The organism is Kitasatospora sp. CM 4170 (genome assembly GCF_032110285.1).
GTDB lineage: Bacteria > Actinomycetota > Actinomycetes > Streptomycetales > Streptomycetaceae > Kitasatospora > Kitasatospora aburaviensis.
This window is the reverse complement of record NZ_CP134877.1, coordinates 2398031-2625316: the sequence shown is the minus strand read 5'-3', so window position 1 is coordinate 2625316 and position 227286 is coordinate 2398031. Positions and strand designations below refer to the sequence as shown.

Here is a 227286-nt window from a genome sequence, read left to right as displayed (position 1 = left end):
GAGGCCGGGCGCGAGGTCGGCGTCGATCCGCAGGCCGGTGCCGGCGAGCTGGCGCAGCAGGTCGTCGAGCCCGGCCAGGGTGGGTCCGGTGGGCCCGGCGTCGCTCCGGTCCTCCTCGCGCAGCAGGCCGAGGACGGCGTCGAGCTCGGCGACGGCGGCCCGCGCGGTCTCGCCGATCGCCCGCAGCGCCTCCTCGGCGAAGTCCGGGTCGGTGCGCAGCACCCGCGCGGCCGCCGAGGCCTGGATGCCGACGGCGCTGAGCGCGTGGCCGACCGAGTCGTGCAGCTCGCGCGCCAGCCGGTTGCGCTGGGCGAGCATCGCGGCCCGCCGCTCGGCGGCGGCCAGCCGCTCCTCCGGGGTCGGACCGAGCAGCACCGGCGCCCAGCGGGCCAGGAGCGCCCCGAGCCCCGCACTGGTCGCGGTGATCAGCAGCAGCAGGGCCAGACCGAGCGCCGGGCCGGGCAGGAGGAACGGGACGCCGCGGTCCTGCCAGTACGGCAGCGCCTCGTCGACCGGAGTCCCGCCCAGCGGCGACCAGATCAGCACCACGGCGAACGGCACCCCGGCCAGCGTCATCCCGCTGACCACCCCGCCGAACAGCACGTGGAGCACGTACCAGACGGAGGTGCGGCGCCGGGCCGCCCAGGACCGGGCCGGGCCGGTGGAGACCTCCTCGGCCCGCTCCGGGGCGCCGAGCGCCCGGGCGGCCGCGCCCTCCAGCGCCCGGACGGTGGGCACCAGCGCGGTGACGGCGGCCATCGGCAGGGAGAGGGCGAGCGAGGACAGCTGGAGGAGGACCTGGTGCAGCGGGCCGTTCTCCGGATCGAGCGCCCCGAGCAGGACGACCGAGAGCATCCAGTACGGCATCAGCAGCGCCCCGCCGAGCACCAGGTGCACCCAGCGCAGCCGGGCCCGCCGACCGAGCAGTGCGCTCCCCGCCCGCCGCAGCAGGCGGCGGAGGCCGTGCCGTCGCGAGCCCGGGCCGAGTCCCGTGCCCGGGCCGGCTCCTGTGTCCGCGTCGGCTCCTGTGCCGGGGTCGGCCTCCACCCCCGGGTCGGCCTCCACCCCCGGGTCGGTGCCCGCCGCCGCGGTGTCCGTCCCCGTCGTGCCCGTTCCCGCCGTCGTGCCCGTTCCCGCTGCGCCCGCCCCCGTGCTCACCGGGCCGACTCTACGTCAGCGACGGCCGCGGGGACGGCCGTCGGCCCGGCTGGCGCCACCGCCGTGCCCACCCCGGCCGGCGCCACCGCCGCTGCCCGCGCGGCGGCCCGCTCGACCAGGGCGATCGCACCCACCGCCAGCACCAGCAGCCCGGCGATCACCTGCGCCGCCTCCACCAGGGGGAGCAGCCCGGGCACCGTCTTCTGCGGATCGGACACGTCGGTGACGGTCCCGAACGCCACCAACTGCCAGGCGCCCCAACCGAACAGCGACCCGGCCGCGGTCCACACCACGGCCAGCGGCACCCGCAGCCGCCGCTCCGGCCGGATCCGGAACACCAGCACCAGCAGCGCCGCGGTGGCGGCCACCGCCATGAGGGCGGTCACCAGGTCCATCACCGCCACGCTCCGGCCGCGCTCCTGCACCCAGGCGGCGGGCAGCCCGACCGTCCCGCCGGCGGACCAGTAGAACCGGGCCGCGGCCACCCCGAGGGCGACCAGGCCGGCCACCCCGGCGAAGGCCCGCTGCAGGGTGAGCGTGGGCGAGTCGGGCAGGTCGCCGATCCGCTCGCGCAGCAGGCTGCCCCAGCGCTCCCGGGTGTAGAGCAGGAAGCCGACGATCAGTGCGACGCCCTGGACGGCGAACCCGCCGTACACCACCGTGAACACCCAGTCGCTGAGGCCACCGGGGCCGTCGTCGTCGGAGGACGCGTCGGGGCCGAGTACGAGCGTGCTCAGCAGGATCAGGGGCAGCGCCACCAGGATGGTCCCGAGCAGTCCGGTCGCGACCCACATCGGGAAGGCCAGCAGCCCGGCCGGGGCCCGCCGACCCCAGGGCCGGACGAAGGCGAGGGCGAGCAGCACGGCGACGGCGTCCATGCCGAAGGTCAGCAGGTTGACCAGCCAGAGGTCGTCCATCGAGGCGGTGTCGCCGGCCCCCACCGGGTGACCGGTCAGCCAGAGCAGCTTGAGCGTCAGATACGGCACCGTCGCGGCGACGGCCGCACCGGCCGCCACCGTGCGGACCCGGTGGAGGGGACTCTTCGTGGTCATGGGCCCACCCTCCCGTGCGGTGGCCCGCCCCGGCCTCCCCCCGGCTCGCGATCCGCGTCCCCCTGCCGGGGGATCCGCCGGGCCGGGCCTCCTCCCCGAGGCCCGGCCCGGCCGGCGGACCCCCGGCTACGAGAGGGCTCGCCCGCTACGGGACGAGACGGCTCGCCCGCTACGGGACGATCGGCTCGCAGCCGACGGCCTTGCCGCCGGCGGTCAGGAACTGGCGCCAGAGCTCGTTCCCGTCCGTGAAGACCCCGCGGTCACCGACACCGGTGCCGCCCCGCCAGTCCAGGTGGAAGTACGTCGGCCTGCCCTGGCAGTCGGCGACCACGTTGTGGCCGGACGCGCCGATCCACTGCGCGCGTCCGTAGGCCGCGGTGCGCGCGTCCTTCGGGTCGAGGCCGGTGACCCGCGGGTCGGTGGCGATCGCGAAGGAGACGAGCGGGCTGCCGCCGGTCGGATAGCCGATCTCGCAGGACCACACCGGGGCGAACGCGGCGGTGGCCTGCTGCCGGTACCCGCCGCCGTCGGCGCCGGGGGCCCGGGTGGGGGCCAGCCCCGGCAGGCCGCAGACCTTGCCGAAGTCGACCGGCTGTGGCGCGGCTGCCGCGGAGAGCACGGTCGGCGCCGGAAGCTTCCCGGTGCCGCACCCCTTGGCCTTGGCGGCGGTGTCGGCGTAGGCCACCGCCAGCTCGGCAAGCCCCTGGCCGCGGTCGCCGTCCGCGGTGTCCCCGCCGAGGCCGACCTCGGCGCGCATCCCCCGGGGGCAGCCCTCCGGGAGCACGGCCCAGGCCCGGGACGGCAGCGCGGCCCCGGCCGAACCCCCGGCGAACAGCCGGGCATCCGGAGCCGTCGGCGGTGCGATCTCGTCCGGGTTGACCTGGAGGGCGAACGACGCGGTCCGCTCCGACGCCCCGAACAGTCCGGACGAGACCTTCGCCACGCAGGTGGCCGCCCGGTCGTAGGCTCCGGGGGCGTAGCCGTCGCTCCTCTCCTCGCTGATCCGGCCCGGCCCCAGCGCCGCGTGCAGCTGGTCCGCGGTCGCGGCGCCGCCGCAGACCGTGTCCGGCCCGAGCACGTTGGTCAGCTTGTACAGCAGCACCCCCGAGACGCCGGCCGCGATCACCACGATCACGGCCGCCGCCCGGAGCCGCAGCCGCCGGGTGGTGAACCCGCGCCGGGTGAGGGCGTCGTCGGCCCGCCGCAGCGGGCCCGTGCCCGTCTGCCCGTTCGGCTCGTCCACGCGGTTCCGTTCCGAAGTCACGCTGTTCTCATCCCCTGCCGAGTGCGCCGTTGTACGTGCGGTCGATCGCGGTCGAGTAGTTCTGCGTGACGTCCTCCATGAGTTGCTGCGTCACGCCCCCGGTGGTGTCTATGTCCTTCTGGGAGAGGCCCGACACGGCTGCCTTGTACTCGATCATGGCCTTGAGCTGCTCCTCGCCCGCGGAGTAGTTCTTGCTGAGGTCGCCCTGGGCCTTGGTGTCGAGCTCGGCGTTGGCCTTGTTGGCGTAGTCGGCGGTGCCGACGTCGACCAGGCGCTGGGCGATGTCGCCGAACGGGGCGGGGAGGAAGTAGTTCACCGGTGTGCCGTAGATGTGGTAGTCGATCTTCGACTGCCAGTTGTTCTTGAACTTCTGGTCCTCGCGGTGGTCGATCAGGACGTCGCCGCGCACGCCGTCGAGGGCGCCGAGGGCCTGGCCGGCCTCCTGGGTGAAGCCGGCGAACTTCGGGTTCACCCGGCCGGTCGCGTCCGGCTTGAAGTCCTGCGGACCGTAGGTGTCCATCCGGCGGGCGATCTCCTGGCTCTCCGCGGTGTGGATGACCCGGAAGGCCTCCGGATCCTCGGCGGCACCGCGGATGGTGCGCAGCAGCTGCTCACGGCTGAAGGTGAGGCCGCTGGGTTCGGAGCCGCCGCGGATCTCCTTGCCGAGGATCTCGTGCACGTCCGGGGCGTAGTCGGCGATCATGTTGCCGAGCGGACGGCGCAGGCCGGCGGGCAGGCTGTTCTCGGCGCCGGCCTTGTCGCCGCCGAGGGTGGCGACGGTCTCGTTCATGATCCGGGACATCGCCGCGTCGTGCGGGCGGGGCGGCTGGTTGCCGTGCGGGTCGCGGCCGGTGGCGGCGGCCTCCAGGGCGTCGCCGAAGGCGCCGCGGGAGGTGTTGCGCGCGATGCTGTCGAACTGCTTGTCCTCGTAGCCCTGGTTGGGCCACTTCCGCTCCTTGAGCAGGTAGTCGAGGTTCTTGTTGGCGGCGGGGTCGAGGAACTCCTTGGAGGCCTCCGGGTTGCGGCTCATCGCCCGCATCAGGCCGCCCATCGGGTCGCCCTGCTTGTCCATCACACCGCTGTAGAGCGGGCCCCAGAGGTCCTCGCCCTTGCGCTTGCTGTTGTGCTCGTAGTCGACCAGGTCGTTGCCGACCTTCTCCAGGAACCCCTTGTCGTAGGTGCCCTTGGCGCCCATCAGCTCGGTCAGCGCCGGGTAGTTGTCGTTGAAGCCGGCGGCCGAACCGCCGGGCTTGCGGGCGGCCTTGAGCAGGTTGTCCTCCCACTCCTTGCCCATCCCGCCGTCCTTGGTGGCGGTGGCGAGCACCTGGGAGAGGTTGCCGTAGATGTCCTGGTAGTCCTTGGCGTTGCGGTCGCCGTGGGACAGGTCGCCGTAGACCTTGGCGTACACCAGCAGCGCGTCCGGGCCGGTCTTGTCGCCCGCCTTGAGGCCGTTGAGCAGCGTGGTGGAGAACTCCTTGGAGCCGGAGTTGGCGGCCATCAGGTCCTGCAGCCGCTTGCGCTCCTCGTCGGAGAGGCTGCCGCCCTTGCTCATCAGATCGGTGGCGCGCTTGGCGTCGGCCGCGTCGCCGCCACCGTACGGGCGCGAGTTGAAGGAGGTGGTGCTGGTGCCGACGTCGCCCTGCAGGGCGGTGGAGGCACGCTGGTCGGCTGCGGCGGCCTTCTCGACGGCCTTGGTCAGCCGGTTGGAGATGGTCTCGGCCTTGCCTTTCATGTCCTCCTGGTACTTGCGCTGGACCTCCTGGTAGTCGGGGTCGTTGCGACCTTCGGAGGACATCGGCGGCCAGCTGACCGCCCCGTCGGCGGCGACGGTGAGCTTCTGTTCGGCCGCGTCGTGGAGCGCCGTGTCGAGGTCCCGGCGGGCGGCGGTGAAGTCCTCGGCGGCGTCCTTGATGATCGCCGCGAGGGCCCGGGCGACACCCGCGGCCTGGGTGAAGTCCGTGTCGATGGTCTGGAGGGTCCGGCCCGCGTCGTCCGCCGCCCCTCCCTGCCAGCCGGCCCGCTGCGGGGTGTTGGTGAGGTCCCGGCCCACCCGGCCGTCGAGCCCGTCGAGGGCCTTGGCCATGTTGGCCCAGGCCTCGGCGGTCTCGGTGACGCCGGCGAAGTCGGCCTCGTGCAGTTCCTGGAAGGACACCATGTCCCTGGACTCCTCTCGCGGTTCGCTGGTCCTCGGTGCCGCGGCGCTCTCGGCGCCCGCGCGTTCAGTGGCCGAACTGGCCGGCTGTGGAGTGCTCGTTGGCCTGGTAGTTGCGCTGGGTGGCGTCCAGCTTGTCGGCGGTGCCGGTGAGCTTGTCGTGCAGAGACTTGCACTGCTGCAGCCAGCGCTCGGTGCAACTGGTGAGGGCGCCGCCGAAGGCGAAGCCGCGGATCTTCACGGCCGCGCCGCTCGCGTGCTCGGCGAGGTTGTTGCCGCCCTTGCCGTTGGCGTTGTCCAGGTCGGTGGCGATCTGCCGGGCGATCCCCGCCGAGGCGCCGAGCTCGTACGGGTGGTCCAGCCGGGTGGTGGGCAGCGTCGGGGCCGGGCCGGGGGAGGGGCTGGGCGTCGGGCCGGCCGCGAACGGGGAGGTGCCCGGGGCGGAGATCGGAACGACGGTGTCCGGCGCCGGGTTGCGCGGCGCGCCGGGCGGTGACGCCGGTGAGACCGGCCCGGTGGTGAAATCTGGGAAGACCATGTGTGTCCGCTCTCCTCATCCTCGACGAGGGGTCAGCACCCCCCCGGGCCGGACGGCCGAACGGTCCGCCCGTCGGTGTACTGACGCACCATCAGTAGCGGCGGTTCCGGTAGCCGCGTTATGTACTCGTCAAGATTTCGGCCGGCGGTCCGGCGGCCTCCCACATCCTCGCGCCCAGGCCGCGGCGCCGGCCTCGGCCCCCGCCGGTACCCCGCCTCGACCCCGCCCGGGCGCGGTCCCGGCGGCCGGCGCGGAGGTCTTGTTACCGGCGGGTCGCTTCCCTATCATCGCGAGTGTTACAGCTTTACTGTCAAACCCTGAGGGGCAGTGGCCAGTGCGCGACACGAGCAGTCCCGGCCCGCTGGCCGGCGTCCGGGTGGTCGAGCTCGCGGGGATCGGGCCCGGCCCGTTCGCCGCGATGCTGCTGGCCGACCTCGGCGCCGACGTGGTCCGCGTGGACCGGCCCAAACCCTCGCCGCTCGGCATCGACCCCGCCTACGACGTGGCCAACCGCAACAAGCGCTCCGTCCTGGTCGACCTCAAGGCCCCCGAGGGGCCCGGTCTGGTCCTGGACCTCGCCGAGCGGGCCCACCTGCTGATCGAGGGCTACCGCCCCGGCGTCGCCGAGCGCCTCGGCGTCGGCCCGCAGGCCTGCCTGGCCCGCAACCCCGCCCTGGTCTACGGCCGGATGACCGGCTGGGGCCAGCACGGACCGCGCGCCGACCGGGCCGGCCACGACATCGGGTACGCGGCCGCGGCCGGCGTGCTCGGCATGATCGGCGACCCGGACCGCCCGCCCGCGATCCCGGCCAACCTGCTCGGCGACTACGCCGGCGGCTCGCTCTACCTGGTCGTCGGCCTGCTCGCGGCCCTCCACCACGCCCGCGCGACCGGCACCGGCCAGGTGGTCGACGCCGCGATCGTGGACGGCGCCGCCCACCTCACCGGCGTGCTCTGGGGCCTGCTGGCGGCCGGGCAGTGGCAGGACCGGCGGGGCGCCAACCTGCTCGACGGCGGCACCCCCTGCTACGCCGTCTACCCGGCCAAGGACGGCGGCCACCTCGCCGTCGGCGCGCTGGAGCCGCAGTTCTACGCCGAGTTCGCCCGGCTGCTCGGGCTCGGTCCGGACGCGCCCGGCCAGTGGGACACCGCGCGCTGGCCCGAGCTGCGCGCACTGATCGCCGCCCGCTTCGCCACCCGCACCCGGGCCGAGTGGGAGGAGGTCTTCGCCGGCTCCGACGCCTGCGTCGAGCCGGTGCTCACCATGCGCGAGGCCGCCGCCTCCGCGCACCTGGCGGCCCGCGGCACGTACGTCGAGGCGGACGGCTACACCCAGCCCGCCCCGGCCCCCCGGTTCTCCGCCACCCCCGGCACGCTGCGCCGCCCGCCGTCCCGGCCGGGCGCCGACACCGCCGAGGTCGCCCGCGACTGGGGCCTGCCGGCCCTGTCCCGCCCGTCGGGCCCGCCCGCCGCCGCACCGGCCGCACCGGCCGCACCGGCCACATCGGCCGCCGCACCGGCCGCCGCCTCGCCGCCCGCCGCTGCACCCGTCCGGAACACCCGGCCCGTCCGGAACACCCCGCCCGCCCCGCCGTCCCCGGACGCCGCGGCCCGATAAGGAGAGCGCCGTGCAACGCGACATCTACACCGAGGAGCACGAGGACTTCCGGGCGACCGTCCGGGCCTTCCTCGCCAAGGAGGTGCTGCCGCACTACGACCGCTGGGAGCGGGCCGGCATCGTGGACCGCTCGGCCTGGCTCGCGGCCGGCCGGCAGGGCCTGCTCGGGATCGCCGTCCCGGAGGAGCACGGCGGCGGTGGCAGCGCCGACTTCCGCTACGCGGCCGTGCTGGCCGAGGAGTTCGCCCGGGCCGGTGCCTCCGGCCTGGCGCTCGGCCTGCACAACGACATCATCGGCCCGTACCTCACCTCGCTCGCCACCGAGGAGCAGAAGCGCCGCTGGCTGCCCGGCTTCTGCAGCGGGGAGCTGGTCACCGCCATCGCGATGACCGAGCCCGGCACCGGCTCCGACCTCCAGGGCATCCGCACCCACGCGGTCGACCGGGGCGACCACTACCTGCTCAACGGCGCCAAGACCTTCATCTCCAACGGCATCCTCTCCGACCTGGTGATCGTGGTCGCCCGTACCACCCCCGAGGGCGGCGCGCGCGGGCTCAGCCTGCTGGTGGTCGAGCGCGGCATGCCCGGCTTCGAGCGCGGCCGCAACCTCGACAAGATCGGGCAGAAGGCCCAGGACACCGCCGAGCTCTTCTTCGAGGACGTCCGCGTCCCCAAGGAGAACCTGCTCGGCGAGGAGCACCAGGGCTTCGTGTACCTGATGCAGAACCTCGCCCAGGAGCGGCTCACCATCGCCGCCTCCGCGATCGCCGGCGCGGAGTACCTGGTGGAGATCACCACCGAGTACGTCAAGCAGCGCGAGGCGTTCGGGCGGCCGCTCGCCAAGCTCCAGCACGTCCGCTTCGAGATCGCCGAGCTCGCCACCGAGTGCGCCGTCACCCGCGCCTTCGTCGACCGTTGCATCACCGAGCACAACCGCTACGCGCTCACCCCGGCGGACGCCTCGATGGCCAAGTGGTGGGCCACCGAACTGCAGAAGCGCACCGCCGACCGCTGCCTCCAGCTCCACGGCGGCTACGGGTACATGGCCGAGTACCCGGTCGCCCGGGCGTTCACCGACGGCCGCATCCAGACCATCTACGGCGGGACCACCGAGATCATGAAGGAGATCGTCGGCCGCTCCCTCCTCGACTGACCGCTCCCCGGCCGGCGCCGCCGGCGCTCCCCACCAGGCCGGCTCCCGAACCGCCAGGCGAGCCCTCGAACCGCCAGGCGAGACCTCGAACCGCCAGGCGAGACCTCGAACCACCAGGCCAGATCCCCGGACCACCAGGCCAGACCTCGAACCACCAGGCCAGACCCCCGAAAGGCTCTCCACCGTGACCACCGAAGCGTACGTCTACGACGCGATCCGCACCCCGCGCGGCCGGGGCAAGGCCAACGGCTCGCTGCACGGCACCAAGCCGATCGACCTGGTCGTCGGCCTGATCCACGAGCTGCGCCGCCGCTTCCCGGACCTCGACCCGGCCGCGGTGGACGACATCGTGCTCGGCGTGGTCAGCCCGATCGGCGACCAGGGCTCCGACATCGCCCGGGTCGCCGCCATCGCGGCCGGCCTGCCCGACACGGTGGCCGGCGTCCAGGAGAACAGGTTCTGCGCCTCCGGTCTGGAGGCCGTCAACCTGGCCGCAGCCAAGGTCCGTTCGGGCTGGGAGGACCTCATCCTGGCCGGCGGCGTGGAGTCGATGTCCCGGGTGAAGATGGGCTCGGACGGCGGCGCCTGGTTCGCCGACCCGATGACCGCCTACGAGACCCACTTCATCCCGCAGGGCGTCGGCGCCGACCTGATCGCCACCGTCGAGGGCTTCAGCCGCACCGACGTGGACGCCTTCGCCGCCGAGTCCCAGGCCCGCGCCGCCAAGGCCCAGGCCGACGGCCTCTTCGACCGCTCGGTCGTGCCGGTCCTCGACCGCAACGGCCTGGTCGTGCTGGACCGCGACGAGTTCATCCGCCCCGGCACCACCGTGGAGAGCCTGGCCGGCCTCAAGCCCTCCTTCGCCGCCATCGGCGACGCCGGCGGCTTCGACGCCGTCGCCCTGCAGAAGTACCACTGGGTCGAGGAGATCGACCACGTCCACCACGCCGGCAACTCCTCCGGGATCGTGGACGGCGCCGCGCTGGTCGCCATCGGCAACCGCGAGATCGGCGAGCGCTACGGCCTGCGCCCGCGCGCCCGGATCGTCTCCGCGGCGGTGTCCGGCTCCGAGCCCACCATCATGCTGACCGGCCCGGCCCCCGCCACCCGCAAGGCGCTCGCCAAGGCCGGGCTGACCGCCGCCGACATCGACCTGGTCGAGATCAACGAGGCCTTCGCCGCCGTCGTCCTCCGCTTCGTCCGCGAGATGGGCTTCCGGCCCGACCAGGTCAACGTCAACGGCGGTGCGATCGCCCTCGGCCACCCGCTCGGTGCGACCGGCGCGATGATCCTCGGCACCCTGATCGACGAGCTGGAGCGGCGCGACCTGCGGTACGGCCTGGCCACCCTCTGCGTCGGTGGCGGCATGGGCATCGCCACCATCGTCGAACGCATCTGATCCCGCCCCGGCACCTCCCTCCCCGGCCCCATCTGGAGACCCGAACCTCATGAGCGACACCACCACCATCCGCTGGGAGCAGGACCAGGACGGCGTGGTCACCCTCGTCCTCGACGACCCCACCCAGTCCGTCAACACCATGAACGAGGCCTTCACGGCCGACTTCGAGGCCGCGGTGGAGCGGCTGGCCGGCCTCGGCGACGAGCTGCGCGGCGTGGTCGTCACCTCGGCGAAGAAGACCTTCTTCGCCGGCGGCGACCTGCGGATGCTCTCGGCCGCCCGGCCCGAGGACGCCGCCGCCGTCTTCGAGAAGTCGATGCGGATCAAGCGCGCCCTGCGCACGCTGGAGACCCTCGGCAAGCCCGTCGTCGCCGCCCTCAACGGCAGCGCCCTCGGCGGCGGCCTGGAGATCGCGCTCGCCTGCCACCACCGGATCGCCCTGGACACCCCGGCCAGCCGGATCGGCCTGCCCGAGGTCACCCTCGGCCTGCTGCCGGGCGGCGGCGGCGTGGTCCGCACCGTCCGGCTCTTCGGCATCACCGACGCCCTGCTGAAGGTGCTCCTCCAGGGCCGCCAGTACCGGCCGGCCCAGGCGTTCGAGCACGGCCTGGTGCACGAGCTGGTCGACACCCCGGAGGAGCTGACCGCCCGGGCCCGCGCCTGGATCGGGGCCAACCCGACCGCCGTCCAGCCCTGGGACGTCAAGGGCTACCGGATCCCCGGCGGCACCCCGGCCACCCCGGCGTTCGCCGCCAACCTGCCCGCCTTCCCGGCCAACCTGCGCAAGCAGCTGGCCGGGGCCCCGTACCCGGCGCCGCGCAACGTGCTCGCGGCCGCGGTGGAGAGCGCCCAGGTCGACGTCGACACCGCGATGGTGATCGAGGCCCGCTACTTCACCGAGCTGGCCTGCGGACAGACCAGCAAGAACATGATCCAGGCGCTCTTCTTCGACATGCAGGCCGTCAACTCCGGTGCCGGCCGCCCGAAGGACGTCGAGAAGCGGACGGTCCGCCGGGTCGCCGTGCTCGGCGCCGGCATGATGGGCGCGGGCATCGCCTACACCTGCGCCAGGGCGGGCATCGAGGTGATGCTCAAGGACGTCACCGTCGAGGCCGCCGAGCGCGGCAAGGCCTACTCCGCCGGGCTGCTGGACAAGGCGGTGGCGCGCGGGCGCTCCACCGAGGCGCAGCGCGACGAGCTGCTGGCCCGGATCACCCCCACCGCCGAGGCCGCCGACCTGGCCGGCTGCGACGCGGTGATCGAGGCCGTCTTCGAGAACCCCGAGCTCAAGCAGAAGGTGTTCCAGGAGGTCCAGGGCGTGGTGGCGCCGGACGCGCTGCTCTGCTCCAACACCTCCACCCTGCCGATCGGGCTGCTCGCCGAGGGCGTCGAGCGCACCGCCGACTTCATCGGTCTGCACTTCTTCTCGCCGGTGGACAAGATGCGCCTGGTCGAGGTCATCCGCGGCCCGCAGACCGGTGACGAGGCGCTGGCCCGCGCCTTCGACCTGGTCCGCCAGATCGACCGCACCCCGATCGTGGTGAACGACTCCCGGGGCTTCTTCACCTCCCGGGTGATCGGCCAGTTCATCAACGAGGGCGTGGCGATGGTCGGCGAGGGCGTCGACCCGGCAAGCGTCGAGCAGGCCGCCGCCCAGGCCGGCTACCCGGCCAAGGTGCTCTCGCTGCTCGACGAGCTGACGCTCACCCTGCCGCGCAAGATCCGCAACGAGTACCGGCGCGCGGCCGAGTCGGCCGGCGAGACCTGGACCGCCCACCCGGCCGACGCGGTGGTGGACCGGATGGTCGAGGAGTTCGGCCGCCCCGGCCGCAGCGGCGGCGCCGGTTTCTACGAGTACGGCGAGGACGGCCGGCGCGGTCGGCTCTGGCCGGGCCTGCGCGAGCACTTCACGCGATCGGACGTCGAGGTCCCGTTCGAGGACCTCAAGGAGCGGATGCTGTTCAGCGAGGCGCTGGACTCGGTCCGCTGCCTGGAGGAGGGGGTGCTGACCTCGGTCGCCGACGGCAACGTCGGCTCCATCCTCGGCATCGGCTTCCCGGCCTGGACCGGCGGCGTCTTCCAGTACATCAACGGCTACCCGGGCGGCCCGGCCGGCTTCGCGGCCCGTGCCCGGGAGCTCGCCGCCGCCTACGGCGAGCGGTTCGCGCCGCCCGCGATGCTGGAGCGGATCGCCGCCGAGGGGCGGACCTTCGGGAGCTGACGGACAGTCAGTCCTCTTCGGTGCTGGGCGAGTCCGTGCCGCGCGCGGCCTCGCCCAGCTCCTCCCGGAGCGAGCGCTGGAACGCCGTCACCAGCGCCTGCGCCACCATCGGCTGGATGTGGCCGGCCAGGTCCTTCATCCGGGCCAGCTCGGCCGGCTCCGGCTCGCTCTCCCGGTAGGGCTTCCACACCGTCTCGCGGAACAGCCGGTGCAGCTCGTGCGCCGTCGCCCGGCTGTGCTCCAGCAGTACGGCCCGGGCCGCCAGCAGCGTCTCCAGCGGGATCGGCACGTCGAGGATCCGCGCCCCGAGCGGCAGCAGCCCCGGATCCACCCGGAACGCCTCCGGGTCCGCGGTGCGTTCCAGCGCGCCCATCGCGGCCAGCCGGTCCAGCTGCTCCTCGGACAGCGCCCGGCCGACCCGCCGCTCCAGCTGCGCGCGGCTCACCGCCTCCGGCGCCTCCGGCGTCCACGACGCCACCAGCGCCCGGTGGATCGCCAGGTCCATCGGGGTGCTGTCCTGCGGGAGGTTGGCCAGGTAGCGCTCGATGGCCGCCAGGGTGAGCCCCTGGCGCTGCAGCTCCTCGATCAGTCCGAGCCGGTCCAGGTGGGCGGCGCCGTAGAGGCCGACCCGGCGCGGGCCCAGCTCGGGCGGCGGCAGCAGCCCCTTCGTCCCGTAGAAGCGCACCGTCCGGACGGTCACCCCGGCCCGGGCGGCCAGCTCGTCCACGGTGAGCCGGACCTCCGCCGCCACTTCCGACATCCGTGCCGCCCTCCGCCTCCGTCGCACCCGTGCTGTGACAGCAGCAGTGTGACAGTGCCCGGGGACAGTGGTCCACCCGGTGCGGACGGCCGGCCCGGGGCTGCGGTACGGGGGGTGGTCGGGGCGTTGACGGGCGGCTCGTGTGACCTGCCCACGACAATTCATCCCGCACCGGGGGTCCGTGCCGGTACGACCGTCATCTAGGCTGGTGACGTGCTCATCCTTGTTCGCCGCCGCCACGTGGACCTGCTCCGCGTGACGAGCATGTCCTGTCGACGCTCTGGCTGAACCTCGCGCCCTCACCCTCACACGCGGCCGCAGGCCGCGTTCCCCCTCCCGACCCCGGGCACCCGCCGCACCAGGCACGGCCCCGGAGCCACCGGTCGACCACCGGAACCGGTCGGGACGAGACCCAGCGGATGTCACCCATGACGCAGCAGCAGTCCCCCTCCAGCACCCCGTCCGCCGCGCCGACCGCCTCCCCGGGCGCCCTGCCGGTGATCGACCTCTCGCTCGCCGACGGCAGCCCCGGCGACCGGCGCCGCCTGCACGACGACCTGCGGGCCGCGGCCACCGGCGTCGGCTTCTTCCAGCTCGTCGGCCACGGCGTCACCCCGGCCGAGACGACCGCGCTCACCGACGCGATGCGGGCCTTCTTCGCCCTCCCGGAGGCCGACCGGCTCGCCGTGAGCAACCTCAACTCCCCGCACTACCGCGGCTACACCCGCACCGGCGACGAGCGCACCGGCGGCAGCCGGGACTGGCGCGACCAGCTCGACATCGGCGCCGAGCTGCCCGCGCACGTCCCGGCCGGGGGCGAGCCGCCGTACTGGTGGCTGGAGGGCCCGAACCAGTGGCCCGCGGCGCTCCCGGAGCTGCGGACCGCCGCGCTCGGCTGGATCGACCGCCTCGGCGGCGTCGCCGCGCGGCTGCTGCACGAGCTCCTGACCGCGATCGGCGCCCGCCCCGACTTCTACGACTACGCCTTCGCCGGCCACCCGCACCTGCGGCTGAAGCTGGTCCGCTACCCGGGCACCGCCCCGGACGGCGCCGGGCAGGGCGTAGGCGCGCACAAGGACTACGGCTTCATCACGCTCCTGCTCCAGGACACCGTCGGCGGCCTCCAGGTGGAGCGCCCGGACGGCGGCTTCCTGGAGGTGCCGCCGATGGAGGGGGCCTTCGTGGTCAACCTCGGCGAGTTGCTGGAGGTCGCCACCGACGGCTACCTCAAGGCCACCAGCCACCGCGTGGTCAGCCCGCCCGGTGCCCGCGAGCGCTTCTCCGTCCCGTTCTTCTACAACCCGCGGCTCGACGCCCACATCGAGCCGCTGGACTTCCCCTCCGCCCACCACGCCCCCGGCGCCACCGAGGACCCGGCCAACCCGCTCTTCGCGGAGTTCGGCCTGAACGAGTGGAAGGGTTACACCCGGGCCCACCCCGAGGTCACCCGCCGTCACCACCCCGAGCTGGTCGACTCCGGCTCCCGCTGACGCCCGGCCCCCCTGGCGTCCCGCCGTCCACCGACACCGGCCCGGTGGACGGCGGGGCACTGCGCGGGCGGGTCGCGGACCGACCCCGGGGTGGCCGCCCGGCCGGCGGCTCAGGACAGCCGCGCCGCCGCGTACGCCTCCATGGCAGCCCGCTGGTACGCGGCCAGGCCCGGGGCGACGGACTCGTACACGGCACTCCACCGCTCGTTCTCCGCACAGGAGCGCGCGATCGCGAGGTACTCCTCGGTGGGGACCGGGCGGAGTGCGACGAGCGCGCGGTACTGCCGGTCGACCTCCTCCTGCACCGGCTCCCCGTCGGCAGGCGTGCCGGCGGCCATCAGCTCGGCCAGCCGGACCAGCTGCGCGGTGCGCTCGCGCTGCCCCGCCTCGACCTGCTCCGCGCTCATCGCGGCGGTCGCCCGGCGGGCCGCCTCGGCGTGCTCGGGGAAGTCGCGCAGGCTCTCCTCGACGTCGGCGGGCCGGACGCCCTCGAAGAGGTTCTCGGGTCGGTTGATGCTGGTCATCGATGTTCCGTCCTTCCTGGACCGTTCAAGATCGGCGATCGTGCGGGTGACGGTGGCGGCCAGGGCCGTGAGCCGGTCCCGCTCGGCCAGCAGCCGGCGGTGGTGGCCGCGCAGGGCCTCCAGCTCGTCCACCTGGGAGGCCAGGATCCGGGTGATCTCGGAGAGCCCGAGCCCGAGCGCCCGCAGTACGAGGATCTGCTGCAGACGCAGCAACTGCTGCTCCTCGTAGTAGCGGTGGCCGTTGGAGCCGATCCGCGCGGGGCGCAGCAGCTCGATCTCGTCGTAGTGCCGCAGCGTCCTCGCGGTCACTCCGGACATCCGTGCCACGTCCGCGATCGGCCACGCCATCGCCCGTTCCTCCCGTGCTCCGCACACTGTCGCCGGGCCGGTGGTCTCCGGCCCTGACCAGCACGGTAGAGGCTGCCGTTGCGGCAACTTCAACCCGCGGCCGCCAGGACGTCCGCCCGTCCGGCCGGGGTGTCAGTCCTCGGCGGGCGTCTCGGAGCGGGCCTCCGGCCGGGCCGCGGCGTGCGGGAAGGGGCAGCCGGACGGCTTCGGCGCGCCGCCCTCCTCGAAGGTGCCCAGCTCGCCGATCCGGTAGCCGTACGGGTATCCGGGGTAGCTGCGGACCTGCCGGCCGTCCCGGGCCAGGTGCGGCCGGCGGCGCGGCGGCAGCAGGCGGACGAGGCGCCCGCGCAGCCGCATGCCGGCGCGGACGGCGCGCCGGAGCGCGGCCGGGGGTGCCGGGTAGCCGAAGGCCTCGCGCAGCGGGTCGTCGAGGAGGCAGAGCGAGGAGGTGCGCATCGCCGGGCGCACCGGGGTGGGGTACCAGGAGGCCATCAGGCCGAGGGTGGCGTCCGAGACGTCGCGGCCGCCCTCGTCGAAGCCGAAGTGGGCGCGCTCGTAGTCGTCGAGCAGCCGCTCGAAGTCCTCGAAGGTCTCCGGGATGCCGCTCAGGCCCATGTGCCGGCCGAGCTCCCGGTAGTAGTTGGTGGTGGCGCGGACCTCGTGCGGCGAGTAGGGGCGCCAGCCGTAGTCGTCCAGCCAGCGCTTGGGGATCACGACGAAGGTGGCCAGCACGTACAGGAAGTCGTCGTTGGAGATGTCGTACCGGCGGTGCATCTGGTTCATCCGCCGGATCGCCTCCCGCCCCTGCTCGGAGGCGAAGCCGTGCTCGACCACGGCCTCCAGGATCAGCACCGTGTCGTCGTACCGCTTCTGCGTGCGCAGGGTGAACTCGCCGGTCCGCGCGAGCAGCCGGCCGATGCCGGGCACCGCGTAGGTGCGGTAGAGCGCGAAGCTGAGCGACTGGGTGGTGTCCCAGGGGAACTCGTACCAGCTGCTGATCCGGTAGATCTCGGTGAACTCGGTCTCCGGGTCCAGGCGCTGAATCCGCTTCAGCCAGTCGTATCGCTGCACAGGCCGACCCTAGGGGCAGGTCAGGGGCCGGTCAACGTGGTCCGGAGGGCGCGCCCGGGGCCGGCCGGGGGCGGTCGGGGCGGCCGGTCCGGGGCGTCGGTGCGCGGGCGCCGCCGGGATCCCGCTGGCGGCCGCGCGGCTCCCGCCGGAGGCCGCGCGGCACCACCCTGCGGAGGTCAGCCCCGCAGGGCGGCGATGGCCTTCTCGATACGGCGTTGGCGCGTCTCGGGCTTCTTCGCGCTCTCGATTGCGCGCACGTGCTCGCGCTTGTGGCTGTACGCGAGGTCGTCGTAGGCGGCGCGGGCGACCGGGTCGTCGTCCAGAGCCCGGGCGAAGTCCGCAGGCTCGACGACGACGCGCGGCTCGGTGTCGAGCTCCACCTCGACCTCGACCTCGTCGCCGGTCGCCACACCCGCGGCCCGCCGGTTGGCGTGGCTGAGGCCGAGCAGGTGGCGGCCGCGCAGGAGGGCGACCCGGCTCTTCCAGGAGTGCCCGTTCACCGTGATCGTCACCGGCGGCCGCGCGCCCCCGCCGAGCGCCGCCACCACCTCGGGCGGAACCTCCAGACCCCGCATGGGCTCGGGCGGCTCGACCTGGGCCTGAAACTTCATCGTCTTCTCCTGTTCGTCCTGCCGGTTCACCGCGGATCCCGCCCGCCCGGCTCCGATCGCCGCTCCAGCTTCCCGCACCCGGGTCACGGCCGTCCGGGACGGCAGGGGGCACGCGCCCCGCCGTCCCGGACGGCCGGACCGCGGCTACTCCGCGTAGGGCTGGTCGGTCCCCTGGGCGCTGTAGCCGAGGCTCCAGACGTAGCCGTCCGGGTCGGCGAAGGTGCCGCCGTACCCGCCCCACGGCAGAGCGCCGGCGGGCTTGAGGACCGTGGCGCCGGCCTGCTCTGCCTCCGCCATGATCTCGTCGACCCGCGTCTCGCTGCGGACGACGTAGGTCAGCACCAGTCCGCTGAAGCCGCTGCCCTCCTGGTCCGTGCCCACCTGGGCGGCCAGGCCCTCGCGGCTGTAGAAGCCGACGGGCGAGGCGCCGTCCGATTCGAAGAACACCGAGATGCCGAAGTCGCTCCGGATCTTCCAGCCGAGCCCCTCGGTGTAGAACTGCTTGGCCCGGTCCAGGTCCCGGACGCCGAGGAGGATCGAGCTGACGTGTGCCTTCATGTCTTACTCCTTGTGCATGGGTGGTGATGTGACGGACGGGTGGCTGTTCCGCTCCCTGCCGCAGCGCCGCGGTGGGGGCCGGCGCAGCCGCCGCCTGCGGATCGCCGGACTCGCCGTGACGGGCCCGCGCGGCCTCCTCCTCGCCCGGCCCGGCGACCTTCGTGGGAAGGATCTTGGAAGCCCGGGTTGATAGATTCGCGATGCGTTCGCGATGGGTGCGCTGTCGGGGGGAGTGCTGTGCGGTTCTCGATCCTGGGTCCGGTGGAGATGTCGGACGGTGGCCGTCCCCTGCCCGGGACCGCGCCCCGCCACCGTGCTGTCCTGGGGTACCTGCTGCTGCACGCCGGAACGGTCCTCAGCACCGCCCGGTTGATCGACGCGGTCTGGGGCCCGACGCCACCCGGCACGGCGCGGGCGCAGGTGCACGCCGCGGTGACGGCGATCCGCCGGGTCCTGCGCGGCACCGGGACGGCGGAGGTCCTGCAGACCCGGCCGTCCGGCTATGTGATCGTTCCGCGCCCCGGCCAGCTCGACTCGACGGAGTTCGACGCCGCCGTCGCCGCAGCCTCCGAGGAGGACCCCGAGAAGGCCGCCGTGCTGCTGCGCGAGGCGCTGACGATGTGGCGCGGTCAGCCGTTCGCCGACGTCAACGCCGACTACGTCGCCGATGCGCGGGCCCGGCTGCTGGAGCGCCGCCTGGCCGCGGTCGAGCGCCTGATGGAGCTTGAGCTGTCGCTCGGCCGCCACCGGGAGGTCCTCGACGACCTGTCGGCCGAAGCCGCCGCCCACCCCTTACGGGAGCGGCTCTGTCATCACCTGATGCTCGCCCTGCACCGTGCGGGACGGCAGGCCGACGCCCTGGCGGCGGGCCGCCTGTTCCGCCGCAGGCTCGCCGAGGACCAGGGGCTGGACCCGGGACGGGCCTTCGCCGTCCTGGAGCAGTCCATCCTCCACGACGATCCGGGCCTGCACCTCGCGCCGTCCCCACCCCCACCGGCACCCGCCACGGCGGGGCGCGCGAACTTCCTGCCCTTCGACATCCCGGACTTCGCCGGGCGCGACGAGGAGCTCGACCGGCTCGGCGCGGCGTCCGGCGTGGTGACCCTCGCGGCCATCGACGGGATGGCCGGCATCGGGAAGACCGCGCTGGCGGTCCGGGCCGCGCACCGGCTGGCCGGCGCCTATCCGGACGGGCAGCTGTTCGTCGACCTGCACGCGCACACCGCCGGGCAGGCGCCGCTGGAGCCCGGGGCGGCGCTGGAGGTCCTGCTGCTCCAGCTCGGCCTGCCCGCCGAGGCGATCCCGTCCGGCCTGGTCGCCCGCTCGGCGTTGTGGCGGTCGGAACTGGCGGGCCGCCGTGTCGTCGCCGTCCTCGACAACGCGGGCAGCGCCGACCACGTCCGGCCGCTGCTGCCGGGGGCGACGGAGAGCCTGGTCCTGATCACCAGCCGGCGGCGCCTGTCCGACCTGGACGGCATTCGGACGCTGACGGTGGATCTCCTGCCCGCCGGGGACGCCGTCGAGCTGTTCACCCGGATCATCGGGGAACGGGCGCACGCCGAGCCGCTCGCCGTCCTCGACGTGCTGCAGCTGTGCGGGTTCCTTCCGCTGGCCGTCCGGATCGCGGCGGCACGGCTGCACAACCGGCCGCGCTGGACCGTCCAGTACCTGGCGGGCCGGCTGCGCGACCAGAAGCGGCGGCTGACCGAGCTGTCGACCGCGGACCGCAGATTGGCCGCCGCCTTCGCCCTGTCCCACCAGCACCTCGACGAGGACCAGCAGCGGATGTTCCGCCTGCTCGGCCTCCACCCCGGGCACGACGTGGATCCGTACGCGGCGGCGGCGCTGGCGGACACGCCGTTGGACCGGGCCGAGGGTCTGCTGGAGGACCTGCTCGACGCGCACATGCTGCAGCAGCACGAACCGGGCCGGTACACCCTCCACGGACTGCTGCGGGAGCACGCCCTGGCCACCGCGACGGCGACGGAGTCCGAGCAGGCCCGGCACGACGCACTCACCAGGTTGTTCGACTACTACCGCTACACCGCGCGTACGGCCGTGGACCGGATCCACCCCTGCGGTGCCGACCGGCGGCCGGTGGTCCCGCGACCGGACACCCCGCTCGTCGACCTGGCGGATCCGGCCGCGGCGACCGTCTGGCTCGAAACGGAACGTGCCAACCTGATCGCCTCGGAAAGCCACACCACCGAGCACGGCTGGCCCGTCCACGCCGGGCACCTGGCATCGATCCTGCGGCCCTACCTCGGCCTCGCCCACCACGCCGACGCCCCGGCCGTGCCGGCCCAGGCCCTGCGGGCGGGCCGGAGCCGCGGCGACCGCGCCCGCGGCCACCTCGAAACCGCGCTCACGCCCTGCTGCGACAGCGGCGACCGGATCGGCGAGGCGCACGCCCCGGACGACCTCGCCGGCGTCTACGAGAGACAGGGCCTGCTCGACGCCGCGCACCGGCATCTGACCGACGAGCTGGCCCTGCACCGCCTGCGCGGCAACCGCAGCGGCGAGGCCTCCGTCCTGGACCGCCTCGGCGGCATGCACCGCCGGACGGGCTGTCACGAGGAGGCCCGCGCCTACTGCCGGCAGGCCGAGGACCTCTACCACGACCTCGGTCGGGCCGGTGACCGGGCCGGGGCGCTCGACGGACTCGGCGACGTGGCCCGGGCGGCCGGCGAGCCCGCGCGCGCCGTCACCGAACAGCGGGCCGCCCTCGGCCCGGCCCGCGACCACGGCGACCTTCCCGAACAGGCCCGCGCCCACGACGGCTGACCGGGTCGGTCCGTCCGCCCCGCCCGCCCCGGCTCAACCACCGGGACGGGCGGGACACCGGAGGGCCGGGGTGTGTCCTCGGCCGGACGGGGCCTAGCGGCCCCGGTGCCGCTCCCGGGCCTGACGGCGGGACAGCTCCCGCTGCCCGCGCGCGGTTTCGGCGGCACGGCGCTTGGCCGCCGCGCGGTTCAGGTGCCCGGCCTCCTCGTGCGCCCGCGCCAGCGCCTCCTCGGCCGCGCTGCTCAGCGGCCGGGCCGCCTGCTCCTTCGCGGCCTGCCGGGCGAGCCGCTTGGGGTTCACCGCCCGCTGGCGCGCCCGCCGCTCGACGGCCACCTCGGGTGCGGCGAGCGCGGCGTCCAGCAACCGGCCGAAATCCCGGCGTACGAACTCCAGCAACTCCGCGTTGCCGGGTTCGGCGCCGAAGACATGGCGTGCCGCGCGTACTCCGCCGGGTGCTGAGACCTCCAGCACCCCGACCCAGAACGGGTCGTCGAAGAACACGCTGAACGTGCTCGGCATGGTGCGTCCTCCCATGGTCGTGCCACGCCCCGCGCGCGGTCGCGCGCCGGGAGGAACACGCCGGACACCCTGGGAGGGAGGTTACTGACCGCCGGCTCGGGGCCGGCGGCGCCCGGACTACCGACCGGACCGTGTTTTCGCGCGCTCGCGCCCGATCGTACGGGCCCCCTCCGGCCGGCTCCATGCATTTCCCCGCCCCGCCGAGGGGCCGCACCTCGGACGACCAGCCCGCGCGGCACACGGAGCGTGACGGGTGGGGTGGAGGGATCGGACTTGAATCTTTGCGAACGGATGTTCGATCCTGGGGGTGTGCCCGTTTTCGAATCTGTTTTCGAATCCACCGTCGAGCGGCAGCCGCTCCGCCCGGTGGTGTCGGCGGCTGCGCTCGGAGGCGGGGAGGGGGCCGGAGGGCGCGGGCTGCTGCCGGTGCTGCCGGCACTGGGGGAGGTGCTGCCGGAGGGCGGGCTGCGGCGGGGGACGGCGGTGTCCGTCGGGGGCGGGGACCTCGGACTGCTGCTGGCGCTGGCCGCCGGGGTGCGGGAGTCGGAGGGCGGGTGGGCGGCGGCCGTCGGGCTGCCGGAGCTGGGGCTGGCCGCGGCCGCCGGGTACGGCCTGGACCTGCGGCGGCTGCTGGTGGCGGACGACCCCGGGCCGCACTGGGCCGAGGTGGTGTCGGTGCTGGCCGGGGCGGTCGAGCTGATCATGCTGCGCCCGGACGGGCCGGTGGCGCCGAAGCCGGCGGCCCGGCTGGCGGCCGTGCTGCGGCGCAGCGGCTGCGTGCTGCTGGTGGCCGGGCCGTGGCCGGGGGCGGGGCTGCGGTTGGGCGTGCGGTCCGCGCGGTGGTTCGGGCTGGGGGACGGGCACGGCCGGCTCACCGGACGGCAGGTGGAGGTGGTGGCCGAGGGGCGCGGGTCCGCGGTGCGCGGGCGGACCGCCCGGCTCTGGCTGCCGGACGAGCACGGGACGGTGCGGGCGGTGGCCGAACCGGCCGCGGCGGCCGGGCCGGCCGGCGGTGCGGGGACGGCCGGCGTGGCCGGCGTGACCGGCATGACCGGCGCGGTCGGCGTGGGGGAGACGGAGGAGAGCGTGGCGTCGGAGGCCGCCGGGGCGGTCCTCGAACGTATGGCGGTGGTGTGAGATGACCGACGGCGGAACGGCGCCCGGGGCCGGCGCGGCAGTGACCCCGCGGGTGCTGGTGGTCTGGTGCCCGGACTGGCCGGTGACGGCGGTCGGCGGGGATGCCGGTGCCGGCGGTGCCCCGGTGGCGGTGGTCGCCGGGGGCCGGATCCTGGCCTGCTCGGACGCGGCCCGGGCGGCCGGGGTGCGCCAGGGGCAGCGGCTGAAGCTGGCCCAGCGGCTCTGCCCGGCGCTGGAGCTGCGCGACCGGGACCCGGAGGCGGAGACCCGCCGGTTCGAGCCGGTGGTCGCCGCGGTGGAGGCGTTCACCCCCCGGGTGGAGGTGCTGCGCCCGGGGCTGTGCGCGATCCCGGTGAAGGGGCCGAGCCGGTACTTCGGCGGTGAGGAGGCGTTGGCAGCCAAGGTGCAGGAGGCGGTGGCGGCCGCGCTGGCCCGCCCGCCGGCCGAGCGGTCCGGGGGCGGCGCGGCCGGGGGAGCGGGTCCGGACGCGGGTCCGCAGACCCACCCCGCCGACGCCGGGGCGGGCGCGGGACACCCGGCCGGGCCCGACGTCGAGCCGGACGCCGGGCCGGACGCCGGGCCGCCCGCTACCGCCACCGCCCGCCGCGAGCACGGCGTCGCACCGGTCACCCCGCTGCACCCGGCGGACGCCGACCGGGCCGGGGCACGTCGCCGGGCGGCGGCCGTGGACGAGCTGTTCGCCGCCGCGCCGGCGGCCCGGGACGGCGCGCCCGGCGGGTTCGCCCGCCCCGCCGGGTACCCGCCCCAGGAGCGCCCCGCCGGGTACCCGCCGCAGGAGCGCCCCGCCGGGTACCCGCCCCCGGCCGCCGGACCGGCGGCACCCGGAGCGGAACCCCCGGCCACCCCGCCCCCCGCCCCGCACGGCCGGGTCGGCGTCGCCGACGGCCTGTTCGCCGCCGTGCTGGCCGCCCGCGCCGGGGTGCTGGTGCCGGCCGGGCGGACGGCGGAGTTCCTCGCGCCCTACCCGGTGGCCGCGCTCGGCGACGAGGTGCTGGCCGAGCTGCTGGACCGGCTCGGCCTGTCCACCGTCGGGGCGTTCGCCGCGCTGCCCGCCGAGGCGGTCGCGGACCGCTTCGGCCTGACCGGCACGGTCGCCCACCGGCTGGCCCGGGGGCTCCAGCCGCGCCCGCTGGTACCGCGCGCCGAGGGGCCGGACCTCTCCGTCGAGCAGCGCTTCGACCCGCCGGAGCCGCTCGCCGAGCCCCTGGTGTTCGTCGCCCGCACCCTGGCCGAGCAGCTGCACCGACGGCTCGCCGGCGCGGGCCTGACCTGCCAGCGGGTCGCTGTCGAGGTGTCCTGCGCCGACGGGCGGACCGTCTCGCGGCTCTGGCGGCACGAGGGCCGGCTGTCGGCGACGGCGCTCGCCGAACGCGTCCGCTGGCAGCTCCAGGCCTGGCAGGGCGCGGGCACGTTCGACGCCCCGGCCGGGGCGGAGGACGAGCACGGCGCGGACCCCGCCCCCCACGGCGCGGGCTTCACCGCCCTGCGCCTCGTCCCCGACGACCTCTCCCCCGACCAGGGGCGGCAGCTGGCGCTCTGGGGGCAGGCGGTCGCGGACGACCGGGTGGAGCGCGCGGTGGCCCGGGTCCAGGCGGTGCTCGGCCACGCCGGGCTGCGCCGGATCGAGCCGGCCGGCGGGCGGGGCCCGGCCGAGCAGGCCGTCCGGGTGCCGTGGGGCGAGCCGTACGACCCGGCGGCCCCGGCCGACGCGCCCTGGCCGGGCCGGCTCCCGGACGTCTGGCCGGCCGTGGTGCACCGCACCCCGGTGCCGGCCGCCGTGCTGGACGCGCAGGGGCGCCCGGTGGTGGTGGACGGCCGGGCGGGGGTGTCGGCCCGGCCGGACCGGGTCGCGCTGCGCGGGCGGGAGCTGGCGGTGGAGGGCTGGACCGGGCCCTGGCCGGCGGTCGAGTACTGGTGGGACCAGGCGCTCGCCCGCCGCCGGGCGCGCTTCCAGGTCACGGTGGCGGACGGCCGGGCGCTGCTGCTCACGGTGGAGGGCGGTGAGTGGTTCGTGGAGGCGGGCTACGACTGACCCGGCCGGGGGGCAGCGGCCGGAACCGGCGGCCGGGGGGCAACAGCGGTGGGGGAGTCAACAGCAGAGCACGACCGAAGGCACGACCCCGATGGGCTTCACCAGCCACCCCACACTCCCCTGGAGCGAACTGCACCGGCGTCTGACCGGCGGCCGGCCCGACCCGGCCGGAGGCGAGGTCGTCCCGCTCCGCCGCCGCGCGCAGGAACGCGCCCCCCGCCCCGCCGAGCCGAGCGGCGCCCCGGCCTGGGCCGAGCTGCACGTCCACTCCGCCTTCAGCTTCCTCGACGGCGCCAGCGACCCCGAGGAGCTGGTCGCGGAGGCCGCCAGGCTGGGCGTCGGGACGCTCGCCCTCACCGACCACGACGGCCTCTACGGCGCGGTGCGCTTCGCCGAGGCGGCCCGCGAGGCCGGCATCGACACGGTGTTCGGCGCCGAACTGACCCTCCGCCACGAGCCGGACCCCGCCCGGCGCCCCGGCCGGGAGACCGAGCACCTGCTCGTCCTGGCCCGCGACCCGGCCGGCTACCGCAGCCTCTCCGCGGCGATCAGCGCCGCCCAGCTCGCGGGCGGGGCCAAGGGCCGCCCGGCGTACGACTTCGCGGCGCTGGCGGCCGCGCACGGCGGCCACTGGGCGGTGCTCACCGGCTGCCGCCTCGGCCGGGTGCCGGCCGCCCTCGCCGAGGGCGGCCCCGACGGCCGGCGGACGGCCGAACACCGGCTGCAGACCCTCGTCGAGGCGTTCGGCCGGGACAACGTGTACGTCGAGCTGATCGACCAGTGGCTGCCCGACGACGACCTGCGCAACGACGCCCTCGCCGCCTCCGCCGGCCGGCTCGGCCTGCCCGTCGTCGCCTCCACCAACGCCCACCACGCCGGCCCGGCCCAGGGCCGGCTCGCCCAGAGCCTCGCCGCGCTGCACGAGCGCCGCACGCTCCAGGAGGCGGCGGGCTGGACGCACGCGGCCGGTACCGCGCACCTGCGCTCGGGGCGCGAGATGGCCGGCCGGCTGGCCCGCTTCCCCGGCGTGCGGGAGGCGACCGTCGACCTGGCCCGCGCCTGCGCCTTCGACTTCACCCGGCTGGACCCGGAGCTGCCGGGCTACCCCGTCCCGCCCGGGCACACCGAGATCAGCCACCTGCGCGCCCTGGTCGCCGAGCGCGGCCCGGCCCGCTTCGGTTCCGGCAACGGCCCCGCCCGCCGGCAGCTCGCCCGGGAGCTGGACGTCATCGAGGAGCTCGACCTGGCCGGCTACTTCCTGATCGTCCACGACATCGTCGACTTCTGCCGGCAGGAGGACATCTGGTGCCAGGGCCGCGGCTCGGCGGCCAACTCGGCGGTCTGCTACGCGCTCGGGATCACCGCCGTCGACCCGATCCACTACAAGCTGCTGTTCGAGCGCTTCCTCTCCACCGCCCGCGACGGACCGCCCGACATCGACCTGGACATCGAGAACCGCCGCCGCGAGGAGGTCATCCAGTACGTCTACCGCCGCTACGGGCGCGAGCACGCCGCCCAGGTCGCCAACGTGATCACCTACCGGCCCCGGCTGGCGCTGCGCGACGCGGCCCGGGTGCTCGGCTACCCGCAGGGACAGGTGGACGCGTTCAGCCGGCAGGCCGACTTCCGCTCCACGCCCGGTGCGGACGCCGTCATCCCCGCCGACGTCCTCGCCCTGGCCGGCCAACTCCACGGTCTGCCCCGCCACTTGGGTATCCACTCCGGCGGCATGGTGCTCACCCGGGAGCCGATCGGCGAGATGTGCCCGACCGAGTGGGCCCGGATGCCGGGCCGGTCCGTGCTGCAGTGGGACAAGGACTCGGTGGCCGGTGCCGGGCTGGTCAAGATCGACCTGCTCGGCCTCGGCATGCTCGCCGCACTCCACGACACCTGCGACCTGATCGCCGAACACCACGGCGTGCGGCACACCCTGGCCACCGTCCCGGACGACGACCCGGGCGTCTACGCGATGCTGCGGCGGGCCGACACGGTCGGCGTGTTCCAGGTCGAGTCGCGCGCCCAGATGGCCACCCTGCCGCGGCTCAAGCCGGACCACTTCTACGACCTGGTGGTGGAGGTCGCGCTGATCCGCCCGGGCCCGATCCAGGGCGGCTCGGTCCACCCGTACCTGCGGCGCCGGGCCGGGGTGGAGCCGGCCGGCTGCCCGCACCCGCTGATGGAGAACGCGCTCGGCAAGACCCTCGGGGTGCCGCTGTTCCAGGAACAGATGATGCAACTGGCCATCGACTGCGCCGGGTTCACACCCGCCGAGGCCGACCGGCTGCGCCAGGCGATGGGCTCCAAGCGCTCGCACGAGCGGGTCGCCCGGCTGCGCGACCGGCTGCTGGGCGGCATGGCCGAGCGCGGCATCCCGGAGGAGGTGGCCGAGGACGTCTACACCAAGATCGAGGCCTTCTCCAACTACGGCTTCCCGGAGAGCCACGCGATCAGCTTCGCCTACCTGGTGTACGCCAGCGCCTGGCTCAAGTACCACTACCCGGCGGCCTTCACCTGCGCCCTGCTGGCCAACCAGCCGATGGGCTTCTACTCGCCGCTGAGCCTGATCGCGGACGCCCGCCGGCACGGCGTCCGGGTGCGCGGGGTGGACGTCAACGCGAGCGGGCCGCGGCCCACCCTGGAGCCGTACCGGGGGCCGACCCCGAAGCCGCCGCTCACCGCGGGGAAGCCGCAGCCGGCCATCCGGCTCGGCCTGGACACCGTCCGGGGGGTCGGCGCCCCGCAGGCCGAGGCGATCGCGGCCGGGCAGCCGTACGCGGACCTGGAGGACTTCGCCCGCCGGACCGGTCTGCCCGCGCCGGTGCTGGAAGCCCTCGCCACGGCGGGCGCGTTCGGCTGCTTCGGGCTGGGCCGGCGGCAGGCGCTCTGGGCCGCAGGGGCGTACGCGGGCGTCTCGGCGGCGCTGCTGCCCGGCACCACGCCGGGCACCGAGGCCCCGGTGCTGCCCGGGATGACCCCGGTGGAGGAGACCATCGCCGACCTCTGGGCCACCGGCAGCTCCGCCACCAGCCACCCCGTCCAGCACCTGCGCCCGCACCTGGAGCGCGGTGGCGCGCTGACCGCGGCCCAGCTGCCGGACGTGGCGCCCGGCACCGCCGTGGTGGTCGGCGGACTGGTGACGCACCGCCAGCGGCCGCCGACGGCGGGCGGGGTGCTCTTCCTCAGCCTGGAGGACGAGACCGGTCTGATCAACGTGATCTGCAGCCGCCCGGTCTGGGAGTCCCAGCGCCGTACCGCGCTCGACCGGGCCGGCCTGCTGGTCCACGGTCACATCGAGCGCGACCGCGGTGCCACCAACCTGGTCGCCACCCGGCTCGGCCCGCTGCGACTGGGGATCTGAGGACCGCCCCGTCGTGGCCCGGCCCCGGCCCGGCCCCGTCGCGGCCCTCGCGGCACTTGCGGCCCGATGGCGCCGACGGCGGCGACGGGCGGCCGGGGCCGACGCGTGGCGGGGGCCGCCGAGGGGGGCCGGCGCGGTGCAGCCGTGGGGGTGCCTGCGCCGCGCCGGGCCTCCCGGGTATTGCATCATTCGGGCCCGGACCCTGCACATCGCCGGAAGGAGTGGTTTGGCGCACCGGCGTGCGGAAGTGACGAACAGCCGGTCGATCGGAGGAGTCGATCCGACCCCGGCGGGCGGGGGCCGGCGGCCCCCGCTCCGGTCACTGCCCGCCGCCCGCCTTCCGCCCCCGGCCGGGGGCGCCCGCGAAGGCCTGCGCGATCGGCAGCCAGGCTGCCGCCGTCCCGCCGGTGGCGGTCAGGGCGAGGTCGTCCCGGTGCCGGCGCTGTGTCACCAGCAGGCAGAAGTCCAGCGCCGGGCCGCTCACCCGGTCCGCGGCGTCCGCCGGCCCCCAGGTCCACAACTCGCCGTCCGGAGCGGTCAGTTCCACCCGGATCGGGTCGGTCGGGGCCGGCAGGCCGTGCAGCGAGAAGGCGAACCCCGCCGTCCGCACCCCCAGGTGCGCGACGTGCCGGAGCCGGGCGGTCGGCTCCCGGACCACGCCCAGCGCGTCCGCGACGTCCTGCCCGTGCGCCCAGGTCTCCATCAGGCGCGCGGTGGCCATCGACGGGGCCTTCATCGGCGGCCCGAACCAGGGCAGCCGGGCGTCGCCCGGGGCCGCGGCCAGCGCGGCGGCCAGCCGTTCCCGTCCGGCCCGCCACCGGTCCAGCAGCTTCGCCGGCTCCTCGGCCGCGCCGCGCGCCGCCCCGTCCTCCACCGGGTCGGTGCCCGCGGCCACCAGTTCCCCGAAGACGCGGCCGGACTCCGCCGTGAAGGCCTCGGGGTCGCGGGCGGAGAGCTCCGCCCAGTCGTCGGTCCAGGCCAGGTGGGCGATCTGGTGCGCGATCGTCCACCCGTGCGCGGGGGTGTCCGCGGCCCATCCCGCCGGCTCCAACCCCGCCACCAGGCCGTCCAGCACCGCGCTCTCGGCCCGCAGGTCGTCGAGCAGGCCGGCCAGGACGTCCCGGGCGCCGGGGCCCTTCGGGTCCGTCGTCATCGGGTCTCTCCTTCACGTCTGTCGTCCGTGTCCGTCGTGGTTCGTGCCCGTGGCGGGCCGCACCGGTGGTGGCCGGTGCGGTGGAACCCGCCGCGGCGTGATGTGACTCGCGGGTAACCCAAGCCCGCACCCTACGCCCCACCCGGCGCACCTGCCCGGAACTCGGCGGAAGACGCCCGTCACGACCCTCGCCACCGGCTGCACCGCGTGTGAGAATCGCGCGATGACCAGGGCTGCGGACACCCCCACCCGTACGGCCGACGCCCGTTCGGCCGACGGCCGCGACGCCGGTGGCCGTGCCACCGGCAGCCGCAGCGCCGATCGCCCCGCCGCCGATCGCCCCGCCGCCGACGACCTCGCCCGCCAGGCCGCCGACCTGGTCCGGGACGCGGTGCTCGGCGACCTCGCCCGCCGGGTGGTCGCCGACTGCGGCGCCGACGTCGGCCTGGTCGGGGTGCCCGAGCCGGGCCGCCGCACCCGGGCCCCCGAGGGCATGGTGCTGCGGCACTGGGCCGGCACCCGGGCCGACCTGCTGCACGACCTCGCCGTCCCCGCCGGGACCGGACTCGGCGGTCGCGCGCTGGCCGAGCACGCCCCCACCTGGGTGCCCGACTACCGGGCCGCCACCACGATCTCGCACCACTACGACGCCGCCGTCACCGCCGAGGACCTCTACGCGATGCTCACCGTTCCGCTGCTGCACGGCGGCACGGTGCACGGCGTGGTGTACGCCTCGCTGCGCGCGGTCGTCCCGTTCGGGGACGTCCGGATCGCCGCGGTCACCCGACTCGCCGCGGCCGCCACCCGGGCGCTGGCCGGGGCGGCGGCCTGGAGCGGCCCGCCGGACCCCGGCCCGCTGGACCCCGGCCCGCCGGAAGCCGCCGCCCCGGCGCCTCCGGACCGGCTCCCGCGGTCGGCCGCGCTCCCACCGTCGGCCGCGCTCCCGCCACCGGCCGGGCTCCCGGCGGCGGACCGGCTCCCGCGGTCGGACCGGCCGGCCGCGCTGACCAGGCGCGAGCACGAGGTGCTGCGCTGGGCGGCGACCGGCCGGACCAACCCGGAGATCGCCGCCCAGCTGGGCCTCACCTGCAACACGGTGACCGGCTACCTGAAGAACGCCATGCACAAGCTCGGCGTCCGCAACCGCACCGAACTCGCCCTGGTGGCCCGCGAGTCCGGCCTGTTGGCGCCGGGCGCCGGCGTCAGTTGACCTTCCGCTCCCGCCCCGCCCAGTAGGGCTCGCGGAGCCGGAACTTCTGCAGCTTGCCGGTGGTGGTGCGCGGCAGCGCGTCCCGGAACTCCACCGAGGTGGGCGACTTGTAACCGGCCAGCCGCTGCTTGCAGTGCGCGATGAGGTCCGCCTCGGAGACGCCGGCGGCCTCCGGGCCCGGCTTGAGCACCACCAGGGCCTTGACCGTCTCGCCCCACTTCTCGTCCGGGACGCCGATCACCGCGGCCTCGGCGACCGCCGGGTGGTCGTACAGGCAGTCCTCCACCTCGATCGAGGAGACGTTCTCCCCGCCGCTGATGATGACGTCCTTCTTCCGGTCCGAGATGGTCAGGTAGCCGTCGACCAGGGTGCCGCCGTCACCGGTGTGGAACCAGCCGTCCCGGATCGCCTCCGCGGTCTCCTGCGGCTGGTTCCAGTAGCCGGACAGCACGACGTTGGAGCGGACCAGCACCTCGCCCTGGCCGTCCACCGCCACCTGGTTGCCGATCGCCGGGGAGCCGGCCTGCACCAGCTTCTCGGCCCGCTCGCCGGGCTCCAGGGCGTCCCACTCGGAGCGGCCGCGGTTGACCGTCACCACCGGCGAGGTCTCGGTCAGGCCGTAGATCTGCATGAACTCCCAGCCGAGTTCGGCCTCGACGCGCTGCACCACCGAGGTCGGCGGCGGGGCACCGGCCACGATCATCCGCACCCGGTCCCGGCCGGGGACGGGCCCGTCCCAGTCGGCCGCCGCGTCCAGCACCATCTGGACCACCGCGGGGGCGCCGCACAGGAAGGTCACCCCGTGCCGCTCGACCCGGCGCAGGATCTCGGCGCCGTCCACCTTGCGCAGCACGACGTGCTGCGCGCCCAGCCCGGTGAGCACGAACGGCAGGCCCCAGCCGTTGGCGTGGAACATCGGCAGGGTGTGCAGGTAGACGTCCCGGTCGGTGGCGCCGAAGTGCAGGCCCATCAGCACGGCGTTCAGCCAGATGTTCCGGTGGGTGAGCTGGACGCCCTTGGGGCGCGCGGTGGTTCCACTGGTGTAGTTGATCGTCGCGGTGTCGTCCTCACCGCACTCGTACCGGCGCGGCGCGTGGTCGAAGTCGTACAGCAGCGCGTCGCTCTCGGCGCCGAGCACGAACTTGTGCTTGGCGGTCACGCCGTCCAGGGCGTCGGCGACCTCGGGGTCGACCAGCAGCACGGACGCGCCGCTCTGCTCGACGATGTACGCCACCTCCTCGGCCTTGAGCCGGAAGTTCACCGGCACCAGCACCCGGCCGTGCCCGCTCACGCCGTACAGCGAGGTCATCAGCCGGGCCGAGTTGTGCGAGACGATCGCGACCCGTTCGCCCGGCCCGACGCCCAGCCGGTCCAGTCCGGCGGCCTGGGCCCGGGCCAGCTCGGCTACCCGGCGGTAGGTCGGTTCGCCCCAGGACAGGGCGGGCTGGGCCGGCTCGTCGACGATGCCGACCCGGTCGCCGTAGACGAGCTCGGCCCGGTCGAGGAAGTCCATCACGGAGAGGGGAATCTGCATGCGCCCACTGTCCTCCGCCCGCGCCGCGCTGCACACCCCCGATCGGGGGTGTCACCCGTTCGCGCCGCCCGCGTCAACTCCCGGCGGCGGCCGGGCCCGTGCCGGCGCCGGCCCGGGCGGCCCCCGCGCCGGCCGCACCCGTCCCGGCGCCGGCCCGGGCCTTCTCCGCCGCCGCCAGGGCGGCGACCAGCCGGTCCCGGGCCGCGCTCTGCGCCTCGATCCGCCGCTCCAGGACGGCCAGCCGCTCCCGGGCGATCCGCAGCGCGGCGGCGGACGGCGGGGCGGCCAGGACGTCGTGGTCCAGGCAGCCCAGGAACGGCCGGACGTCCTCCAGGGTGAACCCGGCGGCCAGCAGCGCACGGATGTTGCGCACCCGCACCGCCGCCGACTCGTCGTACTCCCGGTAGCCGTTGGCGGCACGCGAGGAACCGATCAGCCCGGCCTGCTCGTAGTGGCGCAGCGCCCGGGCCGTGCTCCCCGTCACCCGCGCCAACTCGCCGATCAGCACCCCGCCCCGTCCTTCCGCCCCGTCACCCCACGACGGCGCCGCCGTCGACGGGCAACACTACTCCGGTGACGAACGAGGCCGACGGCGCGGCCAGCCGGGTGACGGCCCAGGCGACCTCGGCGGGCCGGCCGATCCGGCCGAGCGGGGTGTGGGCGATCTGCCACCGCCGGACGGCCGCCCGCTGCTCCGCGCCGAGGCCGGAGTGCTCGCCGATCGGCGTCTCGATCGCCCCGGGCGCCACCGCCACCACCCGGACGCCGCGCGGTGCGAGCTCCACCGCCCAGCTGCGGGTGGCCGACTCCAGGGCCGCCTTGCTCGCCGCGTAGACCGAGTTCCCCGGCCAACCGCGCTGGCCGACCGCGGTGGTGACGTTGACGATGACGCCCCGGCTCGCCTCCAGCGGCGCCAGCGCGGCCTGTCCGAGCAGCAGGGCGGCGGTCAGGTTGGTGGCGAGCTGGGCGTCGATCCCCGCCCGGTCCAGGCCGCCGACGGCGCCGCTGCGGACGATCCCGGCGTTGTTGACCAGGACGTCCAGCCGTCCGTACCGCTCCACCGCCGCCCGCACCACCGCCTCGGGGGCGCCGGGCGCGGTGATGTCCGCGGCCAGCGGGTGGATCCGGCCGGGGTGGGCGCCCGCCGTCTCCGCCAGCGGCTCGGCACGCCGGCCGACCGCCACCACCCGCACCTCCGGGCCCTGCGCGGCGAAGGCGTGCGCGGTGGCCCGGCCGATCCCGGTGCCGGCCCCGGTGACCAGGACGACCCGGGAGACCGCCTCGTGCTCTCTGCTCTCGTTCATGCCTGCAGCCTCCAACCCTGCCGCCAGCGTCAAGGTCAAGCGGCGGACGGGAAGGCCGACGGCCGGGCAGGGCCGAACGGAGCGCCGGCCCGGCCCGGAAGGCCCGGACGGGAAGGCCCGGCCCGGAAGGCCCGCACCGGGAGGGCCCGGACCGGGAATGCGCGCCTCCACTTGCTGAGCCCGCGGCGAACAGGGGCCCGCGGGGGGACCGGCTGCACCCGCGGCGCTGTTAGGTAGGTGTCGGACAGAAGGTGCCGACGCACCCACCACGGGGAGAGAACACTCATGAGCGACGAACGGTCCGGAAGCTTGTACGACGCCATCGGCGGCATCGAGGCGCTGCGCCGGCTGAGCAACACCTTCTACGAGGGCGTGCTGGCCGACCCGGTGCTGGCGCCCGTCTTCGCGAACTTCACCACCACCCACATCGAGCACGTCGCCGTCTGGCTGGGCGAGATCTTCGGCGGCCCGGCCCGCTTCACCGACGAGCTCGGCGGCCACCAGTCGCTGCTCCGCTCGCACCTGGGCCTCGCGATCACCGAGGAGCAGCGCGGCCGCTGGATGGAGCTGATGGGCGAGGCGGTCCGGAAGGAGCTGCCCGACGACGAACTGCTGCGCCGGCGGGTGCTGGAGTACTTCGACTGGGGCACGAAGATCGCCAAGGACGTCTCGGCGGCGCCGGCCGGCGCGGACCTCGGCGACCCGGGCCCGACCCCGCGCTGGGGCTGGGAAGGCCTCAAGTGACGTCCACCGCCGACCTGCCCACCGCCGACCTGCCCACCGCTGACCTGCCCCCGGCCGGGGCGGCCGCCCCGGGGGCGGCCCTCGACGCCGACCTGTCGCTGTCCGGTGGCGGCCTGCTGCTGCGCCCGTTCCGGGACGAGGACGCTCCGGCGCTGATCGGGATCCACCGCGACGAGACGCTGCGCCGCTTCACCCGGACCCCGGTCAACGACCCGGCCGAGGCCGCCCGCTGGCTCGAACTGCAGCGCCGCGGCTGGGCGGAGGGCCACCGGTACAGTTTCGCCGTCCTGGAGCCCCGGGACGGTGGGGGCGGAGGCCGGACCGACGGCCGGGACGACGTCCCGGCCGAGCTGGTCGCCAACGTGGTGCTCAAGCGCGCCGATCCCGGCGGCCCGGCGGCCGAGGTGGGGTACTGGACGGCCGCCCCCGCCCGCGGCCGGGGCGTGGCCCCGCGCGCGCTGGAGGTGCTCACCGGCTGGGCGTTCGCCGCCTTCGCCGCCGACGGGCTGGTCCGGCTCGACCTGCTGCACCAGGTGGACAACGCGGCGTCCTGCCGGGTCGCGGAGAAGGCCGGGTACGGCTTCCGGTCCGTGCTCCCGGCCCTGCCGCCGGAGTTCCCGCTGGACGGGCACCTCCACAGCCGCTCCGCGCTCTGCTCGTCGACATAACCGCTGGACCGGGAGGGAGGAGCCGGGCCAGAGTGGCCGACATGGCTTCTCTGGTACGACACATGACGATCGACTGCGCCGACCCCTACCGCCTGGCGCACTTCTGGGCCGAGGTGCTGGACGCCAAGGTGAGTGACGACGACAACCCGGGTGACCCGGAGGCGCTGGTGGAGACGGTCGGCGCCGGGCTGCTCTTCATCCGGGTGCCCGAGGGCAAGTCCGTGAAGAACCGCGTCCACCTGGACGTCCAGCCGCAGGACCGCACCCGGGACGAGGAGGTCGAACGCCTGCTGGCGCTCGGCGCCAAGATCCACGGCGACCACCGCACCCCGGACGGCAAGGGCTGGGTGACCCTGCTCGACATCGAGGGCAACGAGTTCTGCGTCGAGCGGAGCAAGGCCGAGCGGGACGCCACCGCCTGACCCGGCGCCGTCGTCGGCCGTCAGCCCTCGGTCACGGCCGTCCGCCAGGTCCACGAGGACCTGCGCGGGCGGCCGTTCAGCTCTCCGCGCCCGGTGTGCCAGAGCAGGACGTCGCCCGGATCGCCGGGTGGGGCGTCGACGGTGAGCCGGTCCAGCACCGCCGCGCTGAGCCCGGCCGGCGGCCGCCAGGGCAGGCCGAGACCGAGGGCGATGTCATGGGTGTGGAGCAGCAGTTCGGAGACCCCCATCGCGGCGAAGCCGGGTGGGTCGAACGGCCCGAAGTGCCAGGCCCGCAGGTCGGACGGCGCGGCGTCCAGGGCGGTGGCCAGCAGCCGGGCGCAGGCGGTCACGACCGTGAGCACCTCCGCGGGCCCGGCCGCCGGCGGCACGGTGAGGTCGAGCGGCAGGTAGCGGTCGGCGGGGCGGGCGGCGAGCTGGCCGGCGTAGGCGAGCAGGTCGTGCGCGATGTGGACGGCGGTCTCCCGACAGCTCCACTCCAGCGGTCCGGCCGGTGCCGACCAGTCGCGGTCGTGGGTGTGCGGCCCGAGGGTGCGCAGCACCTCGTCGAGCGCGGCCCGGACGTGGTCGCCGCCCATCGGTCCGCCGCCCGTCGTGGCCGCGACGGCCGTCGCGTCGGTGGTGGTCGTGCCGGACGGGTCCGGCCGCGGGGTGTCTTCCCGGGTGTCGGCGTTCATGGCGCCAGCCTGCCACCCGGCGGCAAGCGGACACCCGACCGCGTGTCAGTTCCGGCCGCCGGCGGGGCGGGTGCTAGAGGTGGGACGCACCCCAGCAGCGCACCGGAAGGCAGGTACCCCATGGCCGGCATCGCCGTGATCGGAGCCAACGGCAGGATCGGCGCCGCCGTCGTCGCGGAGGCCGTTGCGCGCGGGCACCGGGTGACGGCCGTGGTCCGCGACCCGGCCCGGCACCGGGGCACGGCGGCGGCGGTCCTCCCCGGCGACGTCCTGGAGCCCGGGGACGTGGCGCGCGTCGCCGCCGGCCAGGACGTGCTGGTGAGCGCCGTCGGCGGTGGTGACGGAACGGGCCACCGGGCACTGATCGAGCCGGCCGCCCGCTCGCTGGTCGAGGGCCTGCGGTCGCTCGGCGGTGAGGCGCCCCGGCTGATCGTGGTCGGCGGCGCGGGCAGCCTGGAGACGGCACCGGGCGTCCGGGTCTGGGACACGCCCGGCCTGCCCGAGCGGGTGCTGGAGATGATGCACGCGCACGGCGCCGCCCTGGCGTACCTGCGCACCGTCGTGGACGTCCGCTGGACGGTGCTCTCCCCGGCGGCCGAACTGGTGCCGGGGGAGCGGACCGGCCGCTACCGCACCGGGCTGGACCAGCTGCTCGGCGACGCGGCCGACCGTAGCTGGATCTCGGTGCCGGACTACGCGGCGGCGCTGGTCGACGAGATCGAGCAGCCCGAGCACATCGGCGAACGCTTCACCTGCTGCGCCGTCTGAGCCGGCGGGCCCGGGAGGGGTCCGGAGGCGGCGAGGTGGCGGGCGCGGGGCAGGGTCCGCGCGCGGGAGCCGGCGGCTCAGCCGAGCTGGATCGAGCGCTTGGCCAGCCCCATCCAGAAGCCGTCGATCACGCTGCGCTGGCTGCCCAGGTCGGCCTCGCCGGCGCCGAGGGTGACGAACAGCGGGGCGAAGTGCTCGGTGCGCGGGTGCGCGAGCCGTCCGGCCGGGGCCTTGCGCTCGAAGTCGAGCAGCGCGTCGAGGTCCTCGGCCTCCAGGGCGCGCCGGCCCCAGTCGTCGAACTCGGCCATCACCGAGCTGATCCGGCCGTCGGTGCTGAGCGCCCGCAGGTTGTGGGTGAAGAAACCGCTGCCGATGATCAGTACGCCCTCGTCGCGCAGCGGCGCGAGCCGGCGGCCGATCTCCAGCAGCCGCTGCGGGTCGAGCGTGGGCATGGAGACCTGGAGGACCGGGACGTCGGCCGCCGGGAACATCTCCACCAGCGGGACGTAGGCGCCGTGGTCGAGGCCGCGGTCCGGGACGTCCTGCACCGGGGTGCCGGGGGCGCGCAGCAGCTTCCGTACCCGCTCGGCGAGTTCGGGCGCGCCGGGGGCGGCGTACTGCACCCGGTAGTAGTGCTCGGGGAAGCCCCAGAAGTCGTAGACCAGCGGCACGGGGTTGACCGCGCCGAGGGCGAGCGGCGCCTCCTCCCAGTGCGCGGAGACCACCAGGATCGCCTTCGGCCGGGGCAGGTCGGCCGACCAGGCGGCCAGCTGTCCCGGCCAGACCGGGTCGTCGGCGAGCGGCGGCGCGCCGTGCGAGAGGTAGAGGGCGGGCATGCGCTCGGGGGCGGCGGTGCTCATGGCGGCTTCCTCGGCTTCCTTCCGCGGGCGTCCCGACCCCGGCCGGACCGGCCGCCCCGGGGCAGGTAGTTCAATTTTGAACCTCGACACGTCGACCGTACACCTTCGTTCGAATTTGAACAACAGGAGTAGGCTTCCCCCATGCCCTCCACGCCCCCCGGAAGCGAACCGCGCTGGCTCGACCACGACGAGATGGCCGCCTGGCGGGGCTTCGTCACCGCGAGCAACCTGCTGAACCGCCGGCTGGAGCGCCAGCTCAAGGAGGACTCCGGCCTCTCGCACACCCAGTACGAGATCCTGGTCCACCTCTCCGCCGCGCCGGCCGGCTCGCTCCGGATGACCGAACTGGCGGAGAAGCTGGTCACCTCCAAGAGCGGTCTCACCTACCAGGTCACCCAGCTGGAGCGGATGGGCCTGGTCGGCCGCCGCTCCTGTCCGAGCGACGTGCGCGGCGTGTTCGCCGAGCTCACCGACGAGGGGCGTGAGGCCCTGCGACAGGCTGCCCCGGGGCACGTCGCCCTGGTGCGTGAACTGCTGATCGACGTGCTCACCCGGGAGCAGCTGGCCGTCCTGGCGGCGGGGCTCGGCGAGGTCAGCGCCCGACTTCGGTTGGACGACGGGGCGTAGCCGGTCGCGTCGCGCGGCCCGGGTCACGGCGCGCGGTCCGGGTCACGGCGCGCCGCCCCGGCCGCCGGTGTCGTCCCGGCAGGTCCGTGGCGCCCCGGCCGCCCGCGTCGCCCCGGGTCGTCAGGCGGGCTCGCGGGGTGCGGGGCCGCCCGTCTCGTGCGCCCGGACCAGCAGCAGCTCCCGCTCCCGGACGTTGCGGGTCAGCGCCGCCGCCCGCTCGAACTCCGCCCGCGCCTCGTCGGTCCGTCCGAGCCGGGCCAGCAGGTCGCCGCGGACGCTCGGCAGCAGGTGGTACTCCTTCAGGGCCGGCTCCGCGGCCAGGGCGTCCACCAACTCCAGTGCGGCCGCCGGGCCCCGGGCCATCGAGACGGCCACCGCCCGGTTCAGCTCCACCACCGGGGACGGCGTCAGCGCCATCAGCCGCCCGTACAGCGCGGCGATCGTCGTCCAGTCGGTGTCCTCGTAGCGGACCGCCCGGGTGTGGCAGGCGGCGATCGCGGCCTGCACCGAGTACGGCCCGGTGCCCGCGCGCTGCAGCGCGGCGAACCCGCGCCGGATCAGCAACCGGTCCCAACGGGTGCGGTTCTGGTCGGCCAGCAGCACCGGCTGCCCCTCCGGGCCGGTCCGGGCGGCCGTCCGGGAGGCCTGGAACTCCAGCAGCGCCGCCAGCCCGTGCGCCTCGGGTTCCTGCGGCACCAGCCCGGCGAGCACCCGGGCCAGCCGCAGCGCGTCCTCGCAGAGGGCGGGCCGGAGCAGGTCGTCGCCGGCGGTGGCCGAGTAGCCCTCGTTGAAGATCAGGTAGACGACCTCCAGCACGGAGGAGAGCCGGGCCGCCCGGTCCTCCCCGTACGGGACCTCGAACGGGACGTTCGCCCGGGCGAGCGCCCGCTTCGCCCGGACGATCCGCTGGGCGACGGTCGGCTCGGCGACGAGGAAGGCGCGGGCGATCTCCTGGGTGGTCAGCCCGCCCAGCAGCCGCAGGGTCAGGGCGATCCGGGCGTCGGCGGCCAGCACCGGGTGGCAGGCGGTGAAGATCAGCCGCAGCAGGTCGTCGTCGATGTCGTCGGGCTCGGCCGGCTCCGGTGGCGGCACGTCCTCCAGCGACCGCCCGACCTCGGCGAGCTTGCGCGCGTACGTCTCGCGGCGGCGGACCAGGTCGATCGCGCGGTGCTTGGCCGTCGTCATCAGCCAGGCGCCCGGTCGGTCGGGGACGCCCTGCTCCGGCCACTGCTCCAGGGCGGCGACCAGGGCGTCCTGGGCCAGCTCTTCGGCGATGCCCACGTCCCGCACGATGCGGGTGACACCGGCGATGATCCGGGCGGACTCGATCCGGAACACCGTCTCGACCGCCGCGGCCGCATTGGTCTCGCTCACGGCCACTCATCAGAGCAGCTGTCCGGGAGCGGGGCAAACGCGGACGCGGCGGTCGGGGTGGGGGTGACGGGGATCAAACGGAATCAGACGGGTTCAGATGGATTCAAACGGTTCCGGACGGGGCCGGGCGGTGCGGCCCGTGCGGGGGCGTTCCGCGGGACGCTCAGGCCTCCGGCGGGGTGGCCGCCTCGTCGATCTGGCGCAGCTCGGCGCCGACCTTCCAGCTCTCCGGGTGGGTCTGCAGGAACCGCTTGGTCCACTCCACCGCCTCGGCCATGTCCTTGCACTGCATGATGGCGTAGCCCCCGACGACCTCCTTGGTCTCGGTGAACGGGCCGTCGGTGAAGCTCAGCTTCCCGCCCTCCCAGGTGATCCGGGTGCCCTCGGAGGTGGGCAGCAGGCCGGCGGTGTCCAGCATCACCCCCGCCTTGGTGATCTCCTCGAACAGCGCGCCCATCCGCTGCTCGAACCCCGGGTCCGCGGCCTGGAGGTCGGGGGCGTTCTGCTCGTCGATGCGGATCAGCGACATGAAGCGCGGCATGGTGACTCCTCGGTCCGGAGGCGGGGCCTCTCCCCGCCTCTCACCCCTGCGTCGAACGGGTGGCGGCCGGATCGACAGCCGCGCCGAAATTCTTCCGGGGGATCTCCGGGCCGGCCACCGGGGTGGGCCGGCCTGCGCGATTCCGCCCGGCCCGGCGGGGGTGCCGTCAGCCCGCCGGGGTGCAGAGCAGGGCGGTGCGCAGGTCGAGCCGGTCGTGCAGGCGGGCGAGGTTGCGGCCGGTGAGCTCCTCGATGCGGCGGACGCGGTAGTGGACGGTGTTGACGTGGACGTGGAGCACCTCGGCGGTGCGGGCCCACGAGCCGTCGTGGTCGAGGAAGGCCGCGAGGGTGCCCAGCAGGGAGACGCCGTTCTCGCAGTCGTGCGCGGCGAGCGGGGCCAGCAGCCGGGCGTGGTAGGCGGCGGTGACCTCCGGCGGGATGCCGCGCAGCAGGCCGGCCAGCGAGTCCAGCTCGGCGGCACTGCCGACCGGTCCGCCCGGCCCGTCCAGGACGTACCGGGCCTGGACCAGTGCCGACCGCAGCGCCGCGGCGGTGGGCGGCGCGGCCGGGCCGACGCCGAACCGCAGGGTACGCCGCCCGGTGAGGCGGGCCTGGAGCGCCGGCCGGGCCCGGCGCAGCCGTTCGGCGACCCGCTCGGCGGGCGCGGCGACCAGGGCGACGGCCCGCCCGGCCGGGTCGGTGCCGACGGCGCAACGGGCGCCCAGCGGTTCCAGCGCCTCGGCGAGCGCGTGCGCCGCCCAGGCGGGCGGGGCGTCGGCGGGGAGCGGGGCGTCCGGGCGGCCGCCGTCGATCCGCGCGGCGACGGCGACCAGCGGCCCGCCGGTCGGGCCCCCGGCCAGGCCGCAGGCGGCGAGCGGTTCGGCGAGGTCGGCGGGCCCTTCGGCGGCCAGCGCGGCGAGCAGGGGTCCGGCGGCCCGGCGGCGGGCGGCCGCCTCGGCGTGGGCGCGGGCGGCGAGCGGGGCGAGCAGCTCGGCGAGCCCGGCGAGGACGGGTTCGGCGGCCGCGTGTCGGACGTGCGGGCGCAGCCGCCAGCCGTCGAAGGGGGAGTCGTCCTGCGGTCCGACCGGCAGCCCGTCGTCCCGCTGGCCGTCCCGGTGGCCGTCCCGCCGGGCGTCCCGGCCGCCGTCCGCGGCGCGCCGGCCCGTACCCCGTCCGCCCGGGGCGTCGTCGGCCCCCGCCGTCCGGGCACCCCCGGCACGTGCGGCGCTGCCGCGCCCGGCGCCCGTTCCCGCGCCGCTCGCGCTGTCGGCGACCAGCCGCCCGCCGGCGGTGACCAGCGCGCAGTCCGGCACCCCGAGCCGTCCGACCACGTGCGCCAGCACCTCGCCGGGCCCGGTGCCCGCGTGCAGCAGCTCGGCCAGCTCGCGCCGGACGGTGTCCGGGATCGCGGCCGCGTCCTGGGCGCCCGCCCGCAGGTCGCCCCAGAGCCGCAGGTAGACGCGGTCGGTGACGGCGCGGAAGCTGACCCCGGCGGGGACGGCGAGCAGCGGGATGCCGTGCGTGCGACAGGCGTCGACCAGGCCGTCCGGGACGCTGCCGTGGGTGGCCTCGCCGGCCAGCAGTGCGGCGACGCCGGCGCTGCGCAGGGCGGTGGCGAAGCGCAGCGCGCCGGTGTCGTCGGCGGGCCGCCACCAGACCAGGCCGGTCAGCACCAGTTCGCCGGGAAGGAGGTAGCGGGCCGGGTCCTGGAGGTCGGTCGAGCTGATGCCGGCGACCTGGCGGGTGAGGAGCTCCGGCGTCCCCCAGGCCAGTCGGATGGGAAGGTCGTCCAGGTCCAGCAGGTCGCCGACGATCATCTCTCGCTCCTTGTGCTCCGCGCCGGGCAGTGCGTCGCAACTGCAAGTCGGATCAGCGCAGAAGCATCGTAGATGCAAGTGTTGACCTCGGAAATCCTCTTGGTGGATCGTCCAGGGCGGACCCCTGTGAATGGTGTCGGGAACCAGTCGTCCGCCCCATTGCCCGGTTGCTTCAATCGGTGCGGGGCGCGCCGACCGTCTCCTCCGGCGCGCCCCTCGTCCCCCGTGCGCACCTGCTGGCCGATGAGTACTCCATCCATCGCAGCTGCGACTGAATTCTTCCTTTCGCGGCCGCAGATGCGAATGGCCGGTTGGGCGCCCGGGTAGCACTCCTCCCGGACCGCACGGGCGCGGTCCGGGAGGAGCGTGGGGCATGGGAGCATCCGTGAGGGTCCGGCTGCACGGTGACCTCGACCGGCCTGCCGAGCTGACCGTCGAGCAGCTGCGCGCCCTTCCCGCCCACCGCGTCGCCGTCAGCTTCGACTGCCTGACCGAGGGGGAGCAGCACCACGGCTTCGAGGGGCCGGCCCTGCTGGACGTGCTCCGGGTGGCCGGCCCGCGGATCGACTTCACCGGCCGCAAGCAGCGGCTGCGCTTCCTGCTGTCGGTCAGCGGCGCCGACGGGCACCGCGCCGTCGTCTCCTGGGCCGAGATCGACCCGGACTTCGGTGGGCAGCGGATCCTGCTCGCCACCAGCATGGACGACGCGCCGCTGGACGACGCCGGACCGCAGCTCGTCGTCCCCGACGACCGCTGCGGGGCGCGCTACGTCAGCGGGGTGACGGCGGTCTGGCTCGGGCAGGTCGGCGAACCGGCCTGCTGAGCCGCCCCTGTCTGCCGCAGGGGCGGCTCGTGCGGGGCGCTCAGGCGGCCGCGAGCGAGACCTCGGTCGACTTGATCAGTGCGACCACCGGCGATCCGGCCGTCAGGCCGAGCTCGGCCGCCGCGTCGGCGGTGATCGCGGCGGTCAGCGCGCCGTCGGCGACCTCGACCTTCACCCCGGCCATCGCGCCGCCGGTGGCGACCTCGGCGACCGTGCCCGGGATCCGGTTGCGGATGCTCAGCCCGTCGACCGCGCCGGTGGCCAGCGCGACCTCGGTGGACTTCACCAGCGCCTGCACCGTGCTGCCTTCGGCGAGGCCGAGGTCCCGGACGGCGTCGACGGTGACCGCCGCGGTGAGCTCCTGGCCGGACGCCAGCCGGACCTTGACGGTGGCCATCACCTCGCCGGTCGTGACGGCGGTGACGGTGCCGGGGAGCTGGTTGCGGATGCTCAGGCTCATGGGTGCTGCCTCGTTCTTTCGATCATGGAATGCGGGTCCCCGATCGTGCCGTGATCAACCCTAGTGGCAGGGAAAGCCGCAGGTCAGGTCGGCAGTCGGGGTCATCGCAGCTGCCAGCCCGGGGGGTGGATCGGGCTCGCAACTGCCCTGGCCGATTGTTCAGCCTTCACTGAATTCAGTTTCAGCTGTACTGTTGACCCATGGAACCGACCGCCGGGAACGCCCGGAACCCGCACCTCCCCGCCGAGGCGCAGGAGGCGGCCATGGAGCGGGTCGGCAGGGCCCTCGCCGACACCAGCCGGCGCCGCATCCTGCTCGCCCTGCTCGACGCGCCGCACTACCCGGCCGACCTCGCCGACGAGCTCGGGCTGACCAGGGCGAACGTCTCCAACCACCTCGCCTGCCTGCGCGACTGCGGCTTGGTCCGCACCGAGCCCGAGGGGCGCCGGACGCGCTACCACCTGGCCGACGAGCGCCTCGCCCACGCCCTGCGGGGCCTCCTCGCGGCGGTGCCGCCCCTCGACCCGGCGGCCGCCCCCGCGCTCGACGCCCCCGCCCTTCATGCCGCTGCCCGGGAGGAGCACTGACATGGGTGCCGACCACGCCGCCCCGACGGCCGCCACCGTCAGCGGCGCCTACCGCCGCCGGATGCTGCTGACCATCGCCGTCACCGGCGGCGTCCTCGTCCTCCAGGTGATCGGCGGCCTGCTCTCCGGCAGCCTCGCGCTGCTCGCCGACTCCGGGCACGTGCTGACCGACCTCTCCGGCGTCACGCTCGCCCTGCTCGCCGTGCAGGTCGCGCAGCGCTCGCCCACCCTGCGGCGCACCTTCGGCCACTACCGGCTGGAGATCCTGGTCGCGCTGGTCAACGCGGCGCTGCTGATCGGCGTCTTCGCCTGGGTCGCCTCCCGGGCCGTCCAGCGCTTCGGCCGACCGGTCGAGGTGCAGGGCGGGCTGATGCTGACGGTCGCCCTCGTCGGCCTCGCCGCCAACCTCGTCGGCGTCGCCCTGCTGCGCGGCGGCAAGGACCACAGCCTCAACCTGCGCGGCGCCTACCTGGAGGTGCTCGGCGACGCCCTCGGCTCGGTCGCGGCGATCGCGGCCGCCGTCGTCATCCAGCTCACCGGCTGGCAGTACGCCGATCCGATCGCCTCGCTCCTGATCGGTGTGATGATCCTTCCCCGCGCCTACCTGCTGGGCCGGGACGCCCTGCGCGTCCTGCTGGAGGCCGTGCCCGAGGACGTCGACCTCGCCGAGCTGCGGAGCCACCTCCTCGCCGAGGGCGGCGTGCGCGAGGTCCACGACCTGCACGCCTGGACGATCACCTCCGGCATGCCCGTCCTCACCGCCCACGTGGTGACGGACGGCGCTCCGGCCGACCTCCTGGCCCGCCTCCGCGGCTGCGTCGCCGACCACTTCGGCATCGCCCACGCGACACTCCAGCTGGAGTCGGCGGCGGAACCCGGCCAGGAGTCCCACTCGGAGTCCGACTCGGAGTCCGGTCCGGAACCGGCCCGGGGTTCGGCCGGTCGGGTTCGCTGCGTGCGGCCGGTGCACGCCTGACGGACCGGCACCGTCCTACGGCCCCGGGGGCGGGTGGCTCCCGGGGCCGTGCGCTGCGCGGGCCGGTGGCCCTACCGCGCGAGCCGGCCGGCGAGCGCGACCGCCCCCGCCCGGATCCGCTCCTCGCCCAGCTCCGGCAGCAGGGCCGCCACGTGCTCGGCCGCGAGCGCCGCCAGCAGCGCGTGCGCGTCGTGCTCGGGGTCCGCCGCACCGGCGGCGGCGAGCAGGATCGCCGTGTGCCGGTGCCAGAACCGGTACGCGCCCACCCGGTAGCGCGCGCCCCGGCTGGCCGTCTCGGACATCCGCACCAGGTCCAGGTGCTCCAGCAGGTAGTCCAGGTAGGCGTCCACGAACGCGGCCAGCCGCTCGGTCGGCCGGGCCTGCGGCGTGCCCGCCGTCCCGCTCGTCGCCCCACCCGCCGGCCCGCTCGTCGCCGGCCCGCCCGGCCCGAGGGGGGCGGGACCGCGCAGGATCGCCTCCTGGAGCGTGCGCTCGCGGGCGTCGAGCAGCGCCACGCCCAGGCCCGCCTTGTCGCCGAAGCGGCGGAAGAGCGTGCCCTTGCCGACCCCGGCCGCGGCCGCCACCTGGTCCATCGAGACCGCCTCCACCCCGTGCTCGGCGAACAGCCGGGCGGCGGCCTCCAGGACGGCCGCCCGGTTGCGCGCGGCATCGGCCCGCTCGCTGGGCGGCGGGGTGCGCAGCAGTTCCAGCGGCACCGCCCCGCCGCCCGCCGTGGGGCCGCCCGCCGGGGGGATTGCAGAAGCGGACTGCGGTCCGTTATCGTTGTGAGCCATAACCGGACTATAGTCCGAATCGACTCCTCAGGAGGCAGCGTCATGACCGCGCTCATCACCCGGGACGAACTGGCGGCGGCGATCGAGGCGGGCTCCGTGACCGTCGTCGACGCACTCGGGGGCGAGTACTACGCCCAGCAGCACCTGCCCGGCGCCGTCGCGCTGGTCCGGGCGGACGTCGACCGGCTGGCGCCCGCCCTGCTCCCGGACCGCGACGCCGCGATCGTCACCTACTGCTCCAACCCGGCCTGCCCCAACAGCGGCCAGGTCGCCGAGCGGCTGGTCGCGCTCGGCTACACCGACGTCCGCAAGTACCGCGAGGGCATCGAGGACTGGACCGGCGCCGGCCTGCGCACCGAGACCGCCTGACCCGCTCCCGGCCGGGCGGGCGGGGGCGGCGGGACGGGGGTCCGCCGCCCTCCCCGCCCGGCCGGGGCCCGCCCGGCGGTGCGCCGGCCGCGCCGGCCGTCCGGGAGGGCCGTCGGCGTCGGTTGTCCGCGCAGGTCGGTCGCGAGGGCCTGCCCGGGGCCCGGCCGCCGGGCGTTCGGGGCGTGGAAAAGGGCTCGCCGGGCGTGCGCCACCGTGCCAACATGCCCCATATGGGGACGATTCTGCACGGCGCCCGCGTCACGCTCCGGCCTGCCACCGAGGACGACATCCCGTCCCTCGTGGCGATCCGCTCCACGCCCGAGGTCTACGCCCGCTGGCGGGGCGGCGACGACCTCGTCGACGCCGTCGCCACCGACCTCAAGGAGCCCGACACCGAGACCCTGGTGATCGTGGTGGCCGGCCGGATCGCCGGCGCGATCCAGTGGTACGCCAACAACGACGACGAGTACCGGCACGCGGGCATCGACATCTACCTCGACCCGGTCCACCACCGGCAGGGGCTCGGCACGGACGCCGTCCGCACCCTCGCCCGCCACCTCGTCGCGGACCACCACTACCACCGTCTGATCATCGACCCGGCGGCCGACAACGCGGCGGCGATCCGCTGCTACGAGAAGGTCGGCTTCCGTCCGGTCGGCACCATGCGCCAGTACGAGCGCGGCGCCGACGGCACCTGGCACGACAACCTCCTGATGGACCTCCTCGCCGACGAACTCCGCTGACCGGGCGGGGCCGGGCGCAGACGCCGTCGGGCCGTCGGCCGGTTCGGGAGTCGGGTCGGGAGTCAGGCCGGGCCGTCCTCGCCGAGGCGGGTGCGGATGGCGGGCAGGTTCTCCTTGACCCCGGCGTGGGCCGCCAGCCCGGCCGGGGTGATGTGGAGCCGGGCATCGGGGGTGCGGGCGACCAGGGCGCGGGCGAGGAGGGCGGCCGCGTCCGCCGCGAGGTCGTCCCCCGGCAGCAGATAGGGGCCGAGGGCGGCGTTCAGCTCGGCGAGCGTGCGGCCGGACGCGTCGGCGCCCAGGTCGTTCGGGGCGAGGTGGCGGAGGATCCAGTACTCGGGCTGGGAGAGGCCCAGCGCGGCGAGCTCGCGACGGATCCGGACGATGCGGTCGGTCGGTTCGGCGGTCATTGGGCCAGCATCCGACCTCAAGCCGACTTGACGTCAAGTCGCCCGCCCCGAACGGCTCGTGCCGGTCCGGGCGGGCGGTGCCGCGGCGGCGTCAGCCGCAGCCGCAGGAGCGGCGGACCACCAGGTGGGCGGGGAAGGTGCGCGCACCCGCCGGCACGAGGTCCTCGCCGTCCCTGGCCTTGAGGACCAGGTCGACGGCGGCCCGGGCCATCTCGACCTGCGCGGTCGCGACCGTGGTCAGCGGCGGTCCGGCGATGACGGCCTCGGCGATGTCGTCGAACGCGGCCACCGCGAGGTCCTCCGGAACGCGGATCCCGAGGTCGTCGGCGGCCCGGAGCAGGCCGATCGCCTGGTCGTCCGTCGCGCAGAACACGGCCGACGGCCGGTCGGGGCGGGCCAGCAGCCTGAGCGCCTCGGCGTGGGCGCGGACGCGGTCGAAGGGTGCGTGCGTCAGCCGGCCCTCGGTGGGGATGCCGGCATCGGCCAGGGCGGCGGCCCACCCCGCCGTACGGCCGGTCACCGGGTCGTTGGGGCTGAGCGCGGCGGTGCCGCCGAAGCAGTGCACCTCGGCGTGCCCGTGCTCCAGCAGGTGCCGCACCGCCTCGCGTGCCCCGCCCTCGTCGTCCGCGACGACGGCCACCCCGGACTCGGTCTCCGCCCGGTGGTGCAGCAGGACGACGGGCGTGCCGTCCGCGGCCTCGACGCCGGCCACCCCGGGGACGGCCGGGTCCTGGGTGACCAGGATCAGTCCGTCCACCTGCATGCCGAGGAACGCCCGGATGTAGTGCGCCTCCCGCTCGTCGGCGTAGTCGGAGTTGCCGATCAGCAGCAGCCGCCCGCGCTCGGCGGCCGCCTGCTCGACCATGTGCGCCAGGCCGGCGAAGAACGGCTGGCGCGCGTCCGGCACGACCATGCCGATCAGGTTGGTGCGGCGGCGCGCCATCGCCTGGGCCACCCGGTTCGGGCGGTAGCCGAGCTCCTCGACCGCTGCCAGGACGCGCGCCCGCGTGGCGGCCGCGACCGGCCGCGGCCCGTTGTTGATCACATAGCTCACCACGGCGGTCGACGTGCCCGCCGCCCGTGCCACGTCGTCCCGCGTCACCCTCACCATGCCAGCGAGCCTACACACCGGCTCTGACCAGCCGGTCCGCTTTCCGGGAAGGGGCCGCGGCGCGGGCCCGCGGCGCCGGCGCCGACCGCCCCGCCCCGACGCCTCCGCGCCGGCGCCCGGCGTCAGTACGCGTGGTCCGCCGTCACGTCGGCCGAGAGGTCGAGGGCCCGTTCCGCGGCCTCGCCCCGGTTCGCCAGCAGGATGGCCGTCAGGGCGTCGACCGCGGTCAGGTGGGCGATGCGGCTGGCGGTGGTCTCCAGGCCGAAGACGAGGTCCTGCCCGCCGGCGACGAGGGTGTGGGTGGCGGTCTCGGTGAGCGGGGAGCGCGCGTAGCCGGTGAGGGCGACGACCGCCGCCCCGGTGGCCCGGGCGCGGCGCGCGGCGTCCACGACCGTCTGCGTCGCACCGGTGTGGCTGACGGCCAGGCAGGCGCCCGTGGGCGGGAGCTGCGCCGCGGCGAGCTGGGCGGTCAGCGGATCGGCCGGGGCGTCGACCGGGATGCCCAGGGCGCGCAGGCGGTACGCCGCGTCGAGCACGACCGCACCGGAGAGGCCCGCGCCGACGACCACCACCCGGGTGGCGGCGCCCAGCACCTCGGCCGCTGCGCGCAGGTCGTCCGCGGACAGGGTGGTGGCCATCCCGTCCAGCGCCTCGCGGGCGGCGCGGACGGTGTCGGTGAGCGCCCGGGCGGCCGGGTCGCGCCGGTCGGCGGGGGAGGGCGCCGGTGGCGGGGCCTGCCGGACGGCGGCGATCTTCAGCTCCTGGTACCCGCGGAATCCGAGGCGCTGGCAGGCCCGCACCACGGACGAGGACGCGGTGCCGGCCAGCTCGGCGACATCGCTGACGCTCAGGTTCACCAGGTCGCCGCCGCGCTCCAGGACGACCTGGGCCACCCGCGCCTCGGTGCCGCGCAGCTCGCCGAGGCGGGACCGGATGTGCGCGGCCAGGTGGGATTCCAGCGGCGAGAATTCGGAACGGTCTTCCATGGATCTAGTTAGCGTGGAATTCGATTCCAGCCCTGTGGAGGGGAGCTTCGCCATGCCCGCATTCGTGCTGCCCGCCGCGGCACCGATCGCGCTGCCCACCGCGGTGCCGGTCGCCGCGTCGGCCGCATCGGCCGCGTCCACGCCGGCCGTGCCCGCGGTCGTGCTCGTCGCCGCCGTCCTGCACGCGATCTGGAACGGGCTGGCCCACCGGATCCGGGACAAGCTGGTCGGCTTCGCCCTGATCAACCTGGTGTACGCGGCCTGCGCGGTCGTCCTCGTCGTCCTCAACCCGGCACCGGCGGCGGGGGCCTGGCCGTTCCTGATCGCCTCGACGGTGGTGCAGGTGACGTCCCAGGTGCTGCTGCTCCGGGCCTACGAGCTGGGGGACTTCGGGCAGGTGTACCCGATCGCGCGCGGCTCGGCGCCGCTGCTGGTGGCGCTGCTGGCGGTCGCGCTGCTCGGTCAGGAGCTCGGCCCCGGGGAGCTGCTGGGCGTCCTGGTGATCTGCTGCGGTCTGCTCGGGCTGGCCCTGGCGAAGGGGATACCCGGGCGGGCGCAGCTGCCCGCACTCGCGGCGGCCGTCGGGACGGGCGTGATGATCGCCGGGTACACCGTGCTGGACGGCAGCGGTGTCCGGCACGCCGGGACGGTCGGCGGCTACCTCGCCTGGCTCTTCCTGTTGCAGGGGCTGAGCATGGCCCTCGTCGCCTGGCTCCGGCGCGGCCGGAGCCTGTTGGTCGGGGTCGGTCCGCTGGTGCCGGTCGGGATCGTCGGCGGGTTGCTCTCGCTGACCGCCTACGGGCTGGTGGTCTGGGCGCAGTCCCGGGGCAGCCTGGCCTCCGTCGCGGCCCTGCGCGAGACGAGCATCGTCTTCGCCGCGCTGATCGCCACGCTGGTCTTCCGGGAGCGGTTGGGCCGGTTGCGGATGGCCGCCAGTGCCACCGTCCTGGCCGGGATAGCGGTGCTGGAGCTGGCGCACCCGTAGCGCGCCCCGGCGCTGCGCCCCGTCCGGGTGGCGCGCGCGCCGCTCTTCGGCCCGGACGCCGGGTCACCGGGGCGCACCGGCGGCCGGACGGCCGGCAGGCGTCAGGGCGTCAGGGCGTCAGGGCACGACGACGGTCAACGACGACCGCGTCACCTGGAACCCCAGGTCCTCGTAGAGCCGGCGGGCCGGGTTGCCCTCGGTCACCGCCAGGCCGACCCGGGCGGCGCCGGTGGCGGCCGTGTCGGCCAGGGCACGGCGCAGCAGGTCGCGGCCGAGGCCCGGGTAGCCGAGGTCCGGGTGGCGGAAGACGTCCGAGAGCCAGGGGGTGCCGTCGTAGTCGGTCAGCACGGCGCCGGCCACCACCCGGTCGTCGCCGTCCACCGCCAGGGCGCTGGACGGCAGGACCGGCCCGACCGGCAGCTGTCCGGTCAGGAGGAGGTGCAGCCGCTCGTGGGCTTCGTCCTCGCGGCCGGGGCGGTGGTCCGGGTGGCCGGGGGCGTAGGCGGCGCGGCAGGACGCCAGCAGGTCGTCGGCCGGGCGGTCGCAGGGCACGGCCCGCAGCCCGTTCCGCAGCGGGGTGCCGGCCCACGCCGCCCAACCGGCGGCAGGAGGATCACCGGCCAGGTCCCGGTACATGGTGTGGCCGTGGCGGAGCGTCCTCGCACCGCGGTGGAGCAGCCGCCCGCCGAACTCGACCGGGCCCGAGACCACCCAGCCGGACAGCTCCGACAGCACGAACCCGACCGGGTCGGCGGTGCTCCCCCCGCGGTCGACGCCACCTGCGCCGGCCGCATCCGCCGTCGGCCCCTCGGGGACCAGTACCTCCAGGAGGTCGGCCCAGGGCCGTCCCTCCCGTTCACCGCGAACGTACCGCACCACGGGGAGGCCGTCGGGGGCGCGCCCGATCTCCCAGTTGGCATCCGCGTCAGCCACGCCGTCCGTCCGATCTCCGAGGGCAGTCGTCCGCCCGCCATCCTCGACGAGTACCCCTTCCGGGATCAACAGGATTGCCCGCACGGCCTGTTGGCCCGTAGCCCCGCACGGCTCGTAGCCCCGCACGGCCCGTCGGCCCGTCACGTCGGTCGGGCCGTCACGTCGGGTGGTCCGTCAGGCGATCACCGCGGCCCGGACGCAGAGCACGTCCGGCAGGTGGGAGATCAGCAGCGACCAGCTCTCGCCCTCGTCGGGGCTGCCGTAGACCTCGCCGTTGCGGTTGCCGAAGTAGATGCCGGCCGGGGCGGCGTCGTCGGTGCGCAGGGCGTCGCGCAGTACCACGCCGTAGTGGTCCTCGCCGGGGAGCCCCTCGGCGAGCGGGGTCCAGCTCTCGCCGCCGTCCTCGGTGCGGTAGACCCGGCAGCGGCGGTCCGGCGGGATGCGGTCGTCGGCGCCGCCGAGCGGGAAGAGGTAGGCGGTGTCGGCCTGCCGCGGGTGGGCGGCGACGGCGAACCCGAAGTCCGCGGGCAGGCCGTCGGTGACGAACTGCCAGCTCGCGCCGGCGTCGTCGCTGCGGTAGACGCCGCCGTGGTTCTGCAGGTAGAGCCGGTCGCGGTTGACGGCGTCACGGGCGATCTTGTGCACGCACTGGCCGAACTCGGGGTACTGGCTCTCCTCGGGCAGGAACTCCGCCCGCAGCCCCTGGTTGGACGGCTCCCAGCCGGCCCCGCCGTCCTTGCTGCGGTAGACGCCGCCGCTGGAGACCGCGACCAGCAGCCGTTCGGGGTCGCGGACGTCGGTGAGGATGGTGTGCAGGCCCTGACCGCCGTAGCCGGCGCCCCACTCCGGGCGCTGCGGGTGGTTCCAGAGCGATTCGACCAGCTCGAAGGTCTCGCCGCCGTCCGTCGAGCGGAAGAGCGCGGCGGGCTCGGTGCCCGCGTAGACCACTCCGGGTGCCTCGGGTCCGGCGGGCTGGAGCTGCCAGACCCGGGTGAGCGAGGCGCCGGTGTGCTCGGGGAAGCGGATGGCGGGCTCGGGCGGCTCGAACCAGGTCGCCCCGAGGTCGTCGGAGCGCCAGACCGACGGCCCCCAGTGGCTGCTGTCGGCGCCGACCAGCAGTCGGACCCCGCCTTCCCGGCGGTCGACGGAGACGGAGTAGATCGCGTTCATCGGGAAGTGCGGCCCGCTGAACTCCCAGCTCAGCCGGTCGCGACTGCGGCCGAGAAAGAGGCCCTTCTCGGTTCCGACGGCCAACAGCACCTCGGTCATGTGACACACCACCTGGTCGGCGAAGACGGCCCCCCCGGGGACACCCCCTCCACGGGCCAGTCTCCCGCCGTCCCCCTCGGGCCACATCTCGCCGCGCCGGTGTCCGCCGGCCGGGCCGCCGGGCCGCACCGGCGGAGGCTGCTCGCCCCCTACCCCGGCCCTCGGCCCCGGGCCGACCGCTCAGCCCCGGCAGCCCTCCAGCAGCCGCAGCCAGACCTCGCTGATCGTCGGGTAGGCGGGCACCGCGTGCCAGAGCCGGTCGATCGGCACCTCGCCGACCACCGCGACGGTGGCCGAGTGCAGCAGTTCGGCGACCCCGGGGCCGACGAACGAGGCTCCGACCAGCACCTGCCGGTCCAGGTCGAAGACCACCCGGGCCTTCCCCCGGTAGTCGTCGCCGTAGAGCGAGGCGCCGGCGACGGCGCCCAGGTCGTGGTCGACCGTCGTGACCCGCAGCCCGGCCCGCTCGGCGGCCTCCAGCGTCAGGCCGACGGCCGCCACCTCTGGCTCGGTGAAGACCACCTGCGGCGCCCCGGCGCTGTCGGCGGACGCGGCGTGCGCGCCCCAGCGAGCGGTGTCCAGCGGGCGCCGCTGGGCGCGCGCCACGATCGCGGCGCCGGTGATCCGGGCCTGGTACTTCCCCTGGTGGGTGAGCAGCGCCCGGTGGTTGACGTCCCCGGCGGCGTACAGCCAGTCGCCGTCGACGCCGAGCACGGTGCAGCTGTCGTCCACGTCCAGCCAGGCGCCGGGCTTCAGCCCGACCTGCTCCAGCCCGACGTCGGCGGTGCGCGGGGCCCGGCCGGTCGCGTACAGCACCTCGTCGGCGGCCAGCCGCTCGCCGTCCTCCAGTACCAGCGTGACCTCGCCGCCGCCGTCCACCCGCTCGACCGCCGTGACCGAGACCCCGAACCGCACGTCCACCCCGGCCGCCCGCAGCCCCTCGGCCACCAGCTCGCCCGCGAACGGCTCCATCCGGGGGAGCAGGCCTTCGCCGCGCACCAACAGCACGACCTCGCTGCCGAGCGCCCGCCAGGCGGTGGCCATCTCGACCCCGACCACCCCGCCGCCGACGACGGCCAGCCGGCCGGGGACGGCGGGCGAGCCGGTCGCCTCCCGATTGGTCCACGGACGGGCCTCGGCCAGGCCGGGCACGTCCGGCGGCAGCACCGGGCGGCTGCCGGTGCAGACCGCGACCGCGTACCGGGCGGTGAGCAGCCGCTCGCTGCCGTCCTCGCCCTCGACCGTGACCTTCCGCTCGCCCGCCAGCCGGCCGTGGCCGCGGACCAGTTCGATGCCGGTGTCGCGCAGCCACTTCACCTGGCCGTCGTCCCGCCAGTGCGAGGTGAAGGAGTCGCGCCGGGCCAGCACGGCGGCCGGGTCGAGGGCGCCGCCGACGGCCTCGCGGGCGCCGGCCACCCCGCGGGCACCGGCCAGTGCGGCCACCGGGCGGAGCAGCGCCTTGCTCGGCATGCAGGCCCAGTACGAGCACTCGCCGCCGACCAGTTCGCTCTCCACGACCACCGTCCGAAGCCCGGCGGCGGCGGTCCGGTCGGCCACGTTCTCCCCGGTGGGCCCGGCACCCACCACGATGACGTCGTACTCCTCGGGCGCGGTGGTCATGCGCGGTCCTCCGTGGTGTCGATGGCCACCCCGGCGTGCAGCGCGAGGGTGACGGGCGTGCGGTCGCAGATGTCGAGCAGCCGGGCACGCTGGTCGCCGTCGAGTGCACCGGTGAGGGCGACCCGGCGGGCGATCCGGCCGTTGCGTCCGTCCGTCTCGTAGCCGAGCCTGACCCGGACGGACTCCAACGGCCACTCCTTGCGCTCCGCGTACATCCGCAGGGTGATCGCCGTGCAGGAGCCGAGCGAGGCGAGCAGCAGCGCGAACGGCTCCGGTCCGCTGTCCGAACCGCCGCGCCGCACCGGCTCGTCGGAGGTCAGCGGGTGGGTGCCCGCCTTCACCTCCACGTGGTACGGGGCGTCGGCGGAACTGCCGGTCACGACAGCGGTGGTGACCCGCCGGAACGCCGGCGCGGCCGCGGCCTCGGTGGACGCCTGGTCGGCGTCCGGGCCGGTCGGGGTCTGGCTCATGGCGGGCTCGCCCTCGCTGTCGGTCGGGATCGGCAGGGGTCCGGCGCGCCGCCGGGGAGGCCGGCCGGCGCCGTGCCCATCCTGCGCCGTCCGTGCCCGTCCGCACAGCCGAACACGCGGGCGAGTGCACGGACGGTCAACCGCCGGGGCACGGACGGTCAACCGCCGGGGCACGGACGGAACGGCCCGACGCCGGCGGCGCACCCGGCCGCCGGCCGCCGAGCGCCGGCCCGGAGCCACCCAGGCCTAACCACTCGCGGCCCGCCGAGGTCCCGCGCGCCGCCCCGGGCGGCGGGCGCGCCCCGCCCGCGCGCGCCCGCCCGCGTGCCCGGGCCTCACCGCTGTGGCAGCTCCCCGATCTCCGCCAGCACCGCCGCCGTGTCGGCCGGGCGGGAGAACATCGGCCAGTGCCCGGTGGCCAGCTCGCGCAGCTCCCACTCCGGGCCGCCCAGCGCGGCGAAGTACGGGTGCCCGGCCGCGATCATGGCGCGTACCTGCTCCAGCGGGAAGGAGCACGAGACCAGGGCCTTCGGCAGCGTCTCCCCACCGCCGGTCAGCCGCAGCGGCTCGGTCACGGCCGCGAACGGGTGCGCGGTCGCCCGCTCGCGGAACCGGGCCAGTGCGGCCTCGTCCATACCGTCGATGCTGGTGCCGGCGGCGACGAAGTCCTCGAACGAGGGCAGCGGCAGCCGGTGGCCGTCCACCACCGAGGCCTCCATCTGCGCCCGGTATCCGGGCTCCCAGAGGTCGGCCAGCGCCGCGCCGTCGGGGATCGGGCCGCTGTCGACGTAGACGACGCGCCGGATCCGCTCGGGCATCCGGTCGGCGGCGCCGGTCACCGGGACGGCCGCGCCGCTGTGCGCGACCAGGACGACGTCCCAGAGGTCCTCGCGGGTCATCAGGTCGGTCAGATCGGTGACGTGCCGTTCCACGCCGACCTCGGGCCCGGCCTCGCCGGACCGCTCCGCGAGGCCGGTGAGGCTCACGGCGTGGACGGTGTGCCCGGCGGCGCGCAGCGGTCCGGCGACCTCGTCCCACGCCCAGGCGCCGAGCCAGAGTCCGGGGACCAGTACGAACGTGCTCATGGCGGATCACTCCTTATTCGGGCAGCCCTCACCCCGGGCCGCCCACCGGTGGCGGTGGCGCTGACGTCTCCGACCCTAGGATTGGATCCGGACAGATGTCGCCCGGATTAGCTGAGGGAAAACTTGGACCACCCGGTCAGCCGCGTCCTCGCCCTGCTGGAGCTGCTCCAGGCCCGGCCCGGCCTCACCGGCGCCGAGCTGGCCGAGCGGCTGGGGGTCGACGAGCGGACCGTCCGCCGCTACGTCGCCCGGCTGGTTGACCTGGGCATCCCGGTCCGGGCCGACCGCGGCCGCTACGGCGGGTACCGGCTGCTGCCCGGGTTCCGGCTGCCGCCGCTGATGCTCACCGGGGACGAGGCCGCGTCGGTCGTGCTCGGGCTGCTCGCCGGGCGGCGGTCGGGCCTGGCGGTGGGGGAGCAGGCCGCGGAGTCGGCGCTCGCCAAGATCCAGCGGGTGCTGCCCCCGCAGCTGCGCGAGCGGGTCGAGGCGGTGGAGCAGACCCTCGGGCTGACCTCGGCGCCGGCGCCCGGTCCGAACCCGGCGGCGGCCGCGCTCTTCACGCTCGCCGAGGCGGCCCGCCGCCGGCGCCGCGTCCGACTCGCCTACCGGGACCGCCACGGCGTGCCGACCGACCGCGAGTTCGACCCGTACGGGCTGGTCTTCCACTCGGGCCGCTGGTACACCACCGGGCTGGACCACCGCAGCGGCGAGCAGCGCACGTTCCGGCTGGACCGGATCGGGTCGGCCGAGCTGCGCGAGGCGGCGTTCGAGCCGCCCGAGGACTTCGACCCGGTCCAGCGGGTGATGGAGTCGTTGGCCTCGGTGCCGTGGACGCACGAGGTGGAGGTCCTGCTCACCACGACGCTCGCCGAGGCCCGCCGCCGCATCCCGCCCGCCGCGGGGACGCTCACCGAGAGCGGCGACGGCCGCGTCCGGCTGCGGGCCCGGGCACAGAACCTCGACGGGATGGCGATGATGCTGGCCGGCCTCGGCCATCCGTTCACCGTGCTCCGGCCGGACGCCCTGCGCGACGAGGTGCGCGCCCTCGCCGCCCGGCTCACCGAGTGGAGCGCGGAGCCGTAGCGATGCGGAGCCGCCGCAGTGCGGAGCCGTCGCAGTGCGGAGCCGGAGCAGGGGGCGCGGCGGTCGCCCGCTCCGACGACCCCGCCGCGCCGCGCCCCGCCCGCGTCAGAGCACCGCGGGAGCCGGCTCCTCCGGGCCGCCCGGCCGCTCGCGCTCGCCGAGGGCGTCGTCGCGCATCAGCCGCTGCGGCCGCCGGACCAGCAGGTAGCCGAGGCCCGCCAGGGTCACCAGCCCGGTGCCTAGCAGCGCGGCCCACACCTGGTACCAGGGCGCGCCGGGCGGCGCGAGGATGGTGCGCGGCCAGCAGATGTTGACCACCTCCAGCCCGGTCCACACCACCGCCAGGGCGTTGACCAGCGTCCCGACCCGCCCGTAGGAGACCGGGCCGCAGGGGCGCCAGCCGGTGCGCAGCCGGGCGAGCAGGGCGGCCAGGCAGAGCAGGAAGAACGGCAGGAAGGTGGCGGCGGTGCCGAAGGTGATCAGGCTGCCCATCGCGGTGGACTCCAGCCCGAGCGGCAGCGCGGCCGCGCTGACCAGGGTGGCCGCGACCAGCCCGCCGATCGGCGCCCGGTGCCGGTTGACCTTGCGGACCTTGGCGGCGAACGGGAAGACGCCGTCGCGGGCGAGCGAGTAGAGGCCGCGGGCGGCGCCGCCCTGCGAGGCCATCAGGCAGGCGGTGAACGAGATCAGGACGACCACCACGAACGGCTTGGCGGCCCAGTCGCCGAAGCCGGCGGTGACGGCGGTGGTGACCGGGTCGAGGTCCTCCCCGCGGACCACGGCGGCCGGGTCCGGGTGGGCCAGCTCGACGGAGACGGCGTTGAGCACGACCACCGCGCCCACGCTGAGCAGCGCCCACCACATCGCGCGCGGCACCTGGCGGCCGGCGTCCTTGGTCTCCTCGGCGGTGGAGACGCAGGCGTCGAAGCCGATGAAGGCCCAGCCGCCGACGGCGACCACGGCCAGGAAGGCGCCGCCGGTCGAGACCCCGGCGGTGGCGGGCGCGTCCAGCAGGTCGGTGAGCAGGCCGAAGCCGTGCGCCCGGAAGAAGAGCAGCAGCGCGAAGCCGACCAGGACCGAGGCGACCGCCTCGGCGGCGATGCCCAGCGAGACGAACCACCGCAGCAGGTTGATCCCGTAGGCGTTGACCAGCGCGCAGAACAGCATGAACGCCGCCGAGACCAGCACCAGCTGCGCCGGCGTGGGCGTCAGGCCGAACAGGGCGAAGAACCAGGGCGAGGCCAGATAGGCCACGGTGGTGTTGGCGAACATCACCGCGAACTGCCACAGCCAGCCGGTCAGCCAGGCGAAGGTCGGCCCGGCCAGGCGCCGGCTCCACTGGTAGGCGCCGCCGGCCAGCGGCCACTGGGAGGCGAGCTCCGAGTAGACGGCCACCACCAGCAGCTGGCCGAGCAGGCAGACCGGGAGTGCCCAGACCCAGGCGCCGCCCGCCACGCCGAGGCCGACCTGGCTCACGGCGTAGAGGCCGACCACGGGGGAGACGACGGCGAAACCCATCGAGATGTTGCCGAGGACGCCGAGGCTGCGGCGCAGCTCCTGGCGGTAGCCGAGAGCGGCCAGCCGGTCGGCGTCCGCGGCCGGCGCGGCGGCTGCGGGCGCCGCCGGGGAAGCGGCCGGGGTGGCCGGGGGAGCCGGGGAGGTCCGGGCTCTGGAGGGGTTCTCGGTCACGGGGCGTCCACCTTGCCGTCGTCCGGGGCGGGCCCGCACCGGGCCCGACATGAAAAACTAACTTTGTTAGTCCGGGACGGTAGCCTGCCGACCCGGGGCATCGGAAGAGCCGAAACCGGTCTGTAATAACGTGGGGCGACCGCAGCCGGCCGGGAGGGGCGAACACCGTGGGACGACCGAGCAGGCCGCTGCTGAGCAGGGAGAGCATCGCCCGGGCCGCTCTCGACGCGGTCGACGAGCAGGGTGCGGACGGCCTCACCATGCGGGCCGTCGCGGACCGGCTGGGGGTGAAGGCGGCCTCGCTCTACAACCACGTGAGCGGCAAGGACGAGCTGATCGACGCGCTGGCCGAGCTCGTCAACGCGGAGATCGACCTGGGCCCGCTCGCGCCCGCGACCGAAGCGGCCGATGCGACCGATGCGGGTGGTGCGGCCGGTTCCGGCGGCGGTGCCGACGGCGACTGGCGGGCCGGTGTCGCCGCCTACGCCCGCGGCTACCGCGCCGCGTTCCTGCGTCACCCCCACACCATCGCGCTGCTCGCCCGCCGCCGGGTCGGGGCCGAGCGCCAGCTGCTCGGTTACGACACCCTGCTCGCCGCGCTCGGCCGGGCCGGCCTCACCCCCGCCGACGCGGCCGAGGCGGCCGCCGCGCTCGACTACCTGGTGCTCGGCTCGGCGCTGGAGACCTTCACCGCCGGATTCGCCCGGCCCGCCGCCGAGTACCGCCCCGGCTACCCGGCCCTGGCCGGCGCCCTGGAGGCCTCCGCCGAGCGCAGCGGGGGGCCGGGCGGGGGCGCGCCCGGGCTGGACGAACGAGGCTTCGAGCTCGCCCTGCGGCTCCTCCTCGACGGTCTGGCCGCCCGCCCGGTGTGAGGGCCGACCAGCCCCGGCCTGAGGCCGACCGGTCCCGGCCCGAGGCCGACCGGTCCCGGGCACGCAGACGGACCCGGGCACGCCGGCGGCCCGGGCGCCTCATACGCCCGGGCCTACCGCCGTCACGAAGTGGTGTCAGGCCTGCGGGGCAGCCTTCTGCTCCGCCTCGACCTTGCGCTTCACCTCGGCCATGTCCAGCTTCCGCGCCTGGCCGATCAGGTCCTCGAAGGTGGCCTCCGGCAGGGCGCCCGGCTGCGAGAAGACGAGCACGCCCTCGCGGATGATCGCCAGCGTGGGGATCGACTGGATGCCGAACGCCGCGGCCAGCTCCTGCTGCGCCTCGGTGTCCACCTTGGCGAAGACGAGGTCGGGGTGGCGCTCCGCCGCCTTCTCGAACACCGGCGCGAACTGCCGGCACGGGCCGCACCACTCCGCCCAGAAGTCGATGAAGACGAAGTCCTTCCCCTCGGGGCCGGGGACGATCTCGTCGAAGTTCTCCTTGGTCAGCTCGACCGTGTTGCTCATCTCGCGATTCCTGCCCTTCCGGAGGCGGCGGTTCAGGCCATGTGCCCGCGACAACCGCCGCCGCCCGCGGGCTATTCCGAGGCTTTCCGGCGGCCGGTTGAGCACTTCGCCGATCCCGTCCGTACAAGTGGGTGTCCGTACCCCGCGCGGCCCGCCGGAAGGCGCGTCCCGCCGGGGGCCCTGTCCCACGGGGGAGCGCACCATGCACAGCACCAGCTCTACCAGCCGTACGCATCGCACCGCCCGGATCGGCCGGCCCGGCCGGATCGCCGTCGTCGCCGCGGCCGGGATCGCCGCGGGCGCCCTGGCCGCCGGCTGCGGGTCGTCCGGCTACTCGTCCTCGTCCGGCTCCGGTTCGGGGGCGGCCACCACCGCACCCGCCGCGCCGAGCAGCCCCGGCAACTCGGGCACCCAGGGCGGCGCCTCCGGCACCGTCGCCCTGCAGACCGCCACCGACCCCAAGCTCGGCGCCATCGTCACCGACGGTGCGGGCTTCACCGTCTACCGCTTCGACAAGGACACCGCCAACCCGTCGATGTCCGACTGCAACGGCACCTGTGCCGCGACCTGGCCGCCCGTCCCGGCCTCCGGCGGGGCCACGGTCAAGGGCATCGACTCCAAGCTGGTCGGCACCGTCACCCGGGCCGACGGCAGCAAGCAGCTCACCCTGAACGGCTGGCCGGTCTACCGCTACGCCCCGGACACCAAGCCCGGCGACACCAAGGGCCAGGGCGTCCAGGGCACCTGGTTCGCGCTGACCCCGACCGGCGCCAAGGCGGGCGCACCCGCGAGCTCCCCGTCGGGCGGCTCGATGTCCAGCACCCCGGGCGGCTACGGCGCCTACTGAGCCGTCCCGGCGGTGGTCCGGCCCGGACGTGGAAATCTCGACCCGGAGGTACGGGTGCGCGAAGATGGCGTGGTGACCGAGGAGCACCCGCACCGCGGTGCGGCCGCAGGAGGCGGCGGTGCCCCGGACGAGGACCTCATGCGCGCCCTCTACCGGGACCATGCAGGGCCGCTCTTCGGGTTCGTGCTGCACCTGGTCGCGGGGGACCGCCAGCGCGCCGAGGACGTCGTGCAGGAGACGCTGGTCCGGGCCTGGCGCAACATCCACCGGCTCGACCCGTCGGCCGGCTCGCTGCGGCCCTGGCTGGTGACGGTGGCCCGGCGGATCGTCATCGACGGCCACCGCAGCCGCCTGGCCCGGCCGGACGAGGTCGACCCGGCACCGCTGGAACTGCTGCCCGCCGAGGACGAACTCGACCGCGCGCTCAGGCTGATGACGATCTCCGAGGCGCTCGGCGACCTCTCGGAGGCGCATCGGCAGGTGATCGTCGAGACCTATCTGATGGGCCGCACGGCCAACGAGGCGGCGGCCGAACTCGGCATCCCGGCCGGTACCGTCCGGTCGCGGGTGTTCTACGCGTTGCGCTCGCTCAGGCTGGCGCTGGAGGAACGGGGAGTGACATCGTGACAGCGTCCGAGCCCGGTCCCGGCGGCCCCGAGCGGAAGCCCGCCGGCCCGGAGCGGGCCGAGGGCTCTGAGCCCCCCGTGCAGCCCGCCGGTCGTGGCGTCGACCACGTGGACGTCGGCGCCTACGTCCTCGGCCTGCTCGAACCGGAGGAGCGGGCCGCCTTCGCCGCACACCTGGAGACCTGCCCCGAGTGCACCGCCCAGGTCGCCGAACTCGGGCCCGTCGAGCCGCTGTTGGCCGAGTACGCGGCGTCCGCCGAGGCCGCCGGGCTGGACCTCGCCGACCCCGCGCCGCAGCCGGACCCGCTGCTGCTGGACCGGCTGGTCGCCGAGGTCACGGTCGTCCGCCGACGGGGCCGGGTCCGCCGGCTGGTGCTGGTCGCGGCGGCGGCGGTCATGGTGGCGGCCGGTCCGGCCGTCACCGCCGTCGTGGTCGGCGCGGACTCCACGCCCGGTGTGGTCGCCGTCGCCGAGCAGAAGTTCAGCGCCACCGACCCGACCACCGGAGCCAGCGCCACGGTCGGGCTCGACGGCGCGGCATGGGGGAGCCGGGTCAGTCTCGAACTCTCGCACGTACCAGGCCCGTTGAGCTGCGAACTGGTGGCCGTCTCGGGCACCGGCGCGCGCCAGACCGTCACCACCTGGAGCGTCCCGGCCGCCGGCTACGGCACCGCGGGCGCCCCGGGCGCGGTGCTGCACACCACCGGCGGCACCGGTCTGCAGCCCGGTGAGATCGACCGCTTCGAGGTCCGCACCCTGGACGGTGCCACCCTGCTGGTCACCGTCCCCGCACACCCGGCCTGACCGGTCGGCCTGACGCCGGACCCCGGCGGCTTCACCCGATCGGCCGCACCGACCGTACCGACCGGCCCGCCCGCCGGCGCGGGCCGACAAGGCCCACCGCGACCCACCGCGACCCGCCCGACCCGCCCGGATCGGGCCGGACCGGTGGCCGGTGCGGGCCGTCCCCCGGCCCGACGAGCTGTCCGGGCCGCCGCCCCGGAGGGCTCTGGCCTGGTGTTCCCGCGGGGTGCGGCGCACCCTGGAGGAGTAACCGCTGGAGGTGATCCGCCATGCAGACTCTTGTCGGTTGGCACATCGAGATGGAGTTCCGGGAGGAGGGGGCGCGGACGGCCGCCGCCGCTCTGCTCCGGCTGGGCGACGGGACGGAGCTGCGCGCCCACGGGTACACGAGCCGTCACCCGTCCGACCCGGAACAGCTGCGGGTCGGTGAGGAGATCGCGGCGGCCCGGGCGCTCAACGACCTCGCCTCGCAGTTGCTCACCAAGGCCCACGGCGAGATCCAGGAGGTCAGCCCGATTCCGACCCACCCGCTGACGTGACGGCGTCGGAACGCGGCGGCGCCACCCGGGCCGCGCCCGGTGGACCGCCCGACCCGCAGCCCCGGAGGTCTCGGGCGCCGCTGCTCTGTCCGCGCTGCGGGCACGAGCAGCGGGTGGTGCCGGGCGGCCCGGAGCGCGCGGTGCGGGTGGTGCACGTCGGCACCGGCCGGGAGGCGTGCGAGCCGGGTGATCTCGCCAGGGCACCGGAGGACGGAATCTGACACGGCGCGGGGCGCACCGGCCACCCCGGTCCGCCCCGCACCGGCGTGCGTCCACGTGCCCGCAGCCACGGCGCCGACGGCCGCCCGCGCAGGGCTCGGTTCGAGCAGGACGCAGGGCTCAGTTCGGGCAGTACGTCGTGGGCGGCGGCCACTCCGGCCCGATCAGCCGCGGCTCCAGCTCGTTGATCGTGATCCGGATACCGACGGTCCCCGCCAGACCGAGCCGGAGCCGGCTGCGGGCCAGCGCGATCAGCGCCGACATGCCGTACTTGTTGAGCAGCGAGATGCGGTAGCGCGCGGTCGCGTCCGCGTCGCAGACCGCCGCGCGGGCCGGGACCGGGCGACCGGTCGGGCGCCCGTGGGAGTCGCAGGGGCCGACCAGCACCCGGGGGTGGCGCCGGATGCGCTCGGCCTCGTCGGAGTGGGTCGTGGTCCAGATGCCGAGGGCGGTGCCGTCGGCGACCACCCAGCTCTGCGACTCCACCCGGCTGCCGTCGTCGCCGAAGGTGGTGAGCAGGAGGTACCTGCTGTCGGCGAGATCGTCGGTGCGGTCGTCGGTGCGGTGGTGCACGATGTCCTCCCGTTCCACGTCGGGGGCGGTCGGGGGCGGTCGGTGGCCGCGGTGCCGCCACCGGCTGCCGTCGCCGTGCGGCGCACGGGACGGACACGCCCGGGTGCGGGTGAGCGCACCGGCCGGGTGGGCCACTCCATTCTCGTCCACCGGGGCCGCCGGTTCGAGGGGGATGCGGCTGCCCGTGGGCGGTGGGGCCGGTCCCGCGCCGGAAACGGCGAGCGGCCCGCCCGGTGTCGGAACACCGGACGGGCCGCTTCGCACCCGAGTGGACCCCCGGCCGTCAGTGCACCAGCACCGGGATGTCGTTGCTCGCCGTCGCGCCGTCGCCCGACGAGGCGGCCACGGTGCTGCCCGGGCGACCGGCGTTGACCAGGACGAAGGCGATCGCCGCAGCCGTCACCAGGATGCCGAAGGACCACCAGATCGCGGTCGAGAAGCCGTGCACCATGCCCTGGAACTGCGCCGCCTTGGCGGCGGCGGGGCTGGTCGCGGCGCCCGCGTGGGCGGCCAGCCAGGTGGTGGTGGCGCTGGCGGCGATGGTGTTCAGCAGCGCGGTGCCGATGGCGCCGCCGACCTGCTGGGAGGTGTTGACCATGGCGGACGCCACGCCCGCGTCGCGCGGCTGGACGCCGTGCGTGGCCAGGCTCATCGCCGGCATGAACGCGGTACCCATGCCGAGGCCCATCAGGATCAGGCCGGGCAGGATCAGCGCCGGGTACGAGGTGTCCAGGCCGATCTGGGTGAGCAGCAGCATGCCGATCGAGGCGACCAGGAACCCGGGGGCCATCAGGAACCGCGCGGGAACGCGGGTCATCAGCCGGGCGCCGATCTGGGTGGAGCCGGTGATCATGCCCGCCACCATCGGCAGGAAGGCGACGCCGGTCAGCACCGGGCTGTAGCCGAGCACGATCTGCAGGTAGTAGGTCAGGAACAGGAAGAGGCCGAACATGCCGATCACGGCCAGGCCCAGCGACAGGTAGACCCCGCCGCGGTTGCGGTCCAGGACGACGCGCAGCGGCAGCAGCGGCGCCTTGACCTTCCGCTCGACCAGCACGAACGCGGCCAGCAGGACGGCGGCGGCGACGAACAGGCCGATGGTGATGCCGGAGGACCAGCCGTCGGACTCGGCGCGGGTGAAGCCGTAGACCAGGGCGACCAGACCGGTGGTGACCAGCAGCACGCCGGGGACGTCCAGGCGGTTGCGGTTGCGGCCCTCGGCGGGCTCGCGGATCACCAGCACGGCGCCGACCGCGGCGACGATGGCGAACGGGATGTTGACGAAGAAGGTCCAGCGCCAGTTCATGTACTCGGTCAGCAGACCGCCGAGGATCAGGCCGATCGCGCCGCCACCGCCGGCGATGGCGCCGTAGATGCCGAACGCCTTGGCGCGCTCCTTGGCCTCGGTGAACATCACGGCCAGCAGCGAGAGCGCGGCCGGCGCGAGCAGGGCGCCGAAGACGCCCTGGAGGGCGCGGGCACCGAGCAGCATGGCGGTGTTGGCGGCGGCGCCGCCCAGGGCGGAGGCCAGCGCGAAGCCGGTCAGGCCGACCACGAAGGTCCGCTTGCGGCCCCAGAGGTCCGCCACCCGGCCGCCGAACAGCAGCAGGCCGCCGAAGGCCAGGGCGTAGGCGGTGATCACCCACTGGCGGTTGCCGTCGGTGATGCCGAGGTCCTTCTGGGCCGAGGGCAGCGCGATGTTCACGATGGTGGCGTCGAGGACGACCATCAGCTGCGCGAGGCCGATGAATATCAGTGCCTTCCAGCGCCGCGGATCAGGCTGCGTGGCGGACAGGGCGTCGGTTTTTGGCATGGGGGTACTCACTTCACGGTGCGGTGCGTGCACGGTAGGGGCAGTCGGCGTGCGGAGGACCGGCCGCGCGGTGCGCGGCGGTCGGGTCATCGGGGCCGGCCGTCGGAGCGGCCGAAGGTCAGTGGTCGGAGTGGAAGTCCTCGAAGGTCGCGGCCCGGCCGGGCAGGACCGACGGTGCCGGTGCCCGCAGTCCGTCCAGGAACAGCTGCAGGTGGCGGTGGACGAACTCGTCCAGGAGCTGGCAGGAGGTGCCCGGGAGGGGGCGGGTGAGCTGGCTGATCGCGATGAACAGGTCGCCGTGGTCGACGTCCGGACGGAGCTCGCCGGCCGCCTTGGCGCGGTCCATCAGCTCCACCACCGCGGTCGTCATCCGCTCGCGGACGCCGACCAGGTCGGGATCGTGCACGTCGACCCGGTTGGTGAGGATCGGGCACAGGGCACCGACCTTCTCCTCGACCGTCGCGTGCACGAACCGCTGGAGGGCGTCGAACGGGCTGCCGCCCTCGGCCTGCGCCGCCTCGGCGCCGGCCAGCACGCGGTTCTTGACGAGCAGCGCCACCTCGCGGATCAGCGCCGTGCGGTCCGGGAAGTTCCGGTACAGCGTGGCGTTGCCGACCCCGGCCCGCTTGGCGATCTCGTCCAGCGGCGCGTCCGCGCCGTACTCGACGAGAGCGTCCCGCGCCGCCAGGATGATCCGCTCGCGGTTACGGGTCGCGTCCGCGCGCAGCTTGGGCGTGCGGGCGGGTTCCGCGGTGCGGACCGGTGTGGTGGCGGCGGCGGTGCTGCTCACTGCGTGCTCCTTCCAGCGTACCGGGGAAGTTCTCCCCGCTTTACCAGCGTACCGGGGACGGTGTCCCCGCTTATGCCTTCGAAAGAGCAAACGGGGAATCCGTCCCCGGAAATTTCGACCTTCGATGTGACCTGCGTCACATTCTACTGAGGGGATGCACCCGTCCGAGTGTCGGGTGCGGGGTGCCGTCCGCGCCGTCGGTGTTGGCCGGGTCGTCCGCGTCGGCCGGGCCGGTCGGGCGGTGGCTGGGGCGGTCGGGCGGCGATCCGGTCGGACGGGCGGCGGTCGGGCCGGTCAGACGGCGGCCGGGTGCCGCAGCGGGATCTCGAAGTGGACGGTCGCGACGCCGGGCCCGTGCTCGCCGGTCGGGCGGGCGTCGTAGACCTCCTCCGCGAGGCTGCGCCAGAACGCCTCGGCGCCCGGGATTGCGGTGTTGGTGTGCAGGTAGAGCCGCCGGTAGCCGCCCTCGGTGGCGGCGAACTCGCACGCCCGGCGCACCAGTTCGCGGGCCAGCCCGTTCCGCCGGTGGCCGGCCCGGACGTACACCCGGACCAGCTGGGCGGTGGTGCCGGACGGGTAGCGCTCGGCGAGTTCGCGCGGGTGCGGCGGATGGGTCGGCCCGGACGAGTGCAGCGCGGTGGTGGCGACCACCTCGCCGCCGTGCGCGGCGACGAACAGGGCGTGGCGGGGGTGGTCGAGGTAGTGGCCCTGGAGGTCGACCACGTCGGCGTGCCAGTCGGGGACGTATCCGTAGCCGAACTCGCGGTAGAACGTGTCCAGGATCAGCCGGCGTGCACCCGGCACATCGCCGGGCCTCGCCTGCCGGATCTCATAAGGGGATTGACGATGCATCAGTTCACTCCCGGGGGCTGGGTGCGGGCGACTGTTCGGGACTCTACATGAAAACGACTTTCATCTGACGCTTCGCCGGGTGAACGGCCGGGGCGTGTTGAAAATGAAAACGAATGCCGTTACCTTCTCCCTCGGCACGCCGGGCCGGGCTGCCGTAGCCGTCGAGAGGGAGAGCCGTGGCGCATCTGCTGGTGATCGAGAGCTGGGTCGGCTCCATGAGCAGGCTGCTGCCGAGAGCGCTGGGGGAGGGCGGCCACCGCTTCACGTTCCTCACCCGCGACCTGCACCACTACCTGCGGTCCGCCCCCGCCGGCGGCCCGCACCCGCTGCTCGCCGCGGAGAACGTCCTGACCGCCGACACCAACGACCCGGACGCGCTGCTCCCGTACGCCGAACGGATGCACGCGGCGCTCGGCTTCGACGGCGTGCTCTCCTCGTGCGACTACTACCTGCCGACCGTCGCCCGGGTGGCTCGCCGGCTCGGCCTGCCCGGTCCGGCGCCGGAGGCCGTCACGGCGGCCTGCCGCAAGGACCTCACCCGGCGGGCCCTCGACGGGGCCGGCGTCCCCGGCCCCGCGTACGCGCTCTGCACCGACCGCGAGCAGGCGGCCGCCGCCGCGCGGGCGATCGGGTTCCCGCTGGTGGTCAAGCCCGTCGACCTGTGCGCCGGGATGCTGGTGCGCGCCGTCGCCGACGAGCGCGAACTGGCCGCCGCGCTCCAGGCGTTGGAGGAGTTCCCGGTCAACGCCCGGGGTCAGCAGCGGTCGCCCGTGGCGCTGCTGGAGGAACTGCTGACCGGGCCGGAGGTCAGCGTGGAGACGGTCTCCGCCGGCGGTACCGCCCACGTCGTCGGGATCACCGACAAGAGCGTGGGGGGCGCGCCCGCCTTCATCGAGACCGGCCACATGTTCCCGGCCGCGCTCGATCCGGCCGAGGCGGCGTCGGCCGCCGACACCGCCGTGGCGGCACTCGCGGCGCTCGGCCTGGACCAGGTCGTCGCGCACACCGAGATCAAGCTGACCCCCGCCGGGCCCCGGGTGGTCGAGGTCAACCCGCGGCCGGCCGGCAACCGGATCACCGAACTGGTCCGCCGGGTGACCGGGGTCGACCTCGCCGCCGCCGCGGTCGACGTCGCCCTCGGCCGCCGGCCCGACCTCGTCGTCCGCCCCACCGGGGTCGCCAGTGCCGCGATCGCCTTCCTCGTCCCGGACGGCGAGGAGACCGGCCCGCTGGCGGGCTTCGACGGCGAGGCCGCCGTCCGGCGCGATCCCGCGGTGGTCGAGCTGGCGCTGGCCGAGCCGGGCCGCGAGGTGCGGCCCGCCACCAGCAACAACGAGTACCTCGGGCACGTGATGACGGCGGACACCGCCGGCGCCGGGGCCCGGCGGGCGGCCGAACAGCTGCTGGGCGGGCTGGCGCCGCGCTTCGAGGCCGCCGCGGCGGGAGCCGTGGGCATCGGCGGATCCGAGGCGGCGGCAACCGTCGGCCCCGCCGCCGGCCCCACCGCGGACCGTCCGGCCCGGGCCGCGGCGGTGCCCGCGTGACCGCGGCCGTTCCGGACGCCCCGGCGCCGTCCGGGGCCGTCGTCGACCCGTGGGCCTTGGGTGGGGCAGGGGCGCCGGGCGCAGCCGGGACCATCGGCACGGCCGGGACCGCGCTGGACCGGATCGTCGCCCAGGCCCGCGCCGGGGCGTACGGGCCCGATCCGGCCGGGCAGCGGATCGCCCTCGCCTTCGGCACCGCCCAGGCCGTCCGGCACCCCGGGCGCGCCTGCGGCTACCGCAACGAGGTGCTCAGTCTGCGTCTCGGCGAGGCGGTCGGCTCCTGCGCCGTCGAGCCCGGCGGCCTGCCCGCCGACACGCTCGCCGACTGCGTCGGTGCGAGCGTGGCCGAGCTGCTCGACCACCCGCTCACCCCCGTCCGGGTCGCCGCCCTGGACGCCTACCTGGCGCACTGCCTGCCGCACGGCTGGGCGCACGGAGCCCGCCGGGTCACCGTCCCGGCCGGAAGCTCGCTGGAGAAGTCCCGTGCCCGGGCCGGCGCCGTGGTCCGCCTGCTCCCGCTCGCCCGGGTCCGTCGCGTGCTGGTGGTCGGTGTGGTCAACTCGCTTCTGGAGCAGCTCCGTTCGCGCGGTGTCGGCTACCTGCCCTGCGACCTCAAGGGGGGCACCACGGAGTGGGGTGAGCCCGTCCACCCGGACGCACCGGGCCTGCTCGACGCCTGCGACGCGATCCTGGCCTCCGGCATGACGCTCGGCAACGGCACGCTCGACCCGCTGCTCGCCCACGCCCGCGCCACCGGCAAACCGCTGGTGCTGTTCGCCCAGACCGGCAGTGCCGTGCTGCCCCGGCTGCTCGGCCGGGGAGTGAGCGCCGTGAGCGCCGAGCCCTACCCCTTCTTCTGGCTCGACGGCGGCCCCAGCACGATCCACCTGTACGGCGGCGACGGGCACGGCCACACCCCCGGCCACACCCCCGACCACGGCCGCGCCCCTGCTCCCGCCCGCACTCCCGACTGCGGCGACGTCGCCCCGGTGGGCGGTGAGGGCCGGTGACCGCACTGCTCACCACGGCCGCGCTCGGCAACCCCGATCTGCTGCCGCTGCTCGGCCGCACCCCGCTGGCCCGGATCACCACCCCGCTGCCGCACCCGCACCCCGGCTTCTGGGCCAAGCTGGAGGGGCTCGGCGCCGGCGGCATGAAGGCCCGCTCCGCCGTCGCCATGCTCCGCGGCGCCCGCGCCCGCGGTGAACTGCGGCCCGGCGCCACGGTGGTGGAGTCCACCTCGGGAACGCTGGGCATCGGCCTGGCCTTCGCCGGACAGGCCCTCGGCCACCCGGTGGTGCTGATCGGTGACCAGGAACTGGAGCCGTCCATGCGGCAGTTGCTGCACGCCCACGGTGCCCGGCTGGAGCTGGTCGACCGGCCGGCCCGGCACGGTGGCTGGCAGGCCGCCCGGTTGGCCCGGCTGCGCGCGGTGCTCGACCGACTCCCGGACGCCTACTGGCCCGACCAGTACAACAACCCCGACAACGCGGCCGGCTACCTGGCGATGGCCCAGGAGATCGGCGCCGAACTCGACCACCTGGACGTGCTGGTGTGCAGCGTCGGCACCGGCGGCCACAGCGCCGGGCTCGCCGAGCCGCTGCGGCGGCGGTGGCCGGACCTGCGGGTCATCGGCGTCGACTCGGTCGGCTCCACCATCTTCGGCCAGCCGGCGCGGCCCCGGCTGATGCGCGGGCTCGGCAGCTCGATCCACCCGCGCAACGTCGCCCACCAGGCCTTCGACGAGATCCACTGGGTCGGCCCCGCCGAGGCGGTCGACGCCTGCCGGCGGCTGGCCCGCGGCGCCTTCGTCAGCGGTGGCTGGAGCACCGGCGCGGTCGCCCTGGTCGCGGCCTGGGCGGCCCGGGTCCGACCGGGCGCCGCCGTGGCCACCGTCTTCCCGGACGGCCCGCACCGCTACCTGGGCACCGTTTACGACGACGGGTTCTGCCGGCGGCACGGCCTGGAGCCGGACCGGGCCGCCCTGCGGCCGATCGAGATCCCGCACCCGGCCGCCGTCGAGGTCACCGGCTGGGCCCGCTGCCGCACCGGCCGCACGGTCCCGGCGCGCCCCGCGGGCTGCAGCGCCCGTGCGGACCGCACCGAGCGCACCGAGCACGTCGGGCGCACCGAGCACGCCGAACACGCCGAGCACGTCGGGCGCACCGACCGCACCGAGTGCGCCGGCCGGAGCGCCGACCGACCCGAGGGGGAGCGATGAGGCTCGACCTGCGCACCGTGCGGCTCCGGCTCGCCGAGCCGCTGCGGATCTCCCGCGCGGTGACCACCGAACGCGACGCCGTCCACTTCGCCGTCCACCACGGCGGGCTGACCGGTCACGGCGAGGCCGTCGCCAGCGCCTACCTTCGGCTGCCCGCCGACCGGATCCGGTGCGAGGCCGACGCGCTCCGCCCGGGCCTGGATCGCTTCCCGGACCCGGAGACCGCCCTGGTCGAACTCCAGCGCGGCGCCGTGCCGTTCAAGGAGCTGCCGGCCGGTGTGCTGGCGGCCGTGGAGGCCGCCCTGCTCGACCTGGTCGGCAAGCGGGCCGGCGCACCCGTCCACCAACTCCTCGGCCGACTCGCCCCGGTGGCGGCCGGCACCGCCCGCACCATCGGCATCGAGCCGCCCGACCGCGCCGCCGTCCTGGCCGCCCGGCTGGTCGCCGCCGGGTTCACCGTGCTCAAGGTCAAGGCCGGGTCGGCCGACCCCGCGGACGACCTCGCCCGGGTGCGGGCCGTCCGGGAGCACGCCCCCGGCGCCCGGCTGCTGCTCGACCCGAACGGCGCCTGGACCGCGAGCCAGGCCCAGCGGCTGATCCCCGCCTTCGCCGCCGCCGGCGTCGAGGCCGTCGAGCAGCCGATCCCGGCCGGCACCCCCGACGTGCTCGCCGCGGTCGCCGAGCGCTCCCCGGTCCCGGTGATCGCCGACGAGGACGCCGTCGACCACGAGGACGCCTGCCGGCTCGCCGGCCGGGTCCACGGCGTCAACCTCAAGCTGGCCAAGTGCGGTGGCGTGCACCAGGTGCTGCGCATCCACGCCGCCCTCGGGGGCAGCGGCACCGAGGTGATGCTCGGCTGCCTCGCCGCCAGCTCGCTCGGCATCGCCCCGGCCGTCCACCTGGCCGACCGGGCCCGCTGGATCGACCTGGACGGGCACCTGCTGCTCGCCCACGACCCGTGGCAGGGCATCGGCGGCGCCGACGGCACCGTCCGCACGCCCGACCGGGCCGGCCTGGGCGTCCTGCCGGTGCCCGACCCGGCCGCAGTGGCCCGCCCCGCCCCGGGCGGAGCGCCGGCGGCGGCCGGCCGGTGAGGATGCTGCCCGCCGTACGGAGCTTCCCGCTGTCCGTGCGGCTGCTGCTGGTCAACCAGCTCGGCGTCAGCACCGGCTTCTACCTGCTCGTCCCGTACCTGGCCGGCCACCTCACCCACGACCTCGGACTCTCCGCCCTCGCCGTCGGCGCCGTGCTCGGTCTGCGCAACCTCAGCCAGCAGGGCCTGTTCATCCTCGGCGGCTCGGCCGCCGACCGGCTCGGCGCCCGCCGGGTCATCATCGCCGGCTGCGCGCTGCGGACCGTCGGCTTCGGGCTGTTCGCGCTCGGCGACTCGCTCACCGTGCTGCTCGCCGCCTCGGCGCTCAGCGGGCTGGCCGGCGCCCTGTTCAACCCGGCAGTCCGCACCTACGTCGCGCACGAGGCCGCCGACCGCAAGGCGGACGCCTTCGCGCTGTTCGCGGTGTTCGCCACCACCGGGGCGCTGGCCGGCCCGCTGCTCGGCGCCCTCCTGCTGCTGGTCGACTTCCGCGCCGCCGCGCTCACCGCCGCCGGCGTCTTCGCCGTGCTGACCGCGGCCCAGGCGCTGGCCCTGCCCGAGCGGGCCGTCCCGCCGCCTCCGCGCGGTGTGCTGGCCGACTGGCGCGAGGCGGCCGCCGACCGCCGGTTCCTGGCCTTCGCGCTCGCCATGGTGGGCCAGTTCGGCATGGAGAGCCAGCTCTACCTGCTGCTGCCCGACGCGGCCCGGCGCGCCACCGGCTGGACCGGCGCGGTCGGCCTGGTCTTCCTCACCAGCACCCTGGCCAACCTCGCGCTCCAACTGCGCATCACCACCAGGCTCCAGCGGGAGGGCCCACCCGCCCGGTGGATCGCGCCCGGCCTCGCCGTGGCCGGGACCGGCTTCCTGCTGCCGCTCGCCGCCCCCGGCCTGCCGGGCGTCCTCGGCGGCGTGCTGCTGCTCCAACTCGGCCTGATGACCGCCCAGCCCTTCGTCCTGGCGCTGATCCCCGCCTTCGGCCGCGGCAGCCTCACCGGCACCTACTACGGCCTGTACTACGTGGTCTCCGGTGTCGCCGCCGCCCTCGGCAACACGGCGGTCGGCCGCGCCATGGACAGCACCGCCGCCGCGCCCTGGCTGCTCTGCGCGGCCCTCGGACTCGGCTCCGCCACCGCCGTCGCCCGGCTGCACCGCACCGGGCGGCTCCCCGCCCCTGCCGGCCCACTCCCCAGCGAGGCCCGATGAACGGCCGCAACCTGCTCACCGACACCCCCGAGCTGTACGAACTGCGCTTCCCCGACCCCGGGTTCACCGCCGCGCGGTGGGCCGAGTCCGTGCTCCGCGACCACCGCGCCGGGCCCGCCGTGCTCGACCTCGGCTGCGGCACCGGCCGGGACGCCGGCTGGCTGCACCGCGCCGCCGGCCGGACCGTCACCGGTCTGGACAGCTCCCCGGCGATGATCGCGTACGCCCGCGCCCACCACCCCGGGCCGGACTACCACGTCGGCGACATGCGGGACTTCCGCCTCCCCGGCCGCTTCGACGCGGCCCTCTGCCTGGACAGCGCGCTGCTCCACTGCCACACCAACGACGACCTGGACGCCGTGCTCGGCCGGCTCCGCCACCACCTGCGCCCCGGCGGTCTGCTGGTCGCCGAGATGCGCAACGGCGCCTTCTTCCTGGGCCGCACCGAACTCCTCGACGCCCCGCGCACCGACACCGTGACCCGCGGCGGCACCACCTTCACCTCGCACACCACCCTCCGGATCGACCACGCCGCCCAACTCCTGCGCCGCATCCGGATCTGGAGCACCGACGACGGCGCCCCGCCGGTCGAGCAGCACTCCGCCTGGCGGCTGCTCTTCCCGCAGGAGCTGCGCCACCTGCTCGCCGCCAACGGCTTCACCGTCCTCGCCCTCTACGACCGGCCCGGCCCGCGGACCGAGCCGCCGTGGACCGACGGCGCCGCGCCCGCCGACACCGCCGAGGACGACCGCCTCCACCTGGTCGCCCGGCTCGGCACCGCCGCCGTGCGCTGAGCACCCGCACCGGCCGGCCCCCGGCCCGCGTCACCGTGCGGCAGACCCTGGGGCCTGTCCGGTCGGACACCCGCCACCGTCCGCGGCGTCCCCCCTCCCGGCCGTCCGACGAGACGTGTACTCCGGAGGCGACACGCCGGTCCTCGGCCACGGCCGGCCGCCACCGGAAGCCCCCGGTGCCGGCCACGGCGCTTCGCACGGGCGCCGACACCCGGACGTCCCACGGGAGGCCCGCGTCCCGAGGCCCGCGGCCGGCGGCGAAGGACGACGCGGCGGCGGGGGAGTGCGGGCCCCGGCGGCGCGGCCCCGGGCCGTTCCCCGGGACAGGGCCTACGCTGAACTCGCCCGGGCGGCCGGTCGGCCGCGGGAGTCGGGAGGGGCCCGGCGGCCGGGTTCGAGGAGGTGCGCGATGGGCAGCGGCGAGGGTGCCACGGTGCGCTGTGTGGCGGCCGTTCCGTGCTGGGTGAGCCTGATGGCGCACGATCTCGACGCCGCGAAGGCGTTCTACGGCCCGCTGCTGGGCTGGGAGTTCGAGCCCGGGCCGGACCGGTTCGGCCCCTACGTGCACGCGGTGACCGGCGGCGAGGCCGTGGCCGGCCTGGGCGTGGCCGGCAGCGGCTGGGCCATGCCGGTCGCGTGGACCAGCTACTTCGGCACCGAGAGCGCCGACGCGGCCGCCGACGCCGTCCGCGAGCGCGGGGCGACCCTCGCGGTGGGCCCGCTCGCCTTCGACGCCGGCCGGGTGGCGTTCGCCGCGGACCCGGCGGGGGCGGTCTTCGGCATCTGGGAGGGCCCGCTGGGCCGGGCCCGGCGCCTCGACCTGCCCGGCGCACCGGTCTGGATCGAGCTGCGCACGCCGGACCCGTTCGCGGCGGCGCTCTTCTACGGCGAGGTGTTCCGCTGGGACGGCCGGGATCCGGAGCGGTTCGAGGTGCGCTGGGAGCACGACCGGGTGGTACTGCGCACCGAGGGCCACAGCGTGGCGGCCCTCGCCCGGGAGCAGTCGGCCGGCCCGGCCGGCATGCCGCCGCACTGGGAGGTGTCGTTCGCGGTGTCGGACACCGATGCGGCCCTGGCCCGGGCGGAGGCGCTCGGCGGATCGGCGCTGGGACCGGCCTTCGACTCCCCGTACGGCCGGGTGGCGCGCCTCCAGGACCCGGAGGGCGGGCGCTTCGCGGTGATCAGCCCCAAGGGCTGAGCGGCCGGGCCCACCAGGGAGCGTCCCCGCGGCGCGGCGCGGCGCGGCGCGGCCCGGTCCCGAGCCCGCCCCGACTCAGCCGGCGGCCTCCGTCCCGGCTTCCGCTCCGGCTTCCGCTCCGGCCTCCGTCCCGGCTTCCGCTCCCGCCGGCGGACCGGCTTCCGCGACGGCCTCCCGCTCGCTCCGCAGCCGCTCGCCGAGCGCCGCCCGGGAGCCGGCCGGCAGCGCCTTGCGCGCAGCGGGGAACAGCCCCTTCTCCTCCGCCGTCAGGTGCCGGCGGACGGTGTCGGCCAGGCCCTGCAGCAGGGTGCCGGACGCGGGTTCGTCGGCGCCGAGACTCTGCAGGTCGGAGAGGTACTGGCCGATCGTGAGGTGGTCGTGGATGCACGCGAACACCAGGGCCCCGCCGTCCGGCACGTCGTGCTGGACCACCGGGAAGAGGTGCTCCTCCTCGGCGGCGCAGTGGCTGAACAGCAGGTCGGTCAGCCGATCGACCAGCTCCTTGCGCTCCTGGCCGTCCGGGGGCGCGGCCTCGATCCGGGCGAGCAGCTCCGTCACCGCCCGGTGGTCGGCGGTGAACTCGCCGAGGATGTCCGGCCTGCGGCTCATGGCACGCCCGCCTCTCGTCCGGTGGCCCCCCGACACCTCCAGTATCCGGCGTCGCTGCTCCGAACCGTCCGGCCGCGGGGTGTCACCCCTGGTCAGACGCCATTCCGTGGCGCAGCGCAACCGCCCCCGGGCCCGGCCGGCACCGCGCCCGGGCCCGGGCCCGCTCCGAGCCACCCGCGTGCCCGCTCCGCGCCGGCCCGCGCCCGCCCGCTCCGTGCCTGCTCAGGCCCAGCTGCTCCGTGCCTGCTCAGGGCCGGTCGCGGCGCCCGGTGAGGGCGAGCAGCCGGGTCTGCGGGCCCGCGTCCTCCGGAACCGGGACGGGCGGGTCGAACAGGCCGCTGCCGGAGAGGTCCCCGTAGCCGGCGTACTCGCCGAGCGCGTACTCCACCAGGCCGGCCGGGAGCCGCGTGCGGTTGCCGATGCCCTCGGCGAGGTCCCAGGTGTGCACGACGGCGTCGGCGGTGAGCTGGTCCAGGTAGTACTGGCCGGAGACGTCGGCGAACGAGAGGTGGACGGTCAGCTCGGACGCGCCGGGGACCTCGAACGCCGTGCGTGCGGCCTCGGCGGCGGCGGTCCAGGCGCCGACCGGATCGGAGCCGAGCACGTCGCCGTCGAAGCGGCTGCCGACCTCGGAGATCGTCGAGCCCATGAGCAGTTCGGGCACCCAGAGCTGCTCGGACGTGAGGTGGTTGACCAGGTCGCGGACCGACCAGTCGACGCACGGTGTCGGCGCGTCCCACTGGTCGGGGGCGATCAGCCGGACGCGTTCGCCGAACTCGTGCAGCGCCTCGGCGTACGGCGTCCCGGGCTGTGCGGACGGTCGGTTTTCCCTGCGGTGAGCCATACCTCCACCCTGCCCCCGACTCCCCGCCCGCCGCGACCGCGGCCCCGGCCGGTGCCCCCGCACCCACCCCGGCACGCACCCGGAGGCAAGTTGTTCAAATTCGAACCTCCAGGTACGGTCGAGCTGCGGCCGTTCGCATTTGAACAACCCGCCCCGGGTGGCCCGCCGCGCCACCCTCATCCCCTCGACCGACCTCGACCGACCTCGACCGATGGAGACGCGCATGCCGAGCACCAGCCCGAGCACGACCGCCCCCACCGCCGCCGCCCTCCCGGGCCGGGCGGCCCCCGAGCCCGCCGCGACCTCGCCGCACGCCTACGACGCCGGCCTCCTCCTGCTGCGCCTCGCCCTCGGCCTCACCATGGCCGCGCACGGCAGTCAGAAGCTGTTCGGCTGGTTCGGTGGCGGAGGTATCGACGGCACCGGTCAGTTCTTCACCATGAGCGGTTACCCGGCCGGGGACGCGATGGCCGTGGTGGCCGGCCTCACCGAGACGTTCGGCGGGCTCGCCCTCGCCGTCGGCCTGCTGACCCCGCTGGCCGCCGCGGCCATCCTCGGCACCATGGTCAACGCCCTCGCCGTCACCTGGGGCGGCGGGTTCTTCGCGCCCAAGGGCAGTGAGTACGAGTGGCTGCTGACCGCCGGCGCCGCCGCGCTCGCGCTGACCGGGCCCGGCCGCTACGCGGTGGACCGCTACCTGCCCGTGCTGCGCGCGCACCGGCTCGCGTACGGCGCGGCCGCCGTCGCGGTCGGCCTGGTGACCGCGGGCGTCGTCCTGCTGCTGCGCAGGTAGCGGGCGGCCGTCCGGGTCAACCACTCTTCCCGTTGCGGAAGTTGGGAACAGGCCGCCTGTCGGAGTGCGCCGTGCGCCGTGCGCCGGCTGTGGCGGGGGAGTTCCCCCCTGTCGCGGCCGGCGCACGGCTGTCGCCCCGAGTGCAACGCCCTTTCACCGCACGCCTGAAGAGACCCCAGGCCTTCTGAAGACAACTCACGTCCGAGGGCTTCCCGGCGTCGTGTGATGTGTGTAATGGTACATGTCACACTCCCCACCGTGTGCTCGACGGGGCCGCCCCACGGCCTCGGTGCAACGGTCCTCACTCCCCGTACGGTCGCGCCCCCAACGCGGCCGCCAAGGTTCGGAGGCCCCCCACGTGAGAACCGCACGTCCCTTTCCGCAACTGGCAGGAATAGCCAGGTTGCTGACGATCGCCATGGCGATGCTGCTGGCGGTCGGCCTGTTCGCGCCCCGCAGTCAGGCCGCCCCCGCCCCGGCCTTGCCGCAGCCGGGTGGCGCGGCGTCCGCCACCCCCGCCGGCCCCGCGCCGCAGCCCGCCATCGGGGCCGCGCCCGAGGACGGCCGCAAGAACCGGCCGGTGCCGGCCAACGACCGCGCACCGCTCTCGGCCGACGCGCCGACCGAGGCCGACGGCCGCACCGCCGTCAAGTCCCCGGGCAGCAGCGCCGCACCGGCGGCCGGGGCGGCCGCCGCGACCTGCAACGTCGGTGACTTCACCAGCCGCACCGGCGCCGCCCTGGTCCAGCAGATCAAGTCCGCCGACGTGGGCTGCGTGAACGAGCTCTTCCCGCTCACCGGCACCGACGCGAACAAGGCCTTCCGCGAGGCCCAGATGGTCACCGTGGCAGACGCCCTGCGCGACACGGCCGCGAGTTACCCGGGCAACAACACCACCTCCACCGAGCAGTTGGTGCTCTACCTGCGCGCCGGCTACTTCGTGCAGTGGTACCACTCGGCCGACGTGGGCCAGTACGGCACCGTGCTGCAGACCTCGATCCGCGCAGCGCTGGACGCATTCTTCGCCAACTCGCACTCCCGTGACGTCAGTTCGGAGAACGCCGGCACGCTGGGCGAGGCCGTCACCCTGATCGACAGCGCCCAGGAGAACGCCCGCTACCTCTACGTCGTGAAGCGGATGCTGGCCGACTACAACGCCGCCACCCACAACCCGGCCGGCATGGGCAACGCGCTCAACGGCGTCTTCACCGTGCTGTGGCGCGGGCACCAGCTGCCCGCGTTCGTCAGCGCCGTGCAGGCCGACCCGAGCGTGCTCGACTCGCTGTACGGCTTCGCGACCGCCAACAACGCCCAACTCGGCGGCGACTACACCTTCCTGGTCTACAACGCCACCCGTGAGCTGGGCCGCTTCCTGCAGCACGCCCCGCTGCAGGCCAAGGCCCGCCCGCTGGTCAAGGGCCTGGCCGACCAGTCCTCGGTGGCCGGCCGCACCGCCTACCAGTGGGCTGCCGCCGCGGAGATGGTGACCGAGTACGACGGCGGCAACTGCTCCTACTACGGCACCTGTGACGCCGCCAACCGGCTCAAGGCGGCCAACCTGACCGTCAGTCACACCTGCAGCCCGAGTATCCGGATCATCGCCCAGGCCCTGGACGCCACCCAGCTGAACTCCGCCTGCACCAGCCTGAACGGCCAGGACGCGTACTTCCACACGGTGGCCCGGGACAACGGCCCGGTCGCCGACGACCGCAACACCACCATCGAGGTGGTGGTCTTCCACGGCCGCTTCGACTACGGCGTGTTCGCCGCGATGATCTACGGCATCGACACCAACAACGGCGGCATGTACCTGGAGGGCAACCCGGCCGCGGCCGGCAACCAGCCGCGCTTCCTCGCCTACGAGGCCGAGTGGGTGCGCCCGGACTTCCAGGTCTGGAACCTCAACCACGAGTACACCCACTACCTCGACGGCCGCTTCGACATGTACGGCGACTTCAACGCCGGCACGGCGACGCCGACCGTCTGGTGGGTCGAGGGCTTCGCCGAGTACGTCTCCTACTCGTACCGCAAGGTGCCGTACGACGCCGCGATGACCGCGGCCGGCCGCCACACCTACACCCTCCGGACCCTGTTCGACACCACCTACGACAACGCCGACTCCGAGCGGATCTACCGCTGGGGCTACCTCGCCGTGCGCTTCATGCTGGAGAAGCACCGCGCGGACATGGACGCGGTGCTCGCCAAGTACCGCGCCGGCGACTGGAACGGCGCCCGCAGCTACCTCACCCAGACCGTCGGCACCCGGTACGACGCCGAGTTCGACGCCTGGCTGACCACGTGCGCCACCGGCACCTGCTCCGGCACCAACCCGCCCGCCAACCAGGCGCCCACGGCGGCCTTCACCACCGCGGTCGGCGAGCTGGCCGTCACCTTCGTCGACCGGTCCACCGACCCGGACGGCAAGATCGCCTCCCGCGCCTGGGACTTCGGTGACGGCACCACCTCCACCGCCGCCAACCCGACCAAGTGGTACTCCGCGGCCGGCACCTACACCGTCACGCTCACGGTGACCGACGACAAGGGCGCCACCGCCCGCACCAGCAAGTCGGTCACGGTCGCCCGCCTGCCCGAGTGCTCCGGTGCCGACACCCGGCAGCTGGACCGCAACTGCCGGCGCAGCAACGCGGCGGCGGCCACCGGCAACTACGCCCACTTCTACCTGTACGTCCCGGCCGGGACGAAGCAGCTCAAGGTCAGCAGCACCGGCGGCACCGGCAACGCCGACCTCTACTACAACTCCGGCGGCTGGGCGTACACCAACGCCTACACCGCCAAGTCCACCAACCTGGCCAACAACACCGAGACCCTCACCGTCACCGACCCGCCCACCGGCTACGTGTACTTCAGCCTCTACGCCCAGCAGGGCTTCAGCGGGGTGAACATCACGGCCGAGTACTGATCCCGCGACCGTCCGCGCACACCCGCGGGCCCCGGCGGAGCGCACCCGCGCCCGCCGGGGCCCCGGCGCGACGGGCGAGCTCCCGTGGGCCCGGCGGTGGGCCGTCAGGCGCCGACCCGCACCAGCGCCAGCGTGATGTTGTCCGGTCCGCCCGCCTCGATCGCCGCCTTCCAGAGCTCGAACGCGGCCCGCCCGTCACCCCGTTCGACGTCCGCGCGGTGGCGGGCCAGCAGTTCGGCCAGCTCGTCCTCCGGCACCGGGTCGGTGAGGCCGTCGCTGCAGACCAGGTAGCGGTCGCCGGCCGCCAGTGGGGCGCTGCGCACGTGCGGTTCGACGAAGGTCAGGCCGAACGACCCGCCCAGGGTCTGGGTGACCATCGCGGTGGTGCGGCGACCGGGCGGCGGGGGCGGGCTGTCGTCCACGCTGACCCGGCGCAGCCCCTCGTCGGCGACCCGGTAGACGCGGCTGTCGCCGACGTTGAAGACCACCGCCTGCTCGGCGAGCAGCACCAGGCCGGCCACCGTCGTCCCCATCGCGGCCAGTCCCGGATCGCCGGCCGCCGCGGCGTACACGGCCCGGTTGCAGGACTGCAGGGTCTCCCGGACGGTCTCCTCGCCGTCCAGGGCCGGCCCGGCCGCGGCCAGCTCCCGTGCCACCAGCGCGCTCGCCACCTCGCCGCCGGGGTGCCCGCCGAGGCCGTCCGCCACCGCGACCACGCACGGCGGGCCGAGCGGGAAGAGCAGGGTCTGCGGATTGGTGGTCACGGTCGCACAGAGCGTCCACGGGCCGATCGTGAGGCTGTCCTCGTTCCGCTCCCGCACCAGGCCCTCGTGGCTCAGCGCGCTCACCGCGATGTAGGCCGCCATCCGCTCGCCGCCCTTCCGGAGGTCCGGTCCGGCCGTCCCTGTCCTCCCATTGTCGCCCCCGTACGCGCACCCTTCCGCCCGCGCACCGGCGGCCCGCGCCGGGCCGTGCACCCACGGAACAGCCGCCGTGCACGCTCCCGGAATAACCCCGCGCCACCCGGTGCTAATGTGGTTGAAACTTTGACGATCGGATCCTGAAGCCGGGATTCACCAGGAGTGTGGTGAGCAGCATGCAGTTCGGAATCTTCACCGTCGGCGACGTGACCCCCGACCCCACCACCGGCCGCACCCCGACCGAGCACGAGCGGATCAAGGCGATGGTGGCCATCGCCCGCAAGGCCGAGGAGGTCGGCCTGGACGTCTTCGCGACCGGCGAGCACCACAACCCGCCGTTCGTGCCGTCCTCGCCGACCACCATGCTCGGCTACATCGCCGCGCAGACCGAGCGCATCATCCTCTCCACCTCGACCACGCTGATCACCACCAACGACCCGGTGAAGATCGCCGAGGACTTCGCGATGCTCCAGCACCTCGCCGAGGGCCGGGTGGACGTCATGATGGGCCGCGGCAACACCGGCCCGGTCTACCCGTGGTTCGGCAAGGACATCCGCCAGGGCATCCCGCTCGCCGTCGAGAACTACGCGCTGCTGCACCAGCTGTGGCGCGAGGAGGTCGTCGACTGGTCGGGCCGCTTCCGCACGCCGCTGCAGTCCTTCACCTCCACCCCGCGTCCGCTGGACGGCGTCCCGCCGTTCGTCTGGCACGGCTCGATCCGCAGCCCGGAGATCGCCGAGCAGGCCGCCTACTACGGTGACGGCTTCTTCGCGAACAACATCTTCTGGCCCAAGGAGCACTTCCAGAAGCTGATCGAGCTCTACCGCGCGCGCTACGCCCACTACGGCCACGGCACGCCCGAGCAGGCGTACGTCGGCCTCGGCGGCCAGGTGTTCATGCGGAAGAACTCGCAGGACGCGGTGCGCGAGTTCCGGCCGTACTTCGACAACGCGCCGGTCTACGGGCACGGCCCGTCGCTGGAGGAGTTCACCGAGCAGACGCCGCTCACCGTCGGCAGCCCGCAGGAGGTCATCGAGAAGACGCTGACCTTCCGCGAGACCTTCGGCGACTACCAGCGCCAGCTGTTCCTGATGGACCACGCCGGCCTGCCGCTGAAGACCGTGCTGGAGCAGCTGGACCTGCTCGGCGAGGAGGTCGTGCCGGTGCTGCGCGAGGAGTTCGCCAAGGGGCGGCCGGCCGACGTCCCGGACGGGCCGACGCACGCGGCCCGGGTGGCCGCGGCCGAGGCGCAGGAGCTCGTGGAGGTGTCCGAATGAGCACGTTCAAGCTGGTCGTGGTCAGTGCCGGGCTGAGCAAGCCGTCGTCGACCCGCCTGCTGGCGGACCGGCTCGCCGACGCGACGGTGCGCCGGCTCGGCGGCGCGGCCGAGGTGACGGTGATCGAGCTGCGCGACCTCGCCACCGACATCGCGCACAACTTCGTGACCGGGTTCCCGGGCGCGGCGCTGCGCGGGGCGGTCGAGGCGGTGACGCACGCGGACGGCGTGATCGCCGTGACGCCGATCTTCACCGCCTCGTACAGCGGCCTGTTCAAGTCGTTCTTCGACGTGATCGACCACGATGCGCTCGCGGGCAAGCCGGTGCTGATCGCCGCCACCGGCGGGACCCCGCGCCACTCGCTCGCCCTGGAGCACGCCGTCCGGCCGCTCTTCGCCTACCTCCGGTCGGTCGTCGTCCCCACGGCGGTCTACGCCGCCACCGACGACTTCGGTGCGACGGGGGACCGGCACACTGGCGGTCTGGCGGGCCGGATCGACCGGGCGGCGGAGGAGCTCGCGGCGCTGCTGGCCGGGCGCGGCCCGGCCGCCGCGGAGCAGCCGGAGACCGTGGTGCCGTTCGCCGAGCAGCTGGCGGCCCTGCGGGTCTGAGGGCCTGGCGGCCGGCCACGGCGCGGCGGCGGCGGAACGACGGCGGCGGAACGACGGAAGAAGGGGCGGCCCGGGGCGGGCCCGCCCCTTCTTCCGTCTGCGCGCCCGGCGGCCCCGCGCGCCGTCCGCCGCCGGGGTCTCCCGCGACGGGAATCCGGACGGCCGTTCGGCGCGCCCGAATGTCCGCTCTGGGGTGTAATCGTACGGATGATCAGCTCTCTGCTGCTTCGCTGCGCCCTGCCCTCCCGGGAGTCCTGAGGTGGAGTCCGAGTCCGTCCCGCCGTCCGCGCCCCTCCTGCTGCCCGAGCCCGCCCCACCGCCCGCCGCGACCGGCGGGCCGGCCCCTGCGCCGCCCCCGCAGCCGCAGGACGTCCTCACCCCGCTCACCGGCGCCGCCGTCTTCCTGGTGCTGACCATCGACCCCGGCGGCGAACGGACCGTCCGCGACCTGCTCCCCGACCTGGCCGGCCTGCGCCGCTCGGTCGGCTTCCGGGCCCCGGACGGCGGACTGGCTTGCGTCGCCGGGATCGGCTCGGACGCCTGGGACCGGCTCTTCGCCGGCCCCCGGCCCGCCGGGCTGCACCCCTTCCGGGAGCTCGTCGGCCCCCGCCACCGGGCCCCCGCCACCCCCGGCGACCTGCTGTTCCACATCCGGGCCGCCCGGATGGACCTCTGCTTCGAACTGGCCGGCCTGCTCACCGGGCGGCTGGCCGGCGCCGCCACCGTGGTGGACTCGGCGGAGGGCTTCCGCTACTTCGACAACCGCGACCTGCTCGGCTTCGTCGACGGCACCGAGAACCCCGAGGGCCGGGCGGCCGCGGCGGCCGTGACCGTGGGCGCGGAGGATCCGGCCTTCGCCGGATGCAGCTACGTCATCGTGCAGAAGTACCTGCACGACCTGGACGCCTGGAACGCCCTCACGGTGGAGCAGCAGGAGCTGGCCGTCGGCCGCACCAAGCTCACCGACGTGGAGCTGCCCGACGCGGTGAAGCCGCCGGACTCGCACGTCGCGCTCACCGGCGTGACCGGCCCGGACGGCGAGGAGCTGCAGATCATGCGCTTCAACATGCCGTTCGGCTCCTTCGCCGGGGGCGGCGAGTTCGGGACGTACTTCATCGGCTACGCCGCCACCCCCGCGGTGACCGAGGAGATGCTGCGCAACATGTTCCTCGGCCGCCGGCCGGGCCGACACGACCGGCTGCTCGACTTCTCCACGGCCGTCACCGGCTCGCTGTTCCACGTGCCGACCGCCGACTTCCTGGACGACCCCCCGCCCGCGCCGCCCGTGCCGCCCGAGACCGGGGCCGCCGAGGTCGCCGAGGCCGCGCCCGCCCCCACCGAGAGCCCCGCCACCGCGACCGCCTCCGATGGCTCGCTCGCCATCGGCAGTCTGAAGAGGACCCCCGCACGATGAGCAACCTCCACCGCGACCTGGCCCCCGTCTCCGCCGCCGCCTGGGCGGAGATCGAGGAGGAGGCCCGGCAGACGTTCACCCTGCACGTCGCGGGCCGCCGGGTGGTCGACCTGGGCGGCCCCGAGGGCGCCACCCTCGCCGCCGTCGGCACCGGCCACCTGACCCGGATCGATCCGCCCGCCGAGGGCGTCCTCGCGCACGCCCGCGACGCCCGGCCGGTGGTCGAGCTGCGGGTGCCGTTCACGGTGGGTCGCGCGGCCGTCGACGACGTGGAGCGGGGCTCCCGCGACTCCGACTGGCAGCCGGTGAAGGACGCCGCCCGCACCCTCGCCCTCGCCGAGGACCGCGCGATCTTCGAGGGCTACCCGGCCGCCGCCATCGAGGGCATCCGGGCCGGCGCGAGCAACCCGCCGATCCCGCTGCCCGACGACGTCCGGGCCTACCCGACCACGGTCAGCCAGGCCCTCACCGCGCTGCGCCTGGCCGGCGTCGGCGGCCCGTACTCGCTGCTGCTCGGCGCCGACACCTTCACCGCGGTCAGCGAGACCAGCGACCACGGCTACCCCGTCGCCGCCCACATCGCCCGCCTCCTCGACGGCGAGATCATCTGGGCGCCGGCGATCGAGGGCGCCTACCTGCTCTCCGCCCGGGGCGGCGACTTCGAGCTCTTCCTGGGCCAGGACGTCTCGGTCGGCTACCTCTCGCACGACGCCGAGTCGGTCTCGCTCTACCTCCAGGAGTCGCTCACCTTCCGCCTCTACACCGCCGAGGCCGCCGTCGTGCTCGGTGATCGGTGAGCGAACGGCCGAAGGGTACTGAGTTCCTTTACGCGGGGTACTGAGTGCCGTATTGTCTTCGGTAAGCCTCTGACGCCAGTCGAAGAGAGCCGACACGGCATGCCGGTCCAGGTGGCGCCCCGGGCGCGCGGGCAGCGGCCGGACCGGGTTTGGCACTCAGTACCCTCGGCATGACCCGAGGCCCATGGACCAGCGCACCCGTATCAGGAGAACCGCTCATGAGCTTGAGGATCGTTGTCTGCGTGAAGTACGTGCCGGACGCGACGGGTGACCGTCGGTTCGCGGACGACCACACCACCGACCGGGAGGGCGTGGACGGCCTCCTGTCGGAGCTGGACGAGTACGGCGTGGAGCAGGCGCTGCGGATCGCGGAGGCGCACGGCGACGCCGAGGTGACGGTGCTGACGGTCGGGCCGGACGACGCGAAGGACGCGCTGCGCAAGGCGCTGTCGATGGGTGCGGACAAGGCCGTGCACGTGAACGACGACGACATCCACGGCACGGACGTGATCGGCACGTCGGCGATCGTGGCGAAGGCGCTGGAGAAGACCGGGTTCGACCTGGTGGTCGGCGGTATGGCGTCGACGGACGGGTCGATGGGTGTGCTGCCGGCGCTGCTGGCGGAGCGGCTGGGCGTGCCGCAGGTGACGCTGCTGTCGGAGGTGTCGGTCGAGGGCGGTGTGGTCAAGGGCCGTCGCGACGGTGACGCGGCGACGGAGCTGGTGGAGGCTCCGCTGCCGGCGGTGGTCTCGGTGACGGACCAGTCGGGCGAGGCCCGTTACCCGTCGTTCAAGGGGATCATGGCGGCGAAGAAGAAGCCGGTGCAGTCCCTGGACCTGGACGACCTGGGCATCGAGGCGGACGAGGTCGGTCTGGCGGGTGCGTGGACGGCGGTGGAGTCGGTCGCGGCGCGTCCGGCGCGCACCGCGGGCACGGTCGTCAAGGACGAGGGCGAGGGCGGCAAGCAGCTCGCCGCGTTCCTCGCCGACCAGAAGTTCATCTGAGCCGCTCGCCCCGAGCCCCCACCCCCAGCCCACAGCGAAGTACGGAGACATTGAGCAATGGCTGAGATTCTCGTCCTGGTGGACCACGCCGACGGCGCGGTCCGCAAGCCGGCCCTGGAGCTGCTGACCCTGGCCCGCCGGATCGGCGAGCCGTCGGCCGTCGTCCTGGGTGCTGGTGCGGCCGCCGCCGACATCGCCGCCAAGGCCGCCGAGTTCGGTGCGGCGAAGGTGTACGTCGCCGACGGCGCCGAGTTCGCCGACCAGCTGGTCGTCCCCAAGGTCGACGCGCTGGCCCAGATCGCCAAGGCCGCCGAGGCCGCGGCGGTGCTGGTCACCTCCTCCGGCGAGGGCAAGGAGGTCGCCGCCCGCGTCGCCCTGCGCCTCGGCTCCGGCATCATCACCGACGCCGTCGACGTCCGCGCCGGCGACCAGGGCCCCGTCGCCACCCAGTCGGTGTTCGCCGCCTCGTACACCGTCGACTCGCGCGTCAGCAACGGCGTGCCCGTCATCACGGTCAAGCCGAACGCCGTCGCCCCCGAGGCCGCCCCGGCGGCCGGCGCGGTCGAGAACGTCACCGTCGCGTTCACCGGCAACGCCGCCAAGGTCACCTCGCGCACCCCGCGCGTCTCCACCGGCCGCCCCGAGCTGACCGAGGCCGCCATCGTGGTCTCCGGCGGCCGCGGCGTCGGCGAGGCGGCCGGCTTCGGCGTGGTCGAGGAGCTCGCGGACGCGCTCGGCGCGGCCGTCGGTGCCTCCCGTGCCGCCGTCGACGCCGGCTGGTACCCGCACACCAACCAGGTCGGCCAGACCGGCAAGCAGGTCTCGCCCCAGCTGTACGTGGCCAACGGCATCTCCGGCGCCATCCAGCACCGGGCCGGCATGCAGACCTCGAAGACCATCGTGGCCGTCAACAAGGACCCCGAGGCCCCGATCTTCGAGCTGGCCGACTACGGCGTGGTCGGCGACCTGTTCGCCGTGCTGCCGCAGCTCACCACCGAGGTGAAGGCCCGCAAGGCCTGATCCCGCGCAGACCGTCCCGGCGGGGACGAACGCCGGAGGGCGTGGCACCGGGTACCCGGTGCCACGCCCTCCGGCGTTCCTGCGGCCCTACTCGGCGAAGGCCGCCAGGTGCTGGGTGAAGCCGCCCTGGTTCGGCGGCAGCGGGCGCGGCTCGGCCGGCTGGACCTGCTCCGGCTCGTCCTGCGGCAGCAGCGTCAGCTCGGGCTGGTCGGTGTCGGCGGAGGGCGTCAGCCGGACCCTGGTGCCCACCGGGACGGTGCTGCGCAGCCCGTTGACGATGCACCAGACGTCGAACCCCTCGGCCATCCGGATCAGCGACTTCTGCCGGGCCAGCGGCGTACGGGCCTGCTCCACGGCGCACCGGCGCACCACGCCGGTGCCCTCGCTGCGCTCCAGCCGCAGGTCGGTGGAGCCGCAGGTGGGGCAGAGCAGCCGCTGGAAGGTCGGGTTGCTGCACCAGGCGCAGCGCTGGAAGTACAGCGGAGTGCCCTCGGTGGCGGCGTCGATGGCTGAGTGGACCACGGTGTCATCTCCCTGCGCTCGGAGCGGCTTCGGCAGAAAGAGGATAGGGAACTCAGTACCGCCATGTGAAGGCACTGAGTTCCCTTTTTGCTGCGCCCATGCATAATGAAGGGTACTGAGTACCGTCGTGAAACAGGAGTGCCGATCATGAGCCAGGACTTCGATCTCTTCCGGATCTCCGAGGAGCACGAGATGCTCCGTGAGGCGGTGCGTTCGCTGGCCGAGGCGAAGATCGCTCCGTTCGCGGCGGAGGTGGACGAGCAGGGCCGGTTCCCGCAGGAGGCGTTGGACGCGTTGCAGGGCAATGATCTGCACGCGGTGCACGTGCCGGAGGAGTTCGGTGGTGCGGGGGCGGATGCGCTGGCGACGGTGATCGTGATCGAGGAGGTGGCGCGGGTGTGCGCCTCGTCGTCGTTGATCCCGGCGGTGAACAAGCTGGGGTCGCTGCCGGTGCAGTTGTCGGGGTCGGAGGAGTTGAAGGCGAAGTACCTGGGGGCGCTGGCCCGGGGTGAGGGGATGTTCTCGTACTGCCTGTCGGAGCCGGAGGCGGGTTCGGACGCGGCGGGGATGAAGACCCGGGCGGTGCGGGACGGGGACTTCTGGGTGCTGAACGGGGTGAAGCGCTGGATCACCAACGCCGGTGTGTCGGAGTTCTACACGGTGATGGCGGTGACGGATCCGGAGGCGCGGTCGAAGGGGATCTCGGCGTTCGTGGTGGAGAAGGGCGATGCGGGGGTGTCGTTCGGGGCTCCGGAGAAGAAGCTGGGGATCAAGGGGTCGCCGACGCGTGAGGTGTACTTCGACAATGTGCGGATTCCGGCGGACCGGATGATCGGTGCGGAGGGGACGGGGTTCGCGACGGCGATGCGGACGCTGGACCACACGCGGGTGACGATCGCGGCGCAGGCGTTGGGGATCGCGCAGGGGGCGTTGGACTACGCGAAGGGCTATGTGCGGGAGCGCAAGCAGTTCGGGAAGCCGATCGGGGACTTCCAGGGGGTGCAGTTCATGTTGGCGGACATGGCGATGAAGCTGGAGGCGGCGCGGCAGCTGACGTACGCGGCGGCGGCGAGGTCGCAGCGCGGGGACGGGGATCTGACGTTCTTCGGGGCGGCGGCGAAGTGCTTCGCGTCGGACGCGGCGATGGAGATCACGACGGACGCGGTGCAGCTGCTGGGCGGGTACGGGTACACCCGGGACTACCCGCTGGAGCGGATGATGCGGGACGCGAAGATCACGCAGATCTACGAGGGCACCAACCAGATCCAGCGCATCGTCATGGCCCGCAACCTGCCGTAAGGCGGCACCGCACGCCAGTCCGGCTGTTCGAGGCCGGTGCTATGTTCCGGGAATGAGCGAGAAGGAAGAGCAGGACCAGCCCATGAACGACGGGCCGCCGAAGCCGGCGATGCGTGAGGCGCTGGTCGCCGCCGCCTTCGAGCTCTTCCTGGAACGCGGCTTCGAACAGACCACCATCGACGACATCGTCTCCCTGGCCGGGGTCGGCCGGCGCTCCTTCTTCCGGTACTTCCCGGCCAAGGAGGACGTGGTCTTCCCCGACCACGAGCGCAGCCTGGCCGAGATGACGGAGTTCCTGGAGTCCGGCAGCGGCGAGGAGGACCCGGTGCGGCACGCCTGCGGTGCCGCCCGGCTCGTCCTGCGGATGTACGCCGAGCAGCCGTCCTTCTCGGTGCAGCGCTACCGCCTCACCCGCAAGGTGCCCGGCCTGCGCGCGTACGAGCTGTCGGTGGTCTGGCGCTACGAGCACACGCTCGCGCACTACCTGCGCGGCCGGTTCGCCGACCGGCCGGACGGCGCGCTGCGCGCCGACGTGATCGCGGCCGCGGTGGTCTCCGCGCACAACCACGCGCTGCGCACCTGGCTCCGCTCGGGCGGCGAGAGCGACTGGGTCGCCGAGGTGGACAGCGCGATGGCCTTCGTCACCGGCACCTGGAGTGACCGGCCCGCCGAGGCCGACCCGGAGGGCGGGGCGGCGGACGACGTCGTGGTGCTGGTCGCCAGCCGGCGGGCCCCGCTCTGGCGGATGGTCCAGGGCATCGAGAGCGCCCTGGGCGACACCCGCCGGGTGCCCGAGGACGCCCGGGACGCCCCGCAGGCACCGCAGGGCTGACGCCCCGTCCGCGGGCGGCGGACGGGCTCCCGTCCACCCTCGCCCGCCGCCGGAGCACCGGCGCGGCCGCCGCCGCTCCGCCGTCAGGGCCGGCGGCCCGGTGGGCCCGTTCGGCGGACGCCCGGTGAACATCCGTCGATTCGCGGGTGGCCGGGCCCGCCGGTACGGCATAACGGAGGGGCTCCCGCACCACGGAGGGGCTCCCGTCCACCGGGGCCCCGGACCGGCCGAAGGACTCACCCATGCCCCTGAGCAACTACGGCGTGCTCGCCGCCACCGCGATCGACCGTCGCCGCGAAGGCGCCACCGACACCCCGCACTACCAGATCCACCTGCGCGACGAGAACGGCACCGAGTACCGCGCGGCGCTCAACGTCCAGTCGCAGCTGGCCCCCTCGGACCTGCTCTACGTCGTCGTGGACGACTTCAGACACCCGCTCACCGCACAGCTCCCCGACGCCGGCAGCGGCTGGACCGACCTCTCCTCGAAGCCGGGCACGGCGAGCCTGGACTTCATCCGCGGCAACCTCTTCGACCCGGCCGCCCTGCGCACCCTGCCGCCCGACCTGCCCGGCGCCGACAACGACCTCGCCGACCTGCTCGACCACTACGTGCAGCGCGCCATCGCCGACCCGGCCGCCGCCGTCTACCTGATCGGCCAGCGCTTCGGCCCCGAGCCGACCGTCCGCGACAAGGTCTTCGGCTTCCTGCCCGGCAACGGCGTCCACGACATCCACATGAACCAGGGCAACAGCGGTCGCTTCCGCACCGACGACGGGGTCTTCCAGGACGGCGGCCTGCTGATCCACCTGCCCGCCGACGACCGCTGGGTCGCGGTCTTCCTCGCCTTCCAGTCCCAGGCGTGGCACACCGACGACGTCACCGGCCACGCACTGCCCGGCACCCCGCCCCGCCCGACCGACCCGACCGGCCAGGACGCCGCGCTGCGCATCGTCGCCGCCGTGGTCAACCCGGTCGGCCCGGCGCCCGAGGACGAGACCGTCACCCTGCTCAACACCTCGGCGGCCCCGGTCGACCTGACCGGCTGGCACCTCGCCGACCGGGCCAAGCACCGGCTCGCGCTGCCCGCCGGCCAGCTGGCGGCCGGTGCCACGCTCGTCGTGCACGGCGGCAACGGCTTCGAACTCGGCAACCACGGCGGGGCGATCACCCTGCTCGACCCCAGCGGCCTCAAGGTCCACGGTGTCGCGTACACCGCCCGCCAGGCCGCCGCCGAGGGGCGGACGATCACCTTCTGAGGCTCCCTCCCCGGCCCGCGGGCCGGGGAGCCCGGCCGCCGCGGGTGTCCCTCGTCCGGGTGACACCTGGATTCACCCGCCGCGGCCGGGGCAACCTCGCCCCGTGACCACCTCCGCCCCGCGCCGTCGTCGGCGCCGCCGCCCGCCCACCCCGGGCCAGGCCGCCGCCCCCCGCGCGGCCGCCGCGCCGCCCCTGCCCTCCCAGCAGCCGGCCGCCCCGCCGCCGCGCTGCTGCGACGCCGCCACCACCGAGCACCGCGCCTTCGGCGGCACCGTCATCCGCACCCGCCGCCACCGCCCGACCTGCCCGGTCTGGACCGCCCGCTGACGCCCCACCGCCTGCCGGCGGCGGCGGACCCGCCCCGCGCCGCAGGGCTCCGAGCAGCCGGCAAGGCCGCCAAGGACCGGGCAAGGCCGCGAAAACGAAGAATCCCCTCGGTGCTCTCGCGAGCCCCGAGGGGATGTCATCTGTGTCCGAGGGGGGACTTGAACCCCCACGCCCGATAAAGGGCACTAGCACCTCAAGCTAGCGCGTCTGCCATTCCGCCACCCGGACCGGGTGTTGTCTCTTCGGCCTCGTCGGCCGCGCTGACAGATGTAACTGTAGCAAAGATCGGCTTGTGGTCCCAAAACGCCTCCGGACGGGGGAGCGGCGGTGGTGGCCGGGGCAAGGGGCGATCCGTGGCGAGGGTGTGACCAGCGGGTTTCCCCGGGTTTCCGCAGCATGCGCGGGGTGGATCCGGCCCGGGGGCTGGGGGAGGATGGGCGGACGTGCTCGTACGGCCCGGGTGCAGGTCCCGGGGGTGGCGCGCTGGTGCGTCGGTGCGGGCCAGAGACGAGGAGTGACCGTGAGCGAGCGGAGCGAGTCGACGACGGGGCGGGCTGCGGCGCCGAAGGTGACGGCCGAGTCGGAGGTCGCCGAGATCTGCCGCGATCTGATCCGGATCGACACCAGCAACTACGGCGACGGCTCCGGTCCGGGCGAGCGGAAGGCCGCCGAGTACGTGGCCGAGCAGCTCGCGGAGTTCGGCCTCGAACCGCAGATCTTCGAGTCGGCCAAGGGGCGGGCCTCGACCGTGGTCCGGATCGAGGGCGAGGACCGGTCGCGTCCGGGCCTGCTGATCCACGGGCACACCGACGTGGTGCCGGCCAACGCGGCGGACTGGACGTACGACCCGTTCGCCGGGGAGATCGCCGACGGCTGCGTCTGGGGGCGCGGCGCGGTCGACATGAAGGACATGGACGCGATGACGCTGGCCGTCGTCCGCGACCGGCTGCGCACCGGGCGCAAGCCCCCGCGCGACCTGGTGCTCGCCTTCCTGGCGGACGAGGAGGCCGGCGGGACGTACGGCGCGCGCTTCCTGGTGGACAAGCACCCCGGGCTGTTCGAGGGCGTGACCGAGGCGATCGGCGAGGTCGGCGGCTTCTCCTTCACCGTGAACGACCGGGCCCGGCTCTACCTGATCGAGACGGCCGAGAAGGGCATGCACTGGATGCGGCTCACGGTCGAGGGCCGGGCCGGGCACGGCTCGATGGAGAACGACGACAACGCCATCACCGAGCTGTGCGAGGCGGTCGCCCGGCTCGGGCGCCACCAGTTCCCGCTGCGGATCACCAAGACGGTCCGGGCCTTCCTGGACGAGCTGTCCGACGCCCTCGGCGTGGAGCTCGACCCGGAGAACATGGACGAGACCCTGCGCGTCCTCGGCGGCATCGCCAAGATGATCGGCACCACGCTGCGCAACACCGCCCAGCCGACCATGCTCGGCGCCGGCTACAAGGTCAACGTGATCCCCGGCCAGGCGACCGCGCACGTGGACGGGCGCTTCCTGCCCGGCTACGAGGAGGAGTTCCTGGCCGAGCTGGACAGCGTGCTCGGCCCGCGGGTCAAGCGTGAGAGCGTGCACTCGGACAGGGCGATCGAGACCAGCTTCGACGGCGCCCTGGTCGAGGCGATGCAGACCGCGCTGCGGGCCGAGGACCCGATCGCGCGCGCGGTGCCGTACTGCCTCTCGGGCGGGACGGACGCCAAGTCCTTCCAGGACCTCGGCATCCGCTGCTTCGGGTTCGCGCCGCTTCAGCTGCCGCCGGAGCTGGACTTCGCCGGGATGTTCCACGGCGTGGACGAGCGGGTGCCGGTGGACGGGCTGAAGTTCGGGGTGCGGGTGCTGGACCGGTTCATCGACGCCTGCTGAGACGCCTGCTGGACGCCTGCTGAGGCGTCTGCCGGGGCGTCTGCCGAGACGTCTGCGGGGTCCCCGCCGAACGGGTGCCCCGGTGTGGGGCCGCGGCCCGCTCCCGGAGCGCCGGGGGCGGGCCGTCCGCATTGTCCGAGCTAATGATTTGGGACGGCGGAACGGAGATCGAGAGAAACGATTCTGCCCGGATCTCCGGGTCGAGCATCTGTGCGCACCTTCACCGTTGCGGGTGAATGGCGAATCCGGTCCGTACCCCGTTTGCCACACCCTCGTTCATTCCTGTGCAGCCCGCCGAACGGGTCGCGTTGTCCATACAGGAGGAATGATGAAGGTCAAGAAGATCGCCGCCGTTACCGCCGTCACCAGTGGTCTGGTGCTGGCCGCCGCCGGTGTCGCGTCCGCTCACGGCGGTGCCGCCGCCGAGGGTGTGGCCGCGGGCTCCCCGGGCGTCGTCGCGGGCAACCAGGTGCAGATCCCCGTGCACATCCCCGTCAACGTCTGCGGCAACACCGTCAGCGTGATCGGCGTGCTGAACCCGGCGTTCGGCAACCACTGCGCCAACTTCTGAGCCGCGTACGAGACGCGCCGCTCGCCGGGCGCCGACGCAGACCCGTCGGGTGCCGTTGAGCGCGGGGTTTACCTCCTGACCGGCTGACCGGCCGGTCTCCCGGGTCGACTCTCTTGGCCCCCGGGTGGCGGACGCGCCGCACCGGGGGCGCTTGTCTGTTCGGACCCGGCCGGTGACGTCGCTCGATCGGGTGAAGCTGGTTCGTTCGGCTCAACCCGGCCGCCGACGCTTCGTTAAATCTGTGCACTCAAAGGCCGGGCCAGTTATTCGGAAATTCCGACTTTCGGTAGGTCTTACCTCGTCTCGATACGTCAGGGGAATATATGAGGAATGTAGCCAAGAAGGGGCTCCTCACGGTCGTGGCCACCGGCAGCGTCCTGGCCTCGACCGCCGGCTACGCCCACGCGGGTGCCGAGGCGCAGGGCGGGGCGGCCGGGTCGCCGGGTGTGGCCTCCGGGAACTCGGTGCAGGTGCCGGTCGAGGTGCCGATCAACGCCTGCGGCAACACCGCCGACGTGATCGGGGTGCTCAACCCGGCCTACGGCAACCGCTGCGCCAACATCGACGGTCGGGCCGGTGGCGGGCACGGCGGCGGACACGGTGGCGGAAAGAGTTCCGCCTCCGGTTCCTCCGCCTCCGGGACGGCGGCCGGTTCGCCGGGTGTGGCCTCGGGCAACAGCGTCCAGGCGCCGGTCCACGTGCCGGTGAACGCCTGCGGCAACTCGGTGAACGTGGTGGGCGTCGGGAACCCGGCCTTCGGCAACGCCTGCGCGAACGAGGCCGCCCCGGCCCCGAACCCGCCCGGCAAGCCCGATGACGACTGCCCGGAGGAGCCCGGCACCCCCAGCCCGCCGCCGCCCACCCACTCGACGCCGACCACGCCGCCGTCGCATTCCCCCGGCGGCGAGACCACGCCGGGCAACCCGCGGACGGGCGGCCCGTCCACCGCGCCGACCACCCCGGTCAGCCCGAGCAGCCAGGCCGTCCCGGCCGCAGCCCACACCGCCAGCCCCGCGGCCGCCGCGCCGGAGGCCACCGGGAGCCAGCTGGCCTCGACCGGCGCGGGCGGCACCGAGCTGCTCGGTGCGGCCGGCGTCGCCCTGCTGGTCGGCGGCGGCGTCCTGTACCGGCGGGCTCGCGCCGGCGTGCGCTGAGCCGCTGACGCCGCCCGGGCCGGCTGGAGGAGCCGGCCCGGGAGGCGGTGAACGCCGCGCGCCCGCGGCCGTCGTCTGGTCCGACGGCCGCGGGCGCGCGCGTGTTCAGCGGGTGCTCGACGGATGCTCAGCGGCAGGGGCGCCCGGGTCGACCGCGGTGCCGGCGGCGCGCCACCCGGGCGGCGCGAGCGACGCCCGTCACCAGCTCCGCACCTGGCGGATGATCCGGCGGCGCAGCAGCACCGTCCGGCTGCCGTCCGGGAACAGTCTCAGCCGGTCCAGCTCCCAGTGCCCGTACTCGGCATGGTCGGTGAGCAGTTGGCGTGCCGCGCTGCGTGAGGTGCCGCGCGGCATGCGCAGCGACTGGTACTCGTACTCCGGCTGCCGGACCGGCTTCGCTGGGGTCAAGACGCTCCTCCTGAAGGACACCTGCGGGCAAGCCTACGGCCTGCCTCCGACAACGGGCCCGGGTATTTTCGGCCGGGCTCGCGCGCCGGTCGCGGCGCGGTCGCGTCCGCACCCCGGCCGGAGTACTGACACTGCATCAGGTCGGCTTCTGCTGCTGACGGAATACCCCGATCACGGTGCGCCAAGCGGCACCCGGCCGGCCCGACCGTGCGGTGCAGTGCGGTGCAGTGCGGTGCCGAAGGGTGTTGCGGGGCGTCGCGGGGTGCCGTGCGCGGGGCGTGCGCGGGCACAGAACCACCCGGATCGGACATCGGGGCGGAAGTTGCGGTGAAATCGCGGGTGTAGGTGACAACCGCTGTGCGTACCGACACCGCGGGGAGATAGCGTCTGCACCATGTCTGATGCCGCGCAGCCCACCATTGCCGAGGTACGCGCCGCCGCCGAGGCGGTCAAGGCCGCCATCGACCGTCATCTGGAAGCGGTGTCAAGCCCCAGCACGGCGGATGATCCCGCCGTGTTCGCCGCCTACGAGCAGCTCGCGACGGCGGCCATCGCGTACGACCAACTCCTCTACGAGGCCTACGACGAGGTCACCCCCTTCGAGGTGCCCGGCGACGAGGGCCCGGGCGGGTTCCACGGTCCCGAACAGCCCGAGGCGATCAGCGTGCTGATCCGTCGCGACTACCACGTGGTGGACCCGAAGCGGCTGCGCGCCCAGGCCGAGCGGCTGGACGACTCGCTGACCCCCGGCGGGGGCGAGACCGGCGGCGTGAACGCGGCGATCGGCGTGCTGTTCGGCGAGTACGAGCCGGACGAGATCGCCGCCCGCAGCGAGGAGTTCGGCCTGGAGGAGGCGGACTCGACGCTCTGGGTCGCCGCGGCCGAGCCGAGCGAGCCGGGGGAGTGGCTGCCGGAGCCGTTCGAGCACGCCGATCCGCGGCTGCTGATCTGCCGGTTCGACGTCAGCGAGGTCTACGACGACGAGGACCTCGACGACTGAACGCCGCCCGGGGCGGCGGTGGGACACCCGTCCCGCCGCCGCCCCGCGCTGTTCGCGGCCGCCGCCGAGGTGTTCGGCGGGCCGTGCGCCCGGCGGGCGCAGGGCGCGCACGGCTGCCGAACCGCTTCTGCAGGCGCATGGTTTCGGCCGTTCCGCGTCGGCCGTTCCGCTCCCTGCGAGCGGGGCGCACGCGGCGCCGCGGCGCGGGCGCCCAGAGCCCCCGCGCCGCGCCGCCGGCCGGGCGTACGACGCGCGGCGCCCGGCGGCGGAGGTCAGGACGCCGCGGCGAAGTCCACGCTCTTGGTCTCGGACGTCCCGGCGGTGCGCCCGGGCGCCCGCTGGGTGGACCAGTACATGTTGGTGTGCGCGATGACCTGCGCCGGCGCGGGAGCGCCCCATGCGGTCAGGTCCTCCGTGGTGTGGGCGTCACTGACCAGCAGCGCGTCGTAGCCCCGGGCGAGCGCGCCGTGGAGCGTCGAGCGGACGCAGAAGTCGGTCTGCGCGCCGCAGACGACGAGGCGCCCGACCGCGAGCTCCGCGAGCTCGGTCTCCAGCGTGGTGGCCTCGAAGGAGTCGCGGAAGAGCTTCTCCACGATCGCCTCGCCCTCGGCGGGCACCAGCTCGGGGACGATCTGCCAGCCCGCGCTGCCGAGGACCAGCTCGTCGTCGGAGTGCCGGACCCAGACGACCGGCACCTGCTCCTGCCGGGCCCGGTCCACCAGGTCGGCGATGTTGGCGACGACGGTGTCGCGCTCGTACGCCGCCGCGACGACGTCGTTCTGCACGTCGATGACGAGCAGGGCCGTGCGGGGCCGGTTCTCCAGAGTGGTCATGCTCTCCCCTTGCCTGGACTTCGCTGGTCTTGCCTGGACTTCGCTTCGGACAGCGGGCGAACCCGGCTCCGGGTGCCCGAGCCGCAGGGTAGCCCGGGGCCCCGGCAGCGGGGCGGTCACCCGCCCCGCCGTCGGTGCCCCGGGCCGGGGCCGTCAGTAGGCCTGGGCGGCGTTCTCGGCCAGGATGGCGCGCAGCCGGGTGGTGCGGGGCTGGGCCGGGCGCTCGGCGACGGCCTGGGGGAGGGCCGGCCCGGCGGCGTGGACCACCGAGAGGTGGCGCTCGCCGCGGCCGAGCGCGGTGTAGACCCACTGCCGGGTCAGCGCCGCGCCCGCGTCGCCCGGCACCACCACGACGGCGCCCGGCCAGCGGCGGCCGACCGCCTGGTGGACGGTCAGCGCCCAGCCGTGCCGCAGCCGGGCCGCCTCGGCCGGCGGGACGGTGCGGCGGGCGCCGTCCGCGTACTCCAGGTGCAGACCGGCGGCGTCGCCGTCGAGGACGCGGGCCGGGCGGACGGTGCCGGGGGCCGGCGAGTCCACCACCCGGTCGCCGGGGTCGAAGCCGCCGAAGCGGCCCGGGCCGGGGTTGAGCCGGGCCTTGGCGGCCGCGTTGAGCGCCCGGGTGCCGGCGGCACCGCCGTGGCCGGCGGTGAGCAGCACCACCTGCTCGGCGGGGATGCCGAGCGCGCGCGGGATCGAGTCGGTGAGCAACTGGATCGCCCGGTGGACGGCCTCGGCGCCGTCCTTGGCGGTCAGGATGACCACCTCCTTGTCCGGCGCCTCGACCGGCTGCAGCTCGCCGATGCCGACGCCCGAGACCAGCTCGCCGATCGGGCCGAAGTCCGGGGTCCGCGAGGCGACCGCGGGGCAGACCTTGGCGGTCAGCAGATCGGCGAAGAACCGGCCGGGGCCGGCGGACCACAGCTGGCCCGGGTCGCCGCTGAGGACCAGCCGGGTGCCGTCGGCGAGCGACTCCAGCAGGGTCGCGGCCAGCTCGACGTCCAGCAGCGGGGCGTCCAGGACGACCAGCAGGTCCAGCGCGAGCGTGCCGTCGGAGGAACGGCCGGGGCCGGCCGTGCCGGCCAGCAGCTCGGCCAGGGTGGCGACCTGCAGCGGGCCGTCGGCGAGCGCGGCGAGGCCGTCCCGGCCCTGGTCGGTCCAGGTGGCTGCCCAGGCGCGGAGCCCGAGCCCGGTGGCGGCGCGGACCAGCGCGGCCGGCTCGGCCCGGGCGGCCTCGCCGCCGGTGTGGGTGATCAGGGGGTGCTCGGCGGCGGCCCGGATCAGGGCGGTGGCGGAGGTGGAGGGCGCAGCGGCGGCAGCGGCTTCCCAGGCGGCCGGCCCGGGGTCGGCGGGCGCGGCGGCCTCGGCGGTGTCGGCGCCGGCGGCACCCTCGACGGCGCCGGTGTCCGCGTCGGCTCCGGTGCCGGCGTCGTCGCCGGCCGTCGCGCCCTCGGTCGCGCCCTCGGTCTCGGTCGCGCCCTCGGTCTCGTCCGCGTCCTCGGTCTCGTCCCGGTCCTCGCCGGGGACGAAGGTCGACATCAGCCGGACGAGGCCGTCCGCGAGGCTCTCCTCCGCCAGGGCGAGCCGCTCCAGCGCGAGCACGGTCCGGGTCGGCGGCTCGTCCTCGTCGCCGCCTGCCGCGTGGGCCTCGGGACCGGTGAGCTCCTCCTGGAACGGCATCGCCCGGCCGTCGAGCACGGCGGCCTGCAGGGCTGCGGCGGCGTCGGGCAGGCCGAGGCGGTCGAGTCCGGCCGTCACCTCGCCGATCTCGACGGCGGAGTGGCCGCGCAGGGCGGACTGCTCCAGCAGCCACGGCACCAGCGCCTGGGCCCGGCGCGGATCGCCCGGACCGGCGGCGGGCCCGAGCAGACCGCGCGCGAAGCCGTCCGCGTGCTCGGGGCGGACACCGGGCAGGGTCAGCACGGCCCACGGGTCCGCGCGCAGCTGCTCGGCGGCGCCGTCGCCGAACGCGGCCACGGCGGCGGGCGCGAGGTCCGCGGGTGCGCCGCCGGCGGTCAGCACCTCGGCGGTGTCCTTGAGGGCCTGCGCGCGCTGCTCGTCGGTCTCGGCCCGGACCGGGGCCGGCCGGGGAGCGGCGGGAGCCGGCACCGGCGCGCCCGCGTCCCCGGCCGGGGCGTCCCGGCCGTCGGCGTCCTGAGCCCCACGGCCGGTCTGCTCGTCCGGAGCCGCGGCCCCGGCCGGGCCCTCGTCCTCGGCGTCCGGCCGGGGGGCCTGCGGCTTCCGCGGGGTCCGCGGCGCCGGGCCGCCCTCCTGCTGTCCGATGGTCCGGATCCGCTCGGCCAGGGCCGCCACCGCGGCGGCCTTCTCGGCGCCGGAGAGAGCGCCGCCGGACCCGCCGCCGGACCCGCCGCCGGCGGTGTCGGCCGCGTCGGGGGCAGTCGAGGTCTCCTCCGAAGCGTTGTTCTCCGTGGCACTCATCGTTCGCTCCAAGAAAGGTCACTCCACTGCTGGGCGCCGGCCGGTGGCGGTCGCGGGGCAGCCGTCGGCTGCCGGCGCGCCGGGGTGCGGTCGGCACGGTCGGGTCGGTGCAGCCGCTGCGGGCGGCGGCGGGCACCGGTCGGTCGTTTCGGCTCGGCTCGTCGCCCCGGCTCCGGTCGGCCGGGTGCACCCGGGCCGGTCCGGTCGGTCGGGGTCGGGCGGTTCGGCCGGTCGGGCCGGGTCGGTCAGGTCGGTCGGGTCACGTCGAGTCCGGTCGTTCTACACAGGTCGGGCCGGGTCGGTCCAGGTCGGTACGGCTCGGTCGGGGCGGATCGGTCGCCCGCACCGGGGCCGGCGCGCGCCTACAGCTCGCTCCACCCCTGGTCCGGGTAGCGGTGGACCGGCGCCGAGATGTCGTCGAGCGCACCGCGGATCTCACCCGGAAGAGTAAGCGCCTCCACTGACAGCGCCGCCTGCAGCTGCCCGACCGTCCGCGCCCCGACCAGCGCCGAGGCGACCCCCGGCCGGTCCCGCACCCAGGCGAGAGCCACCGCCAGCGGGCTGCTGGCCAGGCCGTCGGCGGCGGTGGCGACCGCGTCCACGATCCGCCGCGAGCGCTCCCCGAGGTACGGCTGGACGAAGCCGGAGAGGTACGGCGTGGCGCCGCGCGAGTCCTGCGGGACGCCGTGCCGGTACTTCCCGGTGAGCACGCCGCGCCCGAGCGGCGAGGAGGCGAGCAGGCCGACGCCGGCGTCCCGGGCGGCCGGCAGGGCCTCGCGCTCGATGCCGCGCTGGAGCAGCGAGTACTCCAGCTGCGCGCCGGCCAGCGGCACCCGCCCGTGGTGGGCGCGCTGCCAGGTGGCGGCCTTGGCGAGCTGCCAGCCGCTGTAGTCGCAGACCCCGACGTACCGGGCGCGCCCGGAGGCGACGGCGATGTCCAGCGCGCTGAGGGTCTCCTCGGCCGGGGTGGCCGGGTCGAAGGCGTGCACCTGCCAGAGGTCGACGTAGTCGGTGCCGAGCCGGCGCAGCGAGGCGTCCAGCGCCGCGAGCAGGTGGCCGCGCGAGCCGTCGAAGCGGCGGCCGGACTCCGGGACGCTGCCCGCCTTGGTGGCGATCACCAGCTCGGAGCGGGGGATCAGGTCGTCGGTGAGCCGGGAGAGCAGGTACTCGGCGCCGCCGTCCGCGTACACGTCGGCGGTGTCGACCAGGTTGCCGCCGGCGTCGACGAACTCCTTGAGCTGCTCCGCGGCCTCGTGCTCGTCGGTGTCCCGGCCCCAGGTCATGGTGCCGAGGCCGAGCCGGGAGACCTGCAGCCCGGTACGGCCGAGGTGACGCTTTTCCATCGGACGGGCCCTTCACTGGCCGGGACGGCGGGCCGTCGGGGGGCCGACCCGCCCGGCGAACGCGCAGGTGGGGAGAGGCGTCCCCACGTCGGCTGAGCGTAGCGGCCGGTGCCCGGGCTGGTGTGCAGACCCGCAGGACGATCACTGCGCGCCGGGTCCGCCGCGATGTGGCCCAGACCACACCTACCGGCCAGTAGCATGACCGCCGAGAGCGCGGTTACCCTCGCGAGCAACCCGACTGGAAGGCATGGCAGATGCGACTCGGTATCAACCTCGGCTACTGGGGACTCGGCATGGACGCCGACAACATCGCCGTCGCGCAGGAGGCCGACCGGCTCGGCTACTCGGTCTGCTGGGCGGCCGAGGCCTACGGCTCGGACGCCGCCACCGTGCTCTCCTTCGTCGCCGCCCGGACCGAGCGGATCGACGTCGGCTCGGCGATCTTCCAGATCCCGGCCCGGACGCCGGCCATGACCGCGATGACCGCCGCCACCCTGGACACCCTCTCCGGCGGCCGGTTCCGGCTCGGCCTCGGCGTCTCCGGCCCGCAGGTCTCCGAGGGCTGGTACGGCGTGAAGTTCGACAAGCCGCTGGCCCGCACCCGCGAGTACGTGGAGATCATCCGCAAGGCGATGTCGCGCGAGCGGCTGGTCCACGAGGGCGAGCACTGGACGCTGCCGCTGCCGGGCGGCCCGGGCAAGCCGATCAAGCTGACCGTGCACCCGGTGCGCGAGCAGATCCCGCTGTACATCGCGGCGATCGGCCCGAAGAACCTGGAGCAGACCGGCGAGATCGCCGACGGCTGGCTGGGCATCTTCTTCTCGCCCGAGCACGCCGCGCTCTCGCTCGACCCGCTGAAGGCCGGCCGGGCCAGGGCCGGACAGAGCCTGGAGGGCTTCGACCTCTGCCCGACCGTGAACATCTCCGTCGGCGAGGACACCAAGGCCGGTGCCGACGCGCTGCGCTCCTACGCGGCGCTCTACATCGGCGGCATGGGCAGCCGGGAGAAGAACTTCTACAACCAGCTCACCCGGCGGATGGGCTACGAGCAGGCGGCGGACGAGATCCAGGAGAAGTACCTGGCCAGGGACTACGCGGGTGCCGCGGCCGCCGTCCCGCACGACCTGATCGACGCCACCTCGCTGCTCGGCGACACCGCCCGGATCGCCGACCGGATGCAGGCCTACGCCGACGCGGGCGTCACCACGCTCACCCTGGCACCGGCCGGCTTCACCCTGGAGGAGCGGGTGCTCGCGCTGCGCACCGGCGTCGAGGCCCTGGAGCGGGCCGGACTCGCCTGACCGGGCGCTCCGCCCGGCGGGGCCGGGCCGTGCGAACGGTCCGCCCCGCCGGCGCGCGGCTCGTGGCCGGCTCCGGCCCTACAGCCAGTCGTGCCGCTTGAACACCCGGTGCAGCGCCACGCAGACCAGCACCATCAGCGCCACCGCCGCCGGGTACCCCCAGGGCTGGTGCAGCTCCGGCATGTGCTCGAAGTTCATGCCGTACACGCCCGCGATCATGGTCGGCACCGCGGCCAGCGCCGCCCACGCCGAGATCTTCCGCATGTCGTTGTTCTGCTGGACGCTGACCTGCGCCAGGTTGGCGCTCAGGATGTCCGACAGCAGCCGGTCCATGGCGTCCACCTGGTCGTTGGCCCGCGCCAGGTGGCCGGCCACGGCCCGCAGGTAGGGCAGCGCCTCGGGGCGGACGTACGGCACGCCGCCGCGTTCCAGTCGCAGCATCGGCTCCAGCAGCGGGGCGGTCGCCCGGCGGACGGCCACCAGCTGGCGCTTGTAGCCGTAGATGCGGCCGGCCGTCTCGCGGCCGATCCGGCCGGGGGCGAACACGTCCGCCTCCAGCTCGTCCAGGTCCGCCTGGAGGGCGACCGCCACGTCCACGTACCCGTCCACCACGGCGTCGCAGACCGCGTGCAGGACGGCGCTCGGCCCGTACTTCAGCAGCTCCGGCTGCTGCTCCAGCTCGGTCCGCAGCTCGCCGAGCGGGCTGTCGGCGCCGTGGCGGACCGTCATCACGAAGTCCTCGCCGACGAAGACCATCACCTCGCCGCCGGTCACCGCGTGGCCGCCCGGGTGGTAGCCGAGCGTCTTCAGCGCCACGAACAGTGAGCCCTGGTAGGCCTCCACCTTCGGGCGCTGGTGCGCCCGGACCGCGTCCTCCACCGCCAGCGGGTGCAGGGCGAACTCCCGGCCGACCTGCTCCAGTTCCTCGGCGCTCGGCTCGAAGAGGCCTATCCACACGAAGGAGCCCCGGCCGGCCGCGCGCGCGGCGGCGAGGGCGCCGGCGTGGCCCTCGGGGCACTCGATCCGGCGGCCGTCGCGGTAGATTGCGCAATGGACGATCACGCGGGCCATTGTGGCCCCTCCGCGGCCGGGACGGCAGGACCTCGTCCCACCCCGGGGCCGGAAGCCGCCACGCGGGAGGCCGGCGCCGCCACGCCGGAGGCCGGGGACCGCCACCCCGGAGGCCGCAGCCGCGGCCCCGGAGGCCGGGGGCCGGACGCCGCCGCCCGGGAGGCCGTAGGCTGGGCCCCATGCCCACCCTGCTGCTCGTCCGCCACGGCCGCTCGACCGCGAACACCGCCGGAATCCTGGCCGGTTGGACACCCGGGGTGGACCTCGACGACACCGGCCGCGCCCAGGCCGCCGCGCTGGCCGGCCGGCTCGCCGGGATTCCGCTCGTGCAGGCCGTGAGCAGCCCGCTGGAGCGCTGTCGGCAGACCCTGGAGCCGCTGATCGCCGCCCGGCCCGAACTCGGCCCGCCCGCCGAGGACGAGCGGCTCGGCGAGTGCCACTACGGGGACTGGACCGGCCGGCCGCTGGCCGAGCTGGCCAACGAGCCGCTCTGGCGCACCGTCCAGGACCACGCGGCCGCGGCGGCCTTCCCCGGCGGCGAGTCGCTGCGCGAGCTGAGCCACCGTACGGTGGGCGCGGTCCGCGAGTGGAACGGGAAGATCGCCGCCGAGCACGGGGACGACGCGGTCTGGATCGCCTGCTCGCACGGCGACGTGATCAAGGCCGTGGTGGCCGATGCGCTGGGCCTGCACCTCGACCACTTCCAGCGGATCAGCGTCGAGCCCTGCTCGGTCACCGCGATCCGCTACACCCCGCAGCGGCCCTTCGTGCTGAGGATGGGCGACACCGGCGACCTCTCCCCGCTGGCCCCGAAGCCGGGCGGCCGGGCCGCCGGCGACGGCGGCACTCCGGCCGGGGACGCGGTGGTCGGCGGCGCGACCGGCACGGCCTGACCGGCCCGGCTCGCCCGCCCGGCTGCCCGACTCGGCTCCCCGGGCCGGGCCCGGAGGTCGTAGGGTGACTTACGAGCCCCACCGATGCCCGACCCGTCCGATTCCTACCCCGATCGACCACCACGATCGACACGATCCGGAGCGAGAAGCGTGCCCCGTCAGGTCTTCTTCTACGACCAGCCCGAACGGTTCGTGGCCGGCACCGTCGGCCAGCCCGGCGCCCGGGCGTTCTACCTGCAGGCCAGCGCCCGGGGGCGGATCACCAGCGTGCTGCTGGAGAAGACCCAGGTCGCCGCGCTCGCCGAACGGATCGAGGAGGTGCTGGACGAGGCGCTGCGGCGCAGCGGCGGCGACGTGTCCATCCCCGCCACCGCGCCGGCCGACCTGCTGGACACCGCGCCGCTGGACCTGCCGCTGGAGCAGGAGTTCCGGGTCGGCACCATGGCGCTGGCGTGGGACAGCATCGACGGCTGCCTGGTGGTCGAGGCCCAGGCGGTGATCGAGGACGAGGACGAGGAGGACGCCGAGTCCGTCTTCGAGGACACCGAGGACGGGCCCGACATGCTGCGGGTGCGGCTGACCGGCGCGATGGCCCGGGTGTTCGCCAAGCGGGCGCTGGACCTGGTCGCCGCGGGCCGCAAGCCCTGCCCGTTCTGCAACCTGCCGCTCGATCCGGAGGGCCACCTGTGCCCGCGCGCGAACGGCTACCGGCGCTGAACACCGAGACCCCGCCGCAGGCGGACCCGGCGGCGGGCGCCGCGCTGGCCGCCGACGCACCCGCCGCGCTGCACCTGCTGCGCGAGGGCGAGCTGACGGTGCACGGCCGGCTGGCCGACGCCTCCAACGCCGCCCTGTACTGCAGCGTCGCGCTGGACGGCCGGACCGCGCAGGCGGTCTACAAGCCGGTGGCGGGCGAGCGCCCGCTCTGGGACTTCCCGGACGGCACCCTGGCCGGCCGCGAGGTCGCCGCGTACGAGCTCGCCGCCGCCACCGGCTGGGCGCTGGTCCCGCCGACCGTGCTGCGGGACGGCCCGCACGGGCCCGGCATGGTCCAGCTCTGGGTCGAGCCGGATCCCGGTGCGGCTCCGCTGCTCGCCCTCCAGGACCCGCAGGGGCCGGAGGAGGGCTGGCTGCCGATCACCCACGCGGAGGTCGGCGGCGGACGCACCGCCCTGCTGGTGCACCCCGACGACCGGCGGCTGCGGCGGCTGGCCGTGCTGGACGCCGTCCTCAACAACGCCGACCGCAAGGGCGGCCACCTGATCTGCGCCGCCGACGGCCGGATCTACGGCATCGACCACGGGGTCACCTTCAACACCGAGGGCAAGCTGCGCACCCTGCTCTGGGGCTGGGCCGGGCAGCCGTTGCCGGCGGAGGCCATGGAGATGCTGGCCGGGCTGGCCGGGCGGCTGGCGGCCGACCTCGGCGAGCGGCTCGCCCCGCACCTGACCGCGGCCGAACTCGCGGCCGCCCGGGAGCGGGTGGCCGAGCTGCGCGGCACCGGGCGCCACCCGCTGCCCTCCGAGGACTGGCCGGCCATCCCCTGGCCGCCGATCTGACCCCGGCGGGAGTGCCGCCCACCGGACCGTAGTGCCGCCGCCGTGCGGCGGCTCGACCCGGCATTGGTCTGGACCTGCGCCGGGCTCCGGTCGCACACTGCTCCGATGGACGAGCGACGGACCACCCCCCACCTGGACCTGCCGCTGCACCGTCTGCAGGTCCCGCTGCCGCACCTGCTGCCCTTCGCGATCGGCAGCTTCGACACCATCGGCCCGCTCTCCCGCGCGGGCTTCCCCCACCGGCACTCCTTCTTCGAGATCGTCCACGTCACCGGCGGCCGCGGCGCCCACGTGCAGGACCTGGTCCACCGGCCGCTGCGCCCGCCGCAGTTGTGCGTCATCGCGCCCGGTCAGGTGCACTACTGGGCCGACGCCGAGGGGCTGACCGGCCGGGTGGTCCTCTTCAACGAGGACTTCCTGCTCGGGCACCCGCAGGACCTCGCCGCGCTGCGCTCGCTGGCCGCCCGCCCGGCGCTGCCGCTCGGCGACCGGTCCGGGCCGATCGCCGCGCTGCTGGCCGACATGGAGCACGAGTACCGGGCCTGCGAGCCCGGTTACCCGGGTGTGCTGCGGGCCGGCCTGCACATCCTGGTCGTCCGGGCGATGCGCGCCGCACTTCCCGGGGCGGGCGGCGCGGCGCCCGGCCGGTCGGCCGAACTGGCCTCCGCCTTCACCCGGTTGATAGCCGGGCCGGGCCCCGGGTGGCGCTCGGTGGCCTCCTGCGCCCAGGAGCTGGGCGTCTCGCCCGGGCACCTGCAGGCCCTGGTCAAGCAGGCGACCGGTCGCACGCCCGGCCGGCTGATCCGCCAGCAGCAGACCCTGGAGGCCAAACGGCTGCTCGCCTGCACCGACCTGACCGTCCGCCAGGTGGCCCGGGAGGCCGGCTTCGGGGACCCGGCGTACTTCTGCCGCTTCTTCCGCCGGGAGACCGGGATGACGCCGGGGGAGTTCCGGGCGGGGGTCGGAAGAAATCACCACGATCCCCGGATCGCGTCCATCGCGGCCGGTCCGGACGCCCCGTAGGTTGGCTGCTGGCCGCCGGCGAGGGGCCCGCCCGGTGCGGGCGCCCGCCGGCCCGGTCCTTGTCATGCCCCCACCATGACAAGGACCACCCCCGCGCACCGCACCAGCCGCGCGCCGCGCAGCCGCACCACCCCCGCACCGCGCACCACCCGTGCCGCGCGGCGTTTCCCACACCGTCCCCCCACACCCACACCGAAGGAGTCGGCGCATGCCCGCGTCCGAAGAGCCCGCCACCGGGCGGGAGGGCCTGATCGACCGCCGGATCAGCCGCAAGTCCGTCCTCAAGGCCGCCGCGGTGCTCGGCACCGCCCCGCTGCTGATCGGTGGCGGCGTCGCCCTGGCCCGCGACCGGGCCGGCACCGGCGAGGCGCCCGGCCTCACCCCCGCCTGCCACGACGGCGACGGCCCCACCGTCGAGCAGACCGAGGGCCCCTACTTCAAGCCCAACTCCCCGCTGCGGACCTCGCTGATCACCGACGGCACCCCGGGCACCCGGCTCACCGTCAGCGGCTACGTCTTCGGCCGCGCCTGCCTGCCGATCCCCGGTGTGCTGCTGGACTTCTGGCAGGCCGACGTGAACGGCGCGTACGACAACACCGGTTTCGCGTTCCGCGGGCACCAGTTCACCAACGCCCAGGGGGCCTTCAGCCTCACCACGATCGTCCCCGGCCTCTACCCGGGCCGCACCCGGCACATCCACGTCAAGCTCCAGGCGCCCGGCCGTCCGGTGCTCACCACCCAGCTGTACTTCCCCGGCGAGCCGCGCAACAGCACCGACACCATCTACGACGCGCGGCTGCTGATGAACGTCCGCCAGATCGGCTCGGGGAAGGAGGGCACGTACGACTTCGTGCTGAACGTGCCCCAGACCCCCGGCCCGACCGGCAGCCCCACCGCCACCCCGACCGCCACGCCCACCGCCACCCCGACCGGCCAGCCGGGCGGCACCTGGGCGGCGGGTGCGACCTACAACACGGGCGACCGCGTCACCTACGCCGGCGTCTCCTACCGGTGCCTCCAGGGGCACACCGCCGTCACCGGCTGGGAGCCGCCGAACGTGCCGGCCCTCTGGCAGCGGTCGTAGCGGCTCCAACCGCGCCCCCGGGGGCCGGGCGCCCGGTCGGCGGCAGGGCCGACCGGGCGCTCACCCGCGTATCTGGCACACCGTCGGGTTATTCCTGAGAGTCGGAAGAAATCCGTCAATGGCCGGTCCTTATCTGTCGGGAACCGTTCGGACAACGAATCCGGTCGATCTTGCGCACTGGTTAGGCTTTCAAATGTTCGCAAGGTTAAAGTCGGTTCCATGCATGCCTGGCCCGCCTCCGAGGTTCCCGCCCTGCCTGGTCAGGGGCTCCCCCTTCGTATCTTCGACACCGCAGCGGGCGGTGTCCGGGAGGTCGTGCCGCAGGACGGCACCGCCCGGATCTACGTCTGCGGCATCACCCCCTACGACGCGACCCACATGGGCCACGCCGCCACCTACAACGCCTTCGACCTGGTGCAGCGGGTGTGGAAGGACGCCGGCCACGACGTCCTGTACGTCCAGAACGTCACCGACGTGGACGACCCGCTGCTGGAGCGCGCCGTGGCCACCGGCCAGGACTGGACGGCGCTGGCCGAGCGGGAGACCGCGCTCTTCCGCGAGGACATGACCGCCCTGCGGCTGCTCCCGCCGGCCCACTACATCGGCGCCGTCGAGTCGATCCCGTGGATCGTGCCGCTGGTCCAGAAGCTGCTCGCCGCAGGGGCCGCCTACGAGCTGGACGGCGACATCTACTTCTCGGTCGACGCCGACCCGCAGTTCGGCGCGGTCTCCGGACTCACCCGCGAGGCCATGCGCCCGGTCTTCGCCGAGCGCGGCGGCGACCCGGACCGCCCCGGCAAGCGCCACCCGCTGGACGCCCTGCTCTGGCTCTCCGCCCGCCCGGGCGAGCCCGCCTGGGACACCGAGCTCGGCCACGGCCGGCCCGGCTGGCACATCGAGTGCGTCGCCATCGCGCTGAAGTACCTCGGGATGTCCTTCGACATCCAGGGCGGCGGCAGCGACCTCTCCTTCCCGCACCACGAGATGGGTGCCGCGCACGCCCAGGTGGCCACCGGCGGCCACCCGTACGCCAGGGCGTACGTGCACGCCGGCATGGTCGCGCTGGACGGCCACAAGATGTCCAAGTCCCGCGGCAACCTGGTCTTCGTCTCGGCGCTGCGCCGCGAGGGCGTCGACCCGGCGGCGATCCGCCTGGCCCTGCTCTCGCACCACTACCGCGAGGACTGGGAGTGGACCAAGGCCACCCTGGACGAGGCCGTCGAGCGGCTCGCCCGCTGGCGCGCCGCGGTCTCCCGCCCGGACGGCCCTGCGGCCGAGGCGCTGCTCGCCGAGGTCCGCGCCGCACTGGCCGAGGACCTGGACGCGCCCGCCGCACTGGCCGCGGTGGACGCCTGGGCCGCGCGGCAGGAGGCCGAGGGCGGCGAGGACGCCGGCGCGCCCGGCCTGGTCTCGCGCACGGTCGACGCGCTGCTCGGCATCGCGCTCTGACACCGGGTCGACACCCGCGAACACCTGCGAACACCCGCACACGACGCCGAAGGGGCGCCGGGACCAGTGGTCCTGACGCCCCTTCGGCGTACGTGCTCGGTGCACCGGGCGGAGGGGCTACTCCTCCTCGGCGCCCTCCTGGCTCTCCCGCGCGGTCGGCGGCTCCGGCTCGCTCGGCCGCTCGGCGGTGGCGTGCCCGGCGACCGGCTTCTCGCCGGTCGGGCCGACGTTCTCCCGCCGCCGCAGGTACCTCTCGAACTCCCGAGCGATCGCGTCACCCGAGGCCTCCGGCAGCTCCGCCGTGTCCTGCGCCTCCTCCAGCTGCTGGACGTACTCGGCCACCTCGCTGTCCTCGGCGGCCAGCTGGTCCACGCCCAGCTGCCAGGCGCGCGCGTCCTCGCCCAGCTCGCCCGGCGGGATCCGCAGGTCCAGCAGGTCCTCCAGCTTGTTGACCAGCGCCAGCGTCGCCTTCGGGTTCGGCGGCTGCGCGACGTAGTGCGGCACCGCGGCCCAGAGCGTCACGGCCGGCACCCCGGCGTGGGTGCAGGCCTCCTGCAGCACCCCGACGATCCCGGTCGGGCCCTCGTAGCGGCTCTCCTCCAGGTCCAGCCGCCGGGCGAGGTCCGGATCGGAGGTGACCCCGCTGACCGGCACCGGGCGGCTGTGCGGGGTGTCGCCGAGCAGCGCGCCCAGGATCACCACCAGCTCGACGCCCAGCTCGTGGGCGAAGCCGAGCAGCTCGTTGCAGAACGAGCGCCAGCGCATGCTCGGCTCGATGCCGCGGACCAGGACGACGTCCCGGGTCTTCGGCTCGGTCACCCGGATCACCGAGAGCCGGGTGGTCGGCCAGGTGATCCGGCGGACACCGCCGTCCAGCCACACCGTGGGTCGGTTGACCTGGAAGTCGTAGTAGTCCTCCGCGTCCAGGGCGGCGAACACCTTGCCGCCCCAGGTGTCGTCCAGATGCGCCAGGGCCGCGGAGGCGGCGTCGCCCGCGTCGTTCCAGCCTTCGAAGGCGCAGACCATGACCGGGTCGATCAACTCGGGAACATCTTCCAGCTCGATCACCCAGCGTCTCCCTCCGGTCGGCGGGCGGCCGCACCCCGCCCCGGCTGGCCTGCCGGGGCGCCGGCGGTCCGGCTGCCGACTGTCGAACCTCTCGTCTCCCATGGAACGGCTCGCCCCATGGTCCCTACCTGCCCAGCCTACGGGCTTTGAAGCGCCCGGCGGCCGGGCACCGGGACAGTCTGGGGGAGTGCGGCCCGGCGATCCAGCGGTTATCCGGACGCGCTGCGCGACGGCCGGGTGCTCGCCCGCCGGCCCCGGCCACGTGCCCGCCCGTCGGTCCCGGCCACATCGTGCCCGCCCGCCGGGGCGGCGTGATGATGGAGACGGGGCCGGGCGGCGGGCGTGAGGAGCCGGGCGGATGAACAGATGGCTGTGGATCGGCGCCGGCGCGGTCGCGACCGCCTTCGGCGCCGCGGTGCTGGCGGCCTCGGCGGCCGGGCGGCGCCTGCCGGTGGAGCACGTCACCGAGGGCGGCCTGGACCTGACCCAGCCGCCGGGCGCGGTCTGGGACGTGCTGACCGACATCGACCTCTACCCGGCCTGGCGCCCGGACCTGTCGCACGTCGAGCGGCTGCCCGCGACCGCCGCCGGCCGGTCCCGCTGGCGCGAGTACGACCGGCACGGCCACACCACCTACGAGGTGGTGGAGAGCGAGGCCCCGCACCGCCTGGTGACCGGCATCGCCGACCCGGACCTGCCCTACGGCGGCACCTGGACGTACGTGCTGACGCCGGCCGGCGAGGGGTGCACGCTCACCGTCACCGAGCGCGGCGAGGTCTACCGGCCGATCTACCGGGCGGTCGCCCACTACCTCACCGGCGAGGACGCCGGGATCCACCGCTACCTGGGTGCGCTCGCCCACCGCCTCGCCTGAGCCCTGTCCTGCAGCCCGCGCGCGCGGACGGCTCAGCGCACCCAGCCGCGCCGGTAGTCCTCCCAGTTCTGCTCGGTCGCGGCGAAGTCCACGTACAGGCCGACGCCGAAGCGCTGCCGCCCGAGGTCCTGCCGGCCCAGGCCGAGCCGGATGCCCCGGATCCCGTCCTCGACGGTCTCGGCGTGCCCCCAGTGGCCCCACTTGTCCTCCCAGTAGAACGGCAGGCCCATCAGCAGGTCGACGTCCTCGGGGGTGGCCTCCAGCGCCAGCTCGGTCTGGTAGGCGTTGTAGGCGCCGTAGAAGCCGGCCGTCGGCATGCTGGAGTCGTAGGTCATCAGCGCGATCTGGTCGACCCGGCGCGCGGTCTGCGCGAAGTAGGCCTGGTCCCACCACTTCCCGTGGTCGGTGAGCGCGATCGCGATGTCGTGCTGCCAGGGCAGCGGATCGATCTGGGGGGCGGCGACGGACAGCTGGGCGCCGCGCGCGGCCGTCACCGGGCGGACCTGGTCGAGCAGCGCGAGCCAGCCCTTCGAACCCGGCCGGATCGGCTCCATGTCGAAGTGCACGCCGTCGAACCCGAGGTCCAGCACCTGGCGGGCCGAGGCGGTGACCCGGTCCCGGGTGGGCGAGTCCTCCAGGTCCAGCGCGTCCTTCTCGGGCTTGACCTCGTCGCCCAGCCAGCCCTGCACCCGGATGCCGGGCAGCGCCCGGTGCGCGGCCTCGGTGAACCACCGGGCGCGGGGGTGGACGGTCGGCGGCAGAGAGCCGTCGTGCTCCAGCGGCCCGGTGTGGACGTAGAGGTCGCGGACGCCGGTGCCGGCGAGCCGTTGGGCGAGCGCGGCGACGTCGGCGTCACCCTTCCGGCCGTCCACCCAGGCATGACCCAGCCAGACCGCGTCGCGCCCCCGGGTGCGGGCCTCCGGCGAGGGCTCGCCGACGTACTGCAGCCGCAGTGCGAGCGCCGCCGCACCCACCGGCGTGACCAGCACGGCGACCGCCACCAGGGCCGCCACCAGGCACTTCCGCCATCGCGACCACCGTCGCCAGCGGCTGCGCACCGCCCGCAGCGGCCGACCCGCCGCCGTCGTGATCCGCCGTACGCGCGTCCCGAACTCCGCCATGCCCGTGGCTCCCCCCTCGTGGCCGAGCGCTCAGGATACGGAATGCCCCACCGGCCCCAGGCCCTGGCCGGATACCCTGGCCACGTGCGTCCCCGACTCAGCGGGTTCGCAAAGCCGACAGCCGTCGCACCCAGGGAGAAGCCCCATGGCCACTGCAGCCGATCCGTCCATCACCCAGCAGAGCCGCGCGAACGCGCTGCGTGAGGCACTCGCCACCCGCGTGGTGGTGGCAGACGGGGCGATGGGCACCATGCTCCAGGCACAGGACCCGACCCTGGAGGACTTCCAGAACCTGGAGGGCTGCAACGAGGTCCTCAACCTCACCCGGCCCGACATCGTCCGCTCCGTCCACGACGCGTACTTCGCGGTGGGCGTGGACTGCGTGGAGACCAACACCTTCGGCGCCAACTTCTCGGCGCTCGGCGAGTACGAGATCTCCGACCGCATCTTCGAGCTCTCCGAGGCCGGCGCCCGGATCGCCCGCGAGGCGGCCGACCGGCACGCCGCCGACGGCCGCATCCGGTGGGTGCTCGGCTCGATCGGCCCCGGCACCAAGCTGCCGACCCTCGGCCACGCCCCGTACGAGGTTCTGCGCGACGGCTTCCAGCAGAACGCGGCCGGCCTGATCGCGGGCGGCGCGGACGCGCTGCTGGTGGAGACCAGCCAGGACCTGCTGCAGACCAAGGCCGCGATCCTCGGCTGCAAGCGTGCGCTCGCCGAGGCCGGTCTGGACCTGCCGGTCCTGGTCCAGGTGACCGTGGAGACCACCGGCACCATGCTGCTCGGCTCCGAGATCGGCGCCGCGCTGACCGCGCTGGAGCCGCTCGGCGTCGACTACATCGGCCTGAACTGCGCCACCGGCCCGGCCGAGATGAGCGAGCACCTGCGCTACCTGGCCAAGAACGCCCGGATCGGCCTCTCCTGCATGCCGAACGCGGGCCTGCCGGTGCTGGGCAAGGACGGTGCGCACTACCCGCTGACCCCGGCCGAGCTGGCCGACGCGCACGACGTCTTCACCCGCGAGTACGGCCTCTCGCTGGTCGGCGGCTGCTGCGGCACCACCCCCGAGCACCTGCGCCACGTGGTCGAGCGGGTCCAGGGCCGTCCGATCGCCGCCCGCGACCCGCGCCCGGAGCCGGCCGCCGCCTCCCTCTACCAGGCGGTGCCGTTCCGCCAGGACACCTCCTACCTGGCGATCGGCGAGCGCACCAACGCCAACGGCTCGAAGAAGTTCCGCGAGTCGATGCTGGCCGGCGACTGGCAGGCCTGCGTGGAGATCGCCCGGGAGCAGATCCGGGACGGCTCCCACCTGCTGGACCTCTGCGTGGACTACGTCGGCCGCGACGGCGTCGCCGACATGAAGGAGGTCGCCGGCCGGCTGGCCACCGCCTCCACCCTGCCGATCGTGCTGGACTCCACCGAGCCGGACGTGCTGCGCGCCGGACTGGAGGCGCTCGGCGGCCGCGCGGTGCTCAACTCGGTCAACTACGAGGACGGAAACGCCCCCGACTCCCGTTTCGGGCGGATCGCCTCGCTGGCCCGCGAGCACGGCGCCGGCCTGATCGCGCTGACCATCGACGAGGAGGGCCAGGCCCGCACCGCCGACAAGAAGGTCGAGATCGCCGAGCGGCTGATCGAGGAGCTGACCGCGGACTACGGGATCGACGAGGGCTCGATCCTGGTGGACTGCCTCACCTTCACCCTGGCCACCGGCCAGGAGGAGTCCCGCCGGGACGGCATCGAGACCATCGGGGCGATCCGCGAGCTCAAGCGCCGCCACCCGGACGTGCAGACCACGCTCGGCCTCTCCAACATCTCCTTCGGCCTCAACCCGGCCGCCCGCGTGGTGCTGAACTCGGTGTTCCTGCACGAGTGCGTGGAGGCCGGCCTGGACTCGGCGATCGTGCACGCCTCGAAGATCCTGCCGATCTCGCGCATCCCCGAGGACCAGCGCGAGGCCGCGCTCGACCTGGTCTACGACCGCCGCCGGGACGGCTACGACCCGCTGCAGCACCTGCTGGAGCTGTTCGAGGGCGTCTCCTCGGCCTCGGTCAAGGCGTCCAAGGCGGAGGAGCTGGCCGCGTTGCCGCTGGAGGAGCGGCTGCAGCGCCGGATCATCGACGGCGAGCGGAACGGCCTGGAGGCCGACCTGGACGAGGCGCTCACCCTGCGCCCGGCGCTGGAGATCATCAACGACACCCTGCTGTCCGGCATGAAGGTGGTCGGCGAGCTGTTCGGCTCCGGCCAGATGCAGCTGCCGTTCGTGCTGCAGTCCGCCGAGGTGATGAAGACCGCGGTGGCCCACCTGGAGCCGCACATGGAGAAGTCCGACGCGGAGGGCAAGGGCACCATCGTGCTGGCCACCGTCAAGGGCGACGTCCACGACATCGGCAAGAACCTGGTCGACATCATCCTGTCCAACAACGGCTACAACGTCGTCAACCTGGGCATCAAGCAGCCGGTCTCGGCGATCCTGGACGCCGCGCAGGAGCACAACGCCGACGTGATCGGGATGTCCGGCCTGCTGGTGAAGTCCACGGTGATCATGAAGGAGAACCTGGAGGAGCTGAACCAGCGCAAGCTGGCGGCCGACTACCCGGTGATCCTCGGCGGCGCCGCGCTCACCCGGGCCTACGTCGAGCAGGACCTGCACGAGATCTACGAGGGCGAGGTCCGCTACGCCCGGGACGCCTTCGAGGGCCTGCGGCTGATGGACGCCCTGATCGCGGTCAAGCGCGGGGTGCCCGGCGCGGCCCTGCCGGAGCTCAAGCAGCGCCGGCACGCCCGGGTCGAGGTCGAGGAGACGGAGGAGGTCAACCTCGGCCAGATCCGCTCCGACGTGGCCGTCGACAACACCCTGCCGACCCCGCCGTTCTGGGGCGACCGGATCGTCAAGGGCGTGCCGTTCGCCGACTACGCCTCCTGGCTGGACGAGGACGCGCTGTTCAAGGGCCAGTGGGGGCTGAAGGCGGCCCGCAACGGCGACGGGCCGTCCTACGAGGAGCTGGTGGAGTCGGAGGGCCGGCCGCGGCTGCGGATGTGGCTGGACCGGCTGCAGACCGAGGGCTGGCTGGAGGCGGCCGTGGTCTACGGCTACTACCCGGCCAACTCCAAGGGCGACGACCTGATCGTCTTCCACGAGGACGGCACCGAGCGGACCCGCTTCACCTTCCCGCGCCAGCGCCGCGGGCGCCGGCTCTGCCTGGCGGACTTCTTCCGCCCGGAGGAGTCGGGCGTGCGGGACGTGGTCGGCCTGCAGGTGGTCACCATGGGCAACCGGATCTCCGAGGCGGCCAACGAGCTGTTCGCCAACAACTCCTACCGCGACTACCTGGAGCTGCACGGCCTCTCGGTGCAGCTGGCCGAGGCGCTGGCCGAGTTCTGGCACGCCCGGGTCCGCTACGAGCTGGGCTTCTCCGGCGAGGACCCGCAGGACGTCAAGGACATGTTCGCGCTGAAGTACCGGGGCGCCCGGTTCTCGCTCGGCTACGGGGCCTGCCCGGAGCTGGAGGACCGCGCCAAGATCGCCGAGCTGCTGCGGCCCGAGCGGATCGGCGTGGTGCTCTCCGAGGAGTTCCAGCTGCACCCGGAGCAGTCCACCGACGCGATCGTGATCCACCACCCGGAGGCCAAGTACTTCAACGCGCGGTAGCCCGCACGTCGCGTTCCGTTCGCTCTTTTCGGACGTACGGGGCGTATCCTGGATCATCCTGAACGGGCCGGTCCGCTCACCAGCGGGCCGGCCCGTGCCATCCCCGGGGGCGGGCCCGGCCGCGCCGCCCCGGGGGAACCGACGGAAGGATCCCGCCATGACCACCATCTCCACCGCCACCCGCGTCCTCGACCACGGCGACGGCCGGGGCCTGCAGGCGGTGCTGCTGGACATGGACGGGACCCTGGTGGACACCGAGGACTTCTGGTGGCAGGCCGAGGCCTCGCTCTTCGCGGAGCTGGGCTACGAGCTGGACGAGAACGACCGCGCCCAGGTGGTCGGCGGGCCGATGAGCCGGGTGATCGACTACCTGCTCGCCAGCACCGGGGTGGACCTCTCGCCGGCCGATCTCACCGTGCTGATCAACCAGCGCTTCGTGGACCTGCTGGCCGGCGGCGTACCGCTCATGCCGGGCGCCGAGCGGCTGCTCAACACCCTTGCGGCACACGGCGTCCCGGCCGCGCTGGTGTCGGCCTCGCACCGTCAGATCATCGACATCGTGCTGCAGTCGCTGGGTGCCCACCACTTCGCCTTCAGCGTCGCCGGGGACGAGGTCCCGCGGACCAAGCCGCACCCGGACCCGTACCTGGAGGCGGCGCGCCGGCTGGGCGCCGAGCCGGGCCGCTGCGTGGTGGTGGAGGACGCCCCGACCGGGGTCCGCTCGGCCGAGGCGGCCGGCTGCCCGGTGATCGCGGTGCCGTCGGTGGCGGTGATCGAGCCGGCGCCCGGGCGGCTGGTGCTGCCCTCGCTGGAGCAGGTGGATCTTGAACTGCTCCGCTCGCTGGTCGTCTCGCGAGTGTGATTGTCGTCTCATTGCAGGCGGGTGCTACCGACCGGTAAGTGGCCGCGGCCGTCCGTCGTGCCTGGACGCTCGGGGAGAAATCGGGCATTGCCTGACAACTCGTCGGATGGCCGGAATCAATTCGGCCTCCCGTGTCCCAACTGTCACCTGCGCGGGTGGCGGTGGTGCGTGTTCGATATGGCACGCTACTCCAGTTCGTTCCCCACCCCGAGCCCTGCCACCGCCGACGAACGGGCAACCCCGTCCTGCCCGCGGTCGCACGGCGACCGGTCCGCGCGCGCCCTCCGCACCCCGGAGGCACTTCCGTGTGCGGACCACCCGGCCCATGCCGGACCGCACCCAGAAGGACGCGCCCGTGAAGACTTCAGCTGGACGACTGGCAGCGCTCGGCTGCGCCGGCCTGGTGGCCGCCTCGGTGACGGGCTGCGGCTCGGTCACCGACGCCGTCAAGGGGGACGGCGCCAAGGCGATCACCATGGGCACCACCGCGACCACCGGTGTGCTCGACCCGGCCGGCGCCTACGACTCCGGTGCCTGGCTGGTGCTGCGCAACAGCTTCCAGTCCCTGCTGGCCTACCCGGCCGCCTCCAGCGCGCCCATCCCGGACGCCGCGCAGTCCTGTGAGTTCACCGGCGGCGAGGCCACGCTCTACCACTGCACGCTCAAGTCCGGCCTGAAGTTCTCCAACGGCCACCCGCTGACCGCCGCCGACGTGGTGTACTCGATCGAGCGCACGAAGAAGATCAAGGACGACAACGGCCCGGTCGGCCTGCTGGACACGATCAAGTCGGTCGAGGCGAAGGGCGACACCGAGGTGGTCTTCCACCTCGCCCAGCCCGACGCCACCCTCCCGGCCAAGCTGGCCACCCCGGCCGGCGCCATCGTCGACCACCAGGTGTTCCCGGCCGACAAGCTGCTCGCCAACGACAAGCTGGTCGGCTCCGGCCCGTACAAGATCGACTCGATCGAGAACATGGGCGACGGCAAGGTCCCCGGCAAGATCGTCCTGTCGGCCAACGGCAACTACACCGGCGACGCCAAGCTGCGGAACAAGAAGTTCAACGTCCGCTACTTCGACAAGGCAGACGCGCTGAAGGACGCGCTCGACAAGGGCGACGTCGACCTGACCGACAACAGCCTGGAGCCCAACACCGCGGCCCAGGTCCGCTCCGACCAGCAGGGCGGCAAGACCGACCTGCAGGTCGTCGAGGGCGACAGCAACGACACCCGCAGCCTGGTGTTCAACACCAAGGACGCGACCACCGGCAACGTCGCCGTGCGGCAGGCCGCCGCCCAGCTGATCGACCGCAAGACGCTCGCCCGCGACGTCTTCGCCCGTACCGTCCAGCCGGTGTACTCGATGGTCCCGGCCGGCGTCACCGGCCACAACACGTCCTTCTTCGACAAGTACGGCGACCAGGACGTCGCCAAGGCCAAGGCGATCCTGGCCGCGGCCAAGGTCCAGACCCCGGTCAAGCTGAGCCTGACCTGGTCCCGCTCGCGGGCCGAGGGCGCCGAGAGCGAGATGCTCAAGAAGCAGCTGGAGGCCGGCGGCCTCTTCCAGGTCACCGTCCAGCACGAGGCGGACTGGGAGGCCTTCAAGAAGGGCTGGACCGACGGCAAGTACCAGGCCTACGTCGTCGGCTGGTTCGCCGACTACCCGGACGCGGACAACTACGTCGCGCCGCTGATCGTCGAGGGCGGCGCCTACCACCACGGCTGGGACGACCCCCGGATCAGCCAGAAGCTGGTGCCGGAGGCCCTCAAGCAGGCCGACCGCGGCGCCGCCGCCCCGACGTACAACCAGATCCAGACCATCGTCGCCGAGAACGTGCCGCTGATCCCGCTGTTCCAGAACAAGGCGTTCTACGCGGCCAAGTCCTCCATCACCGGCGTCGAGTCGACCGTCGACACCACCGGCGTCTTCCGCTTCTGGGAGATCGCCCGCTCCGGCGGCAAGTAGTCGGGACCCCCGGCACGGTGGCCCGTCCGCTTCCCCCAGGGTGCAAGGGGAGCGGACGGGCCACCGTCATGTTCGGGGCCGGCCCGGAGGCCCGGCTGCCCGGGCAGCCGGTCAGAGCGTGCCGGGACGGACCAGGCCGCTCTCGTACGCGTAGACCGCGGCCTGCACCCGGTCGCGCAGCTGGAGCTTGGTCAGCACGTGCCCCACGTGCGTCTTGACCGTGGTCTCGCTGACGAACAGCTCCGCCGCGATCTCGGCGTTCGACAGCCCGCGCGCCACCAGCTTCAGCACCTCCAGCTCGCGCTCGGTCAGCGCGTTCAGCGCCTGCGGCGGCGCCTCCTCGCCCGAGGGCAGCTTGGTGGCGTACATGTCCAGCAGCCGGCGGGTGATGCTCGGCGCCAGCATCGCCGCGCCGTCGGCGACCACCCGGATCGCCTGCACCAGCTCCTCGGCCGGGACGTCCTTCAGCAGGAAGCCGCTGGCCCCCGCGCGCAGCGCCTCGACCACGTACTCGTCCAGGTCGAAGGTGGTCAGCACCAGCACCTTGGCCGGACCGTCGCGCCCGGGCCCGGCGATCCGGCGGGTCGCCTCGACCCCGTCCATCCTGGGCATCCGGATGTCCATCAGCACCACGTCGGGCTGCAGCGCCCGGACCTGGTCCAGCGCCTGCTGGCCGTCGCCGGCCTCGCCGACCACCACCAGGTCGGACTCGGCCTCCAGGATCATCCGGAAACCGGTGCGCAGCAGCGGCTGGTCGTCGACCAGCAGCACTCGGATCGTCACCTAGGACTCCTTGCTCATCGGATCCCCCGTGGGATCGTCCTCGTCAGACGTACGCGCCAGCGGCAGCGGGTACGGCGGGGGAGTGCCGCCGAACTCCGGGCAGCTGGCCCGGTGGTCGCACCAGTCGCAGAGCCGGTTGCGGGTCGCCGGGAAGTCGCCGGTGGCCACCGCCAGGGTGATCCGCTCCCAGAGCGCCTGCAGCTTGCGCTCCACCGCCAGCAGGTCGGCCTCGTCCGGGTCGTAGCTGACCACGTCGCCGCCGCCGCCGAGGTACACCAGCTGCAGCCGCTTCGGGATCACACCCTTCCACCGCCACACCACCAGCGCGTAGAACTTCATCTGGAACATCGCCTTGCCCTCGAAGTCCCGCGAGGGCGCCCGGCCGGTCTTGTAGTCCACCAGCCGGACCTCGCCGGTCGGGGCGACGTCGACCCGGTCGATGTAGCCGCGCAGCAGCAGGCCCGACCGCAGGGCCGTCTCCACGTAGAGCTCCCGCTCCACCGGGTGCAGCCGGCTCGGGTCCTCCAGCCGGAACCACTGGGCGACCAGCTTCTCGGCGTCGGCCAGCCAGCGGGTGAGCGCCGCGCCGTCCGGGTCCTCCGGGAAGAGCGAGCCCAGCTCCGGGCGCTCGCCCAGCAGCCGTTCCCACTGCGGGCGCAGCAGGCCCAGCGCCCGCTCCGGCGTCCGCTCCGCCGCCGGGCTGTCGAACAGCCGCTCCAGCACCGCGTGCACCAGGGTGCCCCGGGTCGCCGCCGCGCTCGGCGGCTCCGGCAGCCGGTCGATCACCCGCAGCCGGTACAGCAGCGGGCAGGTCAGGAAGTCCCCCGCGCGGGACGGGGACAGGCCGGTCGGGGGCGCCGGCGGCCGGGCCGGGGCCGCGGCGGCGCTGCTGGTGTCGGTCTGCTGCATACCCCGACCCTATTGCCCCCGGCGGTCATCCCGCTGACACGGTGCTGCCACACGTCCTTTCCAGTTGGGTATGAACCCTGCGAGAGGGGCGCGCGCCGCCGGACCGTCCCGATCACGTAGCGTGGGCGAACCGGGGCGCGACGGGGAACCGACGGAAGGGATCACGGTGAGCGACAGCAGGGGGCGGCAGACCTCCGACCAGCCGCCGCACGGGGGTGGCGCCAATCCCGGGCCCCGGCCGCCCGAGGAGCCGGAACGCCGCGGCGGCATCCTGATGGGCCGCCCGTTCGGCGTCCCGATCTACGTCACGCCCTCGTGGTTCGTCATCGCCGCGCTGATCACCTGGGTGTTCGGGGGCCAGCTCGACCGCGTCCTGCCCGAGCTCGGCGCCACCCGCTACCTGGTCGCCTTCTCCTTCGCGGTCGCCTTCTACGGCTCCGTGCTGGTGCACGAGCTCGCCCACACCCTGGTGGCCCTGCGCTACCGGCTCGGCGTGCGCCGCATCCAGCTGCAGTTCTTCGGGGGCGTCTCGGAGATCGAGAACGAGGCCGAGAGCCCCTGGCGCGAGTTCTGGCTGGCCTTCGTCGGCCCGCTGCTCTCCCTGGTGCTCGGCGGTGTCTTCTACCTCGCCGTCCAGGCCGTCGAGCTCTCCACCGTGCCCGGAGTGCTGCTGGCCGGCCTGATGGTCTCCAACTTCGTCGTCGCCGCCTTCAACCTGCTGCCCGGCCTGCCGCTGGACGGCGGCCGGATGCTGCGCGCCGTGGTCTGGGCCGTCACCGGGCGGCCGATGGCCGGCACGGTGGCCGCCGCCTGGGTGGGCCGGGCCCTGGCCATCGCCGTGCTGATCGGCCTGCCGCTGGTCGGCGCCGCCCGCGGGACCGAGCGCAGCAACACCGACACCCTGGTCGACGCGGTGCTCGCCGCCGTCCTCGCCGCGATCATCTGGAACGGTGCCGGCGCCAGCCTGCGCAACGCCCGGCTCAAGGAGGTGCTGCCCGGTCTGCGGCTGCGCGAGCTCGCCCGGCGCGCCGTCGAGGTCACCGGCGACACCCCGCTCGGCGAGGCCATGCGCCGGGCCCGCGAGGCCGAGGCCGGCGCCCTGGTCGTGGTCGACGGCCGGGGCGAGCCGATCGGCATCGTGCGCGAGTCCGCCGTCCGCGGCGTCCCCGAACACCGCCGCCCCTGGATCGCCGTCGGCGCCCTGGCCCGCGACCTCGAACCGGGCCTGCGGCTCCGGGCGGACCTCACCGGCGAGGACCTGCTGCGCGCCGTCCGGGCCACCCCGGCCGGCGAGTACCTGGTCGTCGAGGACGACGGGCGGGTCTACGGCGTCGCCGCGCTCACCGACATCGAGCAGCGGCTGACCGCCGCCGTCACCGGCCGGTGATCACCGTGGTCGGGCGGGGCGCACGCTTCCCTTAGGATTGTCCGCATGTCCGAACCGACCGGTGCCACCCGCCGACGCGGGCCCTTCCAGGTCGGGGACCAGGTCCAGCTGACCGACCCGAAGGGCCGCCACTACACGTTCACGCTCCAGGCCGGGAACCAGTTCCACACCCACAAGGGTGCGTTCCCGCACGACGAGCTGATCGGCGCCCCGGAGGGCACGGTCGTGCGCACCACGGGGAACGTCCCGTACCTCGCGCTGCGCCCCCTGCTCCCCGACTACGTCCTGTCCATGCCGCGCGGCGCCGCCGTGATCTACCCCAAGGACGCGGGGCAGATCCTGGCGATGGCCGACATCTTCGCGGGTGCCCGCGTCGTCGAGGCCGGCGTCGGCTCCGGCGCGCTCTCCAGCTACCTGCTGCGCGCCGTCGGCGACACCGGCATGCTGGCCTCCTACGAGCGCCGCCAGGACTTCGCCGACATCGCCAAGAGCAACGTCGAGCGCTACTTCGGCGGGCCCCACCCGGCGTGGAAGCTCACCGTCGGCGACCTCCAGGACAACCTGGTGGAGACCGACGTCGACCGCGTCATCCTCGACATGCTCGCCCCGTGGGAGTGCCTGGACGTCGCCTCCAAGGCGCTCGTCCCCGGCGGTCTGATCTGCTGCTACGTGGCCACCACGACGCAGATGTCGAAGACCGTCGAGGCGCTGCGCGAGCACGGCACCTTCACCGAGCCGCAGGCCTGGGAGACCATGGTCCGCACCTGGCACCTGGAGGGCCTGGCCGTCCGCCCGGACCACCGGATGATCGGCCACACCGGCTTCCTGCTCACCGCCCGCCGCCTCGCCGACGGCGTCGAGCCGCCGCTGCGCCGCCGCCGCCCGGCCAAGGGCGCGTACGGCGAGGACTACGACAACGGGGCGCCCGCGCCCTCGCTGCAGGAGCGCGCCGCGGCCCGGGCCGCCACCCGCTCCTCCGAGGAACCCGACCTCGGCTGACCGCACGCACGGACAGGGGTGGTACGAGGGCTTCCGGCCCCCGTGCCACCCCTTCGCGTTACCCGCGCACCCGCGCCACCCCGCGGCCGCCCCCGTGTGGGACGATGCTCGCTCACACCGACCCATGCGCACACCGACCCGCTGGAGGGGACGCCTGGTGGAGACCGCGGTCAAGGCGACGGCCGAGCAGCAGACACCGCAGGGGCGCAGCGGGCCCGGACACGTCCGCACCGCGCCGTGGCACTGGGTCCTCACGATCGCCGGCACCGCCGCCGTGGTCGCCACCGCAGTCGCCGCCGATCCGGCCACCGGCACCCCGGCGCCCGCCCGCCACACCGTCAAGGCCCTCCCGGCCGCCGCGGCCCCCGATCCGGCCGAGGCCGAACTCCCGCTGGACTGCGGCCCGTTCCCGGTGAAGATATCCGTCAGCTTTGCCGCCGACCTCGGCGACGGGCGCCCCGGCACCGTCGCCGCCGCGCACTGCGCGGCCGAGAACGGCACCCCGCCGGACGCCGTCTACCTGCTCGGCCCCGGCACCGCCGGCCGGCCCGTGGTGCTGGCCACCCTGCTCTCCGAGCGCGAGAACCTCACCGTCAGCCGGCTCGGCCTGCGCAGTGACGGCGTCATCACCGGCCACGCGCAGGGGTATTCCAGCGACGACGTGCCGCGGTTCAGCCCCGACATCTCACTGGACCTCACCTGGACGCGCAGGGGCGGCGGCTGGGACCGCTCCCAGACCGCCGCCCCGGTGACGCTCACCTGAGAGCCGCCCGCAGCGGGCGCCCGCCCGCCCCCGGGCGCTCCGGCGCGCCCCCCGACGGGGCGGCGCGCCCTACTCGGCGTCGGGCCCGTACACCTCGACCCGGTCCGTGACCCGGCGCACGTGGATGCAGTCGCCGGGGCACTCCTTCACGGAGTCCACCACGTCCTGAAGGATCGTCAGCGGCACCGGCGCGGTCTCGCCGGGCTGCTGGCGCAGCTCGTCGTCCGGCCCCTTCACGTAGGCCAGGCCGTCGATGTCGAGCTCGAAGACCTCGGGCGCGTACTGCACGCAGATGCCGTCACCGGTGCACAGATCCTGGTCGATCCACACCTCGAGCGGCTCGCCCGCCGCCGCTTCCTCGGTCACCGACATGGTCCCCTGCCGTTTCTGTCCCGGGTCGCCCCTTCTTGGGCGCAATCCCGCCATTCGTACAACGATCGGCTCCGGTGACCCGGTTCCGATCGGATATCGACTTGCTCGACGATACATCTGGTCCGCATTGGCCGGTGCGCGGTGGGTATCCCCCTAGCAGAGGGGAAGCACGCGAGGGCGAAGATCGGACACGCCCGTTCCATCTTTCTTGATCTAGGGGTTTACGGACCCCTGGTCCCAGGTAGGGTCTGGAAGCGTCCAGCTCCCCGGAGGAGGTGAGGACCGTGGCAGCCCACGATGACGACTACAACCGCAGCACCGGCAGGCCCGCTCGTGGTTCCGACGAGGCCGCTCAGGTCTCGTACCTTGAGCAGGAAATCGCCGTGCTGCGCCGCAAGCTCGCCGACTCGCCGCGCAATTCGAGAATCCTCGAAGAGCGGATCGTCGAGCTCCAGACCAACCTGGCCGGCGTGACCGCCCAGAACGAACGGCTCGCCTCCACCCTGCGCGAGGCCCGCGACCAGATCGTGGCCCTCAAGGAGGAAGTGGACCGGCTGGCACAGCCCCCGGCCGGTTTCGGCACCTTCCTCAACCAGAACGAGGACGGCACCGCCGACATCTTCACCGGGGGGCGCAAGCTCCGCGTGAACGTCAGCCCCAACGTCGACCTCGACGAGCTGCGGCGCGGCCAGGAGGTGATGCTCAACGAGGCCCTCAACATCGTGGACGCGATGGCCTTCGAGCGCATCGGCGACATCGTCACCCTCAAGGAGATCCTGGAGGACGGCGAGCGCGCCCTGGTCATCGGGCACACCGACGAGGAGCGGGTGGTCCGGCTCGCCGAACCGCTGCGCGAGGCCACGATCCGGGCGGGGGACGCCCTGCTGCTGGAGCCCCGCTCCGGCTACGTGTACGAGGTCGTGCCGAAGTCCGAGGTCGAGGAGCTGGTCCTCGAGGAGGTCCCGGACATCGACTACCGCCAGATCGGCGGCCTGAGCAACCAGATCGAGCAGATCCGCGACGCGGTCGAGCTGCCCTACCTGCACGCCGACCTCTTCAAGGAGTTCGAGCTGCGCCCGCCCAAGGGCGTGCTGCTCTACGGCCCGCCCGGCTGCGGCAAGACGCTGATCGCCAAGGCGGTGGCCAACTCGCTGGCCAAGAAGGTCGCCGAGGTCACCGGCCGCCCCCAGGGCAAGAGCTACTTCCTCAACATCAAGGGCCCCGAGCTGCTCAACAAGTACGTGGGCGAGACCGAGCGGCAGATCCGCCTGGTCTTCCAGCGGGCCCGGGAGAAGGCCGGCGAGGGCACCCCCGTCATCGTCTTCTTCGACGAGATGGAGTCGCTCTTCCGCACCCGCGGCTCGGGTGTCAGCTCGGACGTGGAGAACACCATCGTCCCGCAGCTGCTCGCCGAGATCGACGGCGTGGAGGGCCTGGAGAACGTCATCGTGATCGGCGCCTCGAACCGCGAGGACATGATCGACCCGGCGATCCTGCGGCCGGGCCGCCTGGACGTCAAGATCAAGATCGAGCGCCCGGACGCCGAGGCCGCGAAGGACATCTTCTCCAAGTACCTCAAGGGCACGCTGCCGTTCCACCCGGACGACCTCAAGGAGCACGACGGCTCCGTCGAGACCACGGTGGCGGCGATGATCCAGTCGGTCGTGGAGCGGATGTACTCCGAGACCGAGGAGAACCGCTTCCTGGAGGTCACCTACGCCAACGGTGACAAGGAGGTCCTGTACTTCAAGGACTTCAACTCCGGCGCGATGATCCAGAACATCGTCGACCGCGCCAAGAAGATGGCCATCAAGGACTTCCTCGACCACGGCCAGCGCGGTCTGCGCGTCTCCCACCTGCTCGCCGCCTGCGTGGACGAGTTCAAGGAGAACGAGGACCTGCCGAACACCACCAACCCGGACGACTGGGCCCGGATCTCCGGCAAGAAGGGCGAGCGGATCGTCTTCATCCGCACGCTGGTCACCGGGAAGCAGGGCGCCGAGTCCGGCCGCTCGATCGACACTGTCGCCAACACCGGGCAGTACCTGTAACGACGCGCTGCGCACGCCGCAGCGCCCCGGGCCGGCAGCGGTCCCCGGAGCAGCACGCACCCGTCCGGCTGTGGCGCCTCGCGGCCCCGCAGCCGGACGGCGCGTCTCGGGGCCCGCGTGTCGGTGCCGCGTTCTAGGCTCGACCCACCGTTCGCGGGCAGACCGCCGGCGTCGGTGTTGTTCAGCGGTACGTCAGCGTGTTCCGTCCGCGGGGGCGGCGCACCGGGCAAGGAGGGCCGCATGACCGTACGGCGCGTGATGGGCATCGAGACCGAGTACGGGATCTCCGTGCCCGGGCACCCCAACGCCAACGCCATGCTCACCTCGTCCCAGATCGTCAACGCCTACGCGGCGGCGATGCACCGGGCACGGCGGGCCCGCTGGGACTTCGAGGAGGAGAATCCGCTGCGCGACGCCCGGGGCTTCGACCTCGCGCGCGACGTCGCGGACGCCAGCCAGCTGACCGACGAGGACATCGGCCTCGCCAACGTCATCCTGACCAACGGCGCGCGGTTCTACGTCGACCACGCGCACCCCGAGTACAGCTCGCCAGAGGTGACCAACCCGCGCGACGCCGTGCTCTGGGACAAGGCCGGCGAGCGGATCATGGCGGCCGCCGCCCAGCGCGCCCTGGAACTGCCCAACGGGCAGACCATCCACCTCTACAAGAACAACACCGACAACAAGGGCGCCTCCTACGGCACCCACGAGAACTACCTGATGAAGCGGGCGACACCGTTCGCCGACATCGTCCGCCACCTCACCCCGTTCTTCGTCTCGCGCCAGGTGGTCACCGGCGCCGGGCGGGTCGGCATCGGGCAGGACGGCTCCGCCAACGGCTTCCAGATCAGCCAGCGGGCCGACTACTTCGAGGTCGAGGTCGGCCTGGAGACCACCCTCAAGCGGCCGATCATCAACACCCGCGACGAGCCGCACGCCGACGCCGAGAAGTACCGCCGGCTGCATGTGATCATCGGGGACGCGAACCTCTCCGAGATCTCCACCTACCTCAAGCTGGGCACCACCTCGCTGGTCCTGGCGATGATCGAGGACGCCTTCATCGCCTCCGACCTCGCCGTCGACCAGCCGGTGCGCACCCTGCACCGGGTCTCCCACGACCCGACCCTGAAGCACCTGATCACGCTGCGCAACGGCCGCAAGCTCACCGCCGTCCAGCTGCAGCTGGAGTACTTCGAGCTGGCCCGCAAGTACGTCGAGGACCGCTTCGGCAACGACGCCGACGAGCAGACCGTCGACGTGCTGGCCCGCTGGGAGGACGTCCTGGGCAGGCTGGAGCGCGACCCGATGTCGCTCTCCCGGCAGCTGGACTGGATCGCCAAGCGGGAGATCCTGGAGGGCTACCGCAGCCGGGACGCCCTGGAGTGGGACAACTCCCGGCTCCACCTGGTCGACCTCCAGTACAGCGACGTACGGCCCGAGAAGGGCCTCTACAACCGTCTGGTGGCCCGCGGCAGGTTCGAGCGGCTGCTCACCGAGGAAGAGGTCGAGCGGGCCGTCACCAAGCCCCCGGAGGACACCAGGGCCTATTTCCGCGGGCGCTGCCTGGAGCAGTACGCCGAGCACGTGGCCGCGGCCTCCTGGGACTCGGTGATCTTCGACCTGCCGGGCCGGGACTCGCTCCAGCGGGTGCCCACGCTGGAGCCGCTGCGCGGCACCCGCAACCACGTCAAGGAGCTGCTGGACCGCTGCCGCACGGCCGAGGACCTGCTCCGGGTGCTGGCCGGCGGGTAACTTTTCGATCACCATGGGTGAACGTCCGCCGAATGGGAATCATCCGGGGTGGCAGCGGGTGTTGGACAGGAAGCGCCACCGGCAAACCGGAAGCGGGTAGTCGCACCTTGTGTATAGGGTCGGTGCAGCAAGCAGCGACCAAACCGTGCCAGACCGATCGAGCGGGGTGAGGGAAATGGCGAGCAAGGACACCGGCGGCGGCCAGCAGCGGGCGAACCGCTCCTCCGAGGAGGTCGAGGAGCAGGCCGCGGAAGCGCAGAATTCCGACGACCTCAAGGAGCGCCAGGAAAAGCTGAGCGACGACGTCGACGCGGTTCTGGACGAAATCGACGAGGTGCTCGAGTCGAATGCCGAGGATTTCGTGCGGCAGTTTGTCCAGAAGGGCGGCGAGTAACCCCGTCCGGGGCATTCGGGAATTCGCGGAAGAGACCGCCGGGAGCGGGCGGGCGGCAGGGGCCGTCCGCCCGCCCGGGTCCGGCTCCCACCCCCGCCGACGTTGATCGTCGGGCGGGTAGGGTGCGGGCAGAACGCGCTTCAAGCTACCTGGAAGGAATCGTGTGGAAGCCAACACTCGTGGCACCGGGCGTCTACCGGCTGCCTTCCTGACCCCGGGGTCCTCGTCGTTCCTCGACTTCCTGGCCGAGCACCAGCCGGAGCTGATTCCGGGCCGGCGCGGGCTGCCCGAGGGCGTCGTGGTCGAGGCCCCGCACGGGACGACGATCGTCTCCGCGGTGTTCGACGGCGGCGTGGTCCTCGCGGGTGACCGCCGCGCCACCATGGGCAACGTGATCGCCCAGCGCGACATCGAGAAGGTCTTCCCGGCGGACGAGTACAGCGCCGTCGGCATCGCCGGCACCGCCGGCCTCGCGGTCGAGATGGTCCGCCTGTTCCAGCTGGAGCTGGAGCACTACGAGAAGATCGAGGGCACCGTGCTCTCCCTGGAGGGCAAGGCCAACCGCCTCACCACCATGATCCGGGGCAACCTCGGCATGGCGATGCAGGGCCTGGCGGTCGTCCCGCTCTTCGCCGGCTACGACCTGGACCAGGGGCGCGGCCGGATCTTCACCTACGACGTCACCGGCGGCCGCTCCGAGGAGCGCGGGTTCGCCGCCACCGGCTCGGGCTCGGTCTTCGCCCGCGGCTCGATGAAGAAGCTCTACCGCGACGACCTGACGGCCGAGCAGGCCGCCACCCTGGTCGTCCAGGCGCTCTACGACGCGGCCGACGACGACTCCGCCACCGGCGGACCGGACCTCGCCCGCAAGATCTTCCCGATCGTCTCGCTGATCACCGAGGACGGCTTCCGCCGCCTCACCGAGGCCGAGGTCTCGGAGATCGCGGTCTCCATCACCAACGAGCGCCTCACGCACCCCAACGGCCCGCAGGCCCCGCTGCTCTAGCCACACCTACCAAGGAAGGGACGACCGCCGGTGTCGACACCGTTCTACGTCTCGCCCCAGCAGGCCATGGCGGACCGCGCGGAGTACGCCCGCAAGGGCATCGCGCGCGGTCGCAGCGTGGTCGTGCTCACCTACGCCGACGGCATCGTCTTCGTCGCCGAGAACACCTCCCGGGCGCTCCACAAGGTCTCCGAGATCTACGACAAGATCGCCTTCGCGGCGGTCGGCCGGTACAACGAGTTCGAGAACCTGCGCATCGGCGGCGTCCGCTACGCCGACCTGCGCGGCTACTCCTACGACCGGGCCGACGTCACCGCCCGGGGTCTGGCCAACGTCTACGCCCAGACGCTCGGCACCATCTTCTCCTCGGTCGGCGAGAAGCCGTACGAGGTGGAGCTGATCGTGGCCGAGGTCGGCCGCACCCCCGACGAGGACCAGATCTACCGGCTCACGCCGGACGGCTCGGTCGTCGACGAGAAGAACCACGTCGTGGTGGGCGGCAACGCCGACTCGATCGGCAATTACCTGGGGCAGCGCCACCGCAGCGGGCTCTCGCTGACCGAGGCGGTCAAGGTCGCCGTGGACTCCCTCGCCCGGGACCCGAACGGCAGCACCCCGCGCACCCTCACCCCCGAACAGCTGGAGGTGGCGGTGCTGGACCGCCAGCGCTTCCAGCAGCGCAAGTTCAAGCGGATCCTGGGCGGCCAGCTCGCCCGGCTGCTCGACGGCGACCAGTCCGCCGAGACGGACGACGAGGAGAAGCCGGCGGCCGGAGGGCCGTCGGACTAGCAGTACCCGGCGAGTCCCGTACGGCGGCGGTCCGCCGGCGTACGGGACTCCGGTGCCCCTGCGGCGGCCGGCACGGCGTCGCGGAGGCGGTTTCGGACAGCTCCCATCTAGGAGGACGCCTCATGGACCGCCGGATCTTCGGGCTGGAGAACGAGTACGGCGTCACCTGCACGTTCCGCGGGCAGCGGCGGCTGTCGCCGGACGAGGTGGCACGGTACCTCTTCCGCCGTGTTGTCTCCTGGGGCCGTAGCAGCAACGTGTTCCTGCGCAACGGTGCCCGGCTCTACCTCGACGTCGGCTCCCACCCCGAGTACGCCACCCCCGAGTGCGACGACGTCGTCGAGCTGGTGACGCACGACAAGGCCGGCGAGCGCATCCTCGAAGGCCTCCTGGTGGACGCCGAGCGGCGGCTGCACGAGGAGGGCATCGCGGGGGACGTCTACCTCTTCAAGAACAACACCGACTCGGCCGGCAACTCCTACGGCTGCCACGAGAACTACCTGGTGGCCCGGCACGGCGAGTTCTCCCGGCTGGCGGACGTCCTGATCCCGTTCCTGGTGACCAGGCAGCTGATCTGCGGCGCCGGCAAGGTGCTGCAGACCCCGCGCGGCGCGGTCTACTGCGTCAGCCAGCGCGCCGAGCACATCTGGGAGGGCGTGAGCTCGGCGACCACCCGCTCCCGCCCGATCATCAACACCCGCGACGAGCCGCACGCAGACGCCGAGCGCTACCGCCGGCTGCACGTCATCGTCGGCGACTCCAACATGTCGGAGACCACCACGCTGCTCAAGGTGGGCGCCACCGACCTGGTGCTGCGGCTGATCGAGGCCGGGGTGGTGATGCGCGACCTCACGCTGGAGAACCCGATCCGGGCGATCCGCGAGGTCAGCCACGACCTCACCGGCACCCACCAGGTCCGGCTCGCCAACGGCCGGGAGGCCAGCGCGCTGGACATCCAGGAGGAGTACTTCACCAAGGCGCTGGAGTTCGCCGACCGCAAGGGCATCAACACCGGGACCATCGCCCGGGTGCTGGACCTCTGGGGCCGCACCCTGGAGGCGGTCCGCACCGAGCGGCTCGACGGGGTGGCCGGCGAGATCGACTGGATCATGAAGTACAAGCTCATCGAGCGCTACCGCGAGAAGCACCAGATGAGCATGTCCAACCCGCGGATCGCCCAGATCGACCTCGCGTACCACGACATCCACCGCCGGCGCGGGCTGTTCTACCTGCTCCAGGGCAAGGGCCAGGCGCAGCGGGTGACCACCGACCTCAAGACCTTCGAGGCCAAGTCGATCCCCCCGCAGACCACCCGGGCCCGGCTGCGCGGGGACTTCATCCGCCGGGCGCAGGAGCAGCGCCGGGACTTCACGGTGGACTGGGTCCACCTGAAGCTGAACGACCAGGCGCAGCGGACGGTGCTGTGCAAGGACCCGTTCCGCTCGGTGGACGAGCGGGTGGAGAAGCTGATCGCCGGGATGTGATCCCCGCGGGACTGTGATCTTCGTCGGCGCCGGGCCCCGGTGGTGTCTACCGGGGCCCGGCGCCGCCTGGGCATACGCTGTCGGTCGAGTCCGGAGAGTCGACTACGACCGACAGTTAGGAACGCCGTGCGCCGCACCGCCGGTTTGCTTCTCACCCTGCCCCTGCTCCTGGCGGTCGCCTGCAGCAGCTCCACCAAGGCGACCAGCCCGGCGACACCCACTTCGCCCACCGCGGCCCCCACCGTGCCCTCGCCGGTGTCCGAGGCCTCGCCGATGCCGACCGTGTCGGGCGGCGGGTTCGGGAGCAAGGCCACGATCACCATCCCCGACGGACCGCCGAGCGGCCAGTTCGTCGTCAACACCGTGAGCGAGGGCGACCGCTCCACGGTGAACAAGGGCGACTGGGTGACGGTGAACTACACCGCCAAGGACTGGACGACCGGCAAGGACCTGCCGAGCTCCTACGACGCGGGCGGCAAGCCGCAGCTCTACCAGGCGGGCAGCGGCCAGCTGGTGCCGGCGTTCGACCAGAGCGTGATCGGCAAGAAGGTCGGCAGCCGGCTGCTGGTGGTGGCCCCGCCGGCCGCGGCCTTCGGCGAACAGGGCAACACCCAGCTCGGCGTCGGCCCCGGGGACACCGTGGTGTTCGTGCTGGACATCATGGAGAGCCTGCCGCCGGACTCCACCCTCTCCGGGACGATGACGCAGCCGCCGCCGACCATGCCGCAGGTGAAGGACAACGGGAAGGCCCCCGTGACCATCACCATCCCGCCCGGCCAGCCCGCGCCGACCGAGCTCCAGCAGGCCGTGCTGATCAAGGGCGAGGGCAAGCAGGTGAAGGCCGGGCAGACCCTGGTCGTGCAGTACACCGGGGTGCTCTGGAGCAACGGCCAGCAGTTCGACTCGTCCTGGAGCCACGGCGGCGCGCAGGCGCTGCAGATCGGCACCGGCAGCGTGATCGAGGGCTGGGACAAGGGCCTGGTGGGCCAGACCGTCGGCAGCCGGGTGGAGCTGGTGGTGCCGCCGGCGCTCGGCTACAAGGACCAGGCGCAGGGCGCGGTGCCGGCGAACTCGACGCTGGTGTTCGTGATCGACATCCTTGAGGCGGTCTAGGCCTCTCGGGGCCGCGGGGTCGGGATTGCGGCAGGGGCGGGACGCCCGGGCGGTTCGGGATTGCGGCGCGGTCGGGACGCCCGGGCGGTCCAGGACCCGCGGGGTTGTTGACCGCGCGCCCGGCAAGATCCGAAAGAGAGGGTCTAGGAGCGGCGGGTGGGATTCCGTACGCTTGGGCGGGCGCTCGCACACGGAAGCGTCCGCCCTCATCCTGACCTGTCATACTGCCCTCGCACTGTGGTAGGCGCCGCCGGCGTCCGGGTCCCGGGCGGCAGTGCGACAGCACCCCGGCGCTCACCACGCCGGCCGTAGACCTCGAAGACCTCGTGGCGAGATGGATGGGGAGTCATGTCTGAGAATGCGTCGAGCCCGGGCGGGGCCGGCACCGCGAACGGGAACTCCTCCGGGGACCCGGCCGACTCGCGTCCCGGCGGCCCGCTGCCCGGCGACGGCGAGTCGATCGTCGTACCGCCGTCGATCCTGAAGCAGCAGGCCGGCTGGGCGCAGCCCGGCCAGAGCCAGCCGTCGGCGGGCGCGACGAAGACCGAGGACACCCCGCAGATCTTCGCGTCCAACGTGCGCCGCCAGGAGAACTCGGAGGCCGGGTACGACGAGAACCCGCCCGGCGTCGGCAAGCTGGGTGTGATCCTCGGCACCGTGCTCACCCTGCTGCTGGTCGGCAGCGGCGTCACGCTGTACCTGGTGAACAAGGACGGCGGCGACTCGAAGTCCGACACCGCGGCCAAGCCCGACGCGGTGAAGACCGCGCCGGCCACGCCGACCGCCGACCCCGTCCCGCCGATCAAGGACAGCGCCAAGGTGCTGCCGACGATCACCGGCGAGTTCGGCAAGAAGGCCGGCATCGAGGTGCCCGGCGAGCAGGCCGACGGCAGCTTCGTGGTGAAGGTCCTCTCCGAGGGCAGCGGCGCCAAGGTCGAGAAGAACTCCTGGGCCTCGGTCGACTACACCGCCAAGGACTGGAACACCGGCAAGGACATCCCCAGCTCGTACGACGAGAAGGGCAAGCCGCAGATCTTCCAGGCCGGCACCGACGCGCTGATCCCGGCGCTGGACCAGGCCGTGCTCGGCAAGAAGGCCGGCAGCCGGCTGCTCGTGGTGGCCCCGCCGGCCGCCGCGTTCGGCGCCCAGGGCAACCCGAGCATGTCGATCGGGGCCAAGGACAACCTGGTCTTCGTCATCGACATCCGCAACGCCAACGCGCCCGACGCCGTGGTCGGCGGCACCGTCACCCCGCCGCCCGCGGACTTCCCGCAGGTGAAGGACAACGGCAAGAAGCCGGCCGAGATCACCCCGGTGAAGGGCGCCGCCGAGCCGACCGAGCTCAAGAGCCACGTCCTGATCAAGGGCACCGGCCCCAAGGTGGAGAAGGGCGAGAAGGTCGTCGTCCAGTACACCGGTGCCCTCTTCAAGGACGGCAAGGTCTTCGACTCCTCGCTGAGCAAGGGCCAGGCGTTCTCCTTCCCGGTGGGCGGCGGCCAGGTCATCGCCGGCTGGGACCAGGGCCTGGAGGGCCAGACCGTCGGCAGCCGCGTCGAGCTGGTCATCCCCGCCGCGCTGGCGTACGGCGACAAGGGCCAGGGCGACATCCCGGCCAACTCCACCCTGGTGTTCGTGGTCGACATCCTGGATGCGGGTCAGGGCTGATCCACTTTCGAGGGACAATGGTCCGCGTGTGACCTTCGGGCTCGGCCGCGTGGCCTGAGTCCGGACGGGCGGCGGGCGCCCGTACCGTGGTCCGGGAACGGACCGGGTGCGGGCGCCCGCCGCTTGGTCATGGATGGAACCGAAACCGAGAAGAGGCAGTTGTGAGCAACAAGACGAAGCCGGAGATCGACTTCCCGGGCGGCGACGCCCCGACCGAGCTCCAGATCCGCGACATCGAGGTCGGCACCGGCGAGGAGGCCAAGCCGGGCCAGGTCGTCGAGGTGCACTACGTCGGTGTCACCTTCGAGACCGGCGAGGAGTTCGACGCCAGCTGGAACCGCAACAGCACCTTCAAGTTCCCGCTCGGCGCCGGCCGCGTCATCAAGGGCTGGGACCAGGGCGTCGTCGGCATGAAGGTCGGCGGTCGCCGCGAGCTGGTCATCCCGGCGAAGCTGGGCTACGGCGCGCAGTCGCCGACCCCGGCCATCCCGGCCAACTCGACGCTGATCTTCGTCGTCGACCTGATCGCCGTCTGACCCGGTCCCGACCGGTCGCGAGCGAGGGCCGCACCCCCCTGCCGGGGGTGCGGCCCCACGCGTTTGCGGACTCGGCTTTTGCAGTGCGTACCGCTACCGGTACGGTCGGTCCCGCCGGGTCGAGGACCGCCCGGCGGGCGCACCCCGCGCGCGGCGCGGCACACCGGAAGGGTCAGCGATGGCGATCGCCAAGGCAGAGCGGCTGATGAATCTCGCCCTGTGCCTGATGAACACCAGACGGCCGCTCTCCAAGAAGGAGCTGCGGGAGTCCATCGAGGCCTACCGCGAAGCCTGGCAGAGCAGCAGCGAGGACGCCTTCAACCGGATGTTCGAGCGCGACAAGGACGACCTGCGCGAGCTCGGCCTGGTCATCGACGTCGACGAGAACGCCCTGGACGGCGAGCTCGGCTACCTCGCCCGCGCGGACCGCAACCGCCTGCCCGAGATCGCCCTGGACGCCGAGGAGGCCGCCGCGCTCACCCTGGCCGCCCGGGTCTGGCAGCAGGCCAAGATGTCCGGCGCGGCCAGCGGCGCCCTGCAGAAGCTGCGCGCCGCCGGCGTGCCCTTCACCGAGCCCGAGGGCCGCACCGCCCTGGAGCCGCGCATCCCCGCCCGCGAGGCCGCCTTCGAGCCGCTGCTCACCGCCGCCCGCGACCGCCGCCCGGTCACCTTCGAGTACCGCAAGGCCGGGGCCGCCGCCGTCGAGCAGCGCGCCGTCGAGCCCTGGGCGCTGGAGTGCTGGCGCGGCCACTGGTACCTGGCCGGCTGGGACCGCGACCGCGGCGACGCCCGCGTCTTCCGGCTCAGCCGGATCACCGGCAAGGTCCGCGCCCGCTCCGGCGCCTTCCTCGGCACCGTCCCCGAGCACGTCGACGTCCGTGCCACGGTGGCCAAGTTCGCCGGCGAGGGCGCCACCGCCACCGCCGCGGTACGGGTCCGCCGGGACGCCGGCTTCCCGCTGCGCACCAAGGCGCTGAGCTCCCGGCGGGTCGACGGGACCTGGGACGAACTGGAGATCCCCTACGGCAACGGGCTCGGCGCCGACCTCGCCGAGTTCGGCCCGGACGTGCTGGTGCTCGGTCCGGAGGAGCTGCGCGCCGACGTGATCGAGCGGCTGCGCGCGGTCGCCGGCGTGGCGGTGGACGGGGCCGCCACGGCCGAGGGGGCCGCCGCGGTTGACGGTGTCGAAGGAGTACGGGCATGAGCAACGCGATCGACCAGACCCGGCGGATGCTGTCGCTGGTCACCTACCTGCGTGAGCGCCCCGGCGCCGAGGTGGCCGAGGTGGCCCGCGCCTTCGGCATCACCGAGCGCGAGCTGATCGGCGACCTCAACGTGCTGCCGATGTGCGGCACCAGCTTCCGCGGCGGCGACCTGCTCGACATCGACACCGACGGCGAGCGGATCTGGTGGCACAACGTCGACGACGTCGCCCAGCCGCTGCGGCTGGCCGCCGACGAGGCGACCGCGCTGCTGGTGGCCGCCCGTGCGGTGGCCGGCCTGCCCGGCCTGCGCGCCGGCGACCGGGAGGCGCTCACCCGCGCCGTCGCCAAGATCGAGAACGCGGCCGGCGACAGTGCCGAGGGCAGCGCCCGGGTCGGCGTCACCTTCGAGGCCGAGAGCCACGTCTTCGCCGACATCGACCGTGCGCTCAGCGAGGGCCGCCGGCTCTGGCTGCGCTACTACTCGCACGGCCGCGGCGGCATGACCGAGCGCGAGGTCGACCCGATCCGGCTGCTCACCGAGGGGCACACCTACCTGGAGGCCTGGTGCCGGACCTCCGAGGACCACCGGATGTTCCGGCTCGACCGGGTCGCCGAGATCAAGGTCCTGGACGTCCCCTCCGACCCGCCGAAGCGCGAGCCGCGCGACCTCTCCGGCGGGCTGGTGAACCCGTCCGCCGACGACCCCGAGGTGGTCGTCGAGGTCACCTCCGGCGGGCGCTGGGTCGCCGAGTACTACACCCACGACCGCGCCGAGGAGCTGCCCGACGGCGGCCTGCGGATCACCCTGCGCAGCGCCGACCCCTCCCAGCTTCGCCCGCTGGCGCTGCGGCTGGGCCGGGACGGGCGGATCGTCTCGCCGCCGGAGCTCGCGGAGCAGGCGCGCGCGGCCGCGCAGGAGGCGCTGGCGGCCTACGGCGAGCCGCCGGCCGCCGCGGCGGGTCTGGTCTGAGCCCCGTGGAGCCGGGGACCAGGTTCAAGGTGTACTGCTCCGAGTGCCGGGAGAAGGTCGAGCTGCCCGCGGAGGAGTTCCGCCTCACGCTCGGCCGCACCCCGGCACAGGCGCACTACAGCTTCGGCTGCCCGCTCTGCGGGGCCTCGGTGCGCAAGCCGGCGGGGGAGAAGATCGTCACGGCGCTGACCGGGGCCGGGGTGCGGACGATGCGGCTGGTGCCGGCCGAGGGCTGAGGCCCGCCGCGGGGACCCGGCGGCCGGGCCCGGGTCGATAGGGTGGTGGGCATGTCCTGGATGCTCGTCGCCGCCGTCCTGCTCGTCACCGCCGGTCTGATGGTCCTCGGCGTCCTCGCGATCCGGCTCTGGCTGGACGTACGGGCGCTGGCGAAGGGGGTGGACACCGCCTCGCGCGCGCTGGCCGAGGCGGCCGGGGACCTTGCCGCGGCGGTGCCCCAGCGCTGACCGGCCGGCCGGCCGGCCGGCCGCGCCCGACGTGGCGCCCGGCACATCGGGAGCCCGGGGGGTGCCGGGGGCTGCTGCCGACGGCGTAGGGCGCGTTACGCTCTCAGTTGGCTCCTGTGCCTTGCGACCGGGGCCGCTGTCCTGTTCGGGCGGCCGTCGTCAGGGCGTTACCCGCCGCGGTTACCATCCCCGCAGCGGGCGGCCCGCCGGTGCCGCCGTGACTGAAGGTGGTCGAGTATGCGGGTCTCGGGGACCGCGATCCTGGTGATCGTGGTTTTTGCCATTGTGCTCTTCGGCGCGAAGCGACTGCCCGAGCTGGCGCGCTCGCTCGGCCAGTCGATGCGGATCCTCAAGAGCGAGGCCAAGGCGATGAAGTCCGACGGCGCCGCCGAACCGGCCGCGCCGGCCCAGGGAGCGCCCGCGGTCACCGACGCCGCGCCGGCGAAGACCATCCAGGCCGCGCCGGGGGCGGCCGCGACCGCCCGGCCGGTGAACGAGCAGGCCGCCGGGGACGCCGGCCGACCGCAGTGAGCGGTATCCGCCGTACCCGGGAACGGGTGCCGCACGCGACCACGGAGGCCCGTCGACCGGCGGGCCTCGACGCACGAGTTGAGGACCGGGGTTGAGCAAGCTCTCCAAGGCGTCGAAGGCGCCCAAGGATCCCGAGGGGCGGATGGCCCTCGCCGACCACCTGCGGGAACTGCGGAACCGCGTGGTCAAGTCGGTCCTGGTGATCGTGGTGTTCACGATCGTCGCGCTGATCTTCCACAAGCACATCGAGTCGGTCCTGCTGAAGCCGATTCCGCAGTGCGACCCCGACGACCCCACGAAGTACGGGGGCCGCTGCGCGCAGGTCTCCACCGTCGGCCTCACCGCCGGTTTCAACTGGATGCTGAAGGTCGCGCTGACGGCCGGCGTGGTCGCCGCCGTGCCGGTCTGGCTCTACCAGCTCTGGGCCTTCGTGGCGCCCGGTCTGCACAAGCACGAGCGCAAGTACACGATGATCTTCATGGCCTGCGGCGCGCCGCTGTTCCTGGCCGGCGTGGGCTGCGCGTTCCTGGTGATGCCGACCACGGTCGAGGTGCTGATCTCGTTCGCCCCGACCGAGACGACCCCGATCCTGCCGCCCGACGACTACTTCGACATCGCCACCCGGATGGTGCTGGTCTTCGGCCTCGCCTTCGAGTTCCCGCTGCTGCTGGTGATGCTGAACGTCGTCGGCATGGTCACCGGGAAGCGGCTGCTCGGCTGGTGGCGCGGCATGGTGATGGCGATCACCGTGTTCGCCGCCTTCGCCACGCCGAGCGCCGAGCCGGTCAGCATGCTGGTGATGGCGGCGCCGATCTGGGCGCTGTACTTCGTTGCCGTCGGCATCGCGCTCTTCAACGACAAGCGCAGGGCGCGCCGCAACCCCGACCTCGCGCTGGACGACGAGGAGGCCTCGCACCTGGACCTCTCGGTGCAGTCGGTGAGCGGGCCCGAGGCCGTGGAGGCGTCGGCGGCCCCGGTGGCGAGCGCACCGGTCCCGGCCGCGCGGCACGAGCAGATGGACGACATCACCTGAGCCGCCGTCCGAGAAGCTGAACCGTCCTGAGGCCCCGGCCCGCCGCACCCCGGCGGGCCGGGGCCTCTGCATGCGCGCGCCCGTCCGGCGGGGCGGTCTTGGCAGGCGAGATGGCATGTGACATATTACTGTCGTGTCCAAGCCTCAGAGACCTTCCCCGGACGTCGTCGTGGTCGGCGCCGGAGTGGTCGGCGCCGCCTGCGCCTACTACGCCGCCCGCGCCGGGCTCGCCGTCGCCGTGGTCGACCGCGGTCCGGTGGCCGGCGGCACCACCGGCGCCGGCGAGGGCAACCTGCTGGTCTCCGACAAGGAGCCCGGCCCCGAGCTCGACCTCGCCCTGCTCTCCACCCGGCTCTGGCTCGACCTGGCCGAGGAGCTCGGCGAGGCGATGGAGTACGAGCCCAAGGGCGGCCTCGTGGTGGCCGCCACGCCCGCCCGGCAGGACGCCCTGCGCGCCTTCGCCGCCGAGCAGGCCGGGGTCGGGGTCGTCGCCGAGGAGATCCCCGGCGAGCGGCTGCACGAGCTGGAGCCGCACCTCGCCCCCGGGCTGGCCGGCGGCTTCCACTACCCGCAGGACGCCCAGGTCCAGCCCGCGCTGGCCGCCGCCCACCTGCTCCGCGCCGCCCGCCGGGCCGGTGCCGCGCTCCACACCGGCGAGACCGTCCGCGAGCTGGTGACCGGCCCGGACGGCGCCGTGCGGGGCGTGGTGACCGACCGGCTGCGGCTGGCCGCGCCGGCCGTGGTCAACGCGGCCGGCACCTGGGGCGGCGAGCTGGCCGCGCTGGCCGGGGTGCACCTGCCGGTGCTGCCGCGGCGCGGATTCGTCCTGGTCACCGAGCCGCTGCCGCGGATCGTCCGGCGCAAGGTCTACGCCGCGGACTACGTCGCGGACGTGGCCAGCGGCTCGGCCGCGCTGCAGACCTCGGCGGTGGTGGAGGGGACGCCGGGCGGGCCGGTGCTGATCGGCGCCAGCCGGGAGCGGGTCGGCTTCGACCGGACGATGTCGGTGGAGGTGCTGCACCGGCTGGCCGCCCAGGCGGCGGCACTGTTCCCGGTACTCGCCGAGGTCTCCGTGCTGCGCGCCTACCGGGGATTCCGGCCCTACCTGCCGGACCACCTGCCCGCGATCGGCGCGGACCCGCGGGTGCCCGGGCTGTACCACGCCTGCGGCCACGAGGGCGCGGGCATCGGGCTCGCCCCGGCGACGGGGCTGCTGATCACCGAGCAGCTCACCGGCAAGCAGCCGGAGCTGGACCTCGCCCCCTTCCGGGCCGACCGCTTCCCGGCGGCGGCCCCGGCCTGAGCTCCGGCCTGAGCTCCGGCCTGAGCTCCGCGGAGCGCGGAGGGCGCACTGCGGAGTGCCGGGCGGGGCGACGGGGCCCGGCGGGCGGCGCCCGGCCGGTGCGGAGCCCGACGCGGCGGGGCGACCGGAACGATCGAACAGTGGACCTTCGGAATGGAGAACGCGCGGATGAACCCGCCCAATCGGCGCCGGACCCCGGCCGCCCTGGTCGGGGCGGAGCCCGGCCCCGCCCACACCATCGAGTTCGACGGCCGGCCCGTCCCCGCGCTGCCCGGGCAGACGATCGCCGCCGCGCTCTGGGCCGACGGCGTGCTGGCCTGGCGCACCACCCGGGTCGGCGGCAGGCCGCGCGGGGCGTTCTGCGGGATCGGCGTCTGCTTCGACTGCCTGGCCACCGTCGACGGGCGCCCCAACCAGCGCACCTGCCTGCTGCCGGCCGAGCCCGGCACCACCGTCACCACCCAGGAGGGCAACGGCCGTGCCGACCTCGCCGTCTGACGCCCCCCGCCCCGGCGGCCCCGGGTACGACCTCGCCGTGATCGGCGCCGGCCCGGCCGGCCTCGCCGCGGCCGTGACCGCCGCCGACCTCGGCCTGCGCTGCGCCCTGCTCGACGCGGGCGCGCGCACCGGCGGCCAGTTCTACCGCCACCCCGCGCCCGGCCTCGGCGCCGCCCGCCCCGAGCGGCTGCACCACGCGTGGTCCGCGTACACCGGCCTCGCCGACCGGCTCGCCGCGCACCGTGAGGCCGGCCGGGTCGACCTGCTCGGCAACCACCAGGTCTGGGCGCTGGAGCGCGCGGGCGACACGGCGTGGGCCGTGCACGCCACCCTCGGCCCCGGTGCCGACGACCGGGCGACCGTCCGGGCCGGCGCCGTGCTGCTCGCCACCGGCGCGTACGAGCGGCAGCTGCCGTTCCCCGGCTGGACGCTGCCCGGGGTGGTCACCGCCGGCGGCGCCCAGGCCATGCTCAAGTCCGGGCTGGTCCTGCCCGGCCGCCGGATCGTGGTGGCCGGCAGCGGTCCGCTGCTGCTCGCGGCGGCCTCCTCGCTGGTCACCGCCGGGGCCGAGGTGCCCGCCGTGGTCGAGGCGACGAACTACCTCGGCTACGCCCGGCGCCCGCACGTGCTGGCCGGCGTCCCGGCCAAGCTCGCCGAGGGCCTCGTGCACGGCACGGCGTTCCTGCGCCACCGCGTCCGGCTGCGCCGCCGCGCCGCCGTCGTCGAGGCCCACGGGACCGACCGGGTCACCGGGGTCACCATCGCCAGGCTGGACGCCCGGTGGCGGCCGGTGCCCGGCACCGAGAAGCGGATCGAGTGCGACGCGCTCGCGGTCGGCCACGGCCTGCTGCCGCAGATCGAGCTCGCCACCGAGGCCGGCGCCGAGACGGTGGCCGGGCCCGACGGCGCGGTCGCGCTGAAGGTCGACGCCGGGCTGCGCACCACCGTCCCCGGGCTCTGGGCGGCCGGCGAGACCTGCGGGGTCGGCGGCGCCGACCTGGCGATCGCCGAGGGCGAGCTGGCCGCGCACGCGGTGGCCGGGGCCACTGCGCGCGGTTCGGTGCTCCGGCGCCGCGCCCGGCTGCGGGCCTTCGCCGACCTGATGGCGGCGGCCCACCGGCCCGGCCCCGGCTGGACCGGCTGGCTGCGGCCGGACACCGACGTCTGCCGCTGCGAGGAGGTCCCCGCCGCCGCGATCACCGAGGCGGTCGAGGAGCTCGGCGCCGGCGACGCGCGGACCGTCAAGCTGCTCACCCGGGCCGGGATGGGCTGGTGCCAGGGCCGGATGTGCGGCCCGGCGGTGGCCTGCCTCTCCGGCATGTCGGGGGAGCCCCGGGCGGACAGCCGTCCCCTGTCCTGCCCGGTGCCGCTGGCGCAGCTGGCGGCGGGAGCCGCCGGGCCGGCCGGCGACGGCGCGTGAGCCCGGACCGGCCGTGAACCCGCGGTTCCGAAGCCGCGCGGCGGGGACTCTTGTCTCCGCTCGCGCGGTCCAATAAAATGTCACACCTCACCAAGGAGTCACCTGTGTCCCACACCCCGCACGACACCACCCGGCCCTGGCGCGGCATCATGGTCGCCACCACGATCCCGCTGCGCGACGACCTCTCCGTCGACTACGACGCCTACGCCGAGCACGTCCGCTGGCTGATCGACTCGGGCTGCGACGGCGTCGTACCGAACGGCTCGCTGGGCGAGTACCAGACCCTCACCGCCGAGGAGCGCGCCCGGATCGTCGAGGTCGCGGTCGAGGCCGCGGGCGACGGCTCGCGCGTCATGCCCGGCGTCGCCGCCTACGGCAGCGCGGAGTCCCGCCGCTGGGCCGAGCAGGCCGCCGAGGCCGGCGCCGGCTCCGTCCTGCTGCTGCCGCCGAACGCCTACCGCGCCGACCACGACGCCGTCCGCGCCCACTACGCCGAGGTGGCCAAGGCCGGCGTGCCGATCGTCGCCTACAACAACCCGATCGACACCAAGGTCGACCTCGTCCCCGCGCTGCTCGCCCAGCTGCACGGCGAGGGCTCGATCGTCGCGGTCAAGGAGTTCAGCGGCGACGTCCGCCGGGCCTACGAGATCGCCGAGCTGGCCCCGGGCCTCGACCTGCTGATCGGCGCCGACGACGTGCTGCTGGAGCTGGCGCTGGCCGGCGCGGTCGGCTGGATCGCCGGCTACCCGAACGCGCTGCCCGAGGCGAGCGTCGCCCTCTACCGCGCCGCCGTCGCGCACGAGCTGGAGACCGCGCTGCCGCTCTACAAGGCACTGCACTCGCTGCTGCGCTGGGACTCCAAGACCGAGTTCGTCCAGGCGATCAAGCTCTCCATGGACATCGCCGGCCGCCGCGGCGGTCCGACCCGGGCGCCGCGCCTGCCGCTCACCCCGGAGATCGAGGCGGCCGTCCGCGCCGCCACCGAGAAGGCGCTCGCCGAGGGTCTCGCGTAGTCCCCGCCCGGCGTCACCGAGGTAAGGCCGGCTGCGGGGGCAGCCGGCCCGGCCCACCACCCCACCACCCCCGATGGGAGCAGTAGCCGCATGCGCAGCCGCCATGTGTTCCATGCCGTCGACTCGCACACCGAGGGCATGCCGACCCGGGTCGTGACCGGCGGGTTCGGAGTCATCCCGGGCGCCACCATGGCCGAGCGCCGGGTGCACTTCCAGCAGCACCTGGACCACTTCCGCACCCTGCTGATGTACGAGCCGCGCGGCCACGCGGCGATGAGCGGCGCGATCCTGCAGCCGCCCACCCGCCCGGACGCCGACTTCGGCGTGCTCTACATCGAGGTGTCCGGCCTGCTGCCGATGTGCGGCCACGGCACCATCGGCGTCGCCACCGTGCTGGTCGAGACCGGCATGGTGCCGGTGGTCGAGCCGGTCACCACCGTCCGGCTGGACACGCCCGCGGGCCTGGTGATCGCCGACGTCCGGGTCGAGAACGGCGCCGCCACCGCGGTGACCATCCGCAACGTGCCCTCCTACTCGGTCTCGCTGGAGAACAAGATCGAGGTGCCCGGCTACGGCACGGTCGGCTACGACCTCGCCTACGGCGGCAACTTCTACGCCATCCTGCCGCTCGCCGAGTTCGGCCTGCCCTTCGAGCGCGAGCGCAAGCAGGAGATCCTCGACGCCGGCCTGGCCCTGATGGACGCCATCAACGCCGGCCCCGACCGGCCGGTGCACCCGGAGGACCCCTCCATCCACAGCTGCCACCACGTCCAGCTGCTCGCCCCCGGCTCCACCGCCGAGCACTCCCGGCACGCGATGGCCATCCACCCCGGCTGGTTCGACCGCTCGCCCTGCGGCACCGGCACCTCCGCCCGGATGGCCCAGCTGCACGCGCGCGGCGAGCTCCCGATCGGGCGGGACTTCCGCAACGACTCGTTCATCGGGACCACCTTCATCGGCCGCCTGGTCGAGGAGACCGAGGTCGCCGGCCGGCCGGCCGTCGTCCCCACCGTCACCGGGCGGGCGTGGATCACCGGCACCGCCCAGTACTTCCTCGACCCGAGCGACCCGTTCCCGGCCGGCTTCCTGCTCTGACACCCACCACCCCCGTTCGAAACCCACCGAAGGGCAGCCCTGCTGTGACGATCCGTTCGTACAACCCCGCCGACCCGACGGACCTCGTCGCCGAGGTGCCCGCCCCCGGCGCCGACGCCGTCCGCGCCGCCGTGGGCCGCGCCCGGGCCGCGCAGCCCGGCTGGCTCGCCTCCGGGGCCGGCGCCCGCTCGGCCGCACTCACCCGGATCGCCGACGCCGTCGAGGCGCACGCGGACGAGCTGGCCGCGCTGGTCGTCCGCGAGGTCGGCAAGCCGCTCGCCGAGGCGCGCGGCGAGGTGGCCCGGACGGCCGCGATCTGGCGCTACTACGCGCAGGCCCCCTACGCGGCGTCCGGCGCCGTGCACGAGACCGCGGGCGGGCCCGGGCTGCTGCTCACCCGCCGCCGCCCGTACGGGGTGGCCGGGCTGATCACGCCGTGGAACTTCCCGCTGGCGATCCCCACCTGGAAGGCCGCCCCCGCGCTGGCCGTGGGCAACGCCGTGGTGCTGAAGCCGTCCTCGGAGGCGATCGGCTGCGCGCTGCGGCTGGCCGAGCTGGTGGCCGCGGCCGGGCTGCCCGAGGACGTGTTCACCGTGCTGCCGGGCGGCGGCGCGGAGGGCGGGGAGCTGGTCTCCGCCGCGGACGTGGTCTCCTTCACCGGCTCCACCGGCGTCGGCCGGCAGGTCGTGCGCAGCGCCACCGAGCGCGGCGTCCCGGTCCAGGCCGAGCTCGGCGGCCTCAACGCCGCGATCGTCCTGCCGGACGCCGACATCGACCAGGCCGCGGCCCACCTGGCCGCCGCGATCGCCGGCTACGCAGGGCAGAAGTGCACCGCCACCAGCCGGGTGGTCGCCGTCGGCGAGGCGTACGAGCCGCTGCGGGCCGCGCTGGTCAAGGCCCTCGGGCAGGTCGACGACACGGCCTGCGGGCCGGTCATCAGCGCCGCCACCCGGGACGAGATCACCGCGGCGGTCGCCTCGGCCCGGGAGGCCGGCGCGGAGGTGCTGACCGGCGGCGGCACGCCGGACCGGGCCGGCTGGTACCTCGACCCGACCCTGGTCGCCGGCGTCCCGGACGACCACCCGCTGCGGCGCGAGGAGTTCTTCGGCCCGGTCGCGGTGCTGCACGCCGCCGCCGACCTGGACGAGGCCGTCGCGCTCGCCAACGACACGCCGTACACCCTCTCCGCCTCGATCCACACCCGGGACCTGGACGCGGCGCTCGTCGCCGCCGACCGGCTGGACGCGGGCATGATCCGGGTCAACGCGCCCTCCAGCGGCGTCGACTTCCACCTGCCGTTCGGCGGCGCCAAGGGCGCCAGCCACGGCGGGCGCGAACAGGGCACGGCCGCCCTGGACTTCTACACCCAGAGCCGCACCGTCACCCTGCTCCCGGCCGGAGGTGCCTGATGCAGGTCCGGACCGTGGACTACCACACCGCGGGGGAGCCGTTCCGGATCGTCCTGGACGGCGCGCCGGTGATCCCCGGCGACGCCGTCGCCGAGCGCCGGGCGATCGCGATCGGCGCCGGCGGCAGCGCCACCGCGCCCCGGCCCAGCGCGCTGGACCGGGTGCGGCAGCTGCTCACCCGGGAGCCGCGTGGGCACGCCGGGATGTACGGCGGGTTCCTGGTGCCCCCGGACGACGACGAGGCGCACCTGGGCGTGCTGTTCTGGCACAAGGACGGCTACTCGACCGCCTGCGGCCACGGCACCATCGCGCTCGGCGCGTGGGCGGTGGACTCAGGTCTCGTCACGGCCCCGGACGACGGCGTCGCCGGTGTGCGGATCGACGTCCCGTCCGGGCGGGTGACCGCGCTGGTGCACCGGACCGGGGGCCGCACCACCGGGGTGACCTTCCGCAACGTGCCGGCCGCCGTCAGCGCGCTCCAGCTCCCGGTGGAGACCTCCCACGGCACCGTCGAGGTCGCCGTCGCGCACGCGGGCGCCTGCTACGCCTCGGTGCCCGCGGCGGCGCTGGGCCTGTCCGTCGAGCCCGGCCGGCTGGCCGAGCTCACCGCCGCCGGCCGGGAGATCCGCGCCGCGCTGGAGGACTCGCCGGCCGTCCGGCACCCGCACGACCCGCTGCTCTCCGGCGTCTACGGCGTCATCCTGTACGACGAGCTGCCCTCCGCCGACGGCGCGCCGAACCAGCGCAACGTCACCGTCTTCGCGGACGGCCAGATCGACCGCTCGCCCTGTGGTTCGGGCACCTCGGCCCGGCTCGCCGTGCTCGCCGCCGAGGGACGGATCGCGCCGGGCGAGGAGCTGCGGCACGAGTCGGTGATCGGCACGGTCTTCACCGGCCGGGTGCTGCCCGGGGGCGACCCGCTCGCCGGCGGGGTGGTCACCGAGGTGACCGGCGCCGCCCACCGCACCGGCGAGCACAGCTTCTTGCTGGAGCCGGACGACACGCTGGGAACGGGGTTCCTGCTGTGACCGCGGACGTGGCGCAGGCGCCGGCGGACGCTCCGACCGCGGGCGCCGTGACCGCGGACGCGGCGGCCGGCCCGTCCACCGGCGCCCTCACTCTGCCCGGCGCGGCCGCTGAGCCGCTCCAGCACGCCGCGCCGGGCTCCGCCGGACTGACCCCGGGGGAGGCCGCCGACGCGATCGAGCGGGTGCTGCTGGACGGGCTGGACCCGGAGGCCGGACCGGCCCGCTCGGCCATGCCGGTACCGGCCGGGGAGCTGCTGCTGATGCCGGCCGCCTCGCCCGACCACGTCGGTGTCAAGATCGCCGGCGTGGCCCCGGCGAACCCGGCCGTCGGCCTGCCCCGGATCACCGGCAGCTACCTGCTGCTGGACGGGCCGACCCTGCAGCCGGTCGCGCTGCTCGACGGCGCCGCGCTCACCGCGCTGCGCACGCCCGCCGTCACCGCCGTCGCCATGCGCCGGCTGGCCGCGCCGGACGCCGCGCACCTGGTGCTGTTCGGCGCCGGCCCGCAGGCGTACGGGCACCTGGACGCGCTGCTCGCCGTCCGGCCGCTGACCCGGGTCACCGTGGTGGCCCGGAGCGCGGCGCCCGCCGAGGCGCTGGCCGGGTACGCCCGGGCCCGCGGCCTGGAGGCCGGGGTGGGCGGGCCGGCCGCGGTGGCCGAGGCCGATGTCGTGGTCTGCTGCACCACCGCCCGCACCCCGCTGTTCGACGGCGCGCTGGTGCCCGACCGCGCCGCCGTGGCGGCGGTCGGCTCGCACGAGCCGGACGCCCGGGAGGTGGACGCGGTGCTGGTCGGCCGGGCCGCGCTGTACGTCGAGGCACGTGAGCCGGCGCTGCGGGAGGCCGGTGACCTGCTGATGGCCGGCGTGGGGGAGGGCCACGAGCTCTGGAACCTGGCCGAGCTGGTGCGCGGCGAGGCGCCGGTGCCGACCGACCGGCCGCGCTTCTTCAAGAGCGTCGGCATGGCCTGGGAGGACCTCGCGGTGGCGGCCGAGACGCACCGGCGTGGTCTTGCCTGAGCCCGATTCAGGGCTGGACCTCCGGCGTCGGGTGGCTCCCGGCGCCGGACGGATGCCGGCGCGGGGCGCTCGGGTACCGGACGGATCCGGTGCCGGAGGCGACGGGCGCCGGAAGGCTCCCGGCCGCGGGTAGGTGGGCCGCGGCGGGGTGGTCGCGGCAGGTGGGCCGCGACGGGTCGGGTCCGGTGGCGGTGGGTACGCCACCGGGCCCGGCCGTGAGGAACGGCGGCGGGGTGGCCGTGGCTCTGGTGTGGGCCTGGCCGCGGTCGCCCGGCCGCCGGGGCACGGGCCCCGCGTGCCGTAGTGCGCGCGGGGCCGGAGCTGCGGCCGGTGTGGTGGGAAGGGATCCCCTGCCACGCCGGCCGCTTCGGCGTTTCCGGGCGCCGGACCACCCCCCCCGGCGGTGGCCGGCCCTCGGCGGTAACCGGCCGTCAGCGGTAACCGGTGATCAGCGACAGCCGGCCCTCGGCGGTGGCCGGCCGTCAGCGGTAGCCGGTGATCAGGCGGGCCAGGTGCTTGCCGGCCAGGTGCAGCGGTTCCTCGCTGCGGGTGATCTGCGCGGTGAGCTCCGCGCCCTCCAGGGTGTTGACCACCGTGACGGCCAGTTCGCGGGAGTCGTCCGCGCCCAGGCCGGAGGTCCGCAGCCGGTCCTCGACGATGGCGCGCCAGTGCGTGAACGCCTCGCCGACGGCCTGTTCGATGACGGGCGCGCGGCCCACCGTCTCCAGGGCGGTGCTGGTGATCGGGCAGCCGTCCTGCCAGTCGGAGGCGCGCAGCGCCTCGGCGAGGAGCCGGGTGCAGGCGGTGATCGCCTCGGCCGGATCGTCCGCCGCGCCCAGCCCCGCGCGGAGCAGCCCGGCGAACTCCTGGTCGCCGTGGCGGATCGCCTCCGCGGCCAACTCCTGCTTGCCGCCCGGGAAGAAGTGGTAGACGGAGCCGAGGGTGGCCTCCGCCTCGCGCGAGATCTGCTTGATCCCGGTGCCCTCGTAGCCCTGGCGCTGCAGCAACCGGGAAGTGGCCCGGACGATCCGCTCCCGGGTGCCGGTGGTCGTCGTCTTCACCCGGCGAGTCTAGGGCCTCTTCGCCACGGACTGAATAGAGCGTTCGTTCCAGAGTTCGTGCTAGCGTGCTTCTGGATAGAGCGTTCGTTCTAGCGGAGGGGGATCCCCGTGTCTTCTGTCGTCATGCCCGCCAAGCAGCCCGTCACCGTGATCGGACTCGGCCCGATGGGCCGGGCGATGGCCGGCGCCTACCTGGACGCCGGCCACGCCGTCACGGTCTGGAACCGCACCGCCGCCCGCGCCGACGAGCTGGTCGCGCGCGGCGCGGTGCTCGCGCCCGGCGCCGCGGCCGCCGTCGCCGCCAACGAACTGGTCGTACTCAGCCTCACCGACTACGACGCGGTCTTCGCCGTCCTCGACGCCGCCGGGGCCGCGCTCGCCGGGCGGGTCGTCGTCAACCTGAGCTCGGACACCCCGGAGCGGGCCCGGGAGGCCGCCCGCCGGCTGGCCGGGCTGGGTGCCGTCCACCTCACCGGCGGGGTGCAGTCGCCGCCGTCGGGCATCGGCAAGCCGGAGTCGTCCACCTTCTACAGCGGCCCGGTCGAGGCGTTCCGGCGCCACCGGGAGACGCTGGAGGTGCTGACCGGCGCCGACTACCGCGGTGACGACCCGGGGCTGGCCCAGCTGTACTACCAGATCCAGATGGACCTCTTCTGGACCTCGCTGGTCGGCTACCTGCACGCCACCGCGGTGGCCGAGGCCAACGGCATCTCGGCGGAGGAGTTCCTGCCGTACGCCAGCTCCACGGCGGCCTCGATGCCCGGCTTCCTGGCGTTCTACGCGCCCCGGATCACGGCCGGCCACCACGAGGGCGACGTCGACCGGATCGCCATGGGGCTGGCCAGCGTCGAGCACGTCCGGCACACGGTGGAGGCCGCCGGGGTGGACGCCTCGCTGCCGGCGCTGCTGGCCGACGCGTTCGGCCGCGCGGTGGCCGCCGGGCGCGGCGACTCCAGTGCGACCAGCCTGGTGGGGCTGTTCCGGAACGCCTAGAACGGGCCCTCGCGGGATCTTGGGAACGCGGTGGCCGCCGGCCGTTGCCACGGCCGGCGGCCCCTGCGAGCATGGGCTCCCACGGGGCCCCTGCGACGGCTGACGGACCGTCCGGATCACGGAATGTTGCACACTCAACGTAACGTGACATTGTACGCTGGTGTCCTGCAAACCTCCGGAGGAACACCATGGCCGACCTGAAACCCCGCACCCTGATCTCCGTCCAGGAGCGGCTGCGCGACCAGGTCGCCCACGCGCTCCGCGCGGCCCTCATCTCCGGTGAGCTGCGGCCCGGCGTGGTCTACTCCGCTCCCGCCCTCGCCGCCGACTTCGGCGTCTCGGCCACCCCCGTCCGGGAGGCCATGCTCGACCTCGCCCGCGAGGGCCTGGTCGAGGCCGTCCGCAACAAGGGCTTCCGGGTCACCGAGCTGACCGAGCGCGACCTCGACGACTTCACCGAGATCCGCGCACTGATCGAGGTCCCCACCGTCGGCCGGGTCGCCCGGACCGCCACGGCCGAGCAGCTGGAGGCGCTGCGCCCGCAGGCCGAGGCGATCGTCGCGGCCGCCCGCAAGCACGACCTGATCGGCTACCTGGAGGCCGACCGCCAGTTCCACCTCGACCTGCTCGGCCTGGCCGGCAACGCCCGCCTGGTCGAGGTGGTCGGCGACCTGCGCAAGCGCTCCCGCCTGTACGGACTGAACCGCCTGGACCAGCGCGGCGAGCTGGTCTCCTCGGCCGAGGAGCACCTGGAACTGCTGGACCTGATGGTCCGCGGCGACGCCGAGGCCGCCGAGGCCTGCATGTCCCGCCACCTCGGCCACGTCCGCTCCCTCTGGGCCGCCGACCAGGAGGCCGAGGAGGAGCGCCCGTCGCTCCGCCTCCGCTCGCGCTGAGGGCTCCTGGCCAGGCGTAAACCACTCGTTGGGGTGAAGGCTGAGGATCGGGCGTCGGGAGACCCCCGCGCCCTACGATGATGCTCTCGACATCGGCAGCAAGGAGGAATTCCATGTCCGCCGCAGCAGTGGAAGAGCCCATGGAGCAGCCGACGCTGCTCGAAGCCGCGGAGCTGATCGCCAACCAGTTCGCCGGGCACCGGGTCGAGATCGTCGGGAGCCAGATCACCGTGACGCCGCCACCGAACGCTTCGCACGGCAAGTCGCTGAGCCGTCTCATGCGCGTACTGTTCGCGGCGGGCCTCGACGGGGACGAGGTGGAGGTTCTGCAGAACGTCGGCATCTGGCTGCCGGACGGGCCGTCGGACTACGCCGTGCCCGACCTGTCGATCGTCGACGCCGACATCGACGACCACCTGATCGAGTACAACTGCTACGACCCTGCGATCTTCCGCCTCGTGCTGGAGGTGACGTCCTCCAACCTCAGCGACGACCTGAAGAAGAAGCCGTTCGCCTACGCGTCCGCCGGCGTACCGGTCTACGTGATCGTGGACCGGACGAACCAGCGCGTCATGGTGCTCACCGACCCCGAGGACGGTGAGTACCGCGTGCACGCCGTCCACCACCCCGGACAGTCCTTCACCCTGCCCGAGTCGATCGGGGCGGCGGTGACGCTCTCGGTGGACGACGTGCTCGCGGCGAAGAAGTAGCTCACTCGGAGTAGCTCACGCCGGCGTCGGGACCGTCAGCCTTCCGTCGTGGACCTCGGCCACCTGGTCGACCGCGGTCAGGTGGGTGCGGTCGTGGGTGACCAGGACGGTCGCGGTGGCGCGCCGGTGGGTGAGCTCGGTGATGAGCTCCAGGACGGCGGCGCCGCGTTCGTGGTCGAGGGCGCTGGTGGGCTCGTCGACCAGGAGCACGGTGGGGTCGTTCATCAGGGCCCGGGCGATGTTGACGCGCTGGCGCTGCCCGCCGGAGAGCTGGTGCGGCCGGTGGCCGGCCCGGTCGCGCAGGCCGACGGCGTCGAGCAGCTCCAGGGCCCGGGGGAGGGCGGCGCGCGGGGAGCGGCCGTCCAGGTGGGCCATCACCTGGAGCTGCTCCGCGGCGGTCAGCGAGGGCAGCAGGTTGGCCTGCTGGAACACGATGCCGATCCGGTGCCGCCGCAGGGTGGTCAGTTCGGCGCGGCCGAGGCCGGCGGTGTCGACGCCGTCCACCACGACCCGGCCGGAGTCCGGGGCGATCAGCGTGGCGGCGACCGCCAGCAGGCTCGACTTGCCGGAGCCGGACGGGCCGACCACCGCGGTGATCGAGCCCTTGGGGACGTCCAGCGAGACCTCGTCCAGGGCGGTCAGCCGGCCGTCGCCGTCCGGGTAGGTGAGGGTGATGCGGTCGAGTTCCAGTGTCATCGGGCGCTCCCCAGGGCGGTCAGCGGGTCGACGGCGGTGATCCGCCGGACGGACAGGGCGGCGCCGACCGCGCCGAGCGCGATCATCACGGCGGCCGGGAGGAGGACGGTCGGGGCGTCCAGGACGAACGGCACCGCGGAGCCGATCACGGCACCGGCGCCGACCGCGATCGCGGTGCCGAGGGCGGTTCCCAGCACCAGCAGCAGCACGGCCTGGCCGAGGGCGTCCCGCAGCAGGTAGCGGGTGGAGGCGCCGAGCGCCTTGAGAACGGCGATGTCACCGCTGCGCTGGATCGTCCAGACCGTGAAGAAGGCGCCGATGACGAGCGCCGAGATGGCGAAGAGGAAGCCGCGCATCAGCTGCAGCGAGCCGTTCTCCGAGGTGTAGGAGCCGATCGCGGCGAGCGCGTCCTCCCGCGTCCGGGTCTCGGTGCCCAGGCGGGCGTCGGCGGCGCCGAGATCCGCGCCGGAGGCGCTGGTCAGCGCGATCACGGTCGCGTGCCCGGCGCCGCCCGGGGCGAACCGCTGCCAGTCGGCGAGGCTGGTCCAGACGACCGGGGTGTGGCTGTACCAGGCGTCGTCCGCCACGGCCGCGACCTGGAGCGGGTGGCCGGCGACGGTGAACGTCGCGCCGGGCTGCAGGCCGCCGAGGTTCTCGGCGGCGGTCGCCGAGAGCACCGCCCGGCCGGGGGCGACGGGGGCTCCCTTCGGGACAAGCCCGGAGCCGTCCGGGACGCCGAAGGCGGAGAGCGCCGCGGTGCGCTGCCCGGCGGCGGCCTTGGTGGTGGTGATCCCGATCGGCTGTGCGGCCGAAACCCCCGGGACCCGCCCCCAGGCCTGCCACTGCTCGGGCGCGACCTGGGAGTCGGTGAACGAGAGCCGCTGGCCGTCGGCGGGCTTGGAGAAGACCAGGTGGTCGGCGGGCAGCCCGGTGATCGCCGAGATGTTCTGCCGGCCCAGCCCGGCCGTCAGGCCGGACAACAGGCCTACCAGCACGGTGATCAGCACGATGACGGTCCCCATCAGGGCGAACCGCCCCTTGGCGAACCCCAGGTCCCTCCAGGCGACGAACACGGTCAGCCTTCTCCCTTTCCGTTCCCGCTCGGTTGCCGGGCCTTTGCCCCGACGCTCACCACGGTCGCCGAACGGGGTGCCGCCGGGCATCGCCCGGGGGATTGGATCCCCGGCATCGAAGGGGAGAAGCGGAGTTCAACCTTTTGATTGATGCCTGGGGCGCGGCCCGGACCCTAGGCTGGAGGGATGGCGACCGAACGATCCCGTACCACCTCCGTCGCCCGCGTGCTCCAGGTCTGCCTGCACCTGCTGGTGGCGGGCCTGCTCGCGCTCGCCGTCGCCCGGGCCGCCGTCGGCCGGGGCGGCGACCTCGCCGCCGTGACCGCGGCCGCCACCGCGATGGCCGCCGTCTACGCCGCGGGCCCGCTGGTCGCCGCGGTACGGCGGTCGCCGCGGGCGGCCGCGCTGTGGCTGGCGTTGCTCGGCGTCACCTGGGTGGGCGTGCTGATCGCCACCCCGGACGGCGTCTGGCTGGCCTTCCCGCTGTACTTCCTGGAGCTGCACCTGCTCGGCCGCCGGGGCGGTCTGGCCGCCGTGGCCCTGACCACGGTCGCGGCGATCGTCGCGTACTCCTGGCACCAGCACACCGTGAGCGTCGCCGCGGCCATCGGCCCGGCGCTCGGCGCGGCCGTCGCCACCGCCACCGTGCTCGGCTACCAGGCGCTTTACCGGGAGAGCGAGCAGCGGCGCCGGCTCATCGACGAGCTGACCGCCGCCCGCGCAGACCTCGCCGCCGCGCACCACACCGCCGGCGTCCTCGCCGAGCGCGAGCGCCTCGCCCGGGAGATCCACGACACCCTCGCGCAGAGCCTCTCCAGCATCCAGCTGCTGCTGCGGGCCGCCCAGCGGGCCCTGCCGGAGCGGACCGAGGCCGCCGCGGACTACGTCGAGCAGGCCCGGCAGGCCGCCCAGGACAACCTCGCCGAGGCCCGGCGGTTCGTCCGCGCGCTCACGCCGCCCGATCTGGAGAGCGACTCGCTGCCGGTGGCGCTGGAGCGGCTCTGCGCGACGACCACGGCGCACAGCGGCCTGGCGGTACGGCTGCACGTCTCCGGTGACCCGGTCGGGCTGCCGGTGCCGCAGGAGGTGGCACTGCTGCGGATCGCGCAGTCGGCGCTCGGCAACGCCGTCCGGCACGCCGAGGCCTCGCACGCCGAGGTCACGCTCAGCTACATGGAGGGCGAGGTCGCGCTGGACGTGTTCGACGACGGGACGGGGTTCGATCCGGCGGCGGTGGCCGCGGCCGCCGGGACGGCGGGCGGCGACGGCGGCTTCGGGCTGCCGTCGATGCGGGCCAGGGCCCGGGCGCTGGGCGGTACCTTCACCGTGGAGTCCGCGCCCGGCGAGGGGACGGCGCTCGCCGTCCTGCTGCCGGTCGCCCCGGTGGACGGGCAGCGGGCGGAGGCGGACGGGGTCGGGGACCAGGCGGTGTCCGGTGCCGAGGAGCGTCCGTGAGCGAGGAGCGCCCGTGAACGGGGATGCACGTGAGTGAGCGAGTGATCCGGCTGCTGCTGGCCGACGACCACCCGGTGGTCCGGGCCGGGCTGCGCGCCGTCCTGGAGAGCGAGCGGGACTTCGCCATCGTCGCCGAGGCCGCGACCGCCGAGCGGGCGGTGGAGCTGGTGGCGGAGGCCGAGGTCGACGTGGTGCTGATGGACCTGCAGTTCGGGCCGGGCTCGGTGATGAACGGCGCGCAGGCCACCGCCGCCATCACCGCCCGGCCCGGCGCGCCGCGGGTGCTGATCGTCACCACCTACGACACGGACGCGGACACCCTGCCCGCGCTGGAGGCGGGCGCCACCGGGTACCTGCTGAAGGACGCGCCGCCGGAGGAGCTGGCCCGGGCCGTCCGATCGGCGGCGGCGGGGCGGACGGCGCTCGCGGCCACCGTGGCGGACCGGCTGCTGGAGCGGATGCGCACGCCGGCGGCGGCGCTCAGCGCGCGCGAGACCGAGGTGCTGGGGCTGGTCGCGGACGGGCTCACCAACCAGCAGATCAGCCAGCGGCTGCACCTCAGCCAGGCCACGGTGAAGTCCCACCTGGTGCACATCTACGCCAAGTTGGGGGTGGACTCGCGCACGGCGGCGGTGCGGGAGGCCCGCGGCCGGGGGCTGATCCGCCGCGGGGGCTGACGGCGTCCTCCCGTCCGGCCCCGGGCGGTCCTGCGTCCTCCCGTCCGATCCCGTCCGGGCCGGTGAGGTCCCGTCCGGTCCGGTGAGGTCCCGTGCGGTTCCGTGCGGTTCCGGGCCGTCCGGTGGGGCAGCCCGGCCGGGGCCGACGGAGGGTCACGTCACCGGAGGATTCCGGCGGTTCGGTGGTGTTCGCACGGACACAGCTCGGTAACGGGTCGCGTCACCTCTTGTGCAGTGCAATTTCACATTACTATGTTACGGGTCACACCGCGGAGCGCCAGACCCCCTGAGGTCGCCTCCCGGCCGGGCCCCGGACCAGCCCCGGGGCGGGACCTCGGCCCTCACTTCGGGCCCCCCACTGCGGAGTTGCACATGACCAGGCGCACCCAGGCCGCCCTCGCGGCGGCCATCGCAGCGACACTCACCCTCGGCCTCGGGGCCTGCGCGAAGGACAAGGACACGGACAACAGCGCCGACAGCAGCGCGGCGACGTCCACCAAGGGCCCGGGCGCCGACAGCGGCACGATCATCGGCGGCACCCCGGTCAAGGGCGGCACCCTGACCGTCCTGACCAACCAGGACTTCGCCCACCTCGACCCGGCCCGCAACTGGGTGGTGCCGCACATGGACTTCGGCACCCGGCTGCTCTACCGCACCCTGACCACCTTCAAGGCCGAGCCGGGCCCGGCGGGCAGCGAGATCGTCCCGGACCTCGCCACCGACCTCGGCAAGTCCTCCGAGGGCGGCAAGGTGTGGACCTTCACGCTCAAGGACGGGCTGAAGTACGAGGACGGCACGCCGATCAAGGCCGCCGACGTCAAGTACAACGTCGAGCGCTCCTTCTCGCCGGACCTCACCGGCGGCCCCGACTACGCGGCCCAGTACCTGGCCGGCGGCGAGAACTACAAGGGTCCGCTGAACGGCGAGCACCTGGCCTCCATCGAGACCCCGGACGACAAGACCATCGTCTTCCACCTGAAGCGCCCGGTCGCCGAGTTCTCCTACACCGTCACGCTGCCGACCTTCTCGCCGGTGCCGCAGTCCCGCGAGAAGGGCACCCAGTACGACTCCCAGGTCTTCTCCTCGGGCCCGTACAAGATCGAGACCTACGACCGCGGCAAGCAGCTGGTGCTGGTCCGGAACACCAACTGGGACGCCGCGACCGACCCGGTCCGCAAGGCCTACCCGGACAAGATCGTGGTGACCCAGGGCCTCAAGGGCGGCCAGGCCGACGACCGGATCATCGCCAGCAGCGGCGTCGACGCCTCGGCCATCGAGATGCCCTGGATGCAGCACGAGTCCGTCTCCAAGGTGCTGACCAAGCCGGAGGTCAAGGCCCGCATGGCGGCCGAGCGGACCGGCTGTACCGACATGCTGTACCTGAACACCGCCAAGGCCCCCTTCGACGACCCGAAGGTGCGCGAGGCGATGATGTGGGCCGTCGACCGCGAGGCCCAGGTCACCGCCTTCGGCGGGCCGGCGATGGCCGACGTGGCCACCTCCTACCTGCCGCCGTCGCTGACCGGCGGCGCCAAGGCCGACCCGCTGAAGATCCCGGTGACCGGTGACCCGGCGAAGGCCAAGGACCTGCTCAAGGCGGCCGGGAAGTCCGACCTGAAGGTCTCGCTCACCGTCTCGCTCGGTGACAAGACCCGCGCCGAGGCGATCCAGCAGTCGCTGGCCAAGTCCGGCGTCCAGGTCACGGTCAACACCGTCGACGCCTCCGCCTTCGCCGACACCGTCGGCGACACCAAGAACGCCCCCGACCTGGTGATCCAGGGCTGGTGCCCGGACTACCCGTCCGGTGCCACCTTCCTCCCGTTCCTCTTCGACGGACGGACCATCAAGGAGAAGGGCAACCAGGGCAACTACAGCCAGTTCCGTGACCAGGCGACGATGGACCGGATGGACCAGATCGCGGCCATGACGGACATCAACGAGGCGAACAAGGCCTGGCAGCAGCTGGACGAGGACCTGCTGAAGAAGGCCCCGGCCATCCCGCTGATGTGGCAGCGCCGCCCGCTGCTGACCGGCACCAACGTGGCCGGCGCGTTCGGCAACTCCGGTTACGCCGGCATGATCGACATGGCCGTGATCGGCCTCAAGGACCCCGCGAAGAGCCAGGGCTGAGGAACCGTCCGTCATGAGTACAACGACTGAGCCCGCCGCCGTGGACACCACGGCGGCGGGCCCCGCGAAGGCCGCCGGGCGCGGGCCCTGGCGGCTGGTCTGGGACCAGCTCTGGGCCAAGGGCTCCGCCCGGTTCGGCCTGATCACCGTCGCCGTGCTGGTCCTGGCGGCCGCCCTGGCCGGCCCGTTGAGCGCACTCGGCGGCTGGTCCCCCGAGGAGTTCGACAAGCGGGCCATCGACCCGTACCTGGGCGGTCTGCCCCGGGGCGACTTCGGCGGCATCGGGGCCCGGCACTGGCTGGGCGTCGAACCCATCACCGGACGCGACCTGTTCGCCCGGGTGCTGCACGGCGGCCAGGTGTCGCTGCTGATCGCCTTCGCCGCCACCGCGGTGGTCGTCGTCGTCGGCACCCTGGCCGGCATCGCGGCCGGCTACTTCGGCGGCCGCGTCGACGCCGTGCTGTCCCGGCTGATGGACCTCACGATGTCCTTCCCCTCGCTGATCTTCATGATCGCGATGATGTCGGTGGCCAAGGACGTCAACCGGATCCTGCTGATGACCTCGGTGATCGGCCTGTTCGGCTGGCCCGGCATCGCCCGCGTGGTCCGCGGCCAGACCCTCTCGCTCAAGCACCGCGAGTACGTCGAGGCCGCCAAGGTGGGCGGCGCCCAGTCCTGGCGGATCCTCACCCGGGAGATCCTGCCGAACGTCTCCGGCCCGATCATCGCCTACACCACGCTGCTCGTCCCCGGCATGATCGCGACCGAGGCGGCGCTCTCCTACCTTGGCGTCGGCGTCCGCCCGCCCACGGCCTCGTGGGGGCAGATGATCGCCGAGAGCATCGTCCACTACGAGGTCGACCCGACGTACTTCCTGATCCCGACGGTCTTCCTGTTCATCGCCGTGCTCGCCTTCACCCTGCTCGGGGACGCGCTGCGCGACATCCTCGACCCGCGGGGAGGCCGGTCGTGATCCTCTACCTCGGCCGCCGGCTGCTCGGGGTGCTCGGCATCCTGCTGGCCATCTGCGCCATCACCTTCACCATCTTCTACCTGCTGCCGAACGACCCGGCCGGCGCGGCCTGCGGCAAGACCTGCAGCCCCGAACGGCTCGCCGACGTCAAGGCGGCGATGGGCCTGGACAAGCCGGTCTGGGAGCAGTTCGGCGCCTACCTGGCCGGCATCTTCGCCGGCCGCGACTACGGCTCCGGGCCCAGCGCCACCCACTGCGGCTTCCCCTGCCTCGGCTTCTCCTACGAGTACTCGCTGCCGGTCTGGGACCTGCTCGTGGACCGCCTGCCGGTCTCCGTCTCGCTCGCCCTCGGCGCGGCCGTGCTCTGGCTGGTCCTCGGCATCGGCGCCGGCGTCGCCTCGGCGCTGCGCAAGGGCAGCCTCACCGACAAGGCGCTCATGGTGCTCTCGGTCGGCACCGCCTCGCTGCCGGTCTACTTCACCTCGATCATGCTGATCTGGGGCGTGGTGCGGACGCTGGGCTGGCTGCCCTACCCGGCGTACCACCAGTTCACCGACGACCCGTTCGGCTGGGCGTCCAACCTGCTGCTGCCCTGGATCGCGCTGGCCCTGCTGTACGCGGCCCAGTACGCCCGGCAGAGCCGCAACTCGATGATCGAGACGCTGGCCGAGCCGTACGTCCGGACCGCGCGCGCCAAGGGCCTGCCCGCCCGGACCGTCACGGTCAAGCACGGGCTCCGCTCCGGCATGACGCCCATCCTCACCATCTTCGGCATCGACCTCGGCGGCCTGCTGGCGGGCGCGGTCATCACCGAGTCCATCTTCGGCCTGCCCGGCGTCGGCCGGCTCTTCTACGACGGGCTGCTCCGCTCCGACCAGCCCGTCATCCTCGGCGTCACCCTGCTCGCGGCCTTCTTCATCGTCGTGGCGAACCTGCTGGTCGACCTGCTCTACGCGGTGGTCGACCCGAGAGTGAGGTACTGATGGCTCTGCTGGAGGTCGACGACCTCAGGGTCGCGTTCGACACCCCGCGCGGTACCGTCCGGGCCGTCGACGGCATCTCCTTCGCCGTCGAGGCCGGGCGGACCCTCGGCCTGGTCGGCGAGTCCGGCAGCGGGAAGTCCGTCACGTCGCTGGCCGTCATGGGCCTGCACCGCGGCGCCGCCGTCACCGGGTCGATCCGGCTCGCCGGGCAGGAGCTCGTCGGCCTCGGCGAGCGCGAGTTCGGCACCGTCCGCGGCCGCCGGATCGCCATGATCTTCCAGGACCCGCTCTCCAGCCTGCACCCCTTCTACACCGTCGGGGAGCAGATCGCCGAGCACTACCGGGTGCACTTCAAGGCCTCCCGCAAGGCCGGGCGCGAGCGCGCGATCCAGATGCTCGGCGAGGTCGGCATCCCCGAACCCGCCCGCCGCGTCGACGAGTACCCGCACCAGTTCTCCGGCGGCATGCGCCAGCGCGTCATGATCGCCATGGCGCTCGCCTGCGAGCCCGACCTGCTGATCGCCGACGAGCCCACCACCGCCCTCGACGTCACCGTCCAGGCCCAGATCCTGGACCTGATCGCCCGCATCCAGCAGGAACGCGGCCTCGGCGTCGTCATGATCACCCACGACCTCGGCGTGGTCGCCCGGGTCGCCCACGAGGTGCTGGTGATGTACGGCGGCCGGGCGGCCGAACAGGCCCCCGTCGACCGGCTGTTCGGCGCCCCCGCACACCCGTACACCCGCGGGCTGCTGGACTCGCTGCCCCGCCTGGACGACACCGACGACGCCCCGCTGCGCGCCATCCCGGGCAGCCCGCCGTCGCTGATCGCCCCCGCCCCCGGCTGCTCCTTCGCCCCGCGCTGCGCCCGCACCACCGCCGCCAGTGCCGAGGACCACGCCCGCTGCCTGTCCGAGCGCCCGGTGCTCGGCCCGCTCGCCCCCGGCCACCAGGCCGCCTGCCACCTGCCGCTGGTGCCGCAAGGAGCCCGTTCATGACCGCACCCACGCCCTCGGCCGCCCGTCCGGCCCGGGCCGAACCGCTGCTGTCCGTCCGGGACCTGGTCAAGACCTTCCCCGGCAAGCGCGGCCGCGCCGGCCGGGCCGGCGCGCCGATCCGCGCGGTGGACGGGGTGAGCTTCGACGTCGGCAAGGGCGAGACGCTCGGCCTGGTCGGCGAGTCCGGCTGCGGCAAGTCCACCACCGGGCGGATGATCGTCCGGCTGCTCGACCCCACCTCGGGCACCGTCACCTTCGACGGCACCGAGATCGGCGGCCTCTCGCAGGCCGAGCTGCGGCCGCACCGGCGGCACCTGCAGATGGTCTTCCAGGACCCGTACTCCTCGCTCAACCCCCGCCAGACGGTGGCCCGGATCATCTCCGAGCCGCTGCTGATCCAGGGGGCGAGCGCGGCCGACGCGCGCAAGCGGGCCGCCGGGCTGATGGAGCTCGTCGGACTGATCCCCGAGCACATCGACCGCTACCCGCACGAGTTCTCCGGCGGCCAGGCGCAGCGCATCGGCATCGCCCGCTCGCTGGCCACCTCGCCCCGGCTGGTGATCGCCGACGAGCCGGTCTCCGCGCTGGACGTCTCCATCCAGGCCCAGGTGGTCAACCTGATGGAGCGGCTGCAGCAGGAGCTGGGCCTGGCCTACGTGTTCATCGCGCACGACCTCTCGGTGGTCAAGCGGGTCTGCGACCGGGTCGCGGTGATGTACCTCGGCCGGATCGTCGAGATCGGCGCCAAGGAGGAGGTCTACGGCAACCCGGCCCACCCGTACACCCGGGCGCTGCTCTCCGCCGTGCCGCTGCCGGACCCGGCGGCCGAGCGGGCCCGCGAGCGGATCGTGCTGCTCGGTGACCCGCCGAGCCCGGCCAACCCGCCGTCCGGCTGCACCTTCCACCCGCGCTGCCCGAAGGCGCAGGAGCTCTGCCGGACGGAGCGGCCGCTGCTCCGGATCACCGGGCCCGGGGCCCGGGAGGCGGCCTGCCACTTCCCCGAGGTCGCCCAGAACGCGACCTGACCCCGGACCACCGACCGCCGTACCGCTCGCATCCCCCACGTCGGGCGGTACGGCTGCACACCGGGGGCCGCCCTGCGGCGGCTCCCGCTCCGACCCCCGGTCGGGCGCGGCGGGGAGCCTCTTGAGGGCCGCGCCCGACCGGGTTCCACTCCGTTCGGCCCGGGTGCCGCGTTCGGCCGGTGTGCCGCGTGCGCCCCGGGCCGACGTGCGTCGGGTCCGTCGCGCTCGGTGCCTCGCGCCGGGCCCACGTCCTGCTGCTGCTCTCCGTGCTCGCCCTGGCCGCCCCGGCCCACGGCGCGCGCTGCCCGGCCCGGCCGAACTCCGGCCGGGCCGGCGGCCGTTCGCCCCGCTGACGCTGCTCACCCTGGCCGCGGCCGCGCCCGCGCGCCGCCCGTCCCGCGACCGCCGGGGAGAACACGACGGCCGTCCCGGCCCGCGTTGCGGCGGGGCCGGGACGGCCTGATCGGGGGTCGGTCGGCTCAGGAGGCCGGGCCGACGCGGACGGTGGTGATCCGCCCGCCCTGGGTCTCGCGGACCACCTCGATCTTCGTGTTGGTGTCCGGCACCTTCACGCCGAGCTGCGGGGTGGCCGGGTCGCTGTAGACGCCGGTGCGGTCGTTGAAGACCGGGACGGCCGGCTCGCTGCCGATCCGGACCGGGACGCCGCCCTTGTGCAGGGTGAAGGCGGTGGTGGGCTTCAGCGAGAAGACCGCGTCGAAGGTCTGCGCGCGACCGTTGACCAGCGAGCCGTCGGCGAAGCGGATCGGCGCCGGGTGCGCGTCGATCGGCAGGATCAGGCCGCCGCCCGGGTGGTCCTTGGTGTTGTTGTCGCCGTAGCCGGTGTCCCAGAGCCAGACGAGCACGCCTTCCTGGTACGGGTAGTTGTCGACGATGTCCTTCTTGCCGTCGACGCCGGTGTAGCCGAAGTTGTACGGGCCGGTCTTCAGGAAGGCGCCGTAGCCGGCGTACCGGCGGTTCTCCACCAGGTAGGCGCGCGGGTGCTGCTTGACCGCGTTGCGGCCGGTGACGACCGTGAAGCCGGTCGCGGTCCAGCCGTTGGCACCGTCCTCGGCGCCGTCGGTGAACAGCTCGGTGCCGCCCGCGGCGATCCGGACGGCGTCGACCAGGACGCCCCGGCCGTGGGTGTTGCCGTCCGAGGTGACGTGGAAGCGCACCCGGACCTGCTGTCCGGCGTAGCCGTCCAGCGGGATCGACAGCTGCCGGTAGGCGCCCGAAGTGCCGCTCAGGCCGGGCACGTTGGCGGTGGTGTTACCGATCGGCGCGCCGTCGACGGTGCCGGGGAGCGCCTTCCAGGTCCTGCCCTCGTCGGTGGAGGCCTCGACGGTCAGGAAGTCGTAGTCCTGCTCGACGTCGTACCAGGCGGCGGCGGTCAGCGTGACCTGGCCGGTGACCTGGCGCAGGTCGACCGTGCGGGCCAGCGCGTTGTCCAGGTTGTCGCCGGTGTCGCTCCACCAGTGCCGGCCGCCCTGGTAGGGGTCGGCGAGCTCGGTGGTGGTGGTGCCGTCGGGCAGGTGCACCAGCACGGCCTGGGCCTGGTCGGTGTTGTAGCCGCTGACGCCGAGGGCGTGGCTGGAGCGGGTGGCGGCCTGCGCCTCGTCGTAGTTGAGCCAGCCGAACTGCAGCTTGCTCCAGGCGTCGAGGTCACCGGGGTAGCCGCCGGTGGTGTTCCGGCCCTTGCCCAGGTACGAGCCGGAGGACATCAGCGACCAGAAGTTGACGCTGTTGTCGCCGCCGGTGGTGCTGTAGAGGTCGGGCAGGCCGAGGTTGTGCCCGAACTCGTGGGCGAACAGGCCGACACCGCTGTTCTCGCCGGCCTGCACGTAGTCGTAGACGTACAGGCCGGTGTCGCCGACCGGTGCGCCGCCGATCCGGTTGCCCGCCGGGCCGGTCGCGCCGGTCGGGTCCGGGAAGGTCCAGCTGCGGTGCGCCCACAGCGCGTCGGCGCCCTGCGCGCCGCCGCCCCAGGTCTCGTCGACGCCGGCGTGCACCACGACCACGTTGTCGAGGTAGCCGTCGGGCTGGTCGAACTCGCCGTCCTTGTCGTGGTCGTAGCGGTCGTAGACGTCGTACTGGGCCAGCTGGGCCTTGACGTCGGCGGCCGTGCGGCCCTTGGCGATCTCGCCGTCGTACCAGGCCTTGACGGCGTCCCGGACGAACTCCTGGGCCTGGGTCCAGGCGCCGGAGCCCTGCGGCCCCTTGTTGCTGCCGTACCGCGCCTCGTTGTACGGCACGGTGACCCAGTCGCTGACGGTGCCGTCGAGGTCGTACCGCCCGGAGGACTGGGTGCGGTAGTAGTTGCGCAATGAGATCGCGCCGGGGGTGTCGTCGAAGAACATCTGCTGGTAGTAGCCGCGGTCGAAGTCGGCGCTCCACAGCGTGTGGTTGTCGCTCTTGCCGGGCTTGGGGATGGTGTCGTGCCGCGGGCCGGGCGTACCGCCGTAGCGGGGCTGGCCGTTGTACAGCGTGGTGTTGTCCACCTCGTCGCCGAACTGGGCGAGGATGACGAAGACCTTGTCCTTGCGCTGCTGCGCGAGTTGGACGTAGTCGTTGCCGATCTTCACCTTGCCGGGCGCCCGCTTGTCGGCGGTCTTGGCCACGGCGCCCTTGTTGAGCTGTTCGAGCGCCTTGGCGCGGAGCGACTGGCGCTCGCGCTCCTGCGGGGCGAGCGGGCCGGGCGGGGCCTCGGCGCCGCCCTCCTCGGCCGCCTGGGCGGCGATGCTCGACACGGTGACGGGGGACGGGGGAGCGGCCTGGGCGGGGGTGCCGAGGAGGGTGGCCGCTATCGCGCTCGTGGTGAGCGCGGCCGCGAGTGCCGCGGACAGTCTGCGCAACTGACCGGTCCTTTCCGGACGGTGGGTGGTGGTGCGAGGGACGACCGACGGTCGGGGAGCGCAGGTAATATTTCACATGTCATGGTTCACGCGGAAGGGCCGCGCAATGGGCGCTGCGGCAGGCCGTCCCGGGGCCGTCCCGGTGCCGTCCCGGTGCGCTTCCGGCGCCCTTCCGGCAGCCGGAAGGGCGCCGCACGGTCCGTGCGGCGCCCTCGGGTTGGCGGTCGGTCAGCCCGCGGTGTACTCGACGGCCACGCTGACCAGGGCCACGGCGCCGAAGACCAGCGCCAGGGTGGAGCGGCCCGCGGCGTTCAGGGCCAGCGCGCCGACCGCGAAGACCGCCAGCTTGACCGCGATCTCCGCGGCCAGCGGCAGCCGTACGGTCGGCCCGCCCGCAGCCAGGAACAGCCCCCAGGTGGCGGCCGCCGCGGCCGGTGCGCCGATGCCGAGCAGCACCCGCGTGAGCGGCCCGGAACCGGTCCTGAAGCCCCAGTAGCAGAGCGCCGCCAGCAGCCCCAGCTCCAGGGCGAAGGCGACCCCGCCGTTGACGACGGTCAGCGGTGTCCAGTGGCGCCGGGCGACCGGCCCGGGTCTGGCGATCCTCATCCTCGATCCTCCCCGTCGGGTCGCCGCCCGGGCGGGCGGCGATCACGGCGGGAGTGTCGCAGCCGGCGGCCGCGAACTCAATGGATCAGCCCAGGGCGCCCCGGAGGAAGGCGAGTTCGGCGGTGGCGACCTGTTCCTGGACGCCTCCCGGCGTCATGTGGGTGACGCCTGGCAGCGGCAGCACGCTGTGCGGCCGGCCGGCCCGGGTGAGCGCCTGCGAGAGCAGCAGGGTGTGCGAGGGGTGCACGTTGTCGTCGGCCAGGCCGTGGACCAGCAGTAGCGGGCGGGTCAGCCCGGGCGCGTCGTCCACCAGGCAGTCCGCCGCGTAGCCCTCGGGGTTCTCCTGGGGCAGGCCGAGGTAGCGCTCGGTGTACGCGGTGTCGTAGTGGCGGAAGTCGGTGGGCGGCGCGCCCGCGCAGGCGGCGTGGAAGACGTCCGGGCGGCGCAGCACGGCCAGGGCGGCGAAGTAGCCGCCGTACGACCAGCCGCGGACGCCGACCCGGCCGAGGTCGAGGTCGGGGTGGTCCGCGGCGAGCGCGTGCAGTGCGGCCACCTGGTCGTCCAGCGCGACCTGGGAGAACCGCCGGAAGATCGCCCGGGTGAACTCGGGGGAGACGAACGGGGTGCCCCGGTTGTCGGTGGTGACCACGGCGAAGCCCTGGTCGGCCCACCACTGGCGGAGCTGCCAGCGGCGCGGCTCGGCGGCCACCGCCTGGTAGCCGGGCCCGCCGTAGACGTCCAGCAGCACCGGCAACCTCCGGCCGGCCACGTGGCCGCGCGGGTACACCACGGCGGTGGGCAGGGCGAGTTCGGTGACCCGGGCGAACTGCGGCCGGACCGTGAACGGCAGTTCGGCCGCGAGGTCGGTCAGCTCGGCCTCGCCGTGCGGGCCGGTGAGCCGACGGCGGACGCCGTCCGGGCCGGCGGAGGTGAGCAGCAGCGTCCCGCCGGCGGCGAGCGCGCTGTGGAAGCCGGCTCCGGGGCTCAGCCGCTCGGGTGCGCCGCCGTCCGGGTCGACCAGGTGGACGTGCTGGTCGACCGGGTCGCCCTCGCCGGTCTCGCAGAGCAGCCGGCCGTCCAGCCGGCCCACGACCCGGCGGATCTGCAGGCCGGCGGTGTCCAGCGGCTTCCCGTCGAGGGCCAGGCCGCGCGCGTCCGGGGTGTCGTGGACGGTGAGCAGCCGGCCGTCGGCCAGCCGGGCAGGCGTGCCGGGCAGGTCGTCCACCCAGAACTCGTCGGTGGTGCGGGAGAGTTCGGTGGTCGTGCCGGTGGCCGGGTCGGCCGAGAGCAGCAGGACGCGCTGCTGCAGCCGGTCGGCGACGGTGAGCAGCAGCTCGTCCGTGCCGGACCACTCGGCGGCGCAGACGTAGGGGAACTCGGCGTCGTCCCAGCGCAGTCGGACCTTGCCGCCGTCCAGGCCGAGCACCCAGAGCTGGACGTCGGCGTTGGGCCCGCCGGCCAGCGGGTAGGCGAAGGACTCGGGCTCCTCGCCGGGGCGGGCGGGGTCGGCGAAGTGGCGCAGTACGAGCGCGGACTCGTCCACCCGGGCGGCCAGCAGCGCGCCGCCGTCCGGCCGCCACCAGTGCCCGCGGGAGCGGCCGAGCTCCTCGGCGGCGGCGAACTCGGCCACGCCCCAGCGGGCGCCGTCGGCGGGGCTGAGCGGCGTCCGGTCGGGGGTGACGTGGAGGGCGTCGTCGGCGACGTAGGCGACCCGGTCGCCGGCCGGGGCCGGGCGGGGGTCGAAGGCGGGCCCGGCCACCGGGAGTTCGGTGCAGCTGCCGGTGGCGGTGTCGGCCCGGAAGAGCCGGCCGTCGAGGGTGAACACGGCGACCGCGAGGTCGCCGGTGGCTGCGAAGGAGCCGATGCCGGCGGCGGTGAGCCGGATCCGCTCGCGGAGCCGGCGCTCGACGGCGGGCAGCGCAGCCGGGTCGCCGGTGCGGCCGGGGACGAGCGCGGCCGGGTCGGCGACCAGGCGCTCCTCGCCGGTGGCCGCGTCGACCAGGAGGAGGCGGTCGACCGGGTCCTCCGCGCCGGTGGAGCGGAGCAGCAGCAGCCGGGTACCGTCCTCGCCGAGGGTGATCGCGCGCGGGGCTCCGAAGCCGAAGCGGCCCGTACGGGCGCTGAGGGACAGGAAGGGGTCGGTGATGGTCACGGCCCGATGTTCCCGGTGAGACCATGGCCGGGCCAGTAGTGAGACATGTGAAATGTCACACACCACATTGAGGATTCGCCCCGGAGGCAGCAGTGACCGAAGCCCCGTACCCCGCCGTCGAGCCGCCGTCGAGCACCGCCGTCGAGCCGCCGGTGAACGCCGCCGTCCAGCCACCGGTGAACGCCGCCGTCGAGCCGCCGGCGCCGCTGCCCGGGACGGAGGAGCTGTTCACCCTGGACCGGGAGTCGGTCCACCTCAACCACGGCTCGTACGGCGCGGTGCCGGTACCGGTCCAGCGGGTGCAGGAGCGGCTCCGGATCGAGCAGGAGCGCGACCCGGACGGCTTCTTCGCCGACCTGCCGGCCCGGGTCGGGGCCGCCCGGACCGCGCTCGCGGCCGAGCTCGGCACCGACCCGGCCCTGCTCGCCCTGGTCTCCAACGTCACCGAGGCGGTCGCGGTCGCCCTGGACAGCGTCCCGCTCGCCCCCGGTGACCGGATCCTGGTCACCGACCACGGCTACGGCGCCGTCACCGAGGCCGTGCGCCGCCGCGCCGCGGAGGCCGGCGCCGAGGTCGACACCGTCCGCCTGCCGCTCGGCCTGCCCGACCAGGACGCCGTCACCGAGGCCGTCCTGGCCGCGGTCGGCGGCCGCACGGTGCTCGCCGTGCTCGACCAGATCGCCTCGCCCACCGCCCGCCGGATCGCCGGCCCGGCCCTGCTCGCGGCCCTGCGCGAGGGCGGCGTGACCACCGTGGTGGACGGCGCCCACGCCCCGGGCATGCTGGCCGGCCCGGTCGAGCCGGCCGCCGACTTCTGGTTCGGCAACCTGCACAAGTGGGCCTTCGCCCCGCGTGCCACCGGCGTGCTCGCCGTCCGCCCCGAGTGGGCCGCGCGGGTCCGCCCGCTGGCGCTCTCCTGGGAGCACCACCGCGGCTACCCCGCCTGCGTCGAGTGGCGCGGCACCTGCGACTACACGCCGTGGCTGGCGGCCCCGGCGGGCTTCGAGGTGCTGCGGTCGTTCGGCGCCGACCGGGTGCGGCAGCACAACGAGCGGCTCGCCGGCTACGGCCAGGCGCTGCTCGCCGAACGGCTCGGCCTGGAGCCGCTGCCGGCCACGCCGGGCGTCTCGATGCGGGCCCTGCGACTGCCCCGGGGGTGGGGCGAGGAGGAGGCGGCGGCCCCGGCCCTGATGGCGGAGGTGTGGCGGCGGCACGCCGTCCGGACGGTGGTGCGCCCCTGGCCGGGCGGCGGGGTGCTGCGGGTCAGCGCGCAGCTCTACAACCGGCCGCGGGACTACGAGCGGCTCGCGGCGGGGCTCGCGGAGCTGCTGAAGGAGCGCTGACGGCGCGCCGCACGCTCCGCCGACCGGGCGGGCCGGGTGCGTGTCGCCGCGGTGGCGGTGGGCCGGGTGCCCCAGAGTGGTGCCGCCGCCGCGGCGCCCGGCTGCGCGGGGCGGTCCGTCGCAGTGCCCTCGTCCGTCGGGGCGCCTGACGTCGGTCCCGGCGCTTCAGGTCCGTCGCAGTGCCCAGGTCCGTTGCAGCACCCCCGTCCGTCGCAGCACCCCACGGAGGCCCCGTGCGTTCCCTTCCCGCCCGGCGGTGGTGCGTGCCGCTGGCCGCGCTGCTCACCGTGCTGTTCGTCGCCGGCCCCGTGGCGGGCCGCCCGAACGCCGAGGCGCGGGCCGGCACGGAGCTCGCCGCCGACCTGGACCGGCTGCTCACCGATCGGCGGCTGGCCGGTGCCCAGGTGTCGGTGCAGGTCACCGACGCCGCCACCGGTGAGGTGGTCTATCAGCACGCGAGCGATGCGCTGCTGCTGCCGGCCTCCACCCTGAAGACCGTGACGGCCGCCGCCGCGCTGGAACTGCTCGGCCCGGACCACCGCTTCGCCACCGAGGTGCTGGCCGACGGCCGACGCAGCGGCGGCGTCCTGGACGGCGACCTGGTGCTCCGCGGTGGCGGGGACCCGAGCCTGCTGCCGGCCGATCTGGACGAACTGGCCGGCCGGGTCGCCGCGGCGGGCGTCACCGGGGTCAACGGTGCCGTCCGGGCCGATGCCACCCGCTGGGACGACGTCCGGCTGGGCCCGAACTGGGCCTGGGACGACCAGCCGTACTACTACAGCCCGCAGATCTCGGCGCTGACCCTCACCACCGACACCGACTACGACCCCGGCACCGTCCGGCTGACCGTCACACCGGCCGCGGAGCCGGGCCGCCCGGCGGCCGTCCGGCTCACCCCCGCCGACGCCCCGGTCCGGCTGACCGGCCGGATCGACACCGCGCCGGGCGGCGGCGCACCGGCGCTGGACGTCACCCGCCGGCTCGGCGGCAACGAGATCGTGCTCGCCGGCAGCCTCCCGGTGGGCGCCGCCCCCACCGACGAGTGGGTCACCGTCGACGACCCGGCCGCGGTGGCCGCCGCGGTGTTCGCGGCGGCCCTGGAGCGGCACGGCGTGACGGTGGCCCGGGGCGTGGCGGCCGGACCGGCCGCGGCGGGCGCCGCCACGCTTGCCCGGCACGAGTCGGCGCCGGTCGGCGAGCTGCTGGTGCCCTTCCTCAAGCTGAGCAACAACGGCATCGCCGAGCACCTGGTGAAGGAGATCGGCTTCGTCCGGGCCGGCTCCGGCAGCTGGTCCGCCGGTCTCACCGAGGTCGTCGCGTTCCTCTCGCGCAACGGCCTGGACGTGACGGCCGCCCGGCAGAGCGACGGCTCGGGGCTGTCCCGGCACAACCTGATGACCGCCCGCCGGTACGCGGCCCTGCTGGGGTTCGCCCGCAGCCGTCCGTGGTTCCGGACCTGGTACGACGCCCTGCCGGTGGCCGGCGACCCGCGCCGCATGGTCGGCGGGACGCTCACCCGCCGGATGGTCGGCACCGCCGCCGAGGGCCGGGTGCACGCGAAGACCGGCTCGATGACCGGGGTCGACGCCCTGACCGGGTACGTCGAGGGCGACGGGCGGACCCTGGCCTTCACCGTGCTGTTCAACAACTTCGCCGGTGACAGCCCGCGCCCGGTGATCGACGCGCTCGTCGTCCGACTGGCCGGGGGACCCGCGGTGGCGCCGCCGCCCCCGCCGCCCCCGGCGCCTGCGCCGTCCTCGCGCCCGGTCGTCCGGACGGGCGGGAAGGCGGCCCTGGACTGGACCTGATCGGGCCGCCCGCCGGTACCCGGCGAGGCGCCGCGGTCACTGCTGGTCGCCGTCGGCGCGCAGCTCGGCGAGCAGGGTGTTCCGGTCGTCGATCAGCTCGGTGAGGATCCGCCGGGCGGCCCTGAGCAGGTCGGCGACCTCGCCGCCGGCGAGTGCGTACACCACCGTGCTGCCCTCCCGGGTGGCGGTGACGATGCCGGACCGGCGCAGGACGGCGAGCTGCTGGGAGAGGCTGGACGGCTCGATCTCCAGCTCGGCCAGCAGCTCGCGGACGGGTGTCGGTCCGGCCTGTAACAGCTCCAGCACACGGATCCGGATCGGATGGCCGAGCATCCGGAAGAACTCGGCCTTGGCCTGGTAGAGCGCGACCCCCACGACGTCCCCTTCCCTGGTGCCCGGTCCGCTCAGATCTCCAACTTGAGCTCGATCCGCTTCAGCTGGTGCCGGGCCATCGCCAGGTTGGAACGGGTGCGGTTGAGGGCGAGGAAGAGGAAGAGCCCGCGGCCGTTCGGCATGGTGAGCGGCCGGACCAGGTGGTACTGGCTGGTCAGGGTGACCAGGATGTCCTCGATCTCGTTGTCGTGGAGGTTGAGCAGCTCCATCGCCCGCATCTTGGCCCGGACCACGTCGGTGTTGCCGGCCGCCGCGACGTTCAGGTCGAGCTCCCCGCCGTCACCGAGCGTGCCGAGCGCCATGCCGCTGCCGTAGTCGACCAGCGCGACGCCGATCGCGCCGTCGATCGCCATGGCTTCCTTGAGCGAGGTCTCCAGGTTCGCCATCGTCTTCTCCTCCTGTCGTGGCGGCCGCGGGAAGCGGCTGCCGTGCGTGGTGGCTTCGACACCGAATGTAGGGAGGACGCACGGCGATCCACCGAGCTTGACCGGAGTTGATCAAATCTGGTCGTTTCGCGACTGGTTGAAGATATTTGCAACTATGGATATGAGAGAGAACCGATCCGATGGTGCGGAAAACGGTGCTATCGATGTCGGTCCTCCCGGGTAACCTCTCGCTGAGATGCGAGATCACACCAACCACACCCGGACGGCGATGAACACCCCTCTGCCCGAGCACCCCGAAGAGCGGGAGCTCAACCCCGCCGAGGCGTACGCGGCCTTCCGCCGCCGGGCCAAGGAGCAGGCCACCGCCCTCTACGGCTTCCAGCAGCTCTACGACTTCGAGCTGGACGAGTTCCAGATCGAGGCCTGCCAGGCGCTGGAGGCGGGCGAGGGCGTCCTGGTCGCCGCTCCGACCGGCTCCGGCAAGACCATCGTCGGCGAGTTCGCCGTCCACCTGGCCCTCCAGGCCGGGCGGAAGTGCTTCTACACCACGCCGATCAAGGCACTCTCCAACCAGAAGTACGGCGACCTGGTCAAGCGCTACGGCGCCGCCAAGGTCGGCCTGCTGACCGGTGACAACACGGTCAACGGCGACGCGCCCGTGGTGGTGATGACCACCGAGGTGCTGCGCAACATGCTCTACGCGGGCTCCAGCACCCTCAACGGCCTCGGCTACGTGGTCATGGACGAGGTGCACTACCTCGCCGACCGCTTCCGCGGCGCCGTCTGGGAGGAGGTCATCATCCACCTCCCCGAGTCCGTCACCCTGGTCTCGCTCTCCGCCACCGTCTCCAACGCCGAGGAGTTCGGCGACTGGCTGGACACCGTGCGCGGCGGCACCAAGGTGATCGTCTCCGAGCACCGCCCGGTGCCGCTCTGGCAGCACGTGATGGCCGGCAACCGGATGTACGACCTGTTCGCCAGCCCCGACCGCGACGGCCGCCCCAAGGACGCCCCGCGCAACCCGGCCAAGGCGGTGAACCCCGAGCTGGTCCGGCTGGCCCGCTCCGAGCTGGACCGAAACCCGCGCGACAGGTTCGGCCGCGGCCGCGGCCGTTCGATGCCCAACGGCCGCCCCGGCCGGGTCTGGACGCCGGGCCGGGTCGACGTCATCGACCGCCTGGACGCCGAGGGCCTGCTGCCCGCGATCACCTTCATCTTCAGCCGGGCCGGCTGCGAGGCCGCCGTCCAGCAGTGCCTCTCCTCCGGCCTGCGGCTCAACAAGGAGGAGGACCGCGCCAGGGTGCGCGCGATCGTCGAGGAGCGCTGCGCCGACATCCCCGACGAGGACCTGCACGTCCTCGGCTACTTCGAGTGGCTCGACGGGCTGGAGCGCGGCATCGCCGCCCACCACGCCGGCATGCTGCCGCGGTTCAAGGAGGTGGTCGAGGAGCTCTTCGTGAAGGGGCTGGTCAAGGCCGTCTTCGCGACCGAGACCCTCGCGCTCGGCATCAACATGCCCGCCCGCTCGGTGGTCATGGAGAAGCTGGTCAAGTGGAACGGCGAGACCCACGCCGACATCACCCCCGGCGAGTACACCCAGCTCACCGGGCGGGCCGGCCGGCGCGGCATCGACGTCGAGGGCCACGCCGTGGTGCTCTGGCAGCGGGGCCTCGACCCGGAGGCACTGGCCGGTCTGGCCGGCACCCGCACCTACCCGCTGCGGTCCTCGTTCCGGCCCTCGTACAACATGGCCGTCAACCTGGTCTCGCAGTTCGGCCGGCACCGCTCCCGCGAGCTGCTGGAGACGTCCTTCGCGCAGTTCCAGGCGGACCGCTCGGTGGTCGGCATCGCCCGCCAGGTCCAGCGCAACGAGGAGGGGCTGGAGGGCTACCGCGCGTCGATGACCTGCCACCTCGGCGACTTCGACGAGTACATGGAGCTGCGGCGCCGGCTCAAGGACCGCGAGAACGAGCTGGCCCGCGAGGGCACCAGCCAGCGCCGGGCCGCCGCCGTCGAGTCCATCGAGCAGCTCAAGCCGGGCGACGTCATCCACGTCCCCACCGGCAAGTTCGCCGGCCTCGCCCTCGTCCTCGACCCGGGCCTGCCGCCGGTCAGCCGCAACGGCCGGACCGGCACGCGCCACCCGGACTACCAGGACGGGCCGCGCCCGGTGGTGCTCACCGCCGAGCGGCAGGTCAAGCGGCTCGCCATGATCGACTTCCCGCACCCGGTCGCCGCCATCGAGCGGGTGCGCATCCCGAAGTCGTTCAACCCGCGCAGCCCGCAGTCCCGGCGCGACCTCGCCTCGGCCCTGCGCACCAAGGCCGGGCACCTGGAGCCCGAGCGGTTCCGCCGCGGCCGCGCGGCCGCCGCCGACGACCCGGAGATCACCCGGCTCCGCGTGGAACTGCGCCAGCACCCGTGCCACGGCTGCGACGAGCGCGAGGACCACGCCCGCTGGGCCGAGCGCTACCACCGGCTGCACCGCGACACCGAGCTGCTGGAGCGCCGGATGCGCTCCCGCACCCACACCATCGCCCGCACCTTCGACCGGGTCTGCGCCCTGCTCACCGACCTCGGCTACCTGCGCGGCGACACCGTCACCGACGACGGCAAGCGCCTCGGCCGCCTCTACGGCGAGCTCGACCTGCTCGCCTCGGAGTGCATCCGCGAGGGCGTCTGGAACGACCTGGCCGCGGCCGAACTGGCCGCCTGCGCCTCGGCGCTGGTCTACGAGGCCCGGCAGTCCGACGACGCGGCCGCGCCCCGGGTGCCCGAGGGCAAGGCCAAGGAGGCGCTCGGCCAGATGGTCCGGATCTGGGGCCACCTCGACGCCCTGGAGGAGCAGCACCGGATCAACACCGCCGAGGGCGTCGGCCAGCGCGAGCCCGACCTCGGCTTCGCCTGGGTCGCCTACCGCTGGGCGCTCGGCCACAGCCTGGACCAGGTGCTGCGCGACGCCGACATGCCGGCCGGCGACTTCGTCCGCTGGACCAAGCAGCTGATCGACGTCCTCGGCCAGATCCAGGACGCGGCCGGCGAGGACGCCGAACTGCGCAAGACCGCCCGCAAGGCCGTCGACGGCATGCGCCGCGGCATCATCGCCTACTCCTCCGTCGGCTGATCCCACACGGTGGGTGAAGGGCCCGTCCTCACCGAGGACGGGCCCTTCACCATGCCCGGACCGGCCCGGTGGATGCCACCCCCCACCCCCCACCCCCCGTGCGCGGCTTCGGCTTCGCCTCGCCGCTTCGGTTCTTTCCTACGCAGGAGACAAAGGTGCCTCTGCCCCTGCCTGGAGACAGGGGCAGAGGCACCCCGGGGATCTGACTACGGAGGCTGGTGATAGTGCTCACGGGACAGAACAGCCAGGGCGCGCTCGGCCCAATCGGGGTCCAGGGTCGGCGAACTCGGCGCCCAGTCTTTTGGCGTCGCTCGGTCCGAGCGACGCCCCCGACCCACGGCTCCCCTTCTGCCATGACTGTGGGTCCAGGTGGGGCTGATGACCCACGGCGACATCCGAAGCGGTTGAACTACTGGGGGTAGGGGATCAGGCCAGGCGGTGTGCCATCGGCCGGGCGCGTTCGAGGAGTTCACGGACATGGGGGTTGCGGCGGTGCGGTCGGGTCGCGGACAGCATCGTGCGGAAGCGATCGTCGGCGCGGCCGGATTGGACATGCGGGAAGTCGTCCAGGGCGAGGTGCCAGTTCTGGACGGCTTCCTCCAAACGCCCAGCTTCGAGTTGCCATTCGGCGACTATCGCCCTGTGCCGTACCCGGGCTCGGCGGTACACGGCGGGCCGGACCTTCTCGGAGTGCTGGAGTGCCCGGATCGCGCCCTCACGGTCGCCGAGCTCGTAGCTGACCTGTGCGACGTGGTATGAGAGTGACGCCGGGTCGTAGGAGCCGTGGGTTTTGGCCTTGGATTCGGCCTGTTCCATGGCGACTTCGGCTTCGCGGAGCTTGGTTACCGCTCCCGCGCCGTCGCCGGTCTGGGCGAGCGCGTGGGCCTGCTGCCCGGCGAGGAAGGCGCGCATCCTCGGGCCGGCCTCGGGTGAGGCCGCAGCGGCGGCGTTCGCGTACCGCAGCGCAGGAGCGCCGTGGCCGAGTTCGACCGCTTGGACGCTCATGCCGCGCAGGGTGGTGCAGTAGGTGAGGTGGTCGCCGGCGGCGAGGGCGAGCTCCAGTGCCTTTGTGTAGTAGCTCTGGCCGAGCAGGTCCAGGCGTTCGTCCACCGCCATGTAGCCGGTCAGGTAGAGGTGGTCAGCAGCGGCGGACAGCATCGCCTTGCGTACCTCGTCATTGGCGGCGGCTTTCAGGTACGGGGCAATGTTGTTGACCATGAACGCGGCGGCCATCGGCCGGGCGGTCCGGCCGCCGAACTGGTCGTCCAGTTCGCTGATCCGCTCGGTCATGGCGGTCACCGATTCGACCTCGGCCATACCGATCCTCGAATGCGGATCGATCTTCAGCCGTTCGAACCGGCCGATGATGTCCGGCCAGCCGGGGATGGTGAGCGCGACCGAGTACAGGCCCGCCCCGAGCAAACCCCTGCGAGATGGGTCCATGTCCACGCTCCCGAGGTCGATCAGTCCTGCCACCGTATCCGTGGATTGGGGCTGAATGTCAGGCTCGGCGGCTAAACCCGCCTCAAACAGGGTGATGGGCCGTCCCAGACGTCGGGTCAGGGCCTCCAGGACCACCTTCTGGTACCTGGCCATGGGACGGGTTCCCGAGAGCCAGTGCGAGACGGCCGACTCGTCGTACTTCAGCTTGTAGCCGGCCTCGGTGCCAGCCCGGTTGACCGCGCGGGCGAACTCGCCGTTGCTTGCCCAGCGACATTCCTCGACCAATGCGGCGAGCTTGCGGTTGGGTGTCCGTTCGCGTGCTGCCATCGCCGCTCCCCGGGGCAGGTTTCAAGGGTTTCAAGCATCCCGGGTGTCTCTACCGTGTTCACACCCAGCGCACACCTGTTGACTCTATGTCAGGCCGAGCGGGAGTTCCGACCAGGGACCGCTGCGGCTCCACGATCGGCGCCACCGGCCATCTGCTCGTTTCTCCCGGGTGGTTGGTGTCGCTCTCCAGGCCAGTGCCGAAGGGTTCCTCACCGTGGTCGTGCATTCCCATGTCTTCTCCCTGACCAGAAGTCCGGTCTCCGTGCCCATCGCCCGCCGCCAGGTTGGGGCGCGCATCGTCAGCTGGGGTGTCCTGTTGGACGGGGACTCCCGGCTCGCATTGGAGACGGTCACTTCCGAGCTGGTGACCAACGCCGTACGGCATTCCGACCAGTCGATGCTCACCGTCGCCGTCCACGTGAGTGGGCGACTGCGGCGGGCCTTGATCGAGGTCTACGACGGGTCGGCCGTGCTGCCCAGGCGTCGCCAGGCTGGCACGGGCGCGGAGAGCGGCCGTGGGCTGGAACTGGTCGGGTGTCTGGCCCTCGCGTACGGGGCCGAGCGAACGGAGCACGGCAAGCGGGTCTGGGCGGAGCTGGCCCTGCCCGAGCAGCCGGTGACCCGGCGCCAGGTCCTCTGCGGCCCGCGGCACGCACTCAGGGCCGTCCTGAACGCGCTTTCGCGGCGGCCCTGGACGCCAGCACCTGCTCGGTACTGCCCTGCCGGGACCCGGCCTGCCGCTCCGGCGCGTCAGGCAGGAACCTCGTGATGAAGGGATCAGGCTCAGTGACCAGCACGGTCAGGAGCAACGGCGTCCTCGGCCGCCGTGGACTGCGGACCGGCGTCGAGTGGTCCGCCCCTGAGGCGGCCCGCGCCCGCGCCGCCCAACTCGTCGCCGAACACCTGGCCTGCCACCAGGAGATCGTCCGCAATCCGCACCTGAGTGCCGAGTGGGCCCGCGCGGCCGTCCGCGCCCCGCAGCTGCTGCCCGCCGTCCAGGGCGTCATCGGGCCGGATGTCGCGGTGGAGAACACCTTCCTCGTGGTGAAGTGGCCCGGCCGCACCTTCGAGATCCCCTGGCACCAGGACGGCATCGACGCCCGGGTCGAACTCGACCCTGACCGGTCCGTCTCCGCCTGGCTGGCCCTCAGCGACGCCACCCTCGACAACGGCTGCCTGCACGCGGTCCTCGGCTCTCACCACTTCGGCTACCTGCCGTTCTCCTCCGAGGCCGAGAACGGCGCCGAGCGTGGCCGGGCCGACCAGGCGACCGGCTTCACCGCCGACGCCTCGACCGCCCTGCCGCTTCGCGCCGGCACCGCCCTGCTGATGGACAGCCGCCTGCTGCACCGCTCCGGCACCAACACCGACGACGGTGCCCGCGTCGGCCTGAACGTCCGCTACGTCGCCCCCGGCGGCATCCGCCGTCGCGACCCACAGAGCCCCAGCCTCGACCCGGTCACCGGAACGGGCTGGTAGCACCAACCAAGGGATCAACAACCAGCGAGAGGAACACAACGCCGTGACCATCCTCGAAGAGATCGCCGCCTGTGAGGACCTGGTGACCCGGGTCCGCGTCCTGACCGGGGAGGACGCCGACGTGGCCCGCCGCGCCGACAGGACCCCGATCGCCAAGTCCGACTGCACCTACTACTGCCCCGACGCGGCCACCGCCGAGCGGTGCATCCAGTCCCTGCGCGAGTCCGACGAGCGCCTGCGCAACCGCCCCGAGGAGCTCATGCTCTGGGACTGGCAGTGCACCTACTGGGAGGCCGAGTCGAGCAACTCCAACGGCGGCGGGACCGTCCTGCTCGGCGTCGCCTGGTACGACCGGGCGTTCTTCGACGACCGCCGTGACGCCTGGTTCGGGGCGATGCACCAGCGGATCTACAAGGACCTTGGCATCCCGTTGGAGGACATCACCGTCACCCACTGGCAGCTGATCGCCAGCTGACCTGAGCACCACCAGCACACCGGCCGGGCCCCGCACCGCGGGGCCCGTGCCCCTGTTCAGTCGCGGGCCGCCAGGTTCGGCACCGGCTCGACCTCCGGCAGCGGCCTGCGTCCCCGTGCCAGGGCCAGTCCCAGCACGGCCCCAGCCCCGCCGGCCACAGCCATCGCCAGGCCGCCACCCAGGAACGCGGCCGTCGGGCCAGCGGCGGCAAGCCTCGGGACGAACAGCATCGAGACCGTGCCGCAGGTGCGGATCACGGCCAGGTCTACCGTCAGCAGCCGCCTGCGGGCGGCCGGAGGGAACAGCGCGAAATGCATGGACAGTGCGATCTGCAAGAACGGCGACACCGCCCCCGACAGCACGGACAGCGCCAGCAGTACCAGCAGCGACCCGGCCAGCCCGGTGCCGGCCAGCGCCAGCCCGGACGCCGCCCACGTGCCGCAGTACACCGCCGTCAGCGGCTCCGGCAGCCGCACGTTCCCGGCCACCAGGTTTCCCGCCAGGGCCCCGGCGCCGGTACAGGCCAGCACCGCCGCGTAGGCAGAGGCTCCGGCGCCGAAGCGGCCAGCCAGCAGTGCGGGCATCGCCAGCGACACCGCCCCGGCGAGGATCCCGATTCCGTGCACGGCCAGCACAACCCCGGTGTCCGGATGGGTCCGCACCAGCGACCAAGCGCCCGGCCGCACCCCCGCAGCGTGCGGCCTGGCCTGCGGGGCGGCAGCGGCCGGCCGGACGCGGGCGGCCAGCAGCACCAGGGCGAGGGCCGAGAGCGCGAACGTCGCCGCGTCCACCCAGAACACCCCGGCCAGCGGCATTACCGCCAGCAGCAGCCCGGCCGCCCCGGGACCGGCGATCCGGGCGATCCGGCCGGTCAGGTCTATCAGCCCGCTGACGGCCTGGACCTCGCCCGGCCGCACCAGGTCGGGCACCATGGCGCCGAGGTTCGGGTCGAACAGGGCCCCGCCGACCCCCAGCAGGGCGGCCGAGGTGATCAGCCCTACCGTGCCGAACTCGGCCCACGCCCACGGCAGCGCGGCCACCAGGACCAGCCGCACCGCGTCCACCACCGCCAGTGCCCGCAGCGACGCGAACCGGTCCATCACCCGGCGCCCCACCGTGCCCAGCACGATGTACGGCAGGGACTCGGCCACGGCCACCAGGCCCATCGCCCCGGCGCCCGCGTGCTCCCAGGCCATCCACATCACGGCCATCGCGTACAGCCGGTCGCCGAACGCCGACGCTGTCTGCGCTCCCCACAGCAGAAGCACAGGCCCGCGCCGAAGCAACCGCACGTATCGCATGATCCACTCCGCCCCGGGAAGCACGAAGTCCCGGCAGCTGGCCGCCACCGGGAACTCCCCACACCCTAGGGCAACTTGAAGCCCCCACCGACGCAGGCGCCCCGAGCGCGGCAGCCCGCCTGTGTCGGCCACACCCTGCACTCGCCCCAGGCCCCGAACTCCGGCAGGCCGGCCACCAGAGCACCCGCCGGAGAACAGCCCTCCCGGAAGGACTTCCGTGCACCCCCTGATCGCCAAGCTCAGCCTGGACGGCGACCCGGAGCTCCTACACGAGCGACGCGGCACGACCTTCTTCAAGGTCAGCGACACCGCCTTGAAGATCACAAGCGGTCTGATGGCCGGCCGCGAGGGCGAGGTGCTGGCTGCCCTTGGAGCCGACCACTACCGGGCCCACGGCCGGTACGGGGACGGCACCTGGCTGACCATGCGGTGGATCGACGGCACCAGCCTGTGGGACGCCCTGGGACCCGCCCACCGCGGCGGCGACACCCCGGCCATGCGCCGGGCGGTCCTGACGGCCGCCACCGGGGCGGCCGAAGCACTGGCCGAGCTGCACGCCGGCGGCTGGACACACGGCGATCTCCAGCCCGACCACGTCGTCTTCGAGGACGACGCCGTGCGGATCATCGACCTGGCCTGTGCTCAAGGCCCCGTCCCGGTACCGTTCTATGTACACCGCGGCGGCCTCGCCCACACCACCGCCCCCGAGACTGCTGCCGCGATCCTCGACACCACCGATCACATCAGCACCACCCCTGAGGCCGACGTCTGGTCGCTGGCAGCCTCCCTCTTCTGGTCCTGGACCCGTATCCCGCCCACCAACTACCGCGACCCCCAGGGCTGCCGCACCGATCTACTCCCCGACATCGCCGCCGGTCGTCAACACGATCTCGAAGCCGTACGGCCCTTGCCGTTCCCCGACTTCGAGGGCGTCATGGAGTTCGGCCTCGCCCACGAACCTGAACAGCGTCCCTCCGCGCGCTCGCTCGCAGAGCTGCTTCGCGTTGTTGCTCCGTGACGGGCCGGATTCTTCGAGGGCGTCCGCATCTCGTGCCCGGCACGTTGGTCGATGTGGTGGTGCGCGCTTTGGCAGCTGACGTGCCTGGGCCGGCCGCCGGTGATCCGAGGGCCGGCCGGCCGGGGCGCGCGGCTCAGCGGGTGGCGAGGGTTTCGACGACGCGCTCCAGCGAGGTGCCGAGGCCCCAGCGGGTGGAGAGGTCCTCCAGGAGCATCGGGTCGGCGGGCTCGTCGGGGAGGGTGGGGTCGAAGGCCGGCAGCGGCGCGTCGTCGGCGACTCGGACGACCTTCGGGGCCACGTCCAGGTAGGCGGCGCCCTCGACGATGTTGCGGCGGCGGGCCGGGGTGAGCTTCGAGCCGATGTCGAGTGCGGCGGCGCGGATGCCGGGCAGGTCGCCGTACTCGTTGATCAGCTGGGCGGCCGTCTTCTCGCCGATGCCCCTGACGCCCGGGAGGCCGTCGCTCGGGTCGCCGCGCAGGGCGGCCATGTCGGCGTACTGGGCGCCGCGCACGCCGTACTTCTCCAGCAGCACCGCGTCGTCGGTGACCTGCAGGTTGCCCATGCCCTTGACCGGGTAGAGCACCGTGACGCCCCGGGCGTCGTCGACCAGCTGGAAGAGGTCGCGGTCCCCGGTGACGATCTGCACCGGGCCGGTGGCCCGGGCGGTGAGGGTGCCGATGACGTCGTCGGCCTCGTACCCCGGGGAGCCGATCCGGGCGATGCCGAGCGCGTCGAGCACCTGCTCGATCACCGGCACCTGCGGGGCCAGCGTGTCCGGCACCTCCTCCTCGCCGTCCACGGCCGCCTCGGCGACCCGGTGCGTCTTGTAGGTGGGGATGAGGTCGACCCGCCACTGCGGGCGCCAGTCGGCGTCCATGCAGGCGACCAACTGGTCGGGCCGGTGGTCGTGGACCAGCCGGGTGATGAAGTCGAGCAGGCCCCGGACGGCGTTGACCGGCTCACCCTGCGGGGAGCGCAGGGTGTCCGGCACACCGAAGTAGGCCCGGAAGTAGAGGCTGGCGGAGTCGAGCAGCATCAGTCGCGGTGCGGTCACGAGTCAGATCATGCCGCACCGCGCCGACGGACACCCGGTTCTCAGTGCTCGTGCGGGCCGGCGCGGTGGACGGGGCCGTGGGAGTCGGCGCAGTGGTCGGGGCCCTTGCCGCCGGGGGCGGCGAACTCCGGGGTGGTGATCTGCAGCAGGGTGCCGGCCGCGTCCTCGCCGACGTGGTCCACCTGCAGGGTGCTGTGGGTGATCCCGTACTCGCCGGAGAGCCTGCGCTGCAGCTCGCGGCGGACGGCGTGGCAGTCGCCGCCCGGGGTCACCAGGATGTGCGCCGAGAGCGCCGGCTGGTTCGAGGTGATCTCCCAGATGTGCAGGTCGTGGATCTCCTCCACCAGCGGCTGGGAGACCAGCCGGTCCGCCACCTCGTCCGGGTCGATGCCGGCCGGGGCGGCCTCCAGGAAGATCCGCCCGGAGTCGCGGACCAGGCCGATGCCGGCCCTCAGCATCAGCACCACCACGATCAGCGAGGCGATCGCGTCGGCCTGGGCGAAGCCGGTGAGCAGGATGATCAGGCCGGCCACGGCGGTGGCGATGAACGCGTAGAGGTCGGTGACGACGTGCTGGAAGGCGCCCTCGACGTTCAGCGAGCTGCGGTTGGCCTTGGACATGCACCAGGCCGCGGCCAGGTTGACGACGATCCCGACCAGCGCGGTGACCAGCACCAGCGAGCCGGTCACGTCCGGCGGCTCGATCAGCCGGGTGACCGCCTCGTATGCGAGCCAGGCCGAGAGCACCAGCAGCGTCACCCCGTTGGCCTGGGCGGAGAGGATCTCGGCGCGTTTGAGGCCGTAGGTGTAGCCGCCGCGGGCCGGGCGGGCGGCGAGCCGCATGGCCACCAGCGCCAGCACGATCGAGGCGGCGTCGGTGAGCATGTGCGCGGCGTCCGAGATCAGGGCCAGCGACTGGGCGGCGAACCCGACCACGACCTCGCCGGCCATGAACACCACGATCAGCGCGAGCGCGCTCAGCAGCCAGCGGCGGTCGGCGTCGGCGGCGACACCGTGGCTGTGCCCGCCGTGACCGTGGCCGTGCCCGCCGTGGCCGCCATGCCCGTGGCCGTCGCGACCGCGGCCGCCGCGCCCGTGCTGCTGGTCATGCGCATGATCGTCGTGCGAGTGCTCGTGCCCGGCCATCGAAGTCCTCTCCTGGACGCGCGGGGGTCTGGACGTGCGGGGATCGCGACAGGGGCGCAACTGCCCTGCACCCGAAGTGAACCTCAGATCGAACGAAGATCCAAAGACTGCATTGGAGACCGTTGTCATTGCCGACGCGACACCTTGCTCGGGTATCGTCGCGCCGCCGTCGAACAGGGAGCAGTCGTGGTCGAGCAGCGGGTCGGACTGGGGGAGATCGCCCGCGAGTGGGGCCGGATCGGCCTGCTCGGGTTCGGCGGCCCGCCCGCGCACATCCTGCTGCTGCGCCGGCTCTGCGTGGAGCGGCGCAAGTGGATGGAGCCGGCCGAGTTCGAGGACGGCATCGCGGCGACCAACCTGCTGCCCGGCCCCGCCTCCACCCAGCTGGCCGTCTTCACCGCCTGGCGGCTGCGCGGGACCGCCGGTGCGCTGGTCGGCGGCGCCTGCTTCATCGCGCCCGGGCTGGTGCTGATCCTCGCGCTCTCGGTGCTCTTCCTGGCCGGCGACCCGCCGCTCTGGGTGCTGGGTGCGGCGGCGGGCGCGGGTGCGGCCGTCCCGGCGGTCGCCGTGCAGGCCGCGACCTCGCTGGTCCCCGGCAGCTTCGCCCGGGTGGGGCGGGAGCGCGCCGCCCGGGCCCGCTGGCTCGGGTACGCGCTCGCCGGTGCGGTCGCCGCGATCCTCACCGGGCCGTGGCTGGTGCTGGTCCTGGTCGCGGCCGGGCTGGCCGAGATCGCCGTCCGGGCCCGCGGACGGCGGGCCGCGCTGCCGGTGGCCGCCGTGCTGCCCGCCCTGCCCGTCCTCGGCGGGCTGGGTGCGGTGGCCTGGGTGGCGTTCAAGGTGGGGGCGCTCTCGTACGGGGGCGGCTTCGTGATCATCCCGCTGATGCAGGACGACGCGGTGCACCGCTACCACTGGATGACGGACGGACAGTTCCTCAACGCCGTCGCCCTCGGCCAGGTCACCCCCGGCCCGGTGGTGCACACCGTTGCCGCAGTCGGCTACGCGGCGGCGGGGCTCGGTGGCGGAATGCTGGCGGCCGCGGTCGCCTTCGCGCCCTCCTTCCTGTTCGTCGTCCTCGGCGCCCGCCACTTCGACCGGCTCCGGTCGAACCGGCGGGTACAGGACTTCCTCACCGGCGCCGGCCCGGCGGTGGTCGGCGCCATCGCCGGCTCGGCCGTGCCGCTGGCCGCCTCGCTGGGGGAGGGCTGGCAGTGGGGCGTGCTGGCCGCCGCCCTGCTCTGGCTGGTCGCGGCCCGCCGGGGCGTCGTGCTCACCCTGCTCGCGGCCGGCGCGGCCGGAGTGGTCGCCGCGGCGGCCGGGCTGCCGGTGGCCTGAGGCCGACCGCAGCCGGACTTGAGCACCGGCCCCGGCGAACCCGGCGTGAGCCGCCGGGGAGCGTCCTACGGATCCCGTCGGATCGGCGCGCGGCGCCGGGTGCCCTCCCGGCTCCGCCCCGGACGGGCCGGCGCGCGGCGCCGTGCACCAGGCCGGCCCCGCCCCGGGCGGGCCGGGGCGGGGCCGAACGCGGGCCGGCGGCTCGGGGTCAGCCCAGGGCCGGCTCGACCGCCTCCAGCGGGACGGTCCGGGCCGCCGTCGCCGCCCGGACCAGGGCCTGCATGACCCGCAGGTCCTCGCCCTGCTCCGGGTGCCACTGCACGCCGAGGGTGAAGCCGGGCCCCTCCACCGCCTCCACCGTGCCGTCCGGCGCGTGCGCGCTCACCCGCAGGCCCGCGCCGAGCCGGTCCACCGCCTGGTGGTGGAAGGTCGGCACCGTCAGCTCGCTCTCCGGCAGCAGCCCGCCGAGCAGCGTCCCGGGCACCGGCCGCACCAGGTGCCGGCCGTACGTGCCGGGGGTGCCGGCGTGCACGTCCGGGTCGACCACGTCCGGCAGGTGCTGGATCAGCGTGCCGCCGCAGACCACGTTCAGGACCTGCATGCCGCGGCAGATCCCCAGCAGCGGGATGCCCGCCGCCAGCGCCGCCCGGATCAGTGCCGACTCCCAGTGGTCCCGCTCCGGGCAGCTCGCCTCGGTCAGCGGGTGCGGCGGCTGCCCGTAGTACGCCGGGTCGATGTCCGGCCCGCCCGCGATGACCAGCGCGTCCAGCCGGGCCAGTACCTCGGGGGCGCGCTCCGGGGCGTCCGGCGGCAGCAGCACCGCGATCCCGCCCGAGTCCCGCACGTAGGCGGTGTACCGCTCGGGCACCAGTGCCACCCGGCGGGCCCGCCAGTCGCTCCAACTCGCGTCCACCTGGTAGGTGCTGACGCCGATGAAAGGCCTGCGATCCATGGCGCGCATTCTCCTCCCGTCCCACCTGATACCCCGTCAATCACGCCTCTCGGCGCGCCACACCCGCCCGCCCTCTTCCGCGCTGTCGGTGGCAGGCCGTACGGTTCGCTGTGACCGCTTGATCTCGCTGCGTGATCGAGGAGGAGGTTCCGCCATGCCCGACGCCACGCCGCCCGGTGCCGCCGCGCCCGACGACTCCGCGCCCGGCGACGCCGCGCCCGACGACTCCGCGCCCGGCGACGCCGTGCCCGACGACACCGCGGGCGCGCCCCGGCGCGCACCGCTCACCCTGGACGAGCTCCGCACCCTGGTCGACGCCGGCGAGATCCACACCGTCGCGCTGGCCTTCACGGACATGCAGGGGCGGCTCCAGGGCAAGCGCTTCGCCGCCCGGTTCTTCCTCGACGAGGTGGCCGAGCACGGCGCCGAGGCCTGCGACTACCTGCTCGCGGTCGACGTCGACCTCAACACCGTGGACGGCTACGCCCTCTCCTCCTGGCAGACCGGGTACGGCGACTTCGCCATGCGCCCCGACCTCGCCACCCTCCGGCTCACCCCGTGGCAGCCCGGCACCGCCCAGGTCACCGCCGACCTGGCCCGGCACGGCGGCCACCCGGTGGACGCCGCGCCGCGGCAGCTGCTGCGCCGCCAGATCGAGCGCCTCGCCGAGTACGGCTTCGCCGCCGACATCGGCACCGAGCTGGAGTTCCTGGTCTTCCGCGACACCTACGAGCAGGCCTGGTCGGGCGGCTACCGCGGGCTCACCCCGGCCAACCAGTACAACGTCGACTACTCCATGCTCGGCACCGCCCGGGTCGAGCCGCTGCTCTCCCGGATCCGGCTGGAGATGGCCGGCGCCGGCCTGGTCGTGGAGTCGGCCAAGGGCGAGTGCAACCTCGGCCAGCACGAGATCGCCTTCCGCTACGCCGACGCGCTCACCACCTGCGACCAGCACAGCGTCTACAAGACCGGGGCGAAGGAGATCGCCGCCCAGCAGGGCTGCGCGCTAACCTTCATGGCCAAGTACAACGAGCGCGAGGGCAACAGCTGCCACATCCACCTCTCGCTGCGCGACCTGCGGGACCGCTCGGCCGGGCCCGGCGGCGTCCCCGCCTTCGCCGACCACGGCGGTCGGATGACCGACACCATGCGGCACTTCCTGGCCGGCCAGCTGGTCGCGCTGCGCGAGTTCAGCCTGCTCTACGCGCCGAACATCAACTCCTACAAGCGCTTCCGCCCCGGCTCCTTCGCGCCGACCGCCGTCGCCTGGGGCCGGGACAACCGCACCTGCGCGTACCGCGTGGTCGGCCGCGGCGCCGGGCTGCGGATGGAGAACCGGATGCCCGGCGGCGACGTCAACCCGTACCTCGCCGTGGCCGGCATGATCGCGGCCGGGCTGCACGGCCTCCAGCAGAAGCTGGAGCTGCCCGCGCCCTGTCTCGGCAACGCCTACGCGGCCGACGAGTACGCCCGGGTGCCCGGCTCGCTGCGCGAGGCCGCCGACCTCTGGGCCGGGAGCGAGCTGGCGCGGGAGGCCTTCGGCGCCGACGTGGTCGAGCACTACCTGCACACCGCCCGGATCGAGCAGGCCGCGTACGACAGCGCCGTCACCGACTGGGAGCGTTACCGCTCCTTCGAGCGGATGTGAGCCCGGCGCGCGGTCCGCGCCGCCCGGGGCCGTCGTCACCCGTCGTCACACGCAGAGCGAGGAGCAGGAGCCGGCCATGACAGAGACGCCCCCGGCCCGGGAGAAGCCCTCGACGCGGGAGAAGCCCCCGGCCCGGGAGAAGACGACGGCCCGGGACCACGGAGGCCCGGTCTGCCGCCGCCTGGTCGGCCGCACCGCCGTGGTCACCGGCGCGGGCAGCGGCATCGGCCTGGCCGCCGCCCGGCGGCTGGCGTCCGAGGGCGCGAAGGTGGTCTGCGCCGACCTCGACGAGACCACCGGCAAGGCGGCGGCCAAGGAGGTCGGCGGGCTCTTCGTGCACACCGACGTCACCGATCCGTACATGGTCGAGGCGCTGTTCGACGAGGCCTACGAGACGTACGGCAGCGTGGACGTCGCCTTCAACAACGCCGGCATCTCCCCGCCGGAGGACGACTCCATCCTGACCACGGGGCTGGAGGTCTGGAGGCGGGTCCAGGAGGTCAACCTGACCTCGGTCTACCTCTGCTGCAAGGCGGCACTGCCGTACATGCGCCGGCACGGGCGGGGCTCGATCATCAACACCGCCAGCTTCGTGGCGCGGATGGGCGCGGCCACCTCGCAGATCTCCTACACCGCTTCCAAGGGCGGCGTGCTGGCGATGTCGCGCGAGCTGGGCGTGCAGTTCGCCCGCGAGGGCATCCGGGTCAACGCCCTCTCGCCCGGGCCGGTGGACACCCCGCTGCTGCGGGAGCTGTTCGCCGCGGACCCGGAGCGGGCCGCCCGCCGCCTGGTGCACGTCCCGCTCGGCCGTTTCGCCCGGCCCGAGGAGATCGCCGCCGCGGTCGCCTTCCTGGCCAGTGACGACTCCTCCTTCATCACGGCGAGCGAATTCCTGGTCGACGGCGGCATCTCGGGGGCGTACGTGACGCCGCTCCCGGAAGGGCACTGACGGCGGCGCCCACCGCTTCTCACCGTAATCTCATGGAGAATGCCGGGAATTGTGGGCTCCGCTGATATCGCGTTTATCCGAGTGCCTTTAGATTCACTGGTGTGAGTGAGCAGATTCCCGCCGGGTGGTACCCGGACCCCAAGGACACCAGCGAGCCGAGACCGCAGCGCTGGTGGGACGGCAAGGGCTGGACGGCCAGCACCCGGCCCGCACCCCTGGACGCCCCGCCGCCGGAGCCCCCGGCGGCGCAGGCTCCGGGGCCGGATGCGCCCGACGAGACCCGGGTGCTGGAGGGGGAGGTGCTGGGAAGCGGTCCGACGGTCCGCTACCCCGAGCCGCCCCCCTTCGGCACCGCCTACGGATCGCCCGTGCCGCCGGCACCGAAGCAGCGGCGCCGACCGTCCCGGCTGGTGGTCGCGGCCACCGTGGCCGCCCTGGCCGGTCTGCTCGTGGGCTCCGGCGTCACCTACCTCGTCATGGACGGCCACGGGGAGAAGCGGGCCTCGCGCCGCGCCGCCCCCAAGGCCCCGCCGTACGGCGAGAACGGCCCCTGGGGCGGCCTGCCCGACCTCGGCGGCCCGGACGCCGGCGACGGCAACGGCAGGAACGGCGGCGGTAAGGGCGGCGGCAACGGCGGTAATGGAGGCAACAACGGCAACGGCGGCCGGGGCAACGGCGGGAACAGCAGCACCGCGGCCGACCTGGTGAACCGGATCACCCTGCCGGTCCCGGCCGGCTGGAAGGGCGGCACCACCCAGGACGGCTTCGCCGGGCTGACCGTGGGCTCGTACGAGTGCGAGGGCGGCGGCGACTGCTCGCTCGGCGGCGCCAACACCGGCCGGATCACCGGCGGCGGCACCGACGTCCAGGCGGCGGCCAAGGCCGACATCGAGAAGGCGGCCAAGGCCTCCTACAACGACATCAACTCCCACGAGGAGCTGAAGTCGGAGGCGGTCAAGGTCGACGGCCGGGACGGCTACCTGGTCCGCTGGAAGGTCGACGCGGCCAAGGGCAACGACGGCTACGTGCAGACCGTGGTCTTCCCCTCCGCCGACGGCAAGTCGCTGATCTCCCTGCACCTGGGCTTCGACATCGCCGACAAGGCGCCCGACCTCGCCGTGATGGACACCATCGTCAAGGGCGTCGCCGACTACAAGGGCAAGCTGCCGCCGATCCCGGGCGGCCCCGACGGCCCGGACGGCGGGACGTCGAACACCTGACGCACTGCTCCGCTCACGCGCGGCGGGCCACCCGGAGGCGCTCCGGGTGGCCCGCCGCGCGTGTCGGTCGCGGCCCCGACCCCGGGGCCTGCGGGACGTGCCGTTGCGCCGGGCGTGCCGGGACCGGACCGAACCGGGGGCGCTCGGTCCGGCCCCGGCCTCCGGCGGTCAGGAGTCGCGTCGAACAGCCTCGAAGCGACGGCGCCGGAGCACCATGCCGGCCCAGCCCACGCCGATCGCGGCGGCGCCGGCCAGCAGCAGCGGGCCGGTGGGCGAGCCGCCGCCGACGGCGGCGCTGGCGGTCGGCACCACGGCGCCGGCCGGCTCGTTGGGGTTGCCGCCGTGCCCGTGGTGGGCCACGGTCGACTTGGACAGCCCCGCGGTGATCTGCTCCTCGCTCGGCACGGCAGGCGCCTGCGCGGCCGGTGCGGCTGCGGGCTGAGCGGCGGCGAGCTGAGCGGCGGAGGCCTTCCCGAAGTCGATGTCGGAGCAGCTGTAGAAGGCCTCGGGGCTGTCGCTGCGCTGCCAGATCGTGTAGAGCAGCTGACGGCCGGTGCGCTGCGGAAGCGTGCCGGCGTAGTTGTAGTACCCGTCCGTCGCGGTCCGGGTGACCGGCACCTGGGCGACCGGGGTCGGGTCGAGGTCCGACCACTTCAGTGGCTGGGTCGGGTCCCAGCTCTGCTTGGTGATGTAGACGGTCTGGGTGCCGAGGTGCGGCGCGGTGGTGCGGAACTTGAAGGTGAACGCGCCGGCGCTCACCGGGGTGGCCGGCCAGTCGGCGCGGGGCAGGTCGAGCGCCTTGTACTTGTCGCGGTTGGCCGAGCAGAGCTTGCCGTCCGGGATCAGCGCCTGGTGGTGGCCGTCCGCGTTGGCGATGTTGACCTCGTTCCAGTCGTACAGCGGCTGGGTGCCGCTCATCGCCACGAGGTCCTTGCAGATCTGGGACTTGGGGTTCTCCGGCCCCTCGGCGTAGCAGGCCGCGACCCGGCTCACCGGGTTGGTCATGGTGCCGTGGGCGGCGGCGGTGCCGGCGGTGGTGGCCGCCACGGCGAGGACCGCGGCGCCGATCACGCCGACGGAGAGGGCACTTCGCTTGATGGACATGGGGTGGGGACTCCTTGGCCGTCTGCCGGGCCGAGAACGTGGGGGACGGGCACGCCTGCCCGGGGGGCCGCCGACCCGGCGCGCGGACCCCGGCCAGAGCGTATGATTGGACTAGACCAGCTGGCAATAGCCGTTCCCGGCGTACTTTCTGACGGACAGTAGCCGTACGCGCAGCGCAAAGGCCCGACGGGAAGCCGGAGTTAGGCTTCCCATCGGGCCCGCTTAAGGTTCCGCCCGGACGCGTCCGGTGGCCGGGTCAGCGCGGCCTCGGCTCCTGCGGGAGTACGCCGTTCACCGTGGAGGTGTGCGCCTGAACCACGATTCCGCTGCCGAACGAACCACCGTGGATGGTGTTGTTCACCACGACCTGCGGCTGCTCGGGCAGATGGTGCCTGAACTCCTCCAGGATCTCCTGGAGTTCGGCCGCGGCGGCCGGGTCCTGCCGGACCAGCCGGCGGATCCGGCCGCGCACCTCGGCGGTGCTGTCCTCGACCGCCTCGGCGTCGTGGCCGGCCCTGACCACCTCGACCCGGATCTCCTCCAGCTCGGCGGACACCTCCTCGGCGCCCCGGCCACGGGCGAACAGCGCCGCGAGGCGCGTCCGGACCTGCGTCCAGGCGTCGGTCGCCATCAGTCCGACCACGGTGGTGGCGCCCGACGCCATCACCTGCTGCACGATCTCGCCCTCCACGGAGCCCCCTCGGGATTGTTGCGAAGTCTTCCGCCCACCACGCTAGGGCACCCGGGTGCGGTGGCGGGCGGAAGCGGCACAGGTGCCGGACCGTCAGGCCGCCTGCGCCGCCGCTCCCGAGGCGCTCAGAGGAAGGTCTTCCGCTCGCCCCGGTAGGTCGGGACGGTGCGCACCACCGCGTCGCCTTCGACCAGGTGCAGCTCGGCGAAGCGCTCGCACAGCTCGCCGGCCTTGGCGTGCCGGAACCAGACCCGGTCGCCGATCAGCAGGTCGTCGGCGGCCGAGCCGAGCAGCGGCGTCTGCACCTCGCCGGCGCCCTCCATGGGGTCGTAGCGCAGACCCGGCGGCAGGTACGGCACCGGCGAGCGGTCCTGCCCGGCCGCGCCCGAGGCGGGGTAGCCGCCGCCCAGCACCGTGACCACGCCGACCCCGGGCCGGCGCACCACCGGCTGCCCGAAGAGCGCGGCCGGGCGGCCCCGGAACGCCCGGTAGTTGTCGAAGAGCCGGGGCAGGTACAGCCCGGAGCCGGCCGCCACCTCGGTGACCACCGGCTCCGCCGCGGTGGACTCGACGCTGCCGGTGCCCCCGCCGTTGACGAACTCCAGCTCGGCCACCTGCCGCAGCCGGCGCACCACGGCGGCGCGCCGCTCGGCCAGCTCGGCCCGGGCCTTCGCCTGCATCAGCCGGATCATCCGCGAGCGGACCGGCCGGCCGGGCACGTCGTCACCCACCCCGGCGACGTGGCCCTCGTACGCCATCAGCCCGACCACCCGGAACCCCCGGCGGCGCTGGACCAGTTCGGCGAAGGCGCCGAGGTCCTCCGGCGTGCGCAGCGGCGAGCGCCGGGCGCCGACCCGCACCCGCCCGCCGAACAGGTGCAGCGAGGTGTCCAGCTCCAGGCAGACCCGGACCTCCGCGGAGCCGGCCCGGGCCGCGTCGATCAGGTCGAGCTGGGCCGGGTCGTCCAGCAGCACGGTGACGTCGGCGGCGAGCTCCGGGTCGGCGGTGAGTTCGGCGAAGCCGGCCCGGTCGGCCGAGGGGTAGGCGAGCAGGATGTCGCGCAGGCCCGTGCGGGCGAGCCAGATCGACTCGTCCAGGGTGAAGCTCATCACCCCGGCGAAGCCGTCCGTCGCCAGCGCCCGCTCCAGCAGGGCCCGGCAGCGGACCGATTTGCTCGCCACCCGGACCGGCTTGCCGGCCGCCCGGCGCACCAGGTCGGCGGCGTTGGCGTCGAAGGCGGCGAGGTCGACGACGGCCACCGGGCCGTCCAGGTGGGCGGTGGCCCGGTCGTACCGGGCGCGGTCGGCCGCCGGTGAGGGGGCGGCGGCGGTACGGGCAGCAGCTTCGAGCGTGGCCATGGGCGCAGATTGCCACACCTCACTACCGGTCGGTAAGGCTTCGGCGGCGACCTTCTGGGGACCTTCGGTCGGTGTGGCGGCGGCCGGCCGTGGCATAGGGTCGGCCGGGTGGAGCGCAAGAACATTCCCGACCCAGGATTCGCCGGCGACGACGGCACCGCCGACCCGGCACTCGCCGCGGCACTCGACCGCTGGTCGCAGGACCGCACCGCCGAACCGGAGGTGCTGGCGGCGCTGCGGCCGACCCGGCTGATGGTCCCGATCGTCGCCGTCCTCGGCGAGGTCGAGGTGGACGAGCACGGGCACAAGCACGAGAAGACCAGTGACATGGCCGTTCCGGTGGTCGAGGCCGCCGACGGCCGCCGCGCCCTGCCGGCCTTCACCTCGCTGGAGACGCTGGCCCGCTGGCGTGCCGACGCCCGCCCGGCGCCGGTGGCCGCCCCGCAGGCGGCGATGGTCGCCTTCTCCGAGCGTGCCGACACCCTGCTGATCGACCCGGCCGGCCCGGTCACCTACCAGCTGTCCGGCGCCCGGCTGCGCGCGCTGGCGGAGAACCGGCCGTACCTGCCGCCGGTGGCCGACCCCGACGTGCAGGAGGCCGTCCGGGCGCTGCTGGCGGCCGAGCCGCAGGTGGTGGCGGGCCTGCTGGCGCCGTACCAGGACGGCGACGGGCTGCTCGCGGTGGTGCTGGACCCGGCGCTGGACCAGGCGGGCCTGCAGGCGGCCGTCCAGCGGGTCGGGCAGGCGGTGGCCGCCGATCCGGTGCTGCGGGTCCGGCTCGACCGGGGCCTGAGCCTGGCCGTGCTGCCGGCCGGTGCGCAGCTGCCCGGCGAGCCGCTCTACCGGCGCTGAACGCACGGGTGCCCCCGTGGATCACCGATCCGCGGGGGCACCCGTGCGTCCGCCGGACGCGCGAGGGCGTCCGGCACGAGGGGTCTCAGGCGTAGACCGGGCCGGTGAACTTCTCGCCCGGGCCGGAGCCCGGAGCGTCCGGGACGAGGGACGCCTCGCGGAAGGCCAGCTGGAGCGAGCGCAGGCCGTCCCGCAGCGGGGCGGCGTGGAAGTTGCTGATCTCCGGGGCACCGGCGGTGACCAGCCCGGCCAGCGCGGTGATCAGCTTGCGCGCCTCGTCCAGGTCCTTGTCCGCCTCGCCGCCCTCGGCGAGGCCGCACTTCACGGCGGCGGCGCTCATCAGGTGCACCGCGACGGTGGTGATCACCTCGACGGCGGGGACCTCGGCGATGTCCCGGGTGAGGTCGTCGAAACCGATCGCCTCGTCGTCCGCGGCGGGGTTCTGGGTGGGCTCGCTGCTCAAGGGGGGCTCGTTCCGTCGTGCCGGTGTCCGTACACAGGGAGCGTACAAGGGGGCGCGCGGCGGGGCGGAATGGCGTTCGACCCCGGGGAGCCTGTATGCTTCGAGACTGACCGGCCAGGCGCCTGCGAGGGTGCCCGGCCAGCAAGAGGAGGCTCCACCCAGGAGGCCCGAGAGGGCAACCGCGAAAGTCTCCCACCTGATCGGCCTCACGGTCGACGGGTCCGGTCCGCGACGGGCGCCCAGCGCCGAGTCGCCCGCAGCGCCCCTCACCGGGTGCCGCCCCCGGTTGTGTGGAGCCCCGCTTGTACCGAGCGGGGCTTTTTTCGTGTCGCGGTGCAGGCCGCCGAGCCAGGCAGCGCAGCACGAATGAAGCCCCGCCCAGTGGTCGAGTCCACTACGTGCGACCGCCGTCCGACGGCCGCATCGCAGAAGGTGCAACCGAGGAGGCCCCATCAGCACCGAGCCCCGCATCAACGACCGGATTCGCGTCCCCGAGGTGCGACTCGTCGGTCCCAGCGGCGAGCAGGTCGGCATCGTGCCGCTTGCCAAGGCGCTGGAGCTCGCGCAGGAGTACGACCTCGACCTGGTCGAGGTCGCGGCGACCGCCCGGCCGCCGGTGTGCAAGCTCATGGACTACGGCAAGTTCAAGTACGAGTCGGCCATGAAGGCCCGTGAGGCGCGCAAGAACCAGGCGCACACGGTCATCAAGGAGATGAAGCTCCGGCCGAAGATCGACCCGCACGACTATGACACCAAGAAGGGTCACGTCGTCCGGTTCCTCAAGCAGGGCGACAAGGTCAAGATCACGATCATGTTCCGCGGTCGTGAGCAGTCCCGCCCCGAGCTGGGCTTCCGACTGCTGCAGCGGCTGGCGAACGACGTCCAGGACCTGGGCTTCGTGGAGTCCTCGGCCAAGCAGGACGGCCGGAACATGATCATGGTTCTCGGCCCGCACAAGAAGAAGACCGAGGCGATGGCCGAGGCCCGCGCCGCCGCCGACGCCCGCAAGGCCGAGCGCCAGGGCCGGACCACCGGTCCGGACGCCGCCGAGGAGCCCGACGCCGAGCAGGCCGTCGAGGCGACCGAGGCCCCCGAGGCGCCGGCCGCGGAGGCCGCGGAGGCCCCCGAGGCCGCCGAGGTCGAGCAGCCGGCCGAGGCCTCCCAGGACGCCTGAGCCCGCACGGGCCAGGGCGGTCCGGGAGACCGGCCACCAAGGTGACGGGGCGTCCTGCCCGGTCATCGCAGATCCATCCTTCACGCCCGCGCGGCGAACACCGCGCGGGCGTGGACGGACCGACGAGGAGATACGGCGAAATGCCGAAGCAGAAGACGCACAGTGGCGCCAGCAAGCGCTTCAAGATCAGTGGCTCTGGCAAGGTGCTGCGCGAGCGCGCCGGCCGTCGCCACCTCCTGGAGCACAAGCCCTCGACGCTGACCCGCAAGCTGGCCGGCACCGTCGAGATGGCCCCCGCCGACGCCAAGAAGATCAAGAAGCTTCTCGGCAAGTGATCGCCCTCCCGCCCGGCGCGAGCCGTGGCGGGGCAGCTGATCCTTCCCGACCCATTCGAATGACGGACCACGTGAAGTAGTCCGTGGTCCTACCCAAGGAGTAATCAAGTGGCACGCGTCAAGCGGGCAGTCAACGCCCACAAGAAGCGCCGGGTCATCCTGGAGCGCGCCAGCGGCTACCGCGGCCAGCGCTCGCGCCTGTACCGCAAGGCCAAGGAGCAGGTCACCCACTCGCTGGTCTACAACTTCAACGACCGCAAGAAGCGCAAGGGCGACTTCCGTCAGCTGTGGATCCAGCGCATCAACGCTGCGGCCCGTGCCAACGGCATCACCTACAACCGCTTCGTGCAGGGTCTGAAGGCCGCGAGCGTCGAGATCGACCGCAAGATGCTGGCCGACCTCGCCGTCAACGACCCGGGTGCCTTCGCCTCCCTGGTCGAGGTGGCGCAGAAGGCGCTGCCGGCCGACGTGAACGCCCCGAAGGCCGCCGCCGACGCCGCCTGATCCACTCCCTGGATCAGTTGATCTGACACGGACCCGCAGGATTGCCTGCGGGTCCGTGTGTTTCCCCGGGCAACCGCCCGGCCCCGGCACCCGGCACGCGCCCCCGGCACCGGGCTCCCGCCCCCGGCACCCCGCCCAGAGACGAGACCATGCAGAGCACCGACACCCCCCTGCTCACCTCCCTGCGCTCGCCGCGCGTCGTCGCCGCCCGCCGACTCGCCAAGCGGAACCAGCGCACCAAGGAGCGCCGCTTCCTCGCCGAGGGCCCGCAGGCCGTCCGCGAGGCCGTCGCGTTCGGGAAGCTGCCGGGCTCGGCCGACCACGCCGTGGTCGAGGTGTACGCCACCCCGGAGGCCGCCGAGCGGCACGCCGGCATCGTGGCCGCCGCCCGGGCCGAGGGGATCGCGGTGCTCACCGCCACCGACGAGGTCATCGCCGGGATCTGCGACACCGTGACCCCGCAGGGCATCGTGGCGCTCTGCCGCTTCATCGACACCCCGTTCGACGAGGTGCTCAAGGCCCGGCCCAAGCTGGTCGCCGTGCTGGCGCACGTCCGCGACCCCGGCAACGCCGGCACCGTGCTGCGGACCGCCGACGCGGCCGGTGCGGACGCCGTGGTGCTCACCGACGCCTCGGTGGACCTCTACAACCCGAAGGCGGTCCGGGCCTCGGTCGGCAGCCTGTTCCACCTCCCGGTCGCCGTGGGCGTCCCGGTCGAGGAGGCCGTCGCCCGGCTGCGCGAGGCCGGGGTGCGGGTGCTGGCCGCGGACGGCGCGGGGGAGCGCGACCTCGACCAGGAGCTGGACGAGGGCACCCTCGGCGCGCCCGGCGCCTGGGTGTTCGGCAACGAGGCGTGGGGGCTCCCGGAGGAGACCCGCGCACTCGCCGACGAGGTGGTGCGCGTGCCGATCCACGGACACGCCGAGAGCCTCAACCTGGCCACGGCCGCCGCGGTCTGCCTCTACGCCTCCGCCCGGGCCCAGCGCTCGCCCGGCGGGTGCCGCGCGGCGCGGCCGTAGGGCGGGTCCGACGATCCCCGGAGCCGGTCCCGCGCCGGTCCGGGCGTCCGCGCCGCAGGCCCGCGGGGGCGGTCGGACGCGCCCCGGCCGCCCCCGGAAGTCGCGTTCGCCACGCCGCGGGCCCTACTACGGGGGGCCGCGAGACGCTAGGGTCTGCCTCGGTGGGGGGAAAGACACGGTGGGTAATCGGGGAGGACACCCATGGTCGGCAGCGGGCCAGAGCTCGACCCGGACGACCTGCCGGACGGCCTGGTGGTCGCCGACGCGCTGGGCCGGGTGGTCTGCTTCAACCGCGTCGCCGCGCGGCTGACCGGCATCCGTCCGGCGGCCGTCCTCGGCAGCCGGTTGGCGGACGCGCTGCCGCTGGAGGACCTCGACGGCCGCCGCTGGTGGCAGCTGACCGACCCGTACGGCGGCCTGACGATCCGCACCAGCCAGCCGGAGCGCAACCTGCTGCTCCCGGGCGGCCGTGAGGTGCTGGTGTCCGCCCGGTACGTCCGCCCGTACCCGCAGGGGCCGCTGGAGCGGCTGGTCATCGCGCTGCGCGGCACCGAGGCGCGGCGGCGCACCGAGCGCAGCCACGCCGAGCTGATCGCCACCGTCGCGCACGAGCTGCGCTCGCCGCTCACCAGCGTCAAGGGGTTCACGGCGACCCTGCTGGCCAAGTGGGAGCGGTTCACCGACGGGCAGAAGCGGCTGATGCTGGAGACCGTCGACGCGGACGCCGACCGGGTCACCCGGCTGATCGCCGAGCTGCTGGACATCTCCCGGATCGACGCCGGCCGGCTGGAGCTGCGCAAGCAGGTGGTCGACCTCGCGGCCGCGGTGCGCCGGCACGTGGAGCGCACGGTCGCCACCGGCATCCCCGAGGAGCGCTTCGACATCCGGATCGGCGAGCCGCTCACCGTGCTCTGGGCCGACCCGGACAAGGTCGACCAGGTGCTGGCCAACCTGCTGGAAAATGCCGTGCGCCACGGGGAGGGAACTGTCACGATCGAGGTGGCACCGGCCAAGGAGGTCGTCGAGGCACCCGTCTGGGAGCGCTCCGGCACCCCGCCCCGCATCGTGGAAGGCACAGCGGTCACCGTGAGCGACGAAGGAAGCGGCATCCCCGAGGAGTCGATGCCGCGCGTCTTCACCCGCTTCTGGCGGGGCTCCAAGCGCGGCGGCACCGGCCTGGGCCTCTACATCGTCAAGGGCATCGTCGAGGCCCACGGCGGCTCCATCCGCGTCGACCGTGCGCCCGGCGGCGGCGCCCGGTTCCGATTTATCCTGCCCGCCGGGGTACCCGACTTCATGCTCTGAGCGAGCAGGAACGGCCGGCAGCGCACGCTGCCGAGCCCGGGACCGGCGGGCGGAGCACCGTCCGACCGCCGTCGTGCGGTCTTCCGGAGTCGTCGCCCGACGGGGCTTGACGACGGTCGCGCTACGCGCTGCGACTACACTCGACCTTTGGCGTTGCGCAACGCCCTGCGCGGCCGTGCCGCGGACAACCCCCCTGACCGTCGAGGCGGGGGCTGCCCGTGCCCCGGCCACGCAGGGTGTGACGCGAAAGGCGTTCACCCCCTTCACCTGAGCACGGACGAGCAGGAGCACGGGAAAGATAGAGATGTCGGCACCCAACAAGTCGTACGACCCGGTCGAGGTCGAGGCCCTCAAGCCCGAGGCGGTGGAGCAGGCCCGGGACGAGGCGATCGCCGCGTTCGCCGCCGCCGCCTCCCTCGACGAGCTGAAGCAGGCCAAGGTCGCCCACACCGGCGACCGTTCCGCGCTCTCCCTCGCCAACCGCGAGATCGGCGCCCTGCCCCCGCACGCCAAGGCCGCCGCCGGCAAGCTGATCGGCCAGGCCCGCGGCGCCGTCAACCAGGCCCTCGCCAGGCGCCAGGCCGAACTGGAGGCGGAGCGGGACGCCCGCGTGCTGGTCGAGGAGGCGGTGGACGTCACGCTGCCCTACGACCGCGCACCGCGCGGCGCCCGCCACCCGCTGACCACGCTGGCCGAGCGCATCGAGGACACCTTCGTCGCGATGGGCTACCAGGTCGCCGAGGGCCCCGAGGTCGAGGCCGAGTGGCTGAACTTCGACGCCCTCAACCTGGGCCCGGACCACCCGGCCCGCTCGATGCAGGACACCTTCTTCGTCCAGGCCCCGGACGGCACCGCCGACTCCGGCGTCGTGCTGCGGACCCAGACCTCCCCGGTCCAGGCCCGCACCATGCTCGACCGCGAGCCCCCCATCTACGTCGTCTGCCCCGGCCGGGTCTACCGGACCGACGAGCTGGACGCCACCCACACCCCGGTCTTCCGGCAGGTCGAGGGCCTGGCCGTGGACGAGGGCATCACCTTCGCCGACCTCAAGGGCACCATCGAGCTGCTGGTGTCCAAGCTGATCGGCGACGGTCTGGAGCTGCGCTGGCGGCCCTCGTACTTCCCGTTCACCGAGCCGAGCGCCGAGATCGACCTGCAGTGCTTCGTCTGCCGCGGCGAGTCCGTCGGCAACCCGGACAAGCCCTGCCGCACCTGCTCCTCGGAGGGCTGGATCGAGCTCGGCGGCTGCGGCGTGGTCAACCCGCGGGTGCTGGTCGCCTGCGGCGTCGACCCGAACCGCTACAGCGGGTTCGCCTTCGGTCTGGGCCTGGAGCGAATCCTGATGAACCGCCACAACGTCGCCGACATGCGCGACATGGTCGAGGGTGACGTCCGCTTCACCCTCCCGTTCGGGATGGAGATCTGATGCGCGTCCCGCTTTCCTGGCTGCGCGAGTACGTCGACCTGCCGGCCGGCGAGACCGGTCGCGACGTGGCCGAGCGCCTGGTGCGCGCCGGCCTGGAGGTCGAGACGGTCGAGCAGCTCGGCGGAGACCTCAAGGGTCCGCTGGTGGTCGGCGAGGTGCTCTCCATCGAGGAGCTGAGCGGCTTCAAGAAGCCGATCCGGCACTGCTTCGTCAACGTCGGCGACGCCAACGGCACCGGGGAGCCGCAGGAGATCGTCTGCGGTGCGACCAACTTCGCCGTCGGCGACAAGGTCGTCGTCGTGCTCCCGGGCGCCGTGCTGCCCGGCCCGTTCCCGATCTCCGCGCGGCAGACCTACGGCCACACCTCGGCCGGCATGATCTGCTCGGCGCGCGAGCTGGGCATGGGCGACGACCACAACGGCATCATCGTGCTGCCGCCCGAGTACGAGCCCGGCACCGACGCGATCGAGCTGCTCCAGCTGGTCGACGAGGTGCTGGACATCGCCGTCACCCCGGACCGCGGCTACTGCCTGTCCATGCGCGGCGTCGCCCGCGAGGCCGCCGCCGCGTACGGGCTGCCGCTGGCCGACCCGGCGCTGCTGGACGTGCCGCCGGCCAACTCCTTCGGCTACCTGGTCAAGGTCAACGACCCGGCCGGCTGCGACCGCTTCGTCGCCCGCACCGTGGTCGGCCTGGACCCGAACGCCAAGTCCCCGATCTGGCTGCAGCGCCGCCTCCAGAAGGCGGGCATCCGCCCGATCTCGCTGGCCGTCGACATCACCAACTACGTGATGCTGGAGGTCGGCCAGCCGCTGCACGCGTACGACAAGCAGCGCGTCGACGGCCCGATCACCGTCCGCCGGGCGGAGCAGGGCGAGACCCTCACCACCCTCGACGGCGTGCAGCGCAAGCTGTCCCCCGAGGACCTGCTGATCTGCGACAACAGCGGCCCGATCGGCCTGGCCGGCGTGATGGGCGGCGCCTCCACCGAGATCCTCGACCCGGCCGCCGGGCCGGGCACCACCGAGGTGATCATCGAGGCGGCGCACTTCGACCCGGTCGCCATCGCCCGCGGCGCCAAGCGGCACAAGCTGCCGTCCGAGGCGTCCAAGCGCTTCGAGCGCGGCGTCGACCCGGAGGCCGCCCGCGCCGCCGCGCAGCGCGCCGTCGACCTGCTGGTGCTGATCGCCGGCGGCACCGCCGAGGCGGGCGTCACCGACATCGCCGCCCCGCACCCGGTGCGCACCATCACCATCGCCGCCGACCTGCCCGACCGGGTGGCCGGCACCGAGTACGGCCGCGAGACCGTCACCCGGCGCCTGCAGGAGATCGGCTGCTCGGTGGCGGGCGCCGACGTCCTGGAGGTCACCCCGCCGACCTGGCGCCCCGACCTCACCGACCCGTACGACCTCGCGGAGGAGGTCATCCGGCTGGAGGGCTACGACAACGTCCCCGCCCGGATGCCCACCGTGCCGCCGGGCAAGGGCCTGACCGAGGCCCAGCGCACCCACCGCCGGGTGGGCGTGGCGCTGGCCGGAGCCGGCTACGTCGAGGTCAACAACTACCCGTTCGTCGGCGGGGCCGCCTTCGACGGGCTGGGCCTGGAGGCGGACGACCGCCGCCGCCGCACGGTCAAGCTGGTCAACCCGCTCAACGACGAGGAGCCGGCGCTGCGCACCACGCTGCTGCCGGGCCTGCTCGGGGCGCTGCGCCGCAACATCGGCCGCGGCAACACCGACCTGGCGGTCTTCGAGACCGGCACGGTCTTCCTGCCGAAGGACGAGCTGTCGGTCGCGCCGCGCCCGGCGGTCGACCGCCGGCCGAGCGCCGAGGAGCTGGCCGCGCTGGACGCCGCGCTGCCGCACCAGCCGCGCCGGGTCGCCGTCGCCCTCGCGGGCGAGCGGCTGCCGTCCGGCTGGTGGGGCACGGGCGGCCGGGCGAGCTGGGCCGACGCCGTCGAGGCCGGCCGGACGGTCGCCCGCGCGGCCGGCGTGGAGCTGACCGTGCGCCAGGGCCAGCTGGCCCCGTGGCACCCGGGCCGCTGCGCGGAGCTCGTGGTGGCCGGCACCGACCGCGTGGTCGGTCACGCCGGAGAGCTGCACCCGCGCGTGGTCAAGGCGCTGGGTCTGCCGGAGCGCACCAGCGCGATGGAGATCGACCTGGACCTGCTCACCGAGGACGGCGCCGAGCGGGTCTCCGGCCCGTCCGTCTCCGCCTTCCCGGTGGCCACCCAGGACGTCGCGCTGATCGTGGACACCGCCGTCCCGGCCGCCCAGGTGGAGGCCGCGCTGAAGGCCGGCGCCGGCGAACTGCTGGAGGACATCCGGCTGTTCGACGTCTTCACCGGTGAGCAGGTCGGTGAGGGCAAGAAGTCGCTGGCGTACGCGCTGCGCTTCCGCGCCACCGACCGCACGCTGACCGCCGACGAGGCCAGCGGTGCCCGCGAGGCGGCCGTCGCCGAGGCCGTGGCCCGTACGGGCGCGGTGCTGCGCGGCGCCTGACGTACCGTCGAAGGGCCCCGACCGGACTTCCCGGTCGGGGCTTTTCGCATGCCTTAAGGGGCAGACCCCTTGCGCCGGGCTGGGCGTGTTCGCTTCAATCTCGTTAGGAAAGTTTCCTAACACCTCAGCGCCCGGGTGCCCCCCGATGCCCGCGCGCCCACGGAAACCACGGAGCGTCAGATGCAACCCAAGCACCGCACCGTCCGCGTCGCCCTCGCGGCCCTGCTGATCGCCGCCCCCGCCGCCCTGGCGGCGGCCAACGTCGCGGCCGCCGCCCCGGCCCCGGCCGCCGTCCAGGTCAAGGCCGTCGGCCTCGACGACCCGCACAAGAAGGACATCGCGATGCAGCTGGTGTCCAGCGCCGAGAACTCCTCGCTGGACTGGAAGGCCCAGTACAAGTACATCGAGGACATCAAGGACGGCCGCGGCTACACCGCCGGCATCATCGGCTTCTGCTCCGGCACCGGTGACATGCTGGAGCTGGTCGAGCACTACACCGACCTCAAGCCGGGCAACGTCCTGGCCAAGTACCTCCCGGCGCTGCGCAAGGTCAACGGCACCGACTCGCACTCCGGCCTCGGCTCCGCCTTCGAGCGCGACTGGGCCACCGCCGCCAAGGACGGCGTCTTCCAGCAGGCGCAGAACGACGAGCGTGACCGCGTCTACTTCAACCCGGCGGTCGGCCAGGCCAAGTCCGACGGGCTGCGCGCGCTCGGCCAGTTCGCCTACTACGACGCCATCGTCATGCACGGCCCCGGCACCAGCTCGGACAGCTTCGGCGGCATCCGCAAGGCGGCCATGAAGAAGGCCAAGACCCCGGCCCAGGGCGGCGACGAGGCCACCTACCTCAAGGCGTTCCTGGAGGCCCGCAAGGTGGTCATGAAGCAGGAGGAGGCCCACGCCGACACCAGCCGGGTCGACACCGAGCAGTCGGTCTTCCTGAACGCGAAGAACTTCGACCTCAACCCGCCGCTGAAGTGGAAGGTCTACGGCGACAGCTACACCATCAACAGCTGAGGCCGGGCGGCGGACAGCGGGGCGGGAGGGCGTGTGCCTTCCCGCCCCCTTCGGCATGTGGAGATCGGGACTGCAGCGGTTGAACACCGAGCTGCGAGGATGTGCACGCTTCCTTCACTCCATAACGAATCGGGCAGAACAGATCTCGAAGAAGCCTTCACTTATTGACGGCGCGGTGTAGTGGCACGGAGACTCCGTCCTCTGCCGTATGACGCGGCGCAGTACAGGAGGCATCACCCACCATGAACAGACCAACCCGTCGAGCGGCCGCCGGCACGGCGGCCGCCCTGGCGCTGGCGCTCACCCTCGCGGCCTGCGGCCAGGACGACGGAGCGCAGAAGCCGTCCGCCGGCGGCAACAAGACCATCGGGCTGCTGCTGCCGGAGAACGCCTCCTCCACCCGGTACGAGGCCTTCGACCGGCCGCTGATCGAGGCCACGATCACCGGCCTCTGCCCCAAGTGCACGGTCGACTACGCCAACGCGAACGGCAGCGAGACCTCCCAGAAGAGCCAGTTCGACCAGCTGCTGGCCAAGGGCGTCAAGGTGATCCTGCTCGACCCGGTGAACGCCAAGGTCACCGCCCCGTGGGTCGAGGCGGCCGCCGCCAAGGGCGTGCAGGTCGTCGCCTACGACCGGCTCGCCGAGGGCAAGGTCTCCGCGTACGTCTCCTTCGACAACCAGCGCACCGGCGAGCTCCAGGGCCAGGCCCTGCTGGACGCCCTCGGGCCGAAGGCCGCCGCGGCGAACGTGGTGATGATCAACGGCGCCGAGACGGACCCCAACGCCGCGATGTTCAAGGCCGGCGCGCACCGGGCGCTGGACGGGCGGGTCAAGAAGATCGCCTACGAGCAGTCCGGCGAGTGGAAGCCGGAGGTGGCCACCGCGAAGATGAACGAGGCCATCAAGGCCCTCGGCAAGGACGGCATCCAGGCCGTCTACGCGGCCAACGACGGCATGGCGGCCGCGGTCGTCGACGCCCTCAAGGCGGCCGGCCTCAAGAACGTGCCGGTGGGCGGCCAGGACGCGTCCATCGACGCGGTGCGCCGGGTGCTCACCGGCGAGCAGACCTACACCATCTACAAGCCCTACAAGCCCGAGGCCGAGGCGGCGGGCAGCATCGCCGTCCAGCTGCTGGAGGGCATGGACATCAGCTCCTCCGCGAGCTCGCTCACCGAGAGCGGCGGCCAGCGCATCCCCTCGCTGCTGCTCACCCCGATCGTGGTGACCAAGCCGAAGGTCCAGGTGACGGTGGTCGGCGGCGGCCTCTACAAGGCGGCCGACATCTGCACCGCGGAGTACGCGGACGCCTGCGCGGCGGCCGGCGTCAAGTAACGGCGGCCGGCGTCAGGTAACGATGGCCGGTGCCAGGTAGTGCTGGCCGGTGCCCCTCCCGGCCGACCGGGGAGGGGCACCGCAGCCGGTCAGGCGCTCGCGGTGTAGTCGTAGAAGCCGCGGCCGGACTTGCGGCCCAGCAGGCCCGCGTCGACCATCCGGGACAGCAGCGGGGGAGCGGCGTACAGCGGCTCCTTGTACTCGTCGTACATCGACTCGGCGATCGAGACGATGGTGTCCAGGCCGATCAGGTCGCACAGGCGCAGCGGCCCCATCGGGTGGGCGCAGCCGGCCTCCATGCCCTTGTCGATGTCGGAGGCGGTGGCCACGCCCGACTCGAACATCCGCACCGCCGAGAGCAGGTACGGCACCAGCAGGGCGTTCACCACGAAGCCGGCGCGGTCGCGGGCGCGGATCGGCTCCTTGCCGAGCACCTGGGTCGCGAACGCCTCCACCCGCTCGGTGGTGGTGGCCGAGGTGGTCAGGGTGGGGATCACCTCGACCAGCTTCTGCACCGGCGCCGGGTTGAAGAAGTGCAGGCCGATGACCTGCTCCGGGCGTGTGGTGGCGGCGGCCAGCTTCACGATCGGGATCGACGAGGTGTTCGAGGCGAGGATCGCGTCCCGGCGCTCGATCACCTGGTCCAGCGTCTGGAAGATCTGGACCTTGATGTCCTCGCGCTCGGCGACCGCCTCGACCACCAGGTCGCGGTCGGCGAAGTCGGCGAGGTCGGTGGTGAAGGTCAGCCGGGCCAGCGCCTCGTCGCGCTTCTCCACCGTCAGCTTGCCCCGCTTGACGGCGGTCTCCAGGGAGTTGGTCACCCGGGTGCGGCCGAACTCCAGGGCCTCCCCGCTGGCCTCCGACACCAGGACGTCCAACCCGGCCCGGGCGAACACCTCCGCGATGCCCGACCCCATCAGGCCGCAGCCGATCACTCCGACGCGCGCGATGTCACTCACTCAGTTGCCCTTCGATGGTGCTGGGGTGTGCGGCCCCAGCGACAGGTGGCCCAGCAAGGTGCTGTTCAGCGGTGGGGAGCACCGGAATCCGGGCACCCGTGAACCGCCTCGACGACGTTACTACTCCGTACCGGCCGGTAGGTCATCCCCTCCCCGGCTGGGCCGGACGGGTGAGGCGGCCGTTCCCGCCCGTGCGCCCGGGTCCCGCCCCGCCCCCGGGCGGACAGAATGCGGGACGGCCGCCCGCCGGCGGCGGGCCGCAGGCGAAGGGAGCACGGGATGCCGACGGGATCGCTCACGGGGCAGGTCGCCCTGGTCACCGGAGCCGGCCGCGGGCTCGGGCGGGAGATCGCCATCGGCCTCGCCGCCGAGGGCATGGCCGTCGGCCTCGTCGGCCGCACCCACCAGACCCTCGCCGAGACCCTCCGGGAATGCGCCCGGCGCGGGGCCCGGGGCGTCGCCGTCGCCGCCGACGTCACCCGGCCCGCCTCGGTGCGCGAGGCCGTCCGCGCCGTCGCGCGCGACCTCGGCCCGATCGACCTGCTGGTCAACAACGCCGGCCAGGTCGACGCGAGCGAGGCCCCGCTCTGGGAGACCGACCCGAACCAGTGGTGGCAGGTCGTCGAGACCAACCTGCGCGGCCCCTACAACCTGCTGCGCTGCGTCCTGCCCGGCATGGTCGAACGCGGCCGCGGGCGGGTGGTCAACCTCAACTCCGGCTTCGCGCTGCGCCCGGACCCGCACTACACCGCGTACGCCACCTCGAAGGCCGCGCTGCTGCGGCTCTCCGACAACCTCGCCGATTCGCTCGCCGAGCACCACGTGGTCGTCCTCGACATCAGCCCGGGCGCAGTCGCCACCGACATGACCGCCGCGATGCCGATGTTCCGCGACATGAAGTCCTGGGGCTCCGTCCCGTACGTGGTCGCGGTCGCCGTCGACGCCGCCCGCGGGCGCTTCGACGCGCTGCACGGCCGGTTCATCCACGCCGGGCGGGACAACCTGGAGGAGCTGGTCGGGCTCGCCGACGGCATCCGCGCGGCGGACGCCCGCACGCTGCGGCTGCGCCCGTACGGGCCGGGGGACCCGATGGGCTGACGGCGGGCGTGGCGGGTGGTCCGAGTGGCTCCGGCGGTGCGGGCCCGGCGGGCGTCAGAGCTCCAGCAGCGCCTGCCGCTCCTCGGCGGTGAGCGAGCCCGGGGCGCGCCCGGCCCGGGCGAAGGCGCCGGCCAGCCGCTGCAGCGCCTCGTTGAGCGGGGTCGGCACCCCGTGCAGCCGGCCGAGCAGCACGATCTCGCCGTTGAGGTGGTCCGCCTCGATCGAGCCGGTGCCGCGCGCCAGGCTCTGCCAGGACGAGCTGCCGCTGCGCCCGACCCCCGGAACCGACCCCATCGTCATCGCCTTCCCGGCCAGCGCGGCCTGCTCCTGCGGGTCGTGGTGCGCGATGCCTGCCGCGGCCAGCACCGCCGACCCCTCCGCCGTCGCCCGGTGGCGCAGGCCGTCGAGCGGATCGCCCGCGACCGGGCCGGCCACCGCGTCCAGCGCGTTGCCGAGGTTGCCGAGCAGCTTGGTGTACTTCCAGCTCATCGTGGCGTCGTCGACGGGCGCGTCGAACGCGGACGCCGCCAGGTCGGCCGCCACCGCCGCGGCCGTCGGGCCGCCGTCGCCCGCGGGGTAGCCGCCGATCCGCAGCACCCCGCTCACCGGCGTCCCGGCGGCGGTGACCAGCCCCGGCTCCACGAAGCCCGACGGCAGCCAGACGCACACCGCCAGCACCCGGCGGAAGAGCCGCAGCGCGAGCCGCTCGTTCTCCACCCCGTTCTGCGCGCAGAGCACCGGCAGCCGCTCGCCGGCCGTACCGCCGCCGGCCACCGGGCGCGGCGCCCACGCCGCCAGGGCGGCGGCGCTGTCCTGCGTCTTCACGGCCAGCACCAGGGCGTCGTCCGGGCGCAGCGCCACGCCCTCGGGGCCGTCCGCCACCGGGATCCGCAGCGTCCGCAGGCCCTCCGGCGTGCCGAACCGCAGACCGCCCTCGCGCAGCGCGGCGAGCTGCGCGCCGCGTGCCACCAGGACCACCTCGTGCCCGCCCTCGTGCAGCCGGGCACCGATCGTGCCGCCCACCGCACCCGCCCCGACGATGATGTAGCGCATGCCGGAAGCATGGCACGGCGGCGCGCGCCGGGTCAGGCACTCCCGGGATGCCCGGCGCCCCGGCCGGATCGGGCCGGATCGGCCGGGCCGTCGGGACCGGCCGGGCGGCCTCAGGCCGGCGTGAAGAGCCGGCTGGCCGTGACCGGCTTCAGACCGGCCTTGGCGAGGCCGTCCAGGATGCCGGGCAGCGCGTCGAGCGTGCACTGGTGGCCCATGTGCAGGGCGACCACCGAGCCGCCCTTGACCGACGTCAACACCCGGCGCTGGAGCTCCGCCGCGCTCGGGTCGCCGTAGTCGCGCGGGTCGACGTCGAAGGAGAGCACGTGCTCGTAGCCGACCGCCTTGGCCTGCTCGCGCACCATCGGGGTGGCGTACTGGGCGGCGGAGGGGCGGAACCAGCGGCCGATCGAGCCGGTCAGGCGCTGCAGCCGCTCCGCGCACTGGGCGATCTCGGCGCGCGCCTGGTCGGGGCTCATCGCCGAGATGTTCTGGTGGTTCTGGGTGTGGTTGCCCAGTTCGTGGCCGCCGTCCAGGATGCGCCGGGCCATCTGCGGCTGCTGGTCCAGCCAGCTGCCGACGGCCATCACGGTCAGCCCGGCGCCGCGCTGCTCGGCGATCTCCAGCAGGGCGGTGGCCAGCTTCGGGTCGCCGCTGCCGTGGACGGTGAGCGCGACGTTCTTGCCGGTGCGCGGACCGTACACGACCTCCAGCGGGGTGCCCGGGGGCAGCGGCGGCAGCACCGGCGGGCTCGGCGGCGCCGACGGCGTGGCGGCGGCCGCCACGGCGCCGGGCTGCGGGTCCGCGGAGGGGGAGGCGGTGGGTGCGGGGGAGGCCGGCCCCTCGCCGCCCGACCAGGCCGGGTCCACCGCGGCCGGGTCCCCGCCCGCCGGGTCGACGGTGCCGGGGTGCACGGCGAGCGTCCCCGGGTCGGCCCGGCGCGGGGCGGTGCTGCCGCACGCGGCGAGCAGCCCGCCCCCGGCGGTCAGCACGGCGAGCCTGGCGGTGGCACGCAGCAGGGTACGGCGGTCGGCGATCATCCGGTCGGCAGTCATCGGCAGCCAGCATAGAGACGGCTCACGGCCGGGGGCGATTCGAGGGCGTGCCCCCGGCCGGCCGTCGGCGTGCACACACATCGTGCACACGCGCGGGCCTTGCGGCACCGGACGAACCCCGAACTCTCACTGTTTCCACGCCAGGCCGTCGGATACGATCACGGCGCGCCGCGTGCTTCGGGGAGTTGCGCCGCGGCGGCAGCCGATCCGGCAGCGGATTCCGGAAGTGAGCACAGGGGGACGGAACAGGATGCACGAGGACAGCACCGCTTCGGCGGCCACCGGTACGGACATCGGCAGCGACTGGGACTGGGCCAGGGCCAGGGCCGACGACTGGCAGCCGCCGACCGAGCTCGACACCGGCGTCCCGCACACCGCCCGGATGTACGACTACTACCTCGGCGGCAAGGACAACTTCGAGGCCGACCGCAAGGCGGCCGAGGCCGCCATCGCCGCCTACCCCGCGCTGCCTCTGCTGGCCCGCACCAACCGCGAATTCCTCGGCCGCGCCGTCGAGTACGCGGCCGGCCGGGGCATCCGCCAGTACGTCGACATCGGCACCGGCATCCCGTCCGTCGGCTCCACCAGCGAGGTCGCCCGGCGGGTCGTCCCGGACGCCCGGGTCGTCTACGTCGACAACGACCCGATCGTCGCCACCCACGCCCGCGCCCTGCTGGCGAGCCACAAGGCCGGCCACACCTCGGTGATCGAGGCCGACCTGCGCGACCCGGCCTCGATCCTCGACCACCCCGGCCTGCTCGCCGCCGTCGACCTGGACCAGCCGGTCGCCCTGATGCTCGTCGCCGTGCTGCACTTCATCCGGGACGAGGACGGCGCCGAGGCGATCGTCCGCACCCTGCGGGACGCACTCGCGCCCGGCAGCGCGCTGATCCTCTCCCACGGCAGCCCCGACTTCGCCTCGCGGGAGAGCGCGGCCGAGGGCGCCCGGATCTACAAGAGTGCGAGCGCCCCGCTGGTGCTGCGCCCGCGCGCCGCGGTGGAGCCGTTCTTCGGCGACTTCGAGTTCGCCGGCCCCGGCCTGGTCCAACTCCCGCTCTGGCGGCCGGAAGCCGGCCACGTCCCCACCACCGACCTGCCCGAGGGCTGGCAGGACGTGTCCGCCTACGCCGGCGTGGCCGTCAAGCGCTGACGGCCGCGCGCCGTGCCCGTGGGCCGATGCGGGGACGCCGGGGCGCACGGCGGACCGGCCCCGGCGCCTCCCTCCGAGCGCCGGGACCGGGCCGTCCCCCGTCCACCCACGAAGCTAGCCCCCGCCACTGACAACCGGTCGGTCCGGGGCCCCGGCGTCCACCGGCGCGACGGGCGGAAACCGGCGCGACGGCGGGCACGGGCCGGTGTTAGCGTCCGAATCATGAGGCCCCTGAGCGAGAACGAGATCCGCGGCTCCTTCGTCAACTGCTCGAAGGGCGAGGCCCGTCGGCTCAACCTGCCCCGAGGTCTGGACGAACTCCCCTGGGACGCCCTGGACTTCCTCGGCTGGCGGGACCAGGGCGCGCCCGACCGCGGCTACCTGGTGGCCGAGCACGGCGGGGAACTGGTCGGCATCACGCTCCGGGTGCCCTCGGTGCGCCGCAGCCTGCGGATGAGCAACGTCTGCTCGCTCTGCATCTGCACCCACGCCGGCTCCGGCGTCGCGCTGCTGGCAGCCCGGCGGGCGGGCGCGGCCGGGCGGGAGGGGAACACCGTCGGCACCTACGTCTGTGCGGACCTCGCGTGTTCGCTCCACCTGCGCGGGCTGAAGAAGTCCGCGCTGGTCAGCCGGCCCGAGGAGTCGCTCTCGGTCGAGGAGCAGGTGGCCCGGATGACGGGCAACCTGGAGGCGTTCCTGGCCAAGGTCCTCACCGACACCACGGTCACCGCCTGAGCCGGTCGGGCCAGGTGGGCCCGGCCGGGCCGGCCCACCCGCACGGCCCGTTCGCTACGTCCGCCGCAGCTGGTCCAGCTCGCGGCGGTCCCGCTTGGTGGGGCGCCCGGCGCCCCGGTCGCGCACGCCGGCGGCCGGCGTCAGCTCGCGCGCCGGCCGCGGCGGACTGTTGTCCACCAGGCACTCGGCGGCGACCCCGGCCCCGACCCGCTTGCGGATCAGCCGCTTCACCACGACGACCCGCTCGTACCCCTCCTCGCGGACCCGGACCTCGTCCCCGGGCTTCAACGCCTGCGCGGGCTTGGCCCGCTCCCCGTTCACCCGCACGTGCCCGGCCCGGCAGGCGGCCGCGGCCAGCGCGCGCGTCTTGGCGAGCCGGACCGACCAGATCCAGCTGTCGACCCGGACGCTTCCCTCGTCTTCGACCATCCTCCGAGCCTACCGAGGCCGTGCGCGACCCACCGAGCCCGGCGCGGGCACGCGGCGGGGCCACGCCCCGGCCGTAGGCCCTACCCGGCCGGCGACTCCTGGACCGCCCAGCCGTTGCCGTCCGGATCGCTGAAGAACACGAACGAGTTCCAGTCCCCGCCGCGCCCGTCCACCCGGGCGCCGGCCTCGAAGTGCTGGACCGGGCTGACCTCGACGCCCCGCGCGACCAGCTCGCCGTGCGCCTTGTCGATGTCCGGCACCACCAGCTGCAGCCCCTTCAGGGAGCCCGGTGGCGCCTCCGTGACGCCGGTCCCCACCACGATCGAGCAGCCCGAGCCCGGCGGCGTCAGCTGCACCACCCGGACCCCGTCGCGGATCCGGGTGTCGTGGTCCACCGTGAAGCCGGTCTGTTCCTCGTAGAACACCTTGGCCCGGTCCACGTCCGATACCGGCACCACCACGACTTCGAGCTTCCAGTCCATGCCCACACCCCTTCCGGTCAGGCCCTTCCGGTCGGGCCCCTCCAGTATCGGCCGCCCGGGCGGCCCGCGCCCGGCGGTCGGCTAGCCTGAGATCACGATGAACCGCCTCAGCACGCCCGCCGCCGCCACCCCCTTCACCACCCCGTGGGGCACCTTCGAGCTCACCCGCTACCCGGAGGACCCGCGCGAGCGGCTGCGCGCCTGGGACGCCGCCGACGAGTACCTGCTGCGCCACCTCGCCGGCGAGGCCGACAGCGCCGCGGGCGCCGCCACCGACCTCACCGGCCGCACCGTCGCCGTCCTCGGCGACCGCTGGGGCGCCCTCACCACGGCGCTCGCCGCCCACGGGCCGATCCAGATCAGCGATTCGCACCTCGGCCGCCGGGCCACCCGGGCCAACCTGGCCCGGGCCGGCGCCGCCCCCGACGCGGCGCGCCTGCTCACCACCCGGGACACCCCGCCCGAGCGCATCGACGTCCTGCTGGTCCGGGTGCCCAAGAGCCTTGCCCTGCTGGAGGACCAGCTGTACCGGCTGGCCCCGGCGCTCCACCCGGGCACCGTGGTGGTCGGCACCGGCATGGTCACCGAGATCCACACCTCCACGCTCCAGCTCTTCGAGCGCATCCTCGGCCCGACCCGCACCTCGCTCGCGGTCCGCAAGGCCAGGCTGATCTTCTGCACGCCGGACCCGGCGCTCGACCCCGGCCCCAACCCCTGGCCGCACTCCTACGCCCTGCCCGGCGACATCGGCCCGGCCTCGGGCCGCACCGTGGTCAACCACGCCGGCACCTTCTGCGCGGAGCGCCTCGACATCGGCACCCGCTTCTTCCTCGGCCACCTGCCGACCGCCGCGCCCGGCGCCCGCGTGGTCGACCTCGGCTGCGGCAACGGCGTGGTCGGCACCGCCACCGCGCTGGCGAGCCCCGGCGCGGAGCTGGTCTTCGTCGACGAGTCCCACCAGGCGGTGGCCTCGGCCGAGGCCACCTTCCGGGCCAACCTCGGCCCGGACGCCCCGGCCGAGTTCCTCACCGCCGACGCGCTCGCCGAGGGCACCGTCGCGCCCGGTTCGGTCGACCTGGTGCTCAACAACCCGCCGTTCCACTCCCACCAGGCCACCACCGACGCCACGTCCTGGCGGATGTTCACCGGCGCCCGCCGGGCCCTGCGTCCCGGCGGGGAGCTCTGGGTGGTCGGCAACCGGCACCTCGGCTACCACGTCAAGCTGCGCCGCCTCTTCGGCAACTGCCAACTCGTGGCGGGCAACCCCAAGTTCGTCGTCCTCAAGGCCGTCAAGCGCTGACGGCTGATTCTGCGCCTCGGCTCGCCCCTTCGGCTCGCTCGGCGACTGCCGGGCCGGTGGGGTTCGTCGCATACTCCTTGCATGAATGTTCCGCACTGCGTATATTCATGCCACGACCAAGGAGGAATGCCATGGCATTGCGAGTCGCCGTCGCCGGTGCGAGCGGTTACGCGGGCGGCGAGGTGCTGCGTCTGCTGCTCGGCCACCCGGAGGTGGAGATCGGTGCGCTCACGGGCGGCTCGAACGCGGGCACCAGGCTCGGCGCCCTGCAGCCGCACCTGATCCCGCTGGCCGACCGCGTCCTGGAGCCGACCACCCCCGAGGTGCTGGCCGACCACGACGTGGTGTTCCTCGCGCTGCCGCACGGCCAGTCCGCCGCGGTGGCCGAGGCCCTCGGCCAGAACGTGCTGGTCGTGGACTGCGGCGCCGACTTCCGGCTCAGGGCCGCCGCCGACTGGGAGCAGTTCTACGGCTCGGCGCACGCCGGCACCTGGCCCTACGGCCTGCCCGAACTGCCCGGCCACCGCACCGCGCTCAAGGGCGTCAACCGGATCGCCGTCCCCGGCTGCTACCCGACCGCCGTCTCGCTCGCGCTCTTCCCGGCCTACGCCGCGCAGCTCGCCGAGCCCGAGGCCGTCATCGTCGCCGCCTCCGGCACCTCCGGCGCCGGCAAGGCCGCCAAGACCCACCTGCTCGGCAGCGAGGTCATGGGCAGCGTCAGCGCCTACGGCGTCGGCGGCGTCCACCGGCACACCCCGGAGATGTCGCAGAACCTCACCCCGCTCGCCGGGGAGCCGGTCACCGTCTCCTTCACCCCCACCCTCGTCCCGATGCCGCGCGGCATCCTCGCCACCTGCTCCGCCAAGGCCCGGCCCGGCGTGACCGGCGAGAGCCTGCGCGCCGCCTACGCCGAGGCGTTCGCCGGCGAGCCCTTCGTCCACCTGCTGCCCGAGGGGCACTGGCCGCAGACCAGCAGCGTCTACGGCTCCAACGCCGCCCTCGTCCAGGTCGCCCTGGACGAGACCGCCGGGCGGATCGTCGCGATCAGCGCGATCGACAACCTGGTCAAGGGCACCGCCGGCGGCGCGGTGCAGAGCATGAACATCGCCCTCGGCCTCCCCGAGGAGCTCGGCCTTCCCGTGAACGGAGTCGCACCGTGACCGACGATCAGAACCTCGGAGTGACGGCCGCCAAGGGCTTCCGCGCCGCCGGGATCACCGCCGGCATCAAGGCCTCCGGCACCCCGGACCTCGCGCTGGTCGTCAACGACGGCCCCTCGCTCGCCGCCGCCGGCGTCTTCACCGCCAACCGGGTCAAGGCCGCCCCCGTCCTCTGGTCCGAGCAGGTCCTCAAGGGCGGACTGGTCTCCGCCGTCGTCCTCAACTCCGGTGGCGCCAACGCCTGCACCGGCCCGCTCGGCTTCCAGGACACCCACGCCACCGCCGAGAAGGTCGCCGAGGAGCTGAAGCTCAACGCCGGCGAGGTCGCCGTCGCGTCCACCGGCCTGATCGGCGTCCGGCTGCCGATGGACGTCCTGCTGCCCGGCGTCGCCACCGCCGCCGCCGAGCTCAGCGCCACCGGCGGCGAGGCCGCCGCGATCGCCATCAAGACCACCGACACCGTCCACAAGACCGCCCAGGTCACCAGCCCGGCCGGCTGGACGGTCGGCGGCATGGCCAAGGGCGCCGGCATGCTCGCGCCGAGCCTCGCCACGATGCTGGTCGTCCTCACCACCGACGCCGACCTCGACGCCCCGGCGCTGGACGAGGCGCTGCGCGGCGCCACCCGCACCACCTTCGACCGGATCGACTCCGACGGCTGCATGTCCACCAACGACACGGTGCTGCTGCTCGCCTCCGCCGCCTCCGGGACCGCCCCCGACCGGGCGGAGTTCGACGAGGCCGTCCGCACCGTCTGCGCCGACCTCGCCCGTCAGCTGATCGGCGACGCCGAGGGCGCGAGCAAGGAGATCCGGATCGACGTCACCGACGCCGCCACCGAGGAGGAGGCCGTCGACGTCGCCCGGGTCATCGGCCGCAACAACCTGCTCAAGTGCGCCCTCCACGGCGAGGACCCGAACTGGGGCCGGGTGCTGGCCGCCATCGGCACCACCACCGCCGCGTTCGACCCGAACCGCCTCGACGTGGCCATCAACGGCGTCTGGGTCTGCCGGGACGGCGGCGTGGGGGAGGACCGCGACCTGGTCGACATGACCGGCCGCGAGATCGTCATCACCGCCCGGCTCAACGCTGGCGGGGCCACCGCCACCCTGTGGACCAACGACCTCACCGCCGACTACGTGCACGAGAACAGCGCCTACTCCACCTGAGCACCGGCGCCACCCGACCGCTCACCCCACCTGAAGCCGGATCCGACAAGGGACACCCGTGCAGATCGCACCCAAGGGCGAACAGGCCCGCAACAACACCGCGTTGCCCAAGGCCCTGACCCTCATCGAGGCGCTGCCGTGGCTGGAGCGCTTCCACGGCAAGACCGTCGTGATCAAGTTCGGCGGCAACGCCATGGTCGACGACAGCCTCAAGGCGGCCTTCGCCCAGGACGTGGTCTTCCTGCGCTACGCCGGCCTGCACCCCGTCGTGGTGCACGGCGGCGGCCCGCAGATCAGCGCCCAACTGGACAAGCTGGGCCTGGAATCCAACTTCACCAACGGTCTGCGGGTCACCACCCCCGAGACCATGGACGTGGTCCGGATGGTGCTGGCCGGCCAGGTCCAGCGCGAGCTGGTCGGCCTGCTCAACGAGCACGGCCCGTTCGCGGTCGGCATGACCGGCGAGGACGCCCACACCATGACCGCGGTCAAGCGCTACGCGGTCGTCGACGGCGAGCAGGTCGACATCGGCCTGGTCGGCGACATCGTCAACATCGAGGCCGGCGCGGTGAAGGCGCTCATCGCCGACGGTCGCATCCCGGTGATCTCCTCGATCGCCCGCGGCGCCGACGGCCACGTCTACAACATCAACGCCGACACCGCCGCCTCCGCCCTCGCGGTCGCGCTCGGCGCCGAGATGCTCGTGATCCTCACCGACGTCGAGGGCCTCTACAAGGACTGGCCGAACTCCGACGACGTGATCAGCCAGCTCGGCGCGAGCGAGCTGGACGAGCTGCTGCCGGGCCTCGCCAGCGGCATGCTCCCCAAGATGGAGGGCTGCCTGCGCGCCGTCCGCTCCGGCGTCGGCACCGCCCGCGTCCTGGACGGCCGGGTGCAGCACAGCCTGCTGCTGGAGATCTTCACCGACGAGGGCATCGGCACGATGGTCGTGCCGGACGACGAACCGACCGTGACCGGGGGACTCGCATGACGACGAACGACCAGCTCACCGACCGGTGGCAGCACGTCTTCACCGACAACTACGGAACCCCGCGGATCCCGCTGGTCCGCGGTGCGGGCGCGAAGCTCTGGGACGCCGACGGCAAGGAGTACACCGACCTGCTCGGCGGGATCGCCGTCAACGCCCTCGGCACCGCCCACCCGGCCGTCGTCGAGGCCGTCACCCGGCAGATCGCCGGCCTCGGCCACGTCTCCAACCTCTTCATGGCCGAGCCGACCATCGCCCTGGCCGAGCGGCTGATCGCGCTCTCCGGCCGGGCCGGCCGGGTGTTCTTCTGCAACTCCGGCGCCGAGGCCAACGAGGCCGCGTTCAAGATCAGCCGGCGGACCGGCCGCACCCACCTCGTGGCGCTGGAGGGCGGCTTCCACGGCCGGACCATGGGCGCCCTCGCGCTCACCGGCCAGCCCGCCAAGCAGGCCCCGTTCCTGCCGCTGCCCGGCGACGTGACGCACGTCCCGTTCGGCGACGTCGAGGCGCTGCGCGCCGCCGTCACCACCGAGACCGCCGCCGTCTTCCTGGAGCCGATCCAGGGCGAGAACGGTGCGATCCCGCTGCCCGACGGCTACCTCCGGGCCGCCCGTGAGATCACCCGGGCCACCGGCACCCTGCTGATCCTGGACGAGATCCAGACCGGCATCGGCCGCACCGGCCACTGGTTCGCCCACCAGGCCTTCGAGGGCGTCGACCCGGACGTGGTCACCCTCGCCAAGGCGCTCGGCGGCGGGCTGCCGATCGGTGCCGTCCTCGCCTTCGGGGAGGCCGCCGACCTGCTGACCCCCGGCCAGCACGGCACCACCTTCGGCGGCAACCCGGTGGTCGCCGCCGCGGCCCTGGCGGTGCTCGACACCATCGAGTCCGAGGGCCTGCTGGAGCACACCCGCAAGCTCGGCGAGCGGCTGCGCACGGGCATCGAGGCGATCGGCGACCCGCTGGTCTCGCACGTGCGCGGCGCCGGGCTGCTGCTCGGCATCGTGCTCACCGAGCCGGTCTCGGCCGCGGTGCAGGCCGTCGCCCAGGAGGCCGGCTTCCTGGTGAACGCCGCCGTCCCGGACGCCGTGCGGCTCGCCCCGCCGCTGGTGCTCACCGAGCAGGAGGCGGACGCCTTCCTGGCCGCGCTGCCGGAGATCCTCCGGACGGTGCGGGAGAACGCCCCGGCCGATGCGATTCGAGCGTAGTCCGGGAGAATAATCACATGACCGTTCCCAACTCCGGCCAGTCCCCCGCCGGCCCGACGCCGCAGGTCCCGCAGACCCGCACCGCGCGCCACCGGCGGATCGTGGACCTGCTCACCCGCCAGCCCGTGCGTTCGCAGAGCCAGCTCGCCAAGCTGCTCGCCGATGACGGACTGGTGGTCACCCAGGCCACCCTCTCCCGGGACCTGGACGAGCTGGGCGCGGTGAAGATCCGCAACCGGGACGGCGCGCTGATCTACGCCGTCCCCGCCGAGGGCGGCGACCGCACGCCGCGGGCACCGATGGGGGAGTCGGCCACCGAGGGCCGGATGGCCCGGCTGGCCGGCGAGCTCATGGTCTCCGCCACCGCGTCCGGCAACCTCGTGGTGCTGCGCACCCCGCCGGGCGCGGCGCAGTTCCTCGCCTCGGCGATCGACCAGGCCGAGGTCTTCGAGATCATCGGCACCATCGCCGGGGACGACACCGTCCTGCTGATCAGCCGTGACCCGGTCGGCGGGCAGGCGCTCGCCGACCACCTGATGCAACTCGCCCAGGCCAAGGCGCAGTAGCGCTCCCCGGGCGCCCGGGGCGCCGGGACCGGAGCCGTCGGCCCCGGCCGGGGCGCAAGGAGTACCAGACCGAACAGCCCGTCCCCGCGTGGGCCCGGCTCCGGTCCCCTCGGGGGCCGGAGCCGGGCCCACGGCCGTTTTCCGCAGCCGGCTCCGCTCCGTTCCCGGGGCCGTCCCGGACCCGCTCCGGCGGCCGCCGCGGTTCGGGTTTTGAGATTCATACGGAGTAGTGCATACTTATGCCTATCGCCGTAAGCCTGTTCGCACAGTTGTGAAGGAGAAAGCCGTGACCGAGCGCGTCGTACTCGCCTACTCGGGCGGTCTGGACACGTCCGTCTGCATCGGCTGGATCGCCGAGGAGACGGGCGCCGAGGTCATCGCCGTCGCCGTCGACGTCGGCCAGGGCGGCGAGGACCTGGACGTCATCCGCCAGCGCGCGCTGGACTGCGGTGCCGTCGAGGCCGAGGTCGCGGACGCCCGCGAGGAGTTCGCCGACGAGTACTGCCTCCCGGCCCTCAAGGCCAACGCCCTCTACCAGGGCGAGTACCCCCTGGTGTCCGCCCTGTCCCGGCCGGTCATCGTCAAGCACCTGGTCGCCGCCGCGCAGAAGCACGGCGCCACCACGGTCGCCCACGGCTGCACCGGCAAGGGCAACGACCAGGTCCGCTTCGAGGTCGGCATCAACTCCCTCGCCCCCGGCCTGAAGTGCATCGCCCCGGTCCGCGACTACGCGATGACCCGCGACAAGGCGATCGCCTTCGCCGAGTCCAAGGGCCTGCCGATCGCCACCACCAAGAAGTCGCCGTACTCGATCGACCAGAACGTCTTCGGACGCGCCGTCGAGACCGGCTTCCTGGAGGACATCTGGAACGCCCCGATCGAGGACGTCTACGAGTACACCCAGGACCCGGCCGTCCCGCGCGAGGCCGACGAGGTGGTCATCACCTTCGAGGCCGGCGTCCCGGTCGCCGTCGACGGCCGCAAGGTCACCGTCCTGCAGGCCATCGAGGAGCTGAACCGGCGGGCCGGTGCCCAGGGCGTCGGCCGCCTCGACATGGTCGAGGACCGGCTGGTCGGCATCAAGTCCCGGGAGATCTACGAGGCCCCCGGCGCGATCGCCCTGATCACCGCCCACCAGGCCCTGGAGAACGTCACCGTCGAGCGCGAACTCGCCCGCTACAAGCGGCAGGTCGAGCAGCGCTGGGCCGAGCTGGTCTACGACGGCCTCTGGTTCTCCCCGCTCAAGCGCGCCCTGGACGGCTTCGTCAACGAGGCCAACCAGCACGTCTCCGGCGACATCCGGATGGTCCTGCACGGCGGCCGGGCCGTCGTCAACGGCCGCAGGTCGGACCAGTCGCTGTACGACTTCAACCTCGCCACCTACGACACGGGCGACACCTTCGACCAGTCGATGTCCAAGGGCTTCATCGAGATCTTCGGCCTCTCCTCGAAGATCGCGGCCCGGCGCGACCTGGCCTGATCAGCCCGTCCCGGGCCCCGGCCGAACCACACCACGGCCGGGGCCCACCCCCACCAACCCCCCCACGCGCAAGGAGCCCAAGCGATGCCTGCCGACCGGACCGCCGCCAGTAACAGTCCTGAGCTGCGCCTCTGGGGCGCGCGCTTCGCCGACGGCCCGTCCGAGGCGCTGGCCAGGCTCTCCGCGTCGGTGCACTTCGACTGGCGCCTGGCGCCCTACGACATCGCCGGCTCCAAGGCCCACGCCCGCGTCCTGCACCGGGCCGGCCTGCTCGGCGACGCCGAGCTCGACGCGATGCTCGCCGGGCTGGACCAGCTGCTCGCCGACGTCGAGGCCGGAACCTTCACCGGCACCGTCGCCGACGAGGACGTCCACACCGCGCTGGAGCGCGGCCTGCTGGAGCGGCTCGGCGCCGACCTCGGCGGCAAGCTCCGGGCCGGCCGCTCGCGCAACGACCAGATCGCCACCCTGTTCCGGATGTACCTGCGGGACCACGCCAGGATCATCGGCGCCCTGGTGCTCGACCTCCAGCACGCCCTGGTCGGCCTGGCCGAAGCGCACCCCGACACCGCCATGCCGGGCCGCACGCACCTCCAGCACGCCCAGCCGGTCCTCTTCGCCCACCACGTCCTCGCGCACGTGCAGGCCCTCGGCCGGGACGCCGAGCGGCTGCGCCAGTGGGACGCCCGCACCGCCGTCTCGCCCTACGGCTCCGGCGCCCTGGCCGGCTCCTCGCTCGGCCTCGACCCGCAGGCCGTCGCGGCGGACCTCGGCTTCGAGGGCGGCTCGGTCGGCAACTCCATCGACGGCACGGCCTCGCGCGACTTCGTCGCCGAGTTCGCCTTCGTCACCGCGATGATCGGGATCAACCTCTCCCGGATCGCGGAGGAGGTGATCATCTGGAACACCAAGGAGTTCGGCTTCATCACGCTGCACGACGCCTTCTCCACCGGCTCCTCGATCATGCCGCAGAAGAAGAACCCGGACATCGCCGAGCTGGCCCGCGGCAAGTCCGGCCGCCTGATCGGCAACCTGACCGGGCTGCTCGCCACCCTCAAGGCGCTGCCGCTCGCCTACAACCGGGACCTCCAGGAGGACAAGGAGCCGGTCTTCGACTCCTGCGACACGCTGGAGGTGCTGCTGCCCGCCTTCACCGGCATGATGGCCACCCTCACCGTGCACCGGGAGCGGCTGGAGGAGCTCGCCCCGGCCGGCTTCTCGCTCGCCACCGACATCGCCGAGTGGCTGGTCAAGCAGGGCGTGCCGTTCCGCGTCGCGCACGAGGTGGCCGGCGCCTGCGTCAAGGTCTGCGAGCAGCAGGGCATCGAGCTGGGCGACCTGACGGACGAGCAGTTCGCCGCCATCTCCGAGCACCTGAAGCCCGAGGTGCGCTCGGTGCTCAGCGTCCACGGCGCGATCGCCTCGCGCAACGGGCGCGGCGGCACCGCCCCCTCGGCGGTCGCCGTCCAGCTCGCCGAGGTCAAGGCCGACCTGGCCGTCCAGCAGGAGTGGGCCCGGGGCTGACCCGCCGTCGGCATCCGGGGGAGGGGCGCGGCGGGCCGACCGCCGCGCCCCTCCCGCGTGCACGCCACCGCCCGTCCGTAACCGGTCCCGCCCGCGCCCGGTCATCACGGTATGTGCACCAACCTTCCCTCCGTCCGCTCCGCCGAGGACGAGGTGTTCGCCGAGCTCCGACGCCGCCTCGTCCGCGAGGCGGTGGCCGCCCTGCCTGGCCGCTGTCCCGAACTGGTCGCGGCCCTCGCCGAGGACCCGCCGCCCACCTACCGGGAGATCGCCGAGCGCCTCGGCATGCCGCGCGGCTCCATCGGCCCCACCCGCGCCCGCTGCCTCGCCTGCCTGCGCGTCCTCCTCCACGCCGAGCGCTACGCCTGATCCGTCGCGCCCGAGGCCCACCCGACGCGTGCCCGCCGAGCCGCGGCCCCTCGCCGCCGGGGCGACGTGACCCTCGCCACGTCCGGCGGCCGGGAGGTTGAGAGCAGCTGACACACGGGTAGAGCGCTGGCGAACGTAGCTCTTGACGGCGGAGCGAGCACTCGGATACTGAGCGTGAACGCGCTGCCGGCGCCGTCGGCCCCACCAGGGCCCCGCGGCTGGTACGTTCGTGCGCCACCCCCGGCCAGGGCCGATCCCCGGCCGGGACACCTCCGGCAGGGCATCCGGTGCGACACCCTCACATCCGCGCGCCGGGCACGACGATGGGGAGGCCCCAGCACATGGGCATGAGCGTGATCATCTCGGCGGCCGCCGCCGAGGACGCCGAGCAGATCCTCAAGCTCCAGTACCTCGGCTACCAGGGCGAGGCCGAGCTGTACGGCGACTGGACCCTGGACCCGCTGACGCAGAGCCTGGAGAGCCTGCGCGCCGAACTGGCCGAGCAGCAGTTCCTCGTCGCCCGGCTCGGCGACGAGGTGGTCGGCACCGTCCGCGGCCGGATCGGCGCCGACGGCGTCGCCCGGATAGGGCGTCTGGTGGTCCATCCCCGGATGCAGCGGCACGGCCTCGGCGGGCGCCTGCTGGAGGCGCTGGAGCGCCGCCTCGCCGAGGACGGCCGCCCGCTGACCGCCTTCCGCCTCTTCACCGGCCACCGCAGCCTCGGCAACCTGCGCCTCTACGCCCGCCAGGGCTACCGGCAGACCGCCGTCGAGCAGATCAGCGGACGGCTCACCCTGGTCCACCTGGAGAAGCCCGCCGCGGCCCCGCTCGCCGCCACCGCCTGACCCCGCTCGGCCGTCCCACCCGGCCCGGCGCCGCCATCATCCGGACGTTCCGGGGGCGGTGCCGGGCCGTATCGTTGCAGGTGGCGGCGGTGTGTGTCCGCATTGCGGACGCCGGACGCCGAGAATTGGGCGCAAATCCGCCCATCTGATTTACTGGCTCACATGACTGCGACGACGAACTGCACCCCCACCGGCACCCTGCCGGCAGGTGAGCGTGCCATGTGTCGTCGAATGTGTCACTGCTGAGGGCCACCGCCTCTCTCCTCGCGCCCCGAAGCGAGACCCCGCCGCCCGCGCCCCGCGTGAGCGCCACGCCTGCCGGCCAACGCAACCCCACTCCCCCCGCCTGCCCGTCCACGGGCCGGTGGCGCTTCCTGACGACCCGTCGGGGCCGCGCCGTCGTGCGGCCCGCCCGTCCGGCGGTGGCGATCAAGGGGTGGCAGGTCCGGATCCCCTGACGCATTGCGTCCTCCGGCGCAACGCCGTCCTCGCCGTCGACCGCAACCCGGTCCGGCGGCCGCACGCCGCCCGCCCCCGACCAACGGAAACAGCTGTGATCACCACCACGGACCTCACCAAGGTCTACCGCTCCCGCGGCCGCGAGGTGACCGCCCTCGCCGGCGTCGACCTCCACGTCCGACCGGGCGAGGTCTACGGAGTCGTCGGCACCAGCGGTGCCGGCAAGTCCACCCTCATCCGCTGCGTCAACATGCTGGAGCGCCCCAGCTCCGGCACCGTCACGGTGGACGGCGTCGAACTCACCGCGCTCCCCGGCGGAGAGAACCGCGCCGGCCGCGAACTGCGCGAGGCCCGCCGCCGCATCGGCATGGTCTTCCAGCACTTCAACCTGCTGTCCTCCCGCACCGTGCAGGACAACGTCGAACTCCCGCTGGAGATCATCGGCCTGGACCGCACCGAGCGCCGCCGCAAGGCCGCCGAACTGCTCGACCTGGTCGGCCTCGCCGACAAGGCCCGCAGCTACCCGAGCCAGCTCTCCGGCGGCCAGAAGCAGCGCGTCGGCATCGCCCGCGCCCTCGCCGGCGACCCCAAGGTGCTGCTCTCCGACGAGGCCACCTCCGCGCTCGACCCCGAGACCACCCGCTCCATCCTCAAGCTGCTGCGCGACCTCAACCAGCAGCTCGGCCTCACCGTCCTGCTGATCACCCACGAGATGGACGTCATCAAGTCCGTCTGCGACTCCGCCGCCCTGATGCGCGGCGGCAAGGTGGTCGAGTCCGGCGAGCTCACCGACCTGCTCGCCAGGCCCGGCTCCGAGCTGGCCCGCGAGCTCTTCCCGCTCAGCGAGTTCGGCACCGGCCGCCCCGGGGCCACCGTGCTGGAGATCACCTTCCAGGGCGACACCTCCGCCCGGCCCTTCGTCTCCCAGCTCGCCCGCACCTACCAGATCGACATCAACATCCTCGGCGCGGCCGTCGAGACCATCGCCGGCCGGATGGTCGGCCGGATGCGGGTCGAACTGCCCGGCAGCCGCGCGGACAACGTGGTGCCGATCGGCTTCCTGCGCGAGCAGGGCCTGCAGGTGGACGTGATCGAGGCGGACGGCAACGACAAGACGAGCGGAGCGGCGGCATGACCTGGGACCAGATGCAGGCACTGTTGTGGCCCGCCACCTGGGAGACCTTCCAGATGGTCGGCGTCTCCACCCTCGGCAGCGTGCTGTTCGGCCTCCCGCTCGGCATCCTGCTGGTGCTCACCGCCAAGGGCGGCGCACTGGAGAACGCCCTGGTCAACCGGGTGATCGGCACCGTCGTGAACATCGCGCGCTCGCTGCCGTTCCTGGTCCTGATGGTCGCGCTGTTCTCCTTCACCAAGCTGATCGTCGGCACCTCCCTGGGCTGGCAGGCGGCCACCGTCCCGCTCACCATCGGCGCCATCCCGTTCTTCGCCCGCCTGGTCGAGACCTCCGTGCGCGAGGTGGACGGCGGCCTGATCGAGGCGGTCCGCGCCATGGGCGGCAACACCTGGACCATCGTCCGCAAGACGCTGATCCCGGAGGCCCTGCCCGGCCTCACCGCCTCGCTCACCACCACGGTCATCACGCTGATCAGCTACTCCGCGATGGCCGGCACCGTCGGCGGCGGCGGCCTCGGCAACCTCGCCATCACCTACGGCTACCTGCGCTTCGAGACCGCCTTCATGTGGGTCATCGTCGCGGAGCTGGCGATCATCGTCACCGTCGTCCAGCTGATCGGCGACTACGCCGTCCGCCGCCTCTCCCGCCGCGGCAGCGGCGGCGGCCGCACCCGGCTGCTCCGCGGGCGCCGCCCCCGCGCGGCGGCGCTCGACGAGGACCTCGTCACTTCCTAGGCCTCGTCACCCCCGGACCTCCCGCGCCCGGCCCGGGCCGCGGCTCCCCGCACCATGCAGAAAGGCACTTTTCGTGCGCAACGCCCTGAAGTTCACCAGCGTCCTCGCCACCGCCGGCGTCGCCCTCTCCCTGGCCGCCTGCGGCAGCTCCGGCTCGTCCGGTTCCTCCGACCCGAACGCGCCGCTCACCGTCGCCGCCAGCCCCACCCCGCACGGCCAGATCCTCAAGTACGTCAAGGACAACCTGGCGGAGAAGGCCGGCCTCAAGCTCGACATCAAGGAGGTCACCGACTACGTGACCCCCAACACCGCGGTGCAGGACGGCTCGGCCGACGCCAACTACTTCCAGCACGTCCCGTACCTGGAGGACTTCAACAAGAAGCACGGCACCACCATCGTCTCCGTCGAGCCGGTGCACCTGGAGCCGCTGGGCGTCTACTCCAAGAAGGTCAAGTCCGTCACCGAGATCCCCGACGGCGCCACCATCGGCCTGCCCAACGACGCCACCAACGAGGGCCGCGCGCTCAAGCTGCTCGCCGACAACAAGCTGATCACCCTCAAGGAGGGCGCCGGCACCGCGGCCACCCCGGCCGACATCACCGCCAACCCCAAGAACCTCAAGTGGAAGGAGCTGGAGGCCGCCCAGCTGCCCCGCTCCGTCTCCGACCTGGACGCCGCCGTCATCAACGGCAACTACGCGCTCGACTCCGGCCTCAAGCCGGCCACCGACGCGATCGTCCTGGAGAAGGCCGAGGGCAACCCGTACGCCAACATCCTCGCCGTCAAGAAGGGCAAGGAGAACGACCCGCGGGTCAAGAAGCTCGCCGAGCTGCTGCACTCCGCCGAGGTCAAGAAGTTCATCGACGACAACTTCCAGGGCTCCGTCGTCCCGGCCTTCTGACCGGACCCGCGATCGCGCACCGCGCACCCGCACGTCCTTCGACCGGGCCCCCGCCGCATCTCGGCGGGGGCCCGGTCGGGCAGTATGCACGAGTGACGCCCTGACAGACCGTGTTCTGACGTACCGTCGTCCGGTCCGCGCACCGCGTGGCACCGGGGGCACCGGCGAGGCGTACGGTGTGTCCACGACCCGGCGAGGAGAGACGGCATGGCAGCGAGCTTCCCCGAGACCGCCATCAGCACCGAGCGGCTGCTGCTGCGCCCCCTTGCGGAGCACGACTCCCCCGGCCTGGTCGCGATGATGGCCGACGACCTCGTCCTGGCCTGGACGGACCAGCCGCAGCCCTTCACCGAGGCCCACGCGCGCGAGCTCGCCCGCACCCTCGCCCCCGACCACCGCGCGGCCGGCCGCGGCATCGTCTTCGCCGTCGTCGAGCACCTGACCCAGCGCCTGGTCGGCCTGGTAGAACTGCGGAACACCGACTGGCGGCTGCGCTCCACCGAGATCGCCTACGTCACCGCCGCCTGGGCGCGTGGCGAGGGCTACGCGCCGGAGGCCGTCCTCGGCGTCGCGCAGTGGCTCTTCGAGGACCGCGGCTTCCTGCGCCTGGAGATGCGCACCGCCGCCGGCAACACCGCCGCCCAGCAGGTCGCCCAGAAGATCGGCGGCATCAGCGAGGGCGTGCTGCGCAGCGCCTGGATAGTGCGCGGCGAGGCCGGCGAGGCGATGGGCGCACCGGCCGCCCGCCGGACCGGGGGAGAGAACCGCAGCGACCTCATCCTGTGGAGCCTCCTGCCGGAGGACCTGGAGCAGCCGGCCGACCGGGAGATCGGCTGGCACGGCGACCACCACCGGTACGTCCTGCGCGACTGACCCGCCCGCCGCGGCTGCGGCCGGGCGACCGCCGGGCGGCGCCGCTGCCGAGTCGCCGGCCCGCCGAGCCGTACCGGGCCCGCCGGCCCGCCCGCGCGCCGGCGTGCGCCGGACATGTGTGCGAGATGTCGGCGCGGCGGGGATCACACCCGGTAACCTCTCCTCCGGCGCCGTACGCGGGCGCAGCATGTCGGCGCACCGAGGCGAGGGAGAACGGCCGCAGATGGCTGACCGGATCACGGTCATCGGGTGGGACGGCACCCCGCTGACCGAGGCCGCCGGCGCGGCCCTCGCCGCCGCGACCCTGGTGGCCGGCGCGCCCTACCAGCTCAACGCCCTCCCGGTCCCCGCCGCCGCCGAACGGCTCGTCCTCGGCAACGTCCAGCTCGCCGCCCGGCGGATCGCCGAACACCGCGGTGCCGCCGTCGTCGTCGCCGAGGGCGACCCCGGCTTCTTCGGCGTCGTCCGCACCCTGCGCCGCCCCGAGTACGGCCTCGAACTGGAGGTCCTGCCCGCGGTCTCCTCGGTCGCCGCCGCCTTCGCCCGCGCGGGCATGCCCTGGGAGGACGCCCAGGTGGTCAGCGCGCACGGCGGCCGGCTGCGCCGCGCGGCCAACATCTGCCGGGCCCACCAGAAGGTCGCCGTGCTCACCGCGCCCGGCGCCGGGCCGATCGAGCTGGCGCTGATGCTCCGCGGGGTGCACCGCACCTTCGTCGTCTGCGAGGCGCTCGGCACCGACGAGGAGGACGTCACCGTCCTCACCTCCGACCGGGTCGCCGACCACGACTGGCGCGACCCCAACGTGGTGCTGGTGATCGGCGGCAACAGCGGCGGCCCGCAGAACGGCGCGGTCTCCGAGGCCGCAGGCTGGCTGGCCGGGCGCCCGGTGGGCTACCCCGGCCCGGAGCGCGGCTGGGCGCTCCCCGCGGAGGCATACGCGGGCGCCGGGAGCGTGTCGGATGCGCCGGGCGCGCCCGGCGCATCCGACACGCTCCCGGCGCACGTCCGCGCCCTGGTGCTGGCCCGTCTGGGTGCCCGGCCGGGCGACCTGGTCTGGTCGGTCGGCGCCGGCAGCGGGGCCCTCGCGGTCGAGGCGGCCCGGTTCGGCGCGGCCGTGGTCGCCGTCGAGGCCGACCGCTCGGCCTGCGCCCGGCTGGCCGTCAACGCCCGCCGCTACGGCGTCGAGGTGGAGACCGTCCACGGCGGCGGCCCCGAGGTGCTCGGCGGCCTTCCGGAGCCGGACGCCGTCGTCGTCGAGGCGGGCGGCCCGGCCGTGGTGCGTGCCGCCCTCGCCCGCCGCCCCGAGCGCTTCGTGGCGGTGGCCCGGGCGTTCGCCGAGGCGGAGGAGCTCCGCCGCGCCATCGCCGAGGCCGGCTACCGCGCGGACGGCGCGTTGCTGCAGTCCACGCCGCTGGAGGCCGCGCCGGCCGATCCGGCGGGCGCGGGCGCAGGCGCGGGCCTGCGGCTCGGGGCGGGCGCCGCCGGCGTGCTGCTGCTCTGGGGTGAGCAGATCGTGTGAAGGCGCGGTGCCGCCGGCGGTGGCCCGCTGGCGAATCCGGTGAGGGTTCCGCCGCCGGAGGCGGGGGCGCCGCGGCGCGGGCCACGGGTGCGCGCCGCCGCGAAGCGGTGATCCAGGTCGCATCCGGACACTGATTCGAGAGGCGGCGCCGCCGGGCCGGTAGTGTGGCGTCCGGGACGCTGGCGGCGTCCGGCAGCCCGCCCGATCCGGTCGGTTTGTCGCCCTCCTGACGCGACGCAACCCGGCCCGGCTCGGAGTGTGGGCGATTCGACGGGCCGCCTGCCGGACCGGGAGAATGCCGTAGGGTCCGGTGCGGTCGTGCCGGTTGCCCCGGCTTGTCGTTGTTTCAGTTGACGCGCCGCCCCCGTCGGGCGGTGCGCGGGCCGGGGTGCCGCAGCGCGCCGGAAGGACTTCGGCCGCAGCGCCTCGGCGCGGCGGCCGCGTGTGGTTGAGGGGCGGGCCGGTGCAGGCCCGACCCGTGCGGATGGGCGCTGCGGTCGGTGATCGCGTCGCCGAGGGCGCGGCAGCGGCCTGGAAGGAGCTTTGACATGACCGATGGCGGCCACGTCCCGAACGAGGGACTTCCGGAGCACCTGCTCGCCGGGCCCGACCCGCTCGGCGGCCCGGGGGGCGTCGCGGCCGTCGCCCCCGCGCAGGGTGTCGTACCCATGCAGGGTGCCGCGGTGGACGGCGGCGTGGTCCCGAACCAGGCGATGCCCAATCCCGCGATGCCCAACCCCGCGATGCAGCACCCGGGCGTGCCGGACGGCGGCCTGACCGGCGGGGTGCCGCCGCAGGACTACCCCGGCCACGGCCAGCCGATCGGCGTGCCCGGCCAGTTCGCCCCGGCCCCCGGCGTGCCCGGTGCCCCGGGCATGGCCGGTGTCGCCGGCGTTCCCGGTGACGGCTGGGCCGTCGACCCGGGCGCGCCGCGCCCCGCCTTCCACTTCCTCGACCAGCCCGACGACCAGCCGGA

Annotated in this window: 210 protein-coding genes and 1 tRNA gene (2 of these 211 only partly in view); 138 read left to right on the top strand and 73 right to left on the bottom strand. The window is 74.2% G+C overall.

The annotated features are described in order from the left end of the window. From RMN57_RS10590 to RMN57_RS10570, 5 genes are all read right to left on the bottom strand, one after another. A protein-coding gene (locus tag RMN57_RS10590) for a histidine kinase (RefSeq protein WP_313763137.1) crosses the window boundary here: on the bottom strand, positions 1–1158 show its 5' portion. The gene continues 309 nt to the left of window position 1, outside the view; only the first 1158 of its 1467 coding nucleotides appear in the window; it begins with the start codon at positions 1156–1158; the stop codon falls past the left edge of the window. Beyond that, positions 1155–2210 carry a hypothetical protein gene (locus tag RMN57_RS10585; RefSeq protein ID WP_313763136.1) on the bottom strand — a complete coding sequence of 352 codons (1056 nt, stop codon included), beginning with the start codon at positions 2208–2210 and terminating at the stop codon, positions 1155–1157. Before RMN57_RS10585 ends, RMN57_RS10590 begins: the two co-directional genes overlap by 4 nt. A 169-nt stretch (positions 2211–2379) precedes the next feature. Further along, positions 2380–3474 (bottom strand): hypothetical protein, encoded by a 1095-nt coding sequence (locus RMN57_RS10580; protein ID WP_313763135.1) that lies wholly within the window; start codon positions 3472–3474, stop codon positions 2380–2382. Between the two features lie 7 nt (positions 3475–3481). Further along, positions 3482–5629, bottom strand: coding sequence for a DUF6571 family protein (locus tag RMN57_RS10575; RefSeq protein ID WP_313763134.1), 2148 nt, complete (start codon positions 5627–5629; stop codon positions 3482–3484). Between the two features lie 64 nt (positions 5630–5693). Then, positions 5694–6164: a hypothetical protein gene (locus RMN57_RS10570; RefSeq protein WP_313763133.1), complete on the bottom strand. Its 471-nt coding sequence runs from the start codon at positions 6162–6164 to the stop codon at positions 5694–5696. Between the two features lie 334 nt (positions 6165–6498). Here RMN57_RS10570 and RMN57_RS10565 point away from each other — a divergent pair, with 334 nt between their 5' ends. From RMN57_RS10565 to RMN57_RS10550, 4 genes are all read left to right on the top strand, one after another. Next, positions 6499–7782, top strand: a complete 1284-nt coding sequence (locus tag RMN57_RS10565) for a CaiB/BaiF CoA-transferase family protein (RefSeq protein WP_313763132.1) — start codon at positions 6499–6501, stop codon at positions 7780–7782. A gap of 10 nt (positions 7783–7792) precedes the next feature. Then, a complete protein-coding gene (locus RMN57_RS10560) occupies positions 7793–8935 on the top strand; it encodes an acyl-CoA dehydrogenase family protein (RefSeq protein ID WP_313763131.1) in 1143 nt (380 codons plus the stop codon). A 184-nt stretch (positions 8936–9119) separates the two neighbouring features. Continuing rightward, complete coding sequence (locus RMN57_RS10555; protein ID WP_313763130.1) at positions 9120–10334, top strand: acetyl-CoA C-acetyltransferase; 1215 nt, start codon at positions 9120–9122, stop codon at positions 10332–10334. A gap of 49 nt (positions 10335–10383) precedes the next feature. After that, positions 10384–12555, top strand: a complete 2172-nt coding sequence (locus RMN57_RS10550) for a 3-hydroxyacyl-CoA dehydrogenase NAD-binding domain-containing protein (RefSeq protein ID WP_313763129.1) — start codon at positions 10384–10386, stop codon at positions 12553–12555. A 7-nt stretch (positions 12556–12562) separates the two neighbouring features. Here RMN57_RS10550 and RMN57_RS10545 read toward each other — a convergent pair whose 3' ends face one another. Continuing rightward, a complete protein-coding gene (locus RMN57_RS10545) occupies positions 12563–13315 on the bottom strand; it encodes a MerR family transcriptional regulator (protein WP_313763128.1) in 753 nt (250 codons plus the stop codon). Between the two features lie 428 nt (positions 13316–13743). On the opposite strand from RMN57_RS10545, the gene RMN57_RS10540 reads away from it, so the two are divergent. After that, positions 13744–14805, top strand: a complete 1062-nt coding sequence (locus RMN57_RS10540) for a 2-oxoglutarate and iron-dependent oxygenase domain-containing protein (RefSeq protein ID WP_313763127.1) — start codon at positions 13744–13746, stop codon at positions 14803–14805. A gap of 110 nt (positions 14806–14915) precedes the next feature. On the opposite strand, the gene RMN57_RS10535 is transcribed toward RMN57_RS10540, so the two are convergent. The 4 genes from RMN57_RS10535 to RMN57_RS10520 all read right to left on the bottom strand — a co-directional run bounded on the left by RMN57_RS10535 (position 14916) and on the right by RMN57_RS10520 (position 17917). Then, positions 14916–15677, bottom strand: a complete 762-nt coding sequence (locus tag RMN57_RS10535; protein WP_313763126.1) for a MerR family transcriptional regulator — start codon at positions 15675–15677, stop codon at positions 14916–14918. 132 nt (positions 15678–15809) lie between these two features. After that, positions 15810–16748 carry an oxygenase MpaB family protein gene (locus RMN57_RS10530; RefSeq protein WP_313763125.1) on the bottom strand — a complete coding sequence of 313 codons (939 nt, stop codon included), beginning with the start codon at positions 16746–16748 and terminating at the stop codon, positions 15810–15812. A 176-nt stretch (positions 16749–16924) separates the two neighbouring features. Beyond that, positions 16925–17359 carry a YdeI/OmpD-associated family protein gene (locus RMN57_RS10525; protein WP_313763124.1) on the bottom strand — a complete coding sequence of 145 codons (435 nt, stop codon included), beginning with the start codon at positions 17357–17359 and terminating at the stop codon, positions 16925–16927. Positions 17360–17503: 144 nt separating this feature from the next. Next, a complete protein-coding gene (locus RMN57_RS10520) occupies positions 17504–17917 on the bottom strand; it encodes a VOC family protein (RefSeq protein WP_313763123.1) in 414 nt (137 codons plus the stop codon). A gap of 267 nt (positions 17918–18184) precedes the next feature. On the opposite strand from RMN57_RS10520, the gene RMN57_RS10515 reads away from it, so the two are divergent. Continuing rightward, positions 18185–20701 (top strand): BTAD domain-containing putative transcriptional regulator, encoded by a 2517-nt coding sequence (locus RMN57_RS10515; protein ID WP_313767774.1) that lies wholly within the window; start codon positions 18185–18187, stop codon positions 20699–20701. A 93-nt stretch (positions 20702–20794) separates the two neighbouring features. On the opposite strand, the gene RMN57_RS10510 is transcribed toward RMN57_RS10515, so the two are convergent. Then, positions 20795–21220 carry a YjdF family protein gene (locus tag RMN57_RS10510; protein ID WP_313763122.1) on the bottom strand — a complete coding sequence of 142 codons (426 nt, stop codon included), beginning with the start codon at positions 21218–21220 and terminating at the stop codon, positions 20795–20797. A 309-nt stretch (positions 21221–21529) separates the two neighbouring features. On the opposite strand from RMN57_RS10510, the gene RMN57_RS10505 reads away from it, so the two are divergent. The 3 genes from RMN57_RS10505 (at position 21530) to RMN57_RS10495 (ending at position 27768) form a co-directional block, all read left to right on the top strand. Beyond that, on the top strand, positions 21530–22357 hold the full coding sequence (locus RMN57_RS10505) for a hypothetical protein (protein ID WP_313763121.1): 828 nt from the start codon (positions 21530–21532) through the stop codon (positions 22355–22357). Between the two features lies 1 nt (position 22358). Then, positions 22359–24410: a hypothetical protein gene (locus RMN57_RS10500; RefSeq protein WP_313763120.1), complete on the top strand. Its 2052-nt coding sequence runs from the start codon at positions 22359–22361 to the stop codon at positions 24408–24410. A gap of 91 nt (positions 24411–24501) precedes the next feature. After that, on the top strand, positions 24502–27768 hold the full coding sequence (locus RMN57_RS10495) for an error-prone DNA polymerase (RefSeq protein ID WP_313763119.1): 3267 nt from the start codon (positions 24502–24504) through the stop codon (positions 27766–27768). Positions 27769–28087: 319 nt separating this feature from the next. Here RMN57_RS10495 and RMN57_RS10490 read toward each other — a convergent pair whose 3' ends face one another. Further along, positions 28088–28921, bottom strand: a complete 834-nt coding sequence (locus tag RMN57_RS10490; protein WP_313763118.1) for a TIGR03084 family metal-binding protein — start codon at positions 28919–28921, stop codon at positions 28088–28090. A 223-nt stretch (positions 28922–29144) separates the two neighbouring features. Here RMN57_RS10490 and RMN57_RS10485 point away from each other — a divergent pair, with 223 nt between their 5' ends. Beyond that, complete coding sequence (locus RMN57_RS10485) at positions 29145–30131, top strand: LuxR C-terminal-related transcriptional regulator (RefSeq protein WP_313763117.1); 987 nt, start codon at positions 29145–29147, stop codon at positions 30129–30131. Here the strand turns inward: RMN57_RS10485 and RMN57_RS10480 are convergent. The 3 genes from RMN57_RS10480 to RMN57_RS10470 form a co-directional block, all read right to left on the bottom strand. Then, entirely contained in the window at positions 30124–31665 is a 1542-nt protein-coding gene (locus RMN57_RS10480; RefSeq protein ID WP_313763116.1) for an AMP-binding protein, read from the bottom strand. The two genes, RMN57_RS10485 and RMN57_RS10480, sit on opposite strands and share 8 nt — an antisense overlap. A 73-nt stretch (positions 31666–31738) precedes the next feature. After that, positions 31739–32173 carry a MerR family transcriptional regulator gene (locus RMN57_RS10475; protein WP_313763115.1) on the bottom strand — a complete coding sequence of 145 codons (435 nt, stop codon included), beginning with the start codon at positions 32171–32173 and terminating at the stop codon, positions 31739–31741. A gap of 22 nt (positions 32174–32195) precedes the next feature. Further along, a complete protein-coding gene (locus RMN57_RS10470; protein ID WP_313763114.1) occupies positions 32196–32969 on the bottom strand; it encodes an SDR family oxidoreductase in 774 nt (257 codons plus the stop codon). A gap of 285 nt (positions 32970–33254) precedes the next feature. Between RMN57_RS10470 and RMN57_RS10465 the strand changes: the two genes are divergently transcribed. From RMN57_RS10465 to RMN57_RS10455, 3 genes are all read left to right on the top strand, one after another. After that, complete coding sequence (locus RMN57_RS10465) at positions 33255–33713, top strand: group II truncated hemoglobin (protein ID WP_313763113.1); 459 nt, start codon at positions 33255–33257, stop codon at positions 33711–33713. Positions 33714–33832: 119 nt separating this feature from the next. After that, positions 33833–34381 carry a GNAT family N-acetyltransferase gene (locus RMN57_RS10460; protein ID WP_313767773.1) on the top strand — a complete coding sequence of 183 codons (549 nt, stop codon included), beginning with the start codon at positions 33833–33835 and terminating at the stop codon, positions 34379–34381. Positions 34382–34422: 41 nt separating this feature from the next. Beyond that, positions 34423–34803 carry a VOC family protein gene (locus tag RMN57_RS10455; protein WP_313763112.1) on the top strand — a complete coding sequence of 127 codons (381 nt, stop codon included), beginning with the start codon at positions 34423–34425 and terminating at the stop codon, positions 34801–34803. Positions 34804–34823: 20 nt separating this feature from the next. Here the strand turns inward: RMN57_RS10455 and RMN57_RS10450 are convergent, their stop codons facing one another. Further along, positions 34824–35498: a maleylpyruvate isomerase N-terminal domain-containing protein gene (locus RMN57_RS10450; RefSeq protein ID WP_313763111.1), complete on the bottom strand. Its 675-nt coding sequence runs from the start codon at positions 35496–35498 to the stop codon at positions 34824–34826. A gap of 120 nt (positions 35499–35618) precedes the next feature. Here RMN57_RS10450 and RMN57_RS10445 point away from each other — a divergent pair, with 120 nt between their 5' ends. Next, positions 35619–36266 carry an NAD(P)H-binding protein gene (locus RMN57_RS10445; protein WP_313763110.1) on the top strand — a complete coding sequence of 216 codons (648 nt, stop codon included), beginning with the start codon at positions 35619–35621 and terminating at the stop codon, positions 36264–36266. 77 nt (positions 36267–36343) lie between these two features. On the opposite strand, the gene RMN57_RS10440 is transcribed toward RMN57_RS10445, so the two are convergent. Further along, positions 36344–37126, bottom strand: a complete 783-nt coding sequence (locus RMN57_RS10440) for a class III extradiol ring-cleavage dioxygenase (protein WP_313763109.1) — start codon at positions 37124–37126, stop codon at positions 36344–36346. Between the two features lie 141 nt (positions 37127–37267). Between RMN57_RS10440 and RMN57_RS10435 the strand changes: the two genes are divergently transcribed. After that, positions 37268–37753 carry a MarR family transcriptional regulator gene (locus RMN57_RS10435; protein WP_313763108.1) on the top strand — a complete coding sequence of 162 codons (486 nt, stop codon included), beginning with the start codon at positions 37268–37270 and terminating at the stop codon, positions 37751–37753. Between the two features lie 120 nt (positions 37754–37873). On the opposite strand, the gene RMN57_RS10430 is transcribed toward RMN57_RS10435, so the two are convergent. The 3 genes from RMN57_RS10430 to RMN57_RS10420 form a co-directional block, all read right to left on the bottom strand. Then, positions 37874–39127: an RNA polymerase sigma factor gene (locus tag RMN57_RS10430; RefSeq protein WP_380234586.1), complete on the bottom strand. Its 1254-nt coding sequence runs from the start codon at positions 39125–39127 to the stop codon at positions 37874–37876. Positions 39128–39290: 163 nt separating this feature from the next. Beyond that, positions 39291–39668, bottom strand: a complete 378-nt coding sequence (locus RMN57_RS10425) for a YciI family protein (protein ID WP_313763106.1) — start codon at positions 39666–39668, stop codon at positions 39291–39293. 166 nt (positions 39669–39834) lie between these two features. Then, on the bottom strand, positions 39835–41484 hold the full coding sequence (locus RMN57_RS10420; RefSeq protein ID WP_313763105.1) for a PucR family transcriptional regulator: 1650 nt from the start codon (positions 41482–41484) through the stop codon (positions 39835–39837). 373 nt (positions 41485–41857) lie between these two features. On the opposite strand from RMN57_RS10420, the gene RMN57_RS10415 reads away from it, so the two are divergent. After that, complete coding sequence (locus RMN57_RS10415) at positions 41858–42307, top strand: molybdopterin-dependent oxidoreductase (RefSeq protein WP_313763104.1); 450 nt, start codon at positions 41858–41860, stop codon at positions 42305–42307. Between the two features lie 40 nt (positions 42308–42347). On the opposite strand, the gene RMN57_RS10410 is transcribed toward RMN57_RS10415, so the two are convergent. Then, positions 42348–42767 (bottom strand): TOBE domain-containing protein, encoded by a 420-nt coding sequence (locus RMN57_RS10410; RefSeq protein WP_313763103.1) that lies wholly within the window; start codon positions 42765–42767, stop codon positions 42348–42350. Between the two features lie 263 nt (positions 42768–43030). Between RMN57_RS10410 and RMN57_RS10405 the strand changes: the two genes are divergently transcribed. Together RMN57_RS10405 and RMN57_RS10400 are read left to right on the top strand one after the other, a co-directional pair. Further along, positions 43031–43354: a metalloregulator ArsR/SmtB family transcription factor gene (locus RMN57_RS10405; protein WP_313767772.1), complete on the top strand. Its 324-nt coding sequence runs from the start codon at positions 43031–43033 to the stop codon at positions 43352–43354. A gap of 1 nt (position 43355) precedes the next feature. Next, positions 43356–44330: a cation diffusion facilitator family transporter gene (locus tag RMN57_RS10400; protein ID WP_313763102.1), complete on the top strand. Its 975-nt coding sequence runs from the start codon at positions 43356–43358 to the stop codon at positions 44328–44330. A 71-nt stretch (positions 44331–44401) separates the two neighbouring features. Here the strand turns inward: RMN57_RS10400 and RMN57_RS10395 are convergent, their stop codons facing one another. Then, the gene (locus RMN57_RS10395) at positions 44402–45124 is read right to left on the bottom strand and encodes a helix-turn-helix domain-containing protein (RefSeq protein WP_313763101.1); all 723 of its coding nucleotides are present in this window, start codon (positions 45122–45124) and stop codon (positions 44402–44404) included. Positions 45125–45166: 42 nt separating this feature from the next. Here RMN57_RS10395 and RMN57_RS10390 point away from each other — a divergent pair, with 42 nt between their 5' ends. Both RMN57_RS10390 and RMN57_RS10385 read left to right on the top strand, forming a co-directional pair. Further along, the gene (locus RMN57_RS10390; RefSeq protein WP_313763100.1) at positions 45167–45493 is read left to right on the top strand and encodes a rhodanese-like domain-containing protein; all 327 of its coding nucleotides are present in this window, start codon (positions 45167–45169) and stop codon (positions 45491–45493) included. A 230-nt stretch (positions 45494–45723) separates the two neighbouring features. Further along, positions 45724–46236 carry a GNAT family protein gene (locus RMN57_RS10385; protein WP_313763099.1) on the top strand — a complete coding sequence of 171 codons (513 nt, stop codon included), beginning with the start codon at positions 45724–45726 and terminating at the stop codon, positions 46234–46236. A 62-nt stretch (positions 46237–46298) separates the two neighbouring features. Here the strand turns inward: RMN57_RS10385 and RMN57_RS10380 are convergent, their stop codons facing one another. The 3 genes from RMN57_RS10380 to RMN57_RS10370 form a co-directional block, all read right to left on the bottom strand. After that, complete coding sequence (locus tag RMN57_RS10380) at positions 46299–46643, bottom strand: hypothetical protein (protein ID WP_313763098.1); 345 nt, start codon at positions 46641–46643, stop codon at positions 46299–46301. A 91-nt stretch (positions 46644–46734) separates the two neighbouring features. Beyond that, entirely contained in the window at positions 46735–47754 is a 1020-nt protein-coding gene (locus RMN57_RS10375) for a LacI family DNA-binding transcriptional regulator (protein ID WP_313763097.1), read from the bottom strand. Between the two features lie 122 nt (positions 47755–47876). After that, on the bottom strand, positions 47877–48740 hold the full coding sequence (locus RMN57_RS10370) for a MurR/RpiR family transcriptional regulator (RefSeq protein ID WP_313763096.1): 864 nt from the start codon (positions 48738–48740) through the stop codon (positions 47877–47879). Between the two features lie 52 nt (positions 48741–48792). Between RMN57_RS10370 and RMN57_RS10365 the strand changes: the two genes are divergently transcribed. Then, the gene (locus RMN57_RS10365) at positions 48793–49725 is read left to right on the top strand and encodes an EamA family transporter (protein ID WP_313763095.1); all 933 of its coding nucleotides are present in this window, start codon (positions 48793–48795) and stop codon (positions 49723–49725) included. 117 nt (positions 49726–49842) lie between these two features. On the opposite strand, the gene RMN57_RS10360 is transcribed toward RMN57_RS10365, so the two are convergent. The 5 genes from RMN57_RS10360 to RMN57_RS10340 form a co-directional block, all read right to left on the bottom strand. Further along, positions 49843–50658: a GNAT family N-acetyltransferase gene (locus RMN57_RS10360; protein ID WP_313763094.1), complete on the bottom strand. Its 816-nt coding sequence runs from the start codon at positions 50656–50658 to the stop codon at positions 49843–49845. A 174-nt stretch (positions 50659–50832) separates the two neighbouring features. Beyond that, on the bottom strand, positions 50833–51927 hold the full coding sequence (locus tag RMN57_RS10355) for an exo-alpha-sialidase (protein ID WP_313763093.1): 1095 nt from the start codon (positions 51925–51927) through the stop codon (positions 50833–50835). 180 nt (positions 51928–52107) lie between these two features. Then, positions 52108–53547: an NAD(P)/FAD-dependent oxidoreductase gene (locus RMN57_RS10350; RefSeq protein ID WP_313763092.1), complete on the bottom strand. Its 1440-nt coding sequence runs from the start codon at positions 53545–53547 to the stop codon at positions 52108–52110. Further along, positions 53544–54017 carry an OsmC family protein gene (locus RMN57_RS10345; RefSeq protein ID WP_313763091.1) on the bottom strand — a complete coding sequence of 158 codons (474 nt, stop codon included), beginning with the start codon at positions 54015–54017 and terminating at the stop codon, positions 53544–53546. The genes RMN57_RS10350 and RMN57_RS10345 overlap by 4 nt, the downstream gene beginning before the upstream one ends. 335 nt (positions 54018–54352) lie before the next feature. After that, positions 54353–55102 (bottom strand): alpha/beta fold hydrolase, encoded by a 750-nt coding sequence (locus tag RMN57_RS10340; RefSeq protein ID WP_313763090.1) that lies wholly within the window; start codon positions 55100–55102, stop codon positions 54353–54355. Between the two features lie 123 nt (positions 55103–55225). Here RMN57_RS10340 and RMN57_RS10335 point away from each other — a divergent pair, with 123 nt between their 5' ends. Next, entirely contained in the window at positions 55226–56185 is a 960-nt protein-coding gene (locus tag RMN57_RS10335; protein ID WP_313763089.1) for a YafY family protein, read from the top strand. Between the two features lie 105 nt (positions 56186–56290). On the opposite strand, the gene RMN57_RS10330 is transcribed toward RMN57_RS10335, so the two are convergent. Then, entirely contained in the window at positions 56291–57874 is a 1584-nt protein-coding gene (locus RMN57_RS10330; RefSeq protein WP_313763088.1) for an APC family permease, read from the bottom strand. 167 nt (positions 57875–58041) lie between these two features. Between RMN57_RS10330 and RMN57_RS10325 the strand changes: the two genes are divergently transcribed. Then, a complete protein-coding gene (locus tag RMN57_RS10325; protein ID WP_313763087.1) occupies positions 58042–58746 on the top strand; it encodes a TetR/AcrR family transcriptional regulator C-terminal domain-containing protein in 705 nt (234 codons plus the stop codon). 135 nt (positions 58747–58881) lie between these two features. On the opposite strand, the gene trxA is transcribed toward RMN57_RS10325, so the two are convergent. Then, complete coding sequence (gene trxA, locus RMN57_RS10320; protein ID WP_313763086.1) at positions 58882–59475, bottom strand: thioredoxin; 594 nt, start codon at positions 59473–59475, stop codon at positions 58882–58884. On the opposite strand from trxA, the gene RMN57_RS10315 reads away from it, so the two are divergent. The 4 genes from RMN57_RS10315 to RMN57_RS10300 all read left to right on the top strand — a co-directional run bounded on the left by RMN57_RS10315 (position 59474) and on the right by RMN57_RS10300 (position 62087). Then, positions 59474–60118 carry a hypothetical protein gene (locus RMN57_RS10315; RefSeq protein ID WP_313763085.1) on the top strand — a complete coding sequence of 215 codons (645 nt, stop codon included), beginning with the start codon at positions 59474–59476 and terminating at the stop codon, positions 60116–60118. The two genes, trxA and RMN57_RS10315, sit on opposite strands and share 2 nt — an antisense overlap. Positions 60119–60172: 54 nt before the next feature. Then, complete coding sequence (locus tag RMN57_RS10310) at positions 60173–60745, top strand: sigma-70 family RNA polymerase sigma factor (protein ID WP_396327935.1); 573 nt, start codon at positions 60173–60175, stop codon at positions 60743–60745. Then, the gene (locus RMN57_RS10305; protein WP_313763084.1) at positions 60742–61548 is read left to right on the top strand and encodes a zf-HC2 domain-containing protein; all 807 of its coding nucleotides are present in this window, start codon (positions 60742–60744) and stop codon (positions 61546–61548) included. Before RMN57_RS10310 ends, RMN57_RS10305 begins: the two co-directional genes overlap by 4 nt. Before the next feature lie 269 nt (positions 61549–61817). Next, entirely contained in the window at positions 61818–62087 is a 270-nt protein-coding gene (locus RMN57_RS10300) for a DUF1876 domain-containing protein (RefSeq protein ID WP_313763083.1), read from the top strand. 339 nt (positions 62088–62426) lie between these two features. Here RMN57_RS10300 and RMN57_RS10295 read toward each other — a convergent pair whose 3' ends face one another. The 4 genes from RMN57_RS10295 to RMN57_RS10280 all read right to left on the bottom strand — a co-directional run bounded on the left by RMN57_RS10295 (position 62427) and on the right by RMN57_RS10280 (position 66334). Beyond that, a complete protein-coding gene (locus tag RMN57_RS10295; protein ID WP_313763082.1) occupies positions 62427–63029 on the bottom strand; it encodes a PPOX class F420-dependent oxidoreductase in 603 nt (200 codons plus the stop codon). Positions 63030–63162: 133 nt separating this feature from the next. Beyond that, positions 63163–64692 carry an MFS transporter gene (locus RMN57_RS10290; protein ID WP_313763081.1) on the bottom strand — a complete coding sequence of 510 codons (1530 nt, stop codon included), beginning with the start codon at positions 64690–64692 and terminating at the stop codon, positions 63163–63165. Between the two features lie 118 nt (positions 64693–64810). Continuing rightward, positions 64811–65482, bottom strand: coding sequence for a TetR/AcrR family transcriptional regulator (locus RMN57_RS10285; RefSeq protein ID WP_313763080.1), 672 nt, complete (start codon positions 65480–65482; stop codon positions 64811–64813). A gap of 294 nt (positions 65483–65776) precedes the next feature. Next, positions 65777–66334: a GNAT family N-acetyltransferase gene (locus RMN57_RS10280; RefSeq protein ID WP_313763079.1), complete on the bottom strand. Its 558-nt coding sequence runs from the start codon at positions 66332–66334 to the stop codon at positions 65777–65779. 176 nt (positions 66335–66510) lie between these two features. Here RMN57_RS10280 and RMN57_RS10275 point away from each other — a divergent pair, with 176 nt between their 5' ends. The 7 genes from RMN57_RS10275 to RMN57_RS10245 all read left to right on the top strand — a co-directional run bounded on the left by RMN57_RS10275 (position 66511) and on the right by RMN57_RS10245 (position 74387). After that, positions 66511–67878 (top strand): ATP-grasp domain-containing protein, encoded by a 1368-nt coding sequence (locus tag RMN57_RS10275; protein WP_313763078.1) that lies wholly within the window; start codon positions 66511–66513, stop codon positions 67876–67878. Between the two features lie 92 nt (positions 67879–67970). Next, positions 67971–68888: a Rossmann-like domain-containing protein gene (locus RMN57_RS10270; RefSeq protein WP_313767770.1), complete on the top strand. Its 918-nt coding sequence runs from the start codon at positions 67971–67973 to the stop codon at positions 68886–68888. A gap of 5 nt (positions 68889–68893) precedes the next feature. Then, on the top strand, positions 68894–70099 hold the full coding sequence (locus RMN57_RS10265; RefSeq protein WP_313767769.1) for a pyridoxal-phosphate dependent enzyme: 1206 nt from the start codon (positions 68894–68896) through the stop codon (positions 70097–70099). Then, positions 70096–71193, top strand: coding sequence for a dipeptide epimerase (locus RMN57_RS10260; RefSeq protein ID WP_313763077.1), 1098 nt, complete (start codon positions 70096–70098; stop codon positions 71191–71193). Before RMN57_RS10265 ends, RMN57_RS10260 begins: the two co-directional genes overlap by 4 nt. A 2-nt stretch (positions 71194–71195) precedes the next feature. Continuing rightward, a complete protein-coding gene (locus RMN57_RS10255) occupies positions 71196–72395 on the top strand; it encodes an MFS transporter (RefSeq protein ID WP_313767768.1) in 1200 nt (399 codons plus the stop codon). After that, on the top strand, positions 72392–73189 hold the full coding sequence (locus RMN57_RS10250) for a class I SAM-dependent methyltransferase (protein WP_313763076.1): 798 nt from the start codon (positions 72392–72394) through the stop codon (positions 73187–73189). The genes RMN57_RS10255 and RMN57_RS10250 overlap by 4 nt, the downstream gene beginning before the upstream one ends. Positions 73190–73598: 409 nt before the next feature. Further along, positions 73599–74387, top strand: coding sequence for a VOC family protein (locus tag RMN57_RS10245; protein WP_313763075.1), 789 nt, complete (start codon positions 73599–73601; stop codon positions 74385–74387). Between the two features lie 75 nt (positions 74388–74462). On the opposite strand, the gene RMN57_RS10240 is transcribed toward RMN57_RS10245, so the two are convergent. Together RMN57_RS10240 and RMN57_RS10235 are read right to left on the bottom strand one after the other, a co-directional pair. Beyond that, complete coding sequence (locus RMN57_RS10240; protein WP_313763074.1) at positions 74463–74996, bottom strand: hemerythrin domain-containing protein; 534 nt, start codon at positions 74994–74996, stop codon at positions 74463–74465. 247 nt (positions 74997–75243) lie between these two features. Continuing rightward, the gene (locus RMN57_RS10235; protein WP_313763073.1) at positions 75244–75840 is read right to left on the bottom strand and encodes a TIGR03086 family metal-binding protein; all 597 of its coding nucleotides are present in this window, start codon (positions 75838–75840) and stop codon (positions 75244–75246) included. 223 nt (positions 75841–76063) lie between these two features. On the opposite strand from RMN57_RS10235, the gene RMN57_RS10230 reads away from it, so the two are divergent. Beyond that, positions 76064–76633, top strand: a complete 570-nt coding sequence (locus RMN57_RS10230) for a DoxX family protein (RefSeq protein WP_313763072.1) — start codon at positions 76064–76066, stop codon at positions 76631–76633. Positions 76634–77051: 418 nt separating this feature from the next. Continuing rightward, complete coding sequence (locus RMN57_RS10225) at positions 77052–79553, top strand: collagenase (RefSeq protein WP_313767767.1); 2502 nt, start codon at positions 77052–77054, stop codon at positions 79551–79553. Between the two features lie 104 nt (positions 79554–79657). Here RMN57_RS10225 and RMN57_RS10220 read toward each other — a convergent pair whose 3' ends face one another. Further along, positions 79658–80419: a serine/threonine-protein phosphatase gene (locus RMN57_RS10220; RefSeq protein WP_313763071.1), complete on the bottom strand. Its 762-nt coding sequence runs from the start codon at positions 80417–80419 to the stop codon at positions 79658–79660. Between the two features lie 230 nt (positions 80420–80649). Here RMN57_RS10220 and RMN57_RS10215 point away from each other — a divergent pair, with 230 nt between their 5' ends. The 6 genes from RMN57_RS10215 to RMN57_RS10190 all read left to right on the top strand — a co-directional run bounded on the left by RMN57_RS10215 (position 80650) and on the right by RMN57_RS10190 (position 86596). Then, positions 80650–81750 carry an LLM class flavin-dependent oxidoreductase gene (locus RMN57_RS10215; protein WP_313767766.1) on the top strand — a complete coding sequence of 367 codons (1101 nt, stop codon included), beginning with the start codon at positions 80650–80652 and terminating at the stop codon, positions 81748–81750. After that, positions 81747–82361: an FMN reductase gene (locus RMN57_RS10210; RefSeq protein ID WP_313763070.1), complete on the top strand. Its 615-nt coding sequence runs from the start codon at positions 81747–81749 to the stop codon at positions 82359–82361. Before RMN57_RS10215 ends, RMN57_RS10210 begins: the two co-directional genes overlap by 4 nt. A gap of 298 nt (positions 82362–82659) precedes the next feature. Then, on the top strand, positions 82660–83775 hold the full coding sequence (locus tag RMN57_RS10205) for a Dyp-type peroxidase (RefSeq protein ID WP_313767765.1): 1116 nt from the start codon (positions 82660–82662) through the stop codon (positions 83773–83775). Next, positions 83772–84572: a family 1 encapsulin nanocompartment shell protein gene (locus tag RMN57_RS10200; RefSeq protein ID WP_313763069.1), complete on the top strand. Its 801-nt coding sequence runs from the start codon at positions 83772–83774 to the stop codon at positions 84570–84572. Before RMN57_RS10205 ends, RMN57_RS10200 begins: the two co-directional genes overlap by 4 nt. A gap of 218 nt (positions 84573–84790) precedes the next feature. Continuing rightward, positions 84791–85576: an electron transfer flavoprotein subunit beta/FixA family protein gene (locus tag RMN57_RS10195; RefSeq protein ID WP_238739949.1), complete on the top strand. Its 786-nt coding sequence runs from the start codon at positions 84791–84793 to the stop codon at positions 85574–85576. Between the two features lie 57 nt (positions 85577–85633). Then, on the top strand, positions 85634–86596 hold the full coding sequence (locus RMN57_RS10190; protein WP_313763068.1) for an electron transfer flavoprotein subunit alpha/FixB family protein: 963 nt from the start codon (positions 85634–85636) through the stop codon (positions 86594–86596). A gap of 87 nt (positions 86597–86683) precedes the next feature. Here RMN57_RS10190 and RMN57_RS10185 read toward each other — a convergent pair whose 3' ends face one another. Then, positions 86684–87118 carry a hypothetical protein gene (locus RMN57_RS10185; RefSeq protein WP_238739947.1) on the bottom strand — a complete coding sequence of 145 codons (435 nt, stop codon included), beginning with the start codon at positions 87116–87118 and terminating at the stop codon, positions 86684–86686. Positions 87119–87265: 147 nt separating this feature from the next. Here RMN57_RS10185 and RMN57_RS10180 point away from each other — a divergent pair, with 147 nt between their 5' ends. From RMN57_RS10180 to RMN57_RS10165, 4 genes are all read left to right on the top strand, one after another. Continuing rightward, positions 87266–88417, top strand: coding sequence for an acyl-CoA dehydrogenase family protein (locus tag RMN57_RS10180; RefSeq protein WP_313763067.1), 1152 nt, complete (start codon positions 87266–87268; stop codon positions 88415–88417). A gap of 109 nt (positions 88418–88526) precedes the next feature. Next, positions 88527–89249 (top strand): TetR family transcriptional regulator, encoded by a 723-nt coding sequence (locus RMN57_RS10175; protein WP_313767764.1) that lies wholly within the window; start codon positions 88527–88529, stop codon positions 89247–89249. Positions 89250–89491: 242 nt separating this feature from the next. Further along, positions 89492–90508, top strand: a complete 1017-nt coding sequence (locus RMN57_RS10170) for a DUF2278 family protein (protein ID WP_313763066.1) — start codon at positions 89492–89494, stop codon at positions 90506–90508. 103 nt (positions 90509–90611) lie between these two features. Continuing rightward, positions 90612–90836, top strand: coding sequence for a hypothetical protein (locus RMN57_RS10165; RefSeq protein WP_313763065.1), 225 nt, complete (start codon positions 90612–90614; stop codon positions 90834–90836). Positions 90837–90979: 143 nt separating this feature from the next. Here RMN57_RS10165 and RMN57_RS10160 read toward each other — a convergent pair. Further along, a tRNA-Leu gene (locus RMN57_RS10160) sits at positions 90980–91064 on the bottom strand. 292 nt (positions 91065–91356) lie between these two features. On the opposite strand from RMN57_RS10160, the gene RMN57_RS10155 reads away from it, so the two are divergent. From RMN57_RS10155 to RMN57_RS10145, 3 genes are all read left to right on the top strand, one after another. Continuing rightward, the gene (locus RMN57_RS10155) at positions 91357–92703 is read left to right on the top strand and encodes a M20/M25/M40 family metallo-hydrolase (protein WP_380237557.1); all 1347 of its coding nucleotides are present in this window, start codon (positions 91357–91359) and stop codon (positions 92701–92703) included. A gap of 325 nt (positions 92704–93028) precedes the next feature. Further along, positions 93029–93274 carry a chaplin gene (locus RMN57_RS10150; protein WP_238739943.1) on the top strand — a complete coding sequence of 82 codons (246 nt, stop codon included), beginning with the start codon at positions 93029–93031 and terminating at the stop codon, positions 93272–93274. Positions 93275–93597: 323 nt separating this feature from the next. Further along, a complete protein-coding gene (locus tag RMN57_RS10145; protein WP_313763064.1) occupies positions 93598–94428 on the top strand; it encodes a chaplin in 831 nt (276 codons plus the stop codon). 198 nt (positions 94429–94626) lie between these two features. On the opposite strand, the gene RMN57_RS10140 is transcribed toward RMN57_RS10145, so the two are convergent. Further along, positions 94627–94836, bottom strand: a complete 210-nt coding sequence (locus RMN57_RS10140; RefSeq protein ID WP_313763063.1) for a DUF5703 family protein — start codon at positions 94834–94836, stop codon at positions 94627–94629. A 394-nt stretch (positions 94837–95230) separates the two neighbouring features. Between RMN57_RS10140 and RMN57_RS10135 the strand changes: the two genes are divergently transcribed. Further along, positions 95231–95836, top strand: a complete 606-nt coding sequence (locus tag RMN57_RS10135; protein ID WP_313763062.1) for a hypothetical protein — start codon at positions 95231–95233, stop codon at positions 95834–95836. A 272-nt stretch (positions 95837–96108) separates the two neighbouring features. On the opposite strand, the gene RMN57_RS10130 is transcribed toward RMN57_RS10135, so the two are convergent. The 3 genes from RMN57_RS10130 to RMN57_RS10120 form a co-directional block, all read right to left on the bottom strand. Beyond that, entirely contained in the window at positions 96109–96669 is a 561-nt protein-coding gene (locus tag RMN57_RS10130; RefSeq protein WP_313763061.1) for a cysteine hydrolase family protein, read from the bottom strand. Positions 96670–96822: 153 nt separating this feature from the next. After that, positions 96823–99105 (bottom strand): helix-hairpin-helix domain-containing protein, encoded by a 2283-nt coding sequence (locus RMN57_RS10125; protein ID WP_313763060.1) that lies wholly within the window; start codon positions 99103–99105, stop codon positions 96823–96825. A gap of 362 nt (positions 99106–99467) precedes the next feature. Next, the gene (locus RMN57_RS10120; protein ID WP_313763059.1) at positions 99468–100448 is read right to left on the bottom strand and encodes an aldo/keto reductase; all 981 of its coding nucleotides are present in this window, start codon (positions 100446–100448) and stop codon (positions 99468–99470) included. 254 nt (positions 100449–100702) lie between these two features. Between RMN57_RS10120 and RMN57_RS10115 the strand changes: the two genes are divergently transcribed. Further along, positions 100703–101749: an LLM class F420-dependent oxidoreductase gene (locus RMN57_RS10115; RefSeq protein WP_313763058.1), complete on the top strand. Its 1047-nt coding sequence runs from the start codon at positions 100703–100705 to the stop codon at positions 101747–101749. A gap of 78 nt (positions 101750–101827) precedes the next feature. Here RMN57_RS10115 and RMN57_RS10110 read toward each other — a convergent pair whose 3' ends face one another. Beyond that, positions 101828–102820, bottom strand: a complete 993-nt coding sequence (locus RMN57_RS10110) for a magnesium and cobalt transport protein CorA (protein ID WP_313763057.1) — start codon at positions 102818–102820, stop codon at positions 101828–101830. A 179-nt stretch (positions 102821–102999) separates the two neighbouring features. Here RMN57_RS10110 and RMN57_RS10105 point away from each other — a divergent pair, with 179 nt between their 5' ends. The 6 genes from RMN57_RS10105 (at position 103000) to mshC (ending at position 108828) form a co-directional block, all read left to right on the top strand. Continuing rightward, the gene (locus RMN57_RS10105) at positions 103000–103713 is read left to right on the top strand and encodes an MSMEG_4193 family putative phosphomutase (RefSeq protein WP_313763056.1); all 714 of its coding nucleotides are present in this window, start codon (positions 103000–103002) and stop codon (positions 103711–103713) included. Between the two features lie 150 nt (positions 103714–103863). Continuing rightward, a complete protein-coding gene (locus RMN57_RS10100; RefSeq protein ID WP_313763055.1) occupies positions 103864–104430 on the top strand; it encodes a DUF3090 domain-containing protein in 567 nt (188 codons plus the stop codon). Positions 104431–104474: 44 nt separating this feature from the next. Beyond that, a complete protein-coding gene (locus RMN57_RS10095) occupies positions 104475–105272 on the top strand; it encodes an SCO1664 family protein (protein WP_313767762.1) in 798 nt (265 codons plus the stop codon). A gap of 105 nt (positions 105273–105377) precedes the next feature. Next, on the top strand, positions 105378–106295 hold the full coding sequence (locus tag RMN57_RS10090) for an AraC family transcriptional regulator (protein ID WP_313763054.1): 918 nt from the start codon (positions 105378–105380) through the stop codon (positions 106293–106295). Between the two features lie 208 nt (positions 106296–106503). Beyond that, complete coding sequence (locus tag RMN57_RS10085; protein ID WP_313763053.1) at positions 106504–107379, top strand: carbohydrate-binding protein; 876 nt, start codon at positions 106504–106506, stop codon at positions 107377–107379. A 219-nt stretch (positions 107380–107598) separates the two neighbouring features. Then, positions 107599–108828, top strand: coding sequence for a cysteine--1-D-myo-inosityl 2-amino-2-deoxy-alpha-D-glucopyranoside ligase (gene mshC / locus RMN57_RS10080; protein WP_313763052.1), 1230 nt, complete (start codon positions 107599–107601; stop codon positions 108826–108828). Between the two features lie 117 nt (positions 108829–108945). Here mshC and RMN57_RS10075 read toward each other — a convergent pair whose 3' ends face one another. After that, positions 108946–109896: a PAC2 family protein gene (locus RMN57_RS10075; RefSeq protein WP_308222265.1), complete on the bottom strand. Its 951-nt coding sequence runs from the start codon at positions 109894–109896 to the stop codon at positions 108946–108948. Between the two features lie 358 nt (positions 109897–110254). On the opposite strand from RMN57_RS10075, the gene RMN57_RS10070 reads away from it, so the two are divergent. Next, positions 110255–110770, top strand: a complete 516-nt coding sequence (locus RMN57_RS10070) for an SRPBCC family protein (protein WP_313763051.1) — start codon at positions 110255–110257, stop codon at positions 110768–110770. A 32-nt stretch (positions 110771–110802) separates the two neighbouring features. On the opposite strand, the gene RMN57_RS10065 is transcribed toward RMN57_RS10070, so the two are convergent. Continuing rightward, the gene (locus RMN57_RS10065; protein ID WP_313763050.1) at positions 110803–111891 is read right to left on the bottom strand and encodes a glycosyl hydrolase family 18 protein; all 1089 of its coding nucleotides are present in this window, start codon (positions 111889–111891) and stop codon (positions 110803–110805) included. Between the two features lie 145 nt (positions 111892–112036). On the opposite strand from RMN57_RS10065, the gene metH reads away from it, so the two are divergent. From metH to RMN57_RS10050, 3 genes are all read left to right on the top strand, one after another. Beyond that, positions 112037–115543 (top strand): methionine synthase, encoded by a 3507-nt coding sequence (metH, locus tag RMN57_RS10060; RefSeq protein WP_313763049.1) that lies wholly within the window; start codon positions 112037–112039, stop codon positions 115541–115543. A gap of 157 nt (positions 115544–115700) precedes the next feature. Then, the gene (locus tag RMN57_RS10055) at positions 115701–116405 is read left to right on the top strand and encodes an HAD family phosphatase (protein WP_313763048.1); all 705 of its coding nucleotides are present in this window, start codon (positions 115701–115703) and stop codon (positions 116403–116405) included. 355 nt (positions 116406–116760) lie between these two features. Continuing rightward, the gene (locus tag RMN57_RS10050) at positions 116761–118368 is read left to right on the top strand and encodes an ABC transporter substrate-binding protein (protein ID WP_313763047.1); all 1608 of its coding nucleotides are present in this window, start codon (positions 116761–116763) and stop codon (positions 118366–118368) included. Positions 118369–118479: 111 nt separating this feature from the next. Here RMN57_RS10050 and RMN57_RS10045 read toward each other — a convergent pair whose 3' ends face one another. Then, entirely contained in the window at positions 118480–119151 is a 672-nt protein-coding gene (locus RMN57_RS10045) for a response regulator transcription factor (protein ID WP_148647703.1), read from the bottom strand. Beyond that, complete coding sequence (locus tag RMN57_RS10040; RefSeq protein ID WP_313763046.1) at positions 119152–120060, bottom strand: RecB family exonuclease; 909 nt, start codon at positions 120058–120060, stop codon at positions 119152–119154. Between the two features lie 166 nt (positions 120061–120226). On the opposite strand from RMN57_RS10040, the gene RMN57_RS10035 reads away from it, so the two are divergent. From RMN57_RS10035 to RMN57_RS10025, 3 genes are all read left to right on the top strand, one after another. After that, positions 120227–121447 carry a site-2 protease family protein gene (locus RMN57_RS10035; protein ID WP_313763045.1) on the top strand — a complete coding sequence of 407 codons (1221 nt, stop codon included), beginning with the start codon at positions 120227–120229 and terminating at the stop codon, positions 121445–121447. Positions 121448–121492: 45 nt separating this feature from the next. Next, positions 121493–122446 carry a tRNA (adenine-N1)-methyltransferase gene (locus RMN57_RS10030; protein WP_313763044.1) on the top strand — a complete coding sequence of 318 codons (954 nt, stop codon included), beginning with the start codon at positions 121493–121495 and terminating at the stop codon, positions 122444–122446. A gap of 124 nt (positions 122447–122570) precedes the next feature. Next, the gene (locus RMN57_RS10025; protein WP_313763043.1) at positions 122571–123209 is read left to right on the top strand and encodes a hypothetical protein; all 639 of its coding nucleotides are present in this window, start codon (positions 122571–122573) and stop codon (positions 123207–123209) included. Between the two features lie 69 nt (positions 123210–123278). On the opposite strand, the gene RMN57_RS10020 is transcribed toward RMN57_RS10025, so the two are convergent. Further along, positions 123279–123581: a ferredoxin gene (locus tag RMN57_RS10020; protein WP_313763042.1), complete on the bottom strand. Its 303-nt coding sequence runs from the start codon at positions 123579–123581 to the stop codon at positions 123279–123281. Positions 123582–123865: 284 nt separating this feature from the next. Here RMN57_RS10020 and arc point away from each other — a divergent pair, with 284 nt between their 5' ends. From arc to RMN57_RS09900, 23 genes are all read left to right on the top strand, one after another. Beyond that, positions 123866–125632 carry a proteasome ATPase gene (arc, locus tag RMN57_RS10015; protein ID WP_313763041.1) on the top strand — a complete coding sequence of 589 codons (1767 nt, stop codon included), beginning with the start codon at positions 123866–123868 and terminating at the stop codon, positions 125630–125632. A 240-nt stretch (positions 125633–125872) separates the two neighbouring features. After that, positions 125873–127384, top strand: coding sequence for a depupylase/deamidase Dop (gene dop / locus RMN57_RS10010; protein ID WP_313763040.1), 1512 nt, complete (start codon positions 125873–125875; stop codon positions 127382–127384). Between the two features lie 175 nt (positions 127385–127559). Then, on the top strand, positions 127560–127778 hold the full coding sequence (locus RMN57_RS10005) for a ubiquitin-like protein Pup (protein ID WP_238739917.1): 219 nt from the start codon (positions 127560–127562) through the stop codon (positions 127776–127778). 163 nt (positions 127779–127941) lie between these two features. After that, positions 127942–128784 carry a proteasome subunit beta gene (gene prcB, locus RMN57_RS09995; RefSeq protein WP_380235309.1) on the top strand — a complete coding sequence of 281 codons (843 nt, stop codon included), beginning with the start codon at positions 127942–127944 and terminating at the stop codon, positions 128782–128784. A 30-nt stretch (positions 128785–128814) separates the two neighbouring features. Continuing rightward, positions 128815–129573 (top strand): proteasome subunit alpha, encoded by a 759-nt coding sequence (gene prcA / locus RMN57_RS09990; protein WP_313763039.1) that lies wholly within the window; start codon positions 128815–128817, stop codon positions 129571–129573. A 122-nt stretch (positions 129574–129695) separates the two neighbouring features. Further along, the gene (gene pafA / locus RMN57_RS09985) at positions 129696–131057 is read left to right on the top strand and encodes a Pup--protein ligase (protein ID WP_238739914.1); all 1362 of its coding nucleotides are present in this window, start codon (positions 129696–129698) and stop codon (positions 131055–131057) included. A 126-nt stretch (positions 131058–131183) separates the two neighbouring features. Continuing rightward, a complete protein-coding gene (locus tag RMN57_RS09980; RefSeq protein WP_313763038.1) occupies positions 131184–132170 on the top strand; it encodes an FKBP-type peptidyl-prolyl cis-trans isomerase in 987 nt (328 codons plus the stop codon). A 348-nt stretch (positions 132171–132518) separates the two neighbouring features. Beyond that, positions 132519–133835: an FKBP-type peptidyl-prolyl cis-trans isomerase gene (locus tag RMN57_RS09975; protein WP_313763037.1), complete on the top strand. Its 1317-nt coding sequence runs from the start codon at positions 132519–132521 to the stop codon at positions 133833–133835. A 161-nt stretch (positions 133836–133996) separates the two neighbouring features. Then, positions 133997–134371: an FKBP-type peptidyl-prolyl cis-trans isomerase gene (locus RMN57_RS09970; RefSeq protein WP_313763036.1), complete on the top strand. Its 375-nt coding sequence runs from the start codon at positions 133997–133999 to the stop codon at positions 134369–134371. 178 nt (positions 134372–134549) lie between these two features. Next, complete coding sequence (locus RMN57_RS09965; RefSeq protein ID WP_313763035.1) at positions 134550–135575, top strand: WYL domain-containing protein; 1026 nt, start codon at positions 134550–134552, stop codon at positions 135573–135575. Beyond that, the gene (locus RMN57_RS09960; RefSeq protein ID WP_313763034.1) at positions 135572–136546 is read left to right on the top strand and encodes a WYL domain-containing protein; all 975 of its coding nucleotides are present in this window, start codon (positions 135572–135574) and stop codon (positions 136544–136546) included. The genes RMN57_RS09965 and RMN57_RS09960 overlap by 4 nt, the downstream gene beginning before the upstream one ends. A 5-nt stretch (positions 136547–136551) precedes the next feature. Beyond that, positions 136552–136782 (top strand): hypothetical protein, encoded by a 231-nt coding sequence (locus tag RMN57_RS09955; protein WP_313763033.1) that lies wholly within the window; start codon positions 136552–136554, stop codon positions 136780–136782. A gap of 51 nt (positions 136783–136833) precedes the next feature. Further along, the gene (locus tag RMN57_RS09950) at positions 136834–137010 is read left to right on the top strand and encodes a hypothetical protein (protein ID WP_238739908.1); all 177 of its coding nucleotides are present in this window, start codon (positions 136834–136836) and stop codon (positions 137008–137010) included. Positions 137011–137247: 237 nt separating this feature from the next. Next, positions 137248–137541 carry a Sec-independent protein translocase subunit TatA gene (gene tatA / locus RMN57_RS09945; RefSeq protein WP_313763032.1) on the top strand — a complete coding sequence of 98 codons (294 nt, stop codon included), beginning with the start codon at positions 137248–137250 and terminating at the stop codon, positions 137539–137541. A gap of 142 nt (positions 137542–137683) precedes the next feature. Then, a complete protein-coding gene (tatC, locus tag RMN57_RS09940) occupies positions 137684–138574 on the top strand; it encodes a twin-arginine translocase subunit TatC (protein ID WP_380235358.1) in 891 nt (296 codons plus the stop codon). A 133-nt stretch (positions 138575–138707) separates the two neighbouring features. Beyond that, entirely contained in the window at positions 138708–139877 is a 1170-nt protein-coding gene (locus RMN57_RS09935) for an FAD-binding oxidoreductase (RefSeq protein WP_313763030.1), read from the top strand. A gap of 168 nt (positions 139878–140045) precedes the next feature. Beyond that, the gene (locus RMN57_RS09930) at positions 140046–140375 is read left to right on the top strand and encodes a (2Fe-2S)-binding protein (RefSeq protein ID WP_313763029.1); all 330 of its coding nucleotides are present in this window, start codon (positions 140046–140048) and stop codon (positions 140373–140375) included. Continuing rightward, positions 140356–141795 (top strand): NAD(P)/FAD-dependent oxidoreductase, encoded by a 1440-nt coding sequence (locus RMN57_RS09925; RefSeq protein WP_313763028.1) that lies wholly within the window; start codon positions 140356–140358, stop codon positions 141793–141795. The genes RMN57_RS09930 and RMN57_RS09925 overlap by 20 nt, the downstream gene beginning before the upstream one ends. A 149-nt stretch (positions 141796–141944) precedes the next feature. Further along, entirely contained in the window at positions 141945–142808 is an 864-nt protein-coding gene (locus tag RMN57_RS09920; protein ID WP_255751613.1) for a dihydrodipicolinate synthase family protein, read from the top strand. A 90-nt stretch (positions 142809–142898) separates the two neighbouring features. Continuing rightward, positions 142899–143903, top strand: a complete 1005-nt coding sequence (locus RMN57_RS09915; protein ID WP_313763027.1) for a proline racemase family protein — start codon at positions 142899–142901, stop codon at positions 143901–143903. Between the two features lie 44 nt (positions 143904–143947). Beyond that, a complete protein-coding gene (locus RMN57_RS09910; protein WP_313763026.1) occupies positions 143948–145312 on the top strand; it encodes an aldehyde dehydrogenase family protein in 1365 nt (454 codons plus the stop codon). Next, on the top strand, positions 145312–146340 hold the full coding sequence (locus RMN57_RS09905) for a proline racemase family protein (RefSeq protein ID WP_313763025.1): 1029 nt from the start codon (positions 145312–145314) through the stop codon (positions 146338–146340). Before RMN57_RS09910 ends, RMN57_RS09905 begins: the two co-directional genes overlap by 1 nt. Then, entirely contained in the window at positions 146337–147359 is a 1023-nt protein-coding gene (locus RMN57_RS09900; RefSeq protein ID WP_313763024.1) for an ornithine cyclodeaminase family protein, read from the top strand. The genes RMN57_RS09905 and RMN57_RS09900 overlap by 4 nt, the downstream gene beginning before the upstream one ends. A 482-nt stretch (positions 147360–147841) precedes the next feature. On the opposite strand, the gene RMN57_RS09895 is transcribed toward RMN57_RS09900, so the two are convergent. Further along, positions 147842–148420, bottom strand: coding sequence for a TetR/AcrR family transcriptional regulator (locus tag RMN57_RS09895; protein ID WP_313763023.1), 579 nt, complete (start codon positions 148418–148420; stop codon positions 147842–147844). A gap of 123 nt (positions 148421–148543) precedes the next feature. On the opposite strand from RMN57_RS09895, the gene RMN57_RS09890 reads away from it, so the two are divergent. From RMN57_RS09890 to RMN57_RS09880, 3 genes are all read left to right on the top strand, one after another. Then, positions 148544–149413, top strand: a complete 870-nt coding sequence (locus RMN57_RS09890; RefSeq protein WP_313767760.1) for an NAD(P)-binding domain-containing protein — start codon at positions 148544–148546, stop codon at positions 149411–149413. 188 nt (positions 149414–149601) lie between these two features. Beyond that, positions 149602–150309, top strand: coding sequence for a GntR family transcriptional regulator (locus tag RMN57_RS09885; protein ID WP_313763022.1), 708 nt, complete (start codon positions 149602–149604; stop codon positions 150307–150309). 113 nt (positions 150310–150422) lie between these two features. Next, positions 150423–151019 (top strand): Uma2 family endonuclease, encoded by a 597-nt coding sequence (locus RMN57_RS09880; protein ID WP_313763021.1) that lies wholly within the window; start codon positions 150423–150425, stop codon positions 151017–151019. Between the two features lie 15 nt (positions 151020–151034). Here RMN57_RS09880 and RMN57_RS09875 read toward each other — a convergent pair whose 3' ends face one another. Next, on the bottom strand, positions 151035–151715 hold the full coding sequence (locus RMN57_RS09875) for an ABC transporter ATP-binding protein (protein ID WP_313763020.1): 681 nt from the start codon (positions 151713–151715) through the stop codon (positions 151035–151037). Next, complete coding sequence (locus tag RMN57_RS09870; protein ID WP_313763019.1) at positions 151712–152788, bottom strand: ABC transporter permease; 1077 nt, start codon at positions 152786–152788, stop codon at positions 151712–151714. Before RMN57_RS09870 ends, RMN57_RS09875 begins: the two co-directional genes overlap by 4 nt. A gap of 186 nt (positions 152789–152974) precedes the next feature. On the opposite strand from RMN57_RS09870, the gene RMN57_RS09865 reads away from it, so the two are divergent. The 8 genes from RMN57_RS09865 (at position 152975) to RMN57_RS09830 (ending at position 161382) form a co-directional block, all read left to right on the top strand. Beyond that, entirely contained in the window at positions 152975–154243 is a 1269-nt protein-coding gene (locus tag RMN57_RS09865; RefSeq protein ID WP_313763018.1) for a sensor histidine kinase, read from the top strand. A 29-nt stretch (positions 154244–154272) separates the two neighbouring features. Continuing rightward, positions 154273–154920 (top strand): response regulator transcription factor, encoded by a 648-nt coding sequence (locus tag RMN57_RS09860; RefSeq protein WP_313763017.1) that lies wholly within the window; start codon positions 154273–154275, stop codon positions 154918–154920. Between the two features lie 372 nt (positions 154921–155292). Continuing rightward, entirely contained in the window at positions 155293–157050 is a 1758-nt protein-coding gene (locus RMN57_RS09855; protein WP_313763016.1) for an ABC transporter substrate-binding protein, read from the top strand. A gap of 13 nt (positions 157051–157063) precedes the next feature. Then, the gene (locus RMN57_RS09850) at positions 157064–158023 is read left to right on the top strand and encodes an ABC transporter permease (RefSeq protein WP_313763015.1); all 960 of its coding nucleotides are present in this window, start codon (positions 157064–157066) and stop codon (positions 158021–158023) included. Continuing rightward, complete coding sequence (locus RMN57_RS09845; protein WP_313763014.1) at positions 158020–159006, top strand: ABC transporter permease; 987 nt, start codon at positions 158020–158022, stop codon at positions 159004–159006. The genes RMN57_RS09850 and RMN57_RS09845 overlap by 4 nt, the downstream gene beginning before the upstream one ends. After that, positions 159006–160004, top strand: coding sequence for an ABC transporter ATP-binding protein (locus tag RMN57_RS09840; protein ID WP_313763013.1), 999 nt, complete (start codon positions 159006–159008; stop codon positions 160002–160004). Before RMN57_RS09845 ends, RMN57_RS09840 begins: the two co-directional genes overlap by 1 nt. Next, positions 160001–161029 carry a dipeptide ABC transporter ATP-binding protein gene (locus RMN57_RS09835; RefSeq protein ID WP_313763012.1) on the top strand — a complete coding sequence of 343 codons (1029 nt, stop codon included), beginning with the start codon at positions 160001–160003 and terminating at the stop codon, positions 161027–161029. The genes RMN57_RS09840 and RMN57_RS09835 overlap by 4 nt, the downstream gene beginning before the upstream one ends. A 188-nt stretch (positions 161030–161217) precedes the next feature. Beyond that, complete coding sequence (locus tag RMN57_RS09830) at positions 161218–161382, top strand: hypothetical protein (RefSeq protein ID WP_313763011.1); 165 nt, start codon at positions 161218–161220, stop codon at positions 161380–161382. A 126-nt stretch (positions 161383–161508) separates the two neighbouring features. On the opposite strand, the gene RMN57_RS09825 is transcribed toward RMN57_RS09830, so the two are convergent. The 3 genes from RMN57_RS09825 to RMN57_RS09815 all read right to left on the bottom strand — a co-directional run bounded on the left by RMN57_RS09825 (position 161509) and on the right by RMN57_RS09815 (position 166639). Next, positions 161509–163881 carry an immune inhibitor A domain-containing protein gene (locus RMN57_RS09825; RefSeq protein ID WP_313763010.1) on the bottom strand — a complete coding sequence of 791 codons (2373 nt, stop codon included), beginning with the start codon at positions 163879–163881 and terminating at the stop codon, positions 161509–161511. A 228-nt stretch (positions 163882–164109) separates the two neighbouring features. Continuing rightward, complete coding sequence (locus RMN57_RS09820; protein ID WP_313763009.1) at positions 164110–164487, bottom strand: YrdB family protein; 378 nt, start codon at positions 164485–164487, stop codon at positions 164110–164112. A gap of 85 nt (positions 164488–164572) precedes the next feature. After that, positions 164573–166639, bottom strand: a complete 2067-nt coding sequence (locus tag RMN57_RS09815; protein ID WP_313763008.1) for a prolyl oligopeptidase family serine peptidase — start codon at positions 166637–166639, stop codon at positions 164573–164575. Positions 166640–166731: 92 nt separating this feature from the next. Here RMN57_RS09815 and RMN57_RS09810 point away from each other — a divergent pair, with 92 nt between their 5' ends. Both RMN57_RS09810 and dacB read left to right on the top strand, forming a co-directional pair. After that, the gene (locus RMN57_RS09810; RefSeq protein WP_313763007.1) at positions 166732–167982 is read left to right on the top strand and encodes an aminotransferase class V-fold PLP-dependent enzyme; all 1251 of its coding nucleotides are present in this window, start codon (positions 166732–166734) and stop codon (positions 167980–167982) included. A gap of 233 nt (positions 167983–168215) precedes the next feature. Next, a complete protein-coding gene (dacB, locus tag RMN57_RS09805) occupies positions 168216–169790 on the top strand; it encodes a D-alanyl-D-alanine carboxypeptidase/D-alanyl-D-alanine-endopeptidase (protein ID WP_313763006.1) in 1575 nt (524 codons plus the stop codon). A gap of 36 nt (positions 169791–169826) precedes the next feature. On the opposite strand, the gene RMN57_RS09800 is transcribed toward dacB, so the two are convergent. Together RMN57_RS09800 and RMN57_RS09795 are read right to left on the bottom strand one after the other, a co-directional pair. Then, on the bottom strand, positions 169827–170165 hold the full coding sequence (locus tag RMN57_RS09800; protein ID WP_313763005.1) for a metalloregulator ArsR/SmtB family transcription factor: 339 nt from the start codon (positions 170163–170165) through the stop codon (positions 169827–169829). Between the two features lie 29 nt (positions 170166–170194). Next, entirely contained in the window at positions 170195–170569 is a 375-nt protein-coding gene (locus RMN57_RS09795) for a hypothetical protein (RefSeq protein ID WP_238739882.1), read from the bottom strand. A gap of 268 nt (positions 170570–170837) precedes the next feature. Between RMN57_RS09795 and RMN57_RS09790 the strand changes: the two genes are divergently transcribed. Beyond that, the gene (locus RMN57_RS09790) at positions 170838–173693 is read left to right on the top strand and encodes a DEAD/DEAH box helicase (protein ID WP_313767759.1); all 2856 of its coding nucleotides are present in this window, start codon (positions 170838–170840) and stop codon (positions 173691–173693) included. 426 nt (positions 173694–174119) lie between these two features. Here RMN57_RS09790 and RMN57_RS09785 read toward each other — a convergent pair whose 3' ends face one another. Beyond that, a complete protein-coding gene (locus tag RMN57_RS09785; protein ID WP_313763004.1) occupies positions 174120–175463 on the bottom strand; it encodes a tetratricopeptide repeat protein in 1344 nt (447 codons plus the stop codon). Between the two features lie 214 nt (positions 175464–175677). Between RMN57_RS09785 and RMN57_RS09780 the strand changes: the two genes are divergently transcribed. The 3 genes from RMN57_RS09780 to RMN57_RS09770 are packed head-to-tail and all read left to right on the top strand — an operon-like array spanning position 175678 to position 177417. Further along, entirely contained in the window at positions 175678–176232 is a 555-nt protein-coding gene (locus RMN57_RS09780; protein ID WP_313763003.1) for an ATP-binding protein, read from the top strand. Positions 176233–176249: 17 nt separating this feature from the next. Beyond that, on the top strand, positions 176250–176942 hold the full coding sequence (locus RMN57_RS09775; protein ID WP_313763002.1) for a phytanoyl-CoA dioxygenase family protein: 693 nt from the start codon (positions 176250–176252) through the stop codon (positions 176940–176942). A 43-nt stretch (positions 176943–176985) separates the two neighbouring features. Next, positions 176986–177417 carry a hypothetical protein gene (locus RMN57_RS09770; protein WP_313763001.1) on the top strand — a complete coding sequence of 144 codons (432 nt, stop codon included), beginning with the start codon at positions 176986–176988 and terminating at the stop codon, positions 177415–177417. Positions 177418–177473: 56 nt separating this feature from the next. On the opposite strand, the gene RMN57_RS09765 is transcribed toward RMN57_RS09770, so the two are convergent. After that, on the bottom strand, positions 177474–178685 hold the full coding sequence (locus RMN57_RS09765) for an MFS transporter (protein WP_313763000.1): 1212 nt from the start codon (positions 178683–178685) through the stop codon (positions 177474–177476). Positions 178686–178935: 250 nt separating this feature from the next. Here RMN57_RS09765 and RMN57_RS09760 point away from each other — a divergent pair, with 250 nt between their 5' ends. Beyond that, positions 178936–179736 carry a hypothetical protein gene (locus tag RMN57_RS09760; protein ID WP_313762999.1) on the top strand — a complete coding sequence of 267 codons (801 nt, stop codon included), beginning with the start codon at positions 178936–178938 and terminating at the stop codon, positions 179734–179736. Between the two features lie 133 nt (positions 179737–179869). Here RMN57_RS09760 and RMN57_RS09755 read toward each other — a convergent pair whose 3' ends face one another. Both RMN57_RS09755 and RMN57_RS09750 read right to left on the bottom strand, forming a co-directional pair. Then, a complete protein-coding gene (locus tag RMN57_RS09755) occupies positions 179870–180772 on the bottom strand; it encodes a 5'-3' exonuclease (protein ID WP_313767758.1) in 903 nt (300 codons plus the stop codon). 59 nt (positions 180773–180831) lie between these two features. Continuing rightward, positions 180832–181935 (bottom strand): cation diffusion facilitator family transporter, encoded by a 1104-nt coding sequence (locus tag RMN57_RS09750; RefSeq protein WP_313762998.1) that lies wholly within the window; start codon positions 181933–181935, stop codon positions 180832–180834. 186 nt (positions 181936–182121) lie between these two features. Between RMN57_RS09750 and chrA the strand changes: the two genes are divergently transcribed. After that, on the top strand, positions 182122–183270 hold the full coding sequence (chrA, locus tag RMN57_RS09745) for a chromate efflux transporter (RefSeq protein ID WP_313762997.1): 1149 nt from the start codon (positions 182122–182124) through the stop codon (positions 183268–183270). Positions 183271–183478: 208 nt separating this feature from the next. Here the strand turns inward: chrA and RMN57_RS09740 are convergent, their stop codons facing one another. Further along, positions 183479–184222 carry a gamma-glutamyl-gamma-aminobutyrate hydrolase family protein gene (locus RMN57_RS09740; protein ID WP_313762996.1) on the bottom strand — a complete coding sequence of 248 codons (744 nt, stop codon included), beginning with the start codon at positions 184220–184222 and terminating at the stop codon, positions 183479–183481. 154 nt (positions 184223–184376) lie between these two features. Between RMN57_RS09740 and RMN57_RS09735 the strand changes: the two genes are divergently transcribed. The 3 genes from RMN57_RS09735 to RMN57_RS09725 all read left to right on the top strand — a co-directional run bounded on the left by RMN57_RS09735 (position 184377) and on the right by RMN57_RS09725 (position 188039). Further along, positions 184377–185870, top strand: coding sequence for a glutamine synthetase family protein (locus RMN57_RS09735; RefSeq protein WP_313762995.1), 1494 nt, complete (start codon positions 184377–184379; stop codon positions 185868–185870). Positions 185871–185946: 76 nt separating this feature from the next. After that, on the top strand, positions 185947–186819 hold the full coding sequence (locus RMN57_RS09730) for a 3-oxoacyl-ACP reductase (RefSeq protein WP_313762994.1): 873 nt from the start codon (positions 185947–185949) through the stop codon (positions 186817–186819). A gap of 101 nt (positions 186820–186920) precedes the next feature. Further along, positions 186921–188039: a DUF2510 domain-containing protein gene (locus RMN57_RS09725; RefSeq protein ID WP_313762993.1), complete on the top strand. Its 1119-nt coding sequence runs from the start codon at positions 186921–186923 to the stop codon at positions 188037–188039. Between the two features lie 168 nt (positions 188040–188207). On the opposite strand, the gene RMN57_RS09720 is transcribed toward RMN57_RS09725, so the two are convergent. The 3 genes from RMN57_RS09720 to RMN57_RS09710 form a co-directional block, all read right to left on the bottom strand. After that, the gene (locus RMN57_RS09720; RefSeq protein WP_313762992.1) at positions 188208–189143 is read right to left on the bottom strand and encodes a lytic polysaccharide monooxygenase; all 936 of its coding nucleotides are present in this window, start codon (positions 189141–189143) and stop codon (positions 188208–188210) included. Between the two features lie 256 nt (positions 189144–189399). Then, positions 189400–189834, bottom strand: coding sequence for a hypothetical protein (locus RMN57_RS09715; protein ID WP_313762991.1), 435 nt, complete (start codon positions 189832–189834; stop codon positions 189400–189402). A 125-nt stretch (positions 189835–189959) separates the two neighbouring features. Beyond that, positions 189960–191192 (bottom strand): alanine racemase, encoded by a 1233-nt coding sequence (locus RMN57_RS09710; RefSeq protein WP_313762990.1) that lies wholly within the window; start codon positions 191190–191192, stop codon positions 189960–189962. A 108-nt stretch (positions 191193–191300) separates the two neighbouring features. On the opposite strand from RMN57_RS09710, the gene RMN57_RS09705 reads away from it, so the two are divergent. Continuing rightward, positions 191301–192044: an SseB family protein gene (locus tag RMN57_RS09705; RefSeq protein WP_313762989.1), complete on the top strand. Its 744-nt coding sequence runs from the start codon at positions 191301–191303 to the stop codon at positions 192042–192044. A gap of 85 nt (positions 192045–192129) precedes the next feature. On the opposite strand, the gene RMN57_RS09700 is transcribed toward RMN57_RS09705, so the two are convergent. Further along, positions 192130–192507: a DUF1844 domain-containing protein gene (locus tag RMN57_RS09700; protein ID WP_313762988.1), complete on the bottom strand. Its 378-nt coding sequence runs from the start codon at positions 192505–192507 to the stop codon at positions 192130–192132. 451 nt (positions 192508–192958) lie between these two features. Between RMN57_RS09700 and infC the strand changes: the two genes are divergently transcribed. The 9 genes from infC (at position 192959) to RMN57_RS09655 (ending at position 203122) form a co-directional block, all read left to right on the top strand. Further along, positions 192959–193681, top strand: coding sequence for a translation initiation factor IF-3 (gene infC, locus RMN57_RS09695; protein ID WP_313767757.1), 723 nt, complete (start codon positions 192959–192961; stop codon positions 193679–193681). Between the two features lie 140 nt (positions 193682–193821). Next, positions 193822–194016, top strand: coding sequence for a 50S ribosomal protein L35 (rpmI, locus tag RMN57_RS09690; RefSeq protein WP_030286227.1), 195 nt, complete (start codon positions 193822–193824; stop codon positions 194014–194016). A 108-nt stretch (positions 194017–194124) separates the two neighbouring features. Then, positions 194125–194520 (top strand): 50S ribosomal protein L20, encoded by a 396-nt coding sequence (gene rplT, locus RMN57_RS09685; RefSeq protein ID WP_030055649.1) that lies wholly within the window; start codon positions 194125–194127, stop codon positions 194518–194520. Between the two features lie 149 nt (positions 194521–194669). After that, positions 194670–195539 carry an RNA methyltransferase gene (locus RMN57_RS09680; protein WP_313762987.1) on the top strand — a complete coding sequence of 290 codons (870 nt, stop codon included), beginning with the start codon at positions 194670–194672 and terminating at the stop codon, positions 195537–195539. Positions 195540–195740: 201 nt separating this feature from the next. Continuing rightward, positions 195741–196844, top strand: coding sequence for an ATP-binding protein (locus RMN57_RS09675; protein WP_313762986.1), 1104 nt, complete (start codon positions 195741–195743; stop codon positions 196842–196844). Between the two features lie 304 nt (positions 196845–197148). After that, a complete protein-coding gene (gene pheS, locus RMN57_RS09670; RefSeq protein WP_313762985.1) occupies positions 197149–198270 on the top strand; it encodes a phenylalanine--tRNA ligase subunit alpha in 1122 nt (373 codons plus the stop codon). Then, on the top strand, positions 198270–200771 hold the full coding sequence (pheT, locus tag RMN57_RS09665; RefSeq protein WP_313762984.1) for a phenylalanine--tRNA ligase subunit beta: 2502 nt from the start codon (positions 198270–198272) through the stop codon (positions 200769–200771). Before pheS ends, pheT begins: the two co-directional genes overlap by 1 nt. A gap of 180 nt (positions 200772–200951) precedes the next feature. Then, positions 200952–201788 (top strand): chitosanase, encoded by an 837-nt coding sequence (locus tag RMN57_RS09660; RefSeq protein WP_313762983.1) that lies wholly within the window; start codon positions 200952–200954, stop codon positions 201786–201788. 242 nt (positions 201789–202030) lie between these two features. Then, positions 202031–203122 (top strand): substrate-binding domain-containing protein, encoded by a 1092-nt coding sequence (locus RMN57_RS09655; RefSeq protein ID WP_313762982.1) that lies wholly within the window; start codon positions 202031–202033, stop codon positions 203120–203122. 89 nt (positions 203123–203211) lie between these two features. Here the strand turns inward: RMN57_RS09655 and RMN57_RS09650 are convergent, their stop codons facing one another. Beyond that, positions 203212–204081: a 3-hydroxybutyryl-CoA dehydrogenase gene (locus RMN57_RS09650; protein WP_313762981.1), complete on the bottom strand. Its 870-nt coding sequence runs from the start codon at positions 204079–204081 to the stop codon at positions 203212–203214. A gap of 279 nt (positions 204082–204360) precedes the next feature. Between RMN57_RS09650 and RMN57_RS09645 the strand changes: the two genes are divergently transcribed. Then, positions 204361–205179 carry an SDR family oxidoreductase gene (locus RMN57_RS09645; protein WP_313762980.1) on the top strand — a complete coding sequence of 273 codons (819 nt, stop codon included), beginning with the start codon at positions 204361–204363 and terminating at the stop codon, positions 205177–205179. 54 nt (positions 205180–205233) lie between these two features. On the opposite strand, the gene RMN57_RS09640 is transcribed toward RMN57_RS09645, so the two are convergent. Together RMN57_RS09640 and RMN57_RS09635 are read right to left on the bottom strand one after the other, a co-directional pair. Further along, positions 205234–206232, bottom strand: coding sequence for a 2-dehydropantoate 2-reductase N-terminal domain-containing protein (locus tag RMN57_RS09640; RefSeq protein WP_313762979.1), 999 nt, complete (start codon positions 206230–206232; stop codon positions 205234–205236). Positions 206233–206342: 110 nt separating this feature from the next. Next, positions 206343–207284 carry a polysaccharide deacetylase family protein gene (locus tag RMN57_RS09635; RefSeq protein WP_313762978.1) on the bottom strand — a complete coding sequence of 314 codons (942 nt, stop codon included), beginning with the start codon at positions 207282–207284 and terminating at the stop codon, positions 206343–206345. Positions 207285–207534: 250 nt separating this feature from the next. Here RMN57_RS09635 and RMN57_RS09630 point away from each other — a divergent pair, with 250 nt between their 5' ends. After that, positions 207535–208434 carry an SAM-dependent methyltransferase gene (locus RMN57_RS09630; RefSeq protein ID WP_313762977.1) on the top strand — a complete coding sequence of 300 codons (900 nt, stop codon included), beginning with the start codon at positions 207535–207537 and terminating at the stop codon, positions 208432–208434. A 222-nt stretch (positions 208435–208656) separates the two neighbouring features. Beyond that, a complete protein-coding gene (locus RMN57_RS09625; RefSeq protein ID WP_313762976.1) occupies positions 208657–209169 on the top strand; it encodes an FBP domain-containing protein in 513 nt (170 codons plus the stop codon). A 54-nt stretch (positions 209170–209223) separates the two neighbouring features. Here the strand turns inward: RMN57_RS09625 and RMN57_RS09620 are convergent, their stop codons facing one another. Both RMN57_RS09620 and RMN57_RS09615 read right to left on the bottom strand, forming a co-directional pair. Continuing rightward, positions 209224–209598: a S4 domain-containing protein gene (locus RMN57_RS09620; RefSeq protein ID WP_313762975.1), complete on the bottom strand. Its 375-nt coding sequence runs from the start codon at positions 209596–209598 to the stop codon at positions 209224–209226. 80 nt (positions 209599–209678) lie between these two features. After that, entirely contained in the window at positions 209679–210080 is a 402-nt protein-coding gene (locus tag RMN57_RS09615) for a VOC family protein (protein ID WP_313762974.1), read from the bottom strand. A gap of 97 nt (positions 210081–210177) precedes the next feature. On the opposite strand from RMN57_RS09615, the gene RMN57_RS09610 reads away from it, so the two are divergent. From RMN57_RS09610 to cobT, 16 genes are all read left to right on the top strand, one after another. Continuing rightward, complete coding sequence (locus RMN57_RS09610) at positions 210178–211380, top strand: methyltransferase (protein ID WP_313762973.1); 1203 nt, start codon at positions 210178–210180, stop codon at positions 211378–211380. Between the two features lie 131 nt (positions 211381–211511). After that, the gene (argC, locus tag RMN57_RS09605; RefSeq protein ID WP_313762972.1) at positions 211512–212540 is read left to right on the top strand and encodes an N-acetyl-gamma-glutamyl-phosphate reductase; all 1029 of its coding nucleotides are present in this window, start codon (positions 211512–211514) and stop codon (positions 212538–212540) included. After that, entirely contained in the window at positions 212537–213709 is a 1173-nt protein-coding gene (argJ, locus tag RMN57_RS09600) for a bifunctional glutamate N-acetyltransferase/amino-acid acetyltransferase ArgJ (RefSeq protein ID WP_313762971.1), read from the top strand. Before argC ends, argJ begins: the two co-directional genes overlap by 4 nt. Positions 213710–213767: 58 nt before the next feature. After that, positions 213768–214700, top strand: coding sequence for an acetylglutamate kinase (gene argB, locus RMN57_RS09595; protein WP_313762970.1), 933 nt, complete (start codon positions 213768–213770; stop codon positions 214698–214700). Next, entirely contained in the window at positions 214697–215905 is a 1209-nt protein-coding gene (locus RMN57_RS09590; RefSeq protein ID WP_313762969.1) for an acetylornithine transaminase, read from the top strand. Before argB ends, RMN57_RS09590 begins: the two co-directional genes overlap by 4 nt. Positions 215906–215922: 17 nt before the next feature. Next, positions 215923–216471, top strand: coding sequence for an arginine repressor (locus RMN57_RS09585; RefSeq protein WP_313762968.1), 549 nt, complete (start codon positions 215923–215925; stop codon positions 216469–216471). A gap of 286 nt (positions 216472–216757) precedes the next feature. After that, on the top strand, positions 216758–217951 hold the full coding sequence (locus RMN57_RS09580; protein ID WP_313762967.1) for an argininosuccinate synthase: 1194 nt from the start codon (positions 216758–216760) through the stop codon (positions 217949–217951). Between the two features lie 84 nt (positions 217952–218035). Then, a complete protein-coding gene (argH, locus tag RMN57_RS09575; protein ID WP_313762966.1) occupies positions 218036–219475 on the top strand; it encodes an argininosuccinate lyase in 1440 nt (479 codons plus the stop codon). Positions 219476–219586: 111 nt separating this feature from the next. Then, positions 219587–219844, top strand: a complete 258-nt coding sequence (locus tag RMN57_RS09570) for a hypothetical protein (RefSeq protein ID WP_313762965.1) — start codon at positions 219587–219589, stop codon at positions 219842–219844. Between the two features lie 341 nt (positions 219845–220185). Beyond that, positions 220186–220689 carry a GNAT family N-acetyltransferase gene (locus tag RMN57_RS09565; protein ID WP_313762964.1) on the top strand — a complete coding sequence of 168 codons (504 nt, stop codon included), beginning with the start codon at positions 220186–220188 and terminating at the stop codon, positions 220687–220689. Between the two features lie 553 nt (positions 220690–221242). Then, positions 221243–222283, top strand: a complete 1041-nt coding sequence (locus RMN57_RS09560; protein ID WP_313762963.1) for an ATP-binding cassette domain-containing protein — start codon at positions 221243–221245, stop codon at positions 222281–222283. Next, on the top strand, positions 222280–223017 hold the full coding sequence (locus RMN57_RS09555; protein ID WP_313762962.1) for a methionine ABC transporter permease: 738 nt from the start codon (positions 222280–222282) through the stop codon (positions 223015–223017). The genes RMN57_RS09560 and RMN57_RS09555 overlap by 4 nt, the downstream gene beginning before the upstream one ends. Before the next feature lie 73 nt (positions 223018–223090). Beyond that, complete coding sequence (locus RMN57_RS09550) at positions 223091–223918, top strand: MetQ/NlpA family ABC transporter substrate-binding protein (RefSeq protein ID WP_313762961.1); 828 nt, start codon at positions 223091–223093, stop codon at positions 223916–223918. Between the two features lie 207 nt (positions 223919–224125). After that, a complete protein-coding gene (locus RMN57_RS09545) occupies positions 224126–224791 on the top strand; it encodes a GNAT family N-acetyltransferase (RefSeq protein ID WP_313762960.1) in 666 nt (221 codons plus the stop codon). Between the two features lie 223 nt (positions 224792–225014). Further along, positions 225015–226310, top strand: coding sequence for a precorrin-6y C5,15-methyltransferase (decarboxylating) subunit CbiE (gene cbiE, locus RMN57_RS09540; protein WP_313762959.1), 1296 nt, complete (start codon positions 225015–225017; stop codon positions 226308–226310). Between the two features lie 548 nt (positions 226311–226858). Beyond that, a protein-coding gene (cobT, locus tag RMN57_RS09535) for a nicotinate-nucleotide--dimethylbenzimidazole phosphoribosyltransferase (RefSeq protein ID WP_313762958.1) crosses the window boundary here: on the top strand, positions 226859–227286 show its beginning. It continues 3514 nt past the right edge of the window; only the first 428 of its 3942 coding nucleotides appear in the window; its start codon is at positions 226859–226861; the stop codon falls past the right edge of the window.

Bases quoted from the DNA above. Each gene is read 5' to 3' on its own strand.
- RMN57_RS10585 (WP_313763136.1), bottom strand. From the start codon at position 2,210: ATGACCACGAAGAGTCCCCTCCACCGGGTCCGCACGGTGGCGGCCGGT.
- RMN57_RS10575 (WP_313763134.1), bottom strand. From the start codon at position 5,629: ATGGTGTCCTTCCAGGAACTGCACGAGGCCGACTTCGCCGGCGTCACC.
- RMN57_RS10570 (WP_313763133.1), bottom strand. From the start codon at position 6,164: ATGGTCTTCCCAGATTTCACCACCGGGCCGGTCTCACCGGCGTCACCG.
- RMN57_RS10550 (WP_313763129.1), top strand. From the start codon at position 10,384: ATGAGCGACACCACCACCATCCGCTGGGAGCAGGACCAGGACGGCGTG.
- RMN57_RS10545 (WP_313763128.1), bottom strand. From the start codon at position 13,315: ATGTCGGAAGTGGCGGCGGAGGTCCGGCTCACCGTGGACGAGCTGGCC.
- RMN57_RS10540 (WP_313763127.1), top strand. From the start codon at position 13,744: ATGACGCAGCAGCAGTCCCCCTCCAGCACCCCGTCCGCCGCGCCGACC.
- RMN57_RS10535 (WP_313763126.1), bottom strand. From the start codon at position 15,677: ATGGCGTGGCCGATCGCGGACGTGGCACGGATGTCCGGAGTGACCGCG.
- RMN57_RS10525 (WP_313763124.1), bottom strand. From the start codon at position 17,359: ATGAAGTTTCAGGCCCAGGTCGAGCCGCCCGAGCCCATGCGGGGTCTG.
- RMN57_RS10520 (WP_313763123.1), bottom strand. From the start codon at position 17,917: ATGAAGGCACACGTCAGCTCGATCCTCCTCGGCGTCCGGGACCTGGAC.
- RMN57_RS10515 (WP_313767774.1), top strand. From the start codon at position 18,185: ATGTCGGACGGTGGCCGTCCCCTGCCCGGGACCGCGCCCCGCCACCGT.
- RMN57_RS10510 (WP_313763122.1), bottom strand. From the start codon at position 21,220: ATGCCGAGCACGTTCAGCGTGTTCTTCGACGACCCGTTCTGGGTCGGG.
- RMN57_RS10500 (WP_313763120.1), top strand. From the start codon at position 22,359: ATGACCGACGGCGGAACGGCGCCCGGGGCCGGCGCGGCAGTGACCCCG.
- RMN57_RS10495 (WP_313763119.1), top strand. From the start codon at position 24,502: ATGGGCTTCACCAGCCACCCCACACTCCCCTGGAGCGAACTGCACCGG.
- RMN57_RS10490 (WP_313763118.1), bottom strand. From the start codon at position 28,921: ATGACGACGGACCCGAAGGGCCCCGGCGCCCGGGACGTCCTGGCCGGC.
- RMN57_RS10485 (WP_313763117.1), top strand. From the start codon at position 29,145: ATGACCAGGGCTGCGGACACCCCCACCCGTACGGCCGACGCCCGTTCG.
- RMN57_RS10480 (WP_313763116.1), bottom strand. From the start codon at position 31,665: ATGCAGATTCCCCTCTCCGTGATGGACTTCCTCGACCGGGCCGAGCTC.
- RMN57_RS10470 (WP_313763114.1), bottom strand. From the start codon at position 32,969: ATGAACGAGAGCAGAGAGCACGAGGCGGTCTCCCGGGTCGTCCTGGTC.
- RMN57_RS10465 (WP_313763113.1), top strand. From the start codon at position 33,255: ATGAGCGACGAACGGTCCGGAAGCTTGTACGACGCCATCGGCGGCATC.
- RMN57_RS10455 (WP_313763112.1), top strand. From the start codon at position 34,423: ATGGCTTCTCTGGTACGACACATGACGATCGACTGCGCCGACCCCTAC.
- RMN57_RS10450 (WP_313763111.1), bottom strand. From the start codon at position 35,498: ATGAACGCCGACACCCGGGAAGACACCCCGCGGCCGGACCCGTCCGGC.
- RMN57_RS10445 (WP_313763110.1), top strand. From the start codon at position 35,619: ATGGCCGGCATCGCCGTGATCGGAGCCAACGGCAGGATCGGCGCCGCC.
- RMN57_RS10440 (WP_313763109.1), bottom strand. From the start codon at position 37,126: ATGAGCACCGCCGCCCCCGAGCGCATGCCCGCCCTCTACCTCTCGCAC.
- RMN57_RS10435 (WP_313763108.1), top strand. From the start codon at position 37,268: ATGCCCTCCACGCCCCCCGGAAGCGAACCGCGCTGGCTCGACCACGAC.
- RMN57_RS10425 (WP_313763106.1), bottom strand. From the start codon at position 39,668: ATGCCGCGCTTCATGTCGCTGATCCGCATCGACGAGCAGAACGCCCCC.
- RMN57_RS10420 (WP_313763105.1), bottom strand. From the start codon at position 41,484: ATGATCGTCGGCGACCTGCTGGACCTGGACGACCTTCCCATCCGACTG.
- RMN57_RS10415 (WP_313763104.1), top strand. From the start codon at position 41,858: ATGGGAGCATCCGTGAGGGTCCGGCTGCACGGTGACCTCGACCGGCCT.
- RMN57_RS10410 (WP_313763103.1), bottom strand. From the start codon at position 42,767: ATGAGCCTGAGCATCCGCAACCAGCTCCCCGGCACCGTCACCGCCGTC.
- RMN57_RS10405 (WP_313767772.1), top strand. From the start codon at position 43,031: ATGGAGCGGGTCGGCAGGGCCCTCGCCGACACCAGCCGGCGCCGCATC.
- RMN57_RS10400 (WP_313763102.1), top strand. From the start codon at position 43,356: ATGGGTGCCGACCACGCCGCCCCGACGGCCGCCACCGTCAGCGGCGCC.
- RMN57_RS10395 (WP_313763101.1), bottom strand. From the start codon at position 45,124: ATGGCTCACAACGATAACGGACCGCAGTCCGCTTCTGCAATCCCCCCG.
- RMN57_RS10390 (WP_313763100.1), top strand. From the start codon at position 45,167: ATGACCGCGCTCATCACCCGGGACGAACTGGCGGCGGCGATCGAGGCG.
- RMN57_RS10385 (WP_313763099.1), top strand. From the start codon at position 45,724: ATGGGGACGATTCTGCACGGCGCCCGCGTCACGCTCCGGCCTGCCACC.
- RMN57_RS10380 (WP_313763098.1), bottom strand. From the start codon at position 46,643: ATGACCGCCGAACCGACCGACCGCATCGTCCGGATCCGTCGCGAGCTC.
- RMN57_RS10375 (WP_313763097.1), bottom strand. From the start codon at position 47,754: ATGGTGAGGGTGACGCGGGACGACGTGGCACGGGCGGCGGGCACGTCG.
- RMN57_RS10370 (WP_313763096.1), bottom strand. From the start codon at position 48,740: ATGGAAGACCGTTCCGAATTCTCGCCGCTGGAATCCCACCTGGCCGCG.
- RMN57_RS10365 (WP_313763095.1), top strand. From the start codon at position 48,793: ATGCCCGCATTCGTGCTGCCCGCCGCGGCACCGATCGCGCTGCCCACC.
- RMN57_RS10355 (WP_313763093.1), bottom strand. From the start codon at position 51,927: ATGACCGAGGTGCTGTTGGCCGTCGGAACCGAGAAGGGCCTCTTTCTC.
- RMN57_RS10350 (WP_313763092.1), bottom strand. From the start codon at position 53,547: ATGACCACCGCGCCCGAGGAGTACGACGTCATCGTGGTGGGTGCCGGG.
- RMN57_RS10345 (WP_313763091.1), bottom strand. From the start codon at position 54,017: ATGAGCCAGACCCCGACCGGCCCGGACGCCGACCAGGCGTCCACCGAG.
- RMN57_RS10340 (WP_313763090.1), bottom strand. From the start codon at position 55,102: ATGAGCACGTTCGTACTGGTCCCCGGACTCTGGCTCGGCGCCTGGGCG.
- RMN57_RS10315 (WP_313763085.1), top strand. From the start codon at position 59,474: ATGCACAGCACCAGCTCTACCAGCCGTACGCATCGCACCGCCCGGATC.
- trxA (WP_313763086.1), bottom strand. From the start codon at position 59,475: ATGGTGCGCTCCCCCGTGGGACAGGGCCCCCGGCGGGACGCGCCTTCC.
- RMN57_RS10300 (WP_313763083.1), top strand. From the start codon at position 61,818: ATGCAGACTCTTGTCGGTTGGCACATCGAGATGGAGTTCCGGGAGGAG.
- RMN57_RS10290 (WP_313763081.1), bottom strand. From the start codon at position 64,692: ATGCCAAAAACCGACGCCCTGTCCGCCACGCAGCCTGATCCGCGGCGC.
- RMN57_RS10280 (WP_313763079.1), bottom strand. From the start codon at position 66,334: ATGCATCGTCAATCCCCTTATGAGATCCGGCAGGCGAGGCCCGGCGAT.
- RMN57_RS10260 (WP_313763077.1), top strand. From the start codon at position 70,096: ATGAGGCTCGACCTGCGCACCGTGCGGCTCCGGCTCGCCGAGCCGCTG.
- RMN57_RS10255 (WP_313767768.1), top strand. From the start codon at position 71,196: ATGCTGCCCGCCGTACGGAGCTTCCCGCTGTCCGTGCGGCTGCTGCTG.
- RMN57_RS10250 (WP_313763076.1), top strand. From the start codon at position 72,392: ATGAACGGCCGCAACCTGCTCACCGACACCCCCGAGCTGTACGAACTG.
- RMN57_RS10245 (WP_313763075.1), top strand. From the start codon at position 73,599: ATGGGCAGCGGCGAGGGTGCCACGGTGCGCTGTGTGGCGGCCGTTCCG.
- RMN57_RS10240 (WP_313763074.1), bottom strand. From the start codon at position 74,996: ATGAGCCGCAGGCCGGACATCCTCGGCGAGTTCACCGCCGACCACCGG.
- RMN57_RS10235 (WP_313763073.1), bottom strand. From the start codon at position 75,840: ATGGCTCACCGCAGGGAAAACCGACCGTCCGCACAGCCCGGGACGCCG.
- RMN57_RS10230 (WP_313763072.1), top strand. From the start codon at position 76,064: ATGCCGAGCACCAGCCCGAGCACGACCGCCCCCACCGCCGCCGCCCTC.
- RMN57_RS10225 (WP_313767767.1), top strand. From the start codon at position 77,052: ATGGCGATGCTGCTGGCGGTCGGCCTGTTCGCGCCCCGCAGTCAGGCC.
- RMN57_RS10220 (WP_313763071.1), bottom strand. From the start codon at position 80,419: ATGGCGGCCTACATCGCGGTGAGCGCGCTGAGCCACGAGGGCCTGGTG.
- RMN57_RS10215 (WP_313767766.1), top strand. From the start codon at position 80,650: ATGCAGTTCGGAATCTTCACCGTCGGCGACGTGACCCCCGACCCCACC.
- RMN57_RS10210 (WP_313763070.1), top strand. From the start codon at position 81,747: ATGAGCACGTTCAAGCTGGTCGTGGTCAGTGCCGGGCTGAGCAAGCCG.
- RMN57_RS10200 (WP_313763069.1), top strand. From the start codon at position 83,772: ATGAGCAACCTCCACCGCGACCTGGCCCCCGTCTCCGCCGCCGCCTGG.
- RMN57_RS10195 (WP_238739949.1), top strand. From the start codon at position 84,791: ATGAGCTTGAGGATCGTTGTCTGCGTGAAGTACGTGCCGGACGCGACG.
- RMN57_RS10190 (WP_313763068.1), top strand. From the start codon at position 85,634: ATGGCTGAGATTCTCGTCCTGGTGGACCACGCCGACGGCGCGGTCCGC.
- RMN57_RS10180 (WP_313763067.1), top strand. From the start codon at position 87,266: ATGAGCCAGGACTTCGATCTCTTCCGGATCTCCGAGGAGCACGAGATG.
- RMN57_RS10175 (WP_313767764.1), top strand. From the start codon at position 88,527: ATGCGTGAGGCGCTGGTCGCCGCCGCCTTCGAGCTCTTCCTGGAACGC.
- RMN57_RS10170 (WP_313763066.1), top strand. From the start codon at position 89,492: ATGCCCCTGAGCAACTACGGCGTGCTCGCCGCCACCGCGATCGACCGT.
- RMN57_RS10150 (WP_238739943.1), top strand. From the start codon at position 93,029: ATGATGAAGGTCAAGAAGATCGCCGCCGTTACCGCCGTCACCAGTGGT.
- RMN57_RS10145 (WP_313763064.1), top strand. From the start codon at position 93,598: ATGAGGAATGTAGCCAAGAAGGGGCTCCTCACGGTCGTGGCCACCGGC.
- RMN57_RS10135 (WP_313763062.1), top strand. From the start codon at position 95,231: ATGTCTGATGCCGCGCAGCCCACCATTGCCGAGGTACGCGCCGCCGCC.
- RMN57_RS10130 (WP_313763061.1), bottom strand. From the start codon at position 96,669: ATGACCACTCTGGAGAACCGGCCCCGCACGGCCCTGCTCGTCATCGAC.
- RMN57_RS10125 (WP_313763060.1), bottom strand. From the start codon at position 99,105: ATGAGTGCCACGGAGAACAACGCTTCGGAGGAGACCTCGACTGCCCCC.
- RMN57_RS10120 (WP_313763059.1), bottom strand. From the start codon at position 100,448: ATGGAAAAGCGTCACCTCGGCCGTACCGGGCTGCAGGTCTCCCGGCTC.
- RMN57_RS10115 (WP_313763058.1), top strand. From the start codon at position 100,703: ATGCGACTCGGTATCAACCTCGGCTACTGGGGACTCGGCATGGACGCC.
- RMN57_RS10110 (WP_313763057.1), bottom strand. From the start codon at position 102,820: ATGGCCCGCGTGATCGTCCATTGCGCAATCTACCGCGACGGCCGCCGG.
- RMN57_RS10105 (WP_313763056.1), top strand. From the start codon at position 103,000: ATGCCCACCCTGCTGCTCGTCCGCCACGGCCGCTCGACCGCGAACACC.
- RMN57_RS10090 (WP_313763054.1), top strand. From the start codon at position 105,378: ATGGACGAGCGACGGACCACCCCCCACCTGGACCTGCCGCTGCACCGT.
- RMN57_RS10085 (WP_313763053.1), top strand. From the start codon at position 106,504: ATGCCCGCGTCCGAAGAGCCCGCCACCGGGCGGGAGGGCCTGATCGAC.
- mshC (WP_313763052.1), top strand. From the start codon at position 107,599: ATGCATGCCTGGCCCGCCTCCGAGGTTCCCGCCCTGCCTGGTCAGGGG.
- RMN57_RS10070 (WP_313763051.1), top strand. From the start codon at position 110,255: ATGAACAGATGGCTGTGGATCGGCGCCGGCGCGGTCGCGACCGCCTTC.
- RMN57_RS10065 (WP_313763050.1), bottom strand. From the start codon at position 111,891: ATGGCGGAGTTCGGGACGCGCGTACGGCGGATCACGACGGCGGCGGGT.
- metH (WP_313763049.1), top strand. From the start codon at position 112,037: ATGGCCACTGCAGCCGATCCGTCCATCACCCAGCAGAGCCGCGCGAAC.
- RMN57_RS10055 (WP_313763048.1), top strand. From the start codon at position 115,701: ATGACCACCATCTCCACCGCCACCCGCGTCCTCGACCACGGCGACGGC.
- RMN57_RS10040 (WP_313763046.1), bottom strand. From the start codon at position 120,060: ATGCAGCAGACCGACACCAGCAGCGCCGCCGCGGCCCCGGCCCGGCCG.
- RMN57_RS10030 (WP_313763044.1), top strand. From the start codon at position 121,493: ATGTCCGAACCGACCGGTGCCACCCGCCGACGCGGGCCCTTCCAGGTC.
- RMN57_RS10025 (WP_313763043.1), top strand. From the start codon at position 122,571: ATGCGCACACCGACCCGCTGGAGGGGACGCCTGGTGGAGACCGCGGTC.
- RMN57_RS10020 (WP_313763042.1), bottom strand. From the start codon at position 123,581: ATGTCGGTGACCGAGGAAGCGGCGGCGGGCGAGCCGCTCGAGGTGTGG.
- dop (WP_313763040.1), top strand. From the start codon at position 125,873: ATGACCGTACGGCGCGTGATGGGCATCGAGACCGAGTACGGGATCTCC.
- RMN57_RS10005 (WP_238739917.1), top strand. From the start codon at position 127,560: ATGGCGAGCAAGGACACCGGCGGCGGCCAGCAGCGGGCGAACCGCTCC.
- pafA (WP_238739914.1), top strand. From the start codon at position 129,696: ATGGACCGCCGGATCTTCGGGCTGGAGAACGAGTACGGCGTCACCTGC.
- RMN57_RS09975 (WP_313763037.1), top strand. From the start codon at position 132,519: ATGTCTGAGAATGCGTCGAGCCCGGGCGGGGCCGGCACCGCGAACGGG.
- RMN57_RS09965 (WP_313763035.1), top strand. From the start codon at position 134,550: ATGGCGATCGCCAAGGCAGAGCGGCTGATGAATCTCGCCCTGTGCCTG.
- RMN57_RS09960 (WP_313763034.1), top strand. From the start codon at position 135,572: ATGAGCAACGCGATCGACCAGACCCGGCGGATGCTGTCGCTGGTCACC.
- RMN57_RS09950 (WP_238739908.1), top strand. From the start codon at position 136,834: ATGTCCTGGATGCTCGTCGCCGCCGTCCTGCTCGTCACCGCCGGTCTG.
- tatA (WP_313763032.1), top strand. From the start codon at position 137,248: ATGCGGGTCTCGGGGACCGCGATCCTGGTGATCGTGGTTTTTGCCATT.
- tatC (WP_380235358.1), top strand. From the start codon at position 137,684: ATGGCCCTCGCCGACCACCTGCGGGAACTGCGGAACCGCGTGGTCAAG.
- RMN57_RS09930 (WP_313763029.1), top strand. From the start codon at position 140,046: ATGAACCCGCCCAATCGGCGCCGGACCCCGGCCGCCCTGGTCGGGGCG.
- RMN57_RS09920 (WP_255751613.1), top strand. From the start codon at position 141,945: ATGGTCGCCACCACGATCCCGCTGCGCGACGACCTCTCCGTCGACTAC.
- RMN57_RS09915 (WP_313763027.1), top strand. From the start codon at position 142,899: ATGCGCAGCCGCCATGTGTTCCATGCCGTCGACTCGCACACCGAGGGC.
- RMN57_RS09905 (WP_313763025.1), top strand. From the start codon at position 145,312: ATGCAGGTCCGGACCGTGGACTACCACACCGCGGGGGAGCCGTTCCGG.
- RMN57_RS09890 (WP_313767760.1), top strand. From the start codon at position 148,544: ATGCCCGCCAAGCAGCCCGTCACCGTGATCGGACTCGGCCCGATGGGC.
- RMN57_RS09885 (WP_313763022.1), top strand. From the start codon at position 149,602: ATGGCCGACCTGAAACCCCGCACCCTGATCTCCGTCCAGGAGCGGCTG.
- RMN57_RS09880 (WP_313763021.1), top strand. From the start codon at position 150,423: ATGTCCGCCGCAGCAGTGGAAGAGCCCATGGAGCAGCCGACGCTGCTC.
- RMN57_RS09875 (WP_313763020.1), bottom strand. From the start codon at position 151,715: ATGACACTGGAACTCGACCGCATCACCCTCACCTACCCGGACGGCGAC.
- RMN57_RS09865 (WP_313763018.1), top strand. From the start codon at position 152,975: ATGGCGACCGAACGATCCCGTACCACCTCCGTCGCCCGCGTGCTCCAG.
- RMN57_RS09855 (WP_313763016.1), top strand. From the start codon at position 155,293: ATGACCAGGCGCACCCAGGCCGCCCTCGCGGCGGCCATCGCAGCGACA.
- RMN57_RS09850 (WP_313763015.1), top strand. From the start codon at position 157,064: ATGAGTACAACGACTGAGCCCGCCGCCGTGGACACCACGGCGGCGGGC.
- RMN57_RS09840 (WP_313763013.1), top strand. From the start codon at position 159,006: ATGGCTCTGCTGGAGGTCGACGACCTCAGGGTCGCGTTCGACACCCCG.
- RMN57_RS09835 (WP_313763012.1), top strand. From the start codon at position 160,001: ATGACCGCACCCACGCCCTCGGCCGCCCGTCCGGCCCGGGCCGAACCG.
- RMN57_RS09820 (WP_313763009.1), bottom strand. From the start codon at position 164,487: ATGAGGATCGCCAGACCCGGGCCGGTCGCCCGGCGCCACTGGACACCG.
- RMN57_RS09795 (WP_238739882.1), bottom strand. From the start codon at position 170,569: ATGGCGAACCTGGAGACCTCGCTCAAGGAAGCCATGGCGATCGACGGC.
- RMN57_RS09790 (WP_313767759.1), top strand. From the start codon at position 170,838: ATGAACACCCCTCTGCCCGAGCACCCCGAAGAGCGGGAGCTCAACCCC.
- RMN57_RS09785 (WP_313763004.1), bottom strand. From the start codon at position 175,463: ATGGCAGCACGCGAACGGACACCCAACCGCAAGCTCGCCGCATTGGTC.
- RMN57_RS09755 (WP_313767758.1), bottom strand. From the start codon at position 180,772: ATGCTGCTCGACTCCGCCAGCCTCTACTTCCGGGCCTACTTCGGTGTG.
- RMN57_RS09750 (WP_313762998.1), bottom strand. From the start codon at position 181,935: ATGGCCGGGCACGAGCACTCGCACGACGATCATGCGCATGACCAGCAG.
- RMN57_RS09740 (WP_313762996.1), bottom strand. From the start codon at position 184,222: ATGGATCGCAGGCCTTTCATCGGCGTCAGCACCTACCAGGTGGACGCG.
- RMN57_RS09735 (WP_313762995.1), top strand. From the start codon at position 184,377: ATGCCCGACGCCACGCCGCCCGGTGCCGCCGCGCCCGACGACTCCGCG.
- RMN57_RS09730 (WP_313762994.1), top strand. From the start codon at position 185,947: ATGACAGAGACGCCCCCGGCCCGGGAGAAGCCCTCGACGCGGGAGAAG.
- RMN57_RS09720 (WP_313762992.1), bottom strand. From the start codon at position 189,143: ATGTCCATCAAGCGAAGTGCCCTCTCCGTCGGCGTGATCGGCGCCGCG.
- RMN57_RS09710 (WP_313762990.1), bottom strand. From the start codon at position 191,192: ATGGCCACGCTCGAAGCTGCTGCCCGTACCGCCGCCGCCCCCTCACCG.
- rpmI (WP_030286227.1), top strand. From the start codon at position 193,822: ATGCCGAAGCAGAAGACGCACAGTGGCGCCAGCAAGCGCTTCAAGATC.
- RMN57_RS09680 (WP_313762987.1), top strand. From the start codon at position 194,670: ATGCAGAGCACCGACACCCCCCTGCTCACCTCCCTGCGCTCGCCGCGC.
- RMN57_RS09675 (WP_313762986.1), top strand. From the start codon at position 195,741: ATGGTCGGCAGCGGGCCAGAGCTCGACCCGGACGACCTGCCGGACGGC.
- pheS (WP_313762985.1), top strand. From the start codon at position 197,149: ATGTCGGCACCCAACAAGTCGTACGACCCGGTCGAGGTCGAGGCCCTC.
- pheT (WP_313762984.1), top strand. From the start codon at position 198,270: ATGCGCGTCCCGCTTTCCTGGCTGCGCGAGTACGTCGACCTGCCGGCC.
- RMN57_RS09660 (WP_313762983.1), top strand. From the start codon at position 200,952: ATGCAACCCAAGCACCGCACCGTCCGCGTCGCCCTCGCGGCCCTGCTG.
- RMN57_RS09655 (WP_313762982.1), top strand. From the start codon at position 202,031: ATGAACAGACCAACCCGTCGAGCGGCCGCCGGCACGGCGGCCGCCCTG.
- RMN57_RS09645 (WP_313762980.1), top strand. From the start codon at position 204,361: ATGCCGACGGGATCGCTCACGGGGCAGGTCGCCCTGGTCACCGGAGCC.
- RMN57_RS09640 (WP_313762979.1), bottom strand. From the start codon at position 206,232: ATGCGCTACATCATCGTCGGGGCGGGTGCGGTGGGCGGCACGATCGGT.
- RMN57_RS09635 (WP_313762978.1), bottom strand. From the start codon at position 207,284: ATGACTGCCGACCGGATGATCGCCGACCGCCGTACCCTGCTGCGTGCC.
- RMN57_RS09630 (WP_313762977.1), top strand. From the start codon at position 207,535: ATGCACGAGGACAGCACCGCTTCGGCGGCCACCGGTACGGACATCGGC.
- RMN57_RS09625 (WP_313762976.1), top strand. From the start codon at position 208,657: ATGAGGCCCCTGAGCGAGAACGAGATCCGCGGCTCCTTCGTCAACTGC.
- RMN57_RS09620 (WP_313762975.1), bottom strand. From the start codon at position 209,598: ATGGTCGAAGACGAGGGAAGCGTCCGGGTCGACAGCTGGATCTGGTCG.
- RMN57_RS09615 (WP_313762974.1), bottom strand. From the start codon at position 210,080: ATGGACTGGAAGCTCGAAGTCGTGGTGGTGCCGGTATCGGACGTGGAC.
- RMN57_RS09610 (WP_313762973.1), top strand. From the start codon at position 210,178: ATGAACCGCCTCAGCACGCCCGCCGCCGCCACCCCCTTCACCACCCCG.
- argC (WP_313762972.1), top strand. From the start codon at position 211,512: ATGGCATTGCGAGTCGCCGTCGCCGGTGCGAGCGGTTACGCGGGCGGC.
- RMN57_RS09590 (WP_313762969.1), top strand. From the start codon at position 214,697: ATGACGACGAACGACCAGCTCACCGACCGGTGGCAGCACGTCTTCACC.
- RMN57_RS09585 (WP_313762968.1), top strand. From the start codon at position 215,923: ATGACCGTTCCCAACTCCGGCCAGTCCCCCGCCGGCCCGACGCCGCAG.
- argH (WP_313762966.1), top strand. From the start codon at position 218,036: ATGCCTGCCGACCGGACCGCCGCCAGTAACAGTCCTGAGCTGCGCCTC.
- RMN57_RS09570 (WP_313762965.1), top strand. From the start codon at position 219,587: ATGTGCACCAACCTTCCCTCCGTCCGCTCCGCCGAGGACGAGGTGTTC.
- RMN57_RS09565 (WP_313762964.1), top strand. From the start codon at position 220,186: ATGGGCATGAGCGTGATCATCTCGGCGGCCGCCGCCGAGGACGCCGAG.
- RMN57_RS09555 (WP_313762962.1), top strand. From the start codon at position 222,280: ATGACCTGGGACCAGATGCAGGCACTGTTGTGGCCCGCCACCTGGGAG.
- RMN57_RS09545 (WP_313762960.1), top strand. From the start codon at position 224,126: ATGGCAGCGAGCTTCCCCGAGACCGCCATCAGCACCGAGCGGCTGCTG.
- cbiE (WP_313762959.1), top strand. From the start codon at position 225,015: ATGGCTGACCGGATCACGGTCATCGGGTGGGACGGCACCCCGCTGACC.